General features: G+C 71.2%; 200 protein-coding genes, 11 tRNA genes, 1 other RNA gene and 1 riboswitch (2 of these 213 cut by a window edge). Of the genes, 146 read left to right on the top strand and 66 right to left on the bottom strand.

Features of this window, described 5'->3' with window-relative positions; translation table 11 throughout:
- The 5 genes from acnA to ABD784_RS03090 all read left to right on the top strand — a co-directional run.
- Window positions 1-742, top strand: partial view of an aconitate hydratase AcnA gene (gene acnA, locus ABD784_RS03110; protein WP_344879765.1) — the final stretch only. 1964 nt of this gene lie to the left of the window's left edge; the window shows 742 of its 2706 coding nt (coding positions 1965-2706); its start codon lies beyond the left edge, outside the window; the stop codon is at window positions 740-742.
- Between the two features lie 118 nt (window positions 743-860).
- A complete protein-coding gene (locus tag ABD784_RS03105) occupies window positions 861-2348 on the top strand; it encodes an MFS transporter (RefSeq protein ID WP_344879762.1) in 1488 nt (495 codons plus the stop codon).
- 138 nt (window positions 2349-2486) lie between these two features.
- Entirely contained in the window at window positions 2487-4472 is a 1986-nt protein-coding gene (gene dxs / locus ABD784_RS03100; protein ID WP_344879759.1) for a 1-deoxy-D-xylulose-5-phosphate synthase, read from the top strand.
- Entirely contained in the window at window positions 4469-5146 is a 678-nt protein-coding gene (locus tag ABD784_RS03095) for a DUF402 domain-containing protein (protein ID WP_344879756.1), read from the top strand. The genes dxs and ABD784_RS03095 overlap by 4 nt, the downstream gene beginning before the upstream one ends.
- 87 nt (window positions 5147-5233) lie before the next feature.
- The gene (locus ABD784_RS03090) at window positions 5234-5797 is read left to right on the top strand and encodes a hypothetical protein (protein ID WP_344879753.1); all 564 of its coding nucleotides are present in this window, start codon (window positions 5234-5236) and stop codon (window positions 5795-5797) included.
- Between the two features lie 168 nt (window positions 5798-5965).
- Here ABD784_RS03090 and argG read toward each other — a convergent pair whose 3' ends face one another.
- Window positions 5966-7393 carry an argininosuccinate synthase gene (gene argG, locus ABD784_RS03085; protein WP_344879750.1) on the bottom strand — a complete coding sequence of 476 codons (1428 nt, stop codon included), beginning with the start codon at window positions 7391-7393 and terminating at the stop codon, window positions 5966-5968.
- A 173-nt stretch (window positions 7394-7566) separates the two neighbouring features.
- Here argG and ABD784_RS03080 point away from each other — a divergent pair, with 173 nt between their 5' ends.
- From ABD784_RS03080 to ABD784_RS03065, 4 genes are all read left to right on the top strand, one after another.
- Window positions 7567-8664 carry a nucleoside hydrolase gene (locus tag ABD784_RS03080; protein ID WP_344879746.1) on the top strand — a complete coding sequence of 366 codons (1098 nt, stop codon included), beginning with the start codon at window positions 7567-7569 and terminating at the stop codon, window positions 8662-8664.
- 141 nt (window positions 8665-8805) lie between these two features.
- Window positions 8806-9702: an ECF transporter S component gene (locus tag ABD784_RS03075; protein WP_344879743.1), complete on the top strand. Its 897-nt coding sequence runs from the start codon at window positions 8806-8808 to the stop codon at window positions 9700-9702.
- Between the two features lie 7 nt (window positions 9703-9709).
- On the top strand, window positions 9710-10462 hold the full coding sequence (locus ABD784_RS03070) for an energy-coupling factor transporter transmembrane component T (RefSeq protein ID WP_344879740.1): 753 nt from the start codon (window positions 9710-9712) through the stop codon (window positions 10460-10462).
- A complete protein-coding gene (locus tag ABD784_RS03065) occupies window positions 10459-12021 on the top strand; it encodes an ABC transporter ATP-binding protein (protein ID WP_344879737.1) in 1563 nt (520 codons plus the stop codon). The genes ABD784_RS03070 and ABD784_RS03065 overlap by 4 nt, the downstream gene beginning before the upstream one ends.
- On the opposite strand, the gene ABD784_RS03060 is transcribed toward ABD784_RS03065, so the two are convergent.
- The 6 genes from ABD784_RS03060 to msrB all read right to left on the bottom strand — a co-directional run bounded on the left by ABD784_RS03060 (window position 12012) and on the right by msrB (window position 18409).
- Window positions 12012-12536, bottom strand: a complete 525-nt coding sequence (locus ABD784_RS03060) for a Rieske (2Fe-2S) protein (protein WP_344879734.1) — start codon at window positions 12534-12536, stop codon at window positions 12012-12014. The two genes, ABD784_RS03065 and ABD784_RS03060, sit on opposite strands and share 10 nt — an antisense overlap.
- Before the next feature lie 34 nt (window positions 12537-12570).
- Window positions 12571-14712, bottom strand: coding sequence for a 3-hydroxyacyl-CoA dehydrogenase NAD-binding domain-containing protein (locus ABD784_RS03055; protein WP_344879731.1), 2142 nt, complete (start codon window positions 14710-14712; stop codon window positions 12571-12573).
- A gap of 57 nt (window positions 14713-14769) precedes the next feature.
- Window positions 14770-15948: an NAD(P)H-dependent flavin oxidoreductase gene (locus ABD784_RS03050; RefSeq protein WP_344879728.1), complete on the bottom strand. Its 1179-nt coding sequence runs from the start codon at window positions 15946-15948 to the stop codon at window positions 14770-14772.
- A 10-nt stretch (window positions 15949-15958) separates the two neighbouring features.
- The gene (locus tag ABD784_RS03045) at window positions 15959-17185 is read right to left on the bottom strand and encodes an HRDC domain-containing protein (protein WP_344879725.1); all 1227 of its coding nucleotides are present in this window, start codon (window positions 17183-17185) and stop codon (window positions 15959-15961) included.
- 101 nt (window positions 17186-17286) lie between these two features.
- On the bottom strand, window positions 17287-17931 hold the full coding sequence (locus ABD784_RS03040) for a DUF3000 domain-containing protein (protein WP_425582910.1): 645 nt from the start codon (window positions 17929-17931) through the stop codon (window positions 17287-17289).
- Between the two features lie 46 nt (window positions 17932-17977).
- The gene (gene msrB, locus ABD784_RS03035) at window positions 17978-18409 is read right to left on the bottom strand and encodes a peptide-methionine (R)-S-oxide reductase MsrB (protein WP_344879722.1); all 432 of its coding nucleotides are present in this window, start codon (window positions 18407-18409) and stop codon (window positions 17978-17980) included.
- 85 nt (window positions 18410-18494) lie between these two features.
- Here msrB and ABD784_RS03030 point away from each other — a divergent pair, with 85 nt between their 5' ends.
- On the top strand, window positions 18495-19886 hold the full coding sequence (locus ABD784_RS03030; RefSeq protein WP_344879720.1) for an alpha/beta hydrolase family protein: 1392 nt from the start codon (window positions 18495-18497) through the stop codon (window positions 19884-19886).
- A 28-nt stretch (window positions 19887-19914) separates the two neighbouring features.
- On the opposite strand, the gene ybaK is transcribed toward ABD784_RS03030, so the two are convergent.
- The 3 genes from ybaK to ABD784_RS03015 are packed head-to-tail and all read right to left on the bottom strand — an operon-like array spanning window position 19915 to window position 21777.
- Window positions 19915-20406 (bottom strand): Cys-tRNA(Pro) deacylase, encoded by a 492-nt coding sequence (gene ybaK, locus ABD784_RS03025; protein ID WP_344879718.1) that lies wholly within the window; start codon window positions 20404-20406, stop codon window positions 19915-19917.
- Between the two features lie 4 nt (window positions 20407-20410).
- Window positions 20411-20854: a SufE family protein gene (locus tag ABD784_RS03020; RefSeq protein ID WP_425582909.1), complete on the bottom strand. Its 444-nt coding sequence runs from the start codon at window positions 20852-20854 to the stop codon at window positions 20411-20413.
- Window positions 20851-21777 (bottom strand): sulfurtransferase, encoded by a 927-nt coding sequence (locus tag ABD784_RS03015; RefSeq protein WP_344879715.1) that lies wholly within the window; start codon window positions 21775-21777, stop codon window positions 20851-20853. The genes ABD784_RS03020 and ABD784_RS03015 overlap by 4 nt, the downstream gene beginning before the upstream one ends.
- A gap of 209 nt (window positions 21778-21986) precedes the next feature.
- On the opposite strand from ABD784_RS03015, the gene zapE reads away from it, so the two are divergent.
- Entirely contained in the window at window positions 21987-23030 is a 1044-nt protein-coding gene (gene zapE, locus ABD784_RS03010; protein ID WP_344879712.1) for a cell division protein ZapE, read from the top strand.
- A gap of 132 nt (window positions 23031-23162) precedes the next feature.
- Here zapE and ABD784_RS03005 read toward each other — a convergent pair.
- The 4 genes from ABD784_RS03005 to ABD784_RS02990 all read right to left on the bottom strand — a co-directional run bounded on the left by ABD784_RS03005 (window position 23163) and on the right by ABD784_RS02990 (window position 23604).
- Window positions 23163-23239 (bottom strand) — tRNA-Gly (locus tag ABD784_RS03005).
- A gap of 54 nt (window positions 23240-23293) precedes the next feature.
- Window positions 23294-23365: transfer RNA gene (locus tag ABD784_RS03000), tRNA-Val, on the bottom strand.
- A 25-nt stretch (window positions 23366-23390) separates the two neighbouring features.
- Window positions 23391-23461 (bottom strand) — tRNA-Cys (locus tag ABD784_RS02995).
- Between the two features lie 69 nt (window positions 23462-23530).
- Window positions 23531-23604: transfer RNA gene (locus tag ABD784_RS02990), tRNA-Gly, on the bottom strand.
- A 239-nt stretch (window positions 23605-23843) separates the two neighbouring features.
- On the opposite strand from ABD784_RS02990, the gene ABD784_RS02985 reads away from it, so the two are divergent.
- The 13 genes from ABD784_RS02985 to hisF all read left to right on the top strand — a co-directional run bounded on the left by ABD784_RS02985 (window position 23844) and on the right by hisF (window position 35543).
- On the top strand, window positions 23844-24725 hold the full coding sequence (locus ABD784_RS02985) for a cytochrome (RefSeq protein WP_344879709.1): 882 nt from the start codon (window positions 23844-23846) through the stop codon (window positions 24723-24725).
- A gap of 172 nt (window positions 24726-24897) precedes the next feature.
- A complete protein-coding gene (gene def, locus ABD784_RS02980; protein WP_344879706.1) occupies window positions 24898-25497 on the top strand; it encodes a peptide deformylase in 600 nt (199 codons plus the stop codon).
- Complete coding sequence (fmt, locus tag ABD784_RS02975) at window positions 25494-26456, top strand: methionyl-tRNA formyltransferase (protein WP_344879703.1); 963 nt, start codon at window positions 25494-25496, stop codon at window positions 26454-26456. The genes def (ABD784_RS02980) and fmt overlap by 4 nt, the downstream gene beginning before the upstream one ends.
- Window positions 26453-28012 carry an RsmB/NOP family class I SAM-dependent RNA methyltransferase gene (locus tag ABD784_RS02970; RefSeq protein ID WP_344879700.1) on the top strand — a complete coding sequence of 520 codons (1560 nt, stop codon included), beginning with the start codon at window positions 26453-26455 and terminating at the stop codon, window positions 28010-28012. Before fmt ends, ABD784_RS02970 begins: the two co-directional genes overlap by 4 nt.
- Before the next feature lie 55 nt (window positions 28013-28067).
- Window positions 28068-28736 carry a ribulose-phosphate 3-epimerase gene (rpe, locus tag ABD784_RS02965; protein ID WP_344879697.1) on the top strand — a complete coding sequence of 223 codons (669 nt, stop codon included), beginning with the start codon at window positions 28068-28070 and terminating at the stop codon, window positions 28734-28736.
- A gap of 20 nt (window positions 28737-28756) precedes the next feature.
- Window positions 28757-28912, top strand: a riboswitch (FMN riboswitch).
- A 115-nt stretch (window positions 28913-29027) separates the two neighbouring features.
- Window positions 29028-29810, top strand: a complete 783-nt coding sequence (pnuC, locus tag ABD784_RS02960) for a nicotinamide riboside transporter PnuC (RefSeq protein ID WP_344879694.1) — start codon at window positions 29028-29030, stop codon at window positions 29808-29810.
- Window positions 29807-30970 (top strand): bifunctional diaminohydroxyphosphoribosylaminopyrimidine deaminase/5-amino-6-(5-phosphoribosylamino)uracil reductase RibD, encoded by a 1164-nt coding sequence (gene ribD, locus ABD784_RS02955; protein WP_344879690.1) that lies wholly within the window; start codon window positions 29807-29809, stop codon window positions 30968-30970. Before pnuC ends, ribD begins: the two co-directional genes overlap by 4 nt.
- A 7-nt stretch (window positions 30971-30977) precedes the next feature.
- Window positions 30978-31643 (top strand): riboflavin synthase, encoded by a 666-nt coding sequence (locus ABD784_RS02950; RefSeq protein WP_344879687.1) that lies wholly within the window; start codon window positions 30978-30980, stop codon window positions 31641-31643.
- A complete protein-coding gene (gene ribB, locus ABD784_RS02945; RefSeq protein ID WP_344879684.1) occupies window positions 31640-32968 on the top strand; it encodes a 3,4-dihydroxy-2-butanone-4-phosphate synthase in 1329 nt (442 codons plus the stop codon). The genes ABD784_RS02950 and ribB overlap by 4 nt, the downstream gene beginning before the upstream one ends.
- Window positions 32969-32983: 15 nt before the next feature.
- Complete coding sequence (ribH, locus tag ABD784_RS02940) at window positions 32984-33466, top strand: 6,7-dimethyl-8-ribityllumazine synthase (protein ID WP_344879681.1); 483 nt, start codon at window positions 32984-32986, stop codon at window positions 33464-33466.
- Window positions 33467-33545: 79 nt separating this feature from the next.
- Window positions 33546-33809, top strand: a complete 264-nt coding sequence (locus ABD784_RS02935; RefSeq protein WP_344879678.1) for a phosphoribosyl-ATP diphosphatase — start codon at window positions 33546-33548, stop codon at window positions 33807-33809.
- Window positions 33810-33892: 83 nt separating this feature from the next.
- The gene (gene hisG, locus ABD784_RS02930; protein WP_344879675.1) at window positions 33893-34741 is read left to right on the top strand and encodes an ATP phosphoribosyltransferase; all 849 of its coding nucleotides are present in this window, start codon (window positions 33893-33895) and stop codon (window positions 34739-34741) included.
- Window positions 34742-34772: 31 nt separating this feature from the next.
- Window positions 34773-35543, top strand: coding sequence for an imidazole glycerol phosphate synthase subunit HisF (hisF, locus tag ABD784_RS02925; protein WP_344879672.1), 771 nt, complete (start codon window positions 34773-34775; stop codon window positions 35541-35543).
- 67 nt (window positions 35544-35610) lie between these two features.
- On the opposite strand, the gene ABD784_RS02920 is transcribed toward hisF, so the two are convergent.
- Complete coding sequence (locus ABD784_RS02920; protein WP_344879669.1) at window positions 35611-36243, bottom strand: TIGR03085 family metal-binding protein; 633 nt, start codon at window positions 36241-36243, stop codon at window positions 35611-35613.
- A gap of 97 nt (window positions 36244-36340) precedes the next feature.
- On the opposite strand from ABD784_RS02920, the gene hisI reads away from it, so the two are divergent.
- The 11 genes from hisI to pyk all read left to right on the top strand — a co-directional run bounded on the left by hisI (window position 36341) and on the right by pyk (window position 51537).
- Window positions 36341-36811, top strand: coding sequence for a phosphoribosyl-AMP cyclohydrolase (gene hisI / locus ABD784_RS02915; protein WP_344879666.1), 471 nt, complete (start codon window positions 36341-36343; stop codon window positions 36809-36811).
- Window positions 36808-38478 (top strand): anthranilate synthase component I, encoded by a 1671-nt coding sequence (locus ABD784_RS02910; protein ID WP_344879663.1) that lies wholly within the window; start codon window positions 36808-36810, stop codon window positions 38476-38478. The genes hisI and ABD784_RS02910 overlap by 4 nt, the downstream gene beginning before the upstream one ends.
- Window positions 38475-39098 (top strand): Trp biosynthesis-associated membrane protein, encoded by a 624-nt coding sequence (locus ABD784_RS02905; protein ID WP_344879660.1) that lies wholly within the window; start codon window positions 38475-38477, stop codon window positions 39096-39098. Before ABD784_RS02910 ends, ABD784_RS02905 begins: the two co-directional genes overlap by 4 nt.
- A 201-nt stretch (window positions 39099-39299) precedes the next feature.
- Entirely contained in the window at window positions 39300-39563 is a 264-nt protein-coding gene (locus ABD784_RS02900) for an HGxxPAAW family protein (RefSeq protein ID WP_344879657.1), read from the top strand.
- 3 nt (window positions 39564-39566) lie between these two features.
- A complete protein-coding gene (trpC, locus tag ABD784_RS02895) occupies window positions 39567-40397 on the top strand; it encodes an indole-3-glycerol phosphate synthase TrpC (RefSeq protein ID WP_344879654.1) in 831 nt (276 codons plus the stop codon).
- A gap of 54 nt (window positions 40398-40451) precedes the next feature.
- Window positions 40452-41834: a tryptophan synthase subunit beta gene (gene trpB, locus ABD784_RS02890; RefSeq protein ID WP_344879651.1), complete on the top strand. Its 1383-nt coding sequence runs from the start codon at window positions 40452-40454 to the stop codon at window positions 41832-41834.
- Window positions 41834-42643, top strand: a complete 810-nt coding sequence (gene trpA / locus ABD784_RS02885; RefSeq protein ID WP_344879648.1) for a tryptophan synthase subunit alpha — start codon at window positions 41834-41836, stop codon at window positions 42641-42643. Before trpB ends, trpA begins: the two co-directional genes overlap by 1 nt.
- A gap of 4 nt (window positions 42644-42647) precedes the next feature.
- Window positions 42648-43664 carry a prolipoprotein diacylglyceryl transferase gene (gene lgt, locus ABD784_RS02880; protein ID WP_344879645.1) on the top strand — a complete coding sequence of 339 codons (1017 nt, stop codon included), beginning with the start codon at window positions 42648-42650 and terminating at the stop codon, window positions 43662-43664.
- A gap of 227 nt (window positions 43665-43891) precedes the next feature.
- The gene (gene gltB / locus ABD784_RS02875; protein ID WP_344879642.1) at window positions 43892-48493 is read left to right on the top strand and encodes a glutamate synthase large subunit; all 4602 of its coding nucleotides are present in this window, start codon (window positions 43892-43894) and stop codon (window positions 48491-48493) included.
- On the top strand, window positions 48486-49943 hold the full coding sequence (locus tag ABD784_RS02870) for a glutamate synthase subunit beta (protein WP_344879639.1): 1458 nt from the start codon (window positions 48486-48488) through the stop codon (window positions 49941-49943). The genes gltB and ABD784_RS02870 overlap by 8 nt, the downstream gene beginning before the upstream one ends.
- 61 nt (window positions 49944-50004) lie before the next feature.
- Entirely contained in the window at window positions 50005-51537 is a 1533-nt protein-coding gene (gene pyk / locus ABD784_RS02865; protein WP_344879636.1) for a pyruvate kinase, read from the top strand.
- 158 nt (window positions 51538-51695) lie between these two features.
- Here pyk and ABD784_RS02860 read toward each other — a convergent pair whose 3' ends face one another.
- On the bottom strand, window positions 51696-52301 hold the full coding sequence (locus ABD784_RS02860; protein WP_344879634.1) for an ANTAR domain-containing response regulator: 606 nt from the start codon (window positions 52299-52301) through the stop codon (window positions 51696-51698).
- Window positions 52302-52444: 143 nt separating this feature from the next.
- Between ABD784_RS02860 and ABD784_RS02855 the strand changes: the two genes are divergently transcribed.
- The 8 genes from ABD784_RS02855 (at window position 52445) to ABD784_RS02820 (ending at window position 62424) form a co-directional block, all read left to right on the top strand.
- Window positions 52445-52526: transfer RNA gene (locus tag ABD784_RS02855), tRNA-Leu, on the top strand.
- 196 nt (window positions 52527-52722) lie between these two features.
- A complete protein-coding gene (locus tag ABD784_RS02850) occupies window positions 52723-53988 on the top strand; it encodes an inorganic phosphate transporter (protein ID WP_344879631.1) in 1266 nt (421 codons plus the stop codon).
- Window positions 53985-54218, top strand: a complete 234-nt coding sequence (locus tag ABD784_RS02845) for a hypothetical protein (RefSeq protein ID WP_344879629.1) — start codon at window positions 53985-53987, stop codon at window positions 54216-54218. Before ABD784_RS02850 ends, ABD784_RS02845 begins: the two co-directional genes overlap by 4 nt.
- Window positions 54219-54264: 46 nt before the next feature.
- Window positions 54265-54825, top strand: coding sequence for a dihydrofolate reductase family protein (locus ABD784_RS02840; protein ID WP_344879626.1), 561 nt, complete (start codon window positions 54265-54267; stop codon window positions 54823-54825).
- A gap of 134 nt (window positions 54826-54959) precedes the next feature.
- Window positions 54960-57587 (top strand): DNA polymerase I, encoded by a 2628-nt coding sequence (gene polA / locus ABD784_RS02835; RefSeq protein WP_425582925.1) that lies wholly within the window; start codon window positions 54960-54962, stop codon window positions 57585-57587.
- A 24-nt stretch (window positions 57588-57611) separates the two neighbouring features.
- Complete coding sequence (locus tag ABD784_RS02830; protein WP_344879620.1) at window positions 57612-58901, top strand: GNAT family N-acetyltransferase; 1290 nt, start codon at window positions 57612-57614, stop codon at window positions 58899-58901.
- Window positions 58902-59112: 211 nt separating this feature from the next.
- The gene (gene rpsA, locus ABD784_RS02825; RefSeq protein ID WP_344879617.1) at window positions 59113-60582 is read left to right on the top strand and encodes a 30S ribosomal protein S1; all 1470 of its coding nucleotides are present in this window, start codon (window positions 59113-59115) and stop codon (window positions 60580-60582) included.
- A 441-nt stretch (window positions 60583-61023) separates the two neighbouring features.
- A complete protein-coding gene (locus ABD784_RS02820) occupies window positions 61024-62424 on the top strand; it encodes a CHRD domain-containing protein (RefSeq protein WP_344879614.1) in 1401 nt (466 codons plus the stop codon).
- 115 nt (window positions 62425-62539) lie between these two features.
- Here the strand turns inward: ABD784_RS02820 and ABD784_RS02815 are convergent, their stop codons facing one another.
- Together ABD784_RS02815 and ABD784_RS02810 are read right to left on the bottom strand one after the other, a co-directional pair.
- A complete protein-coding gene (locus ABD784_RS02815) occupies window positions 62540-63730 on the bottom strand; it encodes a class I SAM-dependent methyltransferase (protein WP_344879611.1) in 1191 nt (396 codons plus the stop codon).
- Window positions 63727-64434: an IMPACT family protein gene (locus tag ABD784_RS02810; RefSeq protein WP_344879608.1), complete on the bottom strand. Its 708-nt coding sequence runs from the start codon at window positions 64432-64434 to the stop codon at window positions 63727-63729. The genes ABD784_RS02815 and ABD784_RS02810 overlap by 4 nt, the downstream gene beginning before the upstream one ends.
- A gap of 36 nt (window positions 64435-64470) precedes the next feature.
- Here ABD784_RS02810 and coaE point away from each other — a divergent pair, with 36 nt between their 5' ends.
- The 4 genes from coaE (at window position 64471) to ABD784_RS02790 (ending at window position 68982) form a co-directional block, all read left to right on the top strand.
- Window positions 64471-65136, top strand: a complete 666-nt coding sequence (gene coaE / locus ABD784_RS02805; protein ID WP_344879605.1) for a dephospho-CoA kinase — start codon at window positions 64471-64473, stop codon at window positions 65134-65136.
- Window positions 65133-65507 carry a hypothetical protein gene (locus tag ABD784_RS02800; protein WP_344879602.1) on the top strand — a complete coding sequence of 125 codons (375 nt, stop codon included), beginning with the start codon at window positions 65133-65135 and terminating at the stop codon, window positions 65505-65507. Before coaE ends, ABD784_RS02800 begins: the two co-directional genes overlap by 4 nt.
- 31 nt (window positions 65508-65538) lie before the next feature.
- Entirely contained in the window at window positions 65539-67635 is a 2097-nt protein-coding gene (gene uvrB / locus ABD784_RS02795; RefSeq protein WP_344879599.1) for an excinuclease ABC subunit UvrB, read from the top strand.
- 291 nt (window positions 67636-67926) lie between these two features.
- Window positions 67927-68982, top strand: a complete 1056-nt coding sequence (locus tag ABD784_RS02790) for a TerC family protein (protein ID WP_344879597.1) — start codon at window positions 67927-67929, stop codon at window positions 68980-68982.
- A 100-nt stretch (window positions 68983-69082) separates the two neighbouring features.
- On the opposite strand, the gene ABD784_RS02785 is transcribed toward ABD784_RS02790, so the two are convergent.
- The 6 genes from ABD784_RS02785 to ABD784_RS02760 form a co-directional block, all read right to left on the bottom strand.
- Window positions 69083-69652: an HhH-GPD-type base excision DNA repair protein gene (locus tag ABD784_RS02785; protein ID WP_344879595.1), complete on the bottom strand. Its 570-nt coding sequence runs from the start codon at window positions 69650-69652 to the stop codon at window positions 69083-69085.
- The gene (locus ABD784_RS02780; RefSeq protein WP_344879592.1) at window positions 69649-71064 is read right to left on the bottom strand and encodes an alpha/beta fold hydrolase; all 1416 of its coding nucleotides are present in this window, start codon (window positions 71062-71064) and stop codon (window positions 69649-69651) included. The genes ABD784_RS02785 and ABD784_RS02780 overlap by 4 nt, the downstream gene beginning before the upstream one ends.
- Window positions 71061-71519 (bottom strand): GNAT family N-acetyltransferase, encoded by a 459-nt coding sequence (locus ABD784_RS02775; RefSeq protein WP_344881269.1) that lies wholly within the window; start codon window positions 71517-71519, stop codon window positions 71061-71063. Before ABD784_RS02775 ends, ABD784_RS02780 begins: the two co-directional genes overlap by 4 nt.
- A 173-nt stretch (window positions 71520-71692) precedes the next feature.
- A complete protein-coding gene (locus ABD784_RS02770) occupies window positions 71693-72613 on the bottom strand; it encodes a COX15/CtaA family protein (protein WP_344879589.1) in 921 nt (306 codons plus the stop codon).
- Between the two features lie 82 nt (window positions 72614-72695).
- The gene (locus ABD784_RS02765) at window positions 72696-73484 is read right to left on the bottom strand and encodes an ABC transporter permease (protein ID WP_344879586.1); all 789 of its coding nucleotides are present in this window, start codon (window positions 73482-73484) and stop codon (window positions 72696-72698) included.
- Complete coding sequence (locus ABD784_RS02760; RefSeq protein ID WP_344879583.1) at window positions 73481-74521, bottom strand: ABC transporter ATP-binding protein; 1041 nt, start codon at window positions 74519-74521, stop codon at window positions 73481-73483. The genes ABD784_RS02765 and ABD784_RS02760 overlap by 4 nt, the downstream gene beginning before the upstream one ends.
- Before the next feature lie 227 nt (window positions 74522-74748).
- Here ABD784_RS02760 and ABD784_RS02755 point away from each other — a divergent pair, with 227 nt between their 5' ends.
- From ABD784_RS02755 to ABD784_RS02735, 5 genes are all read left to right on the top strand, one after another.
- Window positions 74749-75537 (top strand): helix-turn-helix transcriptional regulator, encoded by a 789-nt coding sequence (locus ABD784_RS02755; protein ID WP_425582908.1) that lies wholly within the window; start codon window positions 74749-74751, stop codon window positions 75535-75537.
- Complete coding sequence (sufB, locus tag ABD784_RS02750; RefSeq protein WP_344879580.1) at window positions 75534-76994, top strand: Fe-S cluster assembly protein SufB; 1461 nt, start codon at window positions 75534-75536, stop codon at window positions 76992-76994. Before ABD784_RS02755 ends, sufB begins: the two co-directional genes overlap by 4 nt.
- Before the next feature lie 2 nt (window positions 76995-76996).
- A complete protein-coding gene (gene sufD / locus ABD784_RS02745; RefSeq protein ID WP_344879577.1) occupies window positions 76997-78274 on the top strand; it encodes a Fe-S cluster assembly protein SufD in 1278 nt (425 codons plus the stop codon).
- Window positions 78275-78409: 135 nt separating this feature from the next.
- A complete protein-coding gene (gene sufC / locus ABD784_RS02740; protein ID WP_344879574.1) occupies window positions 78410-79165 on the top strand; it encodes a Fe-S cluster assembly ATPase SufC in 756 nt (251 codons plus the stop codon).
- A 2-nt stretch (window positions 79166-79167) separates the two neighbouring features.
- The gene (locus ABD784_RS02735; RefSeq protein ID WP_344879571.1) at window positions 79168-79503 is read left to right on the top strand and encodes a metal-sulfur cluster assembly factor; all 336 of its coding nucleotides are present in this window, start codon (window positions 79168-79170) and stop codon (window positions 79501-79503) included.
- Window positions 79504-79659: 156 nt separating this feature from the next.
- Here the strand turns inward: ABD784_RS02735 and ABD784_RS02730 are convergent, their stop codons facing one another.
- The 3 genes from ABD784_RS02730 to ABD784_RS02720 are packed head-to-tail and all read right to left on the bottom strand — an operon-like array spanning window position 79660 to window position 81728.
- Window positions 79660-80310 (bottom strand): energy-coupling factor transporter transmembrane component T family protein, encoded by a 651-nt coding sequence (locus tag ABD784_RS02730; RefSeq protein ID WP_344879568.1) that lies wholly within the window; start codon window positions 80308-80310, stop codon window positions 79660-79662.
- Window positions 80310-81041 carry an energy-coupling factor ABC transporter ATP-binding protein gene (locus tag ABD784_RS02725; RefSeq protein WP_344879565.1) on the bottom strand — a complete coding sequence of 244 codons (732 nt, stop codon included), beginning with the start codon at window positions 81039-81041 and terminating at the stop codon, window positions 80310-80312. The genes ABD784_RS02730 and ABD784_RS02725 overlap by 1 nt, the downstream gene beginning before the upstream one ends.
- Before the next feature lie 33 nt (window positions 81042-81074).
- Window positions 81075-81728, bottom strand: a complete 654-nt coding sequence (locus ABD784_RS02720; protein WP_344879562.1) for a biotin transporter BioY — start codon at window positions 81726-81728, stop codon at window positions 81075-81077.
- A 106-nt stretch (window positions 81729-81834) separates the two neighbouring features.
- Here ABD784_RS02720 and ABD784_RS02715 point away from each other — a divergent pair, with 106 nt between their 5' ends.
- Complete coding sequence (locus tag ABD784_RS02715; protein ID WP_344879559.1) at window positions 81835-83436, top strand: ABC-F family ATP-binding cassette domain-containing protein; 1602 nt, start codon at window positions 81835-81837, stop codon at window positions 83434-83436.
- A gap of 84 nt (window positions 83437-83520) precedes the next feature.
- Here ABD784_RS02715 and ABD784_RS02710 read toward each other — a convergent pair whose 3' ends face one another.
- The 3 genes from ABD784_RS02710 to ABD784_RS02700 are packed head-to-tail and all read right to left on the bottom strand — an operon-like array spanning window position 83521 to window position 85188.
- The gene (locus ABD784_RS02710) at window positions 83521-84420 is read right to left on the bottom strand and encodes an SURF1 family cytochrome oxidase biogenesis protein (protein ID WP_344879556.1); all 900 of its coding nucleotides are present in this window, start codon (window positions 84418-84420) and stop codon (window positions 83521-83523) included.
- Between the two features lie 4 nt (window positions 84421-84424).
- Window positions 84425-84751, bottom strand: a complete 327-nt coding sequence (locus ABD784_RS02705) for a hypothetical protein (protein ID WP_425582907.1) — start codon at window positions 84749-84751, stop codon at window positions 84425-84427.
- Window positions 84748-85188, bottom strand: coding sequence for a DUF3099 domain-containing protein (locus ABD784_RS02700; RefSeq protein ID WP_344879553.1), 441 nt, complete (start codon window positions 85186-85188; stop codon window positions 84748-84750). Before ABD784_RS02700 ends, ABD784_RS02705 begins: the two co-directional genes overlap by 4 nt.
- A 170-nt stretch (window positions 85189-85358) precedes the next feature.
- On the opposite strand from ABD784_RS02700, the gene fabG reads away from it, so the two are divergent.
- The gene (gene fabG, locus ABD784_RS02695; protein ID WP_344879550.1) at window positions 85359-86081 is read left to right on the top strand and encodes a beta-ketoacyl-ACP reductase; all 723 of its coding nucleotides are present in this window, start codon (window positions 85359-85361) and stop codon (window positions 86079-86081) included.
- Between the two features lie 112 nt (window positions 86082-86193).
- On the top strand, window positions 86194-86964 hold the full coding sequence (locus ABD784_RS02690) for an SDR family oxidoreductase (RefSeq protein ID WP_344879547.1): 771 nt from the start codon (window positions 86194-86196) through the stop codon (window positions 86962-86964).
- A 177-nt stretch (window positions 86965-87141) separates the two neighbouring features.
- Here the strand turns inward: ABD784_RS02690 and ABD784_RS02685 are convergent, their stop codons facing one another.
- Together ABD784_RS02685 and serB are read right to left on the bottom strand one after the other, a co-directional pair.
- A complete protein-coding gene (locus tag ABD784_RS02685; protein WP_344879544.1) occupies window positions 87142-88845 on the bottom strand; it encodes a VanW family protein in 1704 nt (567 codons plus the stop codon).
- A gap of 187 nt (window positions 88846-89032) precedes the next feature.
- Entirely contained in the window at window positions 89033-90073 is a 1041-nt protein-coding gene (serB, locus tag ABD784_RS02680; RefSeq protein WP_344879541.1) for a phosphoserine phosphatase SerB, read from the bottom strand.
- Between the two features lie 169 nt (window positions 90074-90242).
- Between serB and ABD784_RS02675 the strand changes: the two genes are divergently transcribed.
- From ABD784_RS02675 to ABD784_RS02655, 5 genes are all read left to right on the top strand, one after another.
- Window positions 90243-91028 (top strand): ABC transporter ATP-binding protein, encoded by a 786-nt coding sequence (locus ABD784_RS02675; RefSeq protein WP_344879538.1) that lies wholly within the window; start codon window positions 90243-90245, stop codon window positions 91026-91028.
- A gap of 6 nt (window positions 91029-91034) precedes the next feature.
- Window positions 91035-91838, top strand: a complete 804-nt coding sequence (locus ABD784_RS02670; RefSeq protein WP_344879535.1) for a sulfite exporter TauE/SafE family protein — start codon at window positions 91035-91037, stop codon at window positions 91836-91838.
- Window positions 91835-92638: a TrmH family RNA methyltransferase gene (locus ABD784_RS02665; RefSeq protein WP_344879532.1), complete on the top strand. Its 804-nt coding sequence runs from the start codon at window positions 91835-91837 to the stop codon at window positions 92636-92638. The genes ABD784_RS02670 and ABD784_RS02665 overlap by 4 nt, the downstream gene beginning before the upstream one ends.
- 137 nt (window positions 92639-92775) lie before the next feature.
- Window positions 92776-93033: a type B 50S ribosomal protein L31 gene (locus ABD784_RS02660; protein WP_309079887.1), complete on the top strand. Its 258-nt coding sequence runs from the start codon at window positions 92776-92778 to the stop codon at window positions 93031-93033.
- Window positions 93034-93199: 166 nt separating this feature from the next.
- Window positions 93200-94294 carry a lipoate--protein ligase family protein gene (locus ABD784_RS02655; protein WP_344879529.1) on the top strand — a complete coding sequence of 365 codons (1095 nt, stop codon included), beginning with the start codon at window positions 93200-93202 and terminating at the stop codon, window positions 94292-94294.
- Window positions 94295-94415: 121 nt separating this feature from the next.
- On the opposite strand, the gene pepN (ABD784_RS02650) is transcribed toward ABD784_RS02655, so the two are convergent.
- From pepN (ABD784_RS02650) to glgC, 4 genes are all read right to left on the bottom strand, one after another.
- On the bottom strand, window positions 94416-97142 hold the full coding sequence (gene pepN, locus ABD784_RS02650; protein WP_344879526.1) for an aminopeptidase N: 2727 nt from the start codon (window positions 97140-97142) through the stop codon (window positions 94416-94418).
- A gap of 7 nt (window positions 97143-97149) precedes the next feature.
- Complete coding sequence (locus ABD784_RS02645; RefSeq protein WP_344879524.1) at window positions 97150-98235, bottom strand: YeiH family protein; 1086 nt, start codon at window positions 98233-98235, stop codon at window positions 97150-97152.
- On the bottom strand, window positions 98232-99758 hold the full coding sequence (locus ABD784_RS02640; protein WP_344879521.1) for an SDR family NAD(P)-dependent oxidoreductase: 1527 nt from the start codon (window positions 99756-99758) through the stop codon (window positions 98232-98234). The genes ABD784_RS02645 and ABD784_RS02640 overlap by 4 nt, the downstream gene beginning before the upstream one ends.
- 72 nt (window positions 99759-99830) lie before the next feature.
- Complete coding sequence (gene glgC, locus ABD784_RS02635; RefSeq protein ID WP_425582906.1) at window positions 99831-101117, bottom strand: glucose-1-phosphate adenylyltransferase; 1287 nt, start codon at window positions 101115-101117, stop codon at window positions 99831-99833.
- 112 nt (window positions 101118-101229) lie between these two features.
- On the opposite strand from glgC, the gene glgA reads away from it, so the two are divergent.
- Window positions 101230-102432 (top strand): glycogen synthase, encoded by a 1203-nt coding sequence (gene glgA, locus ABD784_RS02630; RefSeq protein WP_344879518.1) that lies wholly within the window; start codon window positions 101230-101232, stop codon window positions 102430-102432.
- Window positions 102433-102459: 27 nt separating this feature from the next.
- Here the strand turns inward: glgA and ABD784_RS02625 are convergent, their stop codons facing one another.
- The gene (locus ABD784_RS02625) at window positions 102460-104565 is read right to left on the bottom strand and encodes an acyl-CoA dehydrogenase family protein (protein ID WP_344879515.1); all 2106 of its coding nucleotides are present in this window, start codon (window positions 104563-104565) and stop codon (window positions 102460-102462) included.
- Window positions 104566-105264: a TetR/AcrR family transcriptional regulator gene (locus ABD784_RS02620; protein ID WP_344879512.1), complete on the bottom strand. Its 699-nt coding sequence runs from the start codon at window positions 105262-105264 to the stop codon at window positions 104566-104568.
- Between the two features lie 90 nt (window positions 105265-105354).
- Here ABD784_RS02620 and ABD784_RS02615 point away from each other — a divergent pair, with 90 nt between their 5' ends.
- From ABD784_RS02615 to ABD784_RS02605, 3 genes are read left to right on the top strand one after another with little or no spacing between them, the layout of a single operon-like run.
- Entirely contained in the window at window positions 105355-106686 is a 1332-nt protein-coding gene (locus tag ABD784_RS02615) for an acetyl-CoA C-acetyltransferase (RefSeq protein ID WP_344879509.1), read from the top strand.
- The gene (locus ABD784_RS02610; protein WP_344879506.1) at window positions 106687-108024 is read left to right on the top strand and encodes a 3-oxoacyl-ACP reductase; all 1338 of its coding nucleotides are present in this window, start codon (window positions 106687-106689) and stop codon (window positions 108022-108024) included.
- 5 nt (window positions 108025-108029) lie between these two features.
- Complete coding sequence (locus tag ABD784_RS02605) at window positions 108030-108977, top strand: MaoC family dehydratase (protein WP_344879503.1); 948 nt, start codon at window positions 108030-108032, stop codon at window positions 108975-108977.
- On the opposite strand, the gene ABD784_RS02600 is transcribed toward ABD784_RS02605, so the two are convergent.
- From ABD784_RS02600 to rnpB, 5 genes are all read right to left on the bottom strand, one after another.
- Window positions 108952-110211, bottom strand: coding sequence for a glycosyltransferase (locus ABD784_RS02600; protein ID WP_344879499.1), 1260 nt, complete (start codon window positions 110209-110211; stop codon window positions 108952-108954). The genes ABD784_RS02605 and ABD784_RS02600 overlap by 26 nt on opposite strands.
- Before the next feature lie 81 nt (window positions 110212-110292).
- Window positions 110293-111438 (bottom strand): non-hydrolyzing UDP-N-acetylglucosamine 2-epimerase, encoded by a 1146-nt coding sequence (wecB, locus tag ABD784_RS02595; RefSeq protein ID WP_344879496.1) that lies wholly within the window; start codon window positions 111436-111438, stop codon window positions 110293-110295.
- Between the two features lie 78 nt (window positions 111439-111516).
- Window positions 111517-112347 (bottom strand): serine hydrolase domain-containing protein, encoded by an 831-nt coding sequence (locus tag ABD784_RS02590; protein WP_344879493.1) that lies wholly within the window; start codon window positions 112345-112347, stop codon window positions 111517-111519.
- 77 nt (window positions 112348-112424) lie between these two features.
- Window positions 112425-113222 carry a YaaA family protein gene (locus ABD784_RS02585; protein WP_344879490.1) on the bottom strand — a complete coding sequence of 266 codons (798 nt, stop codon included), beginning with the start codon at window positions 113220-113222 and terminating at the stop codon, window positions 112425-112427.
- A 60-nt stretch (window positions 113223-113282) separates the two neighbouring features.
- An RNA gene (gene rnpB / locus ABD784_RS02580) (RNase P RNA component class A) lies at window positions 113283-113647 on the bottom strand.
- Between the two features lie 222 nt (window positions 113648-113869).
- Between rnpB and ABD784_RS02575 the strand changes: the two genes are divergently transcribed.
- Window positions 113870-115360 (top strand): glyceraldehyde-3-phosphate dehydrogenase, encoded by a 1491-nt coding sequence (locus ABD784_RS02575; protein ID WP_344879487.1) that lies wholly within the window; start codon window positions 113870-113872, stop codon window positions 115358-115360.
- A 150-nt stretch (window positions 115361-115510) separates the two neighbouring features.
- Here ABD784_RS02575 and def (ABD784_RS02570) read toward each other — a convergent pair whose 3' ends face one another.
- The 4 genes from def (ABD784_RS02570) to ABD784_RS02555 form a co-directional block, all read right to left on the bottom strand.
- Window positions 115511-116083 (bottom strand): peptide deformylase, encoded by a 573-nt coding sequence (def, locus tag ABD784_RS02570; RefSeq protein WP_344879484.1) that lies wholly within the window; start codon window positions 116081-116083, stop codon window positions 115511-115513.
- Between the two features lie 60 nt (window positions 116084-116143).
- Window positions 116144-116216 (bottom strand) — tRNA-His (locus tag ABD784_RS02565).
- Window positions 116217-116391: 175 nt separating this feature from the next.
- Window positions 116392-117045, bottom strand: coding sequence for an oligoribonuclease (gene orn, locus ABD784_RS02560; protein WP_344879481.1), 654 nt, complete (start codon window positions 117043-117045; stop codon window positions 116392-116394).
- A 30-nt stretch (window positions 117046-117075) separates the two neighbouring features.
- Entirely contained in the window at window positions 117076-117303 is a 228-nt protein-coding gene (locus ABD784_RS02555; protein WP_344879478.1) for a hypothetical protein, read from the bottom strand.
- A 262-nt stretch (window positions 117304-117565) separates the two neighbouring features.
- Between ABD784_RS02555 and mptB (ABD784_RS02550) the strand changes: the two genes are divergently transcribed.
- Window positions 117566-119143 (top strand): polyprenol phosphomannose-dependent alpha 1,6 mannosyltransferase MptB, encoded by a 1578-nt coding sequence (mptB, locus tag ABD784_RS02550; protein ID WP_425582905.1) that lies wholly within the window; start codon window positions 117566-117568, stop codon window positions 119141-119143.
- Between the two features lie 2 nt (window positions 119144-119145).
- Entirely contained in the window at window positions 119146-120828 is a 1683-nt protein-coding gene (mptB, locus tag ABD784_RS02545) for a polyprenol phosphomannose-dependent alpha 1,6 mannosyltransferase MptB (protein ID WP_344879472.1), read from the top strand.
- 151 nt (window positions 120829-120979) lie between these two features.
- Here mptB (ABD784_RS02545) and ABD784_RS02540 read toward each other — a convergent pair whose 3' ends face one another.
- Window positions 120980-121606 carry a uracil-DNA glycosylase family protein gene (locus ABD784_RS02540; RefSeq protein WP_344879469.1) on the bottom strand — a complete coding sequence of 209 codons (627 nt, stop codon included), beginning with the start codon at window positions 121604-121606 and terminating at the stop codon, window positions 120980-120982.
- Between the two features lie 354 nt (window positions 121607-121960).
- On the opposite strand from ABD784_RS02540, the gene ABD784_RS02535 reads away from it, so the two are divergent.
- The 3 genes from ABD784_RS02535 to ettA all read left to right on the top strand — a co-directional run bounded on the left by ABD784_RS02535 (window position 121961) and on the right by ettA (window position 124804).
- A tRNA-Arg gene (locus ABD784_RS02535) sits at window positions 121961-122037 on the top strand.
- 268 nt (window positions 122038-122305) lie between these two features.
- Window positions 122306-122971, top strand: a complete 666-nt coding sequence (locus ABD784_RS02530; RefSeq protein WP_344879466.1) for a single-stranded DNA-binding protein — start codon at window positions 122306-122308, stop codon at window positions 122969-122971.
- Between the two features lie 150 nt (window positions 122972-123121).
- Entirely contained in the window at window positions 123122-124804 is a 1683-nt protein-coding gene (gene ettA, locus ABD784_RS02525; protein WP_344879463.1) for an energy-dependent translational throttle protein EttA, read from the top strand.
- A gap of 90 nt (window positions 124805-124894) precedes the next feature.
- On the opposite strand, the gene ABD784_RS02520 is transcribed toward ettA, so the two are convergent.
- Window positions 124895-125848, bottom strand: a complete 954-nt coding sequence (locus ABD784_RS02520) for an acyl-CoA thioesterase (protein ID WP_344879461.1) — start codon at window positions 125846-125848, stop codon at window positions 124895-124897.
- A 178-nt stretch (window positions 125849-126026) separates the two neighbouring features.
- On the opposite strand from ABD784_RS02520, the gene ABD784_RS02515 reads away from it, so the two are divergent.
- Window positions 126027-126689 carry a hypothetical protein gene (locus tag ABD784_RS02515; RefSeq protein WP_344879458.1) on the top strand — a complete coding sequence of 221 codons (663 nt, stop codon included), beginning with the start codon at window positions 126027-126029 and terminating at the stop codon, window positions 126687-126689.
- Here the strand turns inward: ABD784_RS02515 and ABD784_RS14325 are convergent.
- Window positions 126686-127588 (bottom strand): globin domain-containing protein, encoded by a 903-nt coding sequence (locus ABD784_RS14325; RefSeq protein ID WP_425582904.1) that lies wholly within the window; start codon window positions 127586-127588, stop codon window positions 126686-126688. The two genes, ABD784_RS02515 and ABD784_RS14325, sit on opposite strands and share 4 nt — an antisense overlap.
- 45 nt (window positions 127589-127633) lie before the next feature.
- Complete coding sequence (pepN, locus tag ABD784_RS02500) at window positions 127634-130183, bottom strand: aminopeptidase N (protein ID WP_344879455.1); 2550 nt, start codon at window positions 130181-130183, stop codon at window positions 127634-127636.
- A 133-nt stretch (window positions 130184-130316) separates the two neighbouring features.
- Between pepN (ABD784_RS02500) and ABD784_RS02495 the strand changes: the two genes are divergently transcribed.
- The 10 genes from ABD784_RS02495 to ABD784_RS02450 all read left to right on the top strand — a co-directional run bounded on the left by ABD784_RS02495 (window position 130317) and on the right by ABD784_RS02450 (window position 138424).
- Complete coding sequence (locus tag ABD784_RS02495; RefSeq protein ID WP_344879452.1) at window positions 130317-131384, top strand: lactonase family protein; 1068 nt, start codon at window positions 130317-130319, stop codon at window positions 131382-131384.
- Between the two features lie 68 nt (window positions 131385-131452).
- The gene (locus ABD784_RS02490) at window positions 131453-131926 is read left to right on the top strand and encodes a ribose-5-phosphate isomerase (RefSeq protein WP_344879449.1); all 474 of its coding nucleotides are present in this window, start codon (window positions 131453-131455) and stop codon (window positions 131924-131926) included.
- Window position 131927: 1 nt separating this feature from the next.
- Window positions 131928-132815: an Fpg/Nei family DNA glycosylase gene (locus ABD784_RS02485; protein ID WP_344879446.1), complete on the top strand. Its 888-nt coding sequence runs from the start codon at window positions 131928-131930 to the stop codon at window positions 132813-132815.
- Window positions 132816-132975: 160 nt separating this feature from the next.
- Window positions 132976-133046 (top strand) — tRNA-Gly (locus ABD784_RS02480).
- A gap of 171 nt (window positions 133047-133217) precedes the next feature.
- A tRNA-Pro gene (locus ABD784_RS02475) sits at window positions 133218-133292 on the top strand.
- 94 nt (window positions 133293-133386) lie between these two features.
- On the top strand, window positions 133387-134751 hold the full coding sequence (tig, locus tag ABD784_RS02470) for a trigger factor (RefSeq protein ID WP_344879443.1): 1365 nt from the start codon (window positions 133387-133389) through the stop codon (window positions 134749-134751).
- Window positions 134752-134953: 202 nt separating this feature from the next.
- Entirely contained in the window at window positions 134954-135574 is a 621-nt protein-coding gene (locus ABD784_RS02465) for an ATP-dependent Clp protease proteolytic subunit (RefSeq protein ID WP_344879440.1), read from the top strand.
- A 40-nt stretch (window positions 135575-135614) separates the two neighbouring features.
- Entirely contained in the window at window positions 135615-136280 is a 666-nt protein-coding gene (locus ABD784_RS02460) for an ATP-dependent Clp protease proteolytic subunit (RefSeq protein WP_425582903.1), read from the top strand.
- Between the two features lie 168 nt (window positions 136281-136448).
- The gene (gene clpX / locus ABD784_RS02455; RefSeq protein WP_344879434.1) at window positions 136449-137744 is read left to right on the top strand and encodes an ATP-dependent Clp protease ATP-binding subunit ClpX; all 1296 of its coding nucleotides are present in this window, start codon (window positions 136449-136451) and stop codon (window positions 137742-137744) included.
- A gap of 71 nt (window positions 137745-137815) precedes the next feature.
- Window positions 137816-138424, top strand: coding sequence for a mycothiol-dependent nitroreductase Rv2466c family protein (locus ABD784_RS02450; protein WP_344879431.1), 609 nt, complete (start codon window positions 137816-137818; stop codon window positions 138422-138424).
- 210 nt (window positions 138425-138634) lie between these two features.
- Here the strand turns inward: ABD784_RS02450 and valS are convergent, their stop codons facing one another.
- Window positions 138635-141265, bottom strand: coding sequence for a valine--tRNA ligase (valS, locus tag ABD784_RS02445; protein WP_344879428.1), 2631 nt, complete (start codon window positions 141263-141265; stop codon window positions 138635-138637).
- An 81-nt stretch (window positions 141266-141346) separates the two neighbouring features.
- Here valS and ABD784_RS02440 point away from each other — a divergent pair, with 81 nt between their 5' ends.
- From ABD784_RS02440 to ndk, 6 genes are all read left to right on the top strand, one after another.
- A complete protein-coding gene (locus ABD784_RS02440) occupies window positions 141347-141703 on the top strand; it encodes a DUF488 domain-containing protein (RefSeq protein ID WP_344879425.1) in 357 nt (118 codons plus the stop codon).
- A 47-nt stretch (window positions 141704-141750) separates the two neighbouring features.
- On the top strand, window positions 141751-142542 hold the full coding sequence (locus ABD784_RS02435) for an SDR family oxidoreductase (protein ID WP_344879422.1): 792 nt from the start codon (window positions 141751-141753) through the stop codon (window positions 142540-142542).
- Window positions 142543-142858: 316 nt separating this feature from the next.
- Window positions 142859-146134, top strand: coding sequence for an isoleucine--tRNA ligase (gene ileS, locus ABD784_RS02430; RefSeq protein ID WP_344879419.1), 3276 nt, complete (start codon window positions 142859-142861; stop codon window positions 146132-146134).
- 2 nt (window positions 146135-146136) lie between these two features.
- Window positions 146137-147495 carry a bifunctional folylpolyglutamate synthase/dihydrofolate synthase gene (locus tag ABD784_RS02425; RefSeq protein WP_344879416.1) on the top strand — a complete coding sequence of 453 codons (1359 nt, stop codon included), beginning with the start codon at window positions 146137-146139 and terminating at the stop codon, window positions 147493-147495.
- Window positions 147496-147505: 10 nt separating this feature from the next.
- Window positions 147506-147940, top strand: coding sequence for a DUF4233 domain-containing protein (locus ABD784_RS02420; protein ID WP_344879413.1), 435 nt, complete (start codon window positions 147506-147508; stop codon window positions 147938-147940).
- A gap of 39 nt (window positions 147941-147979) precedes the next feature.
- Window positions 147980-148396 carry a nucleoside-diphosphate kinase gene (ndk, locus tag ABD784_RS02415; protein ID WP_344879410.1) on the top strand — a complete coding sequence of 139 codons (417 nt, stop codon included), beginning with the start codon at window positions 147980-147982 and terminating at the stop codon, window positions 148394-148396.
- Between the two features lie 132 nt (window positions 148397-148528).
- On the opposite strand, the gene ABD784_RS02410 is transcribed toward ndk, so the two are convergent.
- On the bottom strand, window positions 148529-149128 hold the full coding sequence (locus ABD784_RS02410; protein WP_344879407.1) for a vitamin K epoxide reductase family protein: 600 nt from the start codon (window positions 149126-149128) through the stop codon (window positions 148529-148531).
- 428 nt (window positions 149129-149556) lie between these two features.
- On the opposite strand from ABD784_RS02410, the gene ABD784_RS02405 reads away from it, so the two are divergent.
- The 23 genes from ABD784_RS02405 (at window position 149557) to nusB (ending at window position 171770) form a co-directional block, all read left to right on the top strand.
- Entirely contained in the window at window positions 149557-152394 is a 2838-nt protein-coding gene (locus tag ABD784_RS02405) for an Rne/Rng family ribonuclease (protein ID WP_344879404.1), read from the top strand.
- Window positions 152395-152638: 244 nt separating this feature from the next.
- The gene (rplU, locus tag ABD784_RS02400) at window positions 152639-152947 is read left to right on the top strand and encodes a 50S ribosomal protein L21 (protein ID WP_309080122.1); all 309 of its coding nucleotides are present in this window, start codon (window positions 152639-152641) and stop codon (window positions 152945-152947) included.
- Window positions 152948-152994: 47 nt separating this feature from the next.
- Entirely contained in the window at window positions 152995-153249 is a 255-nt protein-coding gene (rpmA, locus tag ABD784_RS02395) for a 50S ribosomal protein L27 (RefSeq protein WP_102161104.1), read from the top strand.
- 166 nt (window positions 153250-153415) lie between these two features.
- Complete coding sequence (gene obgE / locus ABD784_RS02390) at window positions 153416-154987, top strand: GTPase ObgE (RefSeq protein WP_344879401.1); 1572 nt, start codon at window positions 153416-153418, stop codon at window positions 154985-154987.
- A 14-nt stretch (window positions 154988-155001) separates the two neighbouring features.
- Window positions 155002-156141: a glutamate 5-kinase gene (gene proB, locus ABD784_RS02385; protein WP_344879398.1), complete on the top strand. Its 1140-nt coding sequence runs from the start codon at window positions 155002-155004 to the stop codon at window positions 156139-156141.
- Window positions 156142-156193: 52 nt separating this feature from the next.
- Window positions 156194-157492, top strand: coding sequence for a glutamate-5-semialdehyde dehydrogenase (locus ABD784_RS02380; protein ID WP_344879395.1), 1299 nt, complete (start codon window positions 156194-156196; stop codon window positions 157490-157492).
- A gap of 156 nt (window positions 157493-157648) precedes the next feature.
- Window positions 157649-157870, top strand: a complete 222-nt coding sequence (locus tag ABD784_RS02375; RefSeq protein WP_344879392.1) for a hypothetical protein — start codon at window positions 157649-157651, stop codon at window positions 157868-157870.
- Window positions 157863-158498, top strand: a complete 636-nt coding sequence (nadD, locus tag ABD784_RS02370; protein WP_344881260.1) for a nicotinate-nucleotide adenylyltransferase — start codon at window positions 157863-157865, stop codon at window positions 158496-158498. The genes ABD784_RS02375 and nadD overlap by 8 nt, the downstream gene beginning before the upstream one ends.
- A gap of 85 nt (window positions 158499-158583) precedes the next feature.
- Window positions 158584-160152 carry a hypothetical protein gene (locus ABD784_RS02365; protein WP_344879389.1) on the top strand — a complete coding sequence of 523 codons (1569 nt, stop codon included), beginning with the start codon at window positions 158584-158586 and terminating at the stop codon, window positions 160150-160152.
- Between the two features lie 50 nt (window positions 160153-160202).
- On the top strand, window positions 160203-160586 hold the full coding sequence (rsfS, locus tag ABD784_RS02360; protein ID WP_344879386.1) for a ribosome silencing factor: 384 nt from the start codon (window positions 160203-160205) through the stop codon (window positions 160584-160586).
- A 103-nt stretch (window positions 160587-160689) separates the two neighbouring features.
- Window positions 160690-160762 (top strand) — tRNA-Ala (locus ABD784_RS02355).
- Window positions 160763-160948: 186 nt separating this feature from the next.
- Window positions 160949-161317 (top strand): DUF948 domain-containing protein, encoded by a 369-nt coding sequence (locus ABD784_RS02350; RefSeq protein ID WP_344879384.1) that lies wholly within the window; start codon window positions 160949-160951, stop codon window positions 161315-161317.
- A gap of 23 nt (window positions 161318-161340) precedes the next feature.
- Window positions 161341-161592 (top strand): hypothetical protein, encoded by a 252-nt coding sequence (locus ABD784_RS02345; protein WP_344879382.1) that lies wholly within the window; start codon window positions 161341-161343, stop codon window positions 161590-161592.
- A 26-nt stretch (window positions 161593-161618) separates the two neighbouring features.
- Window positions 161619-164312 carry an alanine--tRNA ligase gene (gene alaS / locus ABD784_RS02340; protein WP_344879380.1) on the top strand — a complete coding sequence of 898 codons (2694 nt, stop codon included), beginning with the start codon at window positions 161619-161621 and terminating at the stop codon, window positions 164310-164312.
- Between the two features lie 29 nt (window positions 164313-164341).
- Window positions 164342-164827 carry a Holliday junction resolvase RuvX gene (gene ruvX, locus ABD784_RS02335; protein ID WP_344879377.1) on the top strand — a complete coding sequence of 162 codons (486 nt, stop codon included), beginning with the start codon at window positions 164342-164344 and terminating at the stop codon, window positions 164825-164827.
- A gap of 6 nt (window positions 164828-164833) precedes the next feature.
- Complete coding sequence (gene mltG / locus ABD784_RS02330) at window positions 164834-166303, top strand: endolytic transglycosylase MltG (RefSeq protein ID WP_344879374.1); 1470 nt, start codon at window positions 164834-164836, stop codon at window positions 166301-166303.
- Complete coding sequence (locus ABD784_RS02325) at window positions 166300-167208, top strand: shikimate dehydrogenase family protein (protein ID WP_344879371.1); 909 nt, start codon at window positions 166300-166302, stop codon at window positions 167206-167208. The genes mltG and ABD784_RS02325 overlap by 4 nt, the downstream gene beginning before the upstream one ends.
- Window positions 167209-167234: 26 nt before the next feature.
- On the top strand, window positions 167235-168434 hold the full coding sequence (aroC, locus tag ABD784_RS02320) for a chorismate synthase (protein ID WP_344879368.1): 1200 nt from the start codon (window positions 167235-167237) through the stop codon (window positions 168432-168434).
- Between the two features lie 22 nt (window positions 168435-168456).
- Window positions 168457-169128 (top strand): shikimate kinase, encoded by a 672-nt coding sequence (locus ABD784_RS02315; protein ID WP_344879365.1) that lies wholly within the window; start codon window positions 168457-168459, stop codon window positions 169126-169128.
- A complete protein-coding gene (aroB, locus tag ABD784_RS02310) occupies window positions 169125-170207 on the top strand; it encodes a 3-dehydroquinate synthase (protein ID WP_344879362.1) in 1083 nt (360 codons plus the stop codon). The genes ABD784_RS02315 and aroB overlap by 4 nt, the downstream gene beginning before the upstream one ends.
- On the top strand, window positions 170207-170707 hold the full coding sequence (locus tag ABD784_RS02305) for a tetratricopeptide repeat protein (RefSeq protein ID WP_344879359.1): 501 nt from the start codon (window positions 170207-170209) through the stop codon (window positions 170705-170707). The genes aroB and ABD784_RS02305 overlap by 1 nt, the downstream gene beginning before the upstream one ends.
- Before the next feature lie 89 nt (window positions 170708-170796).
- Window positions 170797-171360: an elongation factor P gene (gene efp, locus ABD784_RS02300; protein WP_309079821.1), complete on the top strand. Its 564-nt coding sequence runs from the start codon at window positions 170797-170799 to the stop codon at window positions 171358-171360.
- Complete coding sequence (gene nusB / locus ABD784_RS02295) at window positions 171357-171770, top strand: transcription antitermination factor NusB (protein ID WP_344879356.1); 414 nt, start codon at window positions 171357-171359, stop codon at window positions 171768-171770. Before efp ends, nusB begins: the two co-directional genes overlap by 4 nt.
- A 232-nt stretch (window positions 171771-172002) precedes the next feature.
- On the opposite strand, the gene fabF is transcribed toward nusB, so the two are convergent.
- The 6 genes from fabF to aceE all read right to left on the bottom strand — a co-directional run bounded on the left by fabF (window position 172003) and on the right by aceE (window position 179853).
- Entirely contained in the window at window positions 172003-173241 is a 1239-nt protein-coding gene (gene fabF, locus ABD784_RS02290) for a beta-ketoacyl-ACP synthase II (protein ID WP_344879353.1), read from the bottom strand.
- Window positions 173242-173364: 123 nt separating this feature from the next.
- Window positions 173365-173610, bottom strand: coding sequence for an acyl carrier protein (locus tag ABD784_RS02285; protein ID WP_309079818.1), 246 nt, complete (start codon window positions 173608-173610; stop codon window positions 173365-173367).
- Window positions 173611-173704: 94 nt separating this feature from the next.
- Window positions 173705-174760, bottom strand: a complete 1056-nt coding sequence (locus tag ABD784_RS02280) for a beta-ketoacyl-ACP synthase III (protein ID WP_344879350.1) — start codon at window positions 174758-174760, stop codon at window positions 173705-173707.
- 8 nt (window positions 174761-174768) lie between these two features.
- Window positions 174769-175689, bottom strand: a complete 921-nt coding sequence (locus tag ABD784_RS02275) for an ACP S-malonyltransferase (protein WP_344879347.1) — start codon at window positions 175687-175689, stop codon at window positions 174769-174771.
- Window positions 175690-175778: 89 nt separating this feature from the next.
- Window positions 175779-176990, bottom strand: a complete 1212-nt coding sequence (locus ABD784_RS02270) for a PucR family transcriptional regulator (protein ID WP_344879345.1) — start codon at window positions 176988-176990, stop codon at window positions 175779-175781.
- Window positions 176991-177114: 124 nt separating this feature from the next.
- Window positions 177115-179853 (bottom strand): pyruvate dehydrogenase (acetyl-transferring), homodimeric type, encoded by a 2739-nt coding sequence (aceE, locus tag ABD784_RS02265; protein WP_344879341.1) that lies wholly within the window; start codon window positions 179851-179853, stop codon window positions 177115-177117.
- A 324-nt stretch (window positions 179854-180177) separates the two neighbouring features.
- Here aceE and ABD784_RS02260 point away from each other — a divergent pair, with 324 nt between their 5' ends.
- The 19 genes from ABD784_RS02260 (at window position 180178) to ABD784_RS02170 (ending at window position 202181) form a co-directional block, all read left to right on the top strand.
- Window positions 180178-180594: a DUF3052 domain-containing protein gene (locus ABD784_RS02260; protein ID WP_344879338.1), complete on the top strand. Its 417-nt coding sequence runs from the start codon at window positions 180178-180180 to the stop codon at window positions 180592-180594.
- A gap of 42 nt (window positions 180595-180636) precedes the next feature.
- A complete protein-coding gene (locus ABD784_RS02255; protein WP_344879335.1) occupies window positions 180637-181137 on the top strand; it encodes a redoxin domain-containing protein in 501 nt (166 codons plus the stop codon).
- Window positions 181128-181203, top strand: a tRNA-Val gene (locus ABD784_RS02250). Before ABD784_RS02255 ends, ABD784_RS02250 begins: the two co-directional genes overlap by 10 nt.
- A 264-nt stretch (window positions 181204-181467) precedes the next feature.
- On the top strand, window positions 181468-182904 hold the full coding sequence (gene gndA, locus ABD784_RS02245) for an NADP-dependent phosphogluconate dehydrogenase (RefSeq protein ID WP_344879332.1): 1437 nt from the start codon (window positions 181468-181470) through the stop codon (window positions 182902-182904).
- A 372-nt stretch (window positions 182905-183276) separates the two neighbouring features.
- Window positions 183277-183591 carry a DUF6504 family protein gene (locus ABD784_RS02240; RefSeq protein ID WP_344879329.1) on the top strand — a complete coding sequence of 105 codons (315 nt, stop codon included), beginning with the start codon at window positions 183277-183279 and terminating at the stop codon, window positions 183589-183591.
- Entirely contained in the window at window positions 183588-187139 is a 3552-nt protein-coding gene (locus tag ABD784_RS02235; protein WP_344879326.1) for a DNA polymerase III subunit alpha, read from the top strand. Before ABD784_RS02240 ends, ABD784_RS02235 begins: the two co-directional genes overlap by 4 nt.
- Window positions 187140-187203: 64 nt before the next feature.
- On the top strand, window positions 187204-187812 hold the full coding sequence (gene pyrR / locus ABD784_RS02230) for a bifunctional pyr operon transcriptional regulator/uracil phosphoribosyltransferase PyrR (protein WP_344879323.1): 609 nt from the start codon (window positions 187204-187206) through the stop codon (window positions 187810-187812).
- Window positions 187809-188771, top strand: a complete 963-nt coding sequence (locus ABD784_RS02225; RefSeq protein ID WP_344879320.1) for an aspartate carbamoyltransferase catalytic subunit — start codon at window positions 187809-187811, stop codon at window positions 188769-188771. The genes pyrR and ABD784_RS02225 overlap by 4 nt, the downstream gene beginning before the upstream one ends.
- Before the next feature lie 145 nt (window positions 188772-188916).
- Window positions 188917-190263 (top strand): dihydroorotase, encoded by a 1347-nt coding sequence (locus ABD784_RS02220; RefSeq protein WP_344879317.1) that lies wholly within the window; start codon window positions 188917-188919, stop codon window positions 190261-190263.
- Window positions 190260-190811, top strand: coding sequence for a PH-like domain-containing protein (locus ABD784_RS02215; protein WP_344879314.1), 552 nt, complete (start codon window positions 190260-190262; stop codon window positions 190809-190811). Before ABD784_RS02220 ends, ABD784_RS02215 begins: the two co-directional genes overlap by 4 nt.
- Window positions 190808-191989 carry a glutamine-hydrolyzing carbamoyl-phosphate synthase small subunit gene (gene carA, locus ABD784_RS02210; protein ID WP_344879311.1) on the top strand — a complete coding sequence of 394 codons (1182 nt, stop codon included), beginning with the start codon at window positions 190808-190810 and terminating at the stop codon, window positions 191987-191989. The genes ABD784_RS02215 and carA overlap by 4 nt, the downstream gene beginning before the upstream one ends.
- Window positions 191989-195306: a carbamoyl-phosphate synthase large subunit gene (gene carB / locus ABD784_RS02205; protein ID WP_344879307.1), complete on the top strand. Its 3318-nt coding sequence runs from the start codon at window positions 191989-191991 to the stop codon at window positions 195304-195306. The genes carA and carB overlap by 1 nt, the downstream gene beginning before the upstream one ends.
- The gene (gene pyrF / locus ABD784_RS02200) at window positions 195299-196150 is read left to right on the top strand and encodes an orotidine-5'-phosphate decarboxylase (protein ID WP_344879304.1); all 852 of its coding nucleotides are present in this window, start codon (window positions 195299-195301) and stop codon (window positions 196148-196150) included. Before carB ends, pyrF begins: the two co-directional genes overlap by 8 nt.
- Before the next feature lie 208 nt (window positions 196151-196358).
- Complete coding sequence (gene mihF / locus ABD784_RS02195) at window positions 196359-196673, top strand: integration host factor, actinobacterial type (RefSeq protein WP_344879302.1); 315 nt, start codon at window positions 196359-196361, stop codon at window positions 196671-196673.
- 33 nt (window positions 196674-196706) lie between these two features.
- Complete coding sequence (gmk, locus tag ABD784_RS02190) at window positions 196707-197285, top strand: guanylate kinase (RefSeq protein WP_344879299.1); 579 nt, start codon at window positions 196707-196709, stop codon at window positions 197283-197285.
- A gap of 43 nt (window positions 197286-197328) precedes the next feature.
- On the top strand, window positions 197329-197592 hold the full coding sequence (gene rpoZ / locus ABD784_RS02185) for a DNA-directed RNA polymerase subunit omega (protein ID WP_309079800.1): 264 nt from the start codon (window positions 197329-197331) through the stop codon (window positions 197590-197592).
- Between the two features lie 19 nt (window positions 197593-197611).
- A complete protein-coding gene (gene coaBC, locus ABD784_RS02180; protein ID WP_344879296.1) occupies window positions 197612-198877 on the top strand; it encodes a bifunctional phosphopantothenoylcysteine decarboxylase/phosphopantothenate--cysteine ligase CoaBC in 1266 nt (421 codons plus the stop codon).
- A 10-nt stretch (window positions 198878-198887) separates the two neighbouring features.
- Entirely contained in the window at window positions 198888-200090 is a 1203-nt protein-coding gene (metK, locus tag ABD784_RS02175) for a methionine adenosyltransferase (RefSeq protein ID WP_344879293.1), read from the top strand.
- A gap of 12 nt (window positions 200091-200102) precedes the next feature.
- The gene (locus ABD784_RS02170; protein WP_344879290.1) at window positions 200103-202181 is read left to right on the top strand and encodes a primosomal protein N' family DNA-binding protein; all 2079 of its coding nucleotides are present in this window, start codon (window positions 200103-200105) and stop codon (window positions 202179-202181) included.
- Between the two features lie 70 nt (window positions 202182-202251).
- On the opposite strand, the gene ABD784_RS02165 is transcribed toward ABD784_RS02170, so the two are convergent.
- Both ABD784_RS02165 and ABD784_RS02160 read right to left on the bottom strand, forming a co-directional pair.
- Window positions 202252-203196 (bottom strand): alpha/beta fold hydrolase, encoded by a 945-nt coding sequence (locus tag ABD784_RS02165; protein ID WP_344879286.1) that lies wholly within the window; start codon window positions 203194-203196, stop codon window positions 202252-202254.
- The gene (locus ABD784_RS02160; protein ID WP_425582902.1) at window positions 203193-204233 is read right to left on the bottom strand and encodes a sugar-binding transcriptional regulator; all 1041 of its coding nucleotides are present in this window, start codon (window positions 204231-204233) and stop codon (window positions 203193-203195) included. Before ABD784_RS02160 ends, ABD784_RS02165 begins: the two co-directional genes overlap by 4 nt.
- A 154-nt stretch (window positions 204234-204387) precedes the next feature.
- On the opposite strand from ABD784_RS02160, the gene ABD784_RS02155 reads away from it, so the two are divergent.
- The 8 genes from ABD784_RS02155 to holA all read left to right on the top strand — a co-directional run bounded on the left by ABD784_RS02155 (window position 204388) and on the right by holA (window position 216788).
- Window positions 204388-206079, top strand: a complete 1692-nt coding sequence (locus tag ABD784_RS02155; RefSeq protein WP_344879283.1) for a glycerol-3-phosphate dehydrogenase/oxidase — start codon at window positions 204388-204390, stop codon at window positions 206077-206079.
- A 160-nt stretch (window positions 206080-206239) separates the two neighbouring features.
- Window positions 206240-206971, top strand: a complete 732-nt coding sequence (locus ABD784_RS02150) for an MIP/aquaporin family protein (RefSeq protein ID WP_344879280.1) — start codon at window positions 206240-206242, stop codon at window positions 206969-206971.
- 43 nt (window positions 206972-207014) lie between these two features.
- The gene (gene glpK, locus ABD784_RS02145) at window positions 207015-208529 is read left to right on the top strand and encodes a glycerol kinase GlpK (protein WP_344879277.1); all 1515 of its coding nucleotides are present in this window, start codon (window positions 207015-207017) and stop codon (window positions 208527-208529) included.
- Between the two features lie 246 nt (window positions 208530-208775).
- Window positions 208776-211268, top strand: a complete 2493-nt coding sequence (leuS, locus tag ABD784_RS02140) for a leucine--tRNA ligase (RefSeq protein WP_344879274.1) — start codon at window positions 208776-208778, stop codon at window positions 211266-211268.
- A gap of 13 nt (window positions 211269-211281) precedes the next feature.
- Entirely contained in the window at window positions 211282-212229 is a 948-nt protein-coding gene (locus ABD784_RS02135) for a DegV family protein (RefSeq protein WP_344879272.1), read from the top strand.
- A gap of 93 nt (window positions 212230-212322) precedes the next feature.
- On the top strand, window positions 212323-213126 hold the full coding sequence (locus ABD784_RS02130; protein WP_344879268.1) for a ComEA family DNA-binding protein: 804 nt from the start codon (window positions 212323-212325) through the stop codon (window positions 213124-213126).
- Window positions 213123-215738: a ComEC/Rec2 family competence protein gene (locus ABD784_RS02125; RefSeq protein WP_344879266.1), complete on the top strand. Its 2616-nt coding sequence runs from the start codon at window positions 213123-213125 to the stop codon at window positions 215736-215738. Before ABD784_RS02130 ends, ABD784_RS02125 begins: the two co-directional genes overlap by 4 nt.
- Window positions 215739-215771: 33 nt before the next feature.
- Complete coding sequence (holA, locus tag ABD784_RS02120) at window positions 215772-216788, top strand: DNA polymerase III subunit delta (RefSeq protein WP_344879264.1); 1017 nt, start codon at window positions 215772-215774, stop codon at window positions 216786-216788.
- 109 nt (window positions 216789-216897) lie between these two features.
- On the opposite strand, the gene rpsT is transcribed toward holA, so the two are convergent.
- Together rpsT and ABD784_RS02110 are read right to left on the bottom strand one after the other, a co-directional pair.
- Entirely contained in the window at window positions 216898-217158 is a 261-nt protein-coding gene (gene rpsT / locus ABD784_RS02115; protein WP_344879261.1) for a 30S ribosomal protein S20, read from the bottom strand.
- Window positions 217159-217396: 238 nt separating this feature from the next.
- Window positions 217397-217990, bottom strand: a complete 594-nt coding sequence (locus ABD784_RS02110; protein WP_344879259.1) for a type II toxin-antitoxin system PemK/MazF family toxin — start codon at window positions 217988-217990, stop codon at window positions 217397-217399.
- Window positions 217991-218063: 73 nt separating this feature from the next.
- Here ABD784_RS02110 and lepA point away from each other — a divergent pair, with 73 nt between their 5' ends.
- Both lepA and hemW read left to right on the top strand, forming a co-directional pair.
- The gene (lepA, locus tag ABD784_RS02105) at window positions 218064-219917 is read left to right on the top strand and encodes a translation elongation factor 4 (protein WP_344879256.1); all 1854 of its coding nucleotides are present in this window, start codon (window positions 218064-218066) and stop codon (window positions 219915-219917) included.
- Window position 219918: 1 nt separating this feature from the next.
- Entirely contained in the window at window positions 219919-221148 is a 1230-nt protein-coding gene (gene hemW / locus ABD784_RS02100) for a radical SAM family heme chaperone HemW (RefSeq protein WP_344879253.1), read from the top strand.
- A 57-nt stretch (window positions 221149-221205) separates the two neighbouring features.
- Here the strand turns inward: hemW and ABD784_RS02095 are convergent, their stop codons facing one another.
- Both ABD784_RS02095 and ABD784_RS02090 read right to left on the bottom strand, forming a co-directional pair.
- Window positions 221206-221613, bottom strand: coding sequence for a DUF4870 domain-containing protein (locus ABD784_RS02095; RefSeq protein ID WP_344879250.1), 408 nt, complete (start codon window positions 221611-221613; stop codon window positions 221206-221208).
- A gap of 98 nt (window positions 221614-221711) precedes the next feature.
- A complete protein-coding gene (locus tag ABD784_RS02090) occupies window positions 221712-222560 on the bottom strand; it encodes a DUF3097 domain-containing protein (protein ID WP_344879247.1) in 849 nt (282 codons plus the stop codon).
- A gap of 167 nt (window positions 222561-222727) precedes the next feature.
- On the opposite strand from ABD784_RS02090, the gene hrcA reads away from it, so the two are divergent.
- The 3 genes from hrcA to ABD784_RS02075 all read left to right on the top strand — a co-directional run bounded on the left by hrcA (window position 222728) and on the right by ABD784_RS02075 (window position 225801).
- The gene (gene hrcA / locus ABD784_RS02085; protein WP_344879244.1) at window positions 222728-223741 is read left to right on the top strand and encodes a heat-inducible transcriptional repressor HrcA; all 1014 of its coding nucleotides are present in this window, start codon (window positions 222728-222730) and stop codon (window positions 223739-223741) included.
- An 80-nt stretch (window positions 223742-223821) separates the two neighbouring features.
- Window positions 223822-224955, top strand: coding sequence for a molecular chaperone DnaJ (gene dnaJ / locus ABD784_RS02080; protein WP_344879241.1), 1134 nt, complete (start codon window positions 223822-223824; stop codon window positions 224953-224955).
- Between the two features lie 9 nt (window positions 224956-224964).
- Complete coding sequence (locus ABD784_RS02075) at window positions 224965-225801, top strand: RsmE family RNA methyltransferase (protein ID WP_344879237.1); 837 nt, start codon at window positions 224965-224967, stop codon at window positions 225799-225801.
- Between the two features lie 48 nt (window positions 225802-225849).
- Here ABD784_RS02075 and ABD784_RS02070 read toward each other — a convergent pair whose 3' ends face one another.
- Window positions 225850-226824: a GerMN domain-containing protein gene (locus tag ABD784_RS02070; protein ID WP_344879234.1), complete on the bottom strand. Its 975-nt coding sequence runs from the start codon at window positions 226822-226824 to the stop codon at window positions 225850-225852.
- Window positions 226825-227361: 537 nt separating this feature from the next.
- On the opposite strand from ABD784_RS02070, the gene ABD784_RS02065 reads away from it, so the two are divergent.
- The 4 genes in view from ABD784_RS02065 to era are tightly spaced (each overlapping or abutting the next) and all read left to right on the top strand, a layout consistent with a single transcriptional unit that may run on beyond the window.
- Entirely contained in the window at window positions 227362-228474 is a 1113-nt protein-coding gene (locus tag ABD784_RS02065; RefSeq protein ID WP_344881255.1) for a PhoH family protein, read from the top strand.
- On the top strand, window positions 228475-228948 hold the full coding sequence (ybeY, locus tag ABD784_RS02060; RefSeq protein WP_344879231.1) for an rRNA maturation RNase YbeY: 474 nt from the start codon (window positions 228475-228477) through the stop codon (window positions 228946-228948).
- Window positions 228945-230264 (top strand): hemolysin family protein, encoded by a 1320-nt coding sequence (locus ABD784_RS02055; RefSeq protein ID WP_344879228.1) that lies wholly within the window; start codon window positions 228945-228947, stop codon window positions 230262-230264. Before ybeY ends, ABD784_RS02055 begins: the two co-directional genes overlap by 4 nt.
- Window positions 230261-230686: the beginning of a GTPase Era gene (gene era / locus ABD784_RS02050; RefSeq protein ID WP_344879226.1), read on the top strand. The gene runs 576 nt beyond the window's last position; the window shows 426 of its 1002 coding nt (coding positions 1-426); the start codon lies at window positions 230261-230263; its stop codon lies off the right edge, out of view. Before ABD784_RS02055 ends, era begins: the two co-directional genes overlap by 4 nt.

Here is a 230686-nt window from a genome sequence, read left to right as displayed (position 1 = left end):
GCAGCCGGAGGCGGTCGAGGACATCCAGGGCGCCCGCGTCCTGCTGAAGCTGGGCGACTCGGTCACCACCGACCACATCTCCCCGGCGGGCTCGTTCAAGTCCGACACCCCGGCCGGCCAGTACCTGCTGGCCAACGGCGTGGACCGCAAGGACTTCAACTCCTACGGCTCCCGCCGCGGCAACCACGAGGTGATGATCCGCGGCACGTTCGCGAACATCCGGATCAAGAACCAGCTGCTCGACGGCGTCGAGGGCGGTTTCACCCGTGACTTCACCCAGGAGGGCGCACCGCAGGCGTACGTCTACGATGCGGCCGAGAACTACCGCGAGGCCGGCACCCCCCTGGTGGTGCTCGGCGGCAAGGAGTACGGCTCCGGCTCGTCGCGCGACTGGGCCGCCAAGGGCACCGCGCTGCTGGGCGTGAAGGCCGTCATCACCGAGTCGTTCGAGCGCATCCACCGCTCCAACCTCATCGGCATGGGCGTCCTCCCGCTGCAGTTCCCGTCCGGCGAGTCCGCCGACTCGCTGGGTCTGGACGGCACCGAGACCTTCGACGTCGCGGGCATCACCGCGCTGAACGAGGGCCAGACGCCGAAGACCGTGCACGTGACCGCCACCAAGGCGGACGGTGCCAAGGTCGAGTTCGACGCGGACGTCCGCATCGACACTCCCGGCGAGGCGGACTACTACCGCAACGGCGGCATCCTGCAGTACGTGCTGCGTCAGATCTCCGCCAGCTGATCGAGGCAGCACCCTCCGCTGGGGCGGTCACCGGTTCTCCGGTGGCCGCCCCAGCGGCGTCTCGGGGCCCGGCGCCGGCGATCTTCCCGTGGCGCCGCGTCGGCCCTACTCTGATGCCATGTCGCACGAAGACCCGCGTCCCGCCGGCGCGGCACCACCTCCTGCGCCCGAGGCGGCGCCGGGAGCGGCACCGCCGCTCCCACCCACCGGGCCCTCCGGGCACACCCCGGGCACGGACCCCGACGACGGCGCGCAGACCGCCGCGGCACCCACGGTCCCGGCGGACACCGGACGGCGCACCTTCCTGCACGTCCTCGTCAACACCGCGCTGGCCAATGTCGTCACCAGCTTCCTCTGGTTCGCACTGACCTTCTGGGTCTACCTGGAGACCCGCTCCGTCCTGGCGACCGGTCTGATCGGCGGCGCCTACATGCTGCTGGTCGCCTTCTTCGGCATGACCTTCGGCGTCCTGGTGGACCGGTACCGCAAGCACGCGGTGATGGTCGGCTCGACGATCTTCACCGTCGCGTTCTTCGGGCTGGCCGCGGTCATGTACACCACGCTGCCCGAGCGCGAGCTGCTCCGCCTGGACGGCCCGTGGTTCTGGGTCTTCGCCGCCGTCGTCCTGGTCGGCGCAGTCGTCGAGCAGCTGCGCAACATCGCCCTGTCGACGACGGTGACGCTGCTCGTCGCGCCGGAGCGGCGCGCCAACGCCAATGGGCTGGTCGGCTCCGTGCAGGGCATCGCGTTCCTCGTCACCTCCGTCTTCTCGGGTCTGGCCATCGGCATGCTCGGCATGGGCGGCACCCTGGTCATCGCCCTGGCGGCCTGCGCCGTCGTCCTGGTCCACCTGCTCTTCCTCCGTATCCCCGAGCCCCGCGTCGTCCGGGCCGGCGACCGGAACACGCTCTCGGAGGTGCGAGCGGGCATCGCCGCCGTCAAGGCGTCGCAGGGACTGTTCGCCCTGATTCTCTTCACGACCTTCAACAACCTCACCGGCGGCGTGTTCATGGCCCTCATGGACCCGTACGGGCTGACTCTGTTCCCCGTCGAGGCCTGGGGGATCGTCCTGGGCGTGACAGCCACCGGCTTCCTGATCGGCGGGGCGGCCGTCGCCAGATTCGGCCTGGGCAGGAACCCCATCCGCACCCTGCTGCTCCTGGTCGCCGTCACGGGCGTCCTCGGCGCGACGTTCACCCTCCGCGAGTGGTGGTGGCTGTTCGCGGCGGGGATCTGGCTCTTCATGATGCTCATCCCCGCCATCGAGGCGGCCGAGCAGACGGTCATCCAGAAGGTCGTCCCCTACGAGACGCAGGGGAGGGTCTTCGGCTTCGCCATGACCTTCGAGGCGGCCGCGGCACCCATCACCGCATTCCTCATCGCCCCGCTGGCGGAGTTCTGGATCATCCCCTACATGGCCTCGGGCGAGGGCCGGCAGACCTGGGGCTGGCTGCTCGGCGACGGGGAGGCCCGCGGCATCGCGCTCGTGTTCCTGGCCTCCGGGCTCGTGTCGATCGTCCTCGCGACGACGGCGCTGGGCACCCGGTCCTACCGCCGGCTCTCCGCGGCGTACGCGCGCGCAGTGCCGAGCCGGCAGGCCGCCTGAGCGCCGGTGGATCGGAGGCCGGAGCGGAGCCCGGAGCGGAGCCCGGAGCGGAGCCCGGAGCGGAGCCCGGTGCGGAGCCGAACCGTGGCCAGGCGGTAGGATTGACTGACCTTCAGCCGCATCGAAAGGACCGCCTCCGTGGGACTGCTTGAGACCATTCGCGAGCCGCGCGACCTGCGCGCCCTGAGCCTGGTCCAACTGCAGGAGCTCGCCGCGGAGATCCGGGCCTTCCTGGTCGCGAACGTCGCGCGCACCGGTGGGCACCTCGGCCCCAACCTCGGCGTCGTCGAACTCACGCTCGGGATCCACCGCGCCTTCGACTCCCCGCACGACTCCATCGTCTTCGACACCGGGCACCAGTCCTACGTGCACAAGCTCGTCACGGGCCGGCAGGACTTCGACACGCTACGCCAGGAGCAGGGCATCGCGGGCTACCCGGACCGCGGCGAGTCCGTCCACGACATCGTCGAGTCCTCGCACGCCTCCAGCTCGTTGTCCTGGGCCGATGGCATCTCCCGTGCCCGCGTGCTCAACGGCGAGCCGGACCGCTACGTCGTCGCGGTGGTCGGCGACGGCGCCCTGACCGGCGGCATGGCCTGGGAGGCGCTGAACAACATCGCCGCGGACAAGGACCGCCGCCTGGTGATCGTCGTGAACGACAACGGGCGGTCCTACGCGCCGACCATCGGCGGGCTCGCGAACCAGCTGGCCGGCCTCCGGCAGATGACCCTGGACAAGGTCCGGACCTCGCAGGCCTACGAGGTCACACTGGACAAGGTCAAGGAGCGCCTGCAGGGCGGTGGCGCGATGGGCCGCCTGACGTACAAGTCGCTGCACGCGGCGAAGAAGGGCATCAAGGACTGGTGGGCCCCGCAGGGCCTCTTCGAGGACCTCGGGTTGAAGTACATCGGGCCCATCGACGGTCACAACCAGGCCAGCGTGGACGAGGCGCTCCAGCAGGCGCGCGCCTACGAGGGCCCCGTCCTGGTGCACGCTCTCACCGAGAAGGGCCGTGGTTACGCGCCGGCCCGCGCCCACGAGGACGACCAGTTCCACGCCGTCGGCGTCATCGACCCCGTGACCGGCGAGCCCGTGGAGTCGGGGTCCGCGCAGTCCTGGACCTCGGTCTTCGGCGACGAGATCGCGTCCATCGCCGACGAGCGGGACGACATCGTGGGCATCACCGGCGCCATGATGATCCCCGTGGGCCTGAAAACCATGGCGGACCGGCACCCGGAGCGGGTCATCGACGTCGGCATCGCCGAGCAGCACGCCATGACCTCCGCGGCCGGCCTGGCCTACGGGGGTCTGCACCCCGTCGTCGCGCTCTACGCGACGTTCCTGAACCGCGCGTACGACCAGCTGCTCATGGACGTGGCCCTCCACAAGGCGGGCGTCACGGTGGTCCTGGACCGCGCCGGCGTCACCGGGCCCGACGGCCCGAGCCACCACGGCATGTGGGACCTGTCGATCCTGCAGTCCGTCCCGGGCATCCACATCGCCGCGCCGCGCGATGCCGACCGGCTGCGCGAGCAGCTGCGCGAGGCCGTCGCCGTGGACGACGCCCCGACGGTCCTGCGCTTCAGCAAGGGCACCGTGGGCCGGTCGATCGATGCCGTGGAGCGGCTCGAGGACGGCGTGGACGTCCTGGCCCGCTCCGGGGACAGCGCCGAGCACGACGCGGACGCCCGGGACGTCCTGATCGTCGCCGTCGGCTCGATGGCGGACACCGGACTCGACGTCGCCTCCCGGCTCGCCGCGCAGGGCATCACGGCCACGGTCGTCGATCCGCGCTGGGTCCTGCCGGTGCCACGGTCCATCGTCGGGCTCGCCGCTCGGCACCGGCTCGTCGTCTCGATCGAGGACGGGGTCCGGGCCGGGGGAGTGGGCGCCCGGATCCGGCAGGAGATGCGCGCGGCCGGCGTGGACACCGCGCTGAACGAGGTCGGGCTGCCTGTGGAGTTCCTCGCGCACGGCTCGCGCTCGCAGATCCTCGAGCGCGTCGGGCTGACCGCGGCGAACATCGCGCAGAGCACCGTCGCACAGGTGCTCGGCACCCAGGTGCCCTTCGCGCGGCCGCTGCCCGGGCAGGACCTGCCCACCGGCCAGATCCCCCGCCTGTGAGCCCCGCGGCCGTGGGCGCGGACGCCGGTCCGCTGCGGTCCGAGCCGGCGGGCGCCATGCCGGGCGAGCTGGTGGTCGCCCGGGCCTGGAAGTACGACGGCGGACCGCACTGGGTAGTGCCCGGCACCTACCTGGGGGCCGATGCGGCCGGGCACTGGATCTTCCAGCCCGCCGGCGCCTTCGTCGCCCGGCCCGGCGCGGGCTTCTACGCGGCGTCCGACGCGGTCTGCCTCATCCCGCACCAGGAGCGGAGCGATCGGGAACGGGCGGATCCGGAGGCAGCGGTCCGGACTGCGGACTGGGTGGCGACCTTCTACGACGCCGCCCACCCGGGCGACTTCCGCATCTACATCGACGTCTCGACCGCGATCGGCTGGCGCCCGCTGCAGCCCGCCGGCTGGGAGATCCACTCGGTCGACATGGACCTGGACGTCATCCGCTCGAGCACCCGCGGCGTCTACCTCGACGACGAGGACGAGTTCGCCGAGCACGGCGCTGCGTACGGGTACCCGGACGAGCTGGTGGAGCGGATGCGCGCGTCCGCCGCGGAACTGGTGACGGCCGTCGAGGGAGGCCGCGGCGTCTTCGAGGCCGACCCCGAATCCGGGGCGAGCCGCGCCGCTCGGGCGTGGCTCGAGGACGGCCGGCGGCTCGCGTCGTCGTCCGGGGGCTGAGCGGGCCGCCGCGGCCGAGGCCGCCGGCGCACGGAGTTTTCGAGGAGTACCGATCCACGGGCAAGCCGCCCGGACTGGAGGAGAAGCATGGCCATCATCCGCACCTACCGCCGTCGAGACGACGGATCGCTCGAGTTCCGCGAGGCGTGGTACGAGACCTACGCGGACGGCGGGCTGGGGCAGTTCGTCATCAACCACGGATCCGTGGGGCACCAGTCGACCACGAAGGACGTCCAGGACGTCGACGAGGAGACCGGTGAGTCGTTGCTCGCGGGCTTCGAGCTGCAGTGCCGCGAGGACGGCTTCGCCGAACTGGCGGCCGAGGAGCAGTTCTGGGTGGTCGCCCAGTACCCGGCCAAGTCGGAGGGCGGCTACGGGCAGCGGCTGCGGGACACCGCCGTCCAGGTCCTCACGCCGCACCTGGCCTGGCGCGGCCTGGGCACGGTCGAGTCGGCCGAGTTCGCCCCCGGCAAGCTGAACATCCGGATCCTCACCCCGGACGTCAAGGCCGCCGTGTCGGCCATCAAGACGGCGATCAGAGACAACAACCTCGACTTCTCGAAGCTGCGCCTCGCCGCGGCCCCCTACGGCGAGCCGGAGAAGCTGAAGCAGAAGCACCCGCTGCCGCCGAAGCCCTTCAGCCTGGACTAGGCACTCGGACCGGGCGCTCGGACCGGGCATGTGGAGGGGGCACGTGGAGGGGGCGGCGGGCTCGGCGGACAGGCGTGCGCCGGCGGGCCGGTGACCACCACGGCGAAGGGCGCCCCGCGCAGCTGCACTGCAGCCGCGCGGGGCGCCCTTCGCCGTCGCGCCGGAACGCTAGTCCGTGCCGGTGTCGAACGAGGCGCGCTCGAGGGCCTCGTCGGCCGCGCGGTCGTCCTCGGTCACCTGCGTGCCGCCGGTGATGGCCTCGGCGCCGCCGGCCTCCATGTCGCCGATGAGCTCGCCGGTGGCGCCGCCGAGCAGGCCCGAGCCGGTGTACTGCTCCAGCCGCGTCCGCGAGTCCGCGATGTCCAGGTTGCGCATCGTGAGCTGGCCGATCCGGTCCAGCGGGCCGAAGGCCGCGTCCCCGACGCGCTCCATCGACAGCTTCTCCGGGTGGTAGCTCAGGGCGGGCCCGGTGGTGTCGAGGATCGTGTAGTCGTCGCCGCGGCGCAGGCGCAGCGTCACGGAGCCCGTGACTGCCGAGCCGACCCAGCGCTGGATGGACTCGCGCAGCATGAGCGACTGCGGGTCCAGCCAGCGGCCCTCGTACATCAGGCGGCCCAGGCGGCGACCCTGCTCGTGGTAGGTCGCGACCGTGTCCTCGTTGTGGATCGCGTTGAGCAGGCGCTCGTACGCGATGTGCAGCAGGGCCATGCCCGGCGCCTCGTAGATGCCGCGCGATTTCGCCTCGATGATGCGGTTCTCGATCTGGTCGCTCATGCCGAGCCCGTGGCGGCCACCGATCGTGTTCGCCTCCATGACCAGCGCCACGGCGTCGGAGAACTTCTCGCCGTTGATGGAGACCGGTCGGCCGGCCTCGAAGGCGATGGTCACGTCCTCGGTCGCGACCTCGACCGAGTCGTCCCAGAACTTCACGCCCATGATCGGCTCGACCGTCTCCAGGGGAGTGTCGAGGAACTCGAGGGTCTTGGCCTCGTGGGTGGCGCCCCAGATGTTCGCGTCGGTCGAGTACGCCTTCTCGGCGGAGTCGCGGTAGGGGAAGCCGTGGGCCGTCATCCACTCGCTCATCTCCTGGCGGCCGCCCAGCTCGTGGACGAACTGCGGGTCCAGCCAGGGCTTGTAGATGCGCAGGTTCGGGTTCGCCATCAGGCCGTAGCGGTAGAACCGCTCGATGTCGTTGCCCTTGTACGTGGAGCCGTCGCCCCAGACGTCCACACCGTCGTTGCGCATGGCCTGCACCAGCAGGGTGCCGGTGACGGCGCGGCCGAGCGGAGTGGTGTTGAAGTACGTCTTGCCGCCGGAGCGGATGTGGAACGCACCGCAGGCCAGCGCGGCGAGGCCCTCCTCGACGAGCAGCGGCTTGCAGTCGACGAGCCGCGACTTCTCGGCGCCGTACTCGAGGGCGCGCCCCGGGATGGAGTCGATGTTCGACTCGTCGTACTGGCCGAGGTCGCCGGTGTAGGTGTAGGGGACGGCGCCCTTGTCGCGCATCCAGGCGACGGCGACGGAGGTGTCCAGGCCGCCCGAGAAGGCGATGCCGACGCGTTCGCCGACGGGGAGGGAGGTGAGTACTTTCGACATACCTAGAATGCTAGGCCCTCGCCGCCAGATTTCCAATTGTTATGCATGACTGTGAATGACTATGCATGGCGGTTCGAATCTCCGCCGGAACCCGCACGGTAGGCTCGCGGCGGGGGGCGGCCGCGAGTGGCCGCCGACCGGATCGCACACCGCAGAGAGCGCAGGAGACCCGCATGGAATCCCGCCGAGACGGCACCTCGCCGACGGCCCGCATCCTCGTCGACAACGACACCGGGATCGACGACGCCCTGGCCCTCGCGTACCTCGCGGCCTGCGATCACGTCGAGCTCGTCGCCGTCACCAGCACCCCCGGCAACGTCGCGGTCGAGCAGGTGGCGGCGAACAACCGGGCCCTCCTCGACCTCTGCGGCCGCCCCGACGTGCCCGTCCTGATCGGCGCGAGAGAGCCCCTGCGGATCCCGCTCGTCACGACGCCGGAGACCCATGGCCCCCAGGGCGTCGGCTACGCCGAGCTCCCGGCGCCGTCGTCCGCCTCGCACGGGACCGAAGTCGGCGCCGCGGACGACGCCGTCGACTTCTGGATCGAGGCGGCCCGTGCCGCGCCCGGCGAGCTGACGGCGCTGCTCACGGCGCCGCTGACGAACTTCGCGCTGGCCCTGCGCCGCGAGCCGCGCCTGCCGTGGCTGCTCAAGGGTGCGGTGATCATGGGCGGCAGCTTCAACTACCAGGGCAACACGACGCCGACGGCCGAGTGGAACACGCACGTGGACCCCCACGCGGCGCACGAGGTCTACGCGGCCTACGGCGCCGCGGCCGCGGCGGGGCTGGCCGCGGACCAACTGCCCGTCGTCTGTGCGCTGGAGGCCACCGAGCGCTTCGAGATGCCCCCGGAGGTCGTGACCCGGCTGGCGGCCGCGGCCGGCTGCGAGGCGGCGGAGCTCGTGCGCCCCGGTGACCCGGAGGGGCTCCGCAGCCGGTCCAGCGACCCACTGGTCCGGTACCTCTCCGACGCCCTGCGCTTCTACTTCGAGTTCCACCGCCACTACGACCAGGGCTACATCGCGCACGTCCACGACTACTTCGCCGCGGGCGTCGCGGCCGGGACCCTGGAGTACCGGGCCCGTCCCGCCGTCGTCGACGTCGAGACCGACTCGCCGCTGCTGATCGGCACGACCGTCGCCGACTACCGAGGGCTCTGGGGCCGTCCGGCGAACGCCCGCGTCGTCGCCTGGAACGACCCGGAGGCGGGCTTCGCCGAGCTCGTCGACCGGCTGGGAGCCCACGCCCGCCGGCTCCGTCACGGGGAGTGAGGGGAACCGCTCGGCGGTCGGCCGGCGGCACACCGTGTAAAATCCACACTCGGCCTCCGAGGTGACATAGGGGGCCGCGCCGACACCCCGTCCGGGTGCGTCGGCGCCCCGCCGGCGATTCCGCGATCCAGGAGCACCCCTATGTCATCTCACCCGTCCTCCGCGCCCGAGCCCACCGCCTCCGGGCCCGTCGCCCGCGGAGCGGACTCCGACGCCGCCGACCCGACCGAACGCGGACTGATCCTCGAGGACGGTCCCGACCGGGGCCGCACCGGGCGTCGCGCCCTCGGGATCGCCGGCTTCGCGGTCCTCGCCGGCACCTACCTCGCGCTGGTCCTCACGCAGCCCGCAGGCATCGCCGAGGGCCTGGGACAGGGCGTGGCGCTCGCCGCCTTCGCCGGCTACCTGGCAGCCGCCCTCCTCCTGCTCGCAGCGGTCCTGCCCGAGCTCCCGGTCGGCACGCTCACGCTCATCCCCGTCGCGCTGGCGTTGAACATCGTGCTGGGGCAGTTCGTCGGCTCGGTCATGGTGCCGCTCTACCTGGATTCGATCGGCACGGTGCTCGTGGGGTTCCTCGCCGGCCGCCGCGCCGGGGCCGCCACGGGCGTGCTCGGGACGCTCGTGTGGTCCCTGTTTAACCCGACCGTCCTGCCGTTCGCCGCCGGAGCGGGGCTGATCGGTCTGCTCGCCGGCACCGCGGCGCGGTTCGGAGCCGTCCGCCGCATCGTCGTGGCCCCTGTCGCCGGCCTGCTGGCCGGGGTCGTCGGGGGCCTCGTCGCGGCACCGGTGGCCGCCTTCGTCTTCGGGGGCACCTCCGGGGTCGGGACCGGCGCCCTCGTCGGCGCCTTCCGCGCCATGGGGGACTCGCTCCTCTCCGCCGTCACCAAGCAGGCCCTGATCTCCGACCCGGGCGACAAGGCCGTCGTCTTCCTGATCGCCGCGCTCCTGGTCCACGCCCTCCCCGGCCGGCTGACCCGCACCTTCGCCTTCGTCCGCCGCCACCGGGTGCTCGGCCGGCGCCCGCAGCCGCAGGAGTAGCGAACCGTTGCACCCGTTCACCGTCCTCGCGGTCGCGGCACTCGTCGTCACCACGACGACGGCGCTCGCCGCCTGGCCCGTCAGCCTGGCCGTGGTCCTCGTGTGCCTCGGTGCGGCCGCGGCGCGCGGACGCCTGGCCGGGGTGGCCGGCGCGTCGGCCGCGATCCTCCTCCCGGTGTGGGCCTCGCAGGCGATGATCCACGCCCTGTTCGACCGCACGGGGGACCGGGTGCTCCTGGAGGCCGGATGGATGCGGCTCACCGCCGAGGGCCTGTCCGTCGCGGCGCACCTCGGGCTCCGGCTCGCGGTCCTGGTGGTGGTCGCGGCGACTGTCGCGCTGGCCCTCGACCGGCACCAGCTGGTCGCGGCCGTCGACCTCGCGCCGGTCCCGCCGCAGGCCGGCTACCTCCTGGCTGCGACGCTCGCCTTGGTGCCGGCCCTACGGCGACGGCGTCGTGCCATCGCCGACGCCCAGACGCTCCGTCTCGCCGCCGGCCCCGCGCAGCGGCCTCCGGGACCCCTCCGGCGCTCCTGGCGGGCGGCCCGCCTCCAGGCCGTTCCGCTGGTGCTGTCCTCCGTGCAGGAGGCCGCCGACCGGGCGCCGCACCTCGCCGCGCGCGGCTTCCCCTCCTCCGTGGCCCGCAGGACCCGGCTGCGGAGCGTGCCCGACTCCCCGCTCCAGCGCCTCGTCCGGTGGACCGCCGCCGTGGGGGCCGTCGTCGTGCCCGTCCTGATCCTGCACCTCGGCGGTGCCGAGTGAGCCGCCCGGCGCCGGCGCCGCTGCTGGAGGCCCGGATCCGGTCCTTCCGCTTCGGCGGCCACGGGCCGGAGATCCTGCGCGGCGTCCACCTCGCCGTGGCCCCGGGCTCGCTGACGGCGGTCGTCGGGGCGTCCGGCTCGGGGAAGACCACCCTGGGGCGGGTGCTGGGCGGCATGCTCCCCGCGCCGTCGCTGCACGGCGCCCCGGCCGGCGCGGACCCCGACGACGACGTCCTGGACGCCGAGTTCCTGGTGGCCGGACGGCGCCTCGCCTTCTCCGCGGGCCAGCGCGTCCGGATCGATCCGGCCGGCTGGGCCCGGTACATCGGCGTGCTGCCGCAGGAGGCCGGGCACTTCCTCTCCGGGGCCCGCCAGACCGTGGCGGAGGAGATCGCGTTCGCGCTCGAGAACCAGGGGGTCCCGCGGGCGCGGATGCGCGAGAGGGTCGGCGAGGCGGCGGCCGGGCTCGGGATCGAGCACCTGCTGGAACGCGAGGTCGAGCGGCTCTCGGGCGGTCAGGAGCGGATCGTGGCGCTGGCGGCGCTGGCCGTGACCGACCCGGAGGTGCTGGTGCTCGACGAGCCGTTCGCGGGCCTCGACGCGGGCGCCCGTGACCGGGTGGCGGAGTGGATCGCGCAGCGGTGCGCCGCCGGACGGGCCGTCATCCATCTGGCCCGCCGCAGCGATGGGCTCCCCGCGCGGGCCGACGACGTCCGGGAGCTCGCGGGCGGCCGGCTGGTGCGGGCGGCTCTCCCGGCCGTGACAGAGCGGCAGTCCCCGCCGTCCAGGCCGGCCGGCCCGGCAGCGGCCGCGGGACCGCGCCGGTCGAGACCGCTGCTGGAGCTGGCCGACGCCGGCATCGGCTACCGGGTTCGCGAGGCCTCGTCGCGGCGGCTGCGGCCCCGATGGTCCGCGCAGGCGCTGCAGACCGGCGTGGATCTGGCGCTCCGGCCGGGGGAGACCGTCGCCCTCCTCGGTCCCAACGGCGCGGGGAAGACCACGCTGCTCAAGACGGCCGCCGGCCTGCTGCCGCCGCTCTCGGGAACCGTCCGGAGCACCGGACGCGTGGGCCTGCTGCTGCAGCGCAGCGGGGACCAGCTCTTCGAGCGCACGGTGTCCCGGGAGGTCGGATTCGGGCTCGAGGACTCGCAGGGCGTCGCACGGATCCTGGACGAGGTCGGCCTGGCCGACGCCGCGGACTCCCACCCCTACGAGCTCTCCGGCGCCGCTCGCCGACTCGTGGCACTGGCCACGGTGCTGGTGCGCGAGCCGGACGTGCTGCTCTGCGACGAGCCCACGGTCGCCCTCGACGACGCCGGCATCGGCCTGCTGCGCCGCTTGCTCGCACGCAGGACGGAGGCGGGCCGGGCCGTGCTGTTCAGCACGCACGACGAATCGTTCGCCGCGGCGGCCGCCGACCGTGTCGTCCGCCTCCCGGACCCGTCCGGCGAGGGGGACGGCTGCGGGGACGGCACCCACGGGGTGCACGGCGCCGGGGCGGCCCGCTGGGGGCGGACCGCTCACGCGCCGGACGGCCCCGGGCGGGGCACTCAGACGTAGACGAGGACGTCCTCGCCGTCGATCTCGGCCGCGAAGCGCTCCAGCGGGGCGTCCGCCGGACCTGCCGTGGGCGTCCCGTCCTCGGGCGCGAACTCTGAGTTGTGGCACGGGCAGTGGAAGTCGTGCTCGTCGCCGACCTGGACCTGGCAGCCCGCATGCGTGCACAGGGCCCGGTAGGCCAGGACGGAGGTCTCGCTCGGGCGGAAGAGCAGGTAGTTGCGGCCCTCGATCTCCACGCTCAGCTTGGACCCGCGAGGCAGCTCGGAGGCCGGAGCCACCACGTGCGCGGTGGTGCCCTCGGTGCCGGGCGCCGGAGCCGACGGCGCTGACGCCTGAGGCGCCGTCCCGGGGGAGCAGGCCGCCAGCGCGAGCGTGCCGGCGGCCGCGGTACCCCCGAGCGCGGTGCGGTTCAGGAAGCCCCGGCGGGTCGGGGCCGGAGGACCCGGGGGGGGTGCTCCTGCCCCGTCTGCGGGCCCGGCGGGAGTGACGGCGTGCGGTGCGGCGGGGAGAGTCATGCCTCCATCATAGGAACGCCGCCGGGCCCGTGCGTCAGCGTCCTGGGTGGAACTTCCGTCCGTTCACACGCTCCGACGCCCCGACCTGGTCCAGGTAGGGCGTGATGCCGCCGAGATGCATGGGCCAGCCCGCACCGAGGATCATGCACAGATCCACGTCCTCCGGACTGGCGACCACGCCCTCGTTCACGATGAGTCCGATCTCCTCGGCCAGGGCATCCTGGGTGCGGCGGAGGACCTCCTCCGAGGTGGACGGCTCGTCGCCACGCTCGAGCAGCGCAGCGGTCTCCTCCGGGATGGTGCGGCCGCCGTCGTCGTCCCGAGCCCAGAGGCCGGTGATCCCGTGGTCGATCAGCCGCTGGAGATTCGCGGAGACGCGGAACCGGTCGCCGAAGGCGGCGTGCAGGGACTCCATGACGTGCTGGGCCACCGGCATGCCGACCATCGCCAGCAGCGTGAACGGGGTCATCGGCAGCCCCATGGGGCGCAGCGCGTCGTCGGCGACCTCCGCGGGCGTGCCCTCGTCGAAGGCGTTCTGGACCTCGCCCATGAGCCGGAGCAGGACGCGGTTCACCACGAACGCGGCGGAGTCGCGGACCAGCACGGCGGTCTTGCCGAGGCCCCTGGCCAGCGCGAAGGCGGTGGCGACGACGGCGTCGTCCGTCCTCGGGGCCCGCACGATCTCGACCAGCGGCATGACGGCGACCGGATTGAAGAAGTGGAACCCGACCACGCGCTCGGGATGCTGCAGGTCCGCCGCCATCTCGGTCACCGACAGTGACGAGGTGTTCGTGGCCAGGATGCACTCCGGGGAGACCACTGCCTCCACCTCGGCGAAGACCTGCTTCTTGACCGAGAGCTCCTCGAAGACGGCCTCGATGACCAGATCGGCGTCGGCGAAGTCGGCCTTGTCCGTGGTTCCGGTGATCAGCGCGCGTACGGCCTCGGCGTCCTCCGACCTCAGGCGGCCCTTGGCCACCTGCTTGTCGAGATCGGCCGAGATGTGGGCGAGGCCGCGGTCCACCCGGCCCTGGTCCAGGTCCGTGATGGTCACCGGCACGCGCAGGGCCTGGGCGAATAGCAGCGCGAACTGCCCGGCCATGAGCCCGGCGCCGACGACCCCGATCCGCCCGACCGGCCGGGCCAGCGCCTGGTCCGGCGCCCCGGCGGGACGCTTCGCACGCTTCTGCACGAGCTCGAGGAACGCGTACACGGTGTTGTGGAACTCGTGCGTGCGCATGAGCCCGACCAGGGCGTCGACCTCCAGCCGTGCCGCCTCCGGCTGTGTCAGGTCGCGGCCGGCCGCCATGACCTCCAGGACCTTCAGCGGGGCGGGTGCGGCGTTGGAGATCTTGGCCTCCACGAATGCTGCGGCCTTCCGCAGGGCCGCGTCCCAGCGGTCGCGCCCCTCGGGGGTGGCGGGGTCGGTGGCGTGCGGGCGCTCGACCGCCGCGCCGTCGAGGACGCTCCCGGCCCAGGCGGCGGACTCGGCCACGAAGTCCCCCTCCGTCACGAGGTGGTCGGCGATGCCGAGCTCGTGCGCGCGACGGCCGGTGATCGAGCGGTTGTTGTTCAGCGGGTTCTCGATCATCACCTGGAGGGCCGCCTCCGGGCCGATCAGGCGCGGCAGCCGGTAGACGCCGCCCCAGCCCGGGATGAGCCCGATGAAGGCCTCCGGCAGGCCGATGCCCTTCGCCTCCGCGGCGACGGTCCGGTAGGTGCACGCGAGAGCGACCTCGAGCCCGCCGCCGAGGGCGACGCCGTTGACGAACGCGAAGGTCGGCACGCCCAGGTCCGCGAGCAGTCCGTAGACCTCGTGCCCGAGCTCGGCCATCTGCCCGGCGTTGGCCGAGTCGCGCAGCGACGAGACGAAGGACAGGTCCGCGCCGGCGACGAAGAAGCCCGGCTTGCCGGTGACGGCCAGCGCGTCGATCTCGCCGTCCCGTGCCCGCCGCTGCTGCTCGGCGAGGACGCGGCCGAGGCCGATCAGGCTGTTGGGGCCGAGGGTGGTGGGGCGACGCGCGTCGAGTCCGTTGTCCAGCGTGACAAGCGCGAGCGTGCGGCCGCCGGCGAGCTCGAGCTCCTCGACGCTCGCGTGGGTGACGACCTCGTCGGCGACCTCGCCGGCGAGGTCCTGGTAGCGGTCGAAGCGTTCCGGGGCGGTGGCATCTGACATGTGTACGGCGCGTCCTCTCGTGGGGGGCCACTGTGGGTCTGTGATCCACAGCATATGTTACCCGTGGGTAATATCCGAGGCAATCGAGGCGCCGGCGAGGAGCTCGGCCGTGATCTCCGCCGCCGTCGCCTCCCGGGCCAGGCCCGCCCGCGTCCCGGCCCACAGGTGGAGGCGCTCGCGCTCGCCGGCCGCCGCGGCCGCACCGCGCAGGGGCCGGGTCAGGTGGTGGACCGCGGGGTAGAGGGCGGGCGCGGCGTCGGTGTGCCGACGGAGGAAGTCGTTGACGATCCCCCGGGCGGGCCGGCCCGTGAACGCCTGCGTGACGGCCGTCGGGTCCGGTTCCGCCCCGAGGCCGCGCACCGCCTCCCGGTGGGTGGCACCCGTGCCGGCCTCCCGGCAGAGCAGGAACGCGGAGCCGGCCTGCGCCGCGTCGGCCCCGGCGCGCAGGACCCGGGCGACGTCGTCGGCCGTGGCGATCCCTCCCGCGGCCGCGATCCACACCGGTCGCGCCCCGGCGGGCCCGGCTTCGCGGACGGCCGCGACGACGTCGGGCAGCAGGCGCGCGAGCGGCCTCGCGTCGGGCGTCTGCGCCGACAGATGGGTCCCGCGGTGGCCGCCCGCCTCGGGCCCCTGGACGCACAGGCCGTCGAACCCCAGACGGACTGCGGCGAGGGCCTCGTCCTCGCAGGTCACCGTGGCGACGGCGGCGATCCCGCGGCCCCGGAGGCTCTCGAGCTCGGCGGGCGTGGGGAGGCCGAAGGTGAAGGACACGACGGCGGGGGGCACCGGCCGGGCGAGGAGGGCCGCCAGTTTGGCGGGGTAGTCGTCGTCGTCCGGTCGCGCGGCGGTCTCCAGCGGGGCTGGCTCGGGCTTCGTCCCGGGCCGGCCGTCGGCGCCTGCCGGCGCCGGGAGGTCGGCCAGGAGCCGCTCGCGGTAGCGGCCGAGCTCCTCCAGCCCGGCGTCGTCCAGCCCGACGGCCCGTCCGTCCGCGGTGCGCTCGGGCACGAAGAGGTTCACGCCGAGGGGGCCGTCGGTGAGGGCCTCGGCCCGATCGAGCTGGTCGACCAGCGCGTCAGCCCGGAGGTACCCGCCGGCGACGAAGCCGAGGCCTCCTGCGTTGGTGACCGCGGCGGCGAGCTCGGGAGTGCCCGGGCCGCCGGCCATGGGGGCCTGGACGACCCGCGGGAACGGGGCGGAGGGGCGGGCAGTGGAGTCCGGAGGCGTCGTCGGCGACATGCCTCCGACGCTACTCGCCGGGCAGGTCCGGGTCGAGGAACGCGACGGTGATCACGGGCGCGGCGAGGCGCACCTGCCAGGGCCGGGCCCCGAGGTCGCGGAGCGCCGCCTCGATGCTCTCCGGCTCGATCGGCATCGGCGGACGCCACGCGATGCGGCGCAGGTGGTCCGGGGTGAGGACGTTCTCCAGCGGGATCTCGAGCTGCTCCGCGACACGGGCGAGACGCGGCTTGGCCGTGTTGAGCCGGGCCGCGGCGGCCGGGTCCTTGTCGGCCCACACGCGGGGCGGCGGCGGCGAGTTGGAGGGCAGGTGCAGCGGCGGGAGGTCCTCGGTGGTGCGGGCCGTCTGCAGGGCGCGCATCCAGCGGGCTGCCTCCTTGGCCGCGGCCCGACCGTGGAAGCCGGGGGTCTTCAGGAGGGCCGGCACGGTGGTCGGCATCGCCTTCGCGGCCGCGATGATCGCGGAGTCGGGGATGATCCGCCCGGGCGAGACGTCGCGGTTCTCCGCCAGTGACTCGCGTTCGTACCAGAGCTCCCGGGCGGCGGCGAGCTTCCGCCGCTCGCGCAGGGCGTGCAGGCCGGAGGTCCGCCGCCAGGGGTCCTGGCGCGGCGCGGCGGGGCCGGCCGTGCGGATGGCCTCGAACTCCTGCTCGGCGAACTCGAGCTTGCCGTCCTCCTCCAGGATCCGGTGGAGCTCCTGGCGCAGCTCGACGAGCACCTCGACGTCGAGTGCGGCGTAGTTTAGCCACGGCTCCGGCAGGGGCCGCTTGGACCAGTCGGCCGCGGAGTGCTCCTTGGCGAGCGAGAGGCCCAGGAGCGACTCGACGACGGCGCCGAGGCCCACCCGGGGCAGGCCCGCCAGCCGGGCGGCGAGCTCGGTGTCGAAGAGCGCGTCCGGGTGCATGCCGCACTCGGCCAGGCACGGCAGGTCCTGCGTCGAGGCGTGCAGGATCCACTCGACGCCGGAGAGGGCCTGGTCGATGGGCGCGAGGTCCTCGAAGGCCTCAGGGTCGATGAGCCACGTGCCCGCGCCCTCGCGGCGGAGCTGGACGAGGAAGGCGCGCTGCCCGTAGCGGAAGCCGGAGGCGCGCTCGGCGTCGACCGCCACCGGCCCGGTGGCGGCGGCGAGCGCGGCCGCGGCCCGCCTCAGGCCGGACTCGGTGTTGACGACCAGGGGGACGCCCTCGCTGGGTGCGGTCAGAGGGGTGGGCGTGGGGGCGTCACTGGTTTCGGTCATGATGAGCCATTCTATGACGACGGCGCGGTGGGCCCGGGTGCCGGGCGGGCCTCCCGGGCGTGAGGGCCCGGTGCGACCGGCCGGGGCATCCTGCCGCGGAGTCAGTTGAGACGGCGCCGGGGGAGCGCGGTGACGCCCGGCGGCAGCGGCGGGAGCCCGGCGAAGGCGCAGACCATGTCCGCCCAGGCCTCCAGGTGGGCGGTCACGTCGGCGGTGGCCGGCGTCCAGGAGGCGCGGAGCTCGATGTCGATCGTGCCCGGGCGGTTGGACAGGGTGCCGAAGCTCTCGGAGAGGACCCGGGTGGCGGTGCCGCCGGCGTTCGAGTAGACCGCCCGGTGCTCGTGGAGGGCATCCGAGAGCCACGTCCACGCCACGGTCCCGACGAGCTCGTCGTTGCCCATGTCGGCATCCAGCTCGGCGCGGATGTAGGTGACGATCCGGAAGGTGCCGTCCCAGACCGGCGACCCGGCCGGGTCGTGGAGCAGGATGAACCGCCCGGTGGCGAGCTCTCGCTGCTCCTCGGCGGGCTGGCGGAGGAAGGCCGCCGCGGGGCCGTGCAGCGATCCGGCGCGCTGGGCCGCGGGCTCGAGCACGTCGGCCGACAGCGCCACCCCGTAGGGGGCGAGGTTCGCCGGGGCGGGGATCTCGGCGAGACCGACTTCCGGCCGGAGGGCGGCGCGTCGCAGGGCGCCGAGTGCCTCCACGAAGTCGCGCGGCGCCGCCGCCAGGTCCCCGATGTTGTTCACGCCACCGATTCTAGGCTCGGGTCCGCGCCGGGGCCGGGAGGCTCGCCTAGGCCGACTCGCGGAGCCGGATGGAGAGGGAGTTGATGCAGTAGCGCTGGTCGGTGGGCGTCGGGAAGCCCTCGCCACCGAAGACGTGGCCCAGGTGCGAATCGCACGCCGCGCAGCGGACCTCGACCCGCGCCATGCCCAGCGACTCGTCGCGCAGGTACCGCACGCGCCCCTCGGCGAGCGGGGCGAAGAACGACGGCCAGCCGCAGTGGGCGTCGAACTTCTCGCGGCTCGTGAAGAGCTCGGCGCCGCACGCGCGGCAGGCGTAGACGCCTTCCTGCTCCGTGTCCCAGTACTCGCCCGTGAACGGCCGCTCGGTGCCCGCCTGACGCAGGACGCGGTACTCCTCGGGCGTCAGCTCGCGCCGCCACTCCGCGTCGGACTTGGTGACGGCGGGACGGTACTGCTCTGCTTCGGAATTCTCAGTCACACCCGGCACAACGCCCCGGCGGACCGCGGAATTCCCGTCGGCGCGGATGTTTGGCGCGGCGTGGGCGGGTTGACATGATGGACCCATGCCGCGCCAGCATCCTGCACCGCCCGCAGAATCCCGCCGTCACAGTCCCCGGGGCACCACGCCCCGCAGGGGGACGCCGGTCCGGTGGGCCGTCGTCGGCGCCGTCGCCGGAGCCGCGGCCGGCTCCCTGGTGGCCGGGGCCGTGTCGGGGCTCGCGAGCTACTTCGCCCGGCAGGTCGTCACCCCGGCGCGGATGCGTCCGGAGGAGCTGGAGATCCTCGCCGTCGTGCCCTCCGACCACCTGACCCACGAATCGGCGGCGCCGGAGGAGGGATCCGCGCACGGCCGGCATCGTGCGGCCCGCGCGGCGGGCCTGGGTTGGAACGTGATCCTCCCGGCCACCGAGGAGACCACCGTGCCCGGCACCTACTCGCTGATGTTCGACGGCGGGCGCGGGCACGCGCGGATCGGCGAGATCGTGGCGTTCGCCCCGGCGGACGGGACCGTCACGCGCCACGTCGAGCGGATCTACGAGGGGGACCTCCGCGGCGCGGCGCGCGGCCGCTGGTCCGGCGCCACCTACCTCACCCCGTCCGAGGTCGGCTACGACTACGAGGAGGTCGATGTCCCCGTCGTCGGCGGCACCTCGCAGTCCTGGCTGGTCCCCGGCACCCACCGCCGGAGCACGTGGGCGATCATGGTCCACGGCCGCGGCTCCGACCGGGCCGAGGGGCTGCGGGCGCTCCCCGTGGTGCAGCAGCTCGGACTGACGTCCCTGCTGCTGTCCTACCGCAACGACGGCCACGCCCCGGCCGCACCGGACCAACGCTACGGGCTGGGCAGCACCGAGTGGGAGGACGTCGAGGCCGGGATCGACTACGCGATCCGGCACGGAGCTGAGGACATCGTCCTCCTCGGATGGTCGATGGGCGGGGCGATCTGCCTGCAGGTCGTGGACCGCTCCCACCATGCCCCGCGCATCGCCGCTCTCGTGCTGGACGGCCCCGTCGTCGACTGGATCGACGTCCTGGCCCACCAGGCGCGCATCAATCGGATCCCGGCCTCGGTCGGTCGGCTCGGGCAGTGGCTGCTGTCGAACAAGGCGGGCCGGCTCGTGACCGGTCTCGCGGCCCCGGTGGACCTCAAGGAGCTGAACTGGGTGGCCCGGGCCGAGCACCTGCGCACGCCCACCCTGATCCTGCACAGCGAGGACGACGACTTCGTGCCGGTGGGCCCCTCGGCCGCGCTCGCCGAGCTCAACCCGCATGTGGTCTCGTTCGAGCGGTTCACGCGGGCGCGCCACACGCACGAGTACAACGTGGACCCGCAGCGCTGGGACGACACCGTCCGCTCCTGGCTCGGGAGCCGCCTGGACGCTCCGTCGCCGCGCCGGGCGCAGCGGCACCCCGAGGAGCGTCCCGCTGAGCGTCCCGGGGCCGAGGCGCTCTAGCCACAGCCCGGGCGCCGGCCCGGCGCCCTCAGGCGGCGACGGGCGCCGTCGTCCCGTCCGTCGCCGCCAGGAGGTCGCTCGCGGCGAGCTCGATCTCCAGGCCGCGGCGGCCGCCCGAGACGAAGACCGTCTCCGCCGCGAGCAGCGAGGAGTCGGCGACGAGCCGGTGCCGACGGCGCTGGCCGAACGGCGAGATCCCGCCGAGCACGTAGCCACTGCGGCGCTCCGCGACCGACGCCTCGGCCAGTGCCGCCCGCTTGGCCCCGAGGGCGGCCGCCGCGGCCTTCAGGTTCAGCTGCCGCTCGACCGGGACGAGCGCGAGCGCGAACTCCTCCGGCTCGAGCCGGACCATCAAGGTCTTGAAGACCCGGCGCGCCGGCACCCCGAGCGCCGCGGCGGCCTCGAGGCCGAACGACGGCGCCGCCGGGTCGTGGCGGTAGCCGTGCAGCGCGAAGGGCACCCCCGCGGCGGTCAGCGCGACCGTCGCCGGGGTGCCCTTCGGGGAGGCTCTCGTGCCCACCGGGCTAGGCGTCCAGAGCCCGTGCCACCTGCCGCTTGATGCGACCGAGCATCGCGGTCATGCCGCGCATCCGCAGCGGCGTGACGGCCCGGGTGAGCCCCAGCTGCTCGGGCATGTCGTCCGGGACGGCCAGGACCGTCTCCGCCGGGAGGCCGTCGAGGCCCTCGTGGAGGACCGAGGCGAAGCCCCGCGTGGTGGGAGCCTCCGGTGGCGCGGAGAAGTAGATCCGTACCGGCCGCCCGTCCTCCGGGCCGACCTCCAGGGTCAGGAAGAGCGGTGACTGGCACTCGACCACCTGCTCGAGCAGCTCGGGGTGGTCGCGGAACCGCTCGGGCAGCTCCGGCAGCGACTCCGAGAACTCCAGCAGCAGCTCGAGGCGCTCGCGCTCCTCGAGCGCCTGGAAGTCGTCCACGATCTCGGCGAGGGTCGGGGGCAGTGCGCCGGTCACGGCCGGCCCCCCGCGGCCGCGCCGCCTCCGGCCAGCGCACCCGGCTCCGAGCCGCGGACGATCGGCACGCGTACGGCATTGCCCCACTCGGTCCAGGACCCGTCGTAGTTGCGGACGGTCTCGAACCCGAGCAGGTGCTTGAGCACGAACCACGTGTGGCTGGAGCGCTCACCGATCCGGCAGTACGCGATGACGTCGTCGCCCTCGGCCAGGCCCGCCTCGCGCAGGTACACGTCCTCCAGCGCCGCCCGGTCCTTGAAGGTCCCGTCCTCGGCGGCGGCGCGGGCCCAGGGCACGGACGCCGCCGTCGGGATGTGGCCGCCGCGCAGTGCGCCCTCCTCCGGGTAGGCCGGCATGTGCGTGCGCTCCCCGGAGTACTCCTCGGGCGAGCGCACGTCGATCAGCGGGCCGCGGCCGAGGTGGGCCAGCACCTCGTCCTTGTAGGCGCGGGCGGCCTCGTCGTCGCGCTCCACGACCGGGTAGTCGACGGCGGTCGGGGACGGCTTCTCCTTGGTCAGCTCGCGGCCCTCGGCGATCCACTTGTCGCGGCCGCCGTCGAGCAGGCGGACGTCCTCGTGGCCGAACAGCGTGAAGACCCACAGGGCGTAGGCCGCCCACCAGTTCGACTTGTCGCCGTAGAAGACGACGGTGGTGTCGCGGCCGATGCCCTTGGCGGACATGAGCCGGGCGAAGCCCTCACCGTCGACGTAGTCGCGGGTGACCTCGTCGTTGAGCTCGGTGTGCCAGTCCACCTTCACGGACCCGGGGATGTGGCCCGTGTCGTAGAGGAGGATGTCCTCGTCGGACTCGACGACCACCAGATCCGGGTCGCCGAGGCGGTCGGCCAGCCACTCGGTGGAGACCAGCCGCTCGGGGTGGGCGTAGGCGGAGAACTTCTCGTGGGTGTCTGGCGGTAGAGCCACGGTGCACCTCGGTTCGCACTAGACAATGGGGACTGCTCCCAAGACTACTGCCGCCCGGGCGCCCAGGGGCGGGCCGGCGTCGTATCCCGGGCCGTGCCCGGGCAGGTTTCGCGCACAGCGTGACGCATGGATGCGCGGCGTCATGGGCGCACGTAAAGTTGCGGTGGCGGTACCGGCCGCCGCGATGCCGACGAAGGATTCAGACACCCGTGCCCACGATCGAACACCTGTCAGAACGCACACCGAACGTCTCGCCCGAGCAATTGCTCGACGGGTTCGAACCGTCCTATCGGTTCGGCGAGGTGTCGTTCGACAACTACATCCCCGACCCGCAGCAGCCGTCCCAGGCGGCAGCGGTGCAGCGCATGCGGGAGTTCGCCGCCTCGATCGGCGGCGCCAGCGGGGGCGGGTTCCTCGGCCGGCTCTTCGGAGGCGGGCCCAGGAAGGCCAAGGCGGGGCTGTACCTCGACGGCGGGTTCGGCGTCGGCAAGACGCACCTGCTGGCCTCCCTGTGGCACGCCGCGCCCGGGCCGAAGGCGTTCGGCACGTTCGTCGAGTACACCAACCTCGTCGGGGCGCTCTCCTTCCGCAAGACGGTCGACGTGCTGAAGGGGTACAAGCTGGTCTGCATCGACGAGTTCGAGCTCGACGACCCCGGCGACACGGTCCTCATGTCCCGCCTGATGCGCGAGCTGTCCGACGCCGGAGTCAGGCTGGTCGCGACGTCGAACACACTGCCCGGAGCGCTGGGGGAGGGCCGCTTCGCGGCGACCGACTTCAAGCGCGAGATCCAGGTGCTCGCGGACCAGTTCGACGTCATCCGCGTGGACGGCGAGGACTACCGGCACCGGGGCCTGGCGGACGCGCCGGCGCCGCTGCCCGACGACCGGATCGAGGCGTACGCCGAGGAGCGGTTCCCGGACAGGACGCTCGCCGTCGACGACTTCGGCGGCCTGACCCGGCACCTCCAGCGCATCCATCCGAGCCGGTACCGGCAGCTGATCGACGGCATCGATGTCCTCGTCCTCCACCGGGTGGAGACCATCACGGAGCAGTCGCTGGCCCTGCGGTTCGTGGTCCTGGCCGACCGGCTCTACGACCGCGATGTGCCGATCGTCTCTTCCGGTGTCCCGTTCGACGAGCTGTTCACGCAGGAGATGATGGGCGGCGGCTACATGAAGAAGTACTTCCGAGCCGTCTCGCGGCTGACCTCGCTGGCGCGGAACGCCCAACTGGACGAACCGGTCGCCTGACCCGGCCTGCCGTCGCCGGCCGCCCAGGCCTGGGCGGCCGGCGACGGCCCCCGGGCGCAGGTCCTGTCTGTCTCGGGAGGCGGCCCACGACGACGAAAGCCCCGGTCCGAGGACCGGGGCTTTCTCTCTACGTGGAGCGGACAACGAGATTCGAACTCGCGACCTCCACCTTGGCAAGGTGGCGCTCTAGCCAGCTGAGCTATGTCCGCGCGTCTGACGTGAACTCAGACCAAGGATTGCCCCCGCGAGGGGGAATGCTTGAGTGGGCGATACTGGGATCGAACCAGTGACCTCTTCCGTGTCAGGGAAGCGCGCTACCGCTGCGCCAATCGCCCGTAAGGGTTCGCATTACTGTAGCCGAGGTGGGGACGGGATTCGAACCCGCGTATACGGCTTTGCAGGCCGCTGCCTCGCCTCTCGGCCACCCCACCATGTCCATGGACACGATTCCTAGCAGAATCGCATCCGTGGAGCGGTCGTGAAGACCTACAGTGAATGCGAGCGGACAACGAGATTCGAACTCGCGACCTCCACCTTGGCAAGGTGGCGCTCTAGCCAGCTGAGCTATGTCCGCATGTCAAGATCGCGACCTTCCGGATTCCGTATCCGTTGCCTTCCGGCCGCGTTCCAACGAGTAAATACTCTAATGACCTTTTCTGCCGTGTGCAAATCGAGGGGTCGCCGGCGCGTCCCCAGACGGCCTATCTGCCTCTGACAAGGAGCATTCTCCCCCGGGATCCCGGGGGAGAGGGGTCGGCAGAAAATTTTCGCGGCGGAGCCATGCCCGGGGTGTGCCGTGCCAGAATCGAGGCCATGACGACGCCAGCGCTCGCCCAGCAGACAGATCTGGGCCGGATGTATGCACGGACCGTGGGCGGTCCGCTCGAGGTTCCCTCCATCACCACGGTGATCGGCCAGGCAGCCTCCGACCTCACCGGCTGGGCGGGGCACATGGCTGCCAGCGCAGCGGTGCGCGACCCGCGTCTGGCGGGTGCCGTCGGTTCGCCCGGCCAATTGACCGCCATCGCCCGTGATGCGAGCAGGGCGGCCGCCGCCCATCGTGACGGCGCCGCGGCCCGCGGCGACCGGGTGCACCACTACTGCGAGCAGGTGGCGCTCCGGCAGCTGGGCCGCGACCACCGCCTGGAGGAGGCCCGCGCAGCCCTCGAGTCCCACGGCGAGGGGGCGTTCGCGCATCGGTTCGACGAGTGGTGGGCGCTCTACGGCGTGGAGCCCATCGCCCCGGAGATCACCGTCTGGAACCACACCGTGGGCTATGCCGGGACACTGGACCTGGTGGCCCGCATCGGCGGTCGCATCTGCCTCATCGACTACAAGACGAAGGCGACGACGCGGGAGGGGCGCGCCAAGCCGCTTGATCTCAAGGTCGTCATGCAGCTGGTCGCCGGGTACAAGGCTGAGGAGATGATCGTGGATCCGGCGGGCGGTGCCTGGGAGCCCTGGCCGTACGGCGGGGACGAGGTCCCCCTCCTGCTCGGGGTCGCCGTCTCGGAGGCCGAGGTGGTCGCCCAGCAGGCCCAGCCGGCCACTCTGCCGACGTACTGGCGCAAGTTCTGGGCCCTCCGGCAGGCCTGGGAGGCGGACCGGACCCTGGCGGGCGCAGGGCCCGCGCTGCGGCCCATCGCCCCGCCGCCCGTGGCGGCCGCACCCGATGCATCCCGGACGGCCACCTAGACTGGACCGGGCGTCCCCCGGGCGCGGAACCGACCGCGGCACGTCCAGCGGTCGGGACGGAGGGGAACTCCGCCCCGCACCGACTGAAGCATCCATCCACAGCACATTGAGCCCCGGCGCGCGGGCCAGGCCGGACCGGCCCCGGCGCGAAGACCGGGCGAGAGGAACCAGCATGGCCGTTCTGCCCATCCGCATCGTCGGCGACCCTGTCCTGCGCACCCCGTCCGAGGAGGTCACGGACTTCGGTCCCGACCTGGCCCGTCTCGTCCGCGACATGGAGGAGACGATGCTCGACGTCGAGGGGGCCGGCCTCGCCGCGCCCCAGGTCGGTGTGAACCTGCGGATCTTCACCTACTCGGTCGAGGGACGCGGCGGGCACGTCGTGAACCCGGTCCTCGAGGTCGGCGAGACGCTCCAGACCGAGGGGTCGGAGGGCTGCCTCTCCGTGCCGGGGCTCGGCTACCGGACGGTGCGGGCCGACTGGGCCCGCGTCCGCGGCGTCGACGTCCACGGCGCCCCCATCGAGGTGGAGGGCACCGGTCTGCTCGCGCGGTGCCTGCAGCACGAGACGGACCATCTGGACGGGAGGCTCTACATCGACTGCCTCGAGGGCCCGGAGCGGAAGGACGCCCTCCGCCGCATCCGGGACGGCCAGTTCAATCAGATCGCCCAATCGACCCAGTCGACCCGCGCCCGCTCCGTCGGCAGCGTCTTCGGAGCCATGTCCCGCCACGGGTCCCCGGCCCACCGCACCGACGGGGGGACCCGATGAGAGTCCTCTTCGCCGGCACCCCCGCCGTCGCCGTGCCCGCCCTGCGCCGTCTGGTCGCCGACGGGCACGAGGTCGTGGCGGCACTGACGCGCGATGACGCGCCCGTCGGACGGAAGCGGGTCCTGACGCCGTCTCCGGTCGCCTCGGCCGCCACGGAGCTCGGGCTCCCGGTGCTCAAGTTCAACCGCATCGACGCGGCCGCCGAGCAGGCCATCGGCGAGACCGGAGCAGACGTCGCAGCCATCGTCGCCTATGGCGGCCTCGTGCCGCCGAGCGCCCTCGCCATCCCGCCCCGGGGCTGGGTCAACCTGCACTTCTCGCTGCTGCCGCGCTGGCGCGGTGCGGCCCCCGTGCAGCACGCGGTCATCGCCGGGGACGACGTCACCGGGGCGGTCACCTTCCAACTCGAGGCCGGCCTCGACACCGGGCCCGTCTACGGGCAGCTGACCCAGGAGATCCGACCCGGCCAGACCTCCGGCGAGCTGCTCGAGAGCCTCGCCGACTCCGGATCGGTTCTCCTCTCGCAGACCATCGCCGGCCTCGAGCAGGGCAAGCTCGTGGCCGTCCCGCAGTCGGGCGAGATCACGCACGCGCCCAAGCTGGCGCTCGAGGACGGCCGCGTCGACTGGGCACAGCCCGCCCTCGCGATCCGGCGCCGCATCAACGGCGTGACGCCGGAGCCGGGTGCCTGGACCACCTGGAAGGACGCCCGCGTCAAGCTCGGCCCGTTGACGCGGCAACCGACCGCCGCGGAGATCGAGCAGCTGCCCGGGCACGAGGATCTGGCAGAGGCCGCGCCGGGACAGGTCGTCGTGCTCGGGGGACGGAAGCCGAGGGCCTTCGTCGGCACCGGATCCCACGCACTCGAGCTCGAGACGGTTCAACCGGCCGGCAAGAAGATGATGGCGGCGAGCGACTGGGCCCGCGGCATCGGCAAGGACGAGGTGGTCTTCGCATGAGCAACGAATCAGGCAACGGGCGGAACGGACGAGCCGCCGGCCGGCCACGGGGCAACGAGCCGCGCCGCAATGACCAGGGCCGCCAGCGCAATCGCGGCGGCAGCACTCCCCGCCGGTACAGCGAGGCCGCGCCGTCCAGCCGCAAGCGGGCCGCGGACCCGGCCCGGCTGGCGGCCTTCGAGGTCCTCCGCGCGGTCAGTGCCGACGACGCCTACGCCAACCTCGTCCTGCCGGCGCGGATCCGCGCGCACCGGCTCGACACCCGCGATGCGGGGTTCGCCACCGAGCTCGCCTACGGCGCGCTCCGCGGGCAGGGCCTCTACGACGCGGTGCTCGCCCGCTGCGTCGACCGCGACCTCGCGCGCCTCGACGCCGCCGTCCTGGACGTCCTGCGCCTCGGCACGCACCAGCTGCTGGCGATGCGCGTGCCGAACCACGCCGCGCTCGACGAGACGGTGGCGCTGACCCGGGCAGAGATCGGCGCCGGACCGTCGGGGCTCGTCAACGCCGTGCTGCGGAAGGTCTCGGCGCGCAGCCTGGACGAGTGGACGGACGAGCTCACCGCCGGAGTCGCGGACGAGACCGCGCGCACCAGTCTCCGCCACAGCCACCCGGAGTGGATCGTCCGTGCGCTGCGGCAGGCACTCGTGGCCCACGGCCGCGGCACGGACGAGCTCGAGCTGCTCCTGGACGCCGACAACGCGGCGCCGATCGTGAATCTCGTCGCGCTCCCCGGCCTCGGCGACCTGGCGCCCGTCGTGGAGCGCGGAGCCGGCCCCGGCAGCCTGGTAGCGGGCTCGGCCCTGTACGACGGCGGCGATCCGGCCCGACTGCCCGGTGTCGCCGAGGGCACGGTGCGGGTCCAGGACGCCGGATCCCAGCTCGTTGCCCGCGCCCTCGCCGAGCACCCGCTCGAGGGACGGGACGAGCGGTGGCTCGATCTCTGCGCCGGCCCGGGTGGCAAGGCGGCCCTCCTCGCCGCGCTGGCCGCCCAGCGCGGGGCCCGGCTCACCGCCAACGAGATCGCGCCCCACCGGGCCCAACTGGTGCGCAACGCCCTCGCCGCCGTCCCGGACACCGCGTGGGAGGTCGAGGTCGGCGACGGGCGCCGTTTCGCGGGGATCGAGGACGGCTACGACCGAATCATGCTCGACGCGCCCTGCAGCGGTCTCGGCGCCCTCCGCCGGCGGCCCGAGTCCCGGTGGCGGAAACAGCCCTCCGACATCCCCGATCTGACGGCGCTCCAGCAGGAGCTCGTGGACGCCGCCGTCGCCGCCCTGCGCCCCGGGGGACTGCTGGCCTACGTCACGTGCTCGCCCCACCCGGCGGAGACTACCGCCGTCGTCCTGGACACGCTCTCGCGGCATCGGGGACTCCGACTCCTCGATTCCGGGGCCGCGCTGGACGCGGCCGCCCTGCACCCGGTCGACGCGGCCACGCCCGTGCTCGGCCGGCGCGGCGAAGTCCTCGCCGGCGCCACCACGGCCCAGCTCTGGCCGCACCGGCACGCCACCGACGCCATGTTCCTCGCCCTGTTCCAACGGGTCGAGGGCTGACGCGGTCCCGTCGACCCCGCCCCCTGACCCCCGCACCGACGCCCCGGAGGCACCCATGACCTGCCGCATCCACCCGAGCATCCTCTCCGCCGACTTCGCGAACCTCGAGACCGAGCTGACCCGGATCCACACCGCCGACGCCGTCCACGTCGACGTCATGGACGGGCACTTCGTCCCGAACCTGACCCTCGGCCTGCCGATCGTGCAGCGGCTCGCGCAGGTCGCCGACCTGCCCCTCGACGTGCACCTCATGATCGAGGACGCGGACCGCTGGGCGCCCGGCTACGCCGAGGCCGGCGCCGCGTCCGTCACCTTCCACGCCGAGGCGTCCGCGGCGCCCGTCCGGCTCGCCCGCGAACTGCGCGCCGCCGGGGCGAGGGCCTCCATGGCGCTGCGTCCGGCCACTCCGGTCGAGCCCTACCTGGACATGCTGCCGGAGCTGGACATGGTCCTCATCATGACCGTGGAACCCGGATTCGGCGGACAGTCCTTCCTGGACGTGACGCTGCCCAAGATCCGGCGGGCGCGGAGAGCCGTCGACGGGACGGGCCTGCCCATCGCCATCCAGGTCGACGGCGGCATCTCCCGCGACACGATCCGTCGGGCCGCCGATGCGGGCGCCGACGTGTTCGTCGCCGGCTCGGCCGTCTATGGGGCCGAGGACCCCGCCGTGGCGGTCGACATGCTGCGCAACCTGGCGGGCGCCGAGACCGCGCAGATGTGATGTAATTCTGTACGTAACACAACGTGCTCCGGGGTCGGTGAAAGTCCGAACCGGCGGTGATAGTCCGCGAACCGAGCCGCAGCCCTCTCCAGCGTCAGCTGGCGATCGGCGGCGGGGAGGCCGAACCGGTGGAATTCCGGTACCGACAGTCAAAGTCTGGATGGGAGAAGCACGAACAGCCACGGCCGAGACCGGCCGCAGGCCCACCGCCCAGTGCGGCGGCGCCTCCACCGGTCGACTCCAGCATCTGTCGTACCCCCGGAGCTACCGCAGCTTCGCAAGGGAGGACACATGGAGAGTCTGCGGTGGCTCACCGAACTATTCAACGCCTACATCCCCGTCGCCGGCGGCGGACTGCTGATCCGCGAGGTCGTCGGCAACGTCTTCGGCCTGGCCAGCGCGCTCGGCGGGATGCGCCGGCGCATCTGGGCCTGGCCCGTCGGCATCGTCGGCAACCTGCTCCTGCTCACGGTCTTCCTCGGCAGCATCTTCGGCGACGCCGACGCCGCGAACCTCCTGGGACAGGCCGGACGCCAGATCATGTTCATCGCCGTGGCGGCCTACGGGTGGCAGCGCTGGCGGAGCGCCGAGCGGGACGACGACGGCGGGCACGCCATCACCCCGGGCTGGGCGAGCCCGCGGCAGCGCATCGGCCTCGTCGCCGGCCTGCTGCTCGGCACCGTCGCCCTCACACCGCTCTTCGCGGCGCTCGGATCCTACGAACCCGTCTGGGCCGACGCCTGGACGTTCGTCGGCTCGCTCCTGGCCACCTACGGGATGGCCAAGGGGTGGGTCGAGTTCTGGCTGATCTGGGTCGCGGTCGACGTCGTCGGCGTACCACTGCTCTTCTCGGCCGGCTACTACGCCACCGCCTTCATGTACCTGTTCTACGGCGTCTTCACCCTCGTCGGCTTCTTCGTCTGGTGGCGGGCCCAGCGCGAGTCCAAGCCGCGCATCGAGACCCGCCTGCCCGACCCGCGGCTGCAGCCCGCGGCCGAGCCGCCCCGCGACGGCCCCGCCGACAGCGCCGCCGAGCCGACCGCACCATCGCGCGCCGGACGGGACGCGCTGTGAACGGCGACTCGACCGGCCGCACCGCCCCGGGGCCGGCCCCCGCGCCGGGGGAGGCCGCGCGTGCCGCGCAGCTCCTGCGGCGCACCGGTGCCGCCCGGCTCGCGCTCGAGGCCGCCCTCCGCGGCGTGCGCGGCGCGAATCCCCTCGTCGGCGCCGTCGTGCTCGACGCCCACGGGGAGCTCCTGGCCACCGGCCACCACCGCGGTGCCGGGACGGCCCACGCCGAGGCCGCCGCGATCACCGAGCTCGAGAGCCGGATCGCCGGCGGCGACGTCCGGCCGGTCCCCGGGAACGGGCCGGCCGACTGGACCATGGTCGTGACCCTCGAGCCGTGCAACCACACCGGCCGCACCGGGCCCTGCTCGCAGGCCATCCATCGCGCCGGGATCGGCACGGTCGTCCACGGGGCCGCCGACCGCACGGCCGAGGCCGCCGGCGGGGCCGCCTGGCTCGCCGCCCGCGGCCACGCCGTGCACGCCGGCGAGACAGTCGATCCGGACTGGGCGGATGCCTGCGGGAGCCTGAACCACCGCTGGGCGGCCGCGCGCGCCGAGGGGCGCCCCTTCGTCACGCTCCACCTCGCCCAGACCCTCGACGGCCGGATCGCGGCCGCGGACGGCACCAGTCAGTGGATCACCGGGGACGAGGCCCGCCGGCACAGCCACGGGGTCCGGGCGCTCGCCGACGCGATCGTCGTCGGAACGGGGACCGTCCTCGTCGACGACCCGCGGCTGACAGCCCGCGCCGACGACGGCCGGCTCGCCGGGCGGCAGCCGCTGCGCGTCGTCATGGGGGAGCGCGACATCCCCGACGCCGCCGCCGTGCGCGGGACGGCCGGGGAATTCGTCCACCTCCGGACGCGGGACCCGCGCACCGTGCTCCACGCACTCGCGGACGGCGCCGGAGGCCGCGCCGTCGCCCACGTCATGGTGGAGGGCGGCGCCTCCGTCGCGACCGCGTTCCTGGCGGCAGACCTCGTCGACGAGGTCTGGCTCTACCAGGCACCGGTCCTCCTCGGCGCGGGCCGGACCGCCGTCGGCGACCTGGGCGTCGCCACACTGGCCGACGGCCGACGCTTCCACTACGACGACGCCGCCGGCGGCGGCGTCCTCAGGCTCGGCGGCGACGTCGCGCTCCACTTCGTACCCATCAGCAAGTGAGGGAATCATGTTCACCGGAATCATCAGCGGCAGGGGCCGCATCGAAGCCATCGCACCGGCCGCCGAGGAGGGCGGGCTCGTGCTGACGCTCACCGTGCCCGGGCACACCGACGGGCTCGGGCTCGGCGGGTCCATCGCCATCGACGGCGTGTGCCTGACCGCGACGTCGATCGACGGCGACCGCATCGACGTCGACGTCATGGGCGAGACGCTCACGCACACGACGGTCGGCTCGCTCGTCGCCGGCGACGAGGTCAATCTCGAGCGCTGCATCCGCGCCGACGGGCGCCTGGACGGGCACGTGGTCCAGGGGCACGTCGACGGCGTGGGCGGCCTCCTGGAGCGCGAGGACCAGGGCGCCTGGGAGCGGCTGCGGTTCTCGGTCCCGGCCGAGCTCGCCCGTTTCGTGGCGCGCAAGGGCAGCATCGCGATCGACGGTGTCTCGCTCACGGTCACCGAGGTCGCCATTCCGGCCGAGGAGCAGCAGTGGTTCGAGGTGGGACTGATCCCCACCACCCTGCGGGACACCGGGCTCGGCGCGAAGGCGATCGGGGCGGCCGTCAACCTCGAGGTCGACGTCCTCGCCAAGTACGCCGAGCGGCTCCTCTCCTTCCCGCGGCCCGGCACGGCTCCGCGCCACGCGGACGACGACGCCCGGACGGGACGCGCATGAGCGCCGCCGGACACAACGCGGAGGGTCCCGGGCCGACCGACGCCGACCCGATCCGGCCAGACCCGATCCGGCTCGACTCGATCGACGCCGCCGTCGAGTCGATCGCCGCCGGACGCCCCGTCGTCGTGGTGGACGACGAGGACCGCGAGAACGAGGGCGACATCGTCTTCGCCGCCGAGTTCGCGACCCCCGAGCTGATGGGCTGGACCGTCCGGCACACCTCGGGCGTGGTCTGCGTGCCGCTCTCCGGGGAGCGCGCGGACGCCCTGGGCCTGCCCGCGATGGTGGCGCGGAACGAGGACAGCAAGGGCACCGCCTACACCGTCTCCTGCGACGCCGCCTCCGGGGTCTCCACGGGGATCAGCGCCGCGGACCGGGCCCGCACCGCGCGTCTCCTCGCGGCACCGGAGTCGACCGCCGCGCACTTCACGCGCCCCGGCCACATGTTCCCCCTGCGCGCGGCCGAGGGCGGCGTCCTGCGGCGCCGCGGGCACACGGAGGCCTCCGTGGACCTGTGCCGGCTCGCCGGACTCGAACCGGCCGGAGTGATCGCCGAGCTGGTGCACGACGACGGCACCATGATGCGCCTGCCGGCGCTGCGGTCCTTCGCCGACGAGCACGGGATCCCGCTGGTGAGCATCGAGGACCTCGCCGGCCGGCTCACCGTGCTGCGCCGGGGCTCCGACGCCGCCCCCGCGGACGCCGTCGCGCCGGTCCGGGGCGGCCCCGTGGTGAAGCTGCCCACCCCGCACGGCGAGTTCGACGCCCAGGTGTGGACGGAGGCGGGTACGGGGATCGAGCACTTCACGCTGACGCACCCGGGCTCCGGCACCGACGGCGGGACGCCGTCCGTGCCGCTGGTGCGCCTCCACTCGGAGTGCCTCACCGGGGACATCTTCGGGTCCTACCGCTGCGACTGCGGCGAGCAGCTGGACACGGCCCTGCAGCGGATCGCCCTCGAGGGCGGGACCCTGGTCTACCTACGGGGGCACGAGGGGCGTGGCATCGGGCTGGGCAACAAGATCCGCGCCTACGCGCTCCAGGACGGGGGAGTGGACACCGTGGAGGCCAACGCCCAGCTCGGACTCCCGGTCGACGCGCGCAGCTACGAGGCCGGCATCGGCATCCTCCGCGGCCTCGGCTACTCGAGGCTGCGCGTGCTCACCAACAACCCGCTGAAGACGGACGCCCTCGCGCGGGCCGGGTTCGACGTCGTGGATGCCGTCCGCGCGCTCATCCCCGCCCGGCCGGAGAACACCCGCTACCTGATGACCAAGCGCGAACGACTGAACCACGCGATCCACGACGACGCGTTCGAGATCTAGCAGAGGAGAAACACCATGGCAGGACACGGGGCACCGAGCACGGAGCCGGACGAGCTGAGGGCCGCGAGCGGACTGGCGGTCGCGATCGTCGCCGCGAGCTGGCACACCCAGGTGATGGACGGGCTGCTCGACGGCGCCCTGCGCGCCACCACGGACGCCGGCGTCGAGCCCGCCGTCGTGCGGGTCCCGGGCACCTTCGAGCTGCCCGTCGCCGCCGCGCGCCTGGCGCCGCAGTACGACGCCGTGGTGGCACTCGGCGTGGTCATCCGCGGCGGCACGCCGCACTTCGACTACGTCTGCCAGGGCGCGACGACGGGACTCACCGACGTCTCCGTGCGGACCGGCGTGCCGGTCGGCTTCGGCGTGCTGACCTGCGACGACGAGCAGCAGGCGCTGGACCGGGCGGGCCTGCCCGGATCCGTCGAGGACAAGGGCTACGAGGCCGCGGCAGCCGCTCTCCAGACGGCCGTCGCCCTGCGCGACGCCCTCGAGCCGTGAGTTCGTCGCCGAGCGTTCGAATCGTCACAATGGTCCCCGCAGTGCGGGGAGGAAACGCGGGAACGGATAGGCTGGACGGGTGAAAACTTTTGACGCGCTCTTCGCCGAACTGGCGGAGAAGGCAGCCAGCCGGCCGGAGGGCTCCCGCACCGTGCAGGAGCTGGACTCGGGCGTCCACGGCATCGGCAAGAAGGTCGTCGAGGAGGCGGCCGAGGTGTGGATGGCGGCCGAGTACGAGTCGGACGAGGCCGCCGCCGAGGAGATCTCGCAGCTCCTGTACCACCTGCAGGTCCTCATGCTCGCCAAGGGGCTGACCCTCGCGGACGTCTACAAGCATCTGTAGCCGCCGGCCGCCACGCGTGGCCCGGCGGCTCTGCGCCCGTCTGCAAGCACCCAGTCCCGCACGCGAACCCCAGGAATAATCACATGTTGCGAGTAGCAGTCCCCAACAAGGGCGCCCTCTCCGAGGCCGCCACGTCCATGCTCCGCGAATCCGGCTACCTCCAGCGCCGCGACAACCGCGAGCTCGTGATCGTCGACAGCGAGAACGAGATCGAGTTCTTCTACCTCCGCCCGCGCGACATCGCCGTGTACGTCGGCCGCGGCATCCTCGACGTCGGCCTCACCGGCCGGGACCTCTTCCTCGACGCGGAGGTCAACGGAGACGCGGAGGAGATCCTCCCGCTCGGCGTCGGCGCCTCCACGTTCCGCTTCGCCGGCCCCGCCGGCGCGTTCACCGCTGAGTCGGAGCTCAACGGCAAGCGCATCGCCACCAGCTACGACGGCCTCCTGCGCGGGTATCTGCGCGACCGCGGGATCGACGCCGAGGTGGTCCGCCTGGACGGCGCCATCGAGTCCTCGGTCCGGCTCGGCGTCGCGGACGCGATCGCCGACGTCGTCGAGACCGGCAATACCCTCAAGGCCGCGGGCATGGAGACGTTCGGCGAGCCGATCCTCGCGTCCGAGGCCGTGCTCATCGGCCGGACCGGGGCGAGCCCGGCCGGCCTCGAGGTCCTCAAACGGCGCCTGACCGGCGTGCTCGTCGCCCGCCGGTACGTGATGCTGGACTACGACATCCGCAAGGAGCTCGTCGAGCAGGCCTTCGCGGTGACCCCGGGCCTCGAGTCGCCGACGGTCTCGCCGCTGGCGGACTCGGAATGGGTCGCCGTGCGCTCGATGGTCAAGAAGAACAAGACGAACACCATCATGGACGAGCTGTACGATCTCGGTGCCCGCGCCATCCTCGTCAGCCAGATCCACGCCTGCCGCATCTGATCCGCGGCCGCAAGAGAGGAGGACTCCCCGCATGAGTGTCGCTGTCCGGGTCATCCCCTGCCTCGACGTCGACGCCGGCCGCGTCGTCAAGGGCGTGAAGTTCGAGGGTCTGCGCGACGCGGGAGACCCCGTGGAACTGGCCAAGCGCTACAATCTCGCCGGCGCCGACGAGCTGACGTTCCTCGACGTCACCGCGTCGTCGTCGGACCGGGAGACCACGTTCGACGTCGTCCGCCAGACCGCCGAGCAGGTGTTCATCCCGCTCACGGTCGGCGGTGGCGTCCGCACGGTCGAGGACGTCGATCGGCTGCTCCGGGCGGGGGCCGACAAGGCGTCCATCAACACGGCCGCCGTCGCCCGGCCGGAGGTCATCAGCGCGATCACCGACCGCTTCGGCTCGCAGGTCCTCGTCCTCTCCCTCGACGCGCGCCGCAGCGAGGACCCGGCGCTGCCGTCCGGTTTTGAGGTCACGACGCACGGCGGCCGCACCGGCACCGGGATCGACGCGATCGAATGGGCCCGCGAGGCGGCCCATCGCGGCGTCGGGGAGATCCTGCTCAATTCGATCGACGCGGACGGCACCAAGGAGGGCTTCGACCTGGAGATGATCCGGGCCGTCCGCGCCGCAGTGGACGTCCCGCTCATCGCCTCCGGCGGGGCCGGGGCCCCGGAGGACTTCCCGCCGGCCATCGCCGCCGGGGCGGACGCGGTCCTGGCCGCCTCGATCTTCCATTTCGGGCCGGTCGATATGATCGCCCGGGTCAAGCAGGCGATCCGCGACGCCGGTTTCGCGGTCCGCTAGCAGCGCCCGGGCGCGCCCCGAGGGGCACGGCCGGGCGGGGCGCCCGCCTCGTCCGGCCGGGGACTCGCTAGTCGGCGGTCCGCAGGAGTGCGACGGCGTCGTCCGCGCCCTCGTACGTCACGAGGGCGTGGTCCCGCCGCCCGAACGCGTGCATCAGGAGCTCCGACGGCTCGCCCGTGATGGCGACCGAGGTGCTCGCCTTCCGCACCACGTGGCGCTGGCCGTCCGGGCGGACCAGGATCAGGCCCACGTCGATCCCGCGGTAGGTCAGCCGCGCGACCCGCAGCAGGGCGTTCCAGAGCCGCTCCGAGTACTCGGCGTCCAGCACGCGCGGCGCCCAGCGCTCGTGTGCGCGGCGGACGTCCTCGGTGTGGACGAAGAACTCCGTCAGGTTCGCCGCCCGCTCGACGGGCCCGATGGCGAAGGGCGAGAGCCGATGCGGCCCCTGCGCGAACCGGCGGACCAGCCGGGCGTAGCCGGCCGGGGTCGACGCCTTCTCCGCCCAGTCCTCCAGCAGCCGGTTCATGGACCGCTCCAGCGGGCCGCCGGCCAGACCGGCCGCGAGCACATGCTGCTCCCGCAGGACCAGGTGCGCGGCGAGGTGCCGCGTCTCCCAACCCTCGCACAGGGTCGCCGCCGAGGGACCCGCCGCCAGGAGGGTCTCGGCCAGCATTGCGCGCGAAGGCGGTACGAACTTCATCAAGACGAAAGTAACACGGCCTGCCGCGAAAAACCGGCACCAGCGCCGGCCGCAACAGGAGGCGGAGGGGACGGTGCCCGGACTAGACTGGCTGGCGATGTCCGAAAACTATGAAGAGCCCGGCCGCCCGTCCGGCGGGACCACGCAGAGCACCGCCGGGGCGGGGCCCGCGGACCGCGCCGGGAGCGCCCTCGCGCCCGAGATCGCCGCCCGGCTCAAGCGCGACCGCGACGGCCTCGTCGCCGCCGTCGTGCAGCAGCACGACACCCGCGAGGTGCTCATGCTCGGCTGGATGGACGACGAGGCACTGCACCGCACCCTCACCACGGGCCGGGTGACCTTCTGGTCCCGCTCGCGCGGGGAGTACTGGCGCAAGGGCGACACGTCCGGGCACGTCCAGTACGTCAAGTCCGTCAGTCTCGACTGCGACGGCGACGCGCTCCTCGTGGAGGTCGAGCAGATCGGGGCGGCCTGCCACACCGGTGCCCCGACGTGCTTCACCGGCCGCGCGCTGGACGCCGCCGTCGGCTCCCCGGAGACCGCCGCCGCGGCGGAGGATGCCCGATGAGCGGCGCCCGGACCGAGTCCGCGCGCCCTGGCTCCGCCGACCCCGGCCCCGGGCGGGCGCACCGGGCCGCCGACGCCGCCGGGATCCGGCCGACGCTCGCCGAGTTCCGCGGCCTCGCCGCGGGTCGCCGTGTGGTCCCGGTCCACGTGAAGGTCCTCGCCGACGGACTCACGCCCATCTCCATCTACCAGCGCCTGGCCGCAGGCCGGCCCGGGACGTTCCTCATGGAGTCCGCCGCCGCCGGCGGCGTCTGGAGCCGCCACTCCTTCATCGGCGTCCGCTCGCCGGCGACGCTGACCACCCGCGACGGCCGGGCCCACTGGCTGGGCGACGTCCCGACCGGGCTGCCGGTCGATGGCTCGCCGGTCGACGTCCTGCGGGACACGGTCGCCGCGCTGCGCACCAAGCCGCTGCCCGGTCTTCCACCGCTGACCAGCGGCATGGTGGGGTTCGTCGGCTGGGAGTGCGTCCGGCACTGGGAGCGCCTCCCGCACCCGCCCGCGGACGACCTCGGGCTGCCCGAGCTCGCGATGAATCTCGTGGGCGACCTGGCCGTCCACGACAACACTGACGGCAGCGTGACCCTGATCGCCAACGCCATCAACCACGATGACGCCGACACGGGCGTCGACGAGGCCTACGCGGCCGCCGTCGAGCGGCTCGACGACATGCTGGCCGCGCTGAACCGGCCGGTGCCGTCGGCCACGGCGACGTTCTCGGGGGCCGACGTGCCCGCCGAGGAACTGATGGCTGCGGTCACGCACAGCTGGGACGAGGACGCCTACCGGCAGGCGATCCTGCGCGGCAAGGAGGCGATCGTCGACGGCGAGGTCTTCCAGGTGGTCGTCTCGCGGCGCTTCGAGCTCGAGACCCCGGCGGACCCGCTGGACGTCTACCGGATCCTCCGCACCACCAACCCCAGCCCCTACATGTACCTCTACACGCTGGCCGATCCCGACGGCGGCGAGTACTCCATCGTCGGCTCGTCGCCGGAGGCGCTGGTCACGGTCGACGGCCGCGACGTCGTCACGCACCCGATCGCGGGCTCCCGCCCGCGGGGCGCCACCCACGAGGACGACGTCCTGCTCGAGAAGGACCTCCTGGCCGACGAGAAGGAGCGGGCGGAGCACCTCATGCTCGTCGACCTCTCGCGCAACGACCTGTCGAAGGTGTGCCAGCCCGGGACAGTCGAGGTCACCCAGTTCATGGAGGTCGAGCGCTTCAGCCACATCATGCACCTGGTCAGCAACGTCGTCGGACGGCTCCGGGGCGATGCGACGGCCTACGACGTGCTCGCCGCGACGTTCCCGGCCGGGACGCTCTCCGGGGCGCCGAAGCCGCGCGCCCTCCGGCTCCTGGACCAGCTGGAGCCGCACCGGCGAGGCGTGTACGGGGGAGTGGTCGGCTACCTCGACTTCGCCGGCGACATGGACATGGCGATCGCCATCCGCTCCGCCCTGCTCAAGGACGGCCGCGCCTACGTGCAGGCGGGGGGCGGCATCGTCAACGACTCCGAGCTGGACGCCGAGGCGCTCGAGACGGTCAACAAGTCCGCCGCGCCGCTGCGGGCCGTGTGGGCTGCGGGGACGCTCTCGGCCTACGGCGCCGCGCCGTCCACCGAGGCGTTGAACGACGACGTGGCACCCTCCGGCGGGGCCGTCCAGTGACGCGGCGCAACGTGGTCCTCGCCGGGCTCCTCGGCGGGCTCGCCGCCCTGCTGACGGGGACCCGCACCTGGATCACCGTCACGCCCGGCACGGGCGCGATCATCCACCAGCCGGTGACCGTCGCCGGGTCGGACGCGGCCACGAGCGTCTCGGCGCTGGCCATCGTGGTCCTGGCCGCGAGCGTCAGCGCCACCATCGCGGGGCGGGTGGCCCGCTGGATCGTGGCGGGCCTGCTGGTCCTCGCCGGCGTCGGGATCGTCGTCGCGGCCGCCTCGGCGCTCGGCGACCCGCTGTCGGCGGCGGCCGCCGTCGTGGGCGAGGCCGCCGGGACGAACCGGATCGAGGCGGAGTACCGCACCAGCCTGTGGCCCGCCGCCACGATCGTCGCCGGCGTCTGGACGTCGCTCGTCGGCGCCGTCATGGCGATCGCCGGACGCCGGTGGAAGGTCGGCCGCAAGTACGCGCCGGCCACCGAGGCCGGGGCGGACGCGGCCCCCCGGGCCGGGGCCAACCCGGACCGGCACTCCGGGGACCAGGCCCGGACCGAGGGGGAGGGGACGCAGGTGGACGAGATCGACGGCTGGGACCGGCTCTCCCGCGGCGACGACCCGACCCGCTGAATCCGGGACCGTCCGGCCGTCCGGGCGGACCCGGCGCCGGCGCATCCCGCACCCGCCGCGCACCAGGCGGGATGCGCGGACGGCCGACGCCGCCGAGATGTGTCACCCGACGGGCATTCCCGGCCGAAGAGTGGCAGAATATTGCTAGTTCTACACAGGGGCGAAAACGACCCCGCCAGAATCCACGAGGAGTCCTCCAGCATGGCCAACGCCGTCAAGTCGTCCACCAACGCCGTCGATCCGATGCACTCCGAGCAGCCGGGCCACGGCAACAGCGTCGCCGCCTGGACCATGGTCGCCGTCATGCTCGTCGGCGTCGGCATCGGCTGCGTCGGCTACGGCCTGGCGAGCGTCACCGTGGTGATCGTCGGTCTGGCCGTCGTCGCCGTCGGCCTGATCGCCGGCTGGGTCCTGAAGAAGGCCGGCTTCGGCGTGGGCGGCCACAAGAGCAAGTCCGGCCACTGAGCCGTGTCCGTTCTCGCCGAGATCATCGCCGGGGTCCGTGAGGACCTCGAGCAGCGCCGCGCCGTCGTCGGCGACGCGGACATCGTGTCCGCGGCGGCCGATGCGCCGCCCGCTCGGGACGCCTTCCGTGCGCTCGGCGGCGCCACGGCGCCCGCGGACCGGGACAGCCGGCTGCGGGTCATCTCCGAGGTCAAGCGGAAGAGCCCGTCCAAGGGCGCCCTGGCCGACATCCCCGAGCCGGCCGAGCTGGCGCGCCAGTACGCCGCCGGCGGTGCCGCGGTGATCTCCGTCCTCACGGAACGCCGCCGCTTCGGCGGGTCGCTCGAGGACTTCGACGCCGTGCGCGCCGCGGTCGACGTCCCCCTGCTGCGCAAGGACTTCACCGTAGAGCCGTATCAGATCCACGAGGCCCGGGCCCACGGGGCCGACCTCGTCCTGCTCATCGTGGCGGCGCTCGAGGACACCGAGCTCGTGCAGCTGCTCGAGCTGACCCGGAGCCTCGGCATGGAGGCCCTCGTCGAGGCCCACACCGAGGAGGAGGTCGACCGGGCCGTCGCCGCCGGCGCCCGGATCATCGGCGTCAACGTGCGCAACCTCAAGACCCTCGAGGTCGACCGCTCCACGTTCAGCCGCCTGGCCGACCGCATCCCCTCCCACGCCGTGATCGTCGCCGAGTCCGGCGTCCGCGGCATCGACGACGTCGTCTCCTTCGCCGAGCGCGGGGCCGACGCCATCCTGGTCGGCGAGGCGCTCGTCAAGGACCAGGACCCCACCGCAGCAGTCGCCGCCTTCTCCGAGGCCGGCAGCGCCGCCAAACCCCCGCGCCGGAACTAGACTCCCGCGCGGACGGCGCCGCATCCACGCATCATTGGCGAAAGTAGGAACCACGTGAGCGAGTCCGCAGCGTCCCAGCCCGACACCAACCCGGCCGAGGGCTTCCTCGCCGGCGCCGACCCCCGCGCCCGCAGGGCCAGCCTGAAGGACGCGCCGGGCCCGTACTTCGGCGACTACGGCGGACGCTGGATGCCCGAGTCGCTCATCGCCGCCCTCGACGAGCTCGCCCGGACGTTCGACGAGGCGAAGCGCGACCCCGCGTTCGCCGCGGAGGTCGCGGAGCTGAACCGCAACTACTCGGGGCGGCCGTCCCTGCTCACCGAGGCCAAGCGCTTCAGCGAGCACGCGGGGGGCGCCCGGATCTTCCTCAAGCGCGAGGACCTGAACCACACCGGCAGCCACAAGATCAACAACGTCCTCGGGCAGGCGCTGCTGGCCAAGCGCATGGGCAAGACCCGTCTGATCGCCGAGACCGGGGCGGGGCAGCACGGGGTCGCCTCCGCGACCGCCGCGGCCCTGCTCGGGCTGGAGTGCGTCGTGTACATGGGTGCCGAGGACACGCGCCGGCAGGCGCTCAACGTCGCCCGGATGAACCTGCTCGGCGCGACGGTGGTGCCCGTCGAGGCGGGATCGCAGACCCTCAAGGACGCCATCAACGAGGCCCTGCGCGACTGGGTCGCCAATGTCGACTCGACCCACTACCTGCTCGGGACCGCCGCCGGCGCGCATCCGTTCCCGGCGCTCGTCCGCTACTTCCACCAGGTGATCGGCGACGAGGCGCGCGAACAGATCCTCGCCGCCACCGGTCGGCTGCCCGACGCCGTCTGCGCGTGCATCGGCGGCGGCTCCAACGCGATCGGCATCTTCCACGGCTTCCTCGACGACGCCGACGTCGGGCTCTATGGCTTCGAGGCCGGCGGCGACGGTGTGGACACGCCGCGCCACGCCGCGACTATCACCCTCGGTCGACCCGGTGTGCTCCACGGGGCGCGCAGCTACCTCATGCAGGACGAGGACGGGCAGACCATCGAGTCGCACTCGATCTCCGCCGGGCTCGACTACCCGGGGGTCGGACCGGAGCACTCGTACCTCCACGACATCGGGCGCGCCACCTACGAGCCCATCACGGACGCCGAGGCGATGGAGGCCTTCCGGCTGCTGTGCCGCACGGAGGGGATCATCCCCGCCATCGAGTCCTCGCACGCCCTCGCCGGCGCGCTGAAGGTCGGCCGGCGCAGGATCGAGGCCGGCGCGGCCCCGGCGGACGTGGTGATCATCGCCAACCTCTCCGGGCGCGGGGACAAGGACGTGGCGACGGCCGCCGAGTGGTTCGACCTGCTCGACGCCGAGGCGGCAGCGGCCGCCCGGGCGGAGGAATCCCTCGCCGATCCAACCCCCGGCGACGGCCGGGACGACGCAGAAGGGCAGGACGCCTGATGACCACCGCACCCGCAGCCACCGGGCGGACGTCCAAGTCCGCCGAGGCGATCGAGAAGGCCCGCGCCGAGGGCCGCCCGGCCCTGATCTGCTATCTGCCCGCCGGGTACCCCGACGCCCAGACCACCGTCGACGCCGCCGTCGCGATGGCCGAGAACGGCGCCGATGTGATCGAGCTCGGCATCCCGTACTCGGATCCCGTGATGGACGGCCACGTCATCCAGGCGGCCACGGTCGAGGCGCTCGCCAACGGCTTCCGCGTCTCCCAGATCTTCGACATCGTCGCCGCCATCACCAGCCGCTGCGACGCCGCCGTCATGGTCATGACCTACTGGAACCCCGTGCTGCGGCTCGGGGTCGACGAGTTCGCCCGCAGGCTGTCCGACGCCGGCGGAGCCGGGCTCATCACGCCCGACCTGGTCCCCGACGAGGCCGCGGACTGGTTCGCTGCGTCCGACGCTCACGGGCTCGACCGGGTCTTCCTCGTGGCGCCGAGCTCCACCGAGCAGCGCATGCGTGAGGCCGTCGCGGCGAGCCGCGGATTCGTCTACTGCGTGTCCATCATGGGCGTCACCGGCGCCCGCGACTCGGTCGCCAACACCGCGCAGGGCGTCGTGGCCGCAGCCCACGCCGCCGGCGCCCCCCGCGCCTGCGTGGGCCTCGGCGTCTCCACCCGCCAGCACGTCGACGAGATCGGCTCCTACGCGGACGGCGTGATCGTCGGCACCGCCCTCGTCGCCGCACTGCGCGACGGCGGCGTCGGCGCCGTCGCGGACCTCACCGCCGAGCTCAGCGGCCGGAAGGGCTGAGCCCATGCTGCCAGCGTCGATCCCCAGTCCGCCCGCCGAGTGGGCCAGCTTCAGCCTCGGACCGCTGACCATCCACACCTATGCGCTCTGCATCCTCGCCGGCATCCTGGCGGCCATGTGGCTCACCAACCGGCGCTGGCTCGCCAAGGGCGGGCCGGAGGGGGTCGTCTGGGACATCTGCATTTGGGCCATCCCGTTCGGCATCATCGGCGGACGGCTCTACCACGTCCTGTCCTCGCCGGACGCCTACTTCGGGCCGAACTTCGACGGCACCGGGGATCTCAGCCTGATCTGGCAGATCTGGCGCGGCGGCCTGGGCATCTGGGGCGCCGTGGCGCTCGGCCTCGTCGGCGCGTGGATCGCCTGCCGGCGCTACGGCGTCCGGCTCGCCGCCTTCGCCGACGCCGCAGCCCCGGCCGTCCTGCTGGCGCAGGCCATCGGCCGCCTCGGCAACTGGTTCAACCAGGAGCTCTTCGGCGCCCCCACCACTCTTCCCTGGGGCCTGCAGATCGACGCCGACCATCCGAACTTCCCGCCGGACGCCGTCGCCGGCACGCTGTTCCACCCGACGTTCCTCTACGAGATGCTCTGGAACCTCGCCGGAGTGGCCCTCCTCCTGGCCCTGGACCGGAGGTTCAAGTTCCGCCGCGGCGCCATGATGTGGCTCTACGTCGCCGTCTACACGCTCGGCCGCGTCTGGATCGAGATGCTCCGGATCGACGACGCGGAGATGATCAGCCTCTTCGGAACCACCCAGCGGCTGAACGTCTGGACCAGCATCCTCCTGCTCGTCGTCGCCGTCGTGGCATTCGTCGTCACGTTCGCCCGCTCCCGTAACAAGCAGGACCCCGGCGTCTACCTCCCGGGCCGCCGACCGGCGCCGGAGGACTCCGTCCCGGCGGTCGCCGCTCCGTCCGCCGGAGGCCAGAATTCCGGCGATCCCGCCGCCTCCCCGGGGACGGACGACGGCGGTCCCGACGCCGGATCGGCGCCGGGCCCCCGTTCCAGCACCGGCGCGTAAAAAAACATCGCGCTCTGCGGTCCCGCCGCTGGTCCCGGTGTAGTGTCGCGTCACCCAAGTGATGCGCTGACGGGACCACGACGCAGTGTCCCGTGCCGTTGAAAACCGGCACGCACGGACCGTGATCTCCTATCCGGCCGGCGATGCCGGCCGACGCCGCCGCCACCCTCCCCGCCGCTTAATGCGCCAGGGGTGGGCCGTGCGCCGGCCCCCGGAGAAAGGACACCATGAATCAGACAGGTACCCCGAACACCGGCCTGGACTCCCAGGCAGAGGTCGCCGTCTCGCCTTTCGTGCGGTTTGCGCAGATCCCCGAGGCGCAGGGCGCCTACGACCCGGGCCTCGAGAAGGACGCCTGCGGGCTGGCGGTCATCGCCAGCATGCGCGGCGAGCCCGGCCACGACATCGTCGATCACGCCCTGACCGCCCTGCGCAATCTCGAGCACCGCGGCGCGGTCGGCGCCGACGAGGGCACCGGGGACGGCGCCGGTCTGCTGACGCAGGTCCCGGACGAGTTCTTCCGCGCCGTCGTCGACTTCGAGCTCCCCGCTGCCGGCCACTACGCGGTCGGTACCGCCTACCTGCCCGATGTCCCCGCGGAGGAGAGAGCAGCCCGCGAGGGTCTCGAGGAGCTCGCCGCCCAGGAGGGGCTGACCGTCCTCGGCTGGCGCGAGGTCCCCGTCGAGGCGTCGATCATCGGCGAAGCGGCCCGTGCCTGCATGCCGCACTTCGTCCAGCTCTTCCTCGCCCCGCTCGAGCCCGGGACCGAGGACCTCGACGCCCGTGCCTTCCGTGTCCGCAAGCGCGCCCAGAACAAGCACGGCGTGTACTTCCCGTCGTTCTCCTCGAAGACGATCGTCTACAAGGGCATGCTCACGACCGCGCAGCTGGAGCCGTTCTACCCGGACCTCTCCGACGAGCGGTTCAAGACCAAGCTCGGCATCGTCCACTCGCGCTTCTCCACCAACACCTTCCCGTCCTGGCCCCTCGCGCAGCCCTTCCGCACCATCGCCCACAACGGCGAGATCAACACGGTCAAGGGCAATCGCAACTGGATGCGGGCCCGCCAGTCCCAGCTGTCCAGCCCCCTCCTCGGCGACGTCCCGGAGGAGCTGTTCCCGATCTGCACCCCGGGCGCCTCGGACTCGGCGTCCTTCGACGAGGTGGCCGAGCTGCTGATGCTCTCCGGGCGCCCCATCACGCACGCGATCATGATGATGGTGCCGGAGGCCTGGGAGAACCACGAGACGATGGACCCGGCGCGCCGGGCGTTCTACCAGTACCACTCCATGCTCATGGAGCCCTGGGACGGGCCCGCGGCCGTCTCCTTCACCGACGGCACGCTCGTCGGCGCCGTCCTGGACCGCAACGGCCTGCGCCCGGCGCGCTACTGGGCGACCGACGACGGGCTCGTGGTCCTCGCCTCGGAGGTCGGCGTGGTCGAGATCGACGAGAAGCGGATCACCGCCAAGGGACGCGTGTCCCCGGGCAAGATGTTCCTGGTGGACACCGAGGCCGGCCGGATCATCGACGACTCGGAGATCAAGGCCGAGGTCGCGGCGACCAACCCGTGGCAGGAATGGGCCGAGCAGAACCTCATCGACCTCGCCGACCTGCCCGAGCGCGAGCACGTGGTGCACAACACCGCCTCGATCCAGCTGCGCCAGCGCACGTTCGGGTACACCGAGGAGGAGCTGCGCATCCTCCTGAACCCGATGGCGCGCACGGGCGCCGAGCCGCTCGGCGCGATGGGATCCGACACCCCGATCGCGGTGCTCTCGCAGCGGCCGCGCCTGCTGTTCGACTACTTCGCGCAGTCCTTCGCGCAGGTGACCAACCCACCGCTGGACGCCATCCGCGAGGAGCTGGTCACCAGCATGCGGACGTCGATCGGACCGGACGGGAATCTGCTCTCGCTCCAGCAGGTCCGCCAGCCGCAGATCGGCCTGGGCTTCCCCGTCATCACCAACGACGAGCTGGCCAAGGTCGCGAACATCACCGACGAGGACGGCGCCAAGGTCTCGCTGAAGGTCCGCGGCCTCTACCGGGCCGGCGGGGGAGCCGCCGAGCTCAAGCACCGGCTCCAGGAGATCTGCGAGACGGTCTCGGCGGCCATCAACCGGGGCATCCAGTACATCGTCCTCTCCGACCGCGACTCGAACGCGCAGTGGGCTCCCATCCCGTCGCTGCTGCTGACGAGCGCCGTCCACCACCACCTGCTCAAGAGCGCGAACCGGACCAAGGCCTCGCTCGTGGTCGAGGCGGGCGACGTCCGCGAGGTCCACCACGTGGCCGTGCTCATCGGCTACGGCGCCTCCGCCATCAACCCGTACCTGGCCCTCGAGTCGGTCGAGGAGATGGCCCGCCGCGGGGAGCTCGGGGACGTCGCACCGGAGAAGGCGCACGCCAACCTCATCAAGGCGCTCGGCAAGGGCGTCCTGAAGATCATGTCCAAGATGGGCATCTCCACGGTCTCCTCCTACTGCGGTGCGCAGACGTTCGAGGCGCTCGGACTGTCCCAGCAGTTCGTGGACGCCTACTTCACCGGCACCCACTCCCAGATGGGCGGCGTCGGACTCGACGTCGTCGCGCAGGAGACGGAGCAGCGTCACGCGGGCGCCTACCCGGCCGACGGCAACAGCGATCCCCACCGGCCGCTCGAGATCGGCGGCGAGTACCAGTGGCGCCGCGAGGGCCCGCCGCACCTGTTCAACCCCGAGACCGTCTTCCGGCTCCAGCACGCCACGCGCGAGCGCCGCTACGACATCTTCAAGGCCTATACCCGCGGCGTCGACGAGCAGGCCCGCGACCTCATGACCCTGCGCGGCCTGCTCGACTTCAAGACGGGCGACCGCACCCCGGTCCCGCTCGACGAGGTCGAGCCCGTCTCCGAGATCGTCAAGCGCTTCTCCACCGGGGCGATGAGCTACGGCTCCATCTCCAAGGAGGCGCACGAGACGCTCGCGATCGCGATGAACCGGCTGGGCGGGAAGTCCAACACCGGCGAGGGCGGCGAGGACATCGACCGTCTGCTCGACCCCGAGCGCCGCAGCGCGGTCAAGCAGATCGCGTCCGGCCGCTTCGGCGTCACGAGCATGTACCTGACCAACGCCGACGACATCCAGATCAAGATGGCCCAGGGCGCGAAGCCGGGCGAGGGCGGCCAGCTCATGGCCCAGAAGGTGTACCCGTGGGTCGCCCGCACGCGGCACTCCACGCCCGGCGTCGGCCTGATCTCCCCGCCCCCGCACCACGACATCTACTCGATCGAGGACCTCGCCCAGCTGATCTACGACGCGAAGCGCTCCAACCCCGGTGCCCGCGTCCACGTCAAGCTCGTCTCGGAGGTCGGCATCGGCACGGTCGCGGCCGGCGTCACGAAGGCGAAGGCCGACGTCGTGCTCGTGTCCGGGCACGACGGCGGCACCGGCGCCTCGCCGCTGAACTCGCTCAAGCACGCCGGCGCGCCCTGGGAGCTGGGGCTCGCCGAGACGCAGCAGACGCTGCGCCTGAACGGGCTCCGGGACCGGGTGGTCGTCCAGGTCGACGGCCAGCTCAAGACCGGACGGGACGTCGTCATCGCCGCGCTGCTGGGGGCCGAGGAGTACGGCTTCGCCACCGCGCCGCTGGTGGTCTCCGGCTGCATCATGATGCGGGTGTGCCACCTGGACACGTGCCCGGTCGGCGTCGCCACCCAGAACCCCGAGCTGCGCTCGCGGTTCAATGGCAAGCCGGAGTTCGTGGTCAACTTCTTCGAGTTCCTCGCGGAGGAGGTCCGCGAGGTGCTCGCCGAGCTCGGGTTCCGCAGCATCGAGGAGGCCATCGGCCACTCGGAGCTGCTCTACAAGGACGCGGCGATCGACCACTGGAAGACCGCGGGCTTGGATCTCGAGCCCATTCTCGAAGGTCTCGAGGACGACCGCTCGCCGGTGCGCAACCTGCAGCCGCAGAACCACGAGCTGGACCAGCACTTCGACAACAAGCTGATCGAGCTCAGCGCCGACGCGCTGCGCGACCGCCAGCCGGTGCGGATCAGCCTGGACGTCATCAACACGGACCGCTCGGTGGGCACGATGCTCGGCCATACGGTCACCAAGACGTTCGGCGCCGAGGAGCTCGCCACCGACACGATCGACGTGACCCTCGAGGGCCAGGCCGGCCAGTCGCTCGGCGCGTTCCTGCCCGCCGGCATCACGCTGCGGCTCTACGGCGACTCGAACGACTACGTCGGGAAGGGCCTCTCCGGGGGCCGCATCATCGTCCGGCCCGGTCGGGACAGCCAGTTCATCGCGGAGAACAACGTGATCGCCGGCAACGTCATCGGCTACGGTGCCACGAGCGGCGAGATGTTCCTCCGGGGCATCGTGGGCGAGCGGTTCCTGGTGCGCAACTCGGGCGCCCGGGCCGTCGTGGAGGGCATCGGCGACCACGGTCTCGAGTACATGACCGGCGGCCTGGCGCTGATCCTGGGCCGAACCGGGCGGAACTTCGGCGCCGGCATGTCCGGCGGCGTCGCCTATGTGCTCGACCTGGACCGGCGCAAGCTCAACAAGGATGCGCTCGGTGCGGGCGACCTGATCCTGCGGCCGGTCCCGACGGAGGACGCGGAGACCGTCAAGACGCTGCTCTCCCGCCACGCCGAGGAGACCGGGTCGACGCTCGCCGCGAAGCTGCTCGTCGACTTCCCCGACACCCTGGCGCGGATCACCCAGGTGGTGCCGCGCAACTACGCCGCCGTGCTCGAGACGCGAGCGAAGGCCGAGGCAGAAGGACTAGACCCCGACGGCGACGTCGTCTGGAACCGGATTTTGGAGGCAACCCGTGGCTGATCCCCGTGGATTCCTGAAGGTACGCGAGCGCCAGACCCAGCCGCGCCGCCCCGTCCCCGTGCGCATCATGGACTACAAGGAGGTCTACGAGCGCCAGCAGAAGGGCACGCTCCACGAGCAGGCCTCCCGCTGCATGGACTGCGGCATCCCGTTCTGCCACCAGGGCTGCCCGCTGGGCAACCTGATCCCGGAGTGGAACGACCTGGTCTACAAGGACCGGATGGGGGAGGCCGCCGACCGGCTGCACGCGACGAACAACTTCCCCGAGTTCACCGGGCGCCTGTGCCCGGCCCCGTGCGAGGCGTCCTGCGTGCTCGGCATCAACCAGCCGGCCGTGACCATCAAGCAGGTCGAGGTCGAGATCGCCGACCAGGCGTTCGACGACGGCAACGTCGAGCCGGTCCTGCCGCAGCGCCACACGGACCGGACGATCGCCGTCGTCGGCTCCGGCCCGGCCGGTCTCGCCGCCGCCCAGCAGCTTACGCGCGCCGGGCACACGGTCGCAGTCTTCGAACGGGACGACGCCGTCGGCGGGCTGCTGCGGTACGGCATCCCGGACTTCAAGATGGAGAAGTCCGTCCTGGACCGGCGCCTCGACCAGATGAAGGCCGAGGGCACCCGGTTCCGGACCAATGTGGAGGTCGGCAAGGACATCTCGTGGGCGCAGCTGCGCCGCCGGTACGACGCCGTGGTCGTCACCACCGGTTCGACCGTCCCGCGCGACCTGGGCATCCCGGGGCGCGAGCTGGACGGCGTGCACTTCGCCATGGAGTACCTGGTCCAGTCGAACCGGGCCGTCGCCGGCCAGGACGTCCCCGAGCAGATCTCCGCCGAGGGCAAGCACGTCGTCATCCTCGGCGGCGGCGACACCGGAGCGGACTGCATCGGGACCGCCCACCGGCACCAGGCGGCCTCGGTCACGACGCTGGCCATCGGCCAGCAGCCGCCGAACGAGCGCCCCGGTCATCAGCCCTGGCCGATGTTCCCGACCCTCTTCGAGGTCCAGTCGGCGCACGAGGAGGGTGGCGAGCGGACCTACCTCGCGTCTACGGTAGAGTTTGTCGGGGAGAACGGCCGTGTGACAGGTGTCACCGTGGCCGAGACCGAGTTCGTGGAGGGCCGCCGGGTTCCGAAGGCAGGGACCGAGCGGACCATCAAGGCAGATCTCGTTCTCCTGGCTCTCGGCTTCACCGGCCCGGAGCCCGCAGGTTTGGAGCAGCAGGCCGGCACCGAGTTTGATGACCGGGGCAATGTCGCCCGAGACGGTTACTACATGACCAACACACCAGGGGTGTTCGCGGCCGGCGATGCCGGGCGCGGGCAGTCCTTGATCGTGTGGGCCATCGCGGAGGGGCGCGCGTGCGCCGCTGCGGTGGACAAGTACCTGATGGGCGAGACCCGATTGCCTGCCCCAGTGGCACCGACGGATCGCGCCATTTCAATGCTCTAACCGGTGGGACGCCGCGGCGGACCATCGGGAACGACTGAGAGAAGAGGCGGTTAGTCGACGTATGCGACGCGCAAAAATTGTGGCCACATTCGGCCCTGCGATCGGCACCTATGACAAGGTGCTCCAGATCCTCCAGGCCGGAGTAGACGTGGCCCGGCTCAACATGAGCCACGGGGACCACTCCACGCACGCCAACAACCTGGCCAATGTCCGGCAGGCCTCCGAGGAGCTCGGCCTGCAGGTCGGCGTCTTCGCCGACCTGCAGGGGCCGAAGATCCGCCTCGGCCGGTTCGCGGACGGCCCCCACATGCTGGACGTGGGCGACGAGTTCACGATCACCATCGAGGACATCGAGGGCACCAAGGACATCTGCTCGACGACGTTCAAGGGCCTGCCGGGCGACGTCTCGGTGGGCGACCGGCTGCTGATCAACGACGGCCGCGTGGTGCTGCGCGCCACCGCCGTCGACGACACGAAGGTCGTCACCGAGGTGCTCGTCCGCGGCGAGGTGTCCAACAACAAGGGCATCAACCTCCCGGGCGTGGCCGTCAACGTCCCCGCCCTGAGCGACAAGGACGAGGAGGACTTGCGCTGGGCCATCCGGGCCGGCGTCGACATGATCGCCCTGTCCTTCGTCCGCCGGGCCGCCGACATCGACCGCGTCCACGAGATCATGGACGAGGAGGGGCGCCGGCTCCCGGTCATCGCGAAGGTCGAGAAGCCGCAGGCCGTCGACAACCTCGAGGAGATCATCGACGCGTTCGACGCGATCATGGTCGCCCGTGGCGACCTCGGCGTCGAGCTCCCGATCGAGGAGGTGCCGCTGGTCCAAAAGCGTGCCATCGAGCTGGCGCGCCGCTGGGCCAAGCCGGTCATCGTCGCCACCCAGGTCCTCGAGTCCATGATCGAGAACCCGCTGCCCACCCGCGCCGAGGCCTCCGACTGCGCCAACGCCGTGCTCGACGGCGCCGACGCGGTCATGCTGTCCGGCGAGACCAGTGTGGGCGCCTACGCCATCGAATCCGTGGAGACGATGGCGCGCATCATCCGCAATACCGAGGAGCACGGGCTGCGCCGCATCCCGCCGCTGGGCACCAAGCCGCGCACCCGCGGCGGTGCGATCACCCGTGCGGCCGTCGAGGTGGCCTCGCAGCTCGACGCGAAGTTCATCGTCGCGTTCACCCAGACGGGCGACTCCGCTCGCCGGCTCTCGCGTCTGCGCCCGTCGCAGCCGATCCTGGCCTTCACCCCGCTGAAGGCCACCCAGAGCATCATGACCCTGTACTGGGGCATCCAGCCCCGCCTGGTCGACTACGCGGACCACACGGACAAGATGACCGCCCAGGTGGATCACGCCCTGCAGGTCGAGGGTCTCGCCCAGGTCGGCGACCTCGTCTGCATCGCCGCGGGTTCCCCTCCCGGGACCGCCGGGTCCACCAACTCGCTGCGCATCCACCGCGTCGGCGACGTGGCGGACGCGGGTGAGCTGCTCGAGGGCCAGGAACCGCCGGCCCGCGAGAAGGTCGGGCCGTGGCGCACCCGCGAGGAGGCCGTCGAGGACATGGTCTCCTACATGCGCGGCGAGAAGCAGTAGGCGTCAGGCCCTGAGACGTCGAAGGCCGGTCACCCCCTCCGCGGGGGTGACCGGCCTTCGACGTTCCCGGCCGCCGGACCTGCCCTCGCGAGGAGGGCCGCCCGGTCGGGACCGGTGCGCCAGCCGCGGCCGGGGCGCTGCCCGACCGCGGCTGGCATCTACTTGACCTGGGCCAGGATCGTCTCGGCGACCTCGCGCATGCTCAGCCGGCGGTCCATCGACGTCTTCTGGATCCAGCGGAACGCCTCCGGCTCGGAGAGTCCCATCTTGGTGGTCAGCACGCTCTTGGCGCGCTCGACGAGCTTCCGGGTCTCGAACTGCTCCTGCAGCGAGCCCACCTCCTGCTCGAGCGCGATCAGCTCGTCGTGCCGCGCTGCGGCGACCTCGATCGCCGGGATCAGCTCGGACGGCGTGAACGGCTTGACGACGTACGCCATGGCGCCGGCCTCGCGGGCGCGCTCCACCAACTCCTTCTGACTGAAGGCGGTCAGCAGCACCACGGGGGCGATGCGCTCCTTGACGATCGTCTCGGCGGCCGTGATGCCGTCCATGACCGGCATCTTGACGTCCATGAGGACCAGATCCGGCCTGTGCTCGCGGGCGAGCTCGATCGCCTTCTCGCCGTTGTCCGCCTCGGCGACCACTTCGTAGCCCTCGCCCTGGAGGATCTCGACGATGTCGAGGCGGATCAGGGTCTCGTCCTCCGCGACGATCACGCGGCGCGGGCGCGACGTCGGGGGCTGCTCGGGTGCGGTCTGCGACATGGGTGTTCCTCCTGGGGGCTCCCGGCGGGGGAGTGGGTGGCAACGGTGGATTCTGCCCACAAGCCTATCGGGAGGTAGTCTTGATTCCTGCAACGGCACCGTACGGCGTCACCGGCTCGGCCGGTGGGCACGGCCGGCGACCGGCCCGAGTGGCGGAATCGGCAGACGCACCGCACTCAAAATGCGGCGGGTAAAACCGTGTGGGTTCGAGTCCCACCTCGGGCACTTCAGGCCTCCTTCCCTTTGAAGTCAAGGGGAGGGAGGCCTCTCGCATGCTACGGCCCGGTCCCAGGCCCGGCCCCGGCCGTGAGGAAGTGCACAGCGGGGGACCGGTTGCACGGCCCTTCCCCGACGGTCGGCCCGGACTGCCCCGGGATAGGATGGCAGCCGCCCGGAAGTGTCCCCCTCAGATTGGCTCCCGATGGACCTAACGCTGATCGTCGTGCTCGTCATCGGGCTGGCGCTCTTCTTCGACTTCACCAATGGCTTCCACGACACCGCGAACGCCATGGCGACGCCGATCGCGACGGGGGCGATCAAGCCGAAGGCCGCCGTCGCGCTCGCCGCCGTCCTGAATCTCGTGGGGGCCTTCCTCTCCACCGAGGTCGCCAAGACGATCTCCGGCGGGCTGATCCGCGAGGGGGACGGCGGCATCGCCATCACACCGGAGATGATCTACGCCGGCCTCATGGGCGCCGTCCTCTGGAACATGGTGACGTGGCTGCTCGGCCTGCCCTCCTCCAGCTCGCACGCTCTCTTCGGCGGCCTGATCGGCGCCGCGATCGTCGGCGCCGGATTCGGCGCGGTGTCCTATGCGGTCCTGCTCTCCAAGGTGATCCTGCCCGCCCTCCTGGCCCCGTTGATCGTCGGTGTGTCCGCCTTCGTCTGCACCCGCTTGGCGTACCGGATCACCAAACGCCAGGCCGGGACCAGCCCCAAGCGGGGCGGGTTCCGCGTGGGCCAGATCTTCTCCTCCTCGCTCGTGGCGCTCTCGCACGGCACCAACGACGCGCAGAAGACGATGGGTGTCATCACGCTGACCCTGATCGCCTCCGGCGCCCAGGCCGCCGGCACGGGACCGCAGTTCTGGGTCGTCGTGGCCTGTGCCCTGGCGATCGCGCTGGGCACGTACGCCGGCGGCTGGCGGATCATCCGCACGATGGGGGCCGGACTGACCGAGGTGAAGCCCGCGCAGGGCTTCGCCGCCGAGGTCAGCACCGGCGTCGCCATCCTCGCCTCGTCCCACCTGGGCTTCGCCCTGTCCACCACGCAGGTGGCCTCCGGGTCCGTGATCGGATCGGGGCTCGGCCGCAAGGGCGCCCACGTCCGCTGGGGCGTCGCCGGACGCGTCGGGCTCGGATGGCTCCTGACCCTGCCCGCCGCCGGCGCCGTCGGCGCGCTGGCCGCCTTCACCGCCCATCTGGGCGCGTGGGGCCTCGCGCTGGTGACGGTCGTCGGCATCGGTGCTCTGCTGTTCATCTGGTACCTCTCCCGCAAGGACCGCGTCGGCCACCACAACGCGGTCGAGGTGGAGGACGCGGCTCAGGCCGTCGACATCCCGAGCAAGCGCGAGCGCAAGCTCCGTCGCAAGCGGACGGAGCGAGAGGCGGCTCTGGCCTCCAGCCGCGCTGGAGCGGACACCGCACCGGGCGCGCAGCAGGACCACACCACGGAGGGCAACCGATGAGCATCGACTGGTTCGCATTCGTCCAGGTCGCCGGAGCCACCTGGCTGGCCGCCATCGCGATCGTCACCCTCTTCTCCACGGCGGTGCGCCTGCAGGCCCTGGCGAACGACGGCGGAGCCCGCGCCGGGGTCGCCCGTCTCGGGATGTACGCCTGCTACGCGGCCAGCCTCGCGGCCGTGCTCTTCGGCATCTACCTGATCGTCCCCCAGTTCGGCGGGGCGCCCCACTAGCGGGGGACTTCTGGCAGGGTCCCACCCGGTGCCCTAGGCTGGCCGCATGACGCGTTTCCGCTACTATGTCGCCGCTTCCGTGGACGGGTACATCGCCGACGAGCACGAGTCCCTCGACTGGCTCACCCCGTTCGAGGAGGCCGAGGGCGTCGAGCCCGCGATGAACGAGTTCTTCGAGCAGGTCGGCGCCGTCGTCATGGGAGCCGCCACCTACACGTGGCTCCTGTCCCACAGCCCCGTCTGGCCCTACGCTGAGATGCCGGCCTGGGTGTTCACCCATCGGGAGCTCCCGGCCGTGCCGGACGCGGACATCACGTTCGTGCGCGGCGAGCCGTCGGAGTGGGCCCCGGACATCGCGGACGCCGCGGGGGCCAAGGACGTCTGGGTCATGGGCGGCGGCTCGCTCGCCGGCCAGATGATCGAGGCCGGCCACGTGGACCAGCTCGTCCTCACCACCGTCCCCGTGATCCTCGGCGGAGGCCGCCGCCTCTTCGCGACCCGGGGCCACATCGCGCTGGAGCGCACGGGGAGCCGGGCCTTCGGCTCCGGCGTCGTGGAGGACTCGTACGACGTCGTGAAGCCGCCGGCGGACGACGCGCGCGACTGATCCGTCCGGACGCACGGACCGGGATCCCGGTCGCGGGGGCGTTCCCGTAAGGTGGTCGCGTGAGCAGCTCAGACGTGACTTCTACATCCTCGCCCGACATCCCGCAGCGCCTCCTGGTGATCGACGGCCACTCCATGGCCTTCCGTGCCTTCTACGCGCTGCCGCCGGAGAACTTCTCCACGGACACCGGCCAGCACACCAACGCCGTCTACGGGTTCGTGTCGATGCTGATCCGCATGATCGCCGACCACCGGCCGAGCCACATCGGCGTCGCGTTCGACCTGGACACGCCGACGTTCCGCAGCGAGGAGTACACCGAGTACAAGGGCGGCCGAAACAAGACGCCCGAGGAGTTCCACGGCCAGATCGACCTGATCCAGAAGGTCATGGAGGCGATGAACATCGCCCACCTCTCCGTGGACGGCTTCGAGGCCGACGACATCATCGCGACGCTCGCCGCGCGCGGGGAGCAGGCCGGCGCCGACGTCCTCGTCGTCTCCGGCGACCGCGACGCCTTCCAGCTGATCAGCGACAGGACGAAGGTCCTCTACCCGAAGAAGGGCATCTCCGACATCCCGCCGATGGACGGCGACGCGGTGGAGGCGAAGTACTTCGTCCGCCCGGAGCGCTACTCCGACCTCGCCGCGCTCGTCGGCGAGACGGCGGACAACCTCCCGGGCGTCCCGGGGGTGGGCCCGAAGACGGCCGCCAAGTGGCTGAACCTCTACGGCAGCCTCGACGGGGTCCTGGAGAACATCGACTCGATCAAGGGCAAGGTCGGCGACTCGCTGCGCGCCCACGTCGACGACGTCAAGCGGAACCGCCGGCTCAACGAGCTGCTGCGGGACATGGACCTTCCGGTGACGTTCGAGGCGCTCGAGCTCTCGCGCCCCAACCGCGAGGCCGTCGAGGAGCTCTTCGACACCCTGCAGTTCAACACGCTCCGCAAGCGGCTGTTCGACCTCTTCGGCGAGGAGGAGGTAAGCGTGGAGGAGGAGCCGATGCCAGAGCTGGCGCGGCTGTCCACCGCCGACGCCGTCGCGGAGTGGTTCGCCTCCAACGCGGGGCAGAACGTCGGCCTCCACGTCGCGACCGCCGAGCTCGGCGACGGCGGTCACGACGTCGTGGGGCTGGCCTTCGCCGCCGACGACGCGACCGCGTACCTCGACCTGGAGGCAGCGGATGCGGCCACGGAGCAGGCCGTGGCCGGGATCCTCGGCTCCGAGTCGGTGCCCAAGGCCGTCCACGACTTCAAGCGCGCCTACAAGCTGCTGGCCGAGCGCGGCCTGCCGCTGGCCGGCGTCGTCGACGACACCATGATCAGCGCCTACCTGATCCAGCCGGACCGCCGCAGCCACGAACTCGCCGACATCGCGCAGGTCCACCTGCGCATGTCGCTCGAGGCGCCCGAGAGCGCCGGCCAGGGCCAGCAGGCCTTCGACTTCGGAGCCGATCCGGCCGCGCCCGCGGTCCGGGCGGCGCATCTGGTCAATCTGCTCAGCGAGTACCTCGCGGGGCAGGTGCTCCAGCGCGGGGCCGCGCTGCTGCTCAAGGAGATGGAGCTGCCGCTGTCCGTGATCCTGGCGGACATGGAGCGGACCGGCATCGCTGTCGACGTCGACCGGCTGGACGAGCTCCTCGAGGACTTCACGCGGACCATCGATCAGGCGACGCAGGAGGCCTACGCCGCGATCGGGCACGAGGTGAACCTCAGCTCCCCGAAGCAGCTCCAGGTGGTGCTGTTCGAGGAGCTCGAGCTGCCGAAGACCAAGAAGATCAAGACCGGGTACACCACCGACGCCGACTCGCTGCAGGACCTGCTGGTCAAGACCCAGCACCCCTTCCTGGTGGCGCTCATGGCCTACCGCGATGCCACCAAGCTGCGGCAGACGGTCGAGGGGCTGCGCAAGGCGATCGCCGAGGACGGGCGCATCCACACCACCTACGCCCAGACGGTGGCCGCGACCGGCCGGCTGTCCTCGCTGAACCCGAACCTGCAGAACATCCCGGTCCGCAGCGAGGCAGGCCGGCGCATCCGCGATGTGTTCGTCGTCGGCGAGGGCTACGAGACGCTGCTGACCGCGGACTACTCGCAGATCGAGATGCGCATCATGGCGCACCTCTCCGGCGACGAGGGCCTGATCCAGGCCTACCGGGACGGCGAGGACCTGCACCGGTTCGTCGGCTCGCACGTCTTCGACGTCGCTCCGGAGGACGTCACCTCGGAGATGCGCGCCAAGGTGAAGGCCATGTCCTACGGCCTGGCCTACGGACTGAGCTCGTTCGGGCTCTCGAAGCAGTTGAAGATCTCCGTCGACGAGGCGCGCACGCTCATGAAGGAGTACTTCAACCGGTTCGGCGCTGTCCGCGACTACCTGCGCGGCGTCGTCGAGCAGGCGCGCAAGGACGGGTTCACGTCCACCATCGAGGGCCGCCGCCGCTACCTCCCGGACCTGGCCAGCGACAATCGCCAGCTCCGCGACATGGCGGAGCGGGCCGCGCTGAACGCGCCGATCCAGGGCTCGGCGGCGGACATCATCAAGCGGGCCATGCTGGGCGTCCAGCAGGGCCTGGCGGAGAGCGGGCTGAAGTCGCGGATGCTGCTCCAGGTGCACGACGAACTGCTCTTCGAGGTCGCATCCGGCGAGGCCGAGGCGCTGGAGGAGCTGGTGCGCGAGCGGATGGCGGCGGCGGCCGAGCTCGCTGTCCCGCTCGAGGTCCAGGTCGGCATCGGCCGTAGCTGGCACGACGCCGGGCACTAGCCGCAGCGAGGAAAGGAGACCCGCATGGGGACCGAGGACGTGTACGAGAGCAGGACCTTCGCCGCCGCCGGGCTCGCCGACCCGGGGCGGGAGGAATCCGCGGCCTGGCTGCACGCCGTCGTCGACGGCTTCTACGAGAAGCCGCTGACGGACGCGGCCCTGGAGAAGGCGTTGGAGAACAACGCCGTCGACGGCCGGGTCTACACGGGCATCTACCCGCGCGGGCCGCTCCCGCCCGGCGCGCCCGGGCCCGACGTCCCCGTCGCGACCTTCGGCACGCTGCGCAAGCAGCTCAACGTCGGACCCGGGCGTTCCGTGGAGGCGCAGCTCATCACGGCCGTGACGGTCCGTGCCAGCCATCGCCGGCGCGGCCTGCTGCGCCGGATGATGCTCGAGAACCTGCGGCGCTGCCGGGAGGACGGCGTGGCCGTCGCCGCACTGACCGCCTCCGAGGGCACGATCTACCGGCGCTTCGGCTTCGGCGTCGCCACCGGCGAGCGGGAGGTCACCGTCGACGTCGGCGAGCGGTTCCGTCTCCTGCAGCGCCCGGAGGGCAGCGTGGAGGCAGCCGTCCCCGCGCTGCTCGCACCGATCTCCCGGGAGGTCTTCGCGCGCGTGCAGGCCACGACGGCCGGCTCGATCGATCGGCAGGAGCGGTACTACCGCGCCGCCGCGGGCCAGCTCGGCGAGGACGGCGCGGAGGACACCGCCCTGCGCGCGGCCCTCCACTACGACGCCGAGGGCGCCCCGGACGGATACGTCACCTACTCCTTCAAGGGCTGGGGTCACGAGCCCGAGACGATGGAGGTGCGCGACCTGGTGGCCGCCAGCCCCGACGCCTACCTGGGACTCTGGGAGTTCCTGGGCTCCCTCGACCTCGTCAAGGAGGTGCGGTGGGACAACGCCCCGACCGACGACCCGCTGGTGTGGGCGCTCGAGGATCCGCGCTGCGTCCGCACCAGGGCCGAGTGGGACATGCTCTGGCTGCGGATCCTCGACGTGGAGGCTGCCCTGCGCGCGCGCCGCTACGGCGCCGACGGCAGCCTCGTGCTGGAGGTCCGCGACCCACTGGAGCTGGCCGCCGGACGCTGGCGGATGGACGTCTCCGGAGGGGACGCCGTCGTCACGCCGACCGAGGACCAGGCGGACCTGGTCCTCGATGCCTCCGCCCTGGCGTCCCTGTATCTCGGCGGGGTCAGCCCGGTGCTCCTGGCCCGGGCCGGACGGGTGCGGGAGAGCGCTGCGGGGGCCGCGGAGCGCGCCCTGCGGATGTTCGCGCCGACCGGCCCCGTGCACTGCCTGACCCACTTCTGAGGCAGGGCCGGGCCTCAAAACTTTCCCCTTCAACTTGCTTCGGACCGCCGCCCGGTGTACTTTGACCGGTTCCGCGCGCGTCTGTAGACTGGACAGGCATGTCTGCCGTCATTCGCGCGCGCGGATCTGTGCTAGACCACCCACTTCGGTGCATACCGGGACTTCCGGTTGCCCGACTGACCAAAACTATCCACATCGGAGCCCCTACTACATGACCATCACCTCCAACGAGAAGACCGGTACCCCGCAGGTCGCAGTCAACGACATCGGTACCGCTGAAGACTTCCTCGCAGCCGTCGACGCCACCATCAAGTACTTCAATGATGGCGACCTCGTCGAGGGCACCGTCGTCAAGGTCGACCGCGACGAAGTCCTGCTCGACATCGGTTACAAGACCGAGGGTGTCATTCCTTCCCGCGAGCTCTCCATCAAGCACGACGTCGACCCGGGCGAGGTCGTCACCGTGGGCGACAGCGTCGAGGCCCTCGTCCTCACCAAGGAGGACAAGGAAGGCCGTCTGATCCTGTCCAAGAAGCGTGCTCAGTACGAGCGTGCCTGGGGCGACATCGAGAAGATCAAGGAAGAGGACGGCGTCGTCACCGGCACCGTCATCGAGGTGGTCAAGGGCGGCCTGATCCTGGATATCGGACTGCGCGGCTTCCTGCCGGCATCGCTGGTCGAGATGCGCCGCGTGCGCGACCTGGCTCCGTACATCGGTCAGGAGATCGAGGCCAAGATCATCGAGCTGGACAAGAACCGCAACAACGTCGTCCTGTCCCGCCGCGCCTGGCTCGAGCAGACCCAGTCCGAGGTCCGCTCGACCTTCCTCAACAAGCTCGAGAAGGGCCAGGTCCGTCCGGGCGTCGTGTCCTCGATCGTCAACTTCGGTGCCTTCGTGGACCTGGGCGGCGTCGACGGCCTGGTGCACGTCTCCGAGCTCTCCTGGAAGCACATCGACCACCCGAACGAGGTTGTCGAGGTCGGCCAGGAGGTCACCGTCGAGGTCCTCGAGGTGGACCTGGACCGCGAGCGCGTCTCCCTGTCGCTGAAGGCGACGCAGGAGGATCCGTGGCAGACCTTCGCCCGCACCCACGCCCTGGGCCAGGTCGTGCCGGGCAAGGTCACCAAGCTGGTTCCGTTCGGTGCGTTCGTCCGCGTCGAGGACGGCATCGAGGGCCTCGTGCACATCTCCGAGCTGGCCGTGCGCCACGTCGAGCTGGCCGAGCAGGTCGTCTCGGTGGGCGACGAGCTGTTCGTCAAGGTCATCGACATCGACCTGGAGCGCCGCCGCATCTCGCTGTCGCTCAAGCAGGCCAACGAGGGCGTCGACCCCGAGGGCACCGAGTTCGACCCCGCTCTCTACGGCATGGCCGCCGAGTACGACGAGCAGGGCAACTACAAGTACCCGGAGGGCTTCGACCCGGAGACCAACGAGTGGCTCGAGGGCTACGAGACGCAGCGCTCCGCCTGGGAGTCGCAGTACGCTGCCGCCCAGGAGCGCTGGGAGGCCCACAAGAAGCAGGTCGCGCAGCACCTCGCCGAGGACACTGTCGCCGCGACCGAGCCGAAGGCCGAGTCCGCCTCGACCAGCTACTCCTCGGATGCCCCGGTCGCCGATGCCGGCACCCTCGCCTCCGACGAGGCGCTCGCCGCTCTGCGCGAGAAGCTGACCGGCAACTAGGTTTCGTCGGCTGCCAGCCAGCGACTGAACTGACGGAGATCCCCGCACCCACTCCGGTGGGTGCGGGGATCTCCTGCGTTAACAGAGGTTGCGCCAATCGTCGTCGGCATTTTCGCGGCGGAGCGTGAAACCTCCCTTCAATGAATATCGACTCAAGCAATCTAGAAGCGTCGGGCGATGCTTTTATATTCAAGCTTCGCGATGGTCTTTATCGCGGGTCCAATATCAGGTCAATTCCCGGATAACAAGCGCTGACCAGTCTGTTTAGCTCCAAATTCGGCGGCGAATTGAGCACGCAAAACCTTGCCAAAGCGTCAGTGCCTGCATAACGTAACCTGGGAGGCGAAAGTCTCGAAGCCTATTCCCGGCAATGCGGCCTATTCGTTCCGCCGCGCCGGAATTCGCCATCTGCTCTGATATTAAGTTGAAAGGACACGTGAATTGTCTAGCGAATTCAAACGACCGCGCAGGAAATGGTCCGCCGTCGCCGGGGCCGCCGCCACCTCGGCGCTCGTCCTCGGGATCGTCGCAGCGCCGGCGGGTCACGCGGCCGAAGAGCCCGGCGGGCACGGCGGGCACGGGGGCGGCGACGCCTGCACCTTCTTCCTCGAGCACATGTGGGCCAACGAGGACGGCATCCCCGCCCTGGGCAGCTTCGCGCACGTGAACGAGTACCACACCGATCCCGCCTACGAGAACCTGGTGCTCTCGCTCGCCAGCGGTGCCATCGGGAACTCCGAGATGCCGATCGTGGACATCTACGGCGGTCCGCTGGGCTGGATCCCCGTCTTCAACCCCTCGCACGTGAAGGGTCACAACACCGACTACGTCACGCTGCTCACCTCGTGCGGCGGGATCGGGATCCCGCTGGACAGCAAGGACCTGACCACGCTGAACGTCCCCTCCACCGAGGAGCTGGCGGACCTCTCCGATCTGATCGTCCCGGGCCTGCCGACGCCCGAGATGCTCACTGATCCGCAGTACCTCTGGAAGACCACCGATGCCTCGGCCATTCTGGAGCGCATCACGCCGGAGACGCTGACGGACACCGATGAGTACGTGAACTTCGCCGGCGACCACTTCGATACGTGGCGGCTGCTCTGGGAGACCGCACTGAGCGACGTGTCCAGCGGCAACCCCACGGGCATCCTCGAGGTCCTCCAGGTCACGGAGAACATCAACACCCTCGAGTCCCTCTCCAGCGTCGTCGGCGAGGACGCGCTGGCCGGAGCGCTCGGCGGGGACTCCCTGGCCGGGGTCATCGGAGAGGATCCGCTCTCCGGGATCGCCGGTACCGACGATCTGAGGGGCGTCCTCGACCAGGCCGCCCTCGACGGACTGCTCGACCAGGCCGCGCTCGACGGCGTGCTCGGCGACGGGGGGCTGGGGAGCGTCGGCGGCGAGGACGCCGTCGGCGGTCTCCTCGGCGGGGACACGGTGTCCGGCCTGCTCGGCGGCGGGGCTCTCTCGGGTCTGCTGGGCGGTGCGGGGTCCGAGGACACCGCCACCGGCAACGCGGAGTTCACCGCGCTCCTGGCGGGCTCCGGTGGGACCTCCGGTGCCGGACAGTGCCAGGGCACCCTCAGCGGCGGCACGTTCTCCGTCACCTGCCTGTACGCGGGCATGACCTCGGACGTCACCGGGGCCGAGCTGGTCAGCTCCACGGGCAGCGGCGACCTGCAGCTGACGACCACGGGCGGCACCAGCGGCGGCGCCGCCGGCTCGTTCTCGCTGACCCCCGAGCAGATCGCCGCCCTCCAGGCCGGCGACTACACGGTCCAGGTGAACACCGAGACCGCTGCCGACGGGGCCATCAGCGGCAGCGTCGAACCGTGCGAGTGATCGGCGCGGCTGCGGCCACGACGCGCTGAATCAGCGACCAGGGAGGGGCGGAGGTCCGGGGAACCGGACGTCCGCCCCTCCGTCGTCGTCGTGCCGCGGCGCAGCCGATGGGCCCTCAGACGCGCCGGGTGGAGGCGGTGACGGTGAACTTGCTGTTGCGGTCCAGTTGACGGGTCGGCCCCACGAGCCGCTCCAGATGCCGACGGTACTGGAGGTGGGAGTTCCAGACGCACCAGAGCCGTCCGCCCGGGGCCAGCGCCCGGCCGACGTCGGCGAAGAGCTTGAGCGCGATACCGGCGTGCACCGTGCTGCCCATGTGGAACGGCGGGTTCAGGACGACCGCCGGAAGCGAGGCATCGGGAATCCGCCCCAGGCCGTCGTCGCGCCGGGCCTCGACCCGGCCGGCGACCCCGTTGGCCTCGGCCGTGAGACGCGTCGAGTCGACCGCGGCCTGCGACTGGTCGCAGGCCAGGACGCGCAGCTCGGGTCGTGCCAGCGCCACGAATGCGGCGATCGTCCCGTTCCCGCAGCCGAGGTCGACCACCGGGCCTCCGCCGGGGAGGTGGTCCGGGAGACCGTCCGGCCCCACCAGATGCGGCAGCAGCAGGCGCGTGCCCGGATCCACCCTCGCGCCCCCGAAGGCTCCGGGGCTGGCGCGAAGCAGGAGCGGGGTGCTCAGGCCCACGTCCTCTGCGCCCTCGTCCACATGCCCGGCGCCGGTGAGCGCGCTCCCCGGCAGGGGCTGGGTCGCGTTCAGCACCCGGGCCTTGCGGCGGGCCAGGCCGGCCCGCACGGATCCGAAGGACTTCCCGAGGGCGTCGTTCATGGCCAGGGTCATGTGCTTGATGCGGCCGCCGGCCAGCACCACGACGTCGTCGTCGCCGCTGGCGGCGATCATCCGTGCCCAGTCGGCGAGGACGTCGAGCGAGCGGGGAAGCTGCATCAGGACCAGCCGCGCGCCGGTGACGGCCGCGGCCGCGTCGGTGGAGGCGAAGGCCCCGTCCAGTCCGGCCTCCGCGGCGTTGGCCTCGAGCGCCAGCTCCCCCGAGAGCGCGTCCTGGTGGACGCGGTGGCCGCGCACCCCCGCGGCCGCGAGGCCCAGGGCGAGTGCGCCGTAGTGGTCGCCGAGGACCGCCACGCGGCTCCCGTCCTCGAGCCGGTCGGGGTATTCCTGGGCCGCGGTCTCGAGCAGCAGCCGGTCCGCCGCGTCGTGCGCGAACAGGTTCTCGGCCTCCACGTCGGGTCGTCGGCGCAGACCGGCGAGGACGTCCAGCGGCCAGTCCTGCCCGGGCTCGACGCCGCTCATCGACCGGCCTGCTCGGCTGGACGGTCGACCCAGTCGATGCCGCCGGCCGTCAGGCGGCCCGCGCCGGCGGTGAGCGTCGCCAGCCGCCCGACGAATCCGTCGAGGGCGTCCGGCGCGTCGGGGAGGGCCAGCCGCACGGACGCGCCGTCGGGCCCGTAGTCGGTGCCGAGTACCTCGGGAGCGCCGGGGCCGGTCAGGGCCCGCAGATCGTTCTCCAACCGCGGCGTCGCGGCCAGCTCCGTCTCGACGCGCACCAGCCGCATCCGTTGCCGCTGCACGAGCTCCGCGGCGTCGAGGGCGGCCGAGACGGACTCGGAGTACGCGCGGACCAGACCGCCGGCGCCGAGCAGCACGCCGCCGAAGTAGCGGACGACGACGGCGACGACGTCGGACAGGTCCGTCGCGTCCTCGCGCGTCGCGCGACGGGCGAGGGCCTCCAGCATGGGTGCCCCCGCGGTGCCGGAGGGCTCGCCGTCGTCGTTGCTGCGCCGGACGTCGCGGTCCGCGCCGAGGACGAAGGCGCTGCAGTGGTGCCGGGCGTCGAAATGTGAGCGGCGGAGTTCGGCCACGAGGCCCCGGGCGGCGTCCTCGGTCTCGACGCGGCGCAGATGGCAGATGAAGCGCGAGCGCTTGACCTCGAGCTCGTGCACCACGTCGGAGGCGATGGTGGTGTACTGCGTCGCCCGGCTCTCCTGTTCGCTCACCGCTCCAGCCTACCGGCGGCCGACTACGCTGAAGGCATGGAGAGAACGACCGGACTGCAGATCGGGCTCACCGGGGGGATCGCCTCCGGGAAGTCCACCGTGGCCCGCCGGCTGACGGAGCTGGGCGCGGTGCTCATCGACGCCGACGCCCTGGCCCGCGAGGCCGTGGCTCCCGGCAGCGACGGGCTCGCCGCCGTCGTCGAGGCGTTCGGCCCCGGCGTGCTCGGGCCGGACGGAGCGATGGATCGGGCCGCAGTGGGCCGTCTGGTCTTCGCGGACGATGCAGCGCGGGCACGGCTCAACGGGATCGTCCACCCGCGCGTGCGGGCCGCCGCGGGCCGGCTGCAGGAGGCCGCCGTGGAACGGATGGGGGAGCGGGCCGTCGTCGTGCAGGACATCCCCTTGCTCGTCGAGACGGGGCAGGCCGACGCGTTCGACGTCGTCGTGACCGTGCAGGCCCCGCGCGCTGAGCGGGTCCGGCGGATGGTGGAGGACCGCGGGATGCTCGCGACGGACGCCGAGGCCCGGATCGGCGCGCAGGCGACGGATGAGGAACGGGCCGCGGCGGCCGACGTCGTCCTGGAGAACTCCGGGACCCGCGAGGAGCTGCTCGCGCGGGTCGACGACTTCTGGGCCCGGTGGGTGGCTCCGAGGGTGCAGGCGGCGGGCGCCGTCGAGCCCGCCCCGGACGAGGGGGCGTGAGACCGGGGGACCGCAGGCCTCCGGCCTTCGAGTTCGGCCCGGCCTTCCGCTGGGTCGGGATCGCGGTCCGGGCCGCCGGCGCTCTGCTGGCCGCCTGGCTGGTGGTCTGGCTCGGCCTGGGCGGCCGCGCCGACTACGTCGACGGGCCGCCGCACGGGTGGGCCGTCGTCGCGGGTGCCTGGACGGGCTTCGGCGGGCTCGCAGCGGCCGGCGCGGCCGGGATCCTCTTCGTCCAGCAGCTGGTGCTGGCCGTCCTCGAACGGGTGGACCGGGGCCCGCTGTTCCCCGGGCTGCTGCAGGCCCGCGGACAGCGCGGGCGCCAGCGGGAGGTCGGCGTTTCGCCCTCGAAGAAAGATTCGAAGAACGCATGAACTCCGCGGGCCGCGGGAGTAGCCTAGATCCATGAGTCTTGCCCAGGACATCAAACGTGTCGTCGCGCCCTTCGAAGTCGTCAGCGAGTACGAGCCGGCCGGCGATCAGCCGCAGGCGATCGAGGAGCTGGCCGAACGGGTCAACGCCGGCGAGAAGGACGTGGTCCTGCTCGGCGCCACGGGCACGGGCAAGTCGGCGACGACGGCGTGGCTCGTCGAGAAACTCCAGCGCCCCACGCTGGTGCTGGTCCAGAACAAGACCCTGGCCGCGCAGCTCGCCAACGAATTCCGCGAACTGCTGCCCAACAACGCCGTCGAGTACTTCGTCTCCTACTACGACTACTACCAGCCCGAGGCCTACGTCCCCCAGACGGATACCTTCATCGAGAAGGACTCGTCGGTCAACGAGGAGGTCGAGCGCCTCCGGCACTCGGCCACCAACTCGCTGCTGACCCGGCGCGACGTGATCGTGGTGGCGACCGTCTCCTGCATCTACGGCCTGGGCACCCCGGAGGAGTACGTCTCCGGCATGGTGACCCTCAAGCAGGGGATGGAGCTGAACCGCGACGACCTGCTGCGGCGCTTCGTCGGCATGCAGTACTCGCGGAACGACGTCGATTTCCAGCGCGGGACCTTCCGGGTCCGCGGGGACACGGTGGAGATCATTCCCGTCTACGAGGAGCTCGCCCTGCGGATCGAGTTCTTCGGTGACGAGGTCGAGAAGATCTACACGCTCCACCCGCTCACGGGGGAGGTGGTCCGCGAGGAGACGGAGATGTACGTCTTCCCCGCGAGCCACTACGTGGCGGGACCGGAGCGGATGAACCGCGCCATCACCGCCATCGAGGACGAGCTCCGCGAACGCCTGGCCGAGCTCGAGAGCCAGAACAAGCTGGTCGAGGCGCAACGGCTGCGGATGCGCACCACCTACGACCTCGAGATGATGCAGCAGATGGGATTCTGCAACGGCATCGAGAACTACTCGCGCCACATCGACGGGCGCGGGCCGGGCACGGCCCCGCACTGCCTCATCGACTACTTCCCGGACGACTTCCTGCTCGTCGTCGACGAGTCGCACGTGACCATCCCGCAGATCGGGGCGATGTACGAGGGCGACATGTCGCGCAAGCGGACTCTCGTCGAGCACGGGTTCCGCCTGCCGTCCGCCATGGACAACCGGCCGCTGAAGTGGGAGGAGTTCCTGGAGCGGATCGGCCAGACCGTCTACCTCTCGGCCACACCGGGGAAGTACGAGTTGAGCCAGTCCAGCGGAGTCGTCGAGCAGATCATCCGCCCCACCGGCCTGATCGATCCTGAGGTGGTCGTCAAGCCCACCAAGGGGCAGATCGACGACCTGCTCGGCGAGATCCGCGACCGGGTGGACCGGCAGGAGCGGGTGCTCGTGACCACGCTGACCAAGCGGATGGCGGAGGACCTGACCGGATACCTCACCGAGCACGGCGTCAAGGTGGAGTACCTCCACTCGGACGTGGACACACTCCGGCGCGTGGAGCTGCTCCGCGAGCTCCGGCTCGGCGTTTTCGACGTCCTCGTCGGCATCAACCTGCTCCGCGAGGGCCTCGACCTCCCCGAGGTCTCGCTCGTCGCGATCCTCGACGCGGACAAGGAGGGCTTCCTCCGCTCGTCGACGTCGCTCATCCAGACCATCGGGCGCGCCGCCCGTAACGTCTCCGGCCAGGTCCACATGTACGCGGACCGCATCACCGACTCGATGCGGTGGGCGATCGACGAGACGAACCGTCGCCGAGAGATCCAGATCGCCCACAACAAGAAGAGGGGCGTGGACCCGCAGCCGCTGCGGAAGAAGATCGCCGACATCACCGATCAACTGGCCCGCGAGGACGCCGACACCCAGGAACTCCTCAACAACCAGCGGCTCGCGAAGGGCGCCCGGCGCACCGGCGGGTCCAAGAAGGCCGCGACCGTGCGCAGCGACGGGCTCGCCGCCGCGCCGGCCGAGGACCTGGTGGAGCTCATCGGCCAGCTCACCGAGCAGATGCACGCGGCGGCCGGCGACCTCCAGTTCGAGCTCGCGGCACGCCTCCGGGACGAGGTCGGCGACCTCAAGAAGGAGCTGCGGCAGATGCAGGGCGCCGGTCACGCGTAACGGCCCTGTAACGCGCCTGCGTTAGGATGGAGGGCACGTAGGGGAGTATCCCGAACACTGCGGACGTCAACACGCCGAGCTGCCGCCGACCGACCTTCTCGGTCGTAGCAGCCGCGCCGGTACCCCCGTCGAGAGACGGGGAGGCCCGGTCGCGAGCCATCGGCCGGGCGCAGTGGCCGGTCCCGCACCGGGCGGCCGCACTGCGGCACCGGGGCGGGCGGCGGAGAGACTTGCGGCGACTGGACTATCCGAAGCGGCCGCACGTGCCGGCCGCCCTGCGAAAGGTACTGAGTGTCAGACCACTTGTCCCTCGGGTTCGAAATCGTCTCGCTGACGGTCCTCGGCCTGATCCTCCTGTTCGACCTGCTCTACGTGGTCCGGCGGCCCCATGAGCCGTCCATGAAGGAAGCCGGCCTCTGGGTCGGTTTCTACGTCACCCTCGCGCTCGTCTTCGCCGGGCTCCTGTTCTGGCAGGCCGGCCCCCAGTACGGCCAGGAGTTCGTCGCCGGCTGGGTCACCGAGTACAGCCTCAGCGTCGACAACCTGTTCGTCTTCATCATCATCATGGCCCGCTTCTCGGTGCCGCGGAAGTACCAGCAGGAAGTGCTGATGTTCGGCATCATCATCGCGCTCATCCTGCGCGGCATCTTCATCCTGCTCGGCGCCACCCTGATCGAGCACTTCACGTGGGTCTTCTACATCTTCGGCGCGTTCCTGCTCTGGACGGCCTGGCACCAGCTCAAGGACGACGGCGGCGACGAGGAGGATGGCGCCGAGAACGGCCTGGTCGCCCGGCTGACCAAGAAGCTCCCCGTCTCCGAGAAATACGACGGCAACAAGCTCCGCACCACGGTCGACGGCCGGAAGATGTTCACCCCCATGGTCATGGTGTTCATCACGATCGGCATGACGGACCTGATGTTCGCCATCGACTCGATCCCGGCGATCTTCGGACTGACGCAGAGTGCGTTCATCGTCTTCACCGCCAACATCTTCGCCCTGATGGGCCTGCGCCAGCTGTACTTCCTGCTCGGCGGCCTCATGGACCGGCTCATCTACCTCAAGCACGGCCTGTCCTTCATCCTGGCGTTCATCGGCGTGAAGCTCATCCTGCACGCGATCAGCCACAACGAGCTGCCGTTCATCAACGGCGGCCAGCACGTCGAGTGGGTCCCCGACATCTCGACGCCGCTGTCCCTGGCGGTCATCCTGACCACGATCGTGGTCGCCACCGTTGCATCCCTGATGTCCAAGAAGGGCCGCGAGGCCGCGATGGACGCACGGCTCAAGGCGGACGTCGACAAGGTCCGCCACCCGGACGAGGTCGGGGCGGACAAGTCCGAATAGTCCTCACCAGCGCTTTCCGGGGCTCCCCGGGCGCGACAAGCGACGGCCGCGGGCCGCGCCGCCGAGACGACTCGGACGGCGCGGCCCGCGGCCGTTCGTGCTACTTCTTCTTCGCGGCTGCCTTCATCGCCTTCTTGTTCTCCCGCACCTTGGCCAGGGAGACCGGGTCGACGATGTCCGCCACCGACATCAGCGCGTCCTCGGCCCCGTACGGTCCCGCGGCCTCTCGCCAGCCGGGGGCCGCGAGCCCGAACTGCTTGCCGAGCAGGGCCAGGAAGGTCCGCGCCTTCTGCTCGCCGAAGCCCGGCAGAGCCTTCAGCCGTTTGAGGACCTCGGCACCCGTGGGCTCCCCGCGGGTCCAGATGCCCTCGGCCCGCGAGTCCCAGTCGTCCCGGACCGCGGCGCAGACCGCTTGCACGCGCCCGGCCATGGAGCCGGGGAAGCGGTGGACCGCCGGACTGATCCGGAACAGCTCCTCGAAATCGGCCGGCTCGATGGCCGCTAGGGCGGCGGGGTCGAGGGTGCCCGCCCGGTCGGCGATCTTGGCCGGGCCCGCGAACGCCGACTCCATGGTGACCTGCTGGTCCAGCAGCATGCCCAGGAGCAGCGCCAGCGGTTCCTCCTCGAGCAGGCGGTCGGCGCTGGCGTCTCCGGTGATGTACAGGCTCATGCTCGGCCGTCCTCGGTCTCGGTGCCGGCCTCGGTCGGCGGCTGATCGGATCCGGTGCCGGCCGGCGCGGTCATCGCCAGCAGCGTCCGGAGGATGAGGGGCCCGTCGTCGGCGATCCCGTCGTGATGGAAGTCCGCGGACTCCCAGACGCGCAATCCGCGGACCCGTCCGGCCGTCTCCAGGCTCAGGTCGCGGTCGACGTAGACGTCGTCGCTGTAGACCGCTGCGGCGACCGGCACGCGGTTCTCCGCCAGAGCCGCCAGGTCGTAGAGGTCCTCCCAGTCGTCGACGGCGGCGAGCTCCTCGGCCGTCCCGCGCAAGGGCTCCAGAGCCGGATCGTCGGTGAAGTACCACGGGTAGACCATCTCGCCGGTCAGGAGCGGCTGCGGCGCCTCGGGGCGGAAGTCCGGGAAGTCGGCGAGGACCCGGTCGGCCGACCACGCGGTGGCGGTGCCGCCGTCGTCCTCCCGGCCTCCGAGGCCGGCCTGACCGTAGATCGACTCGTGCATCAACGCGTACAGCGGGTTGTCCAGCCGCGAGACGAGCTGCTGCAGCGTCTCGAGGAACGCGTCGGCGAGGCGCCGGCCGTCCGGCGTGTGCACGAAGGGCCGCTCGAGGACGTGGTGCAGCTGGTGCACCCGCGTGTTGCCGCCCAGGTACTGGCCGAGCATCTGCACGAGACCGCGGGTGACCGGGCGACCGTCCGGAAGGGCCTCGGGCACCTGGGCGACGTGCTCGAACACGCCGTCGAGGGTGGCGCGATCCTCGGGGTACCACTCGAAGTACTCGCGGTTCCGGGCCGCCATGCGCGCGTACGTCGCGCGGTAGACGCGGTCGGCGTGGCCGGTGAGCGGGGCGAGGCCCCCCGTGACCAGGGACCGCTCCAGGCCCTCGGGTGCCATGGAGAGATAGGTCAGGGTGATGAACCCGCCGTAGCTCTGACCGAGGGTGGTCCAGCGTTCGACGCCGAGCGCGCGGCGGATCGCCTCGGCGTCGTGCACGATCGAGTCGGCGCGGAAGCGGCGCAGGTGGGCCGCCTGCGCCGCGGCGTCGCCGACGAGGGGGAGCGTCTGCCGGTTCAGGGGCGAGCTGAGGCCCGTGCCGCGCTGGTCCAGCAGGAGGACGCGGAAGTGCTCCGCCGCCTCGCCCAGCCAGCCGGAGAGGCCCGTGACACGCGGGGCCCCGCTCCCGGGACCGCCCTGGAGGTAGAGCAGCCAGGGAAGCTGCTCGGGATCGGCGTGCCGGGCGGAGACCACCTCCCGGGCGAAGACCGCCAGCTGCTCGCCCTCGGGGGAACGGTGGTCCAGCGGCACCTCGAACCAGTGCTCGGCGGTGCGCAGCCCGCGGAAGGATCGACTGCCGCGGACGGTGTGGCCGGCGGTGACGGAGGCCGCCGTCGCGGTGCCGCTCATGCGATCACCGGCGCCTGGGCTGCGACGTCGCGCAACGCGTCGCCGTCCAGCCGCCGGGTGGTCCAGCCGTCCATGGATCCGGCCCCGAGCGCGTCGTAGAACCCGATGGCCGGTGCGTTCCAGTCCAGGACCTGCCACTCCACACGCCGGTAGCCGCGCTCGACGGCGATGGCGGCCAGCGTCGCCAGGAGCGCCCTGCCGCTGCCGGTTCCGCGCGCCTCCGGGCGCACGTAGAGGTCCTCCAGGTGGATGCCGTGCACGCCCTCCCACGTGGAGTAGGTGAGATACCAGAGGGCCATCCCCACCACGGCGCCGTCCTCGCCGTCGTTCCCGGCGGTCTCAGCCACGTGCCCGAAGACTCCCGGCTGCGCGCCGAACAGGTGCTCCCGGAGCATCTCCTCGGAGTTGCGGACGGCCTCGGGCTCGCGCTCGTACTCGGCGAGCTCGTTGATCATGCCCAGCAGGTGCGGCACGTCCCGCGGCTCCGCGGGCCGGATCCGGACGGGAGTGGCGGCCGCGGGCGCGGCTCCTGCTGGTGCGGTCTGGGCCGCGGCGGTGTCGGAAGTCATGAGGACTTCCTATGCCAGCGCGGCCAGCGGGCGCAAGTCGGGCCGCGGCCCGCGTCGCGTCAGAGCGGGAAGCGGCCCGTGGCCCGGTCCCAGACGTTGGTCGCGGCGGCGACCAGCAGCGCCGAGCCCAGCATGTGCGCCATCACCAGGACCACGGGCAGCCCGGTGAAGTGCTGCCAGTAGCCGATGGCCCCCTGCAGCAGGACGACGGCCACGAGCAGGACGACGGCCCGGCGCAGCGCACGCTGCCGCGGGTCCCTGGCGGCGAGCACCAGCAGGAGAAGCGTGGCGGCCACGAGGAGGTACACGGGAGCGGTGTGCAGGCGGGTGACGATCTCGGGATCGAACGGGTGGCGCGGCGCCCCCGCATCGCCGGCATGCGGTCCCGTGCCGGTGACGATCGTGCCCAGGACGACGGCGGCGGCCGCCGTGGCGAGTACCGTCCAGCCGAGCCCGCGGATCGCCTTCGGCAGCGGCCGGATCGCCACGGACTCCTCGCCGCGGAGGATCCGGCCGGTGCGGTTGACCAGCAGCGTGGCGAAGCCGACCACCACGGCCGAGACCAGGAAGTGCAGGCTGACCACCCACGGGTTCAGATCGGTCCAGACGGTGATGCCGCCGATCACCGCTTGGGCGGGGATGATGCCGAGCAGGACCAGGGCGAGCCGGAACAGTACCGGCTCCGTCCTGCGCAGTCGCCAGACCGAGGCGATCATCGCCACGGCGATCGCCGTGAGGACGAAGGTGAGGGTGCGGTTCCCGAACTCGATGAGCCCGTGGATGCCCATCTCCGGCGTCGGCGTCATCGAGCCGGGCACGCAGTGCGGCCACTCCGAGCAGCCCAGGCCGGACTCCGTGAGCCGGACCGCCCCGCCGGTGACGATGATGCCGATCTGCGAGACCAGGGAGGCGATCGCGAGGGCGTGCACGCCCGGGCCCACACGCGTGGGCAGGCGGTCGGTCCAACGGGTGGCGGTCACGGTCACAGCAGGACTCCGATCGGAGGGTGGTACGGGAGGGACAGGCACGGCGGAGCCGGAGGAGTGCGGTTCGGAACGCGGGTCAGGTCCATTTGAACCACCGGGTCGCGGCCGTGCCCGCGGCGACTGCCCACACTAGGAGGACGACGAAGGGTCCGAGCGGGAGCGCCCCGTCGATGAGGGCTGCCCTGAGGCCGTCGCCGAGGGCGGCCGAGGGGAGGAAGCCGACGAGGGCCGAGAGCGCGCCCGGGAGCCGGTCGGCCGGCAGCAGCAGACCACCCGCAGCCGCCAGGAGGACCCACGCCAGGTTGGTGATGGCCAGCGTCGCCTCCGGGCGCACGGTGCCGGCGATCAGCAGACCGAGCGAGGTGAAGGCCGCCGTGCCGAGCAGCAGCAGCGGCACGGCCGCGAGGATCCCGGCCGGGTCCGGCCGCCAGCCGAGGAGCAGTGCGACGACGGCGATGAGCACCACCTGCAGGGCGAGGACGCAGAGGACGGCGACCGCCTTGCCGAAGATCAGGCCCGCCTTGCCGAGCGGGGTGGTGGAGAGGAAGGTCAGGACGCCGTAGCGGCGGTCGAAGCCGGTGGCGATGCCCTGGCCGGTGAACGCGGTGGAGACGACGCAGAGGGCCAGCACGCCGGGCGCGGCCGCGTCGATGCGGGTCGGGCCGACGCCGTCGAGCACGTCCACGAGCGTCAGCCCGACGAGGGCGAGCAGCGGCAGCACCACGGCCAGGACGAGCTGCTCACCGTTGCGCAGCATCAGGGCCGTCTCGTAGCCGCCGTGGCGGAGGATCCGGGACGGCAGGGGGACGGCGTTGCCCCGCGCTGCGGGGTCATCGTGCCGGGAGGGGGCCAGGGGAGTGCTCATTCCGTTCCGTTCGGGCGTTGTACGAGGGGAGTCCGTCGGCCGGCGGGGTCCACGGGAGCGTCCGGCTCGAGCCCAGTGGTTGCTCCCTCGGCCCCCGAGCCGCCCGCCAGATGCAGGAAGACGTCCTCGAGGCTGCGCGGCTGCATGCTCAGCGCCGTCGGCAGGACTCCATGGCGCTCCAGCCACGCCGTGACCGCGGCCAGATGGGCCGGCGTGGAGATGCCGACGATGCGGAACCGGCCGCCGTCGTCGGGGTGGACCGTCAGGCCCGCGGCGCCCAGCTCGGCGTCTGCGGCGAGCGGCGCCTCGGCCACGACCTCCAGCACGCGCGCCTCGGTCGGCTCGTGCGAGGTCAGCTCGGCCACGGTGCCCTCGGCGACGTTGCGGCCGCCGGAGATGATGTACACGTAGTCGGAGAGGCGCTGCGCGTCGTCCATGAGGTGCGTGGTGAGGACGATCGCCAGGCCCGCGTCGCGCAGCTCCCTGATCAGCTCGAAGACCGTCTGCCGGGACTGCGGGTCCAGTCCGGCGCTCGGTTCGTCGAGGAACACGACCTCTGGGCGGCCCACCAGGGCCGCGGCCAGGGCGACGCGCTGCTTCTGGCCGCCGGAGAGCCGGCGGATGGGGGTGTGCGCGAACTCGTCGATGCCGAGCCGCGCCATGAGCGCCGCGGGATCCTCCGGAGCCCGGAACATGCCGGCCACGTGCCGGAGGAGCGCCGCCGGCCGCACCGACGGCGGGAGGCCGCCGTCCTGCAGCATCACGCCGACGCGCGAGCGGATCGCCGAGCCGGCCCGATACGGGTCGTGCCCGAGCAGCGAGACGGTGCCCCCGTCCGGCTTCAGGAGGCCCTGCGCGCAGGCCAGGGTCGTGGACTTGCCGGCGCCGTTCGTCCCCAGAAGGGTGGTGACAGCGCCGAACTCGGCCCGCAGGCCGATGCCGTGGAGGACGCGCACCATCCGGCCGTCGAGCGCGGCGACGGGGCCGAAGTCCTTGCGGAGGCCGTCGACCGTCAGAGCAGGGGTTGACGAAGACACGGGGCCATTCTACGCGACGTAGAGAACGGCGCCCGTCCGTCATAAACCGGCGGGGAGGCGCAGGCCATGGCCCTCGAGGCGCGGCGTCGCTAGTCTGGTCTGCGACGCCACGCGAGACGTGGCGCCCCGGAGTGCCGAAACTCACGCCGCGGGGGCTCCTATTAAGGGTCGCCTTGCTAGCGGATTAGTTTTGAATAGGTCATGATTATGTTGTGTATTCAGCCGATGTGAGCAGACCTGACGTGAACGGGGTGAACGCCCCGGATCGTCCCGTGCCCGAGACCCGCACGCCCGATGCCGAGGAGCGCACTCGTGACCGGGTGCTCCAGGCAGTGCTCGAGGAAGGCCCCGTCAGCGCCGCCGAGCTCGGTGAGTCGCTCGGCTTCACGCCGGCCGCCGTCCGGCGCCACCTGGACGCCCTGAGCAAGCAGGGCCTGGTCGAGGTCAAGCTCATCGCGAGCCAGGGCAGCGGAGCCGGCCGTCCGGCACGGCGGTACGTGCTCAGCCACCGTGGCCAGGCCAAGCTCGGCAACGATTACCTGGACTTGGCCACCGACGCGCTGACGGAGCTGCGCTCCGCAGCCGGGGACGATGCCATCGCGGCCTTCGCCGCCCGACGCTTCCAGGCCATGGAGGAGCGCTACCGCCCCCTGGTCGAGGCAGCAGGGGACGACGTCGCAGCTCGAGCCGACGTGCTCGCCAAGGCTCTCGCGGAGGACGGTTTCGTCGGTTACACGCGCGACGTCGGGGCGAACCTGCCCGAGGCCATGCAGAGCATCCAGCTCTGCCAGGGCCACTGCCCGATCCAGGGCCTCGCGTCGGCCTTCCCCGACTTCTGCGAGGAAGAGACCAAGACTTTCGCCCGGCTGCTGGGCGTCGACGTGCGCAGGCTGTCGACGCTGGCCCGCGGCGGGCACGTGTGCACCACGCACGTCCCGGTCGGGCGACACAAGACTCCTCAGCGTGCTGAGAAGAGAACTCGAATCAAGATCAACAAGCAGGAGAGGCTGCGATGACGGATCAGATTTCACAAGAGGCCGCCGATCCAGGTGTGATCGCCGAGATCCTCGAGAAGAATCCCGAGCTCCACGGCATCGGCAACTACGAATACGGCTGGTCGGACAAGAACGACGCCGGCGCCAATGCGCGCCGCGGCCTGAGCGAGGAAGTCGTCCGCGACATCTCGTCGAAGAAGAGCGAGCCCGAGTGGATGCTCGACCTCCGCCTCAAGGGGCTCAAGTACTTCGATCGCAAGCCGATGCCGACGTGGGGTGCAGACCTCACCGGGATCGACTTCGACAACATCAAGTACTTCGTGCGCTCCACCGAGAAGCAGGCGACCACCTGGGACGAGCTGCCCGAGGACATCAAGAACACGTACGACAAGCTCGGCATCCCCGAGGCCGAGAAGCAGCGCCTCGTCTCCGGCGTCGCCGCGCAGTACGAGTCCGAGGTCGTCTACCACCAGCTCCGCGAGGACCTGGAGCGCCAGGGCGTCATCTTCCTGGACACCGACACGGGCCTGCGCGAGCACCCGGAGATCTTCCAGGAGTACTTCGGCTCGGTCATCCCGGTGGGCGACAACAAGTTCGCCTCGCTGAACACGGCCGTCTGGTCGGGCGGCTCGTTCGTCTACGTCCCCAAGGGCGTGCACGTCGACATCCCGCTGCAGGCCTACTTCCGAATCAACACCGAGAACATGGGCCAGTTCGAGCGCACGCTGATCATCGCGGACGAGGACTCGTACGTGCACTACATCGAGGGCTGCACCGCGCCGATCTACCAGTCGGACTCGCTGCACTCGGCCGTCGTCGAGATCGTTGTGAAGAAGGGCGCCCGCGTCCGCTACACGACCATCCAGAACTGGTCCAACAACGTGTACAACCTGGTCACCAAGCGCGCTGTCTGCGAAGAGGGCGCCACCATGGAGTGGGTCGATGGCAACATCGGCTCCAAGGTCACCATGAAGTACCCGGCTGTCTACCTGGTCGGCGAGCACGCCAAGGGCGAGACGCTCTCCATCGCCTTCGCCGGCGAGGGCCAGCACCAGGACACCGGCTCGAAGATGGTCCACATCGCGCCGAACACCTCTTCGTCGATCGTGGCGAAGTCGGTGGCCCGCAACGGCGGCCGCTCGGCCTACCGCGGTCTGGTCCAGGTCCGCGAGGGCGCCAAGGGCGCGAAGAACTCGGTGGTCTGCGACGCGCTGCTGGTGGACACCATCAGCCGTTCGGACACGTACCCGTACATCGACGTCCGCGAGGACGACGTGACCATGGGCCACGAGGCGACCGTCTCGCGCGTCTCCGAGGAGCAGCTGTTCTACCTCATGTCCCGCGGGCTCGCGGAGGACGAGGCCATGGCGATGATCGTGCGCGGCTTCATCGAGCCGATCGCCCGTGAGTTGCCGATGGAGTACGCGCTCGAGCTGAACCGCCTCATTGAACTGCAGATGGAAGGATCCGTCGGTTAATCATGTCTGAGACCGCAACCGCAATGTCCGGCGAGAAGGCCCGTATCGGCACTCCGTCGATCGCAGGCTTCACCGAGGAGGGCGAGAACCTCTCCCCGGTGAACGAGACCTCCTCGCCGATCGGCGGAGACGCCGCCAAGGCCCACAGCCACGGCCCGGCCGCCTCCGTCCCGCAGGCCTCGCGGGGCGAGCGCCTCACGAGCTACGACGTCGCCGACTTCCCGGCGCTGACGGGTCGGGAGGAGGACTGGCGCTTCACTCCGCTCAAGCGCCTCGGCACCCTGCACAAGCAGGCCCCGAGCGGCCCCGCACCGACCGTCTCCTCCGAGCTCTCGGGCGGCGCGTCCGTCGAGACCGTCGGCATGGATGACGCCCGGGTCCGGTCCGCCGGCGTCCCGGAGGACCGCGTGTCCGCTCTCGCGTGGAACGCGGCCGCCGAGGCGACCGTCGTGACCATCCCGGCCGGGGCCGAGGGAGCCGCCGCCACCCTGACCATCAAGGGCGACTCGGCCGAGGCCGCCGCCCAGCACATCGTGGTGGTCGCGGAACCGAACTCCAGTGCCGTCGTCGTGCTCGACCACGTGGGCTCCGCCGTCCTCTCCCAGAACGTCGAGATCGACGTCAAGGAGGGCGCGAAGCTCAACGTGATCTCGCTGCAGGAGTGGGAGGACACCGCGATCCACGCCTCCAGCCAGCAGGCGCGCATCGGCAAGGACGCCTACTTCCGCCACGTCACCGTCTCCTTCGGCGGCGACCTGGTGCGCCTGACGCCGTCGGCCCGCTTCGCCGGTCCGGGCGCCGAGGCCGAGATGTACGGCCTGTACTTCGCCGACGCCGGCCAGCACCTGGAGCACCGCCTCCTGGTGGACCACGCGCAGCCCAACTGCAAGTCGGACGTCCTCTACAAGGGTGCCCTCCAGGGCGAGAACGCCCACACCGTGTGGGTCGGCGACGTGCTGATCCGCAAGAACGCCGAGGGCACCGACTCCTACGAGGCCAACCGGAACCTGGTCCTCACGGATGGCACCCGCTCCGACTCCGTCCCGAACCTCGAGATCGAGACCGGGCAGATCGAGGGTGCCGGCCACGCCAGCACGACCGGCCGTTTCAACGACGAGCACCTGCTCTACCTGATGGCTCGCGGCATCGACGAGAAGACGGCCCGCCGCCTGGTGGTCCGCGGCTTCCTCAACGAGATCCTGCAGAAGATCGAGGACCCGCAGCTCGAGGAGCGTCTCAACGAGACCGTCGAGTCCGAGCTCGCGGCCACCGAGGTCTAGAGCCCTCCGCCGGCTGCCGCGCGAGCGGCAGCCGGCCTGCCAACTCTCGGCATCGCCGGCGACTGCTCGCCGGAGGACGCCTGACATATCCCACGACGCCGGGTCGACCCGGCCTATCAGGAGAAAACGGACACCATGTCTACTCTGGAAATCAAGGACCTGCACGTCTCGATCGACACCGAGCAGGGCACCAAGGAAATCCTCAAGGGCGTGACCCTGACGATCAAGACCGGCGAGACGCACGCCATCATGGGCCCCAACGGCTCGGGCAAGTCGACGCTGGCCTCGACCATCGCCGGGCATCCGCGCTACAACGTCACCTCGGGCTCGATCCTGCTCGACGGCGAGGACGTGCTGGAGATGGGCGTCGACGAGCGCGCCCGTGCCGGCCTCTTCCTGGCCATGCAGTACCCGGTCGAGGTCCCGGGCGTCACCATGACGAACTTCCTGCGCACCGCCAAGACGGCGATCGACGGCGAGGCCCCGAGCCTGCGCCACTGGACCAAGGACGTCAAGGCGGCCATGGAGAACCTGAAGATCGACGCCGACTTCGCCAACCGCAACGTCAACGAGGGCTTCTCCGGCGGTGAGAAGAAGCGCGTGGAGATCCTCCAGATGGAGCTCTTCAAGCCGAAGTTCGCCGTCCTCGACGAGACCGACTCCGGCCTCGACGTCGACGCCCTCAAGGTGGTCTCCGACGGCGTCAACCGCGCTGCGGAGCAGAACGAGATGGGCACGCTGCTCATCACCCACTACACCCGCATCCTGCGCTACATCAAGCCGGACTTCGTGCACGTGTTCGTCGATGGCCGCATTGCCGAGCAGGGCGGCCCGGAGCTGGCCGACCAGCTCGAGGACGAGGGCTACGACCGCTTCCTGGTGAAGGCCTAGCCATGAGCGAGGAGACCCAGGGCAACACCCAGACGCCTCTCGAGGACGTCGAGGAGGCGCTGAAGGACGTGATCGACCCCGAGCTCGGGGTCAACATCGTCGACCTCGGGCTGCTCTACGGCCTGAAGTACGACGACGAGGGCACGCTCATCATCGACATGACCCTGACGACGGCGGCCTGCCCGCTCACGGACATCCTCGAGGAGCAGGTCGCCTCCTCGCTGGCCAACGTGGTGGACGAGCACCGGCTGAACTGGGTCTGGATGCCGCCGTGGGGTCCCGAGCGGATCACCGACGACGGCCGTGACCAGATGCGCGCCCTCGGCTTCAACATCTGAGACCCGGCCCCCGCCGGTACCGGCCGCTGCGTGCGGGACGGACCGGCGAACGACGATGGGACCGCAGCCCTCCGCGGAGGGCTGCGGTCCCATCGTCGTTCCAGCGGCGGTCCACCGTCCTCCCCGTGGCGGCGGCGGGCCCGGCGCGGCGACGGCCTAGTGGGCGTCGTCGTCCCGATCCATGAGCCCGCGGGCCGAGAGCGCGTCCGCCGTTCGGTGCGCGTAGCCGACGGCGCTGACCACGACCGGCCCGGCGAGGACTAGGGGGTTCGGCCGGAGCCCCCGGGACGCCGCGGCGTCGGCGACGTCGCCGGCGGACGCGGCGAGGGCCGGGATGCTGCGCAGCATGACGTGGACGGACAGCGTCACGGCGTCGACATCGACCCCCAGTCGCCGCAGCGGGCCGAGGGCCCGCGCGAGGCCGTCGAGCAGGTCGGCCTGCTCGGTCGTGAGCAGCAGGAGCCGGGCGGCCTGCAGCGCGGCGAACATGCTGCCCACGATGCCGACGGCCTGCCAGACGCCGGCGGCGCCACCGCCCGCCAGCCACCACTGGTGCACGCCGAGGATCGCGAACATCCACCAGAGGTGCTTGAGCGGCCAGGCCCAACGGCGCAGCACGGGGCGGCCCGCCGCCGCATACAGGGCGATAGTCAGCGCCGTCAGGCCGAGGGAGACGGGTGCGATGCGCCAGGCCAGGGCGACGGCTCCGATGGCGAGGACCGCGAGGTACTTGGCCCCCAGCGGCGCTCGGTGGAGCGACGAGCGGCCGGGGACGAAGGCGCCGAGGCGGTCCGAGCGGATCCGCATCAGACGCCCTCCAGGGCCAGGCGGCGATAGGCGGCCACGGCCTCCGGGGCGGGGCCGTCGAACACGATCCGCCCGTCCTCGACCACGAGCGCGCGATCGGCCGCGGCGGCGAAGTCGAGATCGTGGGTCGCGTAGACGACCTGCTGCTCCAGCCCCTCCAGCGTCCGCCGCAGCAGCGCGTCGTTGCGCAGGTCCAGCAGCGTGGTCGGCTCGTCGGCGACGAGGATCCGCTGGCCCGCGGCCAGCACGGTCGCCAGGGCGGCCAGCTGGCGTTCGCCGCCGGAGAGATCGTAGATGCTGCGTTCGGCGAGCCGCTCGATGCCCAGGCGCTCCAGGATCGCCAGGGCGCGTCGGCGCCGCTCGGCGCGGTCGCGCACGCGGGCCCGGAGCGAGAGTTCCACGTCCTCGACGACGACCGGCATGACCAGCTGGGCGAGCGGGTCGGTGAAGAGGAACCCCACGGTGCGGCGGACGCGCCCGGTGTCCCGGGCGGTGCAGGCCCCATCCACGAGGACCCGCCCGCTGCTCGGCCGGGCGAGGCCGTTGACGAGCTTCAGCAGCGTGGACTTGCCCGAGCCATTGGCGCCGATCACCGCGACCCGGCGCTCCGTGAGCGTCAGGGTGACGGGCTCCAGGAGGTCGCGGGTGGCCTCTGGCTCTCCTCGGCGCTGGGCCTCCTCGTCCGGGACGGAGACCCCGGCCGCCTCGAACACGATGGACGGTGCTGGCATGCTCTCCATGATGACGCGGATCCGGCTCCGGGGCTAACCCCGGAAGTCCCGGCGGGCCAGGCGCGGGAACGCCTTGAACACGGTCAGGGCCACGACGGCGGCGATGGCGCACTTGACGAGGTCCCCGGGCCAGTACGGCAGGTCGTACAGCGCCGCCTGGGCCAGCGGCAGCTGCGCATTCAGGCTCATGCCCACGATGCCCAGCGGATGCGTGGCGAGGAAGGAGCCGGCCAGGCAGGCGAGCACGAGCAGCAGGAAGGCACGCGGCCCGCGGGCGGGGCGGCGGGCGAGCACCCGGGTCGCGACGGCGCCGGTGATCAGGGCGTTGAGCGGGAAGGCCAGCAGGTACCCGGCCGTCGGGCCGGCCAGGACGCCCAGCCCGCCGGAGAACTGGGCGAACACCGGCAACCCGGCCAGGCCCACGACGACGTAGAGCAGCACGGCCGCGGCACCGCGCCACGCGCCGAGGATGAGCCCGCACAGCGCCATGCCGAGGGTCTGCAGGGTGATCGGCACGCCCAGCGGGCCCACCGGGATGGCGGGCAGGAGGGCGAGCACGGCCAGGAGCGCGGCGAACACCGCGATGAAGGCGACGTCGCGTGCGGTAGCGGGGGCGCGCTTCGCCGTGACGGCTGCGCCGTCGGCGGGGGAGCCGGGCACGACGGCGTCGGGGTTGCGGATCGGCATGGTGAATCTCACTCCTCTTGAACAGTGTTCAACGATCTTACACGAGCCGTCACCGATAGACTGGTATGTCGCCCTGCATTGCTTTCCGTCTGGAGTTGAAACCCCCGTGATATCCGTTGCCGACCTTGAACTGCGCGCCGGCGCACGCCTGCTCATGGAAGGCGTCTCGTTCCGCATCGACAATGGCGACAAGATCGGTCTGGTCGGGCGCAACGGCGCCGGCAAGACGACGATGACCCGTGTCCTGGCGGGGGAGGGACAGCCCGCCGGCGGAACCGTCACGAGCAGCGGGAGCGTCGGCTACCTCCCGCAGGACCCCCGCACGCCGAACATGGACCAGCTCGCCCGCGACCGGATCCTCGCCGCTCGCGGCATGGACGAGATAGTCGGCCGGCTGCGCAAGGTCCAGGACGAGATGGCCAGCGAGGACGCCGACGTCCAGGCCAAGGCCATGCGCCGCTACGACCGGCTGGAGGCCGAGTTCATCGCCGCCGGCGGTTACGCCGCGGAGTCCGAGGCCGCAGCGATCTCCAACAATCTCGCGCTGCCCGAGCGAATCCTCAATCAGCCGCTCAAGACGCTCTCGGGCGGCCAGCGCCGTCGCGTCGAGCTGGCACGGATCCTCTACTCCAACGCCGACACACTGCTCCTCGACGAGCCGACCAACCACCTCGACGCCGACTCCATCGCCTGGTTGCGCGAGTTCCTCAAGAACCACCAGGGCGGCCTTCTGGTGATCTCCCACGACACCGAGCTGCTCGAGGCGACCGTCAACAAGGTGCTCTACCTCGACGCCATGCGAGCGACGGTGGATCTGTACAACATGGGCTGGAAGCGCTACCAGGACCAGCGGGTCGCCGACGAGGAGCGCCGGCGCAAGGAACGCGCCACGGCGGAGAAGAAGGCCGCCCAGCTCAAGGACCGCGCCGCGCGCTTCGGCGCCAAGGCGTCGAAGGCCTCGGCCGCGCACCAGATGGCTGCCCGCGCCGACAAGCTCCTCGCCGGGCTCGAGGACGTACGCCAGGTCGACCGCGTGGCCGCGCTGCGGTTCCCGACCCCGGCGCCCTGCGGGAAGACGCCCCTCATGGCCGAGGGGCTCAGCAAGTCCTACGGCTCCCTCGAGATCTTCACCGACGTGTCGCTCGCGATCGACCGCGGCTCGAAGGTCGTCATCCTCGGCCTCAACGGTGCGGGAAAGACCACCCTGCTGCGCATGCTGGCCGGGGTGGCGGCGCCGGACACCGGGGAGATCCAGCCCGGCCACGGGCTGAAGATCGGCTACTACGCCCAGGAGCACGAGACCCTGGACCACGACGCCAGCGTCCTGGAGAACATGCGCCGGTCCGCGCCGAGCCATCTCGGCGACGCGGACATCCGCGGCATCCTCGGCTCGTTCCTGTTCGTCGGCGACGACGTCGAGAAGCCTGCCGGCGTGCTCTCGGGCGGCGAGAAGACGCGTCTGGCGCTGGCGACCATCGTGGCCTCGAGCGCCAACGTCCTGCTCCTCGACGAGCCGACCAACAACCTGGACCCCGCCTCGCGCGCGGAGATCCTCAACGCGCTGTCCAACTTCGAGGGCGCCGTGGTCATGGTCAGCCACGACGAGGGCGCGGTGCAGGCGCTGAATCCGGAGCGGGTCGTCCTGCTGCCGGACGGCGACGAGGACCTGTTCAGCGACGAGTACCTGGAGCTTGTCACGCTCGCCTGATCCGAGGGCGACGGATGCGCGTGAGGGACGGCCCGCTCGGGTCGTCCCTCACGCGCATCCGGGGCGCTGCGCTCCCCGCGCGCGCTACCGCGGGGTCCGTCGGCCGCCCTCCAGCGAGTCCAGGTACGCATCCTCGAGTTCCTCGTCGGTCGGGGCGCCGTCCCGGCGTCGAGTGGGCCTGCGCCGCGGCGGACGGTAGGCCGAGTGGACGACCTCCACCCCTGCCGCCTCCGCCTCGGCCGCGGCCTCGCGGTCCTCACGGTTGATGCGCGCCTGCTGGCGGGCCGCCCAGACGAGGGCGACGAATCCGAGCACCCCGAACGCGAACCACTGCAGCGAGTAGGACAGGTGGTTTCCCTCGTCGAGCTGCGGCTTCTCCAGCGGCGCCGGCATCGCGTCCGCGGCCGGCGATTCGGAGGCCAGGACGCCGTAGGCGCCCGGGGCGACGGCGTAGCCGAGCCGGCTCTCGAGGGCCTCGCGCTCGATGGAGGCGACCTGCCCCTCGGGGGCGCCGCGCTCGAGGCGGGGCTCGTAGGGGCGGACGCGGACCACGGCCTCCACCGTCCCGGCCGGCGGGGCCGGGATCGCGTCCGGCCGGCCGGCCTGCTCGTTGCCGATCGGGAGCCACCCGCGGTCCACCACCACCACGTCCCCGCCCTGGGTCCGGAAGGGGACGAGGACCTCGTACCCGGGGCGCCCGCCCAGCGGCCGGTTGCGGACCACGACCGTGTCCTCGGCCAGGTACTCGCCCGTCAGGCGCACCGGCGTCCACTCGTCCTGCGGCGGGAGTGAGTCGAACAGTCCGGAGGCCTGCGCGTAGGCGAGCGGATCGGCGTCGTAGTTCTGCTCGACGACGGCGTTGGCCGCCCTGGCCTGGTCGAGGCGGTTCATCTGCCAGTTGCCCAGGCCCCAGCAGGCGGCCGCGAAAACGCAGACGAGGGCGAGCCAGCCGACCCAGCGGGTGCTCGCGAGGAAGCGGTACAACGGGTCAGCTCTCCTTGCTGGTGTTCGACTGGCCCGCGCTCGACTGGCTTGAGTCAGACCGGGGCGCGGCGTCGGGCCGCTGTGCCCCGGGGGAGGCCTCCGCGGCCGCCTGGAACGGCAGGGTCTCCTTCCAGAGGCCCCGCTGCGTCAGGTAGTCCTGCAGCCAGTCGCGGTGCTCGGGGCACGCGAGCCACTGCTTGCGTCGCTCCGGCGTGTGGATGCGGGGGTTGTTCCAGAGCACGGACCACGCGGCCGGGGCGCGGCAGCCCTTGCGCGAGCACGTCGGGGCGTCCGGCCCGTCCGCGCCCGCGAGCTGGTCGAAGATGCTCATGCGGGGGTCCCTCCGTCGTCGTGGCGTCCTCCGCCCGGCGCGGGCGGGGGAGCGTCGTGGTCGTCGCCTGCGGCTGGGCTCCCGCCGGGGTCGCCGTTCGATCCGGTGAAGAGCTCGCCCTCCATGGTCTCCGGGCCGCGGGGCTCGGGCTCGGGGCCGCCGGCGGGGCCGGCCTCGAGGGCCGGCTGCCCCGGTGCCTCGGCGTACGACGCCGGCGCGCTGCGCAGGTGGTCGCGTCCGGCGCCGTTCGCGATGACGACCGCGACCCAGGGCAGGAACGTCGCGCCGGCCAGGCACACCCACACGAACCAGGAATCGAGGAAGAAGAAGGCGGCGATGAAGCACGCCACGCGGATCCCCATGGTGAGCGTGTACTTGAACATGCGGGAGTGCACGTCCACCGAATGGGCCTCTTCGGCGTCGGTGATCGTGTGCACCGCGGGCTCTTGCCGGCGACCGTCGCGATGCTGCGAACCGTGTTCTCGGGGCTGGGGAATGTCCATGGATACCTCGTCCCATTGTCTCACTGCGCGGACCCGGAATCCGAACCGACGGCCGGTAGGATGACCGGGACACCGAGCACCCGAACACCACCGGAGGTACCTCCATGCCCGAAACGACGCCCGCGCCCCGCTCCGTCCTCGTCACCGGGGGCAACCGCGGCATCGGCCTCGCCATCGCCCGCGCCTTCGAGGCCAACGGCGACAAGGTGGCGATCACGTACCGCAGCGGCGAAGTCCCGGACGGGCTCCTGGGCGTGAAGGCGGACGTCACCGATGCCGCCTCGGTCGATGCGGCCTTCACCGAGGTCGAGGCCCAGCACGGCCCCGTGGAGGTCCTGGTCGCGAACGCCGGGATGACCAAGGACACGCTGCTGCTGCGCATGAGCGAGGACGATTTCACCCAGGTCGTCGACACGAACCTCTCCGGCGCGTTCCGGGTCATCAAGCGTGCCTCGAAGGGCATGATCCGGCTCCGCCGGGGCCGCGTGGTGCTGATCTCCTCGGTCGTCGGCCTGTACGGCTCGCCCGGCCAGATCAACTACGCCGCCTCCAAGGCCGGCCTGGTCGGGATCGCCCGCTCGCTGACCCGCGAGCTCGGCAGCCGCGGCATCACCGCGAATGTCGTCGCGCCCGGCTTCATCAACACTGACATGACCGCGGCGCTTCCGGAGGAGACGCAGAAGGGCTACCTCGGCTCCATCCCGGCCGGGCGCTTCGCCGAGCCCGAGGAAGTCGCCGGCGTCGTCCGCTGGATCGCCTCCGCCGAGGCCGGGTACATCTCCGGTGCGGTGATCCCGGTCGACGGCGGCTTGGGGATGGGCCACTAAACTTAGAGGTTTCCTACAAGCAGGAGGGCGTCCGGGGCTGGCAAGATGGTTCCGGACGCCCGACTCGTTTGTGCGGGCCCGACACGAGAGCCATTCACACGGAGGAGCCAGCATGAGCGAATCGACCGCAGTCAAGGACCTGAGCGGCAAGGCCGCCATCGTCACCGGATCGTCCCGTGGCATCGGCGCCGAGACCGCCAAGCTCCTGGCGGCCCGAGGCGCCTCCGTGGTCATCAACTACCGGCAGAAAGCTCCCCGCGCCAACAAGGTCGTCGCCGCCATCGAGGAGGCCGGGGGCCGCGCAGTGGCCGTCGGCGCCGACCTGACGACGCAGGAGGGCGCGCAGACGCTCGTCGACGCCGCGGTCGAGAACTTCGGCGGCCTCGACCTCCTCGTCCTCAACGCCTCCGGCGGCATGGAGTCCGGCCTCGGCGAGGACTACGCCCTGCGCCTGAACCGGGACGCTCAGGTGAGCATGCTCGAGGCGGCCGTCGGGGCCATGAAGCCGGGCTCGCGGGTCGTCTTCGTCACGAGCCACCAGGCCCACTTCATCAACAGCGTGCCCACCATGGACGCGTACGTCCCGGTCGCCAAGTCCAAGCGGGCCGGCGAGGACGCGCTCCGCGAGCGGCTGCCGCTGCTGGAGGAGAAGGGCATCAAGCTCGTCGTCGTCTCCGGTGACATGATCGAGGGCACCATCACCGCCACGCTCCTGGACCGCTCGACGCCGGGCGCCATCGAGGCCCGTCGCGAGGCCGCCGGCAAGCTCTACTCCGTCGAGGAGTTCGCCGCCGAGGTCGCCGCCATGGTGTCAGCCGACGTCGAGCACGGCCACACCGAGTACGTCGGCGGGGCCGAGGACTTCCTCGGCGCCCAGGGCTGACCGCCGGGCCACAGGGCAGCACGGTCCCGGGGCCGGCGCGGCCGGCTCCCGGGTGGACGCCGCCGACGGCCGCGTCCGTGGACCGAACGCACGAGAAGCAGGGAGGGCGACCACCGGATCCCACCGGTGGTCGCCCTCCCTGTCTCTGCGGTCCGGTCGGCGGCCGGCCGGCCGGGTCTAGTCGTCCCCGGGCGGCGGGCCGCAGACGACCTTGTGCCAGGGCTGGTAGGTCCAGCGGAGCCGATCCGGGGGCAGCGTCTCCTCGGCGGACGTGCGCGTACGGGTGACGTCGACGGTGAAGCCCGGCTGGCCCCCGCTCTCGGGTACGCACTGGTCGGCTTCGTTGTACTTCGTCTCCGGCTGGACGAGGTTGTAGTGATCGCTCGTCTTGCTGGTGACGGTCCAGTGCTTGGTGCCCCACAGCCGGGTGTGCACGCGGCCGTCGGCGACCCAGGCGTGGATCATGACGGCGGTGTCCGTGTTGTTCCGCCACTTCATGTCGATCTGCCCCTCCCAGAGCGTCGCCTCGCGACCGGCGGGGTAGCGGTCGAACCAGCGGGAGTGGGGACGGTGCTCGACGTCGTCGAACCCGGCGAGCCAGCCCACGTTGAACATCTGCGTGGAGATCTGCGACAGCCCGCCGCCGATCGCCGTGGTGGAGAAGCCGTCCTCCACGACGCCCGACTCGAAGTAGCCATTCTCCTTGGTGATGGGGCTGAGCACGCCGAGCAGGGAGAAGGTCTCGCCCGGTTTGACGATGACACCGGTGAGTTTCTGGGCGCCGGCGACGAGGTTCTTGGTCCGGACGTCGTCGTAGGTGGGGTAGGGCGTCGAGAAGTCGACGACGATCTCGTCGATGCCGAGGGCCTCGGCATCGGCGGTGGTGAAGTCCGGCTGTGTCTCGACGACCTCGACGGACGCAGTGCGCTCCTCTGTGGTGCTGGCGGCGATGATCTTCTCGCCGAGCCCCTCCGGGTCGACCTGGCGGCCGGTCTGATGCCCGATGACGGTCGGCTTCCCGCGCTTGAGCGTCACGCGGGCGTCCTGGGCATCGACCCCGAGATCCGGATTGGCCTCCCTGATCGAGGCCAGCAGCTGCTCCGAGTCGAGCGCGAGGCGGACAGTGCCGTCGGCGGCCTCGAACTGCGCCGCCGCGGCGAGGGCCTCGGGACCGAGCTCGGCGGCGACGTCCCCGGCCTGCACGGTGATCGGCCCGGCCACGAGCGGTTCCGCCAGGTTCTCGGCGGCCTCCGTGAACTCGGTGCCGACGATCTCCGGCGGGGTCGGCGTCGTCGGCAGCTCGATCGGCCCCGCCGGATCGAACCAGCGCTCGGCGACGGTCCCGTAGGCGGCGCTCTCGGCGACCTGGACGCCGGGCACCGGGTCGGTGACCACCGGCGTGACGCCGTCGTACGCGAGCTCGCCCTCCACCGGCTCCCGCTTGAGCTCCTCCGCGACACCCGAGATGGCCGCCTGCAGCTTCGACTGCTCGATGTCCGCCACGGGCGTCACCTCGCCGCCGCCGACGACGTGCCGCCAGAGCACGACGGGATCCAGGGTGAAGCCGGTGTAGCCGGAGATGGTCCCCTCGAGATCGAGGCGCAGGCCGGAGGCCGCCGGGTCCAGGGTCGCCTCGGCCTCACCGGCGGTGACGGTGATCGGCTGCTCGGCGAGCGGGCCCAGCTCGGTGGAGAGCCGCTCGAGCGCCTGCTCGTGGCTCATCCCGCCGACCGGGACACCGTGGACGGTGGTCCCGCGCGGAACGACTCCGCCGAGGACGGCCGCAGCGCCGACGTACCCGCCGACGACGAGCACGGCGATGGAACCGCCGACGATCCATCCGCGGGCGGTCCGGGAAAGCTTCTTCTTGGAGGAGGTCACGCGTCGTCTCTCGAATGCTGTGTCAGAAGTGGAGGGCGCGACGGAGCGTATGCCGCCGCACTCGACAAGACTAGCGGCGGCGGGAGGCGGCCCCGGACGCGCCGCGCGCTCCGCCCCGCTTCGTTATGCGATTGTGTTTCGACACTCCAGTGGCTAATCCCTGAGCGCGACGCCGGCGTCCCGGACCTCAGGCGACGGAGGGCCGGGCCACCCCGGCGAGCTCCAGGGCGGCGTCCAACCGCGGCAGGTCGATGCGGGCGGCAGCCTCCGCCGCGAGCGCGGGCTTGGCGCAGTAGGCGATGCCCAGCCCCGCGGCGAGGACCATGTCCAGGTCGTTCGCCCCGTCGCCGATGGCGATGGTGGCCTCCAGTGGGACCCCGGACTCGTCGGCCCACCGCCGCAGGCAGGACTCCTTGGCGGCGCGGTCGACCACGTCGCCGACGACGCGTCCGGTGAGCCGGCCGTCGACGATCTCGAGCTCGTTCGCGACGGCGAAGTCCAGCCCGAGGTCGTCGGCGAGGGGCCGCAGAATCTGGATGAAGCCACCGGAGACCACCCCCACGCGGTGGCCCGCGACGCGGAACGCGGCCACCAGGGCGCGCGCGCCGGGGGAGAGGCGCACGGAGCGCCGGACGTCCTCCACCACGGACGCCTCGAGTCCGGCCAGTGCCTCCACCCGGGCGTGCAGGCTCTGAGCGAAGTCCAGCTCGCCCCGCATGGCCGCCTCCGTCACCGCGGCGACCTCCTCCTCGCGGCCGGCGTGGGCGGCGAGCAGCTCGATGACCTCCTGCTGGATGAGCGTCGAGTCGACGTCCATCACGAGGAGTTTGCGCGGTGCGGCGAAGACCCCGGCGGGCACGACGGCCAGGGTCTCGCCGGTCCGCCCCCGGTCCGCCCAGGAACGGGGGGACGGGACGTCGGCGGCGGCCAGCAGGTCATCGGCGACGGCCCGGAGGGACGCGACGTCCGCGCCCGCCACGGCGAAGCGGCGCCCCGCCAGGCCGACGGTGGGATCGCCCTTCTCGTCCGGCGCGGCGGAGTCGACGGTCTCGGTGTCCAGCACGCTCCCGCACGTGGACAGGGCCCCGGCGATGCGATCGGAGGCCAGGGCCGGGGCGGCGCCGGCCGGATGCAGATGCACCACGACGGCGCTGGCACGGGAGCGGGCGGCGTCGTCGAAGGCGGCGGTGACGGCGGCGGAGGGGACGGCGGCTGAGGACTGCGACATGCCCCCATTCTCCCGTGGGCGCGAGGTCGGGCCCAAGCCGGTGCCCCAGCGTGACGGGCCATCAGCGTGCCGGGCCATGAGCTGACGGATCATGGCGCGGCGGGCGGGGATCCTCGGACACGGGACCCGGTTTGGTCGATTCGCGCCGCGCTGGCCTAGTGTTTTCACCATGAGTGAAGTGTTGGATTTTGCGGAGGTCACGGTGGTCCGGGGCCGCAAGCGGCTGCTGGACGGCGTGGACTGGTCGGTATCCGAGGGGGAGCGCTGGGTCGTCCTCGGCGCGAACGGGGCGGGGAAGACCACCCTGATGCAGATCGCCGCCACCCGCCTGCACCCGACGTCCGGCACGGTGTCCATCCTCGGCGAGACCCTGGGGCGGGTGGACGTGTTCGACCTGCGTCCGCTCATCGGACTGTCCTCGGCGGCGCTCGCCGCGCAGATCCCCGCGGGCGAGAAGGTGCTCGACGTCGTCGTCACGGCCGCCTACGGCGCCACTGGACGCTGGCGCGAGCAGTACGAGCGGCTCGACGAGCGCCGCGCGTTCGGCCTCCTGCACGACTGGGGCATGTCCACGCTCCTGAACCGCCCCTTCGGGTCCCTCAGTGAGGGGGAGCGCAAGCGGACCCAGATCGCCCGTGCCCTCATGACGGACCCCGAGCTGCTGATCCTCGACGAGCCGGGGGCGGGTCTGGACCTCGCCGGCCGCGAGGACCTGGTGCGGCGCCTGGCCGATCTGGCCGCCGACGAGGCCGCCCCGGCCATCGTGCTCGTCACCCACCACCTCGAGGAGATCCCGCCGGGCTTCACGCACGTCCTCATGCTCCGCGAGGGCCAGGCCGTCGCCTCCGGCCCCATCGGCGAGACCCTGAACGAGGCCAACCTCGCCGCCACCTTCGGCGCCGACCTGAAGCTGACGGCGTCGAACGGGCGGTACACCGCGGTGGCCCGGGCCTAGCCGCACATGCTCGACTTCTGGCGCGAGGCGCTGATCCTCGTGGCCGGCCTCTGGGCCGGCACCATCAACACCATCGTCGGCTCCGGAACGCTCGTCACGTTCCCCGTGCTCCTCGCCCTCGGCACGGCGCCCGTCAACGCGATCGTCTCCAACGCCATGGGGCTCGTCGCCGGCGGGTTCTCCGGTGCGTGGGGCTACCGGCGCGAGGCCCGCTCGGTCCCGAAGACCATCGTGCGCCTGCTCCCCGTCTCCCTGGTCGGCGGACTGGTCGGCGCCTACCTGCTGCTGCATCTGCCGGAGTCGGTCTTCGCCGTCGTCGCGCCGGTCTTGATCCTCGTCGCCGTGCTGCTGGTGGCGTTCCAGCCACGCCTCTCCGCGTGGTCCAAGCGGCGCCAGAGCGCGGAGGAGACCCTCCCCGAGCTCGCCGACCGGCAGAGGCTGCCGCCCGTGCTGTACGTGCTGGTCTTCCTCATCGGCGTCTACGGGGGCTACTTCACCGCCGCCCAGGGCGTGCTGCTGATGGGCGTGCTCGGCGTGCTCTTCCACGGGAGCCTGCAGCAGTCCAACGCCATCAAGGTCATCCTCTCCCTGGGCGTGAACCTCATCGCGGCGGCGTCCTACCTGATCTTCGCGTTCGAGCGGATCGACTGGGTCGTCGTCGCCCTGATCGCGGCCGGGTCGCTGCTCGGCGGCTTCCTCGGGGCCAAGATCGGCCGTCGGCTCTCGCCGGCCTGGCTACGCGCCGTCATCATCGTCCTCGGCCTGGTCGCCCTCGCGAACATGCTCATCCAGCTGCTGGACGGCGCATGATCGTCCACCTTGAGCGGGCGGACGATCCGCGCGTCTCCGACTACTGGGCCCTCTCCGACGCGCAGCTGCGCCAGACCGCCGACCCGGCCAACGGGCGCTACATCGCCGAGAGTTCCAAGGTCGTCCGCCGTGCCCTCGCCGCCGGCCACACGCCGCGCAGCTTCTTCCTCGCCCCGCAGTGGGTGGAGGGCCTCGCCGACGTCCTCGACGCGTACCCGGACGTGCCCGCCTACGTGGGCGAGCCGAGGCTCCTCGAGGCGATCGCCGGCTTCCAGCTGCACCGGGGCGCCCTCGCGGCCATGAACCGTCCCGAGCCGCTCGCCCTCGACGCGGTGCTCGCCGGCGCCCGGCGGGTCGCGATCCTCGAGGACCTGGCGGACCACACGAACCTGGGGGCCATCTTCCGGTCGGCCGCGGCCATCGGGGTCGACGCGATCCTGGTCACCGAGCGCTGCGCGGACCCCCTGTACCGCCGGGCCATCCGCGTCTCCATGGGAACGGTCTTCCAGATCCCGTGGGCGCGGCTCGGGGACTGGGACGACGCCGTAGCGCAACTGAAGGCCGAGGGGTTCTCCCTCGCCGCGCTCGAGGTGACGGAGGGCGCCCGGCCGGTGGACGACGTCGCACGGATGGACCTGCCCCGGCTCGCCCTGATCCTCGGCACCGAGGGCGCCGGCGTCTCGCCGCAGGCCCTCGAGGCGTCGGACCTGCAGGTGGTCATCCCGATGCGCCAGGGCGTGGACTCGCTCAATGTGGCCGCCGCGTCCGCCGTGGCCTTCTGGGAGCTCCGGGCCCGCTGAGGCGGAATTGGGTTCGCGCCCGGTGTGGGATAGGATGGTGCGTCGGTCCATCCTCCTCCGCGTCGGCGGAACCGGTGGGCACCTCACAAGTTTGGCAGCTGGCAAAATCCAGAGGCTCAGAGACGAAGGTTTAAATCATGAAGGCAAACACGCACCCCGAGTACGCACCGGTGGTTTTCAACGACCTGGCATCCGGCGAGAAGTTCCTGACGCGCTCGACCGCCACGTCGAACAAGACCATCGAGTGGGAGGACGGCAACACCTACCCGGTGATCGACGTCGAGATCTCCGCCGCCTCGCACCCGTTCTACACGGGCAAGCAGCGCATCATGGACTCCGCCGGTCGCGTGGAGCGCTTCAACGCTCGCTTCAAGAACTTCGGCGGCAAGAAGTAGTCACGCCGCAGTAGCCGGGGGAGGCGGCCGACCGCGTCGGCGCTTCCCCCGCCACAGTAGGACCCCGCCAGTGGCGGGGTCCTACTGTGTTTAACGACGCTGGACCGGGCCCAGCACGCGCCGCCGGGCGGCCGGCCCGGGCAGTACGGATCACTAGAATCGACTCATGACGAATCTGCCTCCCGCCGCCACCGGACCCGAGACCTACACCCACCACGGCGAGTACAAGGTGGTGGACGGCAAGCTCGTCGTCGTCGACCTGCGGATCCAGGACGGCCTCGTCGCCGCCGCCAACGTCAACGGCGACTTCTTCCTCGAGCCGGACGAGGCCCTCGGCGACCTCAACGCCGCCCTGACCGGGCTGCCGGCCGACGCGACGCATGGAACGATCGCGGACGCCGTCGTCCACGGCCTGCGCCCGGAGGCCTCCATGATCGGGTTCGACGCCGCCGCAGTCGCTACCGCTGCCCGCCGTGCCCTCGGCCACGCGAGCACCTGGGCGGACCACGAGTGGGAGATCCTCCCGCCGCAGGACCTGCCGATCGCCACCAACGTGGCGCTCGACGAGATCCTCACGCGCCAGGTGGCCGCCGGGGAGCGGAAGCCGACCCTGCGGCTCTGGGACTGGTCCGAGCGCGCGGTGGTCATCGGGAGCTTCCAGTCGCTGCGCAACGAGGTCGACGCCGAGGCGGCCGCCGAGCACGGCGTGACCGTCATGCGCCGGATCTCCGGCGGCGGTGCCATGTTCATGGAGTCCGGCAACTGCATCACGTACTCGCTCTACGCGCCGACGTCTCTGGTGGACGGGCTGAGCTTCGCCGACAGCTACCCGTTCCTCGATGCCTGGGTCATGGAGGCGCTCGCCGCCGTCGGGATCCGGGCGCACTACAAGCCCCTCAACGACATCGCGACCGAGCAGGGCAAGATCGGCGGGGCGGCCCAGAAACGGCTCGCGAACGGGGGACTCCTGCACCACGTGACGATGAGCTACGACATCGACGCCGACAAGATGATGCAGGTCCTGCGGATCGGCCGGGAGAAGATCTCGGACAAGGGCATCGCGAGCGCCAGGAAGCGCGTCGACCCGCTCAAACGGCAGGCCGGGCGCAGCCGCGACGAGATCTTCGAGACGATGATGCAGGTCTTCGAGACCCGCTATGGAGCCCGGCGCGCTCACCTCGACGAGGAGACGCTCGCCCGCGCGGAGGCACTCGCCGCGGAGAAATTCCTGGCCCGGGAATGGATCAACCGGGTCCCCTGACCCCGGTCCAACGCGGCCCCGCCGATCAGGACCCGGTCAATCGGGCCCCGGCCGATCAGGGCCCGGTCGATCGGGCCCTGATCGGGACCGCGGAGTCCGCGGCCGCCGTGCTGGTGCCGCCCTAGACGATTTCGGCCGACGGCTCGCTGATCGATGCGGCCACCGCCTGCGCGGTCAGCGTGCGCTCCAGCGTGTGCGTCTGTTCGACGAGCAACCGCCGCAGCGCGGCCGGGGCGTCTCCGTGCTCCGCGAGCCACTCGTGGGCGCGCTGGACCACAGGGTGCGAGCGTGCCGCCCGGGCCGCCGAGCCGTCCTCCAGGCCGAGGCGCGGCGTTCCGTCCTCGCCGGGCCGGGCCGGGCACTGCAGCACGTCGTCGATGTCCTGGGCGAGCGGGAAGAGGCCCTGGATGATGCGGCTCGCCTGTCCGTTCGACATCGAGCCCCAGATGCCGGCGAGCGCGGGCCAGTACTCGCCGTAGTAGTCGGCGGTCAGCCCGGGCGAGCCGATGCGGAAGCCCTCGGCCGTCGCCGAGAGCACGTCGTTGGAGAGCGGGCGTCCCTCGGCCGTCCGGCCCGTCAGGACGGATCGCCACGCGGCCGCCTTGACCTCCGGCACCGGGCGGGCGGCCGTCGCGGTCGCGTGGCCGACCGTCGCGACGGCGCTCGGGGCCGTGCCCAGTGCCTCGTCCAACTCGTCCTGGGCGACCCGCCCGGACGCAGCCCCCGCCTGGAGCAGCGCCCAACGCAGCTGCTCGTCGACTTCCAGTCCGGCGATCGGTGAGCGCCCCGAGCGGTCGGCGTCCAGGAGCGCCTCGACGGTGGCCGCTTCGCCGCCGTGCCGGGCCAGCCGCGCGAAAGCCCGCGCGAGCGCGACCTGGTGGTCCGAACCAGCCTCGGCCCGGCCGAGCAGGTCCAGGACGCCCGTCGTCAGTGCGGAGACGGCCCCGTCCCGCGCGGAGGCCGGGGCGTAGTGCTCCAGCGCGGAGGTGGCCTGCTCCAGCAGCAGCTGCAGCACGCCCACCTCGGTGGCCGTCGGGGCGAACCGGACCACGGCGTCGGCGAAGGCGGTGGCCGGGAGCTTGGCGTCCCGCACCATGTTCCACAGGGCGGCCCAGGCCGTGGCCGCGGCGAGCGGCTCGCCCAGCTCGCCCACGCGGTCGAGCACGGTGGCGAGGGAGACGTCGTCGAACACCACCTTGCCGTACGTGAGGTCCTCGTCATTGGGCAGGACCAGGGCGGGACGCGGACGCCCGGCCAGCTCCGGAACGGGGACCGAGGCGCCGGTCAGCTCGACGGCGTGGCTGCCGGTCCGCTCGAGGCGGCCGTCCACCAGGTCCCACGTGCCGACGCGCAGCATGTGGGGGCGCAGCACCTCGCGCCCCGTCACGGGGTCCACCGACTGCTGCTCCAGCACGGCGGAGGTGACCAGGCCGTCGTCGTCCGTCTCCAGGAGCACGCGCAGGTCCGCGACGCCCGCCGTCTCGAGCCAGGCGGCGGACCACTCGCGCATGTCCCGTCCGGACGCCTCGGCCAGCACGGCCAGGAAGTCGTCCAGCGTGGTGTTGCCGAAGGCGTGCGCGGCGAAGTAGCGGCGCGCCGCCGTGAAGAACGCGTCCTCGCCCACGTAGGCGGCCAGCTGCTTGAGGACCGAGGCGCCCTTGGCATAGGTGATGCCGTCGAAGTTCTGCCGCGCCGCCTCCACATCGGGGATGTCGGCGACGATCGGGTGGGTGGTGGGCAGCTGGTCCTGCACGTACGCCCACGCCTTCCGGCGGTTCGCGAAGGTCACCCACGGCTGGCCGAGCTCCGTGGCGCGCTCGGTGGCGAGCGAGCCCATGTAGTCGGCGAAGGACTCCTTGAGCCAGAGGTCGTCCCACCACTCCATGGTCACCAAGTCGCCGAACCACATGTGGGCCATCTCGTGCAGCAGCGTGTTCGCGCGGCCCTCGTGCTGGGCGGCGGTGGCCCGCGAGGTGAACACGTAGCGCTCCGTGAACGTGACGAGGCCCGGGTTCTCCATGGCCCCGAGGTTGTACTCGGGCACGAACGCCTGGTCGTACTTGCCCCACGGGTACGGGTACTGGAACAGGCGGTGGAAGAGATCGAGGCCGCTCTTGGTGACGTCGAGGATGCGGTCGGCGTCGAAGTCCTTCGCCAGGGACTTCCGGCAGGACGCGCCCAGGTCGATCCCGAGCGTGCGGCCGTCGGCCGTCGTCCCGGTCCACCGGTCCGTCACGTAGTGGTAGGGGCCGGCGAGCACGGCGGTGATGTAGGTGGACATCGGCTCGGTGCGGCGGAAGTGCCAGGTGGCCGTGCCGTCGCCGTTGTCGTCGACGCGCGCCACGGCCCCGTTGGACGCGACGTGCCAGTCGTCCGGGGCGGTGATGGCGACCTCGTAGACGGCCTTCAGATCGGGCTGCTCGAAGTTCGCGAAGACCCGGCGCGCATCGGCCGGCTCGTACTGCGTGTACAGGTAGGTCTCCCCGTCCGCCGGGTCGACGAAGCGGTGCAGGCCCTCGCCGCTGGTCGAGTAGAGGCCGCGCCCGCTGACGACGGCGGTGTTCCGCTCACGGAGGTCCGGCAGGCGCACGCGGTGCTCGCCGACGACGGCGTCGGCGTCCAGGCGCGTCCCGTTGAGCTCGACGGAGTCGACCCCGCCGTGCAGGAAGTCGAGGAAGGTCGACTCGCCGGGGCTCGCACAGGAGAAGGACACCGTGGTCCGCGATCCGAAGTGCGGCCGATCGGGGTCCTGGGCCCGGGAGAGGTCCAACTCCAGCCGGTACGAGACGTCGGAGACCAATCGGGCGCGTCGAGCCGCTTCACTGCGGGTCAGGTTCTTCGAATCCACACGGACATTAGACCATGAAAGAACCGTTTGAGATAAGGGCTGCGGCTCCGAGTCCTGCCAGCGCCACGAGGACCCAGGCGATGAGGGCTGCTGCGGTGGCGCGCCCGGCGGAGCCCAGGAGCGCCCGGACGTCGATCGCGTATCCCAGTCCGACCAGCGCAGCGCCCAGGAGCACCTCCTGCACGGGCCGGGCGGCATCGAGCACGGCTGCCGGCACCAGTCCGGTGGCCCGGACCGCGACCATCAGCGCGAAGCCGACCACGAACGCCGGCACCAGCGGCGGCAGGGTCCCGCCCCGGCCGGGTGCGGTGCGGCGGGCCGACCACGCGCCGAGCGTGGCGACCGGTGCCAGGGCGAGGACCCGCAGGAGCTTGACGACGACGGCCGCCGCGAGCGCCGTCGTCCCGACGGCCGCCTGCGCGGGACTCGCCTGGGTGGCCGCGTCGGCGATGTCCGCGGTCGCCACCACCTGGCCGACGTCGTGCACGGAGGCCCCGACCCAGTGCCCGAAGGTCGCCGTGTCGAGCCCGAGCACGGTGTTCAACAGCGGCAGGGCCGCAATGGACAGGGTCCCGCACAGGGTCACGAGGGCCAGCGGGACGGACGCGTCCCGGGCCGTGCCGCGCGCCTGGCTCACGGCGCCGATGGCGCTGGCGCCGCAGATGGAGAAGCCGGCCGCCAGGAGCGTCGGCTGGTCGCCGGGCAGCCGGAGCGCCTTGCCGATCGCCCAGGTGCCGGCGAACGCGACGACGACGACGCCGAGCACGGCCGCGATCCCGGCCGCCCCGAGGGCGGCGACGTCGGCGAGCACCAGCTGCAGCCCGAGCAGGACGATGCCGGCCCGCATCAGGAGCGTGCCGGCGTAGTCCATCCCGGGGGAGAGGCTCGCGCCGCCGCGTCTCCCCGGGCGCGGGCCGGTCCACGGGGAGTTGCCCAGCACGGCGCCGGCGACCACGCAGAGCGTCATGGCCGGCACGGCGGGCAGCAGCGCGGCGACCGCGAACGCCAGGGCGACGACGGCCGCGGCGGCCCCGAGCCCCGGCAGCGCGTCCTTGCCGGGCAGCAGGGCCCGGAGCGGGCGGCCGCTCGTCACCAGGGCGACCTCGCGTAGTCCTTGAGGAAGCATCCGTACAGGTCCAGTCCCGCCTCGCCGGCGACGACGGGGTGGTAGACGCGGGCCGCGCCGTCGATCAGGTCCAGCGGGGCGTGCCAGCCGTCGGCGGCATGGCGGAACTTGTCGTCGTGGGGGCGCTCGTCCGTGATCCAGCCGGTGTCCACCGCGGTCATCAGGATGTTGTCCTCGGTGAAGAGCTCCTCGGCGCTGGTCCGTGTCAGCATGTTCAGACCGGCCTTCGCCATGTTGGTGTGCGGATGGCCGGCACCCTTGTAGCGGCGCGAGAACTGGCCCTCCATCGCCGAGACGTTGACGATGTACTTCCGCCGGGCGTCCGAGGCGGCCAGGGCGGGCCGGAGGCGGCTGGCCAGCAGGAAGGGCGCGGTGACGTTGCAGAGCTGGACCTCGAGGAGCTCCAGGGGGTCGACCTCGCCCAGCACCTGCGTCCAGCTGTTCTGGCTGACGACGTCCGGCACCAACCCGCCGGCGTCGATCGCCGTCCCGGCGCCGATGCGCTCGAGGGACGCCGAGCCGGCCGTCATCGCCAGCCCGGCGAGGCGGACCGGGTCCATCGCCTCGGTCTGCGTCAGCTCGGCCGCCTGCAGGTGGAACGCGGCGGCCAGGGCCTTGGGGTGCTCCTGCGGCGAGTGCCCGCCGCCGAGGACCTCGGGGCCGCCGTGAGCCGGGGTCAGCTCGGGCGGCAGCGGACGCGACTCGTTCTCGACCAGGTGGCGGTAGGAGCCGGCCGAGCGCCGGACCGTCTGGGCGGCATTGTTGATCAGGATGTCCAGCGGGCCGTCGGCGGCCACGCGATCGGCCAGCGAGATGACCTGAGCGGGGTCGCGCAGGTCGATCCCCACGATGCGCAGCCGGTGCAGCCAGTCGCCCGAGTCCTCGACGGCGGCGAACCGGCGGGCGGCGTCATGCGGGAAGCGGGTGGTGATGGTGGTGCGGGCGCCGTCGCGCAGCAGGCGCAGGGCGATGTGCATGCCGATCTTGGCCCGGCCGCCGGTGAGGAGCGCGCGCCGTCCCGTCAGATCCGTGCGCGCGTTGCGCCATGCACGGCCGGCCTCCGCGCACTCCGGGCACAGGGCGTGGTGGAACGCATCCGCACGGGTGTAGTCCCGCTTGCACACGTAGCAGCCGCGCGGCCGGAGGTACTCGCCGGCGCTGTCGCCGTCCGTGCCCGAGCTCAGCGGCAGGCCGAGCGTCTCGTCGTCGAGCCGGTCCGGCGCGCCCGTGGCCGTGCGCTCGGCGACGGCGCGGTCGTGCTCCTGCACCTCCCGCCGCGCGACGGCCTTGCGGTAGCGCTTGACCTCCTTGAACATCCGGCTGGTGCCGTGACGCACCGCGATGAAGCGGTCGTCGTCGTCCGGGAGGGTGTGGATCGCGCCGAGGACGCGCAGGCACGTCTCCAGGTCGGCGTCGGTGAAATCGGGGGCGGCGTCGGAGACGGCGCCGTCCGCTGCGGCGGACCCGGGGGCGTGCTGGGCATCGGTCATGACGGTAGAACTTTACCGGCCCGCCCGTACCGCCCCCGACCGGCGGTACCCCGCGCCCACCCGGCGGAGTCGCTACGACGCGCCGGGGCCTCCCGCGTCGGCGCTGCTCAACGCCGTGTCCGGCTCGACGACGCGGCGCTTGCTGATGACCGTCAGGCCGGAGTCGGTGACCACGAATCCGCGGGCGCGGTCGGCCTCCGGGTCCACGCCGATCGTGGCGCCCGGTGGGACGACGACCTGCTTGTCGAGGATGGCCCGGCGGACCACGGCCCCGGCGCCGACGACCACGTCGTCGAGCAGGACGGAGTCGGAGACCTCAGCGCCGAGCCCGACCGTGACGTCGGTGGACAGGATCGAGCGCTCGACCGACCCGCCGGAGACGACCACGCCGTGGGACAGGAGCGAGTCGTGGGCGTTCCCCGGCGTCCCGTCCTCCCCGTGGACCAGCTTGGCCGGTGGGGAGGCGGTCTGGCGCGTGAATAGGGGCCACTCGTGGTTGTACAGGTTGAAGGCGGGGACGGCGGCCAGCAGGTCCATGTGCGCGTCGTAGTAGGAGTCCAGGGTGCCCACGTCCCGCCAGTAGCGCAGCGGGGTCGTCGCCTCGCCCGGGACGGGGTTGGAGGAGAAATCGTAGACCGCGCAGTCCTGGCGGTCGACGAACGACGGGATGATGTCGCCGCCCATGTCGTGGGCGGTCTCCTCCCGCTGGGCATCGGCCTCGAGCGCCTCGATCAGCGCCTCGGTGGTGAAGATGTAGTTGCCCATGGAGGCCAGGAACATCGACGGGTCGTCGGGCAGGCCCGGAGTCGTCGGCGGCTTCTCCACGAAGCGGGCGATCCGGTCGGGACGGTCCGGGTCGACCTCGATGACCCCGAACTGGTCGGCCAGCTTCACCGGCTGCCGCACGGCGGCGACCGACGCGCTGGCCCCCGAGGCGATGTGGGCCTCCAGCATCGCCGAGAAGTCCATCCGGTAGACGTGGTCCGCGCCGACTACCAGGACGAAGTCGGGCTGCGCGTCGTGGATGAGGTTCATCGACTGGTGGATGGCGTTGGCCGAGCCGAGGAACCACTCCTTCCCGAGCCGCTGCTGCGCCGGGACGGAGGCCACGTAGTGCCCCAGATGCGTGGACATCCGCCAGGTCTCGGAAATATGTCGGTCCAGCGAGTGGGATTTGTACTGCGTCAGGACCACCACCTGCCGGTAGCCCGAGTTCACGACGTTCGAGAGCGCGAAGTCGATCAGCCGGTAGGCGCCAGCGAACGGGACGGCGGGTTTGGCGCGGTCCTCGGTCAGCGGCATGAGGCGCTTGCCCTCTCCGCCAGCGAGGACGACGGCGAGTACGCGGCACTTGGGCATGACTTACTCCAATGTCCATCGGGCGACCGGCGCGGGTCGACCGGGGCTGATCCGCGCCGTGATCTGTGACAAAACCCTATGTGACTTCACCCGCACCGGCTACGTTAGGAGCGTGCGAGTAGACATTGTTACCAAAGAGTTCCCCCCGACGATCTACGGTGGCGCCGGCGTGCATGTGGCCGAGCTGACCCGCGTGCTCGCGACGCGGACGGAAGTGAGGGTCCGCGCGTTCGGGGACCCCCGTCCCGCCGACTACCACGGCGCCCGGGTCAGCAGCTACGCCGCGCCGACCCAGTTGCAGGGGGCCAACGCGGCCGTCCAGACGCTCGGCACCGACCTGCTGATGCTGGAGGACCTGGCCGGCGCCGAGATCGTCCACTCCCACACTTGGTACGCCAACATGGCCGGTCACCTGGGCGGTCTGCTGCACGGCATCCCGCACGTCGTCAGCGCGCACTCGCTCGAGCCCCTGCGCCCGTGGAAGGCCGAGCAGCTCGGCGGCGGGTATGCCCTGAGCTCCTGGGCGGAGCGCACCGCCTACCACGGCGCCTCCGCGATCATCGCGGTGTCCGCCGGCATGCGGGCCGACATCCTGCGCGCCTACCCCGACGTCGACCCGGACCGAGTCCACGTCGTCCACAACGGCGTCGACGTCGAGACCTGGCGCCCCGTACCCGAGACCGACGCGCTCGAGCGCTACGGCATCGACCCCGCCGGCCGCTCCGTGGCGTTCGTCGGGCGGATCACGCGCCAGAAGGGCCTGCCCTTCCTGCTGCGCGCGGCCGCCGAGCTGCCCGCCGACGTCCAACTCGTCCTCTGCGCCGGCGCAGCCGACACCCCGGAGCTCGCGGCGGAGGTCGCCGAGCTCATCGAGGGACTCCAGCGCAGCCGGGGCAACGTGGTGCTGATCGAGAAGATGCTTCCGCGGGAGGAGGTCATGCAGGTCCTCACGCAAGCCACCGTCTTCGCGTGCCCGTCGATCTACGAGCCGCTCGGCATCGTCAACCTCGAGGCCATGGCCTGCGGGACCGCCGTCGTCGCCACCGCCACCGGCGGCATCCCCGAGGTGGTGGAGGACGGCAGCACCGGATACCTGGTCCCCGTGGAGCAGCACGACGACGGCACCGGCACCCCCGTGAACCCGCAGGGGTTCATCGCCGACTTCGCCGCCGCGCTCAACCGGGCGCTCGAGGACCCCGCCGAGGCAGAGCGCATGGGCGCCCGCGGTCGCGAGCGCGCCGCCCGCAGCTTCTCCTGGGACGCGATCGCCGACCACACCCTCGAGGTCTACCGAGCGGCGCTCGCCGGGCACTGACCCCCGGCGGAGCCGCCGCGCCCGCGGTCAGGCACCCGAGCGGCCGACGCGCGCCTTGGACCCCCGCTCCTTCAGGCGGGCCTTCTCCGAGGCGCGGCGACGGGCGATCAGCACCTTCTCGTCCACCGGAGCCTCCGCCGAGGCGCGGAGCCGGCGGTAGTAGGCGCGCGCCTCGTCCTGGCGCTCGGCCTCGATGCCGGTGGCGATCTCGGCCCGCAGGTGCTCCGGTCCGTAGCCGAAGGCGTCGACCAGATCCTGGGCGTGCGGACGCAGGCGGGCGAGCAGGCGGTTGATGTACGGCCCCAGCGTGCGGGCGCGCTGACCGGAGAGCCGGCCGTTCATCAGGTGCCAGTCCAGGTCCCGCTCGATCAGGCACAGCCCGAACAGGTCGCGCAGCCACGTCAGCACCGACTTGGTGCCCGCATCCTCGACGGCGTCGACCTGCCGCGTGAACGCCTCCCACTGGAGCAGCTCGCCGTGCGCGCGGGCCGCGGCGATGATCCGATCCTGATGGTGGTTGAACAGGGCGGCCGCCTCCGCCTGGGGCCGCTTGGCCGCGCCCTTGAGCTCGCCGGCCACCTCGGCGACCATCGTGCTGACCCGGTCCGCGAGCAGGTCCCGCTGAGTCTGTGGGTCCTTCAGGAAGTTGGCGCTGCGCTTCTCGCTGCCGGCGTCGGTCCAGGACTGGGCCAGCTGGCGCAGACCCCACCGATTCAGGGCCACATCCTCGGCCTGCCGGGCCGCGTACCGGGCGAGGACCCCCGCGTCCAACTTGCGGAACTCCTCCGCGTAGTCAGCCAGCAGCCGCTTGGCCACCAACTGCAGCAGCACGTTGTTGTCGCCCTCGAACGTCACGTAGACATCCAAGTCCTGACGCAGCGAGGTGAACCGGTTCTTGGTGATGAACCCCGCCCCGCCGCACGCCTCACGGCACTCCTGCAGGATGTCGAGCGCGTTCCAGGTCGAGAGCGGCTTCAGGGCCGCCGCGAGAGTCTCCAGGTCCTGGCGAGCCTCGTCGGTGTCGCGCTCGCCGGAGAAGACCTGGTCGAACGTCTCCAGCAGCTCCTCGTGCGCGAAGCTCATGGCATACGTCGTCGCGATCCGCGGCAGCAGTCTCCGCTGGTGGCGCTGGTAGTCCAGCAGGACCTCCTCGTCCGTGTCCGAGGAGGCGTTGAACTGCCGGCGCTGATTCGCATAGGTCACGGCGATCTGGAGGGCGACCTTGGACGCCGCCGTCGCGGCGCCGTCGAGCGACACCCGCCCCTGCACGAGGGTGCCGAGCATGGTGAAGAAGCGCCGGCCCGGGCTCTCGATGGGGGAGGAGTAGGTGCCGTCGACGGCCACGTCGCCGTACCGGTTGAGCAGGTTCGTCCGCGGGATGCGCACCCGGTCGAAGTGGAGGCGGCCGTTGTCGATCCCGTTGAGGCCGCCCTTGAGACCGTCGTCCTCGCCGCCCACACCGGGCAGGAACCCGTCCGCGTCGCGGATGGGGACGTAGAAGGCGTGGACCCCGTGGTTGACACCGCGGGTGATGAGCTGCGCGAACACCACGGCCGCCGTGCCGTGCACGCCGGCATTCCCGAGGAACTCCTTCCAGGCCGCCCTGAAGGGCGTGTGGAGCACGAACTCCTCCGTGTCCGGGTCGTACGTGGCCGTCGTCCCGATGGCGGCCACGTCCGAGCCGTGCCCGATCTCCGTCATCGCGAACGCGCCGGGGATGTCCAGGCTCATGATGCCGGGCAGCCACTTGTCGTGGTGCTCCCGCGTGCCCAGGTGCAGCACCGCGGAGCCGAACAGGCCCCACTGCACGCCCGCCTTGATCTGCAGCGACGGGTCCGCCACCACCAGCTCCTCGAACCCGGCGATGTTGCCGCCGTGGTTGTCCGAGCCGCCGAGCCGCTCGGGGAAGGCGCGGTGGACCGCCTTCTGCTCCACGAGGTAGCCGAGCTGGTCGAACACCCGGGCTCGATGCTCCTCCAGACTCAGCCCCTCGATGCGGTGGGCCTCCGGCCGTGCGGACAGCTCGCGCGCGGTCCGGCGGGTCTTGGCCCACCGGCCGAGCAGCTGCTCGCCCAGCGCTGCGACGTCGATGCGCGGGTCGGCGACCTCTGCGGTAGGAATCTCCTGGCTCATCTACTGGCCTTTCGTGTGGGGGCGGCCGATGCCGTGCACCAGCCAGCCGGTCAGGATTTCGGTCATCTCGCCGTGGCTGGGACGCTCGGGCGAATCGGTGCCGCGCAGCCATGCCTCGCCGGCCGCACGCACCATGCCGATCGCCGCCTGCGGCCAGAACTGCGCTCGCTGGGAGGCCTCCTCGCCATCGGTGCCCGGTGTGCGGCGGAGGTAGTGCGTCAGCGACTCCGCGACGAGGGCGGTGACGTCGCGGAAGAACGTGTCCAATGGCTCGTCGGTGCCGTCCGCGGCGCCGGCCAGCGGATCGTGGTCCACGGCGGTGACGAAGAAGTACACGTTCGGCGAACTCTCGGCGAGCTCGAGGTAGGCGCCGACCATCCGGCGCAGCCCCTCCTCCTCCGTGGGGGCCGCCTTGGCAGCACCGACCACCGCAGTGCGCATCTGGTGCACCACGACCGCGCCGAGGTCCCGCCGCAGTCCGGACTTGTCGCCGAAGTACCGGTAGAACACGGACTTCGACGTGTTGGCGTACGCGGCGATGTCGTCCATGGAGGCGGACGGGCCCGAACGGTGCACGGCCTTGCGGGCGAGACGGAGCAGCTCGGTGCGCCGGGCCTCGCGGTGCGCGTCCCAGCGCTGGCTGCGGCCGTCGCGGGCGCCGTCGTCCGTCTCGGCGCCGGTGTCGGATTTCGAGTTCACGATACCGAGCGTATCAGGTAAGCTCGGTCACAGTGATGCCGGTCGCACCGGGCCCGCATCGGAACCGCAGTCTCCACCGCAGGAGGAACCATGGCCAGCAGCGCCCCATCCGCATCGCAGAACCCAGCCGCCGGAGCGAGGACCGTGCGCAACGCCGTCGTCATCGGCGGCAACCGCATCCCGTTCGCCCGGGCGAACGGCAAGTATGCCGACGCCTCGAACCAGGACATGCTCACGGCCGCCCTGGACGGACTCGTGGCCCGCTTCGGCCTACAGGGGGAGCGGATCGGGGCAGTCGCCGCCGGTGCCGTCCTCAAGCACTCCCGCGACTTCAACCTCGTCCGCGAGGCGGTGCTCGGCACGGCACTGGACCCGGCCACTCCGGCGTACGACGTCCAGATGGCCTGCGCCACCGGCATGGAGGCCATCGGCTCGCTCGCCAACAAGATCAAGCTCGGCCAGCTGGACTCCGCCATCGGCGGCGGCGTCGACACCACCTCCGACGCCCCCATCGCCGTGAGCGAGGGGCTCCGCCGGGTCCTGCTCGAGCTCTCCCGCGCACGCACGGGCAAGCAGCGGCTCGCCGCGCTGTCCAAATTCCGCCCCAAGGACTTGGCGCCGAACGCCCCGGGCACGGGCGAGCCGCGCACCGGACTGTCGATGGGCGAGCACCAGGCCCTGACCACGGCCGCGTGGGGCATCACACGGGAGGCCCAGGACGAACTGGCCCTCGCCAGCCACAAGAACCTGGCCGCCGCCTACGAACGGCACTTCTTCGACGACCTGATCACGGAGTACCGGGGCCTCGCGCGGGACAACAACCTCCGCCCGGACACCACCCTGGAGAAGCTCGGCGGCCTCAAGCCCGCGTTCGGCAAGGACCTCGGCTCCAAGGCGACCATGACCGCGGGCAACTCGACGCCGCTGACGGACGGCGCCTCGGCCGTCCTGCTGGGCTCCGAGGAGTACGCCCGCGAGCACGACCTGCCGATGCTGGCCAACTTCGTCGACTTCGAGGCCGGCGCGGTCGACTTCGTCCACGGCCGCGAGGGCCTCCTGATGGCGCCGGCGTACGCCGTGCCGCGACTGCTCGAGCGCAACGGCCTCACGCTGCAGGACTTCGACTTCTACGAGATCCACGAGGCCTTCGCCGGCACGGTGCTCTCCACGCTCGCCGCGTGGGAGGACGAGGACTTCTGCCGCAACAAGCTGGGCCTCGACGGGGCGCTGGGGTCGATCGACCGCAGCCGGCTCAACGTCGCCGGCTCGTCGCTGGCCGCCGGACACCCGTTCGCCGCCACCGGCGGGCGCATCGTCGCGACGCTGGCCAAGCTCCTCCACGAGAAGGGCTCGGGCCGCGGCCTGATCTCCGTCTGCGCGGCCGGCGGCCAGGGCGTCGTCGCGATTCTGGAGGCACGCTAGATGACCAACCAGTACCAGAAGCTCGTCAACACCGGTCCCGCCCGGGAGGTGGCCAAGCGACTCGGGCTGCCGCGTCCGGCCGAGCTGCGCCGCTTCAGCCCCGGTGAGCCGCTCGTCCCCGGACCCGTGCTAGTCCTCGGGTCCGGCGCCAGCGCCGATCCGGTCGCCGAGCAGCTCCTCGCCTGGGGGCTCGACGTCTACCGGCACCAGCCGCAGGGCCGTCGTCTGGGCGCGGTCGTCGTCGCGTACGACGACGTGGCGCACCCCGGCGACCTCGCCGACGTCGCGCTTGAACTCGGCCCGGCGGTCCGTCAGCTCGCGCCGAGCGGGCGCGTGATCACCCTGTCCCGTCCCGCCCGCGTCCGCGACGAACCGGCGGTCGCGGCGGCGCGCCGCGGGATCGAGGGACTGCTGCGCTCGCTCGCCCGCGAGCTGCGCGGGGGAGCCACCGGGAACGGGATCCTCCTCACCGACGGCGTGGGCGCGGACGCTCCCAGCGCCGTGGCCGCCCTGCGCTTCCTGCTCTCGGGCCGGAGCGCCTACGTGGACGGGCAGTTCCTGACCGTCGGCACCGACGCGGGCAAGGCGCCCGAGGACTGGGACCGGCCGCTGGCCGAGAAGGTCGCGGTCGTGACCGGCGCCGCCCGGGGGATCGGCGCGGCGATCGCGCGCGTCCTCTCCCGCGACGGCGCCCGCATCGTCGCGGTGGACGTGCCCGCGGCCGGCGGCGCGCTCAGCTCGGTGGCGAACGAGGTGCGCGGGACCGCGCTGCAGCTCGACGTCACCCGGGCCGATGCGGGACATCTGATCCTCGAGCACGCCCTCGAGCGCCACGGCGGGCTCGACATCGTGGTGCACAACGCCGGCATCACCCGCGACAAGCTGCTCGCGAACATGGACGAGGCGCGGTGGAAGTCGGTCCTCGCCGTGAACATCGAGTCCCAGCTGCGCATGAACGAGGCCTTCCTGGACGCCGGGCGGGACGGGCTGCGCATCGTGTCCCTGGCGTCGACCAGCGGCATCGCGGGCAACCGGGGGCAGACCAACTACGCGGCCTCCAAGGCCGGGGTCATGGGCATGGTGGAGGCGTCCGCGTCCGACTTCGCGGAACTCGGCGGGGGAATCAATGCGGTGGCGCCCGGTTTCATCGAGACCGAGATGACGGCGAAGGTCCCCGTCGCGACCCGCGCGGTGGCCCGGCTGCTGATGCCGTCGCTCATGCAGGGCGGTCTCCCCGTGGACGTGGCGGAGGCCATCGCCTTCCTGGCCTCCGATGCGGCAGCCGGCATCAACGGCGAGACCCTCCGTGTGTGCGGCCAGAGCCTGATCGGACGGTGAGCGGCATGGAGGAACGCCGGATCACCGTCCTCGACGAGGCGCCGTCGCTCGGACGCAGCTATGCCGCCGCCCTCCGCACGGCAGCCGCGGCGGCGCTGCCCGGTGGACGGGCACGCCCCGCCGGCCGTCTCGAACTGCCCCACGTGGCCCACCGGGTCCCGGAGGTCCGGGCCGACCGCTCCGGGCTGGCTCGCTACCAGCGGCTCATGGGCGACACGCTGCGGGAGACGCTGCCCTCGGTCTTCGTGCACGGGCTCGCGTTCCCCGTGGCGATGGGGCTGCTGGTGTCCGACGACTTCCCGCTGCCGCTGCTCGGCATGGTGCACCTGCGCAACCGCGGGGAGCACCGCCGGCAGATCGGCGTCGACGAGGCGTTGACCGTCACGGCCTGGGCGGAGAACCTGCGTCCGCATTTCGCGGGGACGCAGGTGGACGTCGTCGCGGAGGTCAGTGCGCCGGGGCCGCACGCGGACGCGTCCGGCGCGGACGGTGGCGCGGGGGCCGACGTCGTCTGGAGGGGCGTCTCCACCTATCTCGCCAAGGGCGTCGACGCCCCGGGCGCAGTGCGGCCCGAGCGGCAGGCCCGGGCGGAGTTCGAGGCACCGACGCGCACGGGCCAGTGGCGGCTGCCCACGGACACCGGCCGGAGGTTCGCGGAGGTCCTCGGCGACTGGAACCCGATCCATCTGAGCAGTCTCACAGCCAAGGCTCTCGGCATGAAGCGGCACCTGGCCCACGGCATGTACTCGGCCGGCCGGGCCCTGGCCACGACCGCCCCGGTGGAACACGGCTACACGTGGTCGATCGAGTTCGACGCCCCCGTCTTCCTGCCGGCGACGGTGCAGTTCGCCGTCGCCGAGGCGAGGGAGGAGGGACCGGGCGCCCTCGGATTCACGGGATTCAAGCGCGGTGCCTCCCGGCCGTACTTCACCGGGTCGGTCGTGCCGCGCTGACGCGGGAGTACGCCTCGAGCGTGGTGGTCGCGGCCGTCTCCCAGGTGAAGGAGGCGGCCTGGGCGACGGCGGACCGGCCCATCGGCGCCAGGGTTCCGCGGTCCCGGGCCAGCTCCACGAGCGCGGAGGCCCAGTCCTCCGGCCGCTGGCCGGAGATCAGCCATCCCGTCCGACCGTCGGCCACCGTGTGGCGCAGTCCCCCCACCGCGTTGGCCAGTACCGGGGTGCCGCACGCCTGGGCCTCGGCCGCCACGAGCCCGAAGGATTCGCTGTAGGAGGGGACCGCCGCCACGTCGGCGGCCCGGAACCACTGCGCCAGCTCCTCCGGCCGCCGGGGAGGCACGAGCCTGACCCGGAGCCGGGCGGACTCCTCGGGGAGCAACTCGGCGAGGTCGAGGTGGTCCGGACCCGACTGGTGGCCGATCAGCGCGACGTCGAACCGCACGGCTGGGTCCAGCTCCACGGCCTGCTGCAGGGCCTCCAGCAGCAGGTGCGGGCCCTTGAGGCGCTGGATCCGCCCGGCGAAGACCACCCGGAGGGCGCTCGAGCCGCACAGGCCGTGCGCGAGCCAGCTGGCGGGGCCGTGCGGGGTGAAGACGTCGTGGTCGACCCCGGGCGGGACGAGGACGACGCGTGCCGGGTCGGCCCCGTAGAGCGAGACCAGGTCATCGACCTCGCTGGGCGTGTTGGCTGTCAGCGACGACGCCGAGGCCGCCAGTTCGTCCTCCGCCGCCAGTCGGCGGGCCGGCTCGACCGCTGTCGCGTCGTCCCGCAGCTTGACGCGCGCCATCGTGTGCATCGTGTGCACGAGGGGTACGCCCCAGCCATCCGCCAGCTCCATACCGGCCAGGCCGGACACCCAGTAGTGGCTGTGCACGACGTCGGGCGCGAATCCAGCGGTCCTGTACCAGGACGCGATCAGGTCCCCGACCTCGCCGGCATGCCCGGCCAGGGAGGTCTTCGTCAGCGTGTCCGGGCCGACCGGGACGTGATGGACGGCCACGCCGGGGGCGGTGCGAGCCGTGGTCACCGTGGACGCACCCGTGGCCGCGGCCGGCACTCGTGTGAAGACGTCCACCTCGACTCCGAGGCGGCCGAGGTGCTCGGAGAGCTGGGCGATGTACACATTCATGCCGCCGGCGTCCCCGGAGCCGGGCTGGTCCAGCGGCGACGTGTGGAGCGAGAGCATCGCAATGCGGCGGACCACCGGACCGGCATCGGTTGCGGAGTTCACGTGCGGGCCTCGGTTCTCCGGAATAGTACAAGGCAGACCTTTTGTGCCGTCAAGTACAAAAGACCTGCCTTGTAGATGGTCCTACTGGTTGAACTCGTCGACGCGCTGCCCGCAGCCGAGGAGCTCCGCGATGGCAGCGACCGTGCGCTCCGCCGCGCGGCCGTCGCCGTACGGGTTCACGGCGTTGGCCATCGAGGAGTAGTGCCCCTCGTCGTGGAGCAGGCGGTGGACCTCGTCCACGATCCGGTTCTCGTCCGTGCCGATGAGCACCACTGTGCCGGCGCTGACGGCTTCGGGGCGCTCGGTGTTCTCGCGCATCACGAGGACCGGCTTGCCGAGGCTGGGCGCTTCCTCCTGGACGCCGCCGGAGTCGGTCAGGACCACGTGGGCCAGGGAGAGCATGCGGGTGAACTCGCCGTAGGCGAGCGGCTCGGTCACGACGACGTTGTCCAGCCCCTCGAGGGAGGGCAGGACGGCCTCGCGGACCACCGGGTTCTTGTGCGCCGGAAGCACGATCGTCATCTCCGGCTCGGCCTCGGCGATGCGCTTGAGCGCCCGGCCGACTCCCTCCATGGCGCCGCCCTGGTTCTCGCGGCGGTGGGTGGTGACCAGCAGGACACGGCGCCCGGAGGCTGCCAGCTCCTCCAGCTGCGGGTCGGAGAAGGGCACCTCCTTCTCGACGGTGGTCAGGAGGGCGTCGATCACGGAGTTGCCGGTCACGACGATGTCCTTCTCCGCGATGTTCTCGGTGAGCAGGTTCTTCTTGCTCACGGAGGTCGGCGCCAGGTGCAGGCTCGTCACCTGGGAGGTCATCTTGCGGTTGGCCTCCTCCGGGAAGGGGGAGAAGATGTCGAAGCTGCGCAGGCCGGCCTCGGCGTGCACGACGGGGATGCCGTGATAGAAGGCCGCGATCGCGCCGGCGGTGGACGTGGTCGTGTCGCCCTGCACGATGACTGCGGCCGGCTTCTCCTGCTTGAACAGCTCGTCCAGTCCGTCGATGGTGCGCGTCATGATGCCGCTGAGGCTCTGGTTCGGGCGCATGATCTTCAGGTCCACGTCCGGCTCGATGCCGAAGAGCTCGTTGACCTGGTCGAGCATCTCCCGGTGCTGCCCGGTGACGACCACCGTGGAGTCGAAGAGCTCGGACTCCTCGAGGGCCTTGACGATCGGGGCCATCTTGATGGCTTCCGGGCGGGTGCCGTAGATCGGCATGATGACAGGGCGCATGTGCTTCGTATTCCCTCGGGTAGGTCGATCGATCGAACCAACCATATCAACGGGCCCGGTTCACTGGCCCCGGCGGCTTCAGCGGCTCGCGAGTGCGGCCAGCACGCCGTCGGAGTAGCCGGGCCAGGCCTCGACCGCCCACGGGCCGAAGTCGCGGTCGGCGAGCGCCGCGCACGCGACACCGACGGCGGGGTCCACCCACAGGAAGGTCCCGGACTGGCCGAAGTGCCCGAAGGTGCGGGCCGAGTTCCGGGACCCGGTCCAGTGGGGGTCCTTCTCCGCCTTGATCTCCAGGCCGAGGCCCCACGCGTTGTCCGCCTGGCGGCCGTAGCCCGGCAGGACACCGGCCAGACCCGGGAACTGGACGGTGGTCGCGTCCCGGTGCGTCTGCTCGGCCAGCAGCCGCGGGTCCAGCAGCTCCGCCGCGAAACGGGCGAGGTCCTCGGTCGTCGAGACGCCGCCGGCGGCCGGGGAGCCCTCGAGCCGGGTCCTGGTCATGCCGAGCGGGTCGAGCACTGCCTCGTGCAGATACTCCGCGAACGGCATCTCCGTGGCGGCCTCGAGCGTTTCGCCGAGGACCTCGAAACCCGCATTGGAGTAGATCCGACGCGTCCGCGGGGCGGCCCGCACCGTGCGCTCGGAGAAGTCGTAGCCGGCCGTGTGCGCCAGCAGGTCGCGGACGGTCGCGCCCTCGGGGCCGGCGGGCTGGTCGAGTTCCAGCGCCCCCTCCTCGACGGCGATCAGCACCGCGTAGGCGGCCAGCGGCTTCGTCACGGACGCGAGCCGGAACTCGCGGTCGGCGTCCCCAGCCCGGGCGAGGACGTCGTCGGACGCGACGACGATGGCGGAGGCGTGCTCCACGGGCCAGGATGCGACGGCGGACGCGGCGGCGGTCAGCGGCTCGGTCATGGGTCTCCTCGGGTCGGCTGTGCGGTGGGCCCGGTACGCGGGGCCTGTGCTGGTGCGCGGTGCTGCGGCCGGGCCGGCTACCCGGCTGCGGCGCCGGTGGCGAACGAGTGGTCCTCTGGGAGGACGATCACCAGCTGGTGCGGCTTCCGGGCGGTGGCGGGCGTGAGCTCAGCCTCCCACTTCTCGCCGGCGGCGGCCAGCAGCTCCTCGGGGGTCGTCGGCGTCGCCCCGGCCCGCGTCAGGAGGTGCCGGGACAGCTCGCCCCGGGTGTGCTTGGCGAAGTGGGAGACGACCTTCCGGGCCCCGGCACGGATCTGGACCACCGAGACCGCTACCGTCTGGGTGGCCGGCGGTGCCCAGGCCGCGGCATAGGTGCTGGACCGGCAGTCGACGACCAGCTCGTTCTCGGTCCGGGCTGCCAGCGCGGCGGTGAGGCGGGGCTTCCACCAGGCGGCGAGCTTGCCGAGCTCCGGGAGTTTCACGGACATGGACAGCCGGTAGGCCGGGATCGGGTCAGCGAATCCGACGGCGCCCCAGAGAGCGCTGACGACGACGATGGACCGGTCCGCGGCGTCCTGCTCGGGCGGCGCCAGCGTCGGGTAGCCGAGGGCCTCGTAGAGCACGCCCGTGTAGACGGCGTGGGCGGGGCCGGCCGGCTCGTGGTGCAGCCGGCGGTTCCGCTCGATCTCCTCGGCCAGGGACGCGCCGACGCCGAGCACCTCGTGGGCGTCCTCGCGATGCGAGGCCTCGACGAGGGCGTCGAGGACGCGGCGCCGGTCGTCGGCCAGGGCGGGGAACGAGAGGGACGCGGGATCGAAGCCACGGTCGGTCAGGGCGGCGCGCTTGCCCTCGGACGGCGGGAGAAGAATGAGCACCGGAGCATCGTAGAGCCTCCGCGGGGGAGCGGGCCAAGCCGAGACGCGCGGTGGGGGAGGTGGACGGGATGACCTGTACGCCGGGTTCTGTGCCTGCCGCGGTTGCCCGACTGGCAGGTGACGATCATCCATCTAGGCGCACCGTTGCCGATGCGCTCGAGCGGCCTACCCGGCTGCTGGGCGGACAGCCTCATGCGCAGCCTGTCTGGCCTTGCTCCGGGTGGGGTTTACCGAGCCGGCCCGGTCGCCCGGGCCGCTGGTGGTCTCTTACACCACCGTTTCACCCTTACCCGCCGCGAACGGCGGGCGGTCTGTTCTCTGTGGCACTGGCCTGCGGGTCACCCCGAGTGGGCGTTACCCACCACCCTGTCCTGTGGAGCCCGGACGTTCCTCGTGCCGGAGCACGCGATCGTCCGGTCATCCCGTCCAGCGGTCCAGTCTACGCCCCTGGTGCCACCCGGGGTGCGGTGTGATCAGCCTCACGCCCGCGGGATTCGCCGGCTCGTCGGTGGTCTCTAGAATGGAGGCAGAGGCAACGAGGCCTCGCGGGGGAGGATCCTCACCCCCGGAACCGTATCTGCAATGGTGCTTTCACGGTGCCGACCGGCCAAGAGGGATCCCGTGGGCCGGTCAAGGAAGGACTTTCAGTGACCCAGCAGTCGACCGCGGCGCTAGCCGAGTGGAGCAGCCGCGAAGAACTCGCCGAGGCCATGATCCCGCTGATCGGGCGTCTCTACCGCCGTAACAACGTGGTGACGTCGATCTACGGACGCAAGCTGATCAACAAGTCGGCCGTCGATATCCTCAAGGCCCACCGCATCGCACGTCACAACGACGGCACCGAGCTCCCGCTGGACCAGACATTCCCGATCCTGCAGGCCATGGACGGCCTGAATCTGGGCGCCGCAGCCGTCGATATCGCCCGCCTGGCGCGCAAGTACCGCGACGCGGGCGGGGGCCGCGGCCTCTCGGAGTTCCTCAAGGAGGAGTTCGGCGACAAGGTCGGCGCCGCGGGAGCCACGGACGCCGAGCCGACCGACGTCGTCCTCTACGGCTTCGGCCGCATCGGCCGGCTCCTGGCCCGCATCCTCATCGAGCGCGGCGGCTACGGCCTCCGCCTGCGGGCGATCGTGGTCCGCAAGGGCTCCGAGTCCGACCTCGTCAAGCGGGCCTCGCTGCTGCGCCGCGACTCGGTCCACGGCCCCTTCGACGGCTCGATCACGGTCGACGAGGAGAACAACACCATCCTCGCGAACGGCACGCTCATCCAGGTCGTGTACTCGAACGACCCGACCACGGTCGACTACACCCAGTACGGCATCGACAAGGCGATCGTCGTGGATAACACCGGACGCTGGCGCGACCGCGAGGGCCTGTCCCAGCACCTGCAGGCCAAGGGCGTCGGCCGCGTCCTGCTGACGGCGCCGGGCAAGGGCGACGTGAAGAACATCGTCCACGGCATCAACCACGGCGACATCGCGGCCGACGACACGATCGTCTCCGCCGCCTCGTGCACCACGAATGCCATCACGCCGGTCCTCAAGGCCCTGAACGACGAATTCGGCGTCGTCCATGGCCACGTCGAGACGGTCCACTCGTTCACGAACGACCAAAACCTCATCGACAACTTCCACAAGGGCGACCGTCGCGGCCGCTCGGCGGCCCTGAACATGGTCATCACGGAGACCGGTGCCGCGAAGGCCGTCTCCAAGGCCCTCCCGGAGTTCGAGGGCAAGCTCACGGGCAACGCCATCCGCGTCCCCACCCCGGACGTCTCCATGGCGATCCTCAACCTCAACCTGGAGCGCGAGGCCACCAAGGAGGACATCAACACCTACCTACGGCAGATGTCGCTCAACAGCGCGCTGCACAAGCAGATCGACTACATCGACTCGCCGGAGGTGGTCTCGACCGACTTCATCGGCTCGCGCCGCGCCGGCATCGTCGACGGGCTGGCGACCATCGCCAGCGGCAAGAATGCCGTGGTCTATGTGTGGTACGATAACGAGTTCGGCTACTCGTGCCAGGTGATCCGGGTAATCGAGGAGCTCGCCGGCACGCACCCGCAGGCCTTCCCGGCCGTGGCCGAGCAGCCCTCGGCCGCGGAGGCGGTCCAGCTCGCCGGGCAGCCCGTCTGACGGGCACCCCGCTCGTGGCCGTCCCCGGCCCCTGACCCCGGGGATGGGCCACGTACGGCGGCCGGCGACCCCCATCTCGGAGGTCGCCGGCCGCCGTCTCGGTCTTCGACGTCCCGTGTCCTGCGCAGGCCTCCGGTCGCGGGGAGGGCGTCAGTGGCCGAACGGGTCGGGATCCGTGCCCGGAAGCCAGCTGTTGCCGGGGACTCCCCACTCGAGGTCCTTCTTCGCCTTCTTCCACCGCCGCGCCCAGCGGTCGTCGAGCCGGTCGACATACAGGAGGCCGTCCAGGTGGTCGTACTCGTGCTGCATGACGCGTGCGAACCACCCCGTCGCATCGAAGGAGATCGGCTCGCCGTGGCCGTCGAAGCCCTCGACGCGGGCGAACTCCGCACGCTTGAGCGGGAAGGACAGGCCGGGGGCGGACAGGCACCCCTCGCCCTCGTCGTCCGGGTCGGGCTTGGCCTGGGAGACCTTGGAAAGGGTGAGGCGAGGGTTGACGATCACGCCGCGGGGCGGGACGCCGTCGTCGTTCGCGTACTCGTAGGTGAACAGGCGGAGCCCGACGCCGACCTGGGGCGCCGCGAGGCCGACGCCGTGGGCGGCGTCCTGGGTCTCGAACATGTCGTCGATGAGACGGCGGAGGTCGTCGTCGAACTCGGTGACCTCCTGCGCCCGGCGGTGCAGGCTGTCCTCGCCGTAGATCACGATGGGGAGAATCGCCATGGGCCTGTCCTTCCTGCCAAAAAGAAAGCCGCCCCGGTCAGACCGGGGCGGCAACTTCGGGGTGAGTAACGGGGCTTGAACCCGCGACCTTCTGGACCACAACCAGACGCTCTACCGACTGAGCTATACCCACCATTGCACCGGGAAGTCTGGCCCGAGGGCCGTTCCAACCGAGTGAGAGTCGCCTCGACGGGGCAGTATTTCACCGCGCTCCGTCCGGGCAACGCACACTATCTTACACACAAACCGGTGCCCGCGCCCTAATCGGAGGGGTGTGCCGTGCGCCACAGCCCCTGGGTAGGCCGAGGTCAAACGCCGGAGGGGCCCTCGAGCTCGACGGCGGCCTCGCGGGTGGCACGTTCGGCCACGATCCGCTGGGCGATCTTCTGGGCGGCCTTGCTCTCCGGGCCGGGCGGGGGGACCATGACGGCCGCCCGATAGTAGCGCAGCTCCTCGATCGAGTCCTGGATGTCCCCGAGGGCGCGGTGACCGCCGGTCTTCGCCGGGGCCTGGAAGAACGCCTTGGGGTACCAGCGTCGCGAGAGCTCCTTGATGGTCGAGACGTCGATGATCCGGTAGTGCAGGTGCTCGATGACCTCCGGCATGTCGCGGGCCAGGAAATTGCGGTCGGTGCCCACGGAGTTGCCGGCCAGCGGTGCCTTGCCGGGCGAGGGGACCCACTCACGGATGTAGTCCAGGACCTGCCGCTGAGCCTCCGCCATGGTGACGCCGCGGTCCAGGACTTCCAGCAGTCCCGAGTCGGTGTGCATCCGACGGACGAAGTCGTTCATCTGGGCCAGTGCGGCAGGCTCCGGCCTGATGACGACGTCCACCCCGTCGCCGAGCACGTTCAGCTCGGCGTCGGTGACGAGGACCGCGACCTCGATGAGGGCGTCCTCGGTGAGGCTGAGCCCCGTCATCTCGCAGTCGATCCAGACAATTTTCTCAGCAGTAATAGGCACGGGGCCAATCTACCCGAGGCCTCCGACGCGTTACCTTCGGGCCGGTCCGCCCAGCGCCATGAGCGCGCCCACCACGCCGAAGGCGACCAGCGCCGTCGTACCGGCGGTCAGGGCCTGCGGCAGGCTGAGTCCCACGAACGGGCCCCCGACGGCGACCACGACGGCGGTTAGAACGCCCCAGCCGAGGACGGCGAGAGGGCCGGAGCCGCGCCCGGGAGCGGGGGGCGGCGTCGAGTCGCTGGCGGCGTGGCGGCCCATGGATCTCCCCCTGGAGGCAGTGCGCGAAGGCGGTGCGGTGTCCTCCCCACCCTAGGCGCAGAGCCCGCGTGACGGTCGCAACAACGCGCCTGGAAGCGGGCCGAAGACCCCGGATCGCAGGGTGCCCGGTGCTAGGATCAGGCCCAGTTCGACCGCATTGCCGCGATCCGACCGGCGCGCACTCCGGCCCGTCGGGGCACCCCGCCGCGAGGCGCCCCCGGCGTCCGGCCACGGCGGCGCGCACCTGCGTGGCACCGCGGTTGTGCCCGCCTCCGCGAACCACCGTGACGACCGAAGGACTGCCCGCGTGAACCCGACCGCACCGCCTGCTCCCGCGACGGCCGGGACCGACCGGGTCAATCGCACCCTCGTCGAGGGTGCCATCGGCTCGCTCATGGTCGTCTTCGGGTCGCTCGGCGTCGGCTGGCTGGCGTCCGTCTCCCCGCTGAACCGCCTCCAGCTGCTGATCAACCTGCGGACCACCGAGTGGGGTGTCGTCACGACGACGGCGGTCATGACCCTGGGCTGCTGGGTCCTCTTCCGTGCCTGGCTCCGACTCGGTCAGAAGCTCGACGGCTGGCCGGAGGGCTCCCTGCGCACGGTCTGGAAGGCCTGCCTCGCCTGGGGCGTGCCACTGCTGGCCTGCGTCCCGATCTTCTCCCGCGACGTCTTCGCCTACATCGGGCAGGGCCGCCTCGTGGCCGCCGGGCACGACCCCTACCAGCAGGGCATCTCGACGGTCGCCAACTGGTTCCAGCTCGGCACGGACACGATGTGGGCGGAATCGACCACGCCCTACGGCGTCCTGTTCCTGGACATCGAGCACGTCGTGATGCTCATCGCCGGCGAGGATCCCGATCTCGCGATCTTCCTCTTCCGGCTCGTGGCCTTCCTCGGCGTCCTCCTCTGCCTCGTCTACGTGCCGAAGCTCGCCGCCCTGCACGGCATCAACGGGGCGCGTGCCGCGTGGATCACGGTCGCCAACCCGCTCTTCCTCATCTCCTTCGTCGCCAGCGCCCACAACGACTCGCTGATGACGGGCCTCGCGGTCGCCGGCACCTACTACGCCGCCACCGGCCGCGGGATCAGGGGTGTGCTGCTGGTGACGGCCTCGATGGGGGTCAAGCCCATCACGCTGGTGCTCCTGCCGTTCATCGGACTCCTGTGGGCCGGGCCGGGCGCGTCCTGGGCGCGCCGGTTCCGCTACTGGTTCTATACCGCCGGCATCGGGCTCGGCTCGATGGTCCTCATCGGCTACCTGAACGGCTACGAGCTCGGCTGGCTCGAGGTCATGCTCACCACCGGCACGGGCTACAGCGTGTACTCGCCGCTGGGGGTGCTGGTCGGGTTCTTCTACAGCACGCTCGGCCCGCTCGGCCTCGATACCTCGTGGGTGCTGCCGACGATGAAGCTCATCGGACGCCTCGGCTCCGTCGCCATCGTGCTGTTCCTCATGTTCAAGGGCTCCCACGGGCACCTGATCCAGCGCACGGTCCTCGCCTTCGCAGCCCTCGTGGTCCTGTCGCCGATCATCCACCCGTGGTACCTGCTCTGGCTGCTGCCGTTCTTCGCGGCCAGCGGGATCCGCAACGACTGGCAGATCGTCTGGGTGTACTTCACCGTGGCCTTCTTCATCGCGTACGGCGTCGCCGACCAGCTCTTCGTCTGGCAGTTCCTCGGCGACCTCAAGCCGTGGCTGCAGAACCTCGCGACCGGCCTCTCGTGGCTGTTCATCGCCTACCTGGTGTTCGTCGATCCGGGCACCCGCAGGATCTTCGTCGACTTCTGGCGCTCCCTGCGTCGGCCCGAGCGCGCCGGCCTGCGGAAGCGAGCGGGCTGAGCATGGCGCCGACCCTGTCGCCGGAGGGGCGCAGCGTCCAGGTCCCCTTCCCGTCCCTCACGGGTCACCTCGACCGCCTGCGGAGCCGGCTCTCCCGGCTCCCCGTGCTCCGCCGCGTCCTGGGCGGCCCCGAGGCCGATGTGCACGTGGTGCTCGCCCAGGGCCTGCTCGCGAGCATCCTCATCATGGTCGGCTCCTGGGGCGTCGGGATGCTGGCGACCAGCCAGGACTCGCTGTTCGCGCGGGCCGCCGTGCTGAACATGCTCCGGGCGGACCCGGCCGTCGTGGTGGCGGCGAGCGTCCTCCTGGCGCTGGGGCTCATGCTGCTCTGCCGCGCCTGGCTCCGACTCGGGCAGCGCACCATGAGCGGCAGCGCGGACCTGACCGTGATCCGCCGCGCCGTGCTGTCCTGGTCGGCACCGATGATGCTGGCCTTCCCGATCTACAGCCGCGATGTGTACTCGTACCTGGCGCAGGGGAGGCTCCTGCACCAGGGGCTGAACCCGTACGAGAACTGGGTCTCGCAACTACCGGGGTGGTACGCCGAGGGCTCCGACAGCCTCTGGTCCGAATCACCCTCCCCCTACGGCCCGCTGTTCCTCATGATCGCGCGTGCCACCTATTTCGCGACGGGGGGAGTGCCGGAGGTCGGCGTGATGGTCCTCCGGCTGTTCGCCGCCGCGGGAGTGCTCGTCTGCCTCTACGCGGTGCCGCGTCTGGCCCGCGACCACGGGGTCTCGCCGTCCTGGGCCACGTGGATCTGCATCGCCAACCCGTTCTTCCTCGTCGCAATGGTCGGCGGTGTGCACAACGACACGGTGATGATCGGCGGAACGCTGCTGGCCTTCGTGCTGATCTATCGAAACCGGCGTGTCCTCGGCATTGTCGCGGTCGGTCTGGCGATCGCGATCAAGCCGATCGTCGTGCTGGCCCTTCCCTTCGTGGGGCTTGCGCTGCTGCGTCGGCCGGCGCAGTCGGACCTGCCGGAGCCGGGCCTCGGGCGGAAGTTCCGCGCGTGGATCGGCGTCGGTCTCGTCGCGGGACTGACGCTGGCGGCCTTCGGTGCCGTGTCGGGGCTCTGGTTCGGCTGGATCTCGGCCATGGCCACCGCCGGCACGGCGGCCTTCCCCTACGCACCCGTCGGCGTGCTCGGCCTGTTCGTCGGGTGGGTCGCGTCGTGGTTCGGCGCGGACTCGACCCTCGTGGCCGGCGTCGTGTACTCGGCCTTCCGGGTGCTCTCCATCGCCTTGACGGTGTGGTGGGCGTTCCGGATCCGCGCCTCGGATGCAGTCCTCGGATGCGCCCTCGCCCTCAGCGCGGCCGCCCTGCTGGCGCCGGTCATCCAGCCCTGGTACCTGCTGTGGCTGGTGCCGCTGTTCGCGGCCCACCGTCGGTACGGCGACCTGCTCGGCATCGCCTGGTACGTCGTCTCGATGGTGCTGGTGCTCCTCGTGGCCATCGAGCAGCTCAGCGTGGCGCAGTGGATCGAACCGCTGCCGGTCCAGATCACCGCCGGCCTCGTCGGGGTCCTGTATCTGGCGTACATCATGCTCGTGGACCCCAAGACGGCGACCCTGTTCGTGCCCCTGCGGGCGTCGATCGTCGACCGGTGGACCCAGCGCGGCGTGCGGGCCGGCAGCACCGCGTCCGGCCGCGGGGAAGCAGGCCCGCCCCCACGGGAGTAGAACCCAGCCGGAGCTTCGGCGGGCCATGAAAAACGGCGGCGCGCCGCCCACAGCAGCCCCGCAGGGCCGGTGGGCGGCGCGCCGCCGTCATGCTCTCCGTCGCGGTCGGCGACGCCCGAGCCGTGGCTCCTCAGGGCGTGCCGCTGCGCCGTCAGCGCGTGGGGGCGATGCCCGTCCGGGCCATCGCATCGGCGTACGCCGCGCGGATCTCCTCGAGATGGGCGTGCTGGCGCTCGGGCGAACCAGCGAAGGCACGGCCGCCGAGCGACTTGACCTTGTAGACCTTGAAGCCCCGTCGCCACAGCAGCGGGTTCTCGGTCTTCAGCAGCTGCTCGACGAGTCGGTGCGCCTCGGTGCCGTGGGCGACGATCACGGAGGCCCGGGGGACCACCTTCAGCATGCGCAGCAGCGGCTTCAGGCCAGAGGTGATCTGTGCGGGCTGGAGACGACCATTGGCTTCGCCCGGCGTGTGCCAGGGGTGGACGTTCCACGGCATGATGTACTCCGGCCGCAGGCCCAGCTGCCACTGGAGGCCCAGGAGGCGCGTAATCGCGTCGGGTTCACCGGCGGAGATGAAGCCCGACGCGTCGGCGGTCCCGACGTTGGAGAACAAGGAGACGATCTTGGCCTGGTCGGCGTCGTGCACCGGATCGACGTAGCTGACCGAGGACTCCGGGCGCAGGGCCTGGGTCTCGTCCAGGATGCGGTTCACCGGCAGGATGTGCTCCTCGTATCGGCGATCCCACAGGGTCATCGGTTCAGATGCAACAGCGGTCATAGAGAGGCGCAACTCCTTGAGGTGTTTCGAGCGCGCTCGGCAGCGCGAGCGGCGAGTGGGAAGATCGAGGAATTCCGGGCCGGGCGGGATCGGGCGGTCCGATGCAGCGGTCCGGGTGCGGGCGCGCGGTGGCGCGCCGACGGGTGTCTGGTACTAGGTTACCAATGCGTGAACGCGGCGTGGGCCGCCGGTGAAGCCGCCGCCATGAGATCCTTCCCACCGCGCCGCGACTTGACGTGCCGGAGTCCTCGGCGATGCGGCCCCCTCGGTGCGAACCGTTAGAATAGACGGCGTACGCGGCCGGGCCGTGTCCCGCCGGCCGAACTCGGCTGTGGGGACCGCACCGGCTCACCAGCCTCCGTAGCTCAGTTGGATAGAGCAGCAGCCTTCTAATCTGCCGGTCGCGCGTTCGAGTCGCGCCGGGGGCACCACAACGGCCCAGTCAGCACCGAGTCCGTCGGCGCCGGCGGGCCGTTCTCGTCATTCCGGCAGAGGCTCGGAGCCACCCGGACCTGGTGGAACGTCGCCGAGTCCTCCTCCACAGCCCGTGCGGCGACACGGAGTCCTCCACACTCCCCGCGGGCCGAATCGGCCCGCTTTGCTTCCCCTCCGAGACTTGAGGCAGCGGGCGCCCTTCTCAGGAAGGGCGCTTGCAGGCCAGAGCACCCGACGGGTGCGTGGAGGAGACAGGAGAGGGACATGAGCGACTACATCACGATCAGCGGCAACCTCGGCGCGGATCCCACCTACAGCAACAAGAGCGGTACACCCGTGACGCGATTCAGCGTCGGCTCCACCGAGCGACGCTTCAACGTCGAGAGCGGGAAGTGGGAGGACGGGCACACGAACTGGCATCGGGTCGTCGCCTTCCGCAACCTTGCAGTGAATGCTCACGCGGCCCTCCGCAAGGGCCACCCCGTGGTGGTCCATGGCCGGCTCCGGAATTCGCGGTTCAACAAGGGAGACGAGCAGAACCCGGACTGGGTCTACTTCACGAGCCTCGAGGCCGACCACGTCGGGCACGATCTGGTCGCCGGGCACACGACCTTCTTCAAGGGCGTGCACGCCGAGCCGGGCGAATCGGCCTCTGCCAGCGCCGATGGGGCCGCCGGTACGTCCGGCCGGGACTTCGGCGTCGGGCCGGATCCGGCGTTCGCCCCCGACGAGACCAGCCGGGGAGCGGGGGAGGCGGCCCGGCTCTCCGGGGCGCACGAGGGAGAGCCGACGGCTGCCTCGGGGACCGGACGGTGTGACGACGGCGACGGAGCCGACGGCGACGCCGCAACGGCGGACCCCGACAGCGGCGGGGGCGGCGTCCGCGACGAAGGGAGCGCATGGCGGCAGGACCGGCCGCTCGTCGCCTGAGGAGGCACCGCCGTGGTTCGGCCGCCGCCCGGCTCGCACTGGCGTGCGGCGGCCGGATCCCCTGGGGGCGCACCGGTTGCCTCGCGGGGCGCGCCGATGCGGTGCGTCCCGCGATATGAACTCTGGGGAGGCACCGACTAGCCTTGGGGTATGGCCGAATTTATCTACACCATGACCAAGGCTCGCAAGGCCGTTGGCGACAAACTCATTCTGGACGACGTCACCATGTCGTTCTACCCCGGCGCCAAGATCGGCGTCGTCGGCCCGAACGGAGCCGGCAAGTCGACCATCCTGAAGATCATGGCCGGCCTGGACACGCCGTCCAACGGCGAGGCGCGCCTGTCTCCCGGCTACAGCGTGGGCATCCTCCTGCAGGAACCGCCGCTGAACGAGGAGAAGACGGTCCTCGGGAACGTCCAGGAGGGCGTGGGCGAGATCTACGGGAAGATCACCCGGTTCAACCAGATCTCCGAGGAGATGGCGCAGCCGGACGCCGACTTCGACTCCCTGATGGAGGAGATGGGCAAGCTCCAGGAGGAGATCGACGCCGCCGACGCGTGGGACATCGACAGCCAGCTCGAGCAGGCGATGGATGCGCTGCGCTGCCCGCCGGGCGACGCTCCCGTGACCCACCTCTCCGGTGGCGAGCGACGCCGCGTCGCGCTGTGCAAGCTCCTGCTGCAGAAGCCCGACCTGCTGCTCCTCGACGAGCCGACCAACCACCTCGACGCCGAGTCCGTCCTCTGGCTCGAGCAGCACCTGGCGTCGTACCCCGGCGCCGTCCTGGCCGTCACGCACGATCGCTACTTCCTCGACCACGTCGCGGAGTGGATCTGCGAGGTCGACCGCGGCCGGCTGTACCCCTACGAGGGCAACTACTCCACCTACCTCGAGAAGAAGCGCGAGCGCCTGGCCGTCCAGGGCAAGAAGGACGCCAAACTCGCCAAGCGCCTCTCCGACGAGCTCGACTGGGTCCGCTCCTCCTCCAAGGGCCGACAGACCAAGTCCAAGGCCCGTCTGGCCCGCTACGAGGAGATGGCGGCCGAGGCCGAGCGCACCCGGAAGCTGGACTTCGAGGAGATCCAGATCCCGCCGGGACCGCGCCTGGGCAATCAGGTCATCGAGGCGAGCGACCTGCGGAAGGGCTTCGGCGATCGGATCCTGATCGACGGGCTCTCCTTCTCGCTCCCGCGCAACGGCATCGTCGGCGTGATCGGGCCGAATGGTGTCGGCAAGTCGACGCTGTTCAAGACCATCGTCGGCATGGAGGAACTCGACGGCGGCGAGCTGAAGATCGGCGACACGGTCAAGATCTCGTACGTCGATCAGAACCGCACCGGCATCGATCCGAACAAGACGCTCTGGGAGGTCGTCTCCGACGGCCTCGACTACATCCAGGTCGGCAACGTCGAGATGCCCTCGCGCGCCTATGTCTCCGCCTTCGGCTTCAAGGGCCCGGATCAGCAGAAGCCGGCCGGCATCCTCTCCGGCGGTGAGCGCAATCGCCTGAACCTGGCGCTGACCCTCAAGCAGGGCGGCAACCTCCTGCTCCTCGACGAGCCGACCAACGATCTCGACGTCGAGACGCTCTCGTCGTTGGAGAATGCGTTGCTGGAGTTCCCCGGCTGCGCCGTGGTCGTTTCCCACGACCGGTGGTTCCTCGACCGCGTGGCCACGCACATCCTCGCGTTCGAGGGCACGGACGAGAACCCGGCTGACTGGTACTGGTTCGAGGGCAACTTCGACTCCTACGAAGCCAACAAGGTCGAGCGCCTCGGGGCCGATGCGGCCAAGCCGCACCGCGTCACCCACCGCCGCCTGACGCGCGACTAGCAGAGCTCACGGCGCCCCGCGCCGTCGACGGGAAGGGCCAGCACCGCCTCGGTGCTGGCCCTTCCCGTCTGCCGTCCCCGTGCCGGCGGATCAGCGCCGGCGCTTGTCCAGTCTCCGCACTGCAGCCTTGGCGACTGAGAGCCTGGCACGCTCCAGCACGCTGGTCTCGCGGTACTCCGGCAGCCGCACCATGCCCTCTTGAGCGACCGAGGCGACCAGCTGCCCCTCCTGGTAGAACCGGCCCGTGCTCAGACCGCGGGCACCGGAGGCGCTGGGGCTCTCCTGCACGTAGAGCATCCACTCGTCGACACGGACGGGGCGATGCCACCACATGGCATGGTCCAGGCTCGCCACGCTCATCCCCGGGGTCACCCAGGAGACGCCGTGCCGGCGGAGGATCGATTCCAGAAGGGTGTAGTCGCTGCCGAAGGCGAGCGCGGCACGGTGCAGCTCCTGCCCGCCGGGCATCGGCCCGAGCGTCTTCATCCAGACCGCGTTCGAGGCCTGGCGCTCCTCGCCTTCTGGCGCGTGGAGGTAGATGGGCTCCTGCACATGGCGGATGTCGAAGGGCCGGTTGAAGGCCCAGTCCTGGGCGGCCGGATGGTCGATGTCCCCCAGAATGTCCGCGGTCGTCGGCAGGGACTCCGGCCCGGGCAGCCCCTCCGGCATCGGCGTCTGGTGCTCCAGTCCCTCGGACTCCGTGTTGAAGGAGGCGATCATGGAGAGGATCGGCTGGCCCTTCTGGTACGCGTGGACCCGCCGCGCCGAGAACGAGCGACCGTCGCGGAGTCGCTGCACCCCGAACGTGATGGGCTCCGATGCGTCGCCCGGCCGCAGGAAGTAGCCGTGCATGGAGTGGACGGGCCGGTCGGGCTCCACGGTGCGGGTCGCGGCGACGATCGACTGCGCGAGCACCTGCCCGCCGAAGACGCGGTGGTGGGGCTGTTCCGGGTTCACGCCCACGAAGATGTCCTCGTCGGTCCGGATCCCGTCGTGCTGGAGGTCCAGCAGCGCCTGGAGGCCGGACGCATCACCAATTCGCACCTGGCAGCAACTCCTCGTGGTTCGTGGTTGGTGGGCCGTGGGGTCCGGCCCGCAGTCCGGGTGTGGATCCGCCCCGGACTGAGACAGACAGTATCGGCGCGGGTGGTTACCGACAAGTAGGCGGCTCTGCGGGGCCCGCCACGGGCGGGCCGGCGGTCAGGGGTGACAGGATGGTCCCATGCAACGCCTCCAGCATCTCGTCTTCAGCGACACCGACACCATGGCGGACCTCCGCACGCTCCTCGGCCGGGCGCGCACCGTGCAGGACGGGGAGGTCGCGCTCGTCGCCCGCGGTCAGGCGCTGGCGGTCTACGTGCCGGCACTGGTGCCGGACGGTCTGGGCAGCGGGACGCCGACGGTCCTGGGCATGCGGGCGCTGCGGCTCGCGGAGCCCGCCGAGGGCACGTGGGTGTTCCCGCTCGGAGCGGTGACCGACCGGCTGGCGCGTATGAGCCCGCTCGACACCTCCCTGCAGCTGCCGCCGGCCGAGACGCCGGCCTCCTGGGCGGGCGTCCTGGCCCCCATCAGCGGATGGGAGGAGCAGGGGGAGTTCGACGCCGAGGCTCTCCGCGCCGTCGCCGAGTCGGGTATCCGTGCCGTCGCCGAGGCGCTCCCGGAGAACGCGGGGCGCCCGGTCGTCGCGTCCGTCCGGGCACGCGTCTGGGCCGGCCCGTGCGCCCTGCAGCCCGTTCCTGAGCTGCCCGCCGGCGCCGCGTTCGCGGCGCAGACGCTGGGCTTCCTGCCGCCGGCCGGTGCGGTCAAGGTCCTGCGCAACGGTCCCTGGCGCCGGCTCTCGACCGCCGCCGGCCAGGTGCTGGTCCGGCAGGGTGCCACGCTCTAGAGCAGCCGCAGTCCCTGGGAATGGGGCTGGTCCGGCGTGTTGACCAGCGAGTGCGCCGCGCGCTCCAGATAGTCCCAGAGGACCTCGTGCTGCAGGGGCGGCAGCTCGAGGGACTCGACCGCGGCCCGCATGTGGGCGAGCCACTTGTCACGCGCAGCCGAGTTGACCTTGTAGGGCATATGGCGCATGCGCAGGCGCGGGTGCCCCCGGGTCTCCGAATACGTCTTCGGGCCTCCCCAGTACTGCTCGAGGAAGAGCTGCAGCCGCTCGGCCGCGGGTCCCAGATCCTCCTCCGGATACATGGCCCGGAACTCCGGGTCGGCGGCGACCCCCTCGTAGAACTTGGCGGCCAGGCGCCTGAACGTCTCCTTGCCGCCGATCTGCGCGTAGAACGTCCCCGCGTACTCGTCGGGGTCCTCGGACCGCTCCGGCTCCGGCGCGACGGGTTCGTGCTGCACGGGGAAGTTCACGCTGCGGGCGATGAAGCAGACCCGGTTGGCCTCGGCGTGCAGAGTGTCGGCCAGCTCGCGCTGGGCCTCGTCGGCGAGCGTCACACGCGGCCGCAGGACCGCCTCCGTGAATTCTCCGCTGCCGTCCCGGTTGAGCCGCAGCGTCCCCGCGGCCTCGTCGGTGTAGCCGGTGACCACCACGCCGCGTTTCACGGCGATGTGGAGGTAGGAGAGCATATGGCATTGGCTCAGCGCCGCCAGCAGCAGCTGCTCGGGATTCCACCGGTCCTTGTCGCCGTGGAACGTCGGGTCCGCGGTGCCGGGCAGGTCGGGCAGGCCCGCCGCCCGGACCACGTGGTCCCGTCCGTACGAACGGTAGTCCTGGGTGCCGGTGCCCCGGGCACCGGTCCACTCGAGGCTGATCTCGTAGGTGTGCTGGCTCAGATCCATGCCTTAAACGTACGCCGGAACGGGGTGCCGGGTCGCGTCGGCCCGCTACTCGCCGCGGTCGGCGGTGCGGGCCCGGAGGGCGCGCACGACGCCGTCCCGGTTCTCGAGCATCAGCCGGCGCAGTGCGGCCGAGTCGTCGTCCAGACCGGCCAGGAAGACGTCCGTGGCCTCGAGCGTCGCCTCCGAGACCTGGGCCGACGGATAGAGGCCCACCACGATCTGCTGGGCGATCTCGTAGCTGCGCTCCTCCCAGACCTTGCCGGCCGAGGCGAAGTACTCCTCAGCGAATCCGGCGATCAGCGCCGCGTCGTGGACCCGGTTGAACCCGGCGATCGCCTGCCGCTGGTGTGTGTTGGACAGCTCCCGCCCGTGCACGACGGCGTCGAACGCCCTCCGCTTGGCCTCCGCGGTGGGCACGGCGGCCCGGGCGAGCTCGGCGTTCAAGTGCCCTTTGGCCGTGTCGTCGCGGGCCAGCTCGGCGGCGATCGCATCCGTCCCCGCACGGCCCCCGGCGACCAACGCGGTGAGCAGCTCCCAGCGCAGGTCCGCGTCGATCTCCAGCCCCTCCAGCCGCGTCTCACCGGCGAGGAGGGCCTCCACGGCATCGAGCTGCTCGGCGGACCGGGACCGGAGGGCGAAGGCCTTGGCGAGCTGGAGCTGGTGGTCCGAGCCCGGGGCGGCCGCCCGCGCCAGGGCCCCCAGCCGGTCCGCGGCGTCGACCGACGCCTCCGCGGCGTGGGACGGGTCCAGGTAGAAGTCCAGCACCGTGCCGAGCTGGCGCAGGAGGACCAGCACCACGGAGGAGTCGGACTCCTCGGCGATATTGTTCAGCACCAGCTCCACGAAGTCGCGCCCCCGCGTCTCGCCGTCGCGCGCGGCATCCCACGCCGCGCCCCAGACGAGCGTGCGCGGCAGGGACTCCCGGAAGTCCTTGAGGTGCCTCAGCGCCGTGGCCTGGGAGACGTCGTCGAGCCGAATCTTGGCGTAGGCCAGGTCGTCGTCGTTGAGCAGGACCAGATCGGGCCGCTGGCGGCCGACCAGGCCGGGCACCGGTGTGGACTCCCCGGCGACGTCCAGCTCCTCGCGGTGGGTGCGCACCAACCCGCCGTCCGCGAGGTCGTAGAAGCCGACCGCGAGCCGGTGGGGCCGGATCGTCGGGTGCTCGGCCGGCGCCGACTGCTCGATCGAGAACGACGTGAGGACGCCGTCGTCGTCCACCTCCAGGCGGGGGACCAGCTTGTTCACGCCCGCGGTCTCCAGCCAGAGCCGGCTCCACTCGGTCAGCTCGCGACCGGAGGCGGCCTCCAGCTCGGTCATCAGGTCCGCCAGCTCCGTGTTGCCGAAGGCGTGCTTTCCGAAGTAGGCGCGCACGCCCGCCATGAACTGCTCCTGGCCCACCCAGGCGACGAGCTGCCGCAGCACCGAGGCGCCCTTGGCGTAGGTGATGCCGTCGAAGTTGACCTGCACGTCCTCCAGGTCGCGGATCTCCGCGACGATCGGGTGCGTGGTCGGCAGCTGGTCCTGGCGGTACGCCCACGACTTCTCCATCGACGCGAAGGTCGTCCAGGACTGTGTGAACTCGGTGTTCTCGGCCGCGGCGAGCGTGGACATGAACTCGGCGAACGATTCGTTGAGCCAGAGGTCGTTCCACCAGCGCATGGTGACCAGGTCGCCGAACCACATGTGCGCCAGCTCGTGCAGGACCGTGATCGCGCGGCGCTCCACCATGGCGTCGGTGGGCCGCGAGCGGAAGACGTAGTTCTCCAGGAACGTGACGGCTCCGGCGTTCTCCATGGCGCCCGCGTTGAACTCGGGGACGAACAGCTGGTCGTACTTCGGGAACGGGTACGGCGTGCCGAACTGGGCCTCGAAGAACTCGAAGCCTCGGCGGGTGAGCTCGAAGATGTTCTCGGCGTCGAGGTGCTCCATGAGCGAGGCACGGGCGAAGACGCCCAGCGGGATCGTCCGGCCGTCGGAGCTGGTGAGCTCGCTGCGCACCGAGCGGTACGGGCCGGCGATCAGCGCGGTGATGTAGGAGGACATGCGCAGGGTCGGCTCGAACCTCCACGTCTTCGCACCCTCGCCGGCGGCCGCGGGCTCGGGCGTGGGGGAGTTGGACACCACGTCCCAGTGCGACGGCGCCGTCACCGTGAACTGGAACGTCGCCTTCAGGTCGGGCTGCTCGAACACGGCGAACATGCGCCGCGAGTCGGGCACCTCGAACTGGGTGTAGAGGTAGACCTCGCCGTCGACCGGGTCGACGAAGCGGTGCAGGCCCTCACCGGTGTTCGTGTAGAGCCCGTCGGCGACGACCTGCAGCTCGTTGTGCTCGGCGAGGCCGGGCAGCTGGATGCGCACGCCGTCGGAGAGCTCCGCGGGGTCCAGCTCCGCGCCATTGAGCGTGATCGAGTGGACGGTGTCCGTCACCGCGTCGATGAACGTCGAGGCGCCCTCGCGTGCGGCGAACCGCACCGTGGTGGTGGACCCGAAGACGCGGTCCCCGCGGGTGAGGTCCAGCTCGACGCTGTAGGCGTCGACGGAGACGAGGCCGGCGCGTTCGCGCGCCTCCTCGCGGGTGAGATTCAATCCGGGCACGGTGCCTCCTGGTCGGCAGAGTCTTGCAGCAACGATCTGAAAGGGTCGTTGGATAACGTACCCAGTCTGTCACCAGTAGAGCCTATTGGCCTAGGGTTGTCGTGAAATGGAAGCCGCCGAACAGGAGCCCCGCATGAGCACCCCCTTCACCGCGACGCACGACCTCTACGTCGCCGGCGCCGGTGCCGGCGTGATCGACCGGATCGAGTTCGACGCGACCACCGGTCGCCTCTCCGACCCGGGGGAGACCTACCCGGCCGCCAAGGTCCGTGCGCTGGCCACGGCCACGGACGGTCGCCTCCTCTACGCGGGCCAGACCACGGACCCGCCCGTGGCGCAGGCCTTCAGCCGGGCCCCGGCGGGCGCGCTCGCCCCGCTGGCCACGGCGCGGCTCGGCGACAGCACCGCGTACATCGCCCTGACCGCCGACGGAACCGCCCTGTTCAGTGCCTCCTACCACGGCAGCTCCGTCCACATGCTCGAGATCGACGACGACGGCGTGCCCGTGCCGCCCCCGGTGGAGGCCCCCGGCGTGGGGGAGAAGGCCCACTCCGCCCTGCCCTCGCCGGACGGGCGCCATCTCTACGCGGCCTCGCTCGGCTCGGACGCCGTCGTCGTCTACCGCCGGTCCGAGGGCCGGTTGGAGGAAGTCCAGCGCGTCGCCGCCCCGGCGGGCTCCGGCCCGCGCCACTCCCGATTCGACCCGAGTGGACGGCGCCTCTACGTCCTGCACGAGATGTCCGGCCTCGTCGCCGTGTTCGACCGCGACGCCGAGTCGGGCGAGCTCACGGAGATCCAGCAGATCTCCTCGATCCCGGACGACCTGGGTCTCACGCCGGGCTTCGCCCGCGAGCCCGGCGGTCCGACGCCGGGCCCCGACGCCATCTGGTGCGCCGACCTCCACTTCGGCTGCGGGGGCAGGTTCCTCTACACCACCGAGCGCTCCACGTCCACGGTGACCGGCTTCGCGGTCGATCTCGCGAGCGGCGAGCTCGCCTACGTCGGCACCTGGGGCACGCAGCAGCAGCCCCGGGGCGCCGCCGTCGTCTCCGCGGCGGGAACCGAGCACCTCCTGGTCGCCGGTGAGGCATCCGGCACCCTCGGCGCCTACCGCCTGGACCCCGCCACCGGGATCCCGACCGAGACGGACGCGACCCGGACCAGCGAGGGCCCGCTCTGGGTCACACCGGTTCCCCGCTAGCGTCCGCGGCGCGAGCACTCGGTAAGGTGGTGGGGCACCCGCCCCGAGTACCGAGAACGAAGAGGACTATGCGCGTACACATCGCCACCGACCACGCCGGCATGGAGCTGAGCGCCCACCTGGCCGAGCACCTGGCCGCCCAGGGCTACGAGATGGTGGACCACGGACCCCGCGAGTACGACGCCGAGGACGACTACCCGGCCTTCTGCATCGACGCGGCCGAGGCCGTCGTCGCCGACCAGGCGGCCGGCCTGGAAGCACTCGGCATCGTGCTCGGCGGCTCGGGCAACGGCGAGCAGATCGCTGCCAACAAGGTCAAGGGCGTCCGCGCCGCGCTCGCCTGGAATCTCGAGACCGCCAAGCTCGCGCGGGACCACAACGACGCCAACGTCGTGGCCCTCGGCGGGCGCCAGCACAGCCTCGAGGAGGCGACGGCGATCATCGAGGCCTTCCTGGCGGAGCCGTTCTCCGGCGCCGAGCGGCACGCACGGCGCATCGGCAAGATTGCGACCTACGAGCAGACCGGCGAGATCGTCCGCTAGCGTGCCCGAGGGACACTCGATCCACCGGCTGGCCCGTCAGTTCAGCGACGTCTTCGGCGGCCACCGCGTGGCCGTCACCAGCCCCCAGGGGCGCTTCGCCGACGGCGCCCGGCGGCTGGACGGCCGCACCCTCCTCGGTGGGACCGCGCACGGCAAGCAGCTGTTCGTCGAGTTCGAGGACGGGCTCTACCTGCGCGTGCACCTCGGCCTCTACGGGGCCTTCAGCTTCGGCGGGGACGAGTACTTCACGGGGGCCTCGAGCATCGGCGCCCCGCGCCGGATCGGAGAGCGCGAGGACGCCCCCGTGGAGGCCGAGGCGTACCAGGGGCCGCCGGCGCCCGTGGGACAGGTCCGGGTCCGGATCGCGAGCCAGCACGGCTGGGCGGACCTGCGCGGCGCCTCGGTCTGCGAGGTACTGACGCCCGGCGAGGTCGACGCCGTGCGCGCCAGGCTCGGCCCCGACCCGCTCCGGACCGACGACGAGGGCCGGCGTGCCCTGTTCCACCGGCGCATGCGCACCAGGACGGGCATCGGCGTCGCGCTGATGGACCAGTCCCGCGTCGCCGGCGTGGGGAACATCTACCGTGCGGAGAGCCTCTTCCGCTGCCGGATCGATCCGCGGCGGCCCGCCGCCGAGGTCGATGCCGCCCGGTTGGACGGCCTGTGGGATGACCTCTGCGCTCTGATGGCCGCGGGCGTCCGGGACGGGCGGATCATCACGACCGAGGCCGCCGACCGCCCCGATCCCGAGTCGCCCGTGTGGCCCGAGCAGGCGTACTACGTGTACCAGCGTGCGGGGCAGGCGTGCCGCCGGTGCGGCGGAGCCGTCCGGATGGCCGAGGTCTCCGCCCGGAAGCTCTACTGGTGCCCCGGCTGCCAGGCGGCATGACTCGACCGCTGCGTGGACGGCGCCCGAGGCGAGTGCCGCGCCGGAGGGCCGGGCGGCGTCGCGATGAGAGCCGGCGCGTGCGGGGGAGCGGCGATTTGGCGGCCCTCCGCGGTGACTGCTAATCTTCTGCAGTCGGAACCGGGGCGATCCGGTTTCTTGCGGGGATGTAGCTTAATGGTAAAGCCTCAGTCTTCCAAACTGATGACGCGGGTTCGATTCCCGTCATCCCCTCGCATCCCCTGACTTCGCACCACCGGAAGCGGTCCGCCACAGCGGGCCGCTTCTTGCGTTCCGGCACCGGCCGGATGCCGTCGCGCCGGCTGTATCGGCGCCCGCGGCCCGCGGGACGGGTGATTCGCGGTTGGCCCGCGTGTCTGCGTAGACTGGCTCTTGCACTAAATTCGGGGTGTAGCTCAGCTTGGCGAGAGCGCGCGCTTTGGGAGCGTGAGGTCGCAGGTTCAAATCCTGTCACCCCGACTCTGTATATGGTCGTCCCCCTCCGCTGCCGCGAGGGGGCGACCGTCGACCAGAGCCCCCCACGACACCGAATCCATTTCAGGAGAAATACGCTGTGAAGAGCGCCGTCGAAAATCTCAGCCCCACCCGGGTCAAGCTCAACGTCGAGGTTCCGCTGGCCGAGCTTCAGCCAAGCATCGACGCCGCCTACAAGTCGATCTCGCAGCAGATTCAGGTGCCGGGCTTCCGCAAGGGCAAGGTCCCGAACGCCCTCATCGACCAGCGCGTCGGCCGCGGCTACGTCATCGAGACGGCCGTCAACGAGTCCCTCAACGGCCTGTACCAGAAGGCCATGACGGAGAACGACCTCGTGCCGCTCTCGCGTCCCGAGGTCGAGGTCAACGAGCTCCCGGGCCTCGAGGAGGCTGCCGAGGGCCAGCTGAGCTTCGCCGTCGAGGTGGACGTCCGCCCGACCGTCGAGCTGCCCGACTACGCGGGCCTCGAGGTCCAGGTCGACGCCGCCGAGGCGGGCGACGAGGATGTCCAGAACGCGCTCGACGAGCTGCGCGGCCGCTTCGGCACGCTGAAGTCCGTCGATCGTCCGGCTGCCGACGACGACTTCCTGACGATCGACCTCACGGCCACCGTCGACGGCGAGGAGGTCGACTCCGCGGCGGACCTGTCCTACCAGGTCGGTTCGGGCACGATGCTCGACGGCATGGACGAGGCCGTCAAGGGCCTCTCGGCCGGCGAGGACGCCATCTTCGAGACCACGCTGGCCGGCGGCGAGCACTCCGGCGAGACCGCCGAGGTCAAGGTCGTCGTGAAGGCCGTCAAGGAGCGCGAGCTTCCCGAGGCCAACGACGACTTCGCCCAGCTCGCCTCCGAGTTCGACACGATCGACGAGCTGAAGGCCGACTTGGCCAAGCAGGCCGCCGAGGGCAAGGTCACCGAGCAGGGCGTCCAGGCGCGCGACCTGGTCCTGGACAAGCTCCTCGAGCTGGTCGAGGTTCCGGTCCCCGACTCCGTCATCGACGACCAGGTCGAGCAGCACTTCTCGCAGGGCGAGCACAGCGAGGGCGACGAGCACGACACCGACGAGCACCGCGCCGAGGTCCGCGAGAACACCGCCAAGGCCTTCAAGAACGAGCTCGTCCTCGACGCCGTCGCCGAGAAGGAGGAGGTCACGGTCGAGCAGTCCGAGCTGATCGACTACATCGTGCAGACCGCCTCGCAGTACGGCATGGACCCGAACCAGTTCGCCCAGATGCTCGACGGCGCCGGCCAGGTCCCGATGATCGTCGGCGAGGTCCGCCGCCGCAAGGCGCTCGCGAAGGTCCTCGAGCTGGCCAAGGTCACGGACAGCGACGGCAAGGAGGTCGACCTGACGTCCTTCGTGCGCCCGCAGGGCGAGGACGCGGCCGAGTCGGCGTCGTCGTCCTCCTCCGCGTCGTCGGCGTCCGCCGACAGCGCCGAGTAGCACCGAAGCACCATTGCGGCGACCGCCGCAGCCCGGGCGGGCCCGGAACGCACACCGCGTTCCGGGCCCGCCCGCGGCGTTTCCCCGCCCGCCCGGCGCCGATGCGCCCACAGCGAACTAGCGGCCGGGCCGCCACCCGGGGCGGGCGCCAGGCAGTAATGTCGGGAACGAGTTCAAGCGATCCACGGAGAGGCATTCGAGCATGACTGAGGAATCCCTGACCCCCGCAATGTCGTCGGTGGACCCGGCGAGCCGGGACGACTACATCTACAACCGGCTCCTCAAGGAGCGCATCATCTGGCTCGGCTCCGAGGTGCAGGACGAGAACGCGAACGCGATCTGCTCGCAGCTCCTCCTCCTCTCGGCCGAGGACCCGGACAAGGACATCTACCTCTACATCAACTCGCCGGGCGGCTCGATCACGGCCGGTATGGCGATCTACGACACGATGCAGTTCATCCCGAACGACGTCGTCACCGTCGCCACCGGCCTGGCCGCGTCGATGGGGCAGTTCCTGCTCTCGTCCGGCACCAAGGGCAAGCGCTACGCGACGCCGAACGCCCGCATCCTGATGCACCAGCCGTCCGGCGGCATCGGGGGCACGGCCTCGGACATTCGGATCCAGGCCGAGCTGATCCTGCACATGAAGAAGGTCATGTCCGAGCTCACTGCGGAGCAGACCGGCCAGACGGTCGAGCAGATCCTCAAGGACAACGAGCGCGACAAGTGGTTCACCGCGAAGGACGGCCTGGAGTACGGCTTCTTCGACCACATCGCCGAGCACTCCTCGTCCGTCTCCGGCGGCGGCGGGATGACCAGCTGACCACCGCCCGCACTGCCCGTCTGACACAGATTTCCAGGAGATGAATATGAACTTCAATGGCTACGGCGGCGCCGGCGAGATGCCCTCCGCCCGTTACATCCTGCCGCAGTTCGAGGAGCGGACCCCGTACGGCTTCAAGCGACAGGACCCGTACGCGAAGCTCTTCGAGGACCGCATCGTCTTCCTCGGCGCGCAGGTTGACGACGCCTCCGCCGACGACATCATGGCCCAGCTGCTGGTCCTCGAGTCGATGGACTCCGAGCGCGACATCACGCTCTACATCAATTCGCCCGGTGGCTCGTTCACGGCCATGACGGCCATCTACGACACGATGCAGTTCATCCGCCCCGAGGTGCAGACCGTGTGCCTCGGCCAAGCGGCCAGCGCGGCGGCGGTGCTCCTCGCCGCCGGTGCACCCGGCAAGCGCCTCGCGCTGCCGAACGCCCGTGTCCTGATTCACCAGCCGGCGCTCGGCGGCGGCGAGCGGGGCACCGCCTCGGACCTGCAGATCCAGGCGGAGGAGGTCATGCGCATGCGCACGTGGATGGAGCAGGTCCTTTCCCAGCACAGCCACAAGACGCCGGAGGAAGTCTCGCGAGACGTCGAGCGCGATCTCTACATGACCGCGGCCGACGCGAAGACGTATGGCCTCGTCGACGAGGTGCTGGACTCGCGGAAGATCAAGCCGCAGGCCATCCAGGGCTAGCAGGCCGCTGCCGGCCCGGGCAGAGCGCGCCAGGGGGCGGACCGTCACAATGCACCACGGTCCGCCCCCCTGCGTCTTTCTGTAGGACCCAGGACTTACAGTTGAAGGAATGCAACGATGCGTCAGGGGGCGCACGGGCGAAGGACGAGAGCGAGGGAGTAGAGCTCCATGGCACGTATGGGCGAGAGTTCCGAGCTGCTCAAATGCAACTTCTGCGGCAAGAGCCAGAAGCAGGTGCGCAAACTCATCGCCGGCCCCGGCGTCTACATCTGCACCGAGTGCATCGAGCTGTGCAACGAGATCATCGAGGAAGAGCTCGTCGAGGTCAACGAGAGCGAGGAGCTGGAGCTCCCGCGGCCACGCGAGATCTTCGATCACCTCAATGAATACGTCATCGGGCAGGAGGCCGCCAAGCGCGCCCTGTCGGTGGCGGTGTACAACCACTACAAGCGCATTCGCACCGGGACGTCGAACCGGCCGGCCAGTGCTCTCAACGAGGCCGGGCACCCGCTCGACGACATCGAGGTCTCGAAGTCGAACATCATGCTCCTCGGCCCCACGGGCTGCGGCAAGACGTACTTGGCCCAGACGCTCGCCAAGCGGCTGAACGTACCGTTCGCCGTCGCCGACGCCACGTCCCTGACCGAGGCCGGCTACGTCGGCGAGGATGTCGAGAACATCCTGCTCAAGCTGATCCAGGCAGCGGACTACGACGTCAAGAAAGCCGAGCAGGGGATCATCTACATCGACGAGATCGACAAGATCTCGCGCAAGAGCGAGAATCCCTCCATCACCCGTGACGTCTCCGGGGAGGGCGTCCAGCAGGCGTTGCTGAAGATCCTCGAGGGCACCGTCGCCCAGGTCCCGCCGCAAGGCGGCCGGAAGCACCCGCATCAGGAGTTCCTCCAGATCGACACGACGAACGTGCTGTTCATCGTCGCCGGAGCCTTCGCCGGCCTCGAGGAGATCATCTCGTCGCGCGCCGGACGCAAGGGGATCGGTTTCGGCGCACCCCTGACGGCGTTGAAGTCCGAGGCCGCCTCCTACTCCGACGTCCGCCCTGAGGATCTGCTGAAGTTCGGGCTGATCCCGGAGTTCATCGGACGGCTGCCGGTCGTCACGACTGTGGAGAAGCTCGACCGGGAGGCCCTGGTCTCGATCTTGACCGAGCCGAAGAACGCTCTGGTCAAGCAGTACCAGAAGATGTTCCACCTGGATGGAGTGGAACTGCAGTTCGAGCGTGATGCGCTCGAGGCCGTCGCCGATCTCGCCATCGAGCGCGAGACCGGTGCGCGCGGCCTGCGCGCCATTCTCGAGGAGACGCTCGGACCGGTGATGTTCGAGCTTCCGGGGCGCGACGACGTCGCCGAGTGCGTCATCACCGCCGAGGTGATCGCCGGCCGAGCCGAGCCGACTCTCATCTCCCACCAGGTTGCCGCGAAGCGCCGCAACAAGTCCGCCTGACCCGTACCGCAGGGCCAGAGCGCGGCCGGTGGCACGCGCCGGCCGCAGTCCCGCTGACCGAAGGAGAACACATGAGCGAGACGACCACCGTCGACTTCTGGTTCGACCCCATCTGCCCGTTCGCCTGGGCGACCTCACGTTGGATCCTCGAGGTCGAGAAGGTCCGTCCCGTGCGAGTCGACTGGCACGTGATGAGCCTGTCGGTCCTCAACGAGGGACGCGACCTCTCTGAGGACTACCGTCGCAGCATGGACGACGGCTGGGGGCCGGTGCGCGTCATCGTCGCCGCAGCGGACCAGCACGGCGCGGGCGTGGTCCCCGAGCTCTATACCGCCATGGGAGAACTCCTCCACTACGAGAAGGTGCAGGACCGCGCAGAGGTGATCCGGCGCGCCCTCGACAAGGTCGGCCTGCCCGCAGGACTCGCTGCCGCCGCGGAGTCGGAGGATCACGACCGTGCGCTCCGGGCCAGCCACCAGGAGGGGATCGAGCGGGTCGGGCAGGACGTCGGAACGCCCGTCCTCTCGCTGAACGGCACCGCCTTCTTCGGGCCCGTGATCACACGTGTCCCGACGGGGGAGGACGCGGGCGAGCTCTTCGACGCCTCGGTGAAGCTGGCCAGCTTCCCCTACTTCTTCGAGCTCAAGCGCAGCCGGACCGAGAGCCCGACCTTTGACTGAGCCGGACCGGTACCGGGAGCGCCCGCCCTCCCGACGGCGGCTGTACAGCTGCCGCACCGCTGGTGGGAGCAGCGCACGAACGCCGTGAGGCCGGGACCAACCGCAAGGTTGGTCCCGGCCTCACTCGTCTGCTGGAGTCCCGGCCTCACTCGTCTGCTGGAGAAAACCGCCGCCGGTTGCGGCCCGTCAGGGGACCGCAACCGGGAGACGTCAGGCGTTCTGCGCGGCCTCCTCGGCAGCAGCCAGCTCGACGTCGCCCACCGACATCTCGCCCTCGCCCACCACCAATTCGAGGTTCCGCGCGTTCGCCGCCGCGAGTAGGTCCGAGAGGCCCTGCCGCAACTGCTCGAGCTGCGCCTCCGGCGCCGTCACGGTGCCCGTGAGGACCTCCGTGCGCTGCTTGACCTTGGCCTCCGACTTCGCCTTCCGAATGCCGCCGAGGGCGGCGCCGACTACGGGGAGGACGGCCGGATCGGCGTCGGCCAGCACACCGGAGAGCGCCTCCGAGGAGGGCCACTCGGCGCGGTGGACCGAGCCGGCGCGCCACCAGCCCCAGACCTCCTCGGTGGCGAAGGGAAGGAACGGCGCGAACAGGCGCAGCGCCGAATCGAGTGTGGTCGCCAGAGCAGCCAGGACGGAGGCCTTCTCGGCATCGCCCTGGCCCCCGTACGCCCGGTCCTTGACCAGCTCGACGTAGTCATCCGTGAAGGACCAGAAGAACGACTCCGTGATGTCCAGGGCCCGCGCATAGTCGTACGCCTCGAACGCGCGGGTCGCGTCGTCGATCACCGTCTTCAGGCGGGCCAGGAGGGACCGGTCGAGACCATTCGTCACCGTCGAGGCGTCCTCGCGGATGACGTCGGCCTGCGTCGCGCCGAGGTTCAGGACGAACTTCGAGGCGTTGAGGATCTTGATCGCCAGCCGGCGACCGATCTTCATCTGGGCCACCTCGTAGGCGGTGTCCGCGCCGAGCTTGGCGGATGCCGCCCAGTAGCGGACGGCATCGGCGCCGAACTGCTCGAGCACGTCCGTCGGCACTACGACGTTGCCCTTGGACTTCGACATCTTCTTGCGGTCCGGGTCGAGGATCCAGCCCGAGATCGCCGCGTTGCGCCACGGCACCGTCGACTCCAGGGCATCGGCACGGACGACCGTGGAGAAGAGCCAGGTCCGGATGATGTCGTGACCCTGGGGGCGCAGGTCGAAGGGGAAGACCTTGGCGAAGAAGTCCTCGTCGCGGCCCCAGCGCCCGACGATCTGAGGTGTCAGCGAGCTGGTGGCCCAGGTGTCGAGCACGTCGGCGTCGCCGGTGAAACCACCGGGCTGATCCCGCTGCGCCTCGTCGAATCCCGGGGCCGGCTCGGCGGCCGGGTCGACGGGAAGCTGGTCCTCGGCCGGCAGGACGGGGTTCGAGTAGTCCGGCTCGCCGGCCTCGTCCAGGCGGTACCAGACCGGGATCGGCACGCCGAAGAAGCGCTGGCGGGAGACCAGCCAGTCGCCGTTGAGGCCGGAGACCCAGTTCTCGAAGCGCGAGCGCATGAACGAGGGATGGAAGTCGATCTCGCGCCCGCGGGCGATCATCCGCTCGCGCCGCTCCTCGTCGCGGCCGCCGTTGCGGATGTACCACTGGCGGGAGGAGACGATCTCGAGCGGCTTGTCGCCCTTCTCGTAGAAGTTGACCGGGTGCTGGATCTTGCGGGGCTCGCCGTCGAGCAGGTCGGCCTCAGCGAGCAACTTCACCACGGCCTCCTTGGCGGAGAACACCGTCTTGCCGGCCATCTCGGCGTAGGCGGCGGCTCCGGCCTCCGTGGTGATCCACTCCGGGAGCTCCGCCGCGATCCGGCCGTCGCGGCCGATGATCGTCCGGGTGGGCAGCTCGAGCTCGCGCCACCAGGTGACGTCGGTCAGGTCGCCGAAGGTGCAGACCATGGCGATGCCGGCGCCCTTGTCCGGCTTGGCGAGCGGGTGCGCCTTGACCTCGACCTCGACGCCGAAGAGCGGGGAGGTGACCTTCTTGCCGAAGAGCGGCTGGTAGCGCTCGTCGTCCGGGTGGGCCACGAGCGCCGCGCAGGCCGGCAGCAGCTCGGGCCGGGTGGTCTCGATGTGGACGGCCGTGCCGTCCGCGGCGAAGAACGGGTAGCGGTAGTAGGCCCCGGGGACCTCGCGGTCCTCGAGCTCGGCCTGGGCCACGGCCGTGCGGAAGCTCACGTCCCACAGCGTGGGCGCCTCCGAGAGGTACGCATCGCCCGCGGTGAGATTGCGCAGGAAGGCGGCCTGCGACGTCGCACGCGATTCGTCGTCGATGGTGCGGTAGGTCAGGCCCCAGTCCACGGACAGCCCGAGCGTCGTGAACAGGTGCTCGAAGACCTTCTCGTCCTCGACGGCCAGCTGCTCGCAGAGCTCGATGAAGTTCCTGCGGCTCACCGCGTCCCAGTCGCGTTGGTTCTTGGCCGGCTGCGCCGGTGGCTGGTAGTCCGGGTTGTACGGGATCTTCGGATCGCAGCGGACGCCGTAGTAGTTCTGGACGCGGCGCTCGGTCGGCAGGCCGTTGTCGTCCCAGCCCATCGGGTAGAAGACGTTCTTGCCCTGCATGCGCTGGAAGCGCGCCAGGACGTCGGTCTGCGTGTAGGAGAACATGTGCCCCACATGCAGCGAACCGGAGGCCGTCGGCGGGGGCGTGTCGATCGAGTAGACGGCGCCGCGCTCGGTGTCGGGATCGAACGTGTACGTCCCCTCGGCGCGCCAGCGCTCGCTGAGCCGCGCCTCGAGGCCCTCGAGGGCGGGTTTGTCCGGGACGGAAACGGAAACGGGCGTGTCTGTGCCCAAGGTGTCATCAGCCATGTCGGCCATTCTCCCACGTCCGGACCGCGGCGAGTCCCTGCGCGGCGCGGTTGGCAGGGAGACGGCCCCTATCATCGGGGCATGGACGAGATCAGACTGCGAAGGGCCTACGACGCGCCCGACGGCGGCTACCGGGTCCTCGTCGACCGGCTCTGGCCGCGGGGCGTCTCGAGGGCCGATCTGGAACTGGACGAGTGGGCCAGGGACGTCGCGCCCTCGACCGAGCTGCGGGCCTGGTTCGACCATCGCGCGCAGCGCTACACCGAGTTCCGCGACCGGTACATCGGCGAGCTCGAGCACGGCCCCGCGACCGACGCCGTCGAGCAGCTCCTCCAGACCGTGCGCAGCCACGACGACGTCGTCCTCGTCTACGCCACGCGGGACCCGGAGCACAACAACGCCCTGGTCCTGCGGGACTTCCTGGAGGAGCACCGCTGACTCCGTCGGAGGCCCCGCGCACGATCTTCGCTGACTAGGCTGGGTCCATGGATTCCTCGTCTACTCCCACGTCCACCGACGGCCGCGCGTCCACCGGCAGCGCCGTGGTCACCGGGGCCAGCACCGGCATCGGGGAGGCCACCGTCCGACTGCTGACGGCGCGCGGATGGCGTGTCTTCGCAGTGGCCCGGCGGGCCGACCGGCTCGAGGCCCTCGCGACGGAGACCGGGGCCGTCGCGGTCCCGGCGGACATCACCGACGACGACGACGTCGCGCGACTGCTCACGACGGTCACCGCGGCGGGCGGAATCGACACGCTCGTCAACAACGCCGGGGGAGCCCGCGGCGTCGAGCGGGTGGCCGACGCCCGCACCGAGGACTGGGACTGGATGTACCGCGTCAACGTCCTCGGCACCATGAAGGTCACCCGCGCCTTCCTGCCGATGCTCCGCGCGCACGGGGAGGGGACAATCCTCAACCTCACGTCGACCGCCGGCCTGGTCGGCTACGAGGGCGGCGCGGGCTACAACGCGGCCAAGTTCGCCGAGCGCGGCATGACCCAGGCCCTGCGCCTCGAGGAGGCGGAGCACAACCTCCGGGTGATCGAGGTCCTCCCCGGCCTGGTCCGCACGCCCGAGTTCGCGCTCAACCGGCTCGGCGACGCGGCAGCGGCGGAGAACGTGTACGCGGGCGTCGAGAAACCGCTTACGAGCGAGGACATCGCCGACATCATCGCCTACGCCGTCACGGCCCCGCATCACGTCAACCTCGACGAGATCGTCGTCCGCCCGGTGGCGCAGCCCGCCGCGCACAAGGTCATCCGAAAGCCGCTAGACTAGGACCATCGGCATCGACCCGGCCATCACCGGCGAGCCTCCGGAAGAACAGTCCGCGGGAAACGAGAACGACGGCGTGCAGATCGCTCGTCGGGACTCACCCCAGCGGACCCAGTAGAACCGGACGGGTAAGCCCGTCACAGCAGCGAAGCAAGCGGCCACGGCCGTCCGTCCCCGCGGAGCCCATACTCTGCGGCCGCGGTCGCCGTGCGCAAGCGGGGTGGTACCGCGAGCCGGGCGTCCATGCGCCAGGATTCGTCCCCGCATCGAGTACACCGCAGCCTCCCGGCTGCACCGACCGATGCCAGGACTGCCGCAGATGACGATTTATCCCAAGGCCTCCACCGATCCCGGTGCGAGCACGCCCGCGAGCCCCAGCTTCCCGGAGATCGAGAAGCGCATCCTCGACTACTGGAGCCAGGACGGCACGTTCCAGGCCTCGGTCGACCAGCGACCGGCCGGCGCCAAGGGCGAGGGTGAGTTCGTGTTCTACGACGGCCCGCCGTTCGCCAACGGCCTGCCCCACTACGGCCACCTGCTCACCGGTTACGTCAAGGATCTGGTGGCCCGCTACCAGACGCAGCGCGGCAACCGGGTCGAGCGCCGCTTCGGCTGGGACACTCACGGCCTGCCCGCCGAGCTCGAGGCCATGAAGCAGCTCGGCATGACGGACAAGCGGCAGATCGAGTCCATGGGCATTGAGAAGTTCAACGACGCCTGCCGGACGTCCGTGATGAAGTACGCCGACGAGTGGCAGGACTACGTCACGCGCCAGGCCCGCTGGGTCGACTTCGAGAACGACTACAAGACGCTCAATGTCGACTACATGGAGTCGGTCATCTGGGCCTTCAAGCAGCTGCACGAGAAGGGCCTCACCTACGAGGGCTTCCGCGTGCTGCCGTACTGCTGGAAGGACGAGACGCCGCTGTCCAACCACGAGCTGCGCATGGACGACGACGTCTACAAGTCCCGCCAGGACCCGTCCGTCACCGTCTCGTTCCCCGTCACCGGTGGCGGCCGGGTGGGCGACGAGCTCGCCGGCGTCAGCTTGCTGGCCTGGACCACCACGCCCTGGACCCTGCCGACCAACTTCTCGATCGCCGTGGGACCGGAGATCGAGTACGTCGTCGTGGAGGCACCCGCCGACGGCCCGCACCCGGGCCGCCACCTGCTCGCCGCCGACCTCGTGGCCGCCTACGCCAAGGACCTCGGCTTCGCCGACTCCGACGGCGTCGCCGCCGCGGACGCGGCCCGGGCCGCCGTCGTCGCCCGGTACCTCGGCGCCGACCTCGCCGACGTCGAGTACGCCCCGCTGTGGGACTACTACGCCGACGCCGAGAAGTGGGAGACGCAGCACGCCTGGCGGATCCTGCCCGAGGACTACGTGACCACCACCGACGGCACCGGCCTGGTCCACCAGGCCTCCGCCTACGGCGAGGAGGACCAGCGCTCCTCCGAGGAGGCGGGCATCCCCGTGATCCTCTCCGTGGACGAGGGCGCCCGCTTCCTGCCGATGTTCGCGGAGCCGACGCCGAGCGGGAACGCGCCCCTGGCCGACATCGCCGGCGTCCAGGTCTTCGACGCGAACCGGACCATCATCAACACGCTGAAGGACGACGGGCGGCTCGTGCGCGAGCAGTCCTACGAGCACTCCTACCCGCACTGCTGGCGTTGCCGGACCCCGCTCATCTACAAGGCCGTCACCAGCTGGTACGTGGCCGTCACCGAGTTCAAGTCGCGCATGCTCGAGCTCAACGAGCAGATCAACTGGATCCCCGGCAACGTGAAGCACGGGCAGTTCGGGAAGTGGCTGGAGAACGCCCGCGACTGGTCGATCTCCCGCAACCGCTACTGGGGCAGCCCCATCCCCGTGTGGGAGTGCGACGCCCCCGGCTGCGGGCACCGGGAGGTCCACGGCTCGCTCGAGGAGCTCCGGGCCGCCTTCGGGCGGGTCCCGGTGAACCACGAGGGCGAGCCCGATCTGCACCGCCCGTTCATCGACGACCTGACCCGCAGCCACGAGGGGTGCCCGGGCGCCGGCACGATCCGCCGCGTGGAGGACGTGCTCGACGTCTGGTTCGACTCCGGCTCCATGCAGTTCGCCCAGGTGCACTACCCGTTCGAGGCCGCGGAGTGGTTCGAGGACCACCACCCGGCCGACTTCATCGTCGAGTACATCGGGCAGACGCGCGGCTGGTTCTACACCATGCACATCCTCGCGACGGCCCTGTTCGACCGTCCGGCGTTCAAGAACGTCATCAGCCACGGCATCGTCCTGGGCTCGGACGGTCAGAAGATGTCCAAGTCGCTGCAGAACTATCCGGACGTGACCGAGGTGCTGGACCGCGACGGCTCTGATGCGATGCGCTGGTTCCTCATGGCCAGCCCGATCCTGCGCGGCGGCAACCTGATCGTCACCGAGCAGGGCATCCGCGACGGCGTCCGGCAGGTCCTCCTGCCCCTGTGGAACGCCTGGCACTTCTTCAGTCTCTACACCAACGCCGCGAACGGCGGCGCGGGCTACGAGGCGTCGCTGCGGCACTCGTCGTCGGACCCGCTGGACGAGTACATGCTCGCCGCCACCGGCGACCTCGTGCGCGAGACGCAGGCGGCGCTCGACGCGTACGAGATCTCGGACGCGTGCGACGCCGTCCGCCGCTACATGGACACGCTCACCAACTGGTACATCCGGCGCTCGCGCCAGCGATTCTTCGACGAGGACGAGCAGGCCTTCGACGTGCTCTTCACGTGCCTCGAGACGCTCACCCGGGTCGCGGCCCCGCTGCTGCCGCTGGCGGCGGACGAGATCTGGCGCGGGCTCACGGGAGGCCGCTCGGTGCACCTGACCGACTGGCCGGACGTGGAGCAGTTCCCGCACCGCCGGGAGCTCGTCGAGCGGATGGAGCTGACGCGGCGCATCTGCTCGGTCGGGTCGTCGCTGCGCAAGGCCTCGAACCTCCGCGTGCGTCTGCCGCTGAACCAGCTGACGGTCGTCGTCGACGGCGCGGAGGCGCTGGGCGGGACGTTCGCGTCGATCATCGCGGACGAGCTGAACCTGCGTACGGTCGAGCTGCGCGACGCCGCCGAGACCCAGGCGAGCGACTACGGCATCAGCCAGCGCCTCGTGGTCAACGCCCGCGCCGCCGGCCCGCGGCTCGGCAAGGGCGTCCAGCAGGCGATCAAGGGCTCCAAGAGCGGCGACTGGTCCGTCGGACCGGACGGCACCGTGACCGCCGGCGGCCTCGTGCTCGAGCCCCACGAGTACACCCTCGAGACCGTGGTGGAGCAGGGCGAGGACGACGCCGTCGCGGCGGCGGTGCTCGCGGGCGGCGGTTTTGTGGTCCTGGACACGGCGGTCACGGACGAACTCGCCGCCGAGGGCGCGGCGCGCGACATGATCCGCTCCATCCAGCAGGCCCGCAAGGACGCCGACCTGGTGGTGCGCGACCGCGTGCGCACCACCGTCACCGGTGACCCCGCGACGCTGCACGCGCTCCGCGCCAACGCGGAGCTGGTCAAGGGCGAGACCCTCACCGTGGACCTCGTCCTCGTCGAGGGCGAGCCGAACGTCGTCGTCGAAGCAGTGGAGGCCTGAGCATGACCGACATCGATGCGTTCTCCGTGGAGAGCGTCTACGCGGAGCTGCTCGGACGAGCACCCGAGAACAAGATCGAGCCGCGCATGGAGCCCATGCGCCGCGCCATGGAGATCCTGGGCGAGCCCAACCGGGCCTGCCCGGTCATCCACATCACCGGCACCAACGGCAAGACCTCGACGGCGCGCATGCTCGAGTCCCTGCTGCTGGCGCACGACCTGCGGGTCGGACGCTACTCGAGCCCCCACCTGTCGAAGGTGACGGAGCGGATCTCCATCGACGGCGAGCCCGTCGCCGATGAGACGTTCGTGCGGATCTGGGACGAGATCCGCCCCTACCTCCTCATGGTCGACGAGGAGCTCGAGGGCCGCGGGGAGAACCGGCTGACCTACTTCGAGGCGCTCACCGTCCTCGGGTTCGCGGTGTTCGCCGACGAGCCGGTGGACGTCGTCGTCCTCGAGGTCGGGCTCGGCGGGATCACGGACGCCACCAACGTGGCGGACGGGCAGGTGTCCGTCGTGACACCGATCTCCCTGGACCACACGGACCTGCTCGGCGACCGTGTGGAGGACATCGCCGCGGAGAAGGCCGGCATCATCAAGCCGGGCGGGTTCCTCGTGTCGGCGGTCCAGCCGATGGAGGCGGCCCAGGTCCTGCTCGAGTCGGCACGGGAGCAGGACGTCCCGTTCCGGTTCGAGGGCGTCGAGTTCGGCGTGGAGAAGCGCGCCCTGGCGGTCGGCGGGCAGCAGCTGACGATCCGCTCCCTCGCCGGACGCTACGAGGACCTCCTGCTGCCCCTGCACGGCGAGCACCAGGCGCAGAACCTCGCCGTCGCCATCGCCGCCCTGGAGGCCTTCCTGGGCGGCGGCGAGAAGGAGCTGGATCAGGAGACGCTGCAGCGCGGACTGGAGAAGGTGACGAGCCCCGGCCGCCTCGAGACGGTGCGCACGTCGCCGACCATCATCGTCGACGCCGGCCACAATCCGGACGGCCTGCGCGCCAGCGCGGACGCCGTGAAGGAGACCTTCGGCTTCTCCAAGCTCGTGCTGGTCGTCGGGATCCTGCGGGAGAAGGACGCAGAGGCGATGCTCGTGGAGCTCCGGGAGCAGTACGGCGATCTGGTCGACGACATCTGCCTGACCCAGTCCACCTCGCCGCGCTCCATCCCGGCCGGTGAGCTGGGCCAGCTGGCGCTGGACGCCGGCTACGCCGAGGAGGACGTGTATGTGACCGAGAAGCTGGACGACGCCCTGGACTGGGCGGTCGGCCGTGCGGACGCGACCGAGGACTTCGGCGGCGGGGTCCTGGTGACCGGCTCCATCACGCTGGTCGCCGAGGCCCGCACGCTGCTGGGGAAGTAGGAGCACCACGATGGCACGACTCACCAAGGCCCAGCGCGAGTGGCGGCCGGGCATGCCGAAGAAGCGCCGGTCCGTACGGATCATGTTCGCCTCCACGGTGCTCACGCTCGAGGCGTTCGTCTTCCTCTTCGCGACGATGTCGATCGCCGGCCTCCACGGCGACGAGTACGGCAAGCCCGTGGTGTGGACCGTCGGACTGGCGCTGGCCGCCGTCTCGGTCCTGACCTGCGCCCTGCTCCGGAAGCCTCTGGGATTCGGGATCGGCTGGGCGCTCCAGGCCGTCCTCGTGCTGGCGGGATTCCTGGACTACTACATGTTCTTCATCGGCGCGCTGTTCGCCGTCGCCTGGTGGTACGCCGTCACGAAAGGTGGGGAGCTGGACGCAGAGAACCGCCGGCGGGACGCCGCGCAGGAGGAGTGGGAGCGCCAGCACGGCTCCGACTAGACTCGTTCCGGAACCCATCAACCACCCGAAGGGGAATCAATGTCTGTGGAACGCAGCCTCGTCCTGGTCAAGCCGGACGGCGTGCAGCGCCAGCTGACCGGAACCATCCTGGCCCGCATCGAGGCCAAGGGGTACCGGATCGTGGAACTCAAGCTCGTCGAGGCGACCCGCGAGGTCCTCGAGAAGCACTACGAGGAGCATGTCGGCAAGCCGTTCTACGAGCCGCTCGTCGAGTTCATGCTCTCCGGTCCGACCGTGGCCGCGGTCCTCGAGGGCGATCGCGTCATCGAGGGCTTCCGCTCCCTGGCCGGCACCACCGACCCGACGACGGCGGCCCCCGGGACGATCCGCGGCGACTTCGGCCGTGACTGGGGCGAGAAGGTCCAGAAGAACCTCGTGCACGGTTCCGACTCGGTCGAGTCCGCCGAGCGCGAGATCGCCATCTGGTTCGGCTAGAGCGCCGCAAGCAGCAGTGCCGCCGCTCCCGCAGGGGAGCGGCGGCACTGCCGCTTTAACGACGACGAGCCGCGGAGGCGGACGCGGGCGACGGACCGTGAGCCGGGGGCCACCCGATCGGGCGGCAGTCCGTCAGCCGAAGAAGACGCCGGAGAAGCTGATCAGCACCGAGGCCGCGCACAGGACGACGAGCCCGGCGGCGACCACCCAGCCCCACTCCGCGGCGGCGGCGCGGAGGCGCGGGCCCCCGCCGAAGACGCCGGCGGCGATGTTCCGCGCCGTCGTCATGACGAAGAGCGGGATCATCATGGCCCACACGACCATGCAGTACAGGCAGAGGATGTGAATGCTGTACAGCGCCTGCGACCACAGCCAGACGATGAAGGCGAAACCCAGCGTCATGCCGATCTGCAGGCCGATCCAGTACCAGCGCGGCAGTCTGGCGCCGGCGACCAGCGTGATACCGATCGTCACTACGACGGCGAAGCCGACGACGCCGATGAAGGGGTTCGGGAAGCCGAAGAGAGCGGCCTGCCACTCCTGCATCACGGCACCGCAGGAGACCCAGGGGTTGATATCGCAACTGGTCACATGGCCCGGGTCGTTGTAGAGGGCCAGCCGTTCGAGGGTCAGGGTGACCGAGGCGAGCCAGGCGACGGCGCCGGCGATGGCGAGGAACCAGCCGAAGCGGACGGGGCGCGTCGGGCTCGACGCAGACTGCATGTCAGACATGCGGGTCAGTCTACGGGCCCGGCCTGGACCCGGCATGGAGGGCCCGGTGCGCCGGTTCCGGCCGGGTCGGACACGCGGTGTGAGACAATGGCAACGGCCGCGCACGGATCCACAGTCCGCACGCGACCCAGCGACAGGCTTCCAGGCCCGCTGGCGATGTTTCCTCCGGACGTCCGGAGCGGTGCGAGACAGGCACCCTCACGCGACGCTGCGAATTCCGCCACCGGCCGCCGCAACAGAAAGCGGCATGCCAGGAGAACCGCCGCTGGTCCGTCGAATCGGATACGCCCGGCACGTTGAGCGGGCGGACTCGGCGGATACCCACTGACTTCCGGTCCGCGGGACGCGCCGAGAACGGCAGCGACGGCGGACCGAACGAGCGCCCGGCGGCGTCGCTGTGGAGAACCGCCGGCGAGGAGCATGACGCCATGAGCGAGAGCCACGAGACCAGCGGCGACACCACGAACGAGACCGCCGTCGACCAGCCGGTCGAAGGCACCGTCGACGGCACTGCGGCCGCCACGGCCGTCCCGGACGGGTCCCGTCCAGCGACCGCCGCGTCCGACGACGCGTCGGCCCCGGAGGGCACGGCCCCCCGTGAGGAGAACGCGCAGGACGGCACCGAGGACACCTCGGCGCCCTCAGCCGGCTCGGACCCCTTCGCGGTCCCGCCGTCGGCCACCTCCGTCCTGTTCCACGCACCGGACTTCAGCACCGTCGTGGCGCCGGCCCCCGGCGACGAGGACGACGCGGAGGACGAGGACGAGTCCGAGAACGCAGAGGGCCGCCGTCCTCGCCGTCGCCGCCGCCAGCGCGGCGGCGAGGAGAGGGGCGCCGAGAACGGCCCGTCCGAGGACGAGTCGGAGGAGACCGTCAGCTCCCGCCGTCGTCGGCGCCGCCGCCGTGGCGATGCGGACCTGGAGCTCAGCGGGGGCGCGGACGAGGATCCGCCCGGCACCGTCACCCGCGTCCGCGCCCCGCGGGCGGCCGAGGCGCAGCCGAGCAACAAGGTGACCAGCGTCAAGGGTTCCACCCGGCTCGAGGCCAAGCGCCAGCGCCGCCGGGAGTCCCGCGACTCGGGTCGTCGCCGTCAGGGCATCACCGAGGCGGAGTTCCTGGCCCGGCGCGAGTCGGTGGACCGGAAGATGATCGTCCGCCAGGGCGACGGCCGGATCCAGATCGGTGTCCTCGAGGACGGCATCCTCGCCGAGCACTTCGTCTCCAAGACGCAGCAGGACTCGCTGATCGGCAACGTCTACGTCGGCAAGGTCCAGAACGTCCTGCCCTCCATGGAGGCCGCCTTCGTCGACATCGGACGGGGCCGCAACGCCGTGCTCTACGCCGGCGAGGTCAACTGGGATGCCGCCAACCTGGACGGCAAGCCGCGGCGGATCGAGAACGCGCTGAAGTCCGGTGACTCCGTGGTCGTCCAGGTCACCAAGGACCCGGTCGGACACAAGGGCGCCCGGCTGACCAGCCAGGTCTCGCTGCCGGGCCGCTACCTGGTCTATGTCCCGGGCGGCTCCATGACGGGCATCTCGCGCAAGCTCCCGGACGTGGAGCGCAACCGCCTCAAGAAGATCCTCAAGGACCACCTGCCGGAGAACGCCGGAGTGATTGTCCGCACCGCCGCCGAGGGCGCGAGCGAGGAGGAGTTGATGAACGACATCAACCGCCTGCGCGCCCAGTGGGAGGACATCGAGGGCAAGTCGAAGTCCACCAAGACCCTGCCGCCGGAGCTGCTCTACAGCGAGCCCGACCTGACCATCAAGGTGGTCCGCGACGTCTTCAACGAGGACTTCACCGAACTGATCGTCCAGGGCGACGAGGCATGGGACACGATCGAGGCGTACGTGACCTATGTTGCGCCGGACCTGCTGGAGCGACTCCAGAAGTGGACGAAGGACGAGGACATCTTCAGCGCGCACCGGATCGACGAGCAGATCACCAAGGCCCTCGACCGCAAGGTCTTCCTCCCGTCGGGCGGCTCCCTCGTCATCGACCGCACGGAGGCCATGACCGTCGTCGACGTGAACACCGGCAAGTTCACGGGTTCCGGCGGCAACCTCGAGGAGACGGTCACCAAGAACAACCTGGAGGCGGCCGAGGAGATCGTCCGCCAGCTGCGCCTGCGCGACATCGGCGGCATCATCGTCATCGACTTCATCGACATGGTGCTCGAATCCAACCGTGACCTGGTGCTGCGTCGCCTGATCGAGTGCCTGGGCCGTGACCGGACCAAGCACCAGGTCGCCGAGGTCACCTCGCTGGGCCTGGTCCAGATGACTCGCAAGCGCATGGGAACGGGGCTGCTCGAGGTCTTCAGCGAACCGTGCGAGCACTGCGCCGGCCGCGGCGTCATCACCCACGAGGAGCCCGTCGACCAGCGGCGGGCGCACAACTCCCAGGGCGAGGCCCTGCAGGAGCGTCCGGGCCGCCGTCGCAAGGGCAAGCAGGACAAGCCCGCCGAGAAGCAGGAGCAGAGCGTGGCCCCGGCCGCGGCCGAGAGCGACGCAGAGCGCGAGGCGAAGGCCAGTGCCGCCCGCGAGGCCCTCGCCAAGGTGGCGGCCGCGGCCCACGCGGCCCATGAGCACGAGGACGCCGAGTCCGGTCAGAGCGGCACGGAGGCGGCGGCCGGACCGTCCGCCGCCACGGGAGCGGAGTCGGAGGCAGTGCTCGACATCGCGGGAGAGAAGGTCCGGCTGCCGCGCGGGCGCAAGGCACGCCGCCGCGCCAGCAGCCCGGCACCGGATCTGACCCTCGAGTCGCTGACCGCTGCTTTCGGGGTGGACGGCGAGCCGATCGCGCCGACGGAGAGCGCACCGGCGCCGGAGACGGCGCAGCCGGAACCCGAGGGGCCCGCCGGGAAGTCCGAGGGCGGGAAGTCCGCGTCCACGCGGCCGTCCCGTCGTGGAGGCCGGAGGGCCACGTCCGCGCAGGGCGCGCCCGAGAAGGCGGCGGCCGGGGCGGACACGCCCACGGACCCCGCGCCCGAGGCCACGGAGCGTGAGCAGTCGCCGCGGCCGACGCAGGCACCGACGGCTGCTGCCGCCCCGGCGCCCAGGACGCGGCGCCGAGGCGGCCGCGTCGCGACCAGTGCGCAGGGATCGGGGGAGACGCCGATCGAGCGTGGTGGGCCGGTCGAGGCCACTGGCACGGCGTACCGTGCGGAGGCCCTCCCGGCCCGGTCCGGGGCCCAGGCGGGCGCCGGAGCCGACGCCGGACCGACCGTCCTCGGGGTGGGCGTCCCGGCGTCCGAACTGTAGGCCTGTGATCCACGTTGCAGGGGACCCCTTGACGACTCGCCGGGGAGGGCTGTATTTGCCCCGGTGGGCCGGACTAGCGTAATCTAGTTCTTCGGTGCGAACGCCGCTCATCGGATCTTGTCCAATCGGCGTGAGAAGCACAGCGCATTCCCCGGGGCTGTTAAGAGGTCGCAATCGCGAACCTCTGGGGTCACCTGCAGCGCAGTAATTGAGATAAGAACTGTCGAGAGAAGTGAGTACCAAAGTGGTGTACGCAATTGTCCGCGCTGGCGGCCATCAGGAGAAGGTCTCCGTCGGAGACTTCGTGAACCTTGACCGCGTTCCGGTAGCTGCTGGCGGCACCATTGAGCTTCCGGCCCTGCTGCTGGTCGACGGCGACAAGGTGACCTCGGATGCCAACGAGCTGGCCAAGGTCAAGGTGACGGCCGAGGTCGTCGAGTCCTTCCGCGGCCCGAAGATCGTCATCCAGAAGTACAAGAACAAGACCGGTTACAAGAAGCGCCAGGGCTTCCGCTCCGCTCTGACCAAGGTCAAGGTCACCTCGATCGCCTGAGGCGACGAGCGACCAGCAACCCCCTGATCCGAAGGTAGGCAAATTCAATGGCACATAAGAAGGGCGCAAGCTCCACTCGCAATGGCCGCGACTCCAACGCTCAGTACCTTGGCGTGAAGCGCTTCGGTGGCCAGGTCGTCTCCGCTGGCGAGATCCTGGTCCGTCAGCGTGGAACACACTTCCACCCCGGCGCCAACGTCGGCCGCGGTGGCGACGACACCCTGTTCGCCCTCGCAGCCGGCTCGGTCGAGTTCGGTACTCGCCGAGGCCGTCGCGTGGTGAACATCGTCTCCGCCGACTAGGCAGCGGCAGACGGTCCTCGTCAACGAAGACCTTTACTAGACTGGAGGGTGGGCTGCGGCCCGCCCTCCAGTCGTCTTTTCGGGCAGTACCGGCCCGGCCCCAGCGGCCAGCCGGTGGAGGCCCGCACACCAGCAACACCGACCCCACCGACTAAGGAGCCCACTCGTGGCAGCTTTCATTGACCGAGTCGTCCTGCACGTGTCAGGGGGCACGGGCGGACACGGGTGCGTCTCCATCCACCGGGAGAAGTTCAAGCCGCTCGGCGGCCCCGACGGCGGCAACGGCGGCAACGGCGGCGACGTCGTCCTGCGCGTCGACCACCAGACCACCACCCTCCTCAGCTACCACCACCTGCCCCACCGCAACGCCGGCAACGGCGAGGGCGGCAAGGGCGGGCTGCGCCCCGGCAGGCACGGCGAGGCGCTCGTTCTCCCCGTCCCCGAGGGCACGGTCGTCAAGGACCGGCAGGGCAACATCCTCGCCGACCTCATCGACGAGGGCGCCGAATACGTGGCGGCTGCCGGCGGCCTCGGCGGCCTCGGCAACGCGGCCCTGGCCAGCCGCAAGCGCAAGGCCCCCGGTTTCGCCCTGCTCGGGATCGAGGGCGAGAAGCGGGACATCGTGCTCGAGCTCAAGACCGTTGCCGATGTGGCCCTCGTCGGCTACCCATCCGCCGGCAAGTCCTCGCTGATCGCCGCCGTCTCCGCGGCACGCCCGAAGATCGCCGAGTACCCGTTCACCACGCTGGTGCCGAACCTCGGCGTCGTCGAGGCGGGGGAGACCCGCTTCACCGTCGCCGACGTCCCCGGCCTGATCCCGGGCGCCAGCGAGGGCAGGGGGCTCGGCCACGAGTTCCTGCGCCACGTCGAGCGCTGCGCCGCCCTGGTGCACGTCCTCGACTGCGGCACGCTGGAGGCGGACCGAGATCCGATCAGCGATCTGGAGGTCATCGAGCGAGAGCTCGAGCAGTACCAGGTCGACTCCTCCTTCGCCGGGACCGACGGCCAGATCATCCCCCTGAACGAGCGTCCGCGGCTCGTCGCCCTGAACAAGGTGGACATGCCCGACGGCGAGGAGATGGCCGCCTTTGTTCGCCCGGAGCTGGAAAAACGGGGCTATCGAGTCTTCGAGATCTCGGCCCTGGCACGCACCGGGCTGCGCGAGCTGACATTCGCCATGGCCGAATTGGTCGCGGAAGCGCGGGCCAGAATCGAGGAGGCCCCGCCCGTCGTCAAGGCCCCCGTTATCAAACCTCGTGCCGTGAATCAACGACCATTCACAATCCGGCGGGAAGAGCGGAATCTCGAGCCGCTCTTCCGTATCATCGGTGAGAAGCCGGTTCGCTGGGTCAAGCAGACGGACTTCCGCAACGATGAAGCGGTCGGGTACCTTGCCGATCGCCTCGCCAAGCTGGGTGTCGAAGACGGGCTGTTCAAGGCCGGTGCCAAGCCGGGCGATGCAGTCGTCATCGGCGACGAGGACGACTCGGTCGTCTTCGACTGGGAGCCCACCATGGCCGCAGGCGCAGAACTCCTGGGTTCGCGCCGTGGCCAGGACGTGCGGTTGAACGAGTTCGATCGCCCGACGCGTCAGCAGAAGCGAGAGGACCATCTGGCTCGCCGGGAGGCCAAGCAGGCCGCCCGCGACGAGCTCGAGTTCGAGCGCAACGCTGGGATCTGGACGGAATCGGCCAACTACAAGATGCCGGACCCCGAAGGAGACAGCGACAGAGGATGAAGCAACGGCTGAGGATGAAGCAGACCCGAAAACCGTCGGCGGTGAACGAGCGGTCCCAGATCGCCCGGGCCGGCCGCATCGTCGTCAAGGTCGGATCGTCCTCCCTGACGACCGTTGACGGCGGGATCAGCGAGGACGCGCTCATCGCTCTCGTGGACACCCTCGGCCGCGCCCGTGCCGCCGGCACGGAGATCATCCTCGTCTCGTCCGGTGCCATCGCCGCGGGCATCTCCCCGCTGGGCCTGAAGCGCCGGCCGAAGGACCTCGCCACGCAGCAGGCCGCGGCCAGCGTCGGACAGGGACGTCTCATGTCCCAGTACACCGACGAGTTCGCCAAGTTCGGCGTCACGGTCGGGCAGGTACTGCTCACGGCCGAGGACCTCATCCGCCGCGAGCAGTACGGCAACGCCTTCCGCACGCTGAACCGCCTGCTGGACCTGGGCGTCCTGCCCATCGTCAACGAGCACGACACCGTCGCCACCCACGAGATCCGTTTCGGGGACAACGACCGGCTGGCCGCACTCGTCGCGGACCTCACGAAGGCCGATGCGCTGGTTCTGCTCTCCGACGTGGACGCCGTCTACGACGGCCCGCCGTCCAAGGGCGCCAAACGCATCGCGCGCGTCGACAGCCCGTCGGATCTGGACGAGGTGGAGATCGGCGGCTCGGGGTCGGCCGGAGTCGGCACCGGTGGCATGGCCACCAAGGTCCAGGCGGCCACGATGGCCTCCGAATCCGGCATCCCTGCGCTCGTCACGTCGGCCGCGAACGTCGCCCGCGTGCTGCGCGGCGAGGACGTCGGCACCTGGTTCGCGCCCCGCGGCCTGCGCCGTTCCGCCCGCATGCTCTGGCTCGCGCACCTCGCCTCGGCCAGCGGCCGACTCGTGATGGACCCGGGCGCCGTCCGCGCCATCGCCGGGGGCAAGAAGTCGCTCCTGCCGGCGGGCATCGTCGAGACCAGCGGCGAGTTCGAGGCCGGCGACGTCGTCGATCTCACGGACCGCAAGGGCCGCATCGTCGCCCGCGGCATCGTCAACTTCGCCAGCGACGAGCTGCCCGCCATGCTCGGCAAGAGCACCCGCGAACTGTCCAAGAAGCTCGGCAAGCGCTACGCCAGATCGGTGGTGCACGTCGACGACCTGGTGGTGATCTAGCGCCGCCCGGAGTCCACGCACCGTCGATCGAACATCCCATGAAGGGGGAGTCATGACTGAGACCACCGAGACCACCGCAGGAATTTCCCAGAACGACGACGTCGCCGCCGTGATCGCGGCCAAGGCGGATCGGGCCCGGAAGGCCGCCCGCGTGCTGGCCCAGGCCGACCGCGACTGGAAGGACCGCGCGATCACCGCGATCGCCGAGACGCTCGACGCCAACCGGCCCGCGATCATCGCCGGCAACGGCCGCGACCTGGAGCGGGGCCGCGAGAACGGCACCTCGGAGGCGCTGCTGGACCGGCTGCGGCTCGACGACCAGCGCGTCGACGGCCTGATCTCCTCCCTCGAGGACCTGCGCGGCCTGCCCGACCCGGTCGGCGAGGTCATGCGCGGCGAGACCCTTCCCAACGGACTGCGGCTGCGGCAGATCCACGTTCCGATCGGCGTCGTCGGCGCCATCTACGAGGCACGCCCCAACGTGACGGTGGACATCGCCGGGCTGGCCCTCAAGAGCGGCAACGCCGTCCTCCTCCGCGGTGGCTCCGCCGCCGAGGAGAGCAACAAGGTCCTGATCGGCCTGATCCGCGAGGCCCTCGAGAGCGTCGGACTCCCCCCCGACACCGTCCAGGGCATCGACGAGCTCGGCCGCCCGGGCGCGACCGCCCTGATGGGTGCCCGGGGCAAGGTCGACCTGCTGATCCCGCGCGGCGGCCGCAACCTCATCCAGGCCGTGGTCAACAACGCGACCGTCCCCGTCATCGAGACCGGCGAGGGCAACGTGCACCTCTTCCTCGACGCCTCGGCTCCCGACGAGCTGGCCGTGCCGATCATCGTCAACGCGAAGACGCACCGGACATCGGTGTGCAATGCGGCCGAGACGCTGCTCATCCACAAGGACGCCGCGGCGGCCCGGGGCGTGCTCGAGGGCCTGTCCGAGGCGGGGGTCCGGCTCCACGTCGACGAGCGCGCCGCGGACCTCGCGCAGGGGCTGAACACCGTCCCGGCGACCGACGAGGACTGGTCCACGGAGTACCTCGATCTGGACATCGCCGTGGCCGTCGTCGACTCCCTCGACGCCGCCCTGGACCACATCCGCCAGTACTCGACCGGGCACACCGAGGCCATCGTGACCAACGATCTGGCCAACTCGGAGCGCTTCATCCGCGAGATCGACTCGGCGGCCGTCATCGTCAACGCGTCCACCCGCTTCACCGACGGCGGGCAGCTCGGCCTCGGCGCCGAGGTCGGCATCTCCACCCAGAAGATGCACGCGCGCGGCCCCATGGGCCTGCGGGAGCTGACGACCACCAAGTGGATCGTGCAGGGCGACGGGCACATCCGCAGCTAGCGGTACCGGCACGCGCGGCTGTTCCCCCGGGGCAGCCGCGCGTTGTTCGTGGCACGGGCGCGGCAATGGGTAACATGGGGAGCAAACCTCAGGCCCACTGCCCGTGCCGGGGCCGACGCGCGGCGCCGCCGCCTTCTCGAAGACCAAGGGAGACCCATGCTCAATCAGCTCATTGCAACCGGTACCGTCGCTGCCGCAGCGGCAGAGGAGAGCGGCTCGACCAATCTCGCGCTGCTCATCGGCGGCGGAATCATGGCGCTGTTCCTGGTCATGCTGCTGATCACCGTCTCCTTCGCCAACCGCGGCCTGGGCCACTCACCGCACGCCGAGGTCGCCGACCCGCACCGCCAGCACCCGAACAAGCACGGCCATCACTAGGCAGGAGCAGGGTCGTCCGCTCCGGCTCGGGGTCATGGGCGGCACGTTCGACCCCATCCACCATGGCCACTTGGTGGCCGCCAGCGAGGTCGCGGCCGAGTTCGATCTCGACGAAGTCGTCTTCGTGCCGACCGGGGAGCCCTGGCAGAAGCAGCACCGCAAGGTCTCACCGACCGAGGACCGCTACCTGATGACCGTGGTGGCGACCGCGTCGAATCCCAGATTCACGGTCAGCCGGGTCGACATCGAGCGCGGCGGGCCCACCTACACGATCGACACCCTCCGGGACCTCCGCCGGGACCGTCCGGACGCCGAGCTCTTCTTCATCACGGGCGCCGATGCGCTGGCCCAGATCATGTCCTGGAAGGACGTCGGCGAGCTGTGGAGCCTGGCGCATTTCGTCGGGGTGACCCGGCCCGGGCACGACCTCCCGGATCTCGGACGCAACGACGTTAGTCTTTTGGAAGTACCCGCCCTCGCGATCTCCTCGACGGACTGCCGGGACCGGGTGCGGAACCGGCACCCGGTCTGGTACCTGGTGCCGGACGGCGTGGTGCAGTACATCGCGAAGCACGGACTGTACCGGGACCCAGGTCCTGCAGGTACACGGACGCGGTCCGCCGAATAGGGCACAACCACTGGTTCACGACTGGGGAATGGATAGCATGAGCAACGATGGAGAGCCTGTACTCACCAGGCGGGCTCTGCGTGAATTGAGGCGAGCGCAGGAGGAGGCCCGTCGGGCCTCCGACGAGCCCGCTCCCGCCGAGGGGACGGAGCAGGGCGCGGCCGTCGACAGCGCCGCGTCGGCCCCTGGCCCGGGAGACCGGGCGAAGGCCGCGCCCTCCGGACCGGACGCTCCGCCCGTCGCCCCCAAACCGTCGAAGCCGAGCTCCCGCACTCCCGAGGCCTCGACCGCCCCCGGGTCGAACCCCTCCGCGTCCCCGGGCTCCTCCGGCGCCGAGACCGTGGCAGCGGGGGGCGACCCGTCGCCCGCCGAGCCGGGCCAGCGCTCGACTGCGAGCCGAGGCAAGCGCGCCGCCGCCCTGCAGTCGACGGAGGAGGCGCCGTCGTCCCGAGCCGCCGAGGAGGAGACGACCGCAGAACGGGTCCAGCGAGCCAATCGCAGCCGCCGAGCTGCGGAGGCCCCGGTCGACGCGATTCCACCGCGGTCCGAGCGGACCGAGCGATCCTCACTCCAGCGCGCCCGGGACCGCGAGGCATTGCGCCGTCGGCGGGCCGCCGAGGAGGCAAGCGCCCAGCCGAAGCCCAGCGAGGACGAGGCGGCGCCGCTGACCCGTCGACAGCTGCGCCTGCAGGCGCTGGCCGCTGCCAAGGCGGCTTCCGGACGGGAGGGATCCTCCGCGGCGGCCGAGGCCCCCGAAGTCGCGTCCGCGGAGGAGGCCGCCCACCTGGACACCGCGCCCAACCCCGTCGCGGGCGCCGCCCTGCCGAACAAGTCCGCATCGACGCCTGCTGAATCCGGCCGGCCCGACGGCGCGGCTGGGAAGACCGACGCCGAGATGAGCGTCGAGGAGGCTCTCCGCGCCCGACGGGCGGCGCGCCCGCCGAAGTCTCCCGCCGGCTCCGCGGGGACCCCTGCCGGCCAGCGTGTACGGCCCCGCACCACCCCGGCGTCCAGTCCCGACGGCGGCGTCGGCGCCGCGAAGGGGGCAGTGCCTGCGAGCGAGGACACCGGGCTGGTCGACCTGGAGACGTTGGCCACGCAGCGTGAACGCGCCGCGCGTGCCGCCATCATCAATCGGCGCATCGCCGAGCGGCGCCGGCTCGAGGCGGAGAACGCCCAGCGGCTCAACCAGGTCAGCGCCGATCCCTTCACCGGCGCCATGAACCAGTTCGTGGATCCGGAGGCTGAGAAGCGTCTGGTCAACACCGGGATCTCCGGGCCGCCGACCAGCGGAGTCGAACTGGACTTGTCCGCAGCCGGAGACCCGCGCGAGGGTCCGCGCGGTCCGCGCCGCAGCACCAAGCCCGTCCCACACGGCGGCGCGACGGCGGAGCAGTTGCGCGAGACGGCCGAACGGCATGGAGCCCCGGCCGACCCCGCCCGGCGGGACGAGGCGCCGGCCGGAGCCGAGGCGTCCGACGAGGCCGCGGTCCAGCCGCTCGCGGCCACCAGCGCGCAGGGGCTCGATCCGCTGGACTCGGTCACAGCGGGGATCCGCCGTGCGAACCAGTGGTTCTACGTCTCGTTCGGGGCCCTCGCCGTCGGCGTCGGGACCTTCGTTGCCGGGATCATCATGATCGTCAACAGCAACTAGACTTGTCTGCGGGGGCGTCCGCCCCCGTCCGCTCACGCTAAGGGAGACACGTGGCGCTCAACGAGCACACTCGCAGCATCATCGAAGTGGCCGCCCGCGCGGCCGACGGCAAGCTCGCCGAGAACATCGCGGCCGTCGACGTCGGCGACCGGCTCGGGATCACCGACGCCTTCCTCATGGCCTCGGCAGAGACCGAGCGGCAGGTCAACGCCGTCGTCGACGCCATCGAGAAGGAGCTCTCCGAGGAACTCGATCTCAAGCCCGCCCGTCGCGAGGGCCAGGGCGAGGGGCGGTGGGTGCTGCTGGACTACCTCGACGTGGTGATCCACGTGCAGCACCAGGAGGACCGGGAGTTCTACGCGCTGGACCGCCTCTGGAGCGACTGCCCCGCCATCGAGCTGCCCGACCTGGGCTCCAGGGACGGCGCGGCCTAGGCTCGGCGGGGGAGGCGCGGCGGTGTGATTTTGCGACGCCGTCGGGGCTCCCGTATGATTGACGAGTTGCTTCGGCCCCGGTCATCCGGATAACGAAGCCCAGGGGGGTATGGCGCAGTTGGTAGCGCGTCTGCATGGCATGCAGAAGGTCAGGGGTTCGAATCCCCTTACCTCCACCGCTGGAGAAGGCTCGGGACCAATGGTCCCGGGCCTTCTCTGCGTCCGGCCGAGGACGGTCCCGGGGGCCGGCCCGGCCGTGGCCCAGGAGCGGCGCTGCGGCGTCGCGACGGGCATCGTTAGGTAGGGTTGGGTACCGGTGCCGCGCCCTGCGGTGGCCGAATACGTCGAATGAGGAGCTCAACATGACCGGGGCCGACATCGCCGGGCTGATCGCGGCCGGAGTCTTCGCCATTCTGGTAGCACTTCTGGCCGTTCCGATCCTCAAGCTGGGCAAGGTCTTCGACGAGCTGCGCTCCGCGGTTCGCGAGATCTCCGACGGGACCAGCCCGCTGCTGCAGGAAGTGACCAACACCGTCACGACCACGAACGAGCAGCTGCGCAAGGTCGACGGGATCACGACCAACGTCTCCGACGCGTCCGCCAACGTCACGGCCGTCAGCTCGCTGTTCGCCGCCGTCGTGGGCCGGCCCCTCATCAAGGTCGCCGCATTCAGCGAGGGCGTCCGCGCCGCCATGAACCGTCCGGCCAAGCCTGCCCGCCGCAGCCGCTGATCGACAGGAAGAGGACACACGTGATGAAGAAGATCTTCTGGGTCGGCATCGGCATCGCCGTCGGGTCGCTGGCCTACCACAAGCTCTCCCAGGCCCGTGAGCAGGCGACGACCGCCGAGGGCTGGAACCGCACCCTCGGCCGCATCGGCGACTCGGTCGCCGATACCCTGGACGCCTTTCGCGAGGGCATGAGCTCCAAGGAAACGGAGCTCCGCGACGCCCTCGGCCTCGACCAGCCGCAGCGCGGCCGCCACGCCGGCGGCCAGAACCACTAATCCACTCGAAGGATCGATCTAGCACCATGAAATCGCAGGACATCGCCCGGACCTGGGTGGACTTCTTCTCCAAGCGCGGCCATACGCCTGTCCCGAGCGCATCCCTCGTCTCCGCGGACCCGTCCCTGCTGTTCACCGTGGCCGGCATGGTGCCCTTCATCCCGTACTTCACGGCGCAGCAGGAGCCGCCGTACAGCCGTGCGGTCAGCATCCAGAAGTGCATCCGCACCGCCGACATCGAGGAGGTCGGCCAGACCTCCCGGCACGGGACGTTCTTCCAGATGGCCGGCAACTTCTCCTTCGGCGACTACTTCAAGGCCGAGGTCATCCCGTGGGCCTGGGAGCTGCTGACGACGCCGCAGGCGGCCGGCGGCTTCGGCCTGGACCCGGAGCGGCTCTGGGTCACGGTCTACGAGGAGGGCGACGAGCGCGACGACGACGCCCGTCGCATCTGGGAGGACGTCGTCGGCGTCCCGCGCGAGCGCGTGATCGGCACCGGCAAGGCCGACAACTACTGGAACACCGGCCAGCCCGGCCCCGGCGGCCCCTGCTCCGAGATCTACTACGACCGCGGCCCGGCCTACGGTCAGGAGGGCGGCCCCGCCGTCGACGAGACGCGGTACATCGAGATCTGGAACCTCGTCTTCATGCAGTACCGGCTCTCCGCCGTGCGCTCGAAGACGGACTTCGACGTCGCCGGAGAGCTGCCGCAGAAGAACATCGACACCGGTCTCGGCCTCGAGCGCCTGGCGATGATCCTGCAGGGCGTCGAGAACATGTACGAGACGGACCAGGTGCGCCCGGTCCTCGACAAGGCCTCCGCTCTCTCCGGCAAGGAGTACACGTCCACCGAGGACCCGAGCGACCCGAACCACGCCAACGACGTGCGACTGCGCATGATCGCCGACCACGTCCGCAGCTCGCTGATGCTGATCTCCGACGGCGTGGTCCCCGGCAACGAGGGCCGCGGCTACGTGCTGCGCCGCCTCATCCGGCGCTCGGTGCGCGCGATGCGCCTCATGGGCGTGGAGACAGCTGTGCTCCCGGAGCTGCTGCCGGCGTCGCGCGACGCCATGAAGGGCGTGTACCCCGAGGTCGAGACCGACTTCGAGCGCATCTCCCGCGTCGCCTACGCGGAGGAGCGGGCGTTCCTGCGGACCATCGCGTCCGGCACGGCCCGCCTCGAGGAGGCCATCGGCGAGGCCAAGCAGGGAGCCGGCGCGCTCTCCGGCGACGTGGCATTCAGCCTGCACGACACCTACGGATTCCCGATCGACCTGACGCTGGAGATCGCCGCCGAAGCCGGACTGTCTGTGGACGAGCAGCAGTTCCGCTCGCTCATGAAGGAGCAGCGCGAGCGCGCGCAGCAGGACGCGCGCGCGAAGAAGGCCGGCCACACGGACCTGACCCTCTTCTCCAAGCTGCACGGCGGCCGCGACGTCCGCTTCACCGGCTACGAGACCCTCAGCGGCGAGTCACCCGTCCGCGGCATCGTGCGCGATGGGGAACTGCTCGATGTCGCAGAGCAGGGACAGGAGATCGATCTCGTCCTCGACGAGACGCCGTTCTACGCCGAGGCCGGCGGCCAGGCGGGTGACGTCGGACTGATCACGGGCGACGGCTTCGTCGTCGAGGTCCTGGACGTCCAGGCGCCCATCCGGGGCCTGAACGTCCACAAGGCCATCGTGCGCGAGGGCGAGCTGCCCGCCTCCGCGCGCGTCGTCGCCGATGTGGACCGCCAGCGCCGACTCGCCGGCGAGCAGGCCCACTCGGCCACGCACATCGTCCACGCCGCCCTGCACGAGATCCTCGGGCAGGAGGCCATCCAGTCGGGATCCTTCAACAAGGCCGGCTACCTCCGGTTCGACTTCACGTGGTCCGATGCGCTCTCCGGTGCCGCCCGGGCCGAGATCGAGGAACTCGCCAACCTCAAGATCCGCGACAACCACGACGTCATCACGCGCGTGCTGGCACTCGACGAGGCCAAGAAGATGGGCGCGATGAGCCTCTTCGGCGAGAAGTACGGCAGCACGGTCCGCATGGTCGAGATGGACGGTGCCTGGTCCCGCGAGCTGTGCGGCGGAACCCACGTCGGCGCCACCAGCCAGATCGGCAGCCTCACGCTCCTGGGGGAGCAGTCGGTGGGCTCCGGCAACCGGCGCGTCGAGGCGCTCGTGGGCATGGAGGCCTTCCGGCACGGCGCCGCCGAGCGGGCCCTCGTCTCCGATCTGGCCGAGATGTTCCGCGTCCCGGCCGCCCAGGTCGGGGAGCGCGTCCAGGCGACCGTCGCGAAGCTGCGCGCGGCCGAGAAGGAGATCGAGCGCCTGCGGCGCGAGCAGCTGGCCGCCCAGGCCGCCGGCCTCGTCGCGGGCGCCCGGGACATCGCGGGTGTGCGGGTCCTGGCCCACGACGCCGGCGACGTCTCCGCCGCGGACGATCTGCGCTCCCTCGCGCTCGACCTGCGCGGCCGGCTCGGGGCCGATGCCGCCGTCGTGGCCCTCACTGGCGTCGCCAACGGTCGGCCACTCGTGCTCGTCGCGACGAACGAGGCGGCCCGTGCCCAGGGGATCAAGGCGGGTGCGCTCGTGCGCGTGGCCGCCGGGATCCTCGGCGGCGGCGGAGGCGGAAAGGACGACGTCGCCCAGGGCGGAGGCCAGGATTCCACCAAGCGCCCGGAGGCGCTCGGGGCCATCGAGCGCGAGATCGGCGGCATCGCCTGACGATGGGGGCCCGCGGCACACGGCTCGGCGTGGACGTCGGGCAGGTACGCGTCGGGGTCGCCTCCAGCGACCCCGACGGCCTGCTGGCGACCCCGTGGCGGACCCTCAAGCGCGACCCGAAGAAGGACTCCGACCTCGCGGTCCTGATCCGCCACGCGTGCGAGGCCGGCGCCGTCGTCGTCTACGTCGGCCTGCCCCGCAACCTCAAGGGCCAGGACACCGCCTCGACGCGGATGGCCCGCGACTACGCGGCCCTCCTCGCGGACGGGCTCGCGGCGGCCGGGAGCAGCGCGAGCGTCCGGCTCGTGGACGAGAGACTGAGCACCGTGACGGCGCACCGGAGCCTCCACGAGGCAGGAGTCGCCGGCCGCCAGCACCGCGCCGTCGTGGACCAGGCGGCGGCGACCGCTATTCTGCAACATGCGCTCGATATGGAAAGATCGCTTCGACGCGACGTCGGAGACGCCGTGGAGCCGAGAACTGGCACTGACGGTTCCCCAGGACAAAAGGACTAGCCGCAGGTGAACGACACACACGACACCCGGGGCGCCGCAGATGAGGATCTCCTCGACGACGACGCCGCCGGGGCGCCGTACCGACATCTGGCCTCGGGCCGGCGCCGTAGAGAGCCGTCGGCCCCGCTCGACCTGCATGATGCCGGCGGCCCGCGGCTGCCGGACCCGTCGCGCGCCGCCATCCGCCGGGGCGCCGCCCCGGCCCCGGCCCCGGCGGCGGCCGTCGCGCCCGTCTTGCCTCCCGCGGATGTCCCCGCGACGGAGCCCGTCGCCCCGGAGGAGGAGTCCCGGACCTCCGCAGCGGCAGTGGCCGGGGCGCATGCCGCCCGCACGGAGCCGCGCGTCAGGACCTTCGAAGAGGTCGTCATCCCGCCCCGCGACGAGCAGCTGGAGGCCTCGTTGCAGGCACGCCGACGCCGGCGCCGGCGCCGCAATGCGGTCATGCTCTCCGTCTTCGGGGTCTTCGTCGTGCTCCTGACCGTCGGGGCGCTCTTCCTCAATTCCCTCTTCAACCTCGAGCCAGAGGACTTCGAGGGGCCGGGGGAGGGCGAGGTGACCTTCGTCGTCGAAGCAGGCTGGGGCGCCAACCGCGTGGCCAGCGAACTGGTGCAGCAGGGCATCGTGGCCTCGGACGAGGCCTTCCTCGAGGCGCTCTCCGAATCGGACGCGGAGGACAAGGAGATCCACCCCGGCGAGTTCCCGATGCAGCAGCGCATCCCCGCCGCACGGGCCGTCGAGGCGCTCGTCGGCAGCGCGGACGCTCCCGTCCACTACGTCGCGATCCGGCAGAACATGCGTCTCAAGGCCGCGCTGGAGGCCATCAGCGAGGGGACCGGTTCCTCGGTGGACGAGCTCGCCGAGCTGGCGAACCAGCCGGCGGCGTTCGGCCTGCCCGACTCGTACACGAATCTCGAGGGCTTCATCCACCCGGGGGAGTACCGGTTCCCCGTCGGCACCGAGCCGAAGGAGGTGCTCCAGCAGTTCGTCGACGCGACCACCGAGAAGCTCGCCGAGTTCGGGGCCGGCGATCCCGAGCAGGGCTATCGGGCCCTGAAGATCGCGAGCATCCTCCAGGCCGAGTCGCGGCCCGACGACTACAAGACCGTGGCCGGTGCGATCGAGAATCGTCTCAACCCCTCCAACACGGAGACCAAGGGTCTGCTGCAGGTGGACTCGGCCGTGGTCTACGGCCTGGACCGCTACTCGCTGGAGTTCTCGGCGGAGGAGAAGGCCGACGCCTCCAACCCGTACAACACCTACCAGCACCTCGGGCTGCCGCCGACCCCCATCGGCTCGCCGGGCGACCGGGCGATCGAAGCGGCCGTGAACCCGGACGAGAACGACTACTACTACTGGGTGACCGTCAACATCGAGACCGGCGAGACCAAGTTCGCGACCACCTACGAGGAGCACCAGCGGAACCAGCAGGAGTACCGGGACTACTGCGACGCCAACCCGGAGATCTGCGGGCGATGAGCGGAGAGACGTCCCGGCCGGCGGCGCGCGCCGCCGTGATCGGCAACCCGATCGGCCACTCGAAGTCCCCGCGGCTCCACGCCGCCGCCTACACCGCGCTGGGCGCGCCCATCGACTACGGTGCGCTGGAGGCCGACCCCGAGGACGCCGCCGCCCTGGTCGAACGCCTGCGCACCGAGCCGGGGTGGCGCGGCCTCTCCTGCACCATGCCGATGAAGGCCGCCATGGTGCCGTTCATGGACGAGGCCTCCGACCGCGTCCGCCGCCTCGGCGTCCTGAACACGGTCGTCGTCGACGACTCCGGCGGCTCCGTCCGGCTGCTGGGCGAGAACACCGACGTCGACGGCATCGTCCGGGCGCTCGAGGCCGGCAGGCCTCGGTCCGGCGACTCGTTCGCCGGAGGGCGACTGGCGATCCTCGGTGCCGGCGGTACCGCGGCAGCTGCGGTCGAGGCAGCCGCGCTCCTGGGCATCGCGCACGTCGATCTGGTCGTCCGGAACGCCGGGCGGGCCTCCGGCACGGTGGCCCTCGCCGAGGAACTCGGCCTCGCTGTCCGTGCGGTCGACGCCCCTGCTGCCGGCGCAGCGCTGGGGGAGTACGACGTCGTGATCTCCACCCTGCCGCCGCGGGCGGCGGACCCTCTGGTCGACGTGCTGCTCGCGACCGCGCCCCGCCCCGGTGCGCCTCTGCTCGACGTCGCCTACGACCCCTGGCCGAGTCGGCTCGCCGACGCCTGGGAGGACGCCGGCGGCCGGGCCGTCGACGGGCTGGACATGCTGGTGCACCAGGCCGTCGAGCAGGCGCTGCGATTCGCCCGCGTGGATCTGCTCTCGGACCCGTCGGCGCGCGAGGTCGTCACAAACGTGATGTGTGACGCAGTGGGCACCCCGCGTCGTCGGGGTTGATCCCGAAGCGTGGCAGTATTGAGTCCATGTTGCGTTGGTTGACTGCGGGCGAATCCCATGGCCCGTCCCTCGTCGGAATTCTGGAAGGACTGCCCGCCGGGGTGTCGCTGACCACCGAGGAGGTCCAGTCCGCGCTCGCCCGCCGGCGTCTCGGCTACGGACGGGGCGCGCGGATGAAGTTCGAGCAGGACGAGGTCACTTTCGTGGGCGGGGTGCGCCACGGCGCCACCCAGGGCGGTCCGGTCGCGATCCAGGTAGGGAACACCGAGTGGCCCAAGTGGGAGAAGGTCATGAACGCCGATCCCGTCGACCAGGACGTGCTCGACGGGCTCGCGCGCAACGCACCGCTCACCCGCCCCCGGCCGGGGCACGCTGACTTCGCCGGGATGCAGAAGTACGGCTTCGACGACGCGCGGCCGGTCCTCGAGCGGGCCAGCGCCCGCGAGACCGCCGCCCGCGTCGCCCTCGGGACCGCTGCCGCGAAGTTCCTGCAGCACCTGGACATCCGACTCGTCAGCCACACCGTGGCCGTCGGCACGGTCGCCGTCCCCCAGGGGACCGCCGTGCCTCGACCGCAGGACGTCGTGGCCCTGGACAGCGACCCACTGCGGTGCTTCGACCGCGAGACCTCGGAGGCGATGGTCGCCGAGGTCGACGCGGCGCATAAGGAGGGCGAGACCCTCGGCGGCGTCGTCGAGGTCGTCGCCTACAACCTTCCGCCGGGCGTGGGGTCCTACGTGCACTGGGACCGGCGCCTCGATGCCCGACTCGCGGCGGCGCTCATGGGCATCCAGGCCATCAAGGGCGTCGAGGTCGGCGACGGCTTCCTGACGGCGGCCCGGCGCGGCTCCCAGGCCCACGACGAGATCCTGCGCGACGAGGAGGGACGGATCATCCGCACCACCAACCGTGCCGGCGGCGTCGAGGGCGGCATGAGCATCGGCACGCCGCTCAGGGTGCGGGCCGCGATGAAGCCCATCGCCACCGTGCCCCGCGCCCTTCGGACGGTGGACGTCGCCAGCGGCGAGGACGCCAAGGCGCACCACCAGCGCTCCGATGTCTGCGCGGTCCCGGCCGCCGGCGTGGTGGCCGAGGCCATGGTCGCGCTCGTGATCGCCCAGGGCATCCTCGAGAAGTTCGGCGGCGACTCCGTCGCCGAGACCCGACGCAACCTGGACGCCTACCTGGACGCCATCCCCGCGGCACTGGCGACCCCGCGCGCCTGACCGGCACCGGAGCCACAGCGACGTGACCCCAGATCCATCGGAGCCGTCCCCCGCGGAGGCCTCCCACTGCGCCACCTCCCACTGCGCCACCCCGCGTGACGCCTGGGACGGCCATGCCCGCAGCGTCATCTGCCTCATCGGGCCCATGGCCTCTGGCAAGTCCACGCTGGGACGCGCCGTGGCGCGCGAGCTCGGCGTCCCCTTCGCCGACACCGACGCACTGGTCGTGGCCCAGCACGGGCCCATCGCGGACCTCTTCGCCGAGCGCGGGGAGGCCGAGTTCCGTCGCCTGGAGACCGAGGCGCTCCGCACGGCGCTCGCGGCCGCCTCCGTCCACGGCGGCGTGATCGCCACGGGTGGCGGCGCCGTCGTCGTACCGGAGAACCGCGAGCTGCTCTCGGGCGTCTTCACCGCGTATCTCACCATCAGCCGCGACGCGGTCGCGCCGCGCATCCTCCGGGACCGGCACCGACCCCTGCTGGGCCCGCGCCCGGCACCCGACGACGAGCCCCCCGCCCCGGATGCGGGCCCCCTCGAGCGCTGGGCGCAGATCCTGGCCGAGCGCGAACCCCTCTACCGGGAGGCGGCCCAGACCGTCGTCGACGTCGGCACCGGGCCGGTCGCCACCAATGCGGCCCGCATTCTCAGCGCCTACCGGCGCCACACTCAAGCCACGGAGGAACAGCAGAAATGACCACCACCATCGAGGTCACCGGAAGCACGCCCGACGCGAACTACAGCGTCGTCGTGGGCAACGGACTCCTGGACTGGCTGCCGGCGATCCTCGGCGAGCGGGTCCGCAAGGTGCTCGTCGTCCACCCCCGCGCCCTGCGCGCCACCGGCGACGCCGTCAAGGCCGAGCTCGATGCAGCCGGCCTCACCGCACTGACAGCCGAGATCCCGGACGCCGAGGAGGGCAAGCACATCCAGGTCGCCGCCTTCTGCTGGCAGGTCCTGGGCCAGAATGACTTCACGCGTTCCGACGCCGTCGTGGCCGTCGGCGGCGGCGCTGTGACCGACGTGGCCGGCTTCGTCGCCGCGACGTGGCTGCGCGGCGTGCGCGTGGTCCACCTCCCGACGACGCTCCTGGGCATGGTGGACGCCGCCGTCGGCGGGAAGACGGGCATCAATACGTCCGAGGGGAAGAACCTGGTGGGCGCGTTCCACCCGCCGGCCGCGGTGCTGGCCGACCTGGACTCCCTGCAGACCCTGCCGCGCAACGAACTGGTCACCGGGCTCGCGGAGTCCGTGAAATGCGGGTTCATCGCCGACCCGCGGATCCTGGAGATCATCGAGGCCGACCCCGCGAAGGTCTCCGAGCCCGGCAGCGACGAGCTGCGCGAGGTGATCGAACGCTCCATCCGGGTCAAGGCGGAGGTCGTGTCCGAGGACCTGAAGGAGTCGGGTCGCCGCGAGATGCTCAACTACGGCCACACCTTGGCGCACGCGATCGAGCTGGCGGAGCGGTACCAGATGCGCCATGGGGCCGCCGTGTCGATCGGACTGACCTTCGCCGCGGAGCTGGCGCGCTCCGTGGGGCGGATCGACGACGCGCTGGCCGACCGGCACCGGGCCGTCCTGGAGTCGCTCGGCCTCCCCACCACGTACCGGGGCGACCGCTGGGCGGCGCTGCTGGACGGGATGAAGCGGGACAAGAAGGCACGAGGCGACCTGCTGCGGTTCGTCGTCCTCGACGGGCTGGCCCGGCCGGGTATCCTCGATGTACCCGATACATCCCTACTCTTCGCCGCATACCAGGAGATCGCAGACTGATGCAGGAGACTCACTGGATCGAGACGGGCATGCCGGGGATCAAGCGCGATCCCGAGACGCTGCTGCCCGTGATCGTCGATGAGGAGGAGGCGGAAGGACTCCTCCAGGGGGACGACCCGTGCGACGCCGTGGTCGTGCTGATCGCCCGTGGCCAGCTCCGGCAGGCCGCCGAGCTGGTGGCCGACGTGCGGTTGAACGAGCCGCAGAACATCCGCATGCGCCTGCTGGACACCGACCTGCAGCGCGCCATGGGCAACACCGAGGCCGCCATCAAGCGCCTGCGGGCCCTGCTGGAGGAGTTCTCCGGCACATCCCACGAGGCCACGATGCATCAGTACCTCGGGATCCTCTACTACAACGCGGGCGACCTCACCGCGGCCCGACACCGCTTTGAGAAGGCGCTCGAGCTGCACACCAGGGCGAACGCGCTCGAGCGACGCACGGAGCTCGCGAGGCGCTCGCTGCAGGCCGTCGAACGGCACGAGCACCTCGTACGCTAAAATTGCTGAGGATCTTTGACAAGAGCCGGAGCCCGGCCGCGCCATCGGCGCGGAGACGGGCGCCGGCGCCCATACAGGAAGAGTAGTTCGTGGCAGATACCACCGATATCAAGAACGGCGTCGTCATCAAGATCGACGGCCAGCTGTGGCAGATCGTCGAATTCCAGCACGTCAAGCCGGGCAAGGGTGGTGCATTCGTGCGCACCAAGATGCGCAACATCATGTCGGGCAAGGTCGTCGACAAGACCTACAACGCCGGCGCCAAGATCGAGACCGCGACGGTCGACCGCCGCGACTACCAGTACCTGTACCAGGACGGCGAGGACTACGTCTTCATGAACCTGTCCGACTACGACCAGATCACCGTTCCGGGCGCGCTCGTCGGCGATGCCGCCGGTTTCATGCTCGAGAACCAGGAACTGGTCATCGCGATGCACGACGGCTCGCCGCTGTACGTGGAACTGCCGCCGTCGGTGGTCCTGGAGATCACCTACACGGAGCCGGGCCTCCAGGGCGACCGCTCCTCCGCCGGCACCAAGCCGGCCACGCTGGAGACCGGCAAGGAGATCCAGGTGCCGCTGTTCGTCGAGCAGAACACCCGCGTGAAGGTCGACACCCGCACGGGCGACTACCTGGGGCGTGTCACCGAGTGAGTGCCCGCAGCAAGGCCCGGCTCCGGGCGCTCGAGGTGCTCTTCGAGGCGGACCAGCGCGGCGTGACCGCGCTGTCCGCCCTGCAGCAGCGCCGAGAGGCCAACGCGGACTGGACCGTCAATCCCTACACGATGACCCTCGTGGAGGGCGTGGTGTCGCAGCAGGAGCGGATCGACGAGATCCTCAGCACCTATGCGCGCGGCTGGACCCTGGACCGCATGCCGGCCGTGGACCGCGCCGCGCTGCGCCTCGGCGCCTGGGAGATCCTCTTCAACGACGACGTACCCGACGGCGTCGCCGTCGCCGAGGCGATGTCGCTGGCGAAGGAGCTCTCCACCGACGAGTCGCCCGAGTTCATCAACGGGCTGCTCGGCCGCATCCAGCAGATGAAGCCGACGCTCCTGGCCTAGACCCGCAGCCGGCCCGCAACAGCGCGGGCCGGCCGCATCACCGAGGGCGCCACCCCGGCCGATCGACGGCAGGGACGGCGCCCTTCGTCGTCGACGCCGGTCCTGCTCGCCGCCGCAGGCGAGCCGGGGGAGAGAGCGCTCGGAGTACACAAGAGAACGGGGCCGGGCCGGTGCCAAACCCTGCGGGGAAGGCGCCGGCCCGGCCCCGTTCGGGTCCGCTGCGGTGGAGCGACTAGACGCTGCGGATGGCCACGACGGCGTTGTGCCCGCCGAAGCCGAACGAGTTGTTCAGGGCCACGATCGAGCCGCCGGGCAGCTCGCGCGGGGTGCCCGTGACCACGTCCAGCGGGATGTCCGGGTCCTGGTTCTCGAGGTTGATGGTCACCGGTGTCTTGCGGTGGTAGACCGCCAGGACGCTCAGGACGGACTCCACCGCTCCGGAGGCTCCGAGGAGGTGGCCCATCTGCGACTTGGTGGCGGAGACGGCCACATTGTCTACGTGCTGGCCGAGGGCGGCCCGCAGAGCCGTGTACTCCGGCTTGTCGCCGACCGGGGTGGACGTCGCGTGCGCATTGACGTGCACCACGTCCTCCGGCTGGATGAGGCCATCGAACATCGCGGCCTTCAGCGCGCGGGTCGCGCCGAGGCCCTCGGGGTCGGGGGCGGTGATGTGGTGGGCGTCGGCGGTGACCGCCGTTCCAGCGAGCTCCGCGTAGATCCGGGCCCCGCGGGCGAGTGCATGCTCCTCCGCCTCCAGGACGAGCGCACCGGCGCCCTCGCCCATGACGAAGCCGTCGCGGTCCAGGTCGTACGGGCGGGACGCGTGCTCGGGATCGTCGTTGCGGCGCGAGAGCGCCTGCATCGAGGCGAACGCCGCGAGCGGCATCGGGTGGATCGCGGCCTCGGCGCCGCCGACCACGACGACGTCGGCACGGCCGGAGCGGATGATCTCCAGGCCCACGTCCACCGCCTCGGTGCCGGAGGCGCAGGCGGAGACCGGCGTGTGGGCGCCGGCGCGGGCGCCCAGATCGAGGCTGACGGCGGCAGCAGGGCCGTTCGGCATGAGCATGGGCACCGTCATCGGCAGGACGCGGCGCGGACCCTTCTCGCGGAGGGTGTCCCAGGCGTCGAGGAGCGTCCACACGCCGCCGATGCCGGTGGCGAAGGCGACGCCGAGGCGGTCCTGGTCCATCTCCGTCAGACCGGAGTCCTTCCAGGCCTCGCGGGCGGCCACCACGGCGTACTGCGTGGACGGGTCCATCCGCTTCATCTCGACGCGGGAGAGCGTCTCGCTCGGCGGGGTGGTGACACGGGCGGCGAAGCTGACCGGGAGGTTGAACTCCTCGACCCAGTCGTCGGTCAGCGTGTGCGCACCGGAGACGCCCTTCAGGGCGTTCTCCCACAGGGTGGGCACGTCGCCACCGATGGGGGTTGTGGCACCTAGACCGGTGATTACGACTTTGCGGGCCATCAGCACATCTCTCTTTACACGAAGAAGACTACGTAGTGGGTGGCAGGTGCCCGGCCGGGATGGATCCCGGACCGGGGTGGTAACGCGCCGCCGCCTGCCCGACGGCGGCGCGTTGGCAGGCCCCTAGGCCTGGGCGTTCGCGATGTAGCTGACCGCGTCGCCGACCGTCTTGAGGTTCTTGACTTCCTCATCCGGAATCTTCACGTCGAACTTCTCCTCGGCGTTGACCACGATGGTCATCATCGAGATGGAGTCGATGTCCAGGTCATCGGTGAAGGACTTGTCCAGCTGAACGGCGTCGGTGTCCAGTCCGGTCTCTTCGTTAACAATCTCCGCCAGACCGGCAAGGATCTCTTCGTTGCTCGCCATGAGGGCTTTCCTTTCTCGTAGTGCCGGGTGATCCCGACGTTGTGTCCCGCCCGCAGTGGGCGGGTAACCATTGGAACGTTCGTCCTAGGCAAGCCTAGGGCAGAACGACGACCTGGGCGCCGAACACCAGTCCGGCGCCGAAACCGATCTCCAGGGCGAGCCCGCCGGACAGCCCGGGGTCCTCCTGCAGGAGCCGGTGCATGGCCAGGGGGATCGACGCAGCGGAGGTGTTGCCCATGTCCGCGATGTCACGGCCGACAGCGACCGTCTCGGGAAGCTTGAGCTGCTTGACCATCTCGTCGATGATCCGCATGTTGGCCTGATGCGGCACGAACGCGGCGAGGTCCTCCGGGCCGACGCCCGCAGCGTCCATCGCCTGCTTGGCGACCTTGGCCATCTCCCAGACGGCCCAGCGGAAGACGGTCTGACCGTCCTGGCGCAGCGTCGGCCACAGCTTCGCCTCCGTCTCGGCGACCAGCGCGTTCCCCTCGGGATCCGCCTCCGCCGCCAGGGCGATCTCGCGCAGGTCGAGCATCGAGTGGGTCATGCCGATCGTGGACCACTTGGAGCCGTCCGATCCCCAGACCGACGGCGCGATGCCGGGGGTCTCCGAAGCGCCGATCACAACCGCGCCGGCGCCGTCGCCGAGCAGGAAGGAGATCGTCCGCTCATGGTTGTCGATCACGTCGGAGAGCTTCTCCGCGCCGACGACGAGGACGTAGTCCGCCGCACCGGAGCGCACCAGGGCGTCCGCCTGCGCGACGCCGTAGCAGTAGCCCGCGCACGCGGCCGAGATATCGAAGGCCGGGGCCGGGGTCGCGCCCAGTCGATCCGCCAGCGCGGCCGCGGCCGAGGGGGTCGCGTACGGGAAGGTGACGGTGGAGACGATCACGGCGCCGAGCTGTGACCCGTCGATCCCGGCGGCCTCGAGGGCCTCGCGGCCCGCGGCCTCCGCCATGTCCAGGAGCGAGACATCCTCGGAGGCCCGGCGGCGGGTGACGATGCCGGTGCGCTGGCGGATCCACTCGTCGGAGGAGTCGATCCACTGGCAGACGTCCTCGTTGGTCACCACGACGTCGCCGCGGTACGCGCCGAGGCCGAGGAAGCGGCTGCCGGCGTTGGTCGGCGCGAGCTTGAGTTCGGTGGTCATGGTGCTCCTTACGCGGTGTGCTCGGCGACGAACGCGCGGGCCGAGTCGAGGTCTTCCGGGCTCTTCAGGGCGAGCGTGGCGACGCCCTTGAGACCGCGCTTGGCGAGGCCGACGAGGGTTCCGGCAGGGGCGAGCTCGAGCAGGCCCGTCACGCCGAGCTCGGCGAAGCGCTCCATGCACAGGTCCCAGCGGACCGGCCGGGAGACCTGCGCGACCAGGCTGGACAGGTTCGCCCGGCCGTCGACGACCACGCCGCCGTCGTAGTTGCTGAGGAGGCTCAGCCGTGGGTCGGCGGGGGAGAGCTGCGGCGCGAGCTGCTCGAGGACCGAGACGGCCGGGGCCATGTGCCGGGTGTGGAAGGCGCCGGCCACCTTCAACGGGACGACCCGCGCCTTGGCGGGGGGAGCGGCGGCGAAGGCCTCGATCTCCTCGAGCGTCCCCGCCGCGACGGTCTGGCCGCCTCCGTTGGCGTTCGCCGGGGTGAGTCCGGCGGCCTCGATGGCGTCGCGGACCTCCTCGGGGTCCCCCCCGAGCACGGCCGCCATGCCGGTGGGAGTCGCCGCAGCGGCCTCCGCCATGGCGTTGGCGCGCTCGCGGACGAAGACCATTGCGTCCCGCTCGCTCAGGGCGCCAGCGATCGCGGAGGCCGTGATCTCGCCGACGGAGTGCCCGGCGACCACGACGCCGTCGGGGACACCGTCGGAGAGGAGTGCTCGGGCCGTGACCAGGCCCGCCGCGACGATCAACGGCTGGGCGACGGCGGTGTCCTTGATGGTCTCCTCGTCGGCGGCGGTACCGAAATGCGTCAGATCGCGCCCGGACAGCTCGGCGAGCTGGGCGAGATGATCCGCGACGCCGGGCTGTTCGAGCCAGGGGGTCAGGAAACCGGGGGTCTGGGAGCCCTGTCCGGGGCACACGATTGCAAGCACGATTCCAGCTTTCCAATAATCGAGGGCTGGCCCCGGTGTTCTGGTGCACCAAGCTCACCGGGGCGTCTTGTAGGGATCCTACAAGAGGATCACAGGGGCGGGCTGTCCTCCAGGCGCCCGACGACCAGGGCGGTCTGCAGGACGAACGCCTCCCGGGGGATCAGCGGGTCCCAGCCGGTGAGCTCGCAGACGCGCTTGAGGCGGTAGCGCACGGTGTTCGCATGGACGAAGAGCTGGCGCGCAGTGCCCTCGAGCGAGTGGCCCAGCGCGAGGTAGCTGGTGAGGGTCTGCACCAGGCCGTTGCCGGCCTTCTCCAGCGGCCGGTAGATGTGCTCGACCAGCGCTCGGCGCGCCAGCGGGTCGCCGTTGATGACGCGTTCCGGCCAGAGGTCGTCCGCCGCGGCCGGGCGCGGGGCCTGGGTCCACGCATCCGCGGAGGCCAGTCCCGCGAAGGCGGCCTGCGCGGAGTCGGTCGTCGCGCGCAGGGAATCGGCGCGCGGGCCGTAGACGACCGGCCCGTCGCCGAACAGCTCGGCCAGCCGCGAGAAGCCGGCGGCCCCGTTCTCGCGGATGCCGCCGAGCATCACGATCAGCCGCTCGCCCTGGATGCCGACGAGGCAGTCGTGCGCGTAGCGCAGGGCGGCACGGCGCAGCTCGGCCACGAAGTGGGCGCTCGCGACGTCGGGGGCCCGGCCCGCCATGACGTGGATGCCGGACTGGGACTTCCAGCCCACGGCCGCGAACCGGGAGCGGAGGGAGTCCGTGTCCTCGCCGCGCAGCACGGCGTCCACGACGAGCGCCTCGAGCCGGCTGTCCCAGGCACCGCGGGACTCCGCGGCGCGGGCGTAGACGTCTGCGGCGGCGAAGGCGACCTCGCGCGAGTACCGAAGGACGGCTTCGCGCAGCTGGATCTGCTCGGACTCGGCGGCGAGCTCCGGCACCCGGTTCTCGACCACCTCGACGATCGTCCGGATGAGCTGGAGCGCCCGCTGGAGGCTGATGGAGCGAGTGAGTTCCGTCGGCGCCGCGCCGAAGACGTCGTTGAGGACCCATTGCGGGCTGGTCGGGCGCTCGTACCAGCCGACGAAGGAGGCGATGCCCTTCTGGGCGACCAGACCGAGCGCGGCGCGCTCATCCGGATTGAGCGCACGGTACCAGGGGAGGGACTGCTCCAGGTGCTTCAGAGCCGCGGTGTAGAGGACTCCCTGATGCGACTTCAGGCGGGCCAGGGTCTCCGAGCCACCGGGCGGCTGCTTGGAGAGCAGCGGACTCGGATCGTGCGCCGGGGCCGTGTCAGTCATGGGCGCAACACTACTCGGCTGGTGATCGTGAGGCACCTTACCGGTGGGTACCGTTTTGTCGACTTCATACAAAGGACGGCCCCCGGGATTCCCGGGAGCCGTCCTTTCCGTCATGCGTGGGCGGTCAGCTGTCGCCGCCGGCGTTGCCGCTGGTGCCGGCGTTGACGTCGTCGAGCCGGTAGCGCTCGAAGGCCTGGGCGGGAGCCTCGGCGGGCACCTCGCCACGCCGGGCGAGCATCTGCAGGGCCCGGACCACGACGCTGTGCGCGTCGATCTTGAAGAACCGGCGCGCAGCGGCACGGGTGTCCGAGAAGCCGAAGCCGTCGGCCCCCAGCGTCGCCCACTCGTTCGGCACGTACTGGCGGATCTGATCCGGCACGGCCTTCATGTAGTCGCTGACGGCGACCACCGGACCGGTCGCCCCGGCCAGCTGCTCCGTGACGAAAGGCGTGCGCGCTTCGCTGCCCGGGTTGAGGAACGCCTCCTCCTCGGCCTCGATGGCGTCGCGGCGCAGCTCCGTCCAGCTGGTCACGGACCAGACGTCGGCGGAGACGCCCCACTCCTCGGCGAGGATCTGCTGGGCCTCGATGGCCCAGGGCAGGGCGACGCCGGAGGCGAGCAGCTGCGTGCGGGGGCCGTCGACCTTCGCCGGGGCGGCGAGGTAGATGCCCTTGAGCAGGCCGTCGACGTCGAGTTCCTCCGGCTCGGCCGGCTGGGAGATCGGCTCGTTGTAGACGGTCAGGTAGTACATGACGTTGGGGTCCGGGTGGTTCCCGCCGTACATGCGCTCCAGGCCGGCCCGCATGATGTGCCCGATCTCGTAGCCGTAGGCCGGGTCGTACGTGACCACGGCCGGGTTGGTGGCGGCGAGGATCGGCGAGTGGCCGTCGGCGTGCTGCAGGCCCTCGCCGGTGAGCGTGGTCCGGCCGGCGGTCGCGCCGATGACGAAGCCGCGGGTCATCTGGTCGGCGGCGGCCCAGAAGGAGTCGCCGGTCCGCTGGAACCCGAACATCGAGTAGAAGACGTAGACCGGGATCAGCGGCTCGCCGTGCGTGGCGTACGCGGTGCCGGTCGCCGTGAGGGCTGCCACGGCGCCGGCCTCGTTGATGCCCGGGTGCAGGATCTGGCCCGCCGGGGACTCCTTGTAGGCCAGGACCAGGTCCCGGTCCACGGAGAGGTAGTTCTGGCCCTTGGGGTTGTAGATCTTCGCCGTCGGGAAGAACGAGTCCATGCCGAACGTGCGGGCCTCATCCGGGACGATCGGCACGATCCGATTGCCGAACTCCTTGTCCCGCATCAGGTCCTTCAGCAGGCGCACGAAGGCCATGGTGGTGGCGGCCTGCTGCTTGCCGGAGCCGCGCTTGGCGATCGCGTACGTCTTGTCGTCCGGAAGGGCCAGCTCGGTGTGCTTGGTCCGCCGCTCGGGCAGCGAGCCGCCGAGCTTCTTCCGGCGGTCCAGCATGTACTGGATCTCCGGGGCGTCGGGCCCCGGATGGAAGTACGGCGGGCGGTACGGGTCGGCCTCGATCTGCTCGTCGGTGATCGGGATCCGCAGGTGGTCGCGGAAGGCCTTCAGGTCGTCCTGCGTCAGCTTCTTCATCTGGTGCGTCGCGTTCCGCGCCTCGAAGTGCGGGCCCAGGCCGTAGCCCTTGACCGTCTTCGCGAGGATGACCGTCGGCTTGCCCTTGAACTCCATGGCGGCCTTGTAGGCGGCGTAGACCTTGTGGTAGTCGTGCCCGCCGCGCTTGAGGTTCCAGATCTCGTCGTCGCTCATGTCGGCGACGAGCTCCTTCGTCTCGGGTGACTTCCCGAAGAAGTGCTCCCGCACGAAGGCGCCCGACTCGGCCTTGTACGTCTGGTAGTCGCCATCCGGGGTCTGGTTCATGATGTCGACCAGTGCGCCCGTCTGGTCCTTCTCGAGCAGGTCGTCCCACTCGCGGCCCCAGACGACCTTGATGACGTTCCAGCCGGCGCCGCGGAAGAAGGCCTCCAGCTCCTGCATGATCTTGCCGTTGCCGCGGACCGGGCCGTCGAGGCGCTGCAGGTTGCAGTTGATGACGAACGTCAGGTTGTCGAGCTTCTCGTTGGCGGCCAGCTGCAGGAAGCCGCGCGACTCGGGCTCGTCCATCTCGCCGTCGCCGAGGAATGCCCACACGTGCTGGTCGGACGTGTCCTTGATGCCGCGGTTGTGCAGGTACCGGTTCGTCTGCGCCTGGTAGATCGCATTGGCCGGGCCGATGCCCATCGACACCGTGGGGAACTCCCAGAACTCGGGCATGTTCCGCGGATGCGGATAGGAGGGGATGCCGTTCTCGCCCTTCGACTTCTCCTGGCGGAACCCGTCGAGGTCTTCTTCGCTCAGGCGTCCCTCGAGGAAGGCGCGGGCGTACATGCCGGGGGAGGCGTGGCCCTGGAAGAAGATCTGGTCGCCGCCGCCCGGGTGGTCCTTCGCCCGGAAGAAGTGGTTGAAGCCCACCTCGTAGAGGGTGGCGGCGCCGGCGAAGGTGGAGATGTGCCCGCCGACGCCGATGTCGGGGTGCTGGCCGCGGTGCACCATGACGGCGGCGTTCCACCGCATCCAGGCGCGGTAGCGGCGCTCGACCTCCTCGTCGCCGGGGAACTCCGGCTCCTGGTCCACCGGGATGGTGTTCACGTAGTCGGTGGTCGTCACCATGGGGACGCCGACACTCTTGGCGCCCGCGCGCTGCAACAAGGAGCGGACGATGAACTGCGCCCGCTCGGTGCCCTGACTGGCGACCAGATCGTCGAAGGACTCGATCCACTCGGCGGTTTCTTCCGGATCGCGGTCCGGCAACTGACTGGTCAAGCCAGAGCGGATGTGTGAAATGTGATCGTCAGCCACGTCCAAATTCTCCTTGTAGCGGGTTACAGCGTGGTGCAGGCGGTAGGAGAGGACGACGTCGTCTGTGGGTCGCACTCCCCAGGCCGTGGCAGTTCGGCCGCCGTGCTCGGTTAGGTTCCCGCCGTGGTGCAGCGGAAGCTATCCACGCCACTCTAATGCGCGTGGCTGGAGAATGCGTAGCTCGTGGCCGTGGGCCGTGCGGCGCCGGGCCGCAGGCTCCGGCGCCCGCCGAGAAATGCGGCGTGTCAGGCGTCCCGCGCTTGATACCGGGGGAGGAAACGTGTTGTCTTAGTGAGAGTAAGACCACCATAGAGGAGGAAGATTGTGAGCGAGGCCGCAGCAGCCACCGAATCGGCTGCCGCCAAGATGGGATTCAAAGAAGGGGATCTCATCCAGGAACTGGGTTATGACGACGACGTCGACTTCGATCTGCGCGACGCGCTCGAAGACGGCATCGGCTCAGAATTGCTCACCGAGGAAGACCAGGACGTCGTCGACGGCGTCATTCTGTGGTGGCGCGAAGGCGACGGCGATCTCGTCGACGCCCTCGTCGACTCGCTCACGCAGTTGGACGAGGGCGGCGTGGTCTGGCTGCTGACGCCCAAGAACGGCCGCGACGGCCACGTCAAGCCAGCCGAGATCCTGGAGGCCGCGCCGACGGCGGGTCTCCACATGACGACCAGCGAGGGCGTATCGGCGGAGTGGTCGGCGTCCCGGCTGGCCCCACGCCGCAAGAACTGAACGGCGCACGCACTGAACGACTACGCGGGAAGCAGGGGAGCCGTGGGGTCCCCACAGCAGGGCGCGGCCGTGCCCGCTTTCGACCTCGTCAATCAGCACGGGGAGCCGGTCGGCAGCCGTTCGCTATGGGACCAGGCCTACTGCCTGGTCTTCTACCCGTTCGCCTTCTCCCGCGTCTGCACCTCCGAGCTGCGCGAGCTGGCGGCCGAGCATTCGCGATTCGAGGACGCGGGAGTACGGCTCCTCGGCGTATCGGTGGACCACAAGTACGCCCTGCGGGCCTATGCGGAGCAGGAGGGGCTGCCGTTCGAGCTCCTCGCCGACTTCTGGCCGCACGGGGCCGCGGCGCAGGCCTTCGGGTGCTTCGATCCGCGGGCCGGAAGGGCTGGACGGACGACGTTCTTCGTCGCCGGGGGTCGGATCACGGCGGCGTTCTCCTCCGACGTCGGCCGTCCGCGGGCTCTGGAGGACTACCGCAGGGCTCTGCGGGAGTTGGACGGGGGAGCAGCTGCCGGTAGGATTGACCGGCGCGCGGGTCTTTAGCTCAGCTGGTAGAGCGCCACGTTTACACCGTGGATGTCATCGGTTCGATCCCGGTAGGACCCACCATTCGCAAACCCCGTCATCCCACGACCTCCGGGTCGGGATGGCGGGGTTTCCTGTGTCCTCGGGGCAATGCAGGGGGCGCCGGCTGCGCGCCTGCGATCTTCGAGGGGCGCACGAGCTCCTCGGTGAGCGGGTGAAGGAACTGGAAACATGGCCGCGCAAAGGTATTACTTTTTGGCCTCCGCGGGGCCTCTGTGGGCTAGGCTACTGAGCAGCGCCTGGGACAGGCGCCCCGCACACATCAACCGTTCCGGAGGATCCTTCCGTATGCCTGCACAGATTGGCGTGACCGGCCTGGCCGTCATGGGCGCAAACCTGGCCCGCAACTTCGCGCGTAACGGGTACACCGTCGCCGTCCACAACCGGTCGGCCGGAAAGACCGACGCCCTGCTCGAGGCCCATGGGGACGAGGGCGACTTCATCCGCACGGAGTCCCTCGAGGAGTTGGTGCAGAACCTCGAGACTCCCCGCCGGGTGATGCTCATGGTGAAGGCCGGCAAGCCGGTCGACGCCGTGATCGATCAGCTCGTGCCCCTGCTCGAGCCGGGCGACATCGTCATCGACGGCGGCAACTCCCACTACGAGGACACGCGCCGCCGCGAGGCCGCGCTGGCCGAGAAGGACCTGCACTTCGTGGGGGTCGGCGTCTCCGGCGGCGAGGAGGGCGCCCTCCTCGGCCCGTCGATCATGCCGGGCGGCTCGCAGGAGTCCTACCGGGCGCTCGGCCCGATGCTCGAGAAGATCTCCGCCAAGTACGAGGGCGAGCCGTGCTGCACCTGGATCTCGACCGATGGTGCCGGACACTTCGTCAAGATGGTCCACAACGGCATCGAGTACGCCGACATGCAGGTCATCGGCGAGGCCTACGACCTCCTCCGCTCGGCCGCCGGCCTGGAGCCCGCCGAGCAGGCGAAGGTCTTCACGGAGTGGAACAAGACCAATCTCTCCTCGTTCCTCATCGAGATCACGGCCGAGGTCCTCGGCCACGTCGACGCGGACACGGGCAAGCCTCTGGTCGACGTCGTCGTCGACTCCGCGGGTCAGAAGGGCACCGGCCGCTGGACCGTCATCTCGGCCCTCGAGCTGGGCACGCCGACGTCCGGCATCGCCGAGTCCGTGTTCGCCCGCGGGCTCTCCTCCCAGCGCTCGCAGCGCGCCATCGGCCAGGAGGTCCTGGAAGGACGCGAGGAGCAGGTCGAGCTGCCGGAGGGCTTCGTGGAGGACGTCCGCCAGGCCCTGTTCGCCTCCAAGCTGGTCTCCTACGCGCAGGGGTTGGACATGCTGGACAACGCCGCGGCCGAGTACGGCTGGGAGCTGAAGCTGGACGAGATCGCCTCCCTGTGGCGGGCCGGCTGCATCATCCGCGCCGAGCTGCTGGACGACATCATGAAGGCGTACGCCGCGGCCGAGAAGCCGGAGAACCTCCTGTTCGCCCCTGCTTTCTCGAAGGCCATCGCCGAGGCGGTTCCGGCCTGGCGCCGCGTCGTGGCCACCGCCGTGCGCCTCGGCATCCCGGTGCCGGTCTTCTCCTCCTCCCTCGCCTACTACGACGGCCTGCGCCGCAAGCGCCTGCCGGCGGCCCTGATCCAGGGCCAGCGCGACCTGTTCGGGGCGCACACGTACCAGCGCATCGACCGCGAGGGCACGTTCCACACCCAGTGGAGCGGCGACCGCACGGAGATCAGCGCGGACGACACGCACTGACGCAGCGCCCACTCGGGCGGAACGGATGAACCCTCCTCCCCAGAGGTGGGGGAGGGCGGACGGCCTCATCCGGGAGCAGCGGCGGCATCCACCAGGACGGTGGGTGCCGCCGCTGTCGTCTACCGGCTGAGCTCCGCTGGAGGCGGAGCGCGCGGTCTACCGCGGTCCCCTCCATCGTCCCCGGTCAGCAGTGGATCGGAGGTCACGGGGGCCATTCTGCGGGTGGTGGAGGCTAGCGTCGCCTAGGCATTCGAACACATATTCGAATACACTGGAGGTGTCGCTTTCCCCGCTTCCCGGAAGGCACCAACTCCCCGTATCCACTCGTTGCGCGGGCACTCACACCGCGCAGCCGCTGGGCATGGAGGTCTCATGGGTCTGTTCACACAATCGCTCGATGTCGTCCTGGCAGAGGACGGTGCGCTCTCCGCGCTGACCTGGCGCGGACAGCGGTACGACGTGCTGGAGGAACCGGTGCTGTGGTACGAGCGCCGCAAGTGGTGGGAGGAGGAGCAGCGTGCCGAACGCGGACGCGGACGCGGGCTCGTCGACCATGAGATCTGGCGCGTGCAGGCACGCGGCGCCCGCGACGGTGACCTGCGCACCTTCGACCTGTCCCATCATGTCGCCTCCGGCCGCTGGCGGATGATCCGCCTGCACGGGGCCGTGCGCGAGGAGGCCGCATGAGCGGGGGATTCGTCCATCTGGACGTTGCCAGCGCATACAGCGCGCACTACGGCGTCTCCCGACCTGCGGACCTGGCCGCAGCCGCGAGCTCAGACGGTCAGGACGCCCTCGCCTGCACTGACAGGGATGGCCTCTACGGGGCTGTGAAACATCTGGGTGCGTGCATCGAGCAGGGCATCGATCCCATTCTCGGGGTGAATCTGGCCGTCCTCTCCGGAGCCAGCGCGCAGCGACGCGGGGCGAGTCCGGTCCGCCGCCATGTGACCGGACGCGTCATCGTCCTGGCCCGTGGGCACCGCAGGGGCGCGGGATACGCGGCGCTGTGCCGTCTGGTCTCCGCCGCGCACGGCATCGGCGCCGGAGCCGGCGTCGAGGGTGGTGCCGGGCCGGGGATCGTGGGGGTGACCAGGGATGTGCTGGCCGACTACGCCTCCGGGAGGAACCTGCGCAGCGACCTGCGTCTGGCCGCGGGGGAGGGGCCCCTGCTCACCATTCTGCTGGGTCCGGAATCCGACGTCGGGCAGGCAGCCGCCGGCCACGACCGGCGCCTGCTGCGGCGACGGCTGACCGCCTGGCGTCGCGCTCTCCCCGAGGGGGCGCTGGCCCTGGCGGCCGTCACCCACCTCAACGTGCCCGGATCGCGTCTGAGCACCTCGCACGCGGTCAGGATGACCCGGGCGGGGCGCGAGAGCGGGCTCCCGGTGGTCCTGACCAATGCCGTCCGGTACGCGGACCCCGACGGCGCCGCCACGGCAGACGTGCTGGACGCTGTGCGCGCCGCACGGCCCCTGCAACGTCTGGCCGAGGAGCAGGAGGGGTGGCAGCCCAACGGCCAAGGCTGGCTGAAGAGCACGGCCAGCATGATCCGGGTGGCGCAGAGCGTCGGGCAGGCAGCCGGCGGCGTGGAGGTGGCCGTGGACCTCCTCGAGCAGACCCAGCGGATCGCAGACCTGAGCAGGCTCGACCCCGTGTCCGACACCGGGTGGGGTGTGCCCGTCGTCCCCGAAGCGCGCATCATCGGCATCGAGGGCGACCCGGACCGGGAGCTGAAGCAACGGTGCGAGGCCGGAATCACGCGCCTCTACAACGGCCCTGCCCTGCCCCGTCTCGGCCAAGCGGACGAGAAGGCGCTCCGGAAACGCCTGGAGCACGAGCTCTCCGTGATCGCCGATCTGGGCTTCGCCGCCTACTTCCTCACCGTCGCCGAGGTCGCCCGGCTCATCAGCGACCTCGGGATCCGCAACGCCGCCCGCGGCTCAGGGGCCTCCAGCCTCGTCAACTACCTGCTGGGCGTCAGTCACGTGGACCCGCTGAAGCACGACCTCATCTTCGAACGATTCCTCTCCCGGCGCAGGACCACGCTCCCGGACATCGACATCGACGTGGAGAGCGCCGAGCGCCACCGCGTCTACCGGGAGATCTTCGACCGCTTCGGAGCGGAGCGCGTGACGCTCATGAGCATGCAGAACGCCTACCGCGCCCGCGGCGCCGTACGCGACGCCGGGCTGGCCCTGGGCATGGAGCCCCAGCAGATCGACGACATCGCCAAGCAGCTGTGGCGCTTCTCGGCGGGCAGCTTCCGCGAAGCACTCGAGGAGAAGCCTGAGCTGGCCCGCTTCGCCGAGCAGGTCGGCTCCCACCGGCAGCTCGACCTGCTCGTGGACCTGACGGAGCGACTGGACCGGCTCCCGCGTCACATCTCCATGCATCCCTGCGGGGTGATCCTCTCCGACGCCTCGCTGCTGGACCGCACCCCCGTACAGGCCAGCGGACTGGGTCTCCCGATGAGCCAGTTCGACAAGCACGACATGGACCCGATGGGCATGATCAAGCTCGATGTGCTGGGCGTACGGATGCAGAGCGCCATGGCCTACGCCGTCGCGGAGATCCGCCGCCTCCACGGCGGCGCCGAGGAGGTCGCCGCTGCCGGAGCGCACGGAACCGACTACGTCCACCCGGACGGGACGATCATGCTCGAGCACATCCCGCAGGACGATGAGGCGACGTTCGAACTGATCCGCAGCACGCACACCCTCGGCTGCTTCCAGATCGAATCCCCGGGCCAGCGCGAGCTCGTGGGCAAGCTCGCGCCGCAGCGGTTCAACGACCTCATCATCGACATCTCGCTCTTCCGGCCCGGCCCCATGAAATCCAACATGGTCAAGCCGTACCTCGAGAACCGGCACGGCTTCGCACCCGAGGTCTACCCGCATCCCGATCTGAAGCCCGCGCTCGCCGAGACCCACGGGGTCACTGTCTTCCACGAGCAGATCCTGCGCATCCTCCACGTCATGACCGGCTGCGGATACGACGACGCGGACGTGCTGCGCCGCTACCTCGGCAACCCGGACCGCGAACCGGAGGTGGAGGAGTTCTTCCGCACCAAGGCGGCCCGGAGGAACTACGGCCGGGCGGTCATCGACGAGGTCTGGGAGACGCTCCGGGCCTTCGGCAGCTTCGGCTTCTGCAAGGCACACGGTGCCGCGTTCGCCGTCCCCACCTACCAGAGCGCCTGGCTCAAGGCCCACCATCCGGAGGCGTTCATCGCCGGCCTCTGGGAGCACGATCCCGGCATGTACCCCAAGCGCCTGCTGGTCGCCGAGGCGCGCCGGCTCGGGATCCCCATCTTCCCCCTCGACGTCAACGAGTCCGACCTCTCGTACCGGGTGCAGCGGTGCGACGACGGACGGCTGGGGATCCGGCTCGCGCTCAGCGGGGTGTACGGGGTCTCGGCGGCCGAGGTGCGCCGGCTGCGGGCGGGACAGCCCTACGGCTCCTTGAGCGACGTCCGCGAACGCTCCGGCCTGCGCCGGGCCTCCCTGGAGCGCTACGCAGCCCTCGGGGCCTTCGACTCGCTGCAGCGTGGACGCGGCAACCGTGCGGACCTGGTCCGGCACTGGGGGCAGATCAGGTCGAGCGTCCCCGTGCGATACCAGCCGATCACCGGCCAGCTCCCGCTCCCGCTGCCCGACATCGAGCTCGCAACGCTCCAGATCGGCGCACCCGAGCCGACGGCGGAGGAGACGGTCGGCGCCGAGCTCGACCTGCTCTCGGTGGATGTCAGCGCGCACCTCATGGACTCCCATGCGTCGACCCTGAGCCGCCTCGGCACCACGCCGGCAGCCGACCTGCTCGGTCTGCGCAACGGCTCGGAGGTCCTCGTGGCCGGCATCCGCGTTGCGACGCAGACTCCGCCGATGCGCGGTGGACGGCGCGTCGTCTTCATCAGCGTGGACGATGGCACGGGGTGCGTGGACTGCACCTTCTTCCACGAGGCGCAGCAGGCCTCGGCCCCCTTCCTCTTCGGGACGCGCCTGCTCCTCATCCACGGGATCACCCGGCGCACCGGGCCGCGGGGCATCAGCGTCCAGGCGGTGCGGGCCTGGGACCTCGCCGACACCGCTTCGCTGCCTGCACGCGAGGAGCTGCCCGACGCCCGCCAGCTGGCACGGCACCGGGCCGACCCTGCCCCGCAGCCGCAGTCCGTGGAACGGCTCGACACCCTCATGGAGGCCGAAGGGCTCGACAACCGGGTGGCCGCCTCGTGATAACTTAGGAACCGCAAGTCCACCCTTTAAGTCCGTCCAGTGAGGCGGGGAAGGAGGCGGCACCATGAGCTCTGCGGACTCCCACGAGAAGCCCAGCGCCACCAGTGTGTCCACGACGTCGCGCACTGTCCTGACGGGCAGCGACATCGAGCGCGTCCTCACGCGCATCGCCTACGAGATCATCGAGGCCAACAAGGGGACCCAGGACCTGATCCTGCTCGGCATCCCCACCCGCGGGTACCCCTTGGCCCGCCGCATCGCCCAGCGCATCGCCGCGACCGACCCGCAACTCGACGCCGAGGCCCTCGTCGGCCAGCTCGACGTCACCATGTACCGGGACGACCTGCGCCACGGCACCTCCCGCACTCCCTCGCCGACCCGCATCCCCGGGGCCAGCATCGACGGGAAGGTCGTCGTCCTCGTCGACGATGTCCTCTACTCCGGGCGCACCATCCGCGCGGCCCTCGACGCGCTCGCCGACCTCGGGCGCCCGCGCATCGTGCGACTGGCGGTCCTCGTGGACCGGGGACACCGCGAGCTCCCGATCCGTGCCGACCACGTCGGCAAGAACCTCCCCACCGCCACCAGCGAGAAGGTGCGGGTCCACCTCGAGGAGACCGACGCCGTCGACGGCGATGCGGTCAACGAAGTCGTCATCGAGGGGAACGCATGAAGCACCTGCTCTCGACCCACGATCTGGGCCGCGAGGACGCGGTCCGCATCCTCGACACCGCGGAGCAGATGGCCGCCGTCGGAACGCGCGAGATCAAGAAGCTGCCCGCGCTGCGCGGCCGTACCGTGGTCAACCTCTTCTACGAGGACTCCACCCGGACGCGGATCTCCTTCGAGGCCGCCGCCAAGCGGCTCAGCGCCGACGTGATCAACTTCGCGGCCAAGGGCTCCTCCGTCTCGAAGGGGGAGTCCCTCAAGGACACCGCCCAGACGCTGGAGGCCATCGGCGCCGACGCCGTGGTCCTGCGCCACTGGGCCTCGGGGGCGCCGGCCCGCCTGGCGGCCACCGACTGGATCAACGCCGCCGTCGTCAACGCCGGCGACGGAACCCACGAGCACCCCACTCAAGCGCTCCTCGACGCGTTCACGCTGCGCCGCCACTGGTCCCGCGTCCGCGGGATCGAGTCGACGGGCGCCGACCTGGACGGCATGCGCGTCGTCATCGTCGGCGACGTCCTGCACTCCCGGGTGGCGAGGTCCAACCTCTGGCTGCTGCGCACCCTGGGCGCGGAGGTCACGCTCGTCGCACCGCCGACGCTGCTGCCCGTCGGCGCCGACGCCTGGCCGTGCGCCATCAGCTTCGACCTCGACGAGACCCTGCGCACCGGTCCCGACGCCGTCATGATGCTCCGGGTCCAGGCCGAACGGATGAACGCCGCCTTCTTCCCGAGCGTCGCCGAGTACTCCCGGCGCTGGGGTTTCGACGACGTCCGCCTCGCCGCCCTCGACGAGCAGGGCTTCGAGCACACCGCCATCCTGCACCCGGGACCGATGAACCGGGGCTTCGAGATCTCCTCCGGAGCCGCCGACTCGAAGCGCGCCCTGGTCCTGGAGCAGGTCGCCAACGGCGTCTCAGTGCGCATGGCCGTGCTGTACCTCCTCCTCTCCGGCGACAACTGACCCGGCCGGCGGGCACGGGCCCGACCGGCAGAGACGAACTGAATCCGAGCCGCCGACGGCGCGCCCGACCAGCACCTCGCCCGCGCTCCGCGCGCCGTAACAGCGGCCGACGCGACGCACGCGAGAACTAGACTTGGGAGTCACTATGACCAGCACCGAAATCCACCCCGAGGCCTTCCTGATCCGAGGGGCCGCCCTGCTCGGGGGCGATCCCTCCGACCTCCTTCTCGCCGACGGCGAGATCGCCGCCGTCGGCCCCGACGCGGCCGCTCACCCGCGTGCTGCCGGTGCCCGCGAGATCGACGCCGCCGGGCTCGTCGCCCTGCCTGGCATGGTGGACCTGCACACCCACCTGCGCGAGCCCGGCCGCGAGGACGCCGAGACCGTCGAGACGGGCACCCGCGCCGCCGCGCGCGGCGGGTTCACCGCCGTGCATGCCATGGCCAACTCGAATCCCGTCGCCGACACCGCCGGCGTCGTCGAGCAGGTCTGGAGCCTCGGCCGCCGCAGCGGCTGGGTCGACGTCCGCCCCGTCGGCGCCGTCACCGTCGGCCTCGCGGGGGAGCGGCTCTCCGAGCTCGGCGCGATGGCCGAGTCCCGCGCCGGCGTCCGCGTCTTCTCCGACGACGGCATCTGCGTCTCCGATCCCGTGCTGATGCGCCGGGCCCTCGAGTACGTCAAGGGTTTCGACGGCGTCATCGCCCAGCACGCACAGGAGCCGCGGCTCACCGAGGGCGCCCAGATGAACGAGGGCGAGGTCTCCGCCGTCCTCGGCCTCCCCGGGTGGCCGGCCGTCGCCGAGGAATCGATCATCGCCCGTGACGTCCTGCTGACCGAGCACGTCGGATCCCGTTTGCACGTCTGCCACGTCTCCACCGCCGGCAGCGTGGACATCATCCGCTGGGCGAAGGCCCGCGGGATCGCGGTCACCGCCGAGGTCACCCCGCATCACCTGCTGCTCACCGAGGAGCGCGTGCGGACCTACGACCCCGTGTACAAGGTCAACCCGCCGCTGCGCCGGGAGGCCGACGTCATGGCACTCAGGGAGGCCCTCGCGGACGGGACCATCGACATCGTCGGCACCGACCATGCTCCGCACCCAGACGAGGCCAAGGAGTGCGAGTGGGCGCAGGCGGCCATGGGGATGACGGGGCTGGAGACCGCCCTCTCCGTGGTCCAGCACACGATGATCGAGACCGGGATGATGACCTGGGCGGACTTCGCCCGTGTCACGTCGACGACGCCGGCCACCATCGGCCGCGTGGCGGACCAGGGCCGCCCGCTGACCGCCGGCGAGCCGGCGAACGTGGTCCTCGTCGACCCGGCGCACCGCTGGACGGTCGACCCCGGCGCGATGGCCACGATGGGGCGGAACTCGCCGTTCGCCGGCATGGAGCTGCCGGGCCGGGTGGAGGCGACGTTCTACCGCGGCACGCCCACGGTGCTCGACGCGGAGCTGAACACGCCGCGCGCGGCCGGGGACCAGGCGTGAGCGAGTACGGTCTGGCGGCCTTCGCGACCCTCGCCGTCGCGGCCGTGCTCGTGGCGCTGATCGTCCGTGGCTGGCGGGGACGCCTCAAGCGCCAGTCCGGCGTCGCGGAACCACTGCCCGCGCCGGAGGGCCTCGGCGCCCCGCTGGCCTCCGCCGAAGGGCAGTACGTCAGCACGACCACGGCGGGGGACTGGCTCGACCGCATCGCCGTGCACACGCTCGGCTACAAGGCGAACGCCACGCTCTCCGTCCACCCGGAGGGCGTCCTCTACACCCGGTCCGGCGCCCGCGACGTGTTCGTCCCGGCGCGGGACGCGATCGGGGTGCGCCGCGAGTCCGGCATGGCCGGGAAGTTCGTCGAGCGCGACGGACTGGTCGTGCTCGAGTGGCGCCTCGGCGGACGCCCGGTGGACACCGGCTTCCGCGCCCGACGACCCGAGGCGGTCGCCGCCGTCGTCACCGCCCTCGAAGAACTCACGACGCCCGCCGCCGGCGGGCCCAAGACCACCCCTGACGCAGATCAGCCTGAACAGAAGGACACCAAGTGACTGCACAGAAGACCTCCGAGCCCGCACTGCTGGTGCTCGAAGACGGCCGCGTCTTCCGCGGCCGCTCGTACGGCGCCGTCGGCACCACGCTCGGCGAGACGGTGTTCGCGACCGGCATGACGGGCTACCAGGAGACCATCACGGATCCGTCCTACGCCCGCCAGCTGGTCGTCCAGACCGCCCCGCACATCGGCAACACCGGCATGAACCGCGAGGACGCCGAGTCCCGCCGCATCTGGGTCGCCGGCTACATCCTCCGCGACGCCGCCCGCCGCCCGTCCAACTGGCGCAGCGAGAAGCCGCTCGACCAGGAGCTCGCCGAGCAGGGCATCGTCGGCATCCAGGGCGTCGACACGCGCGCCCTGACCCGCCACCTGCGCAGTGTCGGCTCGCTCAAGGGCGGCATCTTCGCCGGCGACGCGGCCCGCCGCCCCGAGGCCGAGCTGATCGCCGAAGTGCAGGGCCAGCCCTCGATGAAGGGCGCCCGGCTGGCCGAGGAGGTCAGCGTCGACGAGGCGTACGTCGTCGAGCCGTCCGCCTGCGGATGGGAGGGCGAGCCGCGGTTCACCCTCGCCGCGATCGACCTGGGCATCAAGGGCATGACCCCGTTCCGCTTCGCCGAGCGCGGCGTCCGCGTGCACATCCTCCCCGCCGCGTCCACAGTCGAGGACATCATGGCCGTCCAGCCGGACGGCGTGTTCATGTCCAACGGACCGGGCGACCCGGCGACCGCCGACGTCCAGGTGGAGCTGCTGCGCAACGTCCTCGACGCGGGCACGCCGTTCTTCGGCATCTGCTTCGGCAACCAGATCCTCGGCCGTGCCCTCGGCTTCGGGACGTACAAGCTGCGGTTCGGGCATCGCGGCATCAACCAGCCGGTCATGGACAAGACCACCGGCCGGGTGGAGATCACCAGCCAGAACCACGGCTTCGCCGTCGACGCGCCCACCGAGGGCGTCGTCACGGCCCCCGTGGAGCGCTTCGGCCGCGTCGAGGTCAGCCACGTGTCCCTGAACGACGACGTCGTGGAGGGGCTGCGCTGCCTGGACCGCCCCGCGTTCTCCGTCCAGTACCACCCCGAGGCGGCGGCCGGGCCGCACGACTCCGCCTACCTGTTCGACCGCTTCATCGATGTGATGGCAGCCCACGCCGAGACCAAGACCAAGGAAGTCAACTAATGCCGAAGCGCGAAGATCTGAAGTCCGTCCTCGTCATCGGCTCCGGCCCGATCGTCATCGGCCAGGCCGCCGAGTTCGACTACTCCGGGACGCAGGCCCTGCGCGTGCTCAAGGAGGAGGGCCTGCGGGTCATCCTCGTGAACTCCAACCCCGCCACGATCATGACCGACCCCGAGTTCGCCGACGCCACCTACGTCGAGCCCATCACCCCGGAGGTCGTCGAGAAGATCATCGCCAAGGAGCGTCCCGACGCCGTCCTGCCCACCCTCGGCGGGCAGACCGCGCTGAACACGGCGATCGCCCTGGACAAGAACGGGGTCCTGGAGAAGTACGACGTCGAGCTCATCGGAGCGAACATCGCGGCCATCGAGCTGGGCGAGGACCGCGAGAAATTCAAGGGCGTCGTCGAGCGCTCCGGCGCCGAGTCGGCGCGCTCCGTCATCGTGCACAGCCTCGACGAAGCGTTCGCCGCGGTCGACTACCTCGGCTACCCCATGGTGGTCCGCCCGTCCTTCACGATGGGCGGTCTCGGCTCGGGCATGGCCTACAACGCCGAGGACCTCCGGCGGATCGCCGGGGCGGGCCTGCAGTACTCGCCGACCACCGAGGTGCTCCTGGAGGAGTCCATCCTCGGCTGGAAGGAGTACGAGCTGGAGATGATGCGCGACAAGAACGACAACGTCGTGGTCGTCTGCTCCATCGAGAACTTCGACCCGGTCGGCGTCCACACCGGCGACTCGATCACGGTGGCCCCGGCCATGACGCTGACCGACCGCGAGTACCAGCGCCTGCGGGACATCGCGATCAACGTCATCCGCGAGGTCGGCGTCGACACCGGCGGCTGCAACATCCAGTTCGCCATCGAGCCCGACACGGGCCGCGTCGTCGTCATCGAGATGAACCCGCGCGTGTCCCGCTCGTCGGCCCTCGCCTCGAAGGCGACCGGCTTCGCGATCGCCAAGATCGCCACGAAGCTCTCGCTCGGCTACACCCTGGACGAGATCCCGAACGACATCACCAAGAAGACCCCGGCGAGCTTCGAGCCGACGCTCGACTACGTCGTCGTGAAGGTCCCGCGGTTCGCCTTCGAGAAGTTCCCGGCGGCGGACAAGACCCTGACCACCACCATGAAATCGGTCGGCGAGGCCATGGCCATCGGCCGCAACTTCACGGAGGCCCTGCAGAAGGCGCTCCGCTCGCTCGAGCAGAAGGGCGCGGAGCTGACCTTCGACGCACCGGACGCCGACGAGGTCCAGCGGCTGCTGGACGCGTCCGAGAAGGGCAGCACGGAGCGGCTCTCCAATGTGCAGCGGGCGCTGCTCGGCGGCGCATCGATCGAGCGCGTCTTCGACGCCACCAAGATCGACCCCTGGTACCTGGACCAGCTGGCCCTGATCAACGAGACGGCCGCCGAGATCCGTGGTGCGGAGTCCCTGACCGAGGACGTCCTGCGCAACGCCAAGCACCACGGCTTCTCCGACGCCCAGATCGGCGCACTGCGCAACCTGGACGAGGCCGTCGTCCGCGGCGTGCGGCACGCGCTCGGCATCCGCCCCGTCTACAAGACCGTCGACACCTGCGCCGCCGAGTTCGAGGCGTTCACGCCGTACCACTACTCCTCCTACGACGAGGAGAACGAGGTCGGGCGGCACGAGAAGCCCAGCATCATCATCCTCGGCTCGGGACCGAACCGCATCGGCCAGGGCATCGAGTTCGACTACTCGTGCGTCCACGCGACCCTGGCCCTCCGCGAGGCCGGCTACGAGACCGTGATGGTCAACTGCAACCCGGAGACCGTCTCGACCGACTACGACGTGTCGACGCGCCTGTACTTCGAGCCGCTGACCCTCGAGGATGTCCTGGAGGTCATCCACGCGGAGCAGGTCACCGGCGGCGTGCACGGGGTGTTCGTCCAGCTCGGCGGGCAGACCCCGCTGAAGCTCGCGGCCGACCTCAAGCGTGCCGGCGTGCCGATCCTCGGGACCAGTCCCGAGGCCATCGACCTCGCCGAGCACCGCGGCGCCTTCCAGCGGGTCCTGGACGCCGCCGGCCTCATCGCCCCGAAGAACGGCACCGCCGTCTCCTTCGAGGAGGCCAAGCGCATCGCCGACGAGATCGGGTACCCGGTCCTGGTGCGCCCCTCCTACGTGCTCGGCGGCCGTGGCATGGAGATCGTCTACGACGAGCCCAATCTGGCCCGGTACATCGAGAACGCCACGGAGATCACGGAGGACCACCCGGTCCTCGTCGACCGGTTCCTCGAGGACGCGATCGAGATCGACGTCGATGCGCTCTTCGACGGCACCGACCTCTACATGGGCGGAATCATGGAGCACATCGAGGAGGCCGGCATCCACTCCGGTGACTCGGCGTGCGTGCTGCCACCAATCACCCTGGGGTCGGACGTCATCGACCGGGTCCGCGAGGCCACTCGCCACATCGCGGCCGGCGTCGGGGTCCGTGGCCTGATCAACATCCAGTTCGCGCTGGCCTCCGACGTGCTCTACGTCATCGAGGCGAACCCGCGCGCGAGCCGCACCGTTCCGTTCACCTCTAAGGCCACGGGAGTCCAGCTGGCCAAGGCGGCCGCTCTGATCGGCACCGGGGCGACCATCGGGTCGCTGCGCGCCCAGGGACTGCTCAACGGAGCCGGCGACGGATCGACGCTGCCGCTCAGCGCTCCGGTCTCCGTCAAGGAGGCTGTGCTGCCCTTCGCCCGCTTCCGCACCCCCGAGGGGCGCGTGGTCGACTCGCTGCTCGGACCGGAGATGCGCTCCACCGGCGAGGTCATGGGCATCGACAAGTACTTCGACACGGCCTTCGCGAAGTCGCAGGCGGGGGCCAACAACCCGCTGCCGACCTCCGGCCGCGTCTTCGTCTCCGTCGCCAACCGCGACAAGCGCTCGATCGTCATCCCGGTGAAGCACCTGGCCGACCTCGGCTTCGAGATCGTGTCCACCGGCGGCACCGCGGACGTCCTGCGCCGCAACGGCATCGGGGCGACCGTGGTCCGCAAGGTCAGCGACGAGGCCGCCGAGGGGCAGGAGAGCATCGTGGACCTGGTCACCGACGGGAAGATCGACCTGATCCTCAACACCCCGTCCGGCGGGGACGCGCGCGGGGACGGGTACGAGATCCGCGCGGCTGCCACGAGCGTCGGCGTCCCGGTCATCACGACTGTGGCAGAGCTCGGCGCGGCGATCCAGGCGATCACGGCCATCCGCGAATTCGCCTGGGACGTCACCAGCCTCCAGGAGCACGCCGCCGTCATCGCCGCAGGCATCGCCGAGCAGGCGGAGGCGGTCGCGAGTGTCTAGCGAACCGTTCGGCGGACGCCTGGCCGCGGCGATGGGGGAGCGGGGCCAGCTCTGCGCCGGCATCGACCCGCACCCCGGACTGCTCGCTTCCTGGGGACTCGCCGACGACGTCGACGGACTCCGCGCCTTCTCGCTGACTGCGCTGGAGGGCTTCGCGCCCGTCGTCGCCGCCGTCAAGCCGCAGGTCGCGCTGTTCGAGCGGCACGGCTCCGCCGGGATCGCCGCGCTCGAGGAGCTGCTCGCGGCGGCCCGCGCAGCGGACGTCCTGACCATCGCCGACGCGAAGCGGGGGGACATCGGCTCCACGATGGCGGCCTATGCCGACGCGTGGCTCCGCGACGGATCGCCGCTCGCGGCCGATGCGGTGACGCTGAGTCCCTACCTGGGGTTCGAGTCCCTGCGCCCGGCGCTGGAACTGGCCGAGTCCACCGGCCGGGGAGTCTTCGTGCTAGGACTCACCTCCAATCCGGAAGGCGCCTCGGTCCAGCACGTCGGAGGTGACCGGTCGGTCGCCAAGGGCATCGTCGACGCCGTCCGTGCGGAGAACGCTGCGGCCGCCGACCGCGGGCGCGCCGAGGGGGCCCTGGGGCATACCGGGCTCGTCGTGGGCGCCACGGTCGGGGAGGCGCTCGGCCTGCTCGGGCTCGACCTCGGCACGACCGGAGCCCCGATCCTGGCCCCCGGATTCGGTGCCCAGGGAGCAACGGCGGAAGACCTGCGCAGCCTCTTCGGCAGCGCCTGGCCGCAGGTGCTCGCCACCAGCAGCCGGGGACTGCTCGTCGCCGGTCCGGACGCGTCCGTGCTCCGGGCCGCGGCGGAGCGCGCCCGCGACGGACTGGCCTGAGCGCGCCGTTGCCGGCCCGGCGCCGCACGCCGGGCTGACAGGGGAGGATCCGGCCTGGCCACCGCTGGTCGGATCCTCCACGTTCACTCAAACACCGTTGCTTCTTAGCCGACTGTTCGCTAGGTTCGGAGCCACACCGAAGGTTCTGGGGTCGGCCGAACGGGGCCGCCTCGGCGAACCATCGAGCCGGCCAAAGGGGTACAGTGTCATGGTTCTGAAATCGTTGTCCGATGAAGATCGTGCCAATGCACGCGCCAAGGCGCTGCGTTCCCGGGGCCGCCGGGCCGAGATCAAGGAGGCCTTCCGGCAGGGCACCATGGACATCGGCGAGATTCTGGAGCTCGGCGCCACCGACGAGGCCGTCGGGAGGCTGCGTGTGGCGGACCTCCTGGAGGCCGTCCCCGGCATCGGCGAAGTCAGGGCCACGGCTCTGATGGAGAAGCTGGGCATCTCGCCCAACCGCCGGGTCCGCGGGCTCGGACGCAAGCAGCAAGCGGCGCTGATCGAACACTTCTCCCAGTGAGGCCCGGTGAAGCGGGCCCAGACGAAAGGCACCATGACCGCGTCGCAGCACCCGCAGATCACCGTCCTCGCCGGACCGACCGCCGTCGGGAAGGGCACTGTCTCCACGTACATCCGTGAGAACTATCCCGAGGTCTGGCTCTCCGTCTCCGCGACGACCCGCGCCCCCCGCCCCGGGGAGCAGGACGGCGTCCACTACTACTTCATCGCCCGCGAGGAGTTCGACCGGCTGGTCCAGGCGGACCAGATGCTCGAGTGGGCGGTCGTCCACGGCAAGAACTGCTACGGCACCATCCGCGACAAGGTCCTCGAGGCCGCGGCAGCCGGACGGCACGTCCTCCTGGAGATCGATCTGCAGGGCGCCCGGCAGGTGAAGAAGACGCTCCCGGACGCGAAGTTCGTCTTCCTGGCCCCGCCGTCGTGGGAGGAACTGGTGCGCCGACTCGTGGGCCGCGGCACGGAATCCGCCGAGGAACAGCAGCGCCGCCTCGAAACCGCTAAACTGGAACTTGCCGCCGAGCCGGAGTTCGACGTCACGATCGTGAACGACGACGTCAAGCGCGCCGCCGACGAGCTGGTCTCCCACATGGGACTCGCTCCGCGCGACGTCTAGCCGACTCCACCGAAACGACTTTCTACAGAAATCTGGAGGCTTCGTGTCCACGAACCTTGAGGGTGTCATCAACCCGCCGATCGACGACCTGCTGAAGACCACTGACTCCAAGTACGCGCTGGTCATCAACGCTGCCAAGCGGGCCCGTCAGATCAACGCCTACTACGCCCAGCTGCACGAGGGCCTGTTCGAGTACGTCGGCCCGCTCGTCGACACCAAGCTGAACGAGAAGCCGCTCTCCATCGCCCTGCGCGAGATCAACTCCGGCGTCCTCCAGGTGAAGCCGCTGGACGAGTCCGCGGCCTGACCTTCGTCGGGTCCACCACATGACGCAGCAGCGAATCGTCCTCGGCGTAGGCGGCGGCATTGCCGCCTACAAGGTCGCTTCGCTGCTGCGGCTGTTTAAAGAGGACGGGTTCCACGTCGACGTCGTCCCGACCGCCGCGGCCCTCGAGTTCGTCGGCAGGCCCACCTGGGAGGCGCTCAGCGGCAACCCGGTCACCGACACCGTGTTCGAGGCCGTCGACGCCGTCAACCACGTCCGTCTCGGCCAGCACGCCGATGCCGTGGTGGTCGCCCCGGCGACCGCCGACCTCCTGGCGAAGGCCGCGGCCGGCATGGCCGGCGACCTGCTCACGAACACACTGCTGGCCACCCGCGCCCCGGTGCTCATGGCGCCTGCCATGCACACCGAGATGTGGGAGCATCCCGCCACCCGTGCCAACGTCGAGACGCTCCGCCGTCGGGGGATCCAGGTGCTCGACCCGGCCACCGGCCGACTGACCGGCAAGGACTCGGGACCCGGCCGCCTTCCCGAGCCGGAGACGATCCACGCAGCCGCCCTGCGCCTGCTGGCCGGCTCGGCGACCGACGACCCCTCGGCCGTGCCCGCCGGGGCCCGGCAGCTCGAGGGCCGGACGGTCGTGGTCACCGCCGGTGGCACGCGCGAGCCCCTCGACCCCGTGCGCTTCCTGGGCAACCGCTCCTCGGGCAAGCAGGGCATCGCGATCGCGCGGGCAGCGCTCGAGGCCGGCGCCGCCGTCCGCTTCGTCGCCGCCCACATGGACGAGCCCGCGCCTGAGGGCGTCGAGGTCACACGGGCCGGCAGCGCCCTCGAGCTCCAGCATGCCGTCCTCGAGGCCGCACGGGGAGCGGACGCCCTGGTCATGGCCGCGGCGGTGGCGGACTTCCGCCCCGCCGACTACACGGACGCCAAGATCAAGAAGACCGACGACGGGGACGCGCCGACGATCCGACTCGTGCGCAATCCAGACATCCTCGCCGAGCTCGTCGCCGCACGCGAGGCCGGGGGACCGGACGGGGCCGGCCTGCCGCCGATCATCGCCGGCTTCGCCGCGGAGACCGGCGACGGCGACTCCAGCGTCCTCGACTACGGGCGCCGCAAGCTCGAGCGCAAGGGCTGCGAGCTCCTCGTCGTCAACGAGGTGGGAGTCGACCGGACCTTCGGCCAGGACACCAACGACGCGACCATCCTCTTCCGGGACGGCTCCGAGCCGGTGCCCACCGCCGGATCCAAGGACGACGTCGCGCGGGCCGTAGTCGACGCCATCGTCAGGGTGGGTAACCGGTAATGTTGTGCGAGTGACTGAAGCCAAGACCCTCCGCCTTTTTAGTTCCGAGTCCGTGACCGAGGGGCATCCCGACAAGATCTGCGACCAGATCAGCGACGCGATCCTCGATGCCATGCTCGAACAGGACCCGAACTCCCGGGTCGCCGTCGAGACGATGACGACGACCGGGCTCGTCCACGTGGCCGGCGAGGTCACCACCGAGGGGTACGTCGAGATCCCGCGGCTCGTGCGCAGCACGATCCTCGGGATCGGCTACGACTCCTCGGCCAACGGGTTCGACGGCGAACGGTGCGGCGTCTCGATCTCCATCGGCCAGCAGTCCCCCGAGATCTCGGACGGCGTCAACAAGTCCCTCGAGGCCCGGGAGGGTCGGCTGCAGGACCCGCGCGATGCCCAGGGCGCCGGTGACCAGGGCTTCATGTTCGGCTACGCGAGCGACGAGACAGACGCCCTCATGCCGACCCCCATCTTCCTCGCCCACCGCCTCTCCGAGCGCCTGACCGAGGTGCGCAAGAGCGGGGCTCAGCCGCTCCTGCGCCCCGACGGCAAGACCCAGGTCACCATCGGATACGACGGCGACCGGCCCGTCGCCGTCGACACCGTCGTCGTCTCGGCCCAGCACGCCCGCGAACTCGCCCTCGAGGACGTCCGCGAGATCCTCCAGGACGACGTCGTCGCGCCCGTCCTGGCGTCGAGCGGCCTGGACACGAGCCGGACCAAGGTGATCCTCAACCCCGCCGGTCCCTTCATCGTCGGCGGCCCCGTCGGCGACGCCGGGCTGACGGGTCGCAAGATCATCGTCGACACCTATGGCGGCTTCGCCCGCCACGGCGGCGGGGCGTTCTCCGGCAAGGACCCGTCCAAGGTGGACCGGTCCGCCGCCTACGCCATGCGCTGGGTCGCGAAGAACATCGTGGCCGCCGGTCTGGCCCGCCGCGCCGAGGTCCAGGTCGCGTACGCGATCGGCCAGGCCCGTCCCGTCGGGCTCTACGTCGAGACGTTCGGCACCGAGACCGTCGACCCGTCCCGCCTGCCCGCTGCGATCCAGGAGATCTTCGACCTGCGCCCGCTCGGCATCATCCAGGAGCTCGACCTGCTCCGTCCCATCTACCAGGCCACCGCGGCCCACGGCCACTTCGGCCGGGCCGATGCGGGGTTCCCCTGGGAGGAGACGAACCGGGTCGACGAGCTCCGGGCCTACTTCGGCGTCTAGGCCGTCCCGAGAGTGGACGCGTCCCAGCCGTCCCTCCTGAGGGGCTTCGACGTCAGCGGTCCGGCCCCCGGGGGACCGAAGGCAGCGGCAGAGCATCCGATCGCCCGCGTCCTGCTGGAGACGGCGGTACCGCATCTGGACCAGCTCTACGACTACCTCGTCCCGGCGGAACTGGACGCGGCGGCGGTTCCCGGAGCCCGGATCCGCGCCCGGTTCGGCGGGCAGGAGCTCAGCGGCTACATCGTCGAGCGGACCGACACCGCCCAGCCGGGGCTGAAGCTGCAGCCGCTCCGGCGCGTCGTCTCGGCCGAGCCGGTGCTCGCCCCCGACGTCCTGGAGCTGTGCAGCGCGGTGGCCGAGCGCTACGCCGGCGTCGTCCCCGACGTGGTCCGGGCGGCCGTGCCGCCCCGGGCGGCGCGCGTCGAGAAGGAGGCGTTGCCGCCCGCCCCCGCGGCGGATGCAGACGGCCCCTCCCCAGGCCCCTCCGGCGGCGCTGACGCAACCAGTCCCGCGCAGACGCCCGCCCCCGACGCGGACGGGGTCCTCGCCCGGTACGACGGCGGTGCCGACTTCCTGGCGGCGGTCGCCCGAGGCGAGCGCGCCCGCGCGGTCGCGACGCTCGCTCCGACCCACGGCTGGCGCACCGGGCTCGTCGCGGTGACGGAGGCGGTGGCCGCCGCGCGGGCGGCGGGCCGCGGCGCCGTCGTGGTGGTCCCCGACCAGCGGGACGTCGACCGGCTCTGCCGCCATCTCGACGAGCACCTGGGCGCGGGCGCCTATGCCCGGTTGACCGCCGACGACGGCGCCTCCGAGCGCTACCGCCAGTTCCTGGCGCTCAGCCGGGGACGCGTCCGCGTCGCCGTCGGCACGCGCTCGGCCGCGTTCGCGCCCGTCCGGGACGTCGGCCTCCTCGTCATCTGGGAGGACCACGACCAGTCACACGCCGAGCCGCGGGCCCCCTACCAGCACGCCCGCGAAGTCCTCCTGCTGCGCAGCGAGCTGCAGGAGGCCGCGCTCCTGATCGCCGGCACATCGCGCACGCCCGAGGCGCAGCGGCTCGTGCTCACCGGGTGGGCCGCCGAGCTCGCCCTGCCCCGGGGAGAGCTGCGCCGCAGCGCACCGCGGGTCCTCGCGACCTCCGACTCATACCAGGCGGAACGCGATCCGGTGCTGCATGCCGCCCGGCTGCCCCGTGCCGCCTGGCAGGCCGCCCACGACGGACTCGAGCGAGGGCCCGTGCTCGTCCAGGTCGCCCGCACCGGGTTCATCCCGGCGCTGCGCTGCGAGCGGTGCCGCGAGGCCGCCCGCTGCCTGGAGTGCAACGGGCCGCTGGCCCTCTCGGAGCAGGGCGGGACGCCGCAGTGCCGCTGGTGCGGCGTCGTCGCCCACGGCTGGGCCTGCCTCGCCTGCGGGGCCCAGCGACTGCGCGCGGCCAGCGTCGGGGCGGACCGCACCGCCGAGGAGCTCGGGCGGGCGTTCCCCCGGGCCCGGGTCGTGTCGGTCACGGGGGCGAACCCGCGCGAGAGCGTCACCGGGGCGGGGACCCTGGTGGTCGCCACGCCGGGGGCGGAGCCCGTGGCGGAGGGGGGCTACGCGGCCGTCCTCCTGCTCGACGGGGACCGCATGCTGGCCAGGGACTCGCTGCGCTCCGCGGAGGAGGTCCTGCACCGCTGGATGGCGGCGGCCCACCTCGGCCGTCCCAGCGTGGACGGGGGAGTCGTGGTGGTCACCGCCGCGGACTCGGACCCGGTCCGGGCCCTGGTCCGCGGGGACGCCCCGGGCTACGCCGAGCGGGAGCTCCAGCAGCGGCGCGAGCTCGGGCTGCCGCCGGCCGTCCGCAGCGCCGCCGTCACCGGGCCCTCGGCTGCGGTCGAGCGATTCGTGTCCCGTCTGGACCTGCCGGAGTCCGTCCGCCGCGTCGGTCCCGTCATCGTCGAGGACGACGACGCCGTGAAGCACCGCTGGCTGCTCTTCTTCCGGCACGCGGACGGTCCCTCGGTCACCGGCCAGCTGAGACACCTCAAGGCCGTGTTCTCCGCCAACCGGGAGCCCGTGGTCAATGTGCGGGTCGACGGCGACACGCAGCTCTGAACGGTGCCGGTCGGGGAAGGGCCCCGCGGCGGACGCGGGGCGGGGAGCCCGAGGGCCCCGACGGTCCGGGTCAGGAGCCGCCCACGGCACGCCCCTGGACCCGACCGGCCAGGTCCCGGAGGAACCCGCGGACCAGCTGCGCTGCCGGCCCGGCCGCCTCGTAGTGGATCAGATGCCCGACCCCGTCGATCAGGCGCAGGCGGGCGTCGGGGAAGCGGGCGGAGAGGGCCCGCTGCGACTCCGGGCTGCCCAGTTCGTCGAGGACGCCGGCGACGAGCAGTGTCGGCACCGGGATCGCCGCAGCGTCGTCCCGCACCGTGCAGGAGATGGATGCGGCGAAGGCCTCGAGGAGGGCTCGGCGACTGGTGAAGCCGCCGAAGTAGCGCCGGTGCTGGTCCCGCACGTACCGCCGGGTCTCCCGGTCCCGGGACTTGGTCATCGTCAGGCTCATGACGTCGGTCACCAGCCGCCAGCGCAGCAGTCGCTCGCCCAGCGGGGCCGGGAGCGCGGCGCCGCAGCGGTAGAAGAGATGGGCCAGACGCGACAGGACGGCCTCCGATCCCTCCAGCGCTGGCTCGCTGATCGGATTGACCAGGATCAGACCCGCCCACCGGTGCGGCGCCGCGGCGGCGTGCGCCGCGGCCACGAGCGAACCGAACGAGTGGCCCAGGAGGACCGCATCGGCACCGACCCCGAGATCCTCGACCAGCGCGGACAGCACGGCCGCATAGCCCTCGATGTCGTGCCGGTGCGGCGCGTCCGCGGGCAGCTCCGTCGAGGCGCCGAATCCCGGCAGGTCGGGGACGACGAAGGTCGTCTCGGGCAGCGCCTCGATCAGACGCGTGAGGCCGTGGTGGTCCCCGCGGAAGCCGTGGACCGCGACGACGACCCCGCGGGACGGGGCGGGAGGCGAGCCGGTGGCCGCCGCGGCGTCGGGGCGGCCCGGGTACGTCCAGCAGCGGACGCGGGCGCCGTGCAGCTCGTGGGTGCTGAGCAGGGAGCGGCGGGGACTCATGCCTCCAACCTACCGCCGTCGGGGGCGGACGACCGCCGTGCCTGGTTCCGCTCGTGGAAACGGATCAGGTGCCGCGCGGCGCCCTCGTCGACCACGAGGTCCGTGATGTACCCGGCGGCGAGGGCCGCGGCGAGTGCGGGGACCTTGGATTTGCCGGCGACGGCGCAGACGCGGCGCGGCACCTGGCGCAGCTGCTCCAGCGCGGGACCCGTGGACCGGCGGTTGAGATCGATCCCGGCCGTGCCGCCGTCGGACCGGTAGAACACGGTGGCGATGTCGCCGACGACGCCCTCCCGACGCAGCTCGCGCACATCGGACGGCGTGAGGTAGCCGCCGCGGTAGACGTGGCTGGGGACCTCCGCGCCGATGGTGCCCAGGCCGAACACGGCCAGCCCCATGTGCGCATGCAGGTCCAGCACGCGGCGGACCGAGCGCTCCTGCCACATCAGCTCCCGCGTCTCGGGATGATCGAAGAACGTGGGGACGGGGAATTGCTCCACCCGGGCGGTGAAGGCCGTTCCGAACCGGTGCATGATGTCGGAGGCGTAGCCGATGCCGGAGGACTGCGGGTTCCCGGAGCCGTTCAGCTGGACGAAGACCGCGTCGTGCGTGGGCTTGCGCTTGAGGTGCTTGCTCAGCGCGGTCACGGTGGACCCCCAGGCGACGCCGACGGTCATCTCCGAGTCCACCAGACGGCCCACCAGGTCCGCTGCATGCAGCGCCACCCGGTCGAGGATCGACGACTCGCCCAGCCCGCCGTCGGTGGGCACCACGTGCGCGCGCACGTCGAAGAGCCGCGCGATCGCCGCCGCCGTCTCCGGCCCCTGCAGCTGGTGGTCGGTGATCGAGATGGTGACCATGCCCGAGTCCCGGGCGTAGGTGAGCAGCCGCGAGACCGTGGAGCGCGACGTCCCCAGGTCCCGGGCGATCGAGTCCATGGTCAGGTGCTGGACGTAGTACAGCTGCGCGGCCCGCAGGGCCTGCGCGTCCCGGCGTGGGGGCGTGCCCGCCCGGTGATCGGTCTCACGTTTTCTCACGGGCCAGCTCCCTTCCCCTCGTCGAATGATGCCCTGGGCCACCATTCTTGCACGTTCGTGCAGTTCGATTGACCGGCTGTGCACCGGTTTCCAAGACTGAAGCCGCGCCCCCCAGACGGGGCCGCGAGTTCCCGACCTAGGAGTCCACCGCATCGTGCACACCGACCAGACCCGCCAGATCGTCAGTCAGCTCCGAGACCGCCCGCGGGCCCGCGTGCTGATCGTCGGAGGCGGCATCAACGGAGTCGCCACCTTCCGCGATCTCGCCCTGCAGGGCGTCGACGTGACGCTCGTCGAGCGCGGAGACTACTGCCAGGGGGCCTCCGGTGCCTCCAGCCACATGATCCACGGCGGCATCCGCTACCTGGAGAACGGCGAGTTCCGCCTCGTGCGCGAATCGGTCCAGGAGCGGAACGGGCTGCTCGCCGTCGCGCCGCACCACGTCAAGCCACTGCGCACGACCATCCCGATCTTCTCCACGTTCTCCGGCATCATGTCGGCGCCCATGCGCTTCCTGACCCATCGCTCCGGCAAGCCGACCGAGCGCGGCGCCGTCCTGATCAAGCTCGGGCTGACGATGTACGACGCGTTCGCCGGTCTGCGCCGCCGCACCCCGTGGCACACGTTCCACGGCCGCCGTGCCAGCCTCGAGCAGCTCCCGGCGCTGCGCCCCGACGTGAAGTACACGGCGACGTACTTCGACGCCTCGGTCCACAACCCCGAGCGCCTCACCCTCGACGTCCTGCTCGACGGGCTCGCCGCGAACCCGCGCGCCCGGGCCGCCAACCACGTCGCCCTCGTCGGTCGCGACGGCGAGCAGGTGACCCTCCGCGACGAGCTCACGGGGGAGTCGTTCCAGTTCGCCGCCGACGTCGTCGTCAACGCCACCGGCGCCTGGACCGACCTGACCAACGCCGACCTCGGCAGCGGCACCCGGTACATGGGCGGGACCAAGGGCTCGCACATCGTGCTGGACCATCCCGAGCTGCATGCCGCCTGCGCCGGCCGGGAGATCTTCTTCGAGCACACCGACGGCCGGATCGTGCTGATCTACCCACTGGGCGACCGCGTGCTCGTCGGGACTACGGACATCGACGCCGACATGGATGAGGAGGCCGTCTGCACCGAGGCCGAGGTGGACTACTTCTTCGATCTCATCGGCCACGTCTTCCCCGGCCTGACGGTCGAGCGCGAGCAGATCGTCTACCGCTTCTCCGGCGTGCGCCCCCTGCCGCGGCATGACGAGACGGCCCCGGGGTTCGTCTCGCGGGACTACCGCATCGAGCGGCGCGAGGACGGGAACACCGTGCTCTCGCTGGTCGGCGGCAAGTGGACGACCTTCCGTGCGGTCGCCGAGCACCTGACCGACGACGTCCTGAGCGAGCTCGGCCTCCAGCGGTCGGTCCAGACCCGCGGCCTGGCCATCGGCGGCGGACGGAACTACCCGACGACGGACGCCGGGCGCCGCGCCTGGGTCTCGGCGCGCACCGAACTCGCGAGCGCGGAGCGCCTCGACCTGCTGCTCGAGCGCTACGGCACCCGGGCCGACGACGTGCTGCCGTACCTCGGCGCACAGGACGCCCCGGTGCGCGGACTCGGCAACCCGAACGAGCTGTCCACGGGTGAGCTCGACTACCTGGTCGCGAACGAACAGGTCTTCCGACTCGTCGATGTCCTCGTGCGCCGGACGTCCCTGGCCTTCCGCGGCCTGGTGACCCAGGAGCTGCTCGAGCACCTGGCCGACGAACTGGCCGACCGGCTCGGCTGGGACGCCGCGCGTCGCGACGCCGAGCTCGCGGGCAGCGTGTCGGTGCTCGAGCGCCTGCACCAGGTCGCACTGGCCTGACCGCCTCGGCCGGCCGCCCGACGAGGGTCGCGGCCGACAGGGCCGGCCGGCCACAGACCCGCCCCGAGGCGCATGACGTCCCGCGCCCGCGGCGCCCACCAGGGCCACCACCCCTGGACCACCGAGAACCAACGATCCCCGACTGACAACGGAGTCAACCATGACTATGGAAGTGTTCCTCGCCGAGATGCTCGGCACCATGACCCTGCTGGCGTTCGGCGGCGGCGTCGTCGCCAACGTCGTCCTGGCCCGCACGAAGGGCTTCAACGGCGGCTGGCTGCTCATCAACTTCGGCTGGGGCCTCGGCGTCTTCTCAGGCGTCTTCGTGGCCGCTCAGTCCGGCGGGCACCTCAATCCGGCCGTGACGGTCGGGCTCCTCGCGAACCCGGACGTCACCGAGTACGCGCCGGGCGTCGCCATCACGCTGGCGAGCACGCTCCTCTACTTCGCGGCCCAGATGCTCGGCGCGTTCCTGGGCGCCGTGATCACCTGGCTGACCTACCGCAACCACTTCGACGCCGACGGCAACGACGCTGCCGTCAAGCTCGCCGTCTTCTCGACCGGCCCGGAGATCCGCAACAAGCCGTGGAACGTGCTCACGGAGGTCGTCGGCACCTTCTTCCTCGTCTTCGTGATCGCGCGGTTCGGCGACACCCCGCACTCCCTGGGCCCGCTGGCCGCCGGTCTCCTGGTGCTCGCGATCGGCGCGTCGCTCGGCGGACCGACCGGCTACGCCATCAACCCGGCCCGCGACCTCGGCCCCCGCATCGCGCACGCGCTGCTCCCCATCAAGGACAAGGGCAGCAGCGACTGGGGCTACTCCTGGGTCCCCGTCGTCGGCCCGCTGATCGGCGGCGCCCTCGGCGGCCTCGTCGCCGGCGCGGCCTTCTAATCACCAAGCCATCCGCCTACACTCACCAGTCAAAGGAGACCCCATGAGCTACATCATCGCGATCGACCAGGGTACCACCAGCAGTCGGGCCATCGTCTTCGACCACTCGGGCGACATCGTCTCGGTCGGACAGAAGGAGCACGAGCAGATCATGCCCCGCGCCGGCTGGGTCGAGCACGATCCCGCCGAGATCTGGACCAATGTCCGCGAGGTCGTGGGCCAGGCCCTCTCCCGGGCCAACCTGACCCGGCACGACATCGACTCCGTGGGCATCACGAACCAGCGCGAGACCGCCGTCGTCTGGGACAGGAACACCGGCGAGCCGGTCTACAACGCGATCGTCTGGCAGGACACGCGGACCCAGCGGATCGTGGACGAGCTCGCCGCCGACGGCGGAACGGACCGGTACAAGGACCGTGTCGGCCTCCCGCTGGCGACGTACTTCGCCGGGACCAAGGTCAAGTGGATCCTGGACAACGTCGACGGCGCCCGGGAGCGGGCCGAGGCCGGCGACCTGCTGTTCGGCACCACGGACTCCTGGGTCCTTTGGAACCTCACGGGCGGAACGGACGGCGGCGTCCACGCCACCGACGTCACCAACGCCTCGCGCACCCTGTTCATGGACCTGGAGACCCTGACCTGGAATCAGGAGATCCTCGACGACTTCGGCGTCCCGGCGTCGATGCTGCCGGAGATCAAGTCCTCCTCCGAGGTCTACGGCACCGTCGCGGGCTCGCAGCTGCTGCGCGAGGTCCCCGTCGCCGGCATCCTCGGCGACCAGCAGGCAGCCACCTTCGGCCAGGCCGCCTTCGGCACCGGCGACGCGAAGAACACGTACGGCACCGGCTGCTTCCTCATCTTCAACACCGGCGAGGAGATCGTCCGCTCCCAGAACGGGCTGCTGACCACGGTCGCCTACAAGCTCGGCGAGGAGCGGACCGTGTACGCGCTCGAGGGGTCCATCGCCGTCGCCGGCTCGCTGGTGCAGTGGTTCCGCGACCAGCTCGGCATCATCGCCACGGCCCCGGAGATCGAGGAGCTCGCCAGCAGCGTGGAGGACAACGGCGGCGTGTACATCGTCCCGGCGTTCTCCGGGCTCTTCGCCCCGCACTGGCGGCCCGAGGCCCGCGGGGCGATCGTCGGCCTGACCCGGTTCGCGAACCGGAACCACCTGGCCCGCGCCGCCCTCGAGGCCACGGCCTTCCAGACCCGCGAGGTCCTCGACGCCGTCAACTCCGATGCGGGCGTCCCGCTCAGCGAGCTCCGCGTCGACGGCGGCATGGTCGCCAACGACGCGCTGATGCAGTTCCAGGCGGACATCCTGGGAGTCCCGGTCGTGCGTCCGCGCATCATCGAGACCACGGCCCTGGGCGCGGCCTACGCGGCGGGCCTGGCCACCGGTTTCTGGAACGATCTCGGCGAGCTGACCGCCAACTGGTCGGAGGACAAGCGGTGGGAACCGGCGATGGAGGAGGCCGAGCGCGAGCGCCAGATGCGCCTCTGGCGCAAGGCCGTCCAGCGCACTCTCGACTGGGTCGACGAGGACGTCGCCGGCTGAGTCCGGCCCTCCCGCGCGGGCGGGCAGCGCCCGGGCGGGGGAGTGCGACGGCGGTGCGCGCCGCCGTCGCACTCCGTCCCCGGTGCGCTAAACTGACCGCATGGATCTGCCCCTCCAGCTAACGTAGCCGCGCGGAGCCCCGCCAGCCGGGGCTGACCGTGCGGCAACCCCTTGTCTACAAGGGGTTTTTGTTTGTCTGGGAGGAAATCTCCCGCACCCGTCCAACCAGCGAAGGCGAATCGACCCGTGAGCACGCAGCACAGCGAAACCCCAGAGGCCACGTACAGCTTCAAGGACATCGAAGCGAAGTGGGGGCCGGTGTGGGAGGAGACGGGGGTCTTCGCCGCTGCCGAGGACGACACCCGCGAGCGGCGCTACGTGCTGGACATGTTCCCGTACCCGTCGGGCGACCTGCACATGGGCCATGCGGAGGCCTTCGCCATGGGCGACGTCGTGGCCCGCTACTGGCGCCAGTGCGGCTACAACGTCCTGCACCCGATCGGCTGGGACTCCTTCGGCCTGCCCGCGGAGAACGCGGCGATCAAGCGCAACGCGCACCCGGCCGAGTGGACCTACAAGAACATCGACACCCAGGCGGCGTCCTTCAAGCGGTACGGCATCAGCGCGGACTGGTCGCGCCGGCTGCACACGTCGGATCCCGAGTACTACCGCTGGACCCAGTGGCTGTTCGCGCGCTTCTACGAGAAGGGGCTCGCGTACCGCAAGGACCACCCCGTGAACTGGTGCCCGAAGGACCAGACCGTGCTCGCCAACGAGCAGGTCGTCGACGGCGCCTGCGAGCGCTGCGGGACGCCGGTGACCAAGAAGTCGCTCAACCAGTGGTACTTCCGCATCACCGAGTACGCGGACCGGCTGCTCGAGGACATGGACCAGCTCAAGGGACACTGGCCCGAGCGGGTCCTGCTGATGCAGAAGAACTGGATCGGCCGCTCCGAGGGCGCACACGTCGAGTTCGCCGTCGAGGCCGCAGAGGGCCGCCCGGAGCAGAAGGTCACGGTGTTCACCACCCGGCCGGACACCCTCTACGGGGCCACGTTCTTCGTGGTGGCCGCCGACGCCGACCTCGCCGACGAGCTGGTCACCGAGGACCGGCGTGCCGAGCTCGCCGCCTACCAGGAGCGCATCAAGGCCCTCAGCGAGATCGAGCGCCAGTCGACCGAGCGCGAGAAGACCGGCGTCTTCACCGGGCGCTACGCGATCAACCCGCTCTCCGGCGAGAAGCTCCCGGTGTGGGCCGCCGACTACGTGCTGGCCGACTATGGAACGGGCGCCATCATGGCCGTCCCGGCGCACGACCAGCGCGACCTCGACTTCGCGCGGGCGTTCGACCTGCCCGTGCGCGCCGTCGTCGAGACCGGCGAGGAGGACCCGGCCGAGACCGGCGTCGCGACGGCCGGCGAGGGCACCCTGGTCAATTCCGGCGATCTGGACGGGCTGGGCAAGACCGAGGCGATCGCCCGCGCCGTCGAGATCCTCGAGGCCGCCCACACCGGGGAGCGGACGGTGAACTTCCGACTGCGCGACTGGCTGCTCTCCCGGCAGCGCTTCTGGGGCACGCCCATCCCGATCGTGCACTGCCCGGACTGCGGCGAGGTCCCCGTCCCGGACGACCAGCTGCCGGTCCGGCTCCCCGAGGACATGAAGGGCGAGGACCTGGCCCCGCAGGGCACCAGCCCCCTGGCCGCGGCCACCGAGTGGGTCAACACGCAGTGCCCGCGGTGCGGCGGGGACGCCCAGCGGGACACCGACACGATGGACACCTTCGTCGACTCCTCCTGGTACTTCCTGCGCTACCTGTCCCCGGACTACACGGAGGGCCCGTTCGACCCCGAGGCGGCTCGCCAGTGGATGCCCGTCGGACAGTACGTCGGCGGCGTCGAGCACGCCATCCTTCACCTGCTGTACGCCCGCTTCTTCACCAAGGTCATCCACGACCTCGGCCTGCTCGACGTCTCCGAGCCGTTCGCCGCACTGCTGAATCAGGGGCAGGTCCTCAACGGCGGCAAGGCCATGAGCAAGTCCCTCGGCAACGGCGTGGACCTCGGCGAGCAGCTCGACCTCTTCGGCGTCGACGCCGTCCGCCTGACCATGATCTTCGCGTCCCCGCCCGAGGACGACGTCGACTGGGCGGACGTCTCGCCCTCCGGATCCGCGAAGTTCCTGGCCCGCGCGTGGCGTCTGGCCGGCGATGTCCTCAGCGAGCCCGGCACCGACCCGGCGGGTGGCGACGCCGCGCTGCGATCGGTGACCCACCGGACCGTCGCCGAGTCGGCGGAGCTGCTGGACGCCGGCAAGTTCAACGTCGTCGTGGCCAAGCTCATGGAGCTGGTCAACGCGACCCGCAAGGCGATCGACGCGGGGGCTGGCGGCGCGGATCCGGCCGTGCGCGAGGCTGTCGAGGCGGCCGCAGTCATCCTCAGCCTCTTCGCCCCGTACACCGCCGAGGACATGTGGGCCCGGCTCGGCCACGAGCCGTCGGTGGCGAACGCGGGCTGGCCGACGGTCGACCCGCGCCTGCTGGTCCAGGACACCGTCGTCGCAGTGGTCCAGATCAAGGGCAAGGTGCGCGACCGGCTCGAGGTCGCCCCGGACGTCTCGGAGGAGGATCTGCGCGAGGCCGCACTGGCGTCCCCGGCCGTCCAGCGGATCCTCGACGGCCAGGAGCCGCGCAAGGTCATCGTGCGTGCCCCCAAGCTGGTCAACATCGTCACGGGCTGACGACGTGGCGGCCGTGCGCGGGACGAGCGGAGGGGGCTGGCTCGCGCGCCTGCGCGGGCTGGCCGCCGAGGCGCGCCGCGCCGGGGACCCCCCGCGGGATCCTCGGCACGTCGCCGTCGTCACCGACAGTGCGGCGGGCCTGCCCGCCGAATGGCTCGCCCCGCACGGCGAGTCCGTCGTCGTGGTCCCGATCCCCGTCCTGATCGCCGGGGAGGAGTTCCAGGAGGGGTACGACGACGTCGCGACCCGCCTCGCGATCGCCCTCGCGAGCGGGACCCCCGTCACCACCTCCCGGCCGGGGCCCGGCGCGTTCGCCACGGCCTACGCCGCACTCGCTGCAGCGGGATACCGGTCCGTCGTCTCCATCCACCTCTCGGGCCGACTCTCCGGAACCGTCGATGCCGCACGGGTCGGGGCGGAGGAGGCGCGCCGGGAGCACGGGATCGAGGTGACCGTCGTCGACTCCCGCACGGCCGGCCTGGCCCAGGGCTACCTGGTGCTCGACGCCCTGCGCGCCGCCGCGGCCGGTGGCGGCGCCCACGAGGTCGCCGCGGCGGCGGCGCCGACGCGGCTGCCCAGCATCGATTTCGTGGTGCCCAGCCTCGAGCAGCTCCGGCGCGGCGGCCGGATCTCGCGGGCCGCCTCGGTGGTCGGCACGATGCTGTCCGTCAAGCCATTGCTCACCGTCCGGGACGGCGCGATCCAGGCCCGCGAGAACCCCCGGACCCTGGCCCGCGCCGTCGCTCGGCTCGTCGACGTCGCGAGATCGGAGGCGGAGGCCGTGGCCGCCTCGGGGCGGCCGCCGCGCATCGCCCTCCACTACTTCGGAGCGCCCGAGCAGGCGGAGGAGATCCGCCACGAGCTGCTGGAACTGGCGGCCGAGGACGTGCAGCTCGTCCCCCTGCCCGCCGTGCTCGGCGCCCACACAGGCATCGGCGTCGTGGCGGTCGTCGTCGCCTGACTCGCCCTCCACAGCGCTGGCCTGTGGCGGCGGCGTCAACAGGGGACCCCGTGCCCCGCGGCCCGCTCGCCATGCCGCCCTAGCGTCGGGGCCATGGTTCGTCATCGTTGGCAGACACGTCCCGGGGCCGGGAGCCAACCGCCGCCCCCGCCGCGGTTCCGGCTGACCTTCGGCCGAGGGGTGCTGCTCTGCGTCCTGGTGGGCGTCCTGGCCTGGGTCGCGGTGAGCCTGGTCGTGCGGCCCCTCGTCCTGAACCCGGGCACTGTCGGGACCGTCGCGCTGGAGCGCGAGTCCGCTGGCGGGTCCGCGGAGGAGGAGGCAGCCGGTGCGGGCCGGAGCGGGAGCGCCGGCGAGGACCACGGCGGCGCGCCGCAGCCCGGACTGACCGACCGGTCGTCGCGGCCCTCGGCCGAGTCCCGTGCGGGGGCGGGAGGAGCCTCCGCGTCTGCAGTGGCCGCACCGGAGGTCGTCCTGGTGCATGTCGCCGGCGCCGTCCAGCACCCGGGAGTCTACGAGCTCCCGGCCGGTGCCCGTGTGCAGGCCGCGGTCGAGGCCGCCGGAGGCCCGACCGCCGAGGCCGAGACGAGCGCCGTCAACCTGGCCGCGGAGGCCGTAGACGGCCAGCAGATCCTCATCCCGACGGTCGGGGAGGCGGTCGCGGGCCTCCCGGGAGGGGCCCCCTCCGCCGGCGCGGCCGCGAGCGGGGGAATCGTCCCGATCAACACCGCCGACGCAGCCGAGCTGGAGCAACTGCCCGGCATCGGACCCGCCCTCGCAGCCCGGATCGTCGAGTTCCGTGAGGCCAACGGGGCTTTCCACGACCTGGCCGACGTCGACGCTGTCTCGGGCATCGGCCCCGCGATGATGGAGCAGCTCGACGGTCTGGTCTCGTTTTGACCAGGATCGAGGCGGCCGGGAGGGCAGTGCGGCGGGCCGGGGCTGCGCTCAGCGCCGGCCCGAGCCGGGCCGAGCCGGCCGTCGCCCTCCGCCACCGGCTCCGGGAGGCCACGCGGCTGGACGCGCGCAGCCTCTGCGGCGTCGTCGGGGCCTGGGCGGCCGCGACGCTCCTCCCACGGGGAGACCCGACCATCGCTGCGGGGGCGGTCGCCGTCGGCGCCGCACTGGTCGTCGGGGCCGTCTGGGCCCTGTGCCGGGGGTCCGGCGTCGTGGCCTGGTGGTCGCATTGGTGGGGCCCGCTCGCGGTCGCGACGGCCGGATTCGTCCTCGTCGGGCTGACAGTGGCGACGGGCGCCGCGGCCGGTCATGCACCGCGGCTCGACGAGCACGCGGCAGCCCTCGGAACGGTGCGGGCGGAACTCTCCGTCGTGGGCGAGCCACGGAGAAGCACCCGGGAGCAACGATGGCGCGGCGAAGGGGGAGCAGAGGACGGGGGAGCAGGGGACGGGGCATCCAGGAACGCCGAGGGGGCGGGCGCCGCGGACGATCGACGGAGCGCCGACGTCGTCATCGCCGACGCGCGCATCGACCGGTACTACTCTGCCGGTCGGTGGCACGCCGGCAGCATTCCCGTGGTGCTGCGGATCGAGCCGCCGGTGCACCGGGCTGGTCCCGCAGGCGAGGACCTCGGCCTGGACACCGGCGACCGGGTGTACGGCCTGATCCGGCTGTCCCCCGCGGAGGCGGGGGACACTCACCGCTATTGGGCCGAGACGGCGGCACCACCGGACATCGTCGGCGACGCGCGCACCGGACCGGTCGAGAGTCTGCGCTCCCGCTTCGGCGCGGCGGTCCGAGAGCTGCCCGAGTACGGGCGCGCCCTCCTGCCCGGGATGGTCATGGGGGACCGCAGCGGCCAGGACCTCGCGCTCGAGGAGGCGATGAAGACGGCGGGCCTCGCCCACCTGACGGCTGTGAGCGGCGCCAACTGCGCGCTCGTCATGGGGACCGTCCTCTGGATCTCACGGCTCTGCCGGATGCCGCGCGGCCTCGGCTTCATCGCCTCGGCCGCTTCGCTTCTGGGATTCGTCATTCTGGTCGGCCCCGACCCGAGCGTGATCCGCGCGGCCGCCATGGGCGCCATCGCCTGCGCCGCCGTGTTCGGTGGACGCGGACGCCGGGCGTTCGCCGCCCTGTGCGCCTGCATCGTGCTGCTGCTGGCGTTCGAGCCAGATCTCGCCGCCGAGCCAGGGTTCCAGTTGTCGGTGCTCGCCACCGCGGGGATCGTCCTGCTCGGCCGCCCCTTGGCGCTCCTCCTGGGCCGGGCTCTGCCCCAGTGGCTCTCGGAGGGGCTGGCGATCAGCATCGCGGCCCAGCTCTTCTGCCAGCCGGTCATCCTCCAGATGGCGTCCTCGTTCTCGACCTACTCGGTCCTGGCCAACCTCGTCGTGGCGCCCCTGGTACCGGTCGTGACGGTCGTGGGGACGCTGGCCCTGGTCCTGGGACCGTTGCCGGCGGTCGTCGTTGCCCCGCTGGTCTGGACCGCGGGCCTGCCCGCCCACGCCGTGGGTGTCGTGGGAACAGCCGTCGCGGGCTGGCCCCAGGCCCGCGTTCCCTGGCCGGAGGGGATGTGGGGAGCACTGGTCGCCGTCGCCATCGTCCTCCTGGCGCTGACCGCGGTCTGGTTCGCTTCCTCGGAGCGACGCAGGCGCAGGTTCCTGGGCGCGATCGCCGGCGTCGTCGCCGCCGCAGTCCTCCTCGGCACGGTCCAACCGGGCACGGGCTGGGTCGAGCCAGCCGTGGGACCCTGGCGTATCGCAGCCTGCGATGTGGGCCAGGGTGATGCGATGCTCCTGAACCTCGGCGATCACCGGGCCGCCATGATCGATGTGGGCAACGAGCCGGAACGAGTCGTGGACTGCCTGCGGGCTCTCGACGTCACGACCCTGGAGATCCTGTTCGTCACGCATCTCCATGCAGACCACTACGGTGCGTGGCGGGAAGTGGCCGACACCGCAACCATTCGCAACATCTACTATGCGACCAGCGACACCGCAGCCGGCGCCCAGTGGGGCAGGGCGGTCACCGAGTACACCGGCGTCGAACCGCAGCGCGTCGGTGCCGGCCACCGTGACTCCTCGGGCGCCGTCTCCTGGGAGGTGCTCTCTCCTATCCCTGATGAGAACCCGCCCAGCGAGAACGATGCATCGCTGGTCCTCCTCGTTCGGCTCGGCGGAGCGCCTGCGCCACTACACCTGCTGGCGGCGGGGGACATCGAGAAGCAGTCGATGAGTCGCCTGGTCGACCGAGGCGTCGTGCCCGATGTCGACGTCCTCAAAGTCGCTCACCACGGCGCACGCAACGGTGGTCTGGAGGTGCTGGAAGCGGCAGATCCCGAGGCGGCGGTCGTCAGCGTGGGCGCCGACAACACGTATGGACACCCAGCCCCCGAGATCCGGGCCGGATTCCGGGAGGCGGGGGTGCCGCTGTTCCGGACGGATGAGCATGGCACGCTCCTGCTGTCGGTGGAGCCGGGCGACGCCGGAGCGGAACTAGTGGTGCGGTCCCTGCCGGCGACCAGGGGCCGCTACAGGCAGCATCGCCCGCGATAGGATCGACTGTCGATCCCGACCCAGGAGGAAACCATGGCTGCCCCCCGCACGCGACGCTCCGGCGGCCGGACCGGAGCGGATCCGCACGCTTGGCGTGGCCTCGAGCCCGTGCCGCTGATCCTGCTCACCGGACCCGAGGAGTTCATCGCTGCCCGCAGCTTCGACCGCGTCCGCCGCCGGTTGCTGGACCAGCAGCCCGACCTCGAGGTGACACAGTTCGATGCCGCGACCTATGGGAGGGGCGAGCTGCTGATGGCGGCGAGCCCCTCCCTGTTCGGCGAGGACAAGCACATCGAGGTCCGCGGTCTGGCGGCCATGAATGAGGACTTCCTCGAGGACGCTCTACAGTTCCTCCAGCAGGGCGCGGACACCGCGAGCGTGGTCCTGCACCATTCCGGCGGCAACCGCGGCAAGAAGCTGCTGGACGCGGCGAAGAAGGCGGGCGCTGTGGTGGTGGAGTGCCAGCCCCTGAAGAAGGACTCCGACAAGCTCGAGTTCGTCGCGCAGGAGTTCAAGGAGGGGCGTCGGCGCATCGATGCCGAGGCCGCCCGTGCGCTCGTCGCCGCGGTCGGCAGCGACCTGTCCGAGCTCGCCGCGGCCTGCAGTCAGTTGATCCAGGACACCACGGGCGAGGTCACCCACGAGGTGGTGGACCAGTACTTCGGAGGCCGGGTGGAGGCGACCGGCTTCAAAGTCGCCGACGCCGCCCTGTCGGGTCGGGGCGCGATGGCCCTGTCAACGCTTCGGCATGCCTTGGCCACGGGCACCGACCCCGTGCCCATCGTGGCGGCGCTGGCCCTCAAGCTGCGTCAGGTCGCCAAGGTGGCGGGCCAGCCGAAGTCGGTGGGGCAGCTGGCGCAGGAGCTGGGCATGCCGCCGTGGCAGATCCAGCAGGCTCAGGAACAGGCCCGGTACTGGTCCCAGAGCGATCTGGCGGCCTGCCTGCAACTGCTCGCCGAGACCGACGCCATGGTCAAGGGCGCCTCGCGCGATCCCGAGTACGCGATCGAGCGGGCGGTCGCCCGGATCGCCCGTGCCGCCGGCCGCTAGGCCGACCGGGAGCAGCCCGGCTGTGCCCGGGCAGGCCCTGCAGGGGCACAGCAAAAGGCGGGCCGTTCCGTGAGGAACGACCCGCCCGAAGCTTGAGCTGCCCGACTGCCTAGAGCGAGGCGACCTTCTTGGAGATGGCCGACTTGCGGTTAGCAGCCTGGTTCTTGTGCAGCACACCCTTGCTGACACCCTTGTCGAGCTTGCGGCTGGCCGAGGCCAGGGCGGCCTGGGCGGCCTCCTGGTTACCGGACTCAACAGCAGCGCCGACCTTGCGGATCAGGGTCTTCAGCTCGGACCGGTATGCGGCGTTGCGCAGACGGGCCTTCTCGTTGGTGAGGATGCGCTTCTTCTGGGACTTGATGTTTGCCACTTAGGTAAACTCTCTTGCTCTTGCGGATAAGGTCTGAGGGTTTCCTCCGAAGCCATTGACTGAGCGGCGTGGGGATACCTTTGGCGACCCCGGAGGACGCATCCGCCGACCTGCGCGGACACTCAGCTATCCATACTAGCCGTACACGGCCTCCGCGGCAACGCCGGGGAGCCGGGGGCCGGTGCGAGCCCGTGCGCGGTCGGACGGAGCCCGTCAGTGACCGGAGGCAACGGTGCGGTCACTCGGACGCCGGTAGCGCGCGGACCACCTGCGCGAAGCGATCCCGGGGGAGGACTGCGCCCTCGCGCCGCACCCCCTGCGGCAGGAGCCTGATGACCCGGTCCAGTTTGACTTCGCTCTCCCGGCCGCGGGGATCCCAGGGGCCGGAGCCGATGTCCACATAGCCGGCGTCGTGCCGCTGTGCGTTGTTGCGGTCCCTGCTGGTCAGCATCAGCCCCAGCAGGTAGGCGCCGTCGTGACCGACGAGAAGTACCGGACGATCCTTCCCCTGTCCGGCATCCTCCTCGTAGGGCACCCACGACCAGACGATCTCGCCGGGGTCCGGCAAGCCGTCCGGCGCGGGGGAGTAGACGGGACGCAGGGGACCGGTGTAATCGCCCGGATACCCTCCGTCGCGCCAGTCGCCCGAACCGGCGCCGGTGCCGGCCGGACCCGTGCGCCCGACGCGCTCCGGAGACGGGCCCCCGGCTCCGGAGCGAGAACCGCCCCCGGCCCGCCGTTCCTCGCGATAGACCCGGGTGGCGAGACGGGCGAAACGCCGCAGCGAACGCATATTGATCTGCATACCGAGAAAAGTATCAGCCGGGTTCATGGGACAATGAGGGGATCGTCCCGCAGGGGTCGATCCTGACCCATGTCCGAAACCCAGCGAGGTCCCCGAAACCGTGTCTCCTTTGGCCCGCAATGCTCCGGCCCCTTCGAAAACCGATCCGTCGGTGATCCGGAACTTCTGCATCATCGCCCACATCGACCATGGCAAGTCCACTCTGGCGGACCGCATGCTCCAGGCAACGGGCGTGGTGCAGCCGCGCGACATGAAGGCCCAGTACCTCGACCGCATGGACATCGAGCGCGAGCGCGGCATCACCATCAAGTCCCAGGCCGTGCGCATGCCGTGGGAGGACGAGAACGGCGTGACCTACGCGCTGAACATGATCGACACACCCGGGCACGTGGACTTCACCTACGAGGTCTCCCGCTCTCTCGCCGCCTGCGAGGGCGCCATCCTGCTCGTGGACGCCGCCCAGGGCATCGAGGCGCAGACGCTGGCGAACCTGTACCTGGCCATGGAGAACGATCTGACGATCATCCCCGTCCTGAACAAGATCGACCTGCCGGCGGCGCAGCCCGAGAAGTACGCGGCCGAGCTGGCGCACCTCATCGGCGGGGACCCCGATGACGTCCTGCGGGTCTCGGGGAAGACGGGCGAGGGCGTCGAGGCCCTCCTGGACCAGATCGTCCGCCAGCTGCCGCCGCCCGTGGGGGACGCGGAAGCACCCGCACGGGCCATGATCTTCGACTCGGTCTACGACACCTACCGCGGCGTCGTGACGTACATCCGCGTGGTCGACGGCATGCTGCAGCCACGCGAGCGGATCAAGATGATGTCCACGGGCGCGACGCACGAGCTCCTCGAGATCGGCGTCAGCGCGCCCGAGCCGGTCCCGACGAAGGGGCTCGGCGTCGGCGAGGTGGGCTACCTCATCACGGGGGTGAAGGACGTGCGGCAGTCCAAGGTCGGCGACACGGTGACCAACCTGAACCGGCCGGCCGACCAGCAGCTCAGCGGCTACGCCGATCCGAAGCCGATGGTCTTCTCCGGGCTGTACCCGATCGACGGTTCCGACTACCCGATCCTGCGCGACGCGCTGGACAAGCTCCAGTTGAACGACGCTGCGCTCGTGTACGAGCCGGAGACCTCCGTGGCCCTGGGCTTCGGCTTCCGCGTCGGCTTCCTGGGGCTCCTCCACCTCGAGATCGTCCGCGAGCGGCTCGAGCGGGAATTCAACCTCGACCTCATCTCGACGGCTCCGAACGTCGTCTACGACGTCGTGACCGAGGACAAGGAGGTTGTCACGGTCACCAATCCCAGCGAATTCCCGGAGGGGAAGATCCTGGAGGTGCGGGAGCCCATGGTCTCCGCCACGGTGATCGCCCCGAGCGAATTCGTCGGCGCGATCATGGAGCTCTGCCAGGGCAAGCGTGGCGTGCTGGGCGGCATGGACTACCTCTCGGAGGAGCGTGTCGAGATGCGATACCGGCTCCCGCTGGCCGAGATCGTCTTCGACTTCTTCGACCAGCTGAAGTCCCGAACCCGTGGCTACGCGTCGCTCGACTGGAAGGCCGACGGCGAGCAGGTCGCGGATCTGGTGAAGGTCGACATCCTGTTGCAGGGCGACCAGGTCGACGCCTTCAGCGCGATCACGCACAAGGACAAGGCGTACTCCTACGGAGTCATGATGACCCGCAAGCTGCGCGAGCTGATCCCCCGCCAGCAGTTCGAGGTGCCGATCCAGGCGGCCATCGGCTCGCGCATCATCGCCCGCGAGAACATTCGCGCCATTCGCAAGGACGTCCTGGCCAAGTGCTACGGCGGCGACATCAGCCGCAAGCGCAAGCTGCTGGAGAAGCAGAAGGAGGGCAAGAAGCGCATGAAGATGTTCGGACGCGTCGAGGTTCCCCAGGAGGCCTTCATCGCCGCGCTGTCCTCCGATTCCTCGGCGGACAAGAAGAAGTAGCGTGCCCTCCACCCTCCCGCTGGGCGACCCGGCGCCGTCCAACGGCGTGCTCCCCGCCTCGGCGGCGGCCGGGGCCGCCGAGCGCACCTTCTCGGCGTATGTGCACATACCGTTCTGCGCGGTCCGCTGCGGCTACTGCGACTTCAATACCTACACGGCAACGGAGCTCGGCCACGGCGCGAGCCAGGACACCTATGCTGCCGCCGCGAGCCGCGAGGTCGTCTTCGGCGCTGGCGCGCTGGACGCGTCCGGCCTGCCGCGGCGGCCGGTCGAGACGGTCTTCTTCGGCGGCGGCACGCCCACCCTCCTGCCGGCGTCGGACCTCGTGTCCATCCTCGACACGGTGCGGGAGGAGTGGGGCCTGGCGCCGGGCGCCGAGGTGACGACCGAGGCCAACCCCGAGTCGGTCACGCCGGAGACCTTCCGGACGCTGGCGCAGGGAGGCTTCACGCGCGTCTCGCTGGGCATGCAGTCTGCGGTGCCGCACGTGCTGGACGTCCTGGATCGCACGCACCGCCCGTCCCGGGTCCCCCTGGCCGTGCAGTGGGCCAAGGACGCTGGCCTGCAGGTGAGCGTCGATCTGATCTACGGGACGCCGGGGGAGTCGCTGGCCGACTGGGAGCTCAGCCTGACCGAGGCGATCTCGTACCAGCCCGACCACATCTCGGCCTACGCGCTCATCATCGAGGAGGGGACACGGCTGGCCGCCCAGATCCGTCGGGGCGAGGTGCCCGACATCGACGACGACGACCATGCCGACAAGTACCTCCTCGCCGATCGCCTCCTCGCCGAGGCCGGATTCGAGTGGTACGAGGTCAGCAACTGGTCGCGGGGTGCGGCGAGCCAGTGCCGGCACAACCTCGCGTACTGGCGGGGCGGCGACTGGTGGGGCGTCGGGCCGGGAGCGCACTCGCACGCCGGCGGCGTGCGCTGGTGGAACGTGAAGCACCCGGCCGCCTACCAGCAGCGGCTCGACGCCGGCGAGTCGCCGGCAGCGGGGCGGGAGACGCCCGACGCCGAGGCCAGACTCCTCGAGGACGTCATGCTGCGTTCGAGACTCCGCGAGGGCCTGCAGATCGACACACTGCCGGACGCCGCCCGGGCGGCGGTGGCGGGTCTGATCGCCGACGGCCTCGTCGAGGGGCCGGAGGCACTCCGGGGCCGGCTGCGTCTGACGCTCGACGGTCGGCTGCTGGCCGATGCGGTGGTCCGGCGGCTGCTGGGCTTCTGAGCGGATCGGCGGGCCGCCGCGGGTTCGTCTCGCCCCGCGGGGGCACCGGACGGGTGCCTACTTGAACAGGCGGAGGTTGAACCGGTAGCGGTACGGGCGGCCACGGTTCGCCTCGAGACCGGCGACCAGGCCGTTGACCGTGAGGACGACCCACACGGCCACGGCGATGACCGCGAAGAATCCGCCGATCACGGGAATCAGCGTCAGCAGGTTGCAGATCAGGGCGACCACGGTCAGCGGGAACGTGAAGTTCAGGGCCTCGCGGGCCTCCTGGGCGGTGAACGGCCCGCGCTCGCGGTAGACGTAGTAGATGACGGCGGACGGGATGCAACCCAGGATCGCGCCGAAGTGCGCCATGGTGGCCCACTGGCGGTCCTGAGTGGGGGTCAGCCGCTCAGCGGCCGGCGAAGAACCGTCGAACTGCGCGCCGGGGCGCTCTGTGGGTTCGCTGTACCTCTCGGGCATTTCTTCCTTCGTCCACCTGTCCTGGTCGTTGCCGGGATGCCGACACCGCAAGTGTAATGGTGCGAGCCGGGAGAACCTGCCAGACTCCGTCGGGCCGGTCAGTCGGCCCCGGCGGTGAGGAAGTCGATGACCTCCTCCACGCGGCCGAGCAGACTCGGCTCCAGGTCCGCGTACGTCCGCACGGAGCCGAGGAGTCGCCGCCATCCGTCCGCGACGTCGGCCTGCGACTCGTGCGGCCAGCCGAGACCGCGCAGGATCCCGGTCTTCCAGTCCAGCCCCCGCGGCACCACCGGCCAGTCCTCGATGCCGATGACCTGCGGCTTGATCGCCTGCCAGACGTCCACGTAGGGGTGGCCCACGATGAGGACGTTGCCGCCGGCCCCGGGGACCCGCATGGCCTCGGCGGCGATGCGGGACTCCTTGGACCCCGGGACGAGGTGGTCGACGAGGACCCCGAGCCGTCGCTCCGGCCCCGGGGCGAACTCGCGGACGAGCCCGGACAGGTCGTCGACTCCGTGGAGAGGCTCCACGACGATTCCCTCCACGCGCAGATCGTGCCCCCAGACCTTCTCGACGAGCTCTGCGTCGTGCTTGCCCTCGACCCAGATCCGCGAGGCCCGAGCCTGGCGGGCGCGGTGGTTCTGGACGACGACGGAGCCCGACGCCGACCGCAGCGTCCCGGTCGCCGCCTTCGGCCGCGGCGGCAGGAGCTCGATCGGCTCGCCGTCGAGGAGGAAGCCGAAGCCGAGCGGGAAGCTCTTCGTTCGCCCGCGCCGGTCCTCCAGCGCCACGGTGGCCATCCCGCCGACCCGCTCGATCCTGACGACGGCCCCGACCCAGCCCGACTCCGCGTCCTCGAGCACCATGTCGCGTTCGGCGGCAACCCGGCGGAGCTCCTTCTTCTTCTGCGGGGAGAGCTGCTGCGCGCCCCAGGAGTAGTCGAACATGCGGCTCCTTCGGACAGGGACGGGATGCGTGCGGCGACTCGGACGGTGCGACTCGCGGAGCGGTCCGCGGCCGCGGCTCGCCGGCGATCATGCTAGCAAGGCACCATCCGTACTAGACTTAGCACTTGAACGTGTCGAGTGCTAAGCAGTGGAGACGGAGGGGAACGATGTCCGATGCGCGTCGACTCGAGGTCCTGCGAGCCATCGTCGAGGACTTCGTCCAGTCGCGGGAGCCGGTGGGCTCCAAGGCGCTTCTCGACCGGCACAATCTGGGCGTCTCGGCGGCCACCGTGCGCAACGACATGGCCGTGCTCGAGGAGGAGGGGCTGATCGTCGCCCCGCACACGTCGTCCGGTCGCATCCCGACCGAGCGTGGCTACCGCCAGTTCGTGGACCGGATCGAGGAGGTCCGCCCGCTCTCGCCCGCCGAGCGCCGGGCGATCCAGTCCCTCATGGAGGGTGCCGCCGACGTCGAGGACGTCCTCGAGGGCACCGTGCGGCTCCTCGCCCAGCTGACGAACCAGGTCGCCGTCCTCCAGGTGCCGCAGTTCAGCAACACCGCGGTGCGGCACATCGAGCTCGTCGGACTCGGCGAGCGTCGGGTGCTCGTGGTGCTCATCGGCTCGAATGGCAAGGTGGAGCAGCGGGTCGTACACTTGCAGGCCGACGTGACGGACGAGGACCTCGTCCTCGTGAAGACCGCGCTGCTGAACAGTCTGCACGGTCGCCGCCTCGACGAGATCGCCGGTCTGCTCGGCGCCGCGGTCCGCGAGCTGCCGCCCGTGCTGCAGCCGACGGGGCATACCGTCGCCGCCGCCGTGCAGGCGCTCTCGGAGCACGGCGTCGTCGACCGGGTCATCATGGCGGGCACGGCGAACCTCGCCCGCTCGGACCGCGACTTCGCTCTGACGATCACGCCCGTCCTGGAGGCGCTCGAGGAGCAGGTGGTGCTTCTGCGCCTGCTCTCCGAGATGGAGCTCGATGCCCGCGGGATCGCCGTGAAGATCGGCCGCGAGAACGTCTACGACGGGCTCACGGAGACGTCGGTCGTCGCGACGGGCTACGGTCCCGAGCAGCGCGCCAAGATCGGCGTCCTCGGGCCGACGCGCATGGACTACGGGAGCTCCATGTCCGCGGTCAGGGCCGTGGCGCGTTACCTATCCCGCATCCTCGTCGGCTGATCGGCGGGGCCCCACAGACTCCGGTCCGCCCCCAGGGGCTGGACTGACAGACGGAAGTTCGAAAGGACAGAGTTAGCAACGTGAGCGACTACTACGAGGTGCTGGGCGTCTCCCGGGACGCCTCCGCCGAGGAGATCAAGAAGGCCTACCGCAAGCTGGCCCGGAAGCTGCACCCGGACGTCAACCCGGGCGCCGACGCCTCCGACCAGTTCAAGCAGGTCACCCGCGCCTACGAAGTCCTCTCGGACCCGCAGAAGCGCCAGAACTACGACACGACGGGCGATGAGAATGGAAACCCGCAGGGCTTCGGCGGCGGCGGGTTCGGAGGAGCCGGGTTCGGCGGCTTCGGCGACATCTTCGAGCAGTTCTTCGGCGGCGGCGGGCAGGCGGGCCCCGTCTCGCGCACGCAGCGCGGGCGGGATGCGCTGATCACGGCGTCGATCTCGCTGAAGGACGCCGTCCAGGGAGTGGTCTACCCCCTGGAGATGGAGACCGCCGTGACGTGCGGGACCTGCCAGGGCAGCTGCTGCCGGCCGGGCACCTCCCCGAAGACCTGCCCGAACTGCCAGGGGCGCGGCCAGGTCCAGCGCCCCGTCCGGTCGGTCCTGGGCCAGATGATGACCCTCGAGACCTGCCACATCTGCCGCGGGCACGGCGATGTGATCGAGGACCCCTGCAACGAGTGCAACGGCCAGGGCCGCGTCCGCGAGCACGTCAGCAAGCAGTTGAAGGTCCCCGCAGGCGTCGCCTCGGGCACGCGCATCCACCTCGCCGGGCAGGGCGAGGCCGGTCCGGGCGGAGGCCCGGCCGGAGACCTCTACGTGGAGATCGACGTCCGCCGTCACGCGGTGTTCGAGCGCGACGGGAACGACCTCCACGCCGTGATGAACATCCCCATGACAGCCGCGATCCTCGGCGCGGACATGAAGCTGGACACGTTCGACGGCGAGCAGGACATCACGGTCGATCCGGGCACCCAGTCCGGCCAGACCATCCGGCTCCGGGAGCTCGGCGTGCCGCGGCTGCGCGGCACCGGCCGCGGCGACCTGATCGTCACCCTCCAGGTGGAGACGCCCACCAAGCTCTCGGACGAGCAGCGCGAGCTCATCGAGAAGCTCGCGGAGCTGCGCGGGGAGGTCGTCGCCGAGGGGAGGCTCGCCGAGCGGGGCGGGATGTTCTCGCGGCTCTTCGAGAAGCTCGGCCACCGGAACTAGGGGCGCCGGATGAGCAATCAGGCCTTCCTGGCGGCGGAGGGGCAGCTCGACGACGTCGCGCCGGGCTCCCTCGTCTCCGTCGACGGCGACGAGGGCCACCACGCGGTGACGGTCAAGCGCGTCCGGGCCGGGGAGCAGCTCGACCTGCTGGGCGGCCGCGGACGCAGGGCCGTCGTCACGGTCGTCGACGTGGCCAAGCGATCCTTCACGGCCCGCGTCGACAGCCTCGTCGACGAGCCGGCGCCCGCCACGCGGGTGGTGCTGGTCCAGGCCCTGGCGAAGGGCGACCGCGACCTCCACGCCGTGGAGTCCGCCGTCGAACTCGGCGTCTCCGCCGTCGTTCCCTGGCAGGCCGAGCGTTGCGTCGTCCGGTGGTCCGGCGAGAAGGCCGCCAAGGGGCGCCACAAGTGGCAGGCCACGGTGCGTTCCGCCGTCAAGCAGTCGCGGCGGGCGTGGAGCCCGTCGGTCGGCGCGCCGAGCACGACGGCGCAGCTCGCCGCCGCGTTCGCGGATCCGACCCAGCCGGGCCCCCTGGGGGAGCGCGGACCGGATGAGGGGGCGAGCGAGGAACGGCCAGAGCGTCTGGCGCTGGTCCTGCACGAGGCCGCGGCCGAGCCGCTGGCCGAGCGTGTCCGGACCGCGCTGGATGGACTGGGCGCGGCACGGTCCCTCGACGAGGTGTGGCTCCTCGTCGGGCCCGAGGGCGGCATCTCCGAGCGGGAGCTCGAGAGTCTGCGCGCCGCCGGGGCGTGGCCCGTGGCGCTCGGCCGGCACGTGCTGCGGTCCGGGACCGCCGGGCCGGCGGCGCTCGTCCTCGCCCGCCATCTGGTGGGGGACCTGGACTAGCCGCGGAACCGCAGGGCCCGGCCGACGCCGTCGGCCGGTCCCCGGCGCCTAGTGACCGGTGGCCTGCTCCGTCGCCACGCGGAAGACCTTCCGGTCGAGCCCTGCCTCTCCACCGTCGGCGTCCTCGCCCCAGACGGAGACGCGGTAGAGGCCCTCGTCGAGGACCACCGGGACGTCGAACTGGTCCTCCGGCAGATCGCCGCGGCCGACGTCGACGACGCCTCCGTCGACCGACACGGGCTCCTCCAGCAGATCGGCCTCGGTGCCCGTCCCGGCGGAACCGATCCGCTCGACCCTCCAGTGCAGGCCGCCGGGGTAGTCGATCCCGACCCCTGTCACGTGGACCGTGCCGGGGGAGCGGAGCGAGCCGAACTGCGGCTCGATGATCCAGATGGGGGCCCGCAGCCCGGGGATGCGCGGCATCGGCTCGTCCGTGCGCAGGTGCCCGTAGACCATCCGGTCGCTCCGGCCGTCCACGAGGAGCCGCACGCGCGGGCTCGTCTCGTCCGAGAGCAGGCCAGCCGACGCGGCAGCGGCCGTCGCCGTGTAGACGATCTGCTGCACGGCCAGCCGGGCGTCGGCGGCATCGAGGCTGCGCCGGAAGGCGTCGGAGGAGATGTCCACGGTGATGACGTTGTCCGCGTCGATCGATGCGCCGACCTCCGGGGTCGGACTCAGGAGCGAGCTGTATCCCGAGTCGTACGGCATGCCGTTGAGGAGATGCTGCAGCGCCGTCACCACCGGGTCCCCGTGGTCGTGGGCATGCGTGAACTCGCGGTACAGCCGGCGCTCACCGTCGACGGTGCCGACCCAGTAGACGGGCGAGAGCTGCCGCGCGGAGAGGTCCTCCTCGCGACCGTCGGCGGAGGAGCCGACTCCACTGGGCGCGAGAGTCGCCGGGGCGCTCAGCCGGGCGGACACCGAGGCGCTCTCCACCGGCGCGCAGGCCGAGAGGAGGCAGACGCACAGCGACGAGGCTGCAGCCCAGCGGGCCAGCTTCCGTCTGCGATGCGTCGATTCCATCCGTGTCCTCGGCTCGGCCGGGCCGGGCGCGATCGCGGTCCGGTACCCGGTGGTTCTGGGGCCGGCCTCCTGCGGCCGAGTGGCGGCCTCGGGCACGGCTCGGGCCGCGCGCGCAAGGCACCGGAACAGCGTGCCACAATCCGCCCTGCGGCGCATGCGAATCCGCCCGTCGGCATGGAATCGTTTCCGGATCGAGACCCGGAGGCACCACGAGGGCACCGTCCCGTTCCCTGCCCGTGACCTAGACGGCGGGCATTGCGCCGGGCGGCCCCGCCGCGTGGTGCGATGCCCGCATGCCCCCGGCGCGGGGCCTCGCGTAGACTGGTCGGCGGGCACGCCGGAGGCGTGCTGCGGCCTCGCAGCCGCCCGATACATGCAGGAGGCGTTCCCGCTTTTATGACCCAGGACCGAGACGCACGGACCCCCCGGGACCAGGAGACAGACGCAGGCCGGGGGCCGAGCGGCGACCGCGACGCCGTGGCCGGGGCCGGAGACGGCGTGCCTGCGCACGTCGTGACGTTCGGGTCCACCGAGCAGATGGTCGCCTCCCTCGGCGCCCATGACGAGGTCCTCCGGATCCTGGAGTCGGTCTACCCTGCGGCCACCCTGCACGTGCGCGGCAACGAGCTCTCGATCGGCGGTGCCGGACCGCACGCCGACAAGGCACTGCGCGTGGTCCAGGAGGCCCGCACCCTCGCCGCCAAGGGCACGCGCGTGAATCCTCAGCTGGTCGAGCAGCTGGTACGGATGGTCAACGACGGCCAGCCCGCGGCTCCCGCCGGGGAGATCTTCGGCTTGAACATCCTCTCCAGCCGCGGCCGCAGCATCCGTCCCAAGACGGTGAACCAGAAGACGTACGTCGACGCGATCGACGACCACACCGTCATCTTCGGGATCGGTCCTGCCGGAACGGGCAAGACCTATCTGGCCATGGCCAAGGCCGTCCAGGCGCTCCAGGCCAAGGAGGTCAGCCGGATCATCCTGACCAGGCCCGCGGTCGAGGCGGGCGAGAAGCTCGGCTTCCTGCCCGGTACGCTCACAGACAAGATCGATCCGTACCTGCGCCCGCTCTACGACGCGCTGCACGACATGATCGATCCGGAGTCGATCCCGCGCCTGATCGCGGCCGGCACCATCGAGGTCGCGCCTCTGGCCTACATGCGTGGGCGGACGCTCAACGATGCGTTCATCATCCTCGACGAGGCCCAGAACACGACGCCCGAGCAGATGAAGATGTTCCTCACCCGGCTGGGGTTCGGCTCCAAGATCGTCGTCACCGGCGACGTGACCCAGGTCGATCTGCCCGGCGGGACGAGCTCGGGCCTGCGCGTGGTCACGGACATCCTCCGGGGCGTCGACGACATCGCCTTCTGCGAGCTGAGCGCCTCCGACGTCGTCCGGCACCGGTTGGTCTCGGACATCGTCACAGCGTACGAGACCTGGACCAACGAGCAGGACGACGCCGCACGCCATCCTCGTCGTTCGCCGTCCGCGCGCCGTCGGGCACCGCGACGGGCGGCGACGGCCGTCCGCGCGTCCGGCGAGACAGCCCCGGGCCAGACGGGTGGGCCGGCGACGGGCGATCCCGGCGGTCCCGGGAGCGAAGGCACCGGCGAGCGGGATGCCGCCATCGAGAGGAAGGGCGCCTAGATGGCGGTCGACGTCAACAACGAGTCCGCCGTCGAGGCGGACCTCGAGTCCATCGCGGCCCTCGGCCGCCACATCCTGGAGCAGCTCTACGTGCACCCGGAGACGGAGGTCTCCGTCATCCTGGTGGACGAGGACCCCATGGAACGGTTGCACCTGGAGTGGATGGACCTGGCCGGGCCCACCGATGTCATGTCCTTCCCCATGGACGAGCTCAGCCCCGGACGGCCGGGCTCGCAGACCCCGGCGGGCACGCTCGGCGACATCGTGATCTGCCCCCAGGTCGCCCGGGAGCAGGCGCGCCGCGCCGGCCACTCGACCGCCGATGAGCTCCTGCTGCTCACAACCCATGGAATGCTGCACCTCCTCGGCTTCGACCACGGAGAGCCGGCCGAGCGCGAGGAGATGTTCACCCTCCAGCGCAACCTGCTCACCGAGTTCCTGGGGCGGCCGGCGCCCAAGGAGACCATCGATTGATCGTCCTGGTCCTCACCGCTCTCGCGGTCTTCTGCGTCCTCGGCGCGGCACTGCTGACCGCCGCCGAGTCCGCCTACTTCTTCCTCTCCCGCCAGCGGGCCGAGCAGATGCTGGCCGAGCGGCCGCGCCCCAAGCTGCGGCGCATCCTGGCCGACCCTGCCCCGCACACGCAGGCGGTCCGCTTCTGGCGGATCTGGTTCGAGACGGCGGCCGCCGTCGCACTCGGCATCCTCTACCACGACCTGCTGGACAACCTGTTCCTCGCGGGGCTGCTGGCGACGGCGTCCATGGCCGCGGTCGGCTTCGTCCTGGTCGGCGTGTCCCCGCGCCGGCTGGGCCGACTGCACGCGGACCGCGTCGTGGTGCTCACGGCACCGCTCGTCCGCTTCCTGCGCTGGATCCTCGGGCCCGTCCCGTCGTGGCTGACGGCCGTCGGCTCCAGGCTGAGCCCGGGCGACCACGCGGACGACGAGGCCTTCTTCACGGAGGAGCAGTTCCGCGACATGGTCGACCGCGCCAATGAGGCCGACGTGCTCGAGGACGTCGAGGCGGACCTGATCCACTCGGTCTTCGAGCTCGGCGACACCCGGGTGCGTGCCGTCATGGTCCCGCGCACCGACATGGTGACGGTCGACGCCGGCACGGACCTGCACTCGAGCATGTCGCTCTTCCTCCGCTCGGGCTGCTCGCGCATCCCGGTGATCCGCGACAGCGCCGACCAGGTCCTCGGGGTCGTCTACTTGAAGGACGTGGCCGCGGCGGTCCATGCCCGGCACGACGACGACCGGCGGATCGAGGATCTCGCTCGCGACGTGCGCTACGTCCCCGAGTCGAAGGGCGTCGCCGAGCTCCTGCAGGAGCTCCAGCACGAGTCCACCCACGTCGCGATCGTCATCGACGAGTACGGAGGCACCGCCGGGCTCGTGACCCTCGAGGACCTCATCGAGGAGATCGTCGGCGAGATCGACGACGAGTACGACGCCACGCGCTACGAGACGGAGGAGGTCGAGCCGGGCGTGTACCGGATCGACGCCCGCCTCGCGATCGACGACCTCGGGGAGATCTTCGACAAGGACTTCGACGAGGAGGAGGTCGACACCGTCGGCGGGCTCCTCGCCAAGACCCTGGGCAGGGTCCCGATCGTCGGCTCCGAGGTCTCCGTGGACGGGATCCGCCTCCACGCCGAGAGCCTCGAGGGGCGCCGCAACCGGGTGGGGCGCATCCTCGCCTGGCGCGAGGCGCCCGGCCGCACCGAACTGCAGGACGGCTCCGTCGGACGCCGGACCACCGAAGACATCGCCGAGGAGACCGCATGAAGAAATCAGACCGCGACGTGGAACTGCCCGTCAGCAAGACCGCGACGGGTGGAGAGCTCTTCCGCTCGGAGATCCCGGAGGGCTACCGGGCCGGCTTCGCCTCCTTCGTGGGGCGGCCCAACGCCGGCAAGTCCACCCTGACCAACGCGCTCGTGGGGCGCAAGGTGGCGATCACGTCCAACAAGCCGCAGACGACGCGCCACACGATCCGGGGCATCGTCCACCGCGACGACGCCCAGCTGGTCCTCGTGGACACCCCGGGGCTCCACCGGCCCCGGACCCTGCTCGGCCAGCGGCTCAACGATCTGGTCGCGGAGACGCTCTCCGAGGTCGACGTCGTCGGCTTCTGCCTCCCCGCCAACGAGAAGATCGGCCCGGGGGACCGGTTCATCGGCCAGCAGCTCGGCCTGCTCCAGCGCAAG

Source organism: Zhihengliuella alba (assembly GCF_039538765.1).
GTDB lineage: Bacteria > Actinomycetota > Actinomycetes > Actinomycetales > Micrococcaceae > Zhihengliuella > Zhihengliuella alba.
This window is presented reverse-complemented; position numbering and strand designations above follow the sequence as displayed.

Bases quoted from the DNA above. Each gene is read 5' to 3' on its own strand.
- ABD784_RS02530 (WP_344879466.1), top strand. From the start codon at position 122,306: ATGAGCGACTACATCACGATCAGCGGCAACCTCGGCGCGGATCCCACC.
- ABD784_RS02410 (WP_344879407.1), bottom strand. From the start codon at position 149,128: ATGTCTGACATGCAGTCTGCGTCGAGCCCGACGCGCCCCGTCCGCTTC.
- ABD784_RS02730 (WP_344879568.1), bottom strand. From the start codon at position 80,310: ATGCGGATCCGCTCGGACCGCCTCGGCGCCTTCGTCCCCGGCCGCTCG.
- ABD784_RS02675 (WP_344879538.1), top strand. From the start codon at position 90,243: ATGAGTGAAGTGTTGGATTTTGCGGAGGTCACGGTGGTCCGGGGCCGC.
- pyk (WP_344879636.1), top strand. From the start codon at position 50,005: ATGCGACGCGCAAAAATTGTGGCCACATTCGGCCCTGCGATCGGCACC.
- hisF (WP_344879672.1), top strand. From the start codon at position 34,773: ATGAGTGTCGCTGTCCGGGTCATCCCCTGCCTCGACGTCGACGCCGGC.
- ABD784_RS02220 (WP_344879317.1), top strand. From the start codon at position 188,917: ATGACCAGCACCGAAATCCACCCCGAGGCCTTCCTGATCCGAGGGGCC.
- sufC (WP_344879574.1), top strand. From the start codon at position 78,410: ATGTCTACTCTGGAAATCAAGGACCTGCACGTCTCGATCGACACCGAG.
- ABD784_RS02405 (WP_344879404.1), top strand. From the start codon at position 149,557: ATGAGCGAGAGCCACGAGACCAGCGGCGACACCACGAACGAGACCGCC.
- ABD784_RS02130 (WP_344879268.1), top strand. From the start codon at position 212,323: ATGGTTCGTCATCGTTGGCAGACACGTCCCGGGGCCGGGAGCCAACCG.
- ABD784_RS02225 (WP_344879320.1), top strand. From the start codon at position 187,809: ATGAAGCACCTGCTCTCGACCCACGATCTGGGCCGCGAGGACGCGGTC.
- ABD784_RS03080 (WP_344879746.1), top strand. From the start codon at position 7,567: ATGGAATCCCGCCGAGACGGCACCTCGCCGACGGCCCGCATCCTCGTC.
- aroC (WP_344879368.1), top strand. From the start codon at position 167,235: ATGTTGCGTTGGTTGACTGCGGGCGAATCCCATGGCCCGTCCCTCGTC.
- ABD784_RS02345 (WP_344879382.1), top strand. From the start codon at position 161,341: ATGAAGAAGATCTTCTGGGTCGGCATCGGCATCGCCGTCGGGTCGCTG.
- rpmA (WP_102161104.1), top strand. From the start codon at position 152,995: ATGGCACATAAGAAGGGCGCAAGCTCCACTCGCAATGGCCGCGACTCC.
- ABD784_RS02065 (WP_344881255.1), top strand. From the start codon at position 227,362: ATGGTCGCCTCCCTCGGCGCCCATGACGAGGTCCTCCGGATCCTGGAG.
- coaBC (WP_344879296.1), top strand. From the start codon at position 197,612: ATGACGCAGCAGCGAATCGTCCTCGGCGTAGGCGGCGGCATTGCCGCC.
- ABD784_RS03090 (WP_344879753.1), top strand. From the start codon at position 5,234: ATGGCCATCATCCGCACCTACCGCCGTCGAGACGACGGATCGCTCGAG.
- ABD784_RS03060 (WP_344879734.1), bottom strand. From the start codon at position 12,536: ATGACTCTCCCCGCCGCACCGCACGCCGTCACTCCCGCCGGGCCCGCA.
- fmt (WP_344879703.1), top strand. From the start codon at position 25,494: ATGAGAGTCCTCTTCGCCGGCACCCCCGCCGTCGCCGTGCCCGCCCTG.
- ABD784_RS02425 (WP_344879416.1), top strand. From the start codon at position 146,137: ATGACCGACATCGATGCGTTCTCCGTGGAGAGCGTCTACGCGGAGCTG.
- ABD784_RS02970 (WP_344879700.1), top strand. From the start codon at position 26,453: ATGAGCAACGAATCAGGCAACGGGCGGAACGGACGAGCCGCCGGCCGG.
- trpA (WP_344879648.1), top strand. From the start codon at position 41,834: ATGACCACCGCACCCGCAGCCACCGGGCGGACGTCCAAGTCCGCCGAG.
- gmk (WP_344879299.1), top strand. From the start codon at position 196,707: ATGACCGCGTCGCAGCACCCGCAGATCACCGTCCTCGCCGGACCGACC.
- ABD784_RS03055 (WP_344879731.1), bottom strand. From the start codon at position 14,712: ATGTCAGATGCCACCGCCCCGGAACGCTTCGACCGCTACCAGGACCTC.
- ABD784_RS02515 (WP_344879458.1), top strand. From the start codon at position 126,027: ATGCAACGCCTCCAGCATCTCGTCTTCAGCGACACCGACACCATGGCG.
- def (WP_344879484.1), bottom strand. From the start codon at position 116,083: ATGGCGATTCTCCCCATCGTGATCTACGGCGAGGACAGCCTGCACCGC.
- ABD784_RS02690 (WP_344879547.1), top strand. From the start codon at position 86,194: ATGAGCGAATCGACCGCAGTCAAGGACCTGAGCGGCAAGGCCGCCATC.
- ABD784_RS03050 (WP_344879728.1), bottom strand. From the start codon at position 15,948: ATGTCGCCGACGACGCCTCCGGACTCCACTGCCCGCCCCTCCGCCCCG.
- serB (WP_344879541.1), bottom strand. From the start codon at position 90,073: ATGTCGCAGTCCTCAGCCGCCGTCCCCTCCGCCGCCGTCACCGCCGCC.
- sufB (WP_344879580.1), top strand. From the start codon at position 75,534: ATGACGGATCAGATTTCACAAGAGGCCGCCGATCCAGGTGTGATCGCC.
- ABD784_RS02815 (WP_344879611.1), bottom strand. From the start codon at position 63,730: ATGAGCGGCGTCGAGCCCGGGCAGGACTGGCCGCTGGACGTCCTCGCC.
- ABD784_RS02720 (WP_344879562.1), bottom strand. From the start codon at position 81,728: ATGCCGATCCGCAACCCCGACGCCGTCGTGCCCGGCTCCCCCGCCGAC.
- glgC (WP_425582906.1), bottom strand. From the start codon at position 101,117: ATGCCCAAGTGCCGCGTACTCGCCGTCGTCCTCGCTGGCGGAGAGGGC.
- valS (WP_344879428.1), bottom strand. From the start codon at position 141,265: ATGGCTGATGACACCTTGGGCACAGACACGCCCGTTTCCGTTTCCGTC.
- ybeY (WP_344879231.1), top strand. From the start codon at position 228,475: ATGGCGGTCGACGTCAACAACGAGTCCGCCGTCGAGGCGGACCTCGAG.
- pnuC (WP_344879694.1), top strand. From the start codon at position 29,028: ATGGAGAGTCTGCGGTGGCTCACCGAACTATTCAACGCCTACATCCCC.
- ABD784_RS02775 (WP_344881269.1), bottom strand. From the start codon at position 71,519: ATGATCAACGAGCTCGCCGAGTACGAGCGCGAGCCCGAGGCCGTCCGC.
- def (WP_344879706.1), top strand. From the start codon at position 24,898: ATGGCCGTTCTGCCCATCCGCATCGTCGGCGACCCTGTCCTGCGCACC.
- lgt (WP_344879645.1), top strand. From the start codon at position 42,648: ATGCTGCCAGCGTCGATCCCCAGTCCGCCCGCCGAGTGGGCCAGCTTC.
- polA (WP_425582925.1), top strand. From the start codon at position 54,960: ATGGCCTTCCGTGCCTTCTACGCGCTGCCGCCGGAGAACTTCTCCACG.
- ABD784_RS02165 (WP_344879286.1), bottom strand. From the start codon at position 203,196: ATGAGTCCCCGCCGCTCCCTGCTCAGCACCCACGAGCTGCACGGCGCC.
- ABD784_RS03075 (WP_344879743.1), top strand. From the start codon at position 8,806: ATGTCATCTCACCCGTCCTCCGCGCCCGAGCCCACCGCCTCCGGGCCC.
- ABD784_RS02110 (WP_344879259.1), bottom strand. From the start codon at position 217,990: ATGAACCCGGCTGATACTTTTCTCGGTATGCAGATCAATATGCGTTCG.
- ABD784_RS02465 (WP_344879440.1), top strand. From the start codon at position 134,954: ATGACTGAGGAATCCCTGACCCCCGCAATGTCGTCGGTGGACCCGGCG.
- hrcA (WP_344879244.1), top strand. From the start codon at position 222,728: ATGTCCGATGCGCGTCGACTCGAGGTCCTGCGAGCCATCGTCGAGGAC.
- ABD784_RS02495 (WP_344879452.1), top strand. From the start codon at position 130,317: ATGAGCACCCCCTTCACCGCGACGCACGACCTCTACGTCGCCGGCGCC.
- hisI (WP_344879666.1), top strand. From the start codon at position 36,341: ATGTCCGAAAACTATGAAGAGCCCGGCCGCCCGTCCGGCGGGACCACG.
- rpe (WP_344879697.1), top strand. From the start codon at position 28,068: ATGACCTGCCGCATCCACCCGAGCATCCTCTCCGCCGACTTCGCGAAC.
- ABD784_RS02460 (WP_425582903.1), top strand. From the start codon at position 135,615: ATGAATATGAACTTCAATGGCTACGGCGGCGCCGGCGAGATGCCCTCC.
- ABD784_RS02420 (WP_344879413.1), top strand. From the start codon at position 147,506: ATGGCACGACTCACCAAGGCCCAGCGCGAGTGGCGGCCGGGCATGCCG.
- ABD784_RS02900 (WP_344879657.1), top strand. From the start codon at position 39,300: ATGGCCAACGCCGTCAAGTCGTCCACCAACGCCGTCGATCCGATGCAC.
- ABD784_RS02350 (WP_344879384.1), top strand. From the start codon at position 160,949: ATGACCGGGGCCGACATCGCCGGGCTGATCGCGGCCGGAGTCTTCGCC.
- ABD784_RS02270 (WP_344879345.1), bottom strand. From the start codon at position 176,990: ATGACTGACACGGCCCCGGCGCACGATCCGAGTCCGCTGCTCTCCAAG.
- ABD784_RS02670 (WP_344879535.1), top strand. From the start codon at position 91,035: ATGCTCGACTTCTGGCGCGAGGCGCTGATCCTCGTGGCCGGCCTCTGG.
- ABD784_RS02920 (WP_344879669.1), bottom strand. From the start codon at position 36,243: ATGAAGTTCGTACCGCCTTCGCGCGCAATGCTGGCCGAGACCCTCCTG.
- ABD784_RS02150 (WP_344879280.1), top strand. From the start codon at position 206,240: ATGACTATGGAAGTGTTCCTCGCCGAGATGCTCGGCACCATGACCCTG.
- ABD784_RS02285 (WP_309079818.1), bottom strand. From the start codon at position 173,610: ATGGCGAGCAACGAAGAGATCCTTGCCGGTCTGGCGGAGATTGTTAAC.
- ABD784_RS02725 (WP_344879565.1), bottom strand. From the start codon at position 81,041: ATGCCAGCACCGTCCATCGTGTTCGAGGCGGCCGGGGTCTCCGTCCCG.
- ABD784_RS02440 (WP_344879425.1), top strand. From the start codon at position 141,347: ATGGACGAGATCAGACTGCGAAGGGCCTACGACGCGCCCGACGGCGGC.
- coaE (WP_344879605.1), top strand. From the start codon at position 64,471: ATGGAGAGAACGACCGGACTGCAGATCGGGCTCACCGGGGGGATCGCC.
- ABD784_RS02840 (WP_344879626.1), top strand. From the start codon at position 54,265: ATGACGCGTTTCCGCTACTATGTCGCCGCTTCCGTGGACGGGTACATC.
- ABD784_RS02830 (WP_344879620.1), top strand. From the start codon at position 57,612: ATGGGGACCGAGGACGTGTACGAGAGCAGGACCTTCGCCGCCGCCGGG.
- ABD784_RS02380 (WP_344879395.1), top strand. From the start codon at position 156,194: ATGACTGAGACCACCGAGACCACCGCAGGAATTTCCCAGAACGACGAC.
- alaS (WP_344879380.1), top strand. From the start codon at position 161,619: ATGAAATCGCAGGACATCGCCCGGACCTGGGTGGACTTCTTCTCCAAG.
- ABD784_RS02590 (WP_344879493.1), bottom strand. From the start codon at position 112,347: ATGACCGAGCCGCTGACCGCCGCCGCGTCCGCCGTCGCATCCTGGCCC.
- ndk (WP_344879410.1), top strand. From the start codon at position 147,980: ATGTCTGTGGAACGCAGCCTCGTCCTGGTCAAGCCGGACGGCGTGCAG.
- ABD784_RS02490 (WP_344879449.1), top strand. From the start codon at position 131,453: ATGCGCGTACACATCGCCACCGACCACGCCGGCATGGAGCTGAGCGCC.
- gltB (WP_344879642.1), top strand. From the start codon at position 43,892: ATGAATCAGACAGGTACCCCGAACACCGGCCTGGACTCCCAGGCAGAG.
- ABD784_RS02375 (WP_344879392.1), top strand. From the start codon at position 157,649: ATGCTCAATCAGCTCATTGCAACCGGTACCGTCGCTGCCGCAGCGGCA.
- ABD784_RS02305 (WP_344879359.1), top strand. From the start codon at position 170,207: ATGCAGGAGACTCACTGGATCGAGACGGGCATGCCGGGGATCAAGCGC.
- ABD784_RS02615 (WP_344879509.1), top strand. From the start codon at position 105,355: ATGGCCAGCAGCGCCCCATCCGCATCGCAGAACCCAGCCGCCGGAGCG.
- ABD784_RS02860 (WP_344879634.1), bottom strand. From the start codon at position 52,301: ATGTCGCAGACCGCACCCGAGCAGCCCCCGACGTCGCGCCCGCGCCGC.
- argG (WP_344879750.1), bottom strand. From the start codon at position 7,393: ATGTCGAAAGTACTCACCTCCCTCCCCGTCGGCGAACGCGTCGGCATC.
- ribB (WP_344879684.1), top strand. From the start codon at position 31,640: ATGAGCGCCGCCGGACACAACGCGGAGGGTCCCGGGCCGACCGACGCC.
- ABD784_RS02240 (WP_344879329.1), top strand. From the start codon at position 183,277: ATGGGTCTGTTCACACAATCGCTCGATGTCGTCCTGGCAGAGGACGGT.
- ribH (WP_344879681.1), top strand. From the start codon at position 32,984: ATGGCAGGACACGGGGCACCGAGCACGGAGCCGGACGAGCTGAGGGCC.
- ABD784_RS03045 (WP_344879725.1), bottom strand. From the start codon at position 17,185: ATGACCGAAACCAGTGACGCCCCCACGCCCACCCCTCTGACCGCACCC.
- ABD784_RS02655 (WP_344879529.1), top strand. From the start codon at position 93,200: ATGACGAATCTGCCTCCCGCCGCCACCGGACCCGAGACCTACACCCAC.
- ABD784_RS02765 (WP_344879586.1), bottom strand. From the start codon at position 73,484: ATGAGCACTCCCCTGGCCCCCTCCCGGCACGATGACCCCGCAGCGCGG.
- ABD784_RS14325 (WP_425582904.1), bottom strand. From the start codon at position 127,588: ATGGATCTGAGCCAGCACACCTACGAGATCAGCCTCGAGTGGACCGGT.
- ABD784_RS02070 (WP_344879234.1), bottom strand. From the start codon at position 226,824: ATGGAATCGACGCATCGCAGACGGAAGCTGGCCCGCTGGGCTGCAGCC.
- ABD784_RS02640 (WP_344879521.1), bottom strand. From the start codon at position 99,758: ATGACCGATGCCCAGCACGCCCCCGGGTCCGCCGCAGCGGACGGCGCC.
- ABD784_RS02450 (WP_344879431.1), top strand. From the start codon at position 137,816: ATGAGCGAGACGACCACCGTCGACTTCTGGTTCGACCCCATCTGCCCG.
- ABD784_RS02235 (WP_344879326.1), top strand. From the start codon at position 183,588: ATGAGCGGGGGATTCGTCCATCTGGACGTTGCCAGCGCATACAGCGCG.
- ABD784_RS02780 (WP_344879592.1), bottom strand. From the start codon at position 71,064: ATGAGCGGCACCGCGACGGCGGCCTCCGTCACCGCCGGCCACACCGTC.
- ettA (WP_344879463.1), top strand. From the start codon at position 123,122: ATGGCCGAATTTATCTACACCATGACCAAGGCTCGCAAGGCCGTTGGC.
- ABD784_RS02910 (WP_344879663.1), top strand. From the start codon at position 36,808: ATGAGCGGCGCCCGGACCGAGTCCGCGCGCCCTGGCTCCGCCGACCCC.
- holA (WP_344879264.1), top strand. From the start codon at position 215,772: ATGGCTGCCCCCCGCACGCGACGCTCCGGCGGCCGGACCGGAGCGGAT.
- ABD784_RS02735 (WP_344879571.1), top strand. From the start codon at position 79,168: ATGAGCGAGGAGACCCAGGGCAACACCCAGACGCCTCTCGAGGACGTC.
- ABD784_RS02845 (WP_344879629.1), top strand. From the start codon at position 53,985: ATGAGCATCGACTGGTTCGCATTCGTCCAGGTCGCCGGAGCCACCTGG.
- ABD784_RS02435 (WP_344879422.1), top strand. From the start codon at position 141,751: ATGGATTCCTCGTCTACTCCCACGTCCACCGACGGCCGCGCGTCCACC.
- ileS (WP_344879419.1), top strand. From the start codon at position 142,859: ATGACGATTTATCCCAAGGCCTCCACCGATCCCGGTGCGAGCACGCCC.
- ABD784_RS02660 (WP_309079887.1), top strand. From the start codon at position 92,776: ATGAAGGCAAACACGCACCCCGAGTACGCACCGGTGGTTTTCAACGAC.
- ABD784_RS02625 (WP_344879515.1), bottom strand. From the start codon at position 104,565: ATGAGCCAGGAGATTCCTACCGCAGAGGTCGCCGACCCGCGCATCGAC.
- ABD784_RS02325 (WP_344879371.1), top strand. From the start codon at position 166,300: ATGAGCGGAGAGACGTCCCGGCCGGCGGCGCGCGCCGCCGTGATCGGC.
- glpK (WP_344879277.1), top strand. From the start codon at position 207,015: ATGAGCTACATCATCGCGATCGACCAGGGTACCACCAGCAGTCGGGCC.
- mptB (WP_344879472.1), top strand. From the start codon at position 119,146: ATGGCGCCGACCCTGTCGCCGGAGGGGCGCAGCGTCCAGGTCCCCTTC.
- wecB (WP_344879496.1), bottom strand. From the start codon at position 111,438: ATGCGCCCTGTCATCATGCCGATCTACGGCACCCGCCCGGAAGCCATC.
- pyrR (WP_344879323.1), top strand. From the start codon at position 187,204: ATGAGCTCTGCGGACTCCCACGAGAAGCCCAGCGCCACCAGTGTGTCC.
- fabG (WP_344879550.1), top strand. From the start codon at position 85,359: ATGCCCGAAACGACGCCCGCGCCCCGCTCCGTCCTCGTCACCGGGGGC.
- ABD784_RS02605 (WP_344879503.1), top strand. From the start codon at position 108,030: ATGGAGGAACGCCGGATCACCGTCCTCGACGAGGCGCCGTCGCTCGGA.
- ABD784_RS02555 (WP_344879478.1), bottom strand. From the start codon at position 117,303: ATGGGCCGCCACGCCGCCAGCGACTCGACGCCGCCCCCCGCTCCCGGG.
- uvrB (WP_344879599.1), top strand. From the start codon at position 65,539: ATGAGTCTTGCCCAGGACATCAAACGTGTCGTCGCGCCCTTCGAAGTC.
- ABD784_RS02090 (WP_344879247.1), bottom strand. From the start codon at position 222,560: ATGTTCGACTACTCCTGGGGCGCGCAGCAGCTCTCCCCGCAGAAGAAG.
- ABD784_RS02540 (WP_344879469.1), bottom strand. From the start codon at position 121,606: ATGACCGCTGTTGCATCTGAACCGATGACCCTGTGGGATCGCCGATAC.
- ABD784_RS02280 (WP_344879350.1), bottom strand. From the start codon at position 174,760: ATGACCACCGAACTCAAGCTCGCGCCGACCAACGCCGGCAGCCGCTTC.
- ABD784_RS02950 (WP_344879687.1), top strand. From the start codon at position 30,978: ATGTTCACCGGAATCATCAGCGGCAGGGGCCGCATCGAAGCCATCGCA.
- clpX (WP_344879434.1), top strand. From the start codon at position 136,449: ATGGCACGTATGGGCGAGAGTTCCGAGCTGCTCAAATGCAACTTCTGC.
- ABD784_RS02785 (WP_344879595.1), bottom strand. From the start codon at position 69,652: ATGAGCCTGTACATCACCGGAGACGCCAGCGCCGACCGCCTGCTCGAG.
- fabF (WP_344879353.1), bottom strand. From the start codon at position 173,241: ATGGCCCGCAAAGTCGTAATCACCGGTCTAGGTGCCACAACCCCCATC.
- ABD784_RS02850 (WP_344879631.1), top strand. From the start codon at position 52,723: ATGGACCTAACGCTGATCGTCGTGCTCGTCATCGGGCTGGCGCTCTTC.
- ABD784_RS02075 (WP_344879237.1), top strand. From the start codon at position 224,965: ATGAGCAATCAGGCCTTCCTGGCGGCGGAGGGGCAGCTCGACGACGTC.
- ABD784_RS03105 (WP_344879762.1), top strand. From the start codon at position 861: ATGTCGCACGAAGACCCGCGTCCCGCCGGCGCGGCACCACCTCCTGCG.
- aroB (WP_344879362.1), top strand. From the start codon at position 169,125: ATGACCACCACCATCGAGGTCACCGGAAGCACGCCCGACGCGAACTAC.
- ABD784_RS02985 (WP_344879709.1), top strand. From the start codon at position 23,844: ATGACGACGCCAGCGCTCGCCCAGCAGACAGATCTGGGCCGGATGTAT.
- ABD784_RS02095 (WP_344879250.1), bottom strand. From the start codon at position 221,613: ATGCCCGAGAGGTACAGCGAACCCACAGAGCGCCCCGGCGCGCAGTTC.
- hisG (WP_344879675.1), top strand. From the start codon at position 33,893: ATGTTGCGAGTAGCAGTCCCCAACAAGGGCGCCCTCTCCGAGGCCGCC.
- ABD784_RS02705 (WP_425582907.1), bottom strand. From the start codon at position 84,751: ATGAGCATCTTCGACCAGCTCGCGGGCGCGGACGGGCCGGACGCCCCG.
- carB (WP_344879307.1), top strand. From the start codon at position 191,989: ATGCCGAAGCGCGAAGATCTGAAGTCCGTCCTCGTCATCGGCTCCGGC.
- proB (WP_344879398.1), top strand. From the start codon at position 155,002: ATGAAGCAGACCCGAAAACCGTCGGCGGTGAACGAGCGGTCCCAGATC.
- gndA (WP_344879332.1), top strand. From the start codon at position 181,468: ATGCCTGCACAGATTGGCGTGACCGGCCTGGCCGTCATGGGCGCAAAC.
- mihF (WP_344879302.1), top strand. From the start codon at position 196,359: ATGGTTCTGAAATCGTTGTCCGATGAAGATCGTGCCAATGCACGCGCC.
- ABD784_RS02610 (WP_344879506.1), top strand. From the start codon at position 106,687: ATGACCAACCAGTACCAGAAGCTCGTCAACACCGGTCCCGCCCGGGAG.
- ABD784_RS02665 (WP_344879532.1), top strand. From the start codon at position 91,835: ATGATCGTCCACCTTGAGCGGGCGGACGATCCGCGCGTCTCCGACTAC.
- rpsA (WP_344879617.1), top strand. From the start codon at position 59,113: ATGACCATCACCTCCAACGAGAAGACCGGTACCCCGCAGGTCGCAGTC.
- ABD784_RS03030 (WP_344879720.1), top strand. From the start codon at position 18,495: ATGCCGCGCCAGCATCCTGCACCGCCCGCAGAATCCCGCCGTCACAGT.
- sufD (WP_344879577.1), top strand. From the start codon at position 76,997: ATGTCTGAGACCGCAACCGCAATGTCCGGCGAGAAGGCCCGTATCGGC.